General features: G+C 69.7%; 215 protein-coding genes and 1 pseudogene (2 of these 216 running past the window's edge). 126 read left to right on the top strand and 90 right to left on the bottom strand.

Features of this window, described 5'->3' with window-relative positions:
- Positions 1 to 1,523, bottom strand: the 5' portion of a protein-coding gene (locus tag FB382_RS16105) for an acyl-CoA dehydrogenase family protein (RefSeq protein ID WP_182540756.1). Its footprint begins 688 nt before the window's first position; only the first 1,523 of its 2,211 coding nucleotides appear in the window; the start codon lies at positions 1,521 to 1,523; its stop codon lies beyond the left edge, outside the window.
- A 110-nt stretch (positions 1,524 to 1,633) separates the two neighbouring features.
- Between FB382_RS16105 and FB382_RS16100 the strand changes: the two genes are divergently transcribed.
- From FB382_RS16100 to FB382_RS16085, 4 genes are read left to right on the top strand one after another with little or no spacing between them, the layout of a single operon-like run.
- Positions 1,634 to 2,791 (top strand): acyl-CoA dehydrogenase family protein, encoded by a 1,158-nt coding sequence (locus FB382_RS16100; RefSeq protein ID WP_182540755.1) that lies wholly within the window; start codon positions 1,634 to 1,636, stop codon positions 2,789 to 2,791.
- The gene (locus FB382_RS16095; protein ID WP_182540754.1) at positions 2,784 to 3,959 is read left to right on the top strand and encodes a CaiB/BaiF CoA transferase family protein; all 1,176 of its coding nucleotides are present in this window, start codon (positions 2,784 to 2,786) and stop codon (positions 3,957 to 3,959) included. The genes FB382_RS16100 and FB382_RS16095 overlap by 8 nt, the downstream gene beginning before the upstream one ends.
- 1 nt (position 3,960) lies before the next feature.
- Positions 3,961 to 5,172 carry an acetyl-CoA C-acetyltransferase gene (locus FB382_RS16090; protein WP_182540753.1) on the top strand — a complete coding sequence of 404 codons (1,212 nt, stop codon included), beginning with the start codon at positions 3,961 to 3,963 and terminating at the stop codon, positions 5,170 to 5,172.
- Between the two features lie 8 nt (positions 5,173 to 5,180).
- Complete coding sequence (locus FB382_RS16085) at positions 5,181 to 6,059, top strand: acyl-CoA thioesterase (RefSeq protein WP_182540752.1); 879 nt, start codon at positions 5,181 to 5,183, stop codon at positions 6,057 to 6,059.
- A gap of 227 nt (positions 6,060 to 6,286) precedes the next feature.
- Here FB382_RS16085 and FB382_RS16080 read toward each other — a convergent pair whose 3' ends face one another.
- A complete protein-coding gene (locus FB382_RS16080) occupies positions 6,287 to 7,528 on the bottom strand; it encodes an amidohydrolase family protein (RefSeq protein ID WP_220481386.1) in 1,242 nt (413 codons plus the stop codon).
- A gap of 79 nt (positions 7,529 to 7,607) precedes the next feature.
- On the bottom strand, positions 7,608 to 8,432 hold the full coding sequence (locus FB382_RS16075) for an SDR family oxidoreductase (protein WP_343055637.1): 825 nt from the start codon (positions 8,430 to 8,432) through the stop codon (positions 7,608 to 7,610).
- Positions 8,433 to 8,535: 103 nt separating this feature from the next.
- On the opposite strand from FB382_RS16075, the gene FB382_RS16070 reads away from it, so the two are divergent.
- Entirely contained in the window at positions 8,536 to 9,315 is a 780-nt protein-coding gene (locus tag FB382_RS16070) for an emopamil-binding protein (RefSeq protein WP_182540751.1), read from the top strand.
- The gene (locus FB382_RS16065) at positions 9,312 to 10,694 is read left to right on the top strand and encodes an aldehyde dehydrogenase family protein (RefSeq protein WP_220481385.1); all 1,383 of its coding nucleotides are present in this window, start codon (positions 9,312 to 9,314) and stop codon (positions 10,692 to 10,694) included. The genes FB382_RS16070 and FB382_RS16065 overlap by 4 nt, the downstream gene beginning before the upstream one ends.
- Here FB382_RS16065 and FB382_RS16060 read toward each other — a convergent pair.
- On the bottom strand, positions 10,691 to 11,134 hold the full coding sequence (locus FB382_RS16060) for a PaaI family thioesterase (RefSeq protein ID WP_182540750.1): 444 nt from the start codon (positions 11,132 to 11,134) through the stop codon (positions 10,691 to 10,693). The two genes, FB382_RS16065 and FB382_RS16060, sit on opposite strands and share 4 nt — an antisense overlap.
- A gap of 99 nt (positions 11,135 to 11,233) precedes the next feature.
- Here FB382_RS16060 and FB382_RS16055 point away from each other — a divergent pair, with 99 nt between their 5' ends.
- The 3 genes from FB382_RS16055 (at position 11,234) to FB382_RS16045 (ending at position 14,416) form a co-directional block, all read left to right on the top strand.
- The gene (locus tag FB382_RS16055; RefSeq protein ID WP_182540749.1) at positions 11,234 to 12,727 is read left to right on the top strand and encodes a class I adenylate-forming enzyme family protein; all 1,494 of its coding nucleotides are present in this window, start codon (positions 11,234 to 11,236) and stop codon (positions 12,725 to 12,727) included.
- Between the two features lie 34 nt (positions 12,728 to 12,761).
- Complete coding sequence (locus FB382_RS16050) at positions 12,762 to 13,067, top strand: hypothetical protein (protein WP_220481384.1); 306 nt, start codon at positions 12,762 to 12,764, stop codon at positions 13,065 to 13,067.
- Positions 13,068 to 13,480: 413 nt separating this feature from the next.
- Entirely contained in the window at positions 13,481 to 14,416 is a 936-nt protein-coding gene (locus FB382_RS16045) for a CoA transferase (protein WP_182540748.1), read from the top strand.
- Here the strand turns inward: FB382_RS16045 and FB382_RS16040 are convergent.
- Together FB382_RS16040 and FB382_RS22955 are read right to left on the bottom strand one after the other, a co-directional pair.
- Positions 14,413 to 15,828 carry an amidohydrolase family protein gene (locus tag FB382_RS16040; protein ID WP_182540747.1) on the bottom strand — a complete coding sequence of 472 codons (1,416 nt, stop codon included), beginning with the start codon at positions 15,826 to 15,828 and terminating at the stop codon, positions 14,413 to 14,415. The two genes, FB382_RS16045 and FB382_RS16040, sit on opposite strands and share 4 nt — an antisense overlap.
- Entirely contained in the window at positions 15,825 to 16,886 is a 1,062-nt protein-coding gene (locus FB382_RS22955; protein WP_182540746.1) for an enoyl-CoA hydratase-related protein, read from the bottom strand. Before FB382_RS22955 ends, FB382_RS16040 begins: the two co-directional genes overlap by 4 nt.
- Positions 16,887 to 17,038: 152 nt before the next feature.
- On the opposite strand from FB382_RS22955, the gene FB382_RS16030 reads away from it, so the two are divergent.
- The 8 genes from FB382_RS16030 to FB382_RS15995 all read left to right on the top strand — a co-directional run bounded on the left by FB382_RS16030 (position 17,039) and on the right by FB382_RS15995 (position 25,540).
- Positions 17,039 to 17,386: a hypothetical protein gene (locus FB382_RS16030; protein WP_182540745.1), complete on the top strand. Its 348-nt coding sequence runs from the start codon at positions 17,039 to 17,041 to the stop codon at positions 17,384 to 17,386.
- Positions 17,387 to 17,497: 111 nt separating this feature from the next.
- Positions 17,498 to 18,085: a hypothetical protein gene (locus FB382_RS16025; protein ID WP_182540744.1), complete on the top strand. Its 588-nt coding sequence runs from the start codon at positions 17,498 to 17,500 to the stop codon at positions 18,083 to 18,085.
- A 175-nt stretch (positions 18,086 to 18,260) separates the two neighbouring features.
- Positions 18,261 to 19,658 carry an ABC transporter substrate-binding protein gene (locus FB382_RS16020; protein ID WP_182540743.1) on the top strand — a complete coding sequence of 466 codons (1,398 nt, stop codon included), beginning with the start codon at positions 18,261 to 18,263 and terminating at the stop codon, positions 19,656 to 19,658.
- 6 nt (positions 19,659 to 19,664) lie between these two features.
- Positions 19,665 to 21,641 carry an ABC transporter permease gene (locus FB382_RS16015; protein ID WP_182540742.1) on the top strand — a complete coding sequence of 659 codons (1,977 nt, stop codon included), beginning with the start codon at positions 19,665 to 19,667 and terminating at the stop codon, positions 21,639 to 21,641.
- Positions 21,628 to 22,440, top strand: a complete 813-nt coding sequence (locus FB382_RS16010; RefSeq protein ID WP_182540741.1) for an ABC transporter ATP-binding protein — start codon at positions 21,628 to 21,630, stop codon at positions 22,438 to 22,440. The genes FB382_RS16015 and FB382_RS16010 overlap by 14 nt, the downstream gene beginning before the upstream one ends.
- The gene (locus tag FB382_RS16005) at positions 22,437 to 23,144 is read left to right on the top strand and encodes an ABC transporter ATP-binding protein (RefSeq protein WP_182540740.1); all 708 of its coding nucleotides are present in this window, start codon (positions 22,437 to 22,439) and stop codon (positions 23,142 to 23,144) included. The genes FB382_RS16010 and FB382_RS16005 overlap by 4 nt, the downstream gene beginning before the upstream one ends.
- 56 nt (positions 23,145 to 23,200) lie before the next feature.
- The gene (locus FB382_RS16000; protein WP_182540739.1) at positions 23,201 to 24,949 is read left to right on the top strand and encodes a hypothetical protein; all 1,749 of its coding nucleotides are present in this window, start codon (positions 23,201 to 23,203) and stop codon (positions 24,947 to 24,949) included.
- A 3-nt stretch (positions 24,950 to 24,952) separates the two neighbouring features.
- A complete protein-coding gene (locus FB382_RS15995) occupies positions 24,953 to 25,540 on the top strand; it encodes a hypothetical protein (protein WP_182540738.1) in 588 nt (195 codons plus the stop codon).
- Positions 25,541 to 25,922: 382 nt separating this feature from the next.
- Here FB382_RS15995 and FB382_RS15990 read toward each other — a convergent pair whose 3' ends face one another.
- Positions 25,923 to 26,738, bottom strand: coding sequence for an FIG domain-containing protein (locus FB382_RS15990; protein ID WP_182540737.1), 816 nt, complete (start codon positions 26,736 to 26,738; stop codon positions 25,923 to 25,925).
- Positions 26,739 to 26,959: 221 nt separating this feature from the next.
- Between FB382_RS15990 and FB382_RS15985 the strand changes: the two genes are divergently transcribed.
- Positions 26,960 to 28,186: a cytochrome P450 gene (locus tag FB382_RS15985; protein WP_182540736.1), complete on the top strand. Its 1,227-nt coding sequence runs from the start codon at positions 26,960 to 26,962 to the stop codon at positions 28,184 to 28,186.
- A 42-nt stretch (positions 28,187 to 28,228) separates the two neighbouring features.
- Positions 28,229 to 28,864 carry a TetR/AcrR family transcriptional regulator gene (locus tag FB382_RS15980; RefSeq protein WP_182540735.1) on the top strand — a complete coding sequence of 212 codons (636 nt, stop codon included), beginning with the start codon at positions 28,229 to 28,231 and terminating at the stop codon, positions 28,862 to 28,864.
- Between the two features lie 73 nt (positions 28,865 to 28,937).
- On the opposite strand, the gene FB382_RS15975 is transcribed toward FB382_RS15980, so the two are convergent.
- From FB382_RS15975 to FB382_RS15960, 4 genes are all read right to left on the bottom strand, one after another.
- Entirely contained in the window at positions 28,938 to 30,002 is a 1,065-nt protein-coding gene (locus FB382_RS15975; RefSeq protein WP_182540734.1) for an amidohydrolase family protein, read from the bottom strand.
- 19 nt (positions 30,003 to 30,021) lie between these two features.
- Positions 30,022 to 30,762, bottom strand: coding sequence for an enoyl-CoA hydratase-related protein (locus FB382_RS15970; protein ID WP_182540733.1), 741 nt, complete (start codon positions 30,760 to 30,762; stop codon positions 30,022 to 30,024).
- On the bottom strand, positions 30,759 to 31,205 hold the full coding sequence (locus tag FB382_RS15965) for a pyridoxamine 5'-phosphate oxidase family protein (RefSeq protein WP_182540732.1): 447 nt from the start codon (positions 31,203 to 31,205) through the stop codon (positions 30,759 to 30,761). Before FB382_RS15965 ends, FB382_RS15970 begins: the two co-directional genes overlap by 4 nt.
- 216 nt (positions 31,206 to 31,421) lie before the next feature.
- Positions 31,422 to 32,285 carry an SDR family NAD(P)-dependent oxidoreductase gene (locus FB382_RS15960; protein WP_182540731.1) on the bottom strand — a complete coding sequence of 288 codons (864 nt, stop codon included), beginning with the start codon at positions 32,283 to 32,285 and terminating at the stop codon, positions 31,422 to 31,424.
- 51 nt (positions 32,286 to 32,336) lie between these two features.
- Between FB382_RS15960 and FB382_RS15955 the strand changes: the two genes are divergently transcribed.
- The 7 genes from FB382_RS15955 to FB382_RS15925 are packed head-to-tail and all read left to right on the top strand — an operon-like array spanning position 32,337 to position 39,909.
- Positions 32,337 to 32,993 (top strand): TetR/AcrR family transcriptional regulator, encoded by a 657-nt coding sequence (locus FB382_RS15955; protein ID WP_182540730.1) that lies wholly within the window; start codon positions 32,337 to 32,339, stop codon positions 32,991 to 32,993.
- Positions 32,990 to 34,018, top strand: a complete 1,029-nt coding sequence (locus FB382_RS15950; protein WP_182540729.1) for a TIGR03857 family LLM class F420-dependent oxidoreductase — start codon at positions 32,990 to 32,992, stop codon at positions 34,016 to 34,018. Before FB382_RS15955 ends, FB382_RS15950 begins: the two co-directional genes overlap by 4 nt.
- Positions 34,015 to 35,046 (top strand): phosphotransferase, encoded by a 1,032-nt coding sequence (locus tag FB382_RS15945; RefSeq protein WP_182540728.1) that lies wholly within the window; start codon positions 34,015 to 34,017, stop codon positions 35,044 to 35,046. Before FB382_RS15950 ends, FB382_RS15945 begins: the two co-directional genes overlap by 4 nt.
- Positions 35,047 to 35,106: 60 nt before the next feature.
- Positions 35,107 to 37,266 (top strand): molybdopterin-dependent oxidoreductase, encoded by a 2,160-nt coding sequence (locus FB382_RS15940; protein WP_182540727.1) that lies wholly within the window; start codon positions 35,107 to 35,109, stop codon positions 37,264 to 37,266.
- Position 37,267: 1 nt separating this feature from the next.
- Positions 37,268 to 37,528, top strand: a complete 261-nt coding sequence (locus FB382_RS23120) for a 4Fe-4S dicluster domain-containing protein (RefSeq protein WP_182540726.1) — start codon at positions 37,268 to 37,270, stop codon at positions 37,526 to 37,528.
- Entirely contained in the window at positions 37,525 to 38,940 is a 1,416-nt protein-coding gene (locus tag FB382_RS15930; RefSeq protein ID WP_182540725.1) for an FAD-dependent oxidoreductase, read from the top strand. The genes FB382_RS23120 and FB382_RS15930 overlap by 4 nt, the downstream gene beginning before the upstream one ends.
- A 15-nt stretch (positions 38,941 to 38,955) precedes the next feature.
- A complete protein-coding gene (locus FB382_RS15925) occupies positions 38,956 to 39,909 on the top strand; it encodes an alpha/beta hydrolase (protein ID WP_182540724.1) in 954 nt (317 codons plus the stop codon).
- Positions 39,910 to 40,035: 126 nt separating this feature from the next.
- Here FB382_RS15925 and FB382_RS15920 read toward each other — a convergent pair whose 3' ends face one another.
- Both FB382_RS15920 and FB382_RS15915 read right to left on the bottom strand, forming a co-directional pair.
- Entirely contained in the window at positions 40,036 to 40,647 is a 612-nt protein-coding gene (locus tag FB382_RS15920; protein WP_182540723.1) for a TetR family transcriptional regulator, read from the bottom strand.
- A gap of 111 nt (positions 40,648 to 40,758) precedes the next feature.
- On the bottom strand, positions 40,759 to 42,009 hold the full coding sequence (locus FB382_RS15915; protein ID WP_182540722.1) for a PucR family transcriptional regulator: 1,251 nt from the start codon (positions 42,007 to 42,009) through the stop codon (positions 40,759 to 40,761).
- Positions 42,010 to 42,197: 188 nt separating this feature from the next.
- On the opposite strand from FB382_RS15915, the gene FB382_RS15910 reads away from it, so the two are divergent.
- The 8 genes from FB382_RS15910 (at position 42,198) to FB382_RS15875 (ending at position 51,942) form a co-directional block, all read left to right on the top strand.
- Positions 42,198 to 43,040, top strand: coding sequence for an enoyl-CoA hydratase/isomerase family protein (locus FB382_RS15910; protein WP_220481383.1), 843 nt, complete (start codon positions 42,198 to 42,200; stop codon positions 43,038 to 43,040).
- Between the two features lie 14 nt (positions 43,041 to 43,054).
- Positions 43,055 to 45,145 carry an acetate--CoA ligase family protein gene (locus FB382_RS15905; RefSeq protein ID WP_182540721.1) on the top strand — a complete coding sequence of 697 codons (2,091 nt, stop codon included), beginning with the start codon at positions 43,055 to 43,057 and terminating at the stop codon, positions 45,143 to 45,145.
- On the top strand, positions 45,142 to 46,413 hold the full coding sequence (locus FB382_RS15900; RefSeq protein ID WP_220481382.1) for an MFS transporter: 1,272 nt from the start codon (positions 45,142 to 45,144) through the stop codon (positions 46,411 to 46,413). The genes FB382_RS15905 and FB382_RS15900 overlap by 4 nt, the downstream gene beginning before the upstream one ends.
- Positions 46,414 to 46,575: 162 nt before the next feature.
- Positions 46,576 to 47,802 carry a crotonyl-CoA carboxylase/reductase gene (gene ccrA, locus FB382_RS15895; protein ID WP_220481381.1) on the top strand — a complete coding sequence of 409 codons (1,227 nt, stop codon included), beginning with the start codon at positions 46,576 to 46,578 and terminating at the stop codon, positions 47,800 to 47,802.
- 166 nt (positions 47,803 to 47,968) lie between these two features.
- Positions 47,969 to 49,441 (top strand): APC family permease, encoded by a 1,473-nt coding sequence (locus FB382_RS15890; protein ID WP_182540717.1) that lies wholly within the window; start codon positions 47,969 to 47,971, stop codon positions 49,439 to 49,441.
- 84 nt (positions 49,442 to 49,525) lie between these two features.
- On the top strand, positions 49,526 to 49,879 hold the full coding sequence (locus FB382_RS23115; RefSeq protein WP_425490098.1) for a LysR family transcriptional regulator: 354 nt from the start codon (positions 49,526 to 49,528) through the stop codon (positions 49,877 to 49,879).
- 87 nt (positions 49,880 to 49,966) lie between these two features.
- Positions 49,967 to 51,132, top strand: a protein-coding gene (locus FB382_RS15880; RefSeq protein ID WP_182540713.1) for an IS3 family transposase whose coding sequence is annotated in 2 segments (ribosomal slippage) — positions 49,967 to 50,251 and positions 50,254 to 51,132 — 1,164 coding nt in all. Because the reading frame shifts where the segments join, the coding sequence is not laid out codon by codon here.
- Between the two features lie 180 nt (positions 51,133 to 51,312).
- Positions 51,313 to 51,942 carry a M24 family metallopeptidase gene (locus FB382_RS15875; RefSeq protein WP_343055636.1) on the top strand — a complete coding sequence of 210 codons (630 nt, stop codon included), beginning with the start codon at positions 51,313 to 51,315 and terminating at the stop codon, positions 51,940 to 51,942.
- Positions 51,943 to 52,043: 101 nt separating this feature from the next.
- Here the strand turns inward: FB382_RS15875 and FB382_RS15870 are convergent, their stop codons facing one another.
- Positions 52,044 to 53,561 (bottom strand): NAD(P)-binding protein, encoded by a 1,518-nt coding sequence (locus tag FB382_RS15870; protein ID WP_182540709.1) that lies wholly within the window; start codon positions 53,559 to 53,561, stop codon positions 52,044 to 52,046.
- A 120-nt stretch (positions 53,562 to 53,681) separates the two neighbouring features.
- Between FB382_RS15870 and FB382_RS15865 the strand changes: the two genes are divergently transcribed.
- The 4 genes from FB382_RS15865 to FB382_RS15850 all read left to right on the top strand — a co-directional run bounded on the left by FB382_RS15865 (position 53,682) and on the right by FB382_RS15850 (position 57,496).
- A complete protein-coding gene (locus tag FB382_RS15865; RefSeq protein WP_182540706.1) occupies positions 53,682 to 55,028 on the top strand; it encodes an FAD-dependent oxidoreductase in 1,347 nt (448 codons plus the stop codon).
- Between the two features lie 99 nt (positions 55,029 to 55,127).
- Complete coding sequence (locus FB382_RS15860; RefSeq protein ID WP_182540704.1) at positions 55,128 to 55,514, top strand: PAS domain-containing protein; 387 nt, start codon at positions 55,128 to 55,130, stop codon at positions 55,512 to 55,514.
- A gap of 96 nt (positions 55,515 to 55,610) precedes the next feature.
- A complete protein-coding gene (locus tag FB382_RS15855) occupies positions 55,611 to 56,783 on the top strand; it encodes a flavin reductase (RefSeq protein ID WP_182540702.1) in 1,173 nt (390 codons plus the stop codon).
- 59 nt (positions 56,784 to 56,842) lie between these two features.
- A complete protein-coding gene (locus tag FB382_RS15850; protein WP_182540701.1) occupies positions 56,843 to 57,496 on the top strand; it encodes a winged helix-turn-helix transcriptional regulator in 654 nt (217 codons plus the stop codon).
- A 4-nt stretch (positions 57,497 to 57,500) separates the two neighbouring features.
- Here the strand turns inward: FB382_RS15850 and FB382_RS15845 are convergent, their stop codons facing one another.
- A complete protein-coding gene (locus FB382_RS15845) occupies positions 57,501 to 58,118 on the bottom strand; it encodes an MBL fold metallo-hydrolase (protein WP_220481379.1) in 618 nt (205 codons plus the stop codon).
- A gap of 105 nt (positions 58,119 to 58,223) precedes the next feature.
- A complete protein-coding gene (locus FB382_RS15840; protein WP_182540699.1) occupies positions 58,224 to 58,820 on the bottom strand; it encodes a TetR-type transcription factor C-terminal domain-containing protein in 597 nt (198 codons plus the stop codon).
- A 126-nt stretch (positions 58,821 to 58,946) separates the two neighbouring features.
- On the opposite strand from FB382_RS15840, the gene FB382_RS15835 reads away from it, so the two are divergent.
- The 3 genes from FB382_RS15835 to FB382_RS15825 all read left to right on the top strand — a co-directional run bounded on the left by FB382_RS15835 (position 58,947) and on the right by FB382_RS15825 (position 61,445).
- On the top strand, positions 58,947 to 60,164 hold the full coding sequence (locus tag FB382_RS15835) for an acetyl-CoA C-acetyltransferase (RefSeq protein WP_182540697.1): 1,218 nt from the start codon (positions 58,947 to 58,949) through the stop codon (positions 60,162 to 60,164).
- A gap of 79 nt (positions 60,165 to 60,243) precedes the next feature.
- The gene (fabG, locus tag FB382_RS15830) at positions 60,244 to 60,996 is read left to right on the top strand and encodes a 3-oxoacyl-ACP reductase FabG (RefSeq protein ID WP_182540695.1); all 753 of its coding nucleotides are present in this window, start codon (positions 60,244 to 60,246) and stop codon (positions 60,994 to 60,996) included.
- Positions 60,993 to 61,445 carry a MaoC/PaaZ C-terminal domain-containing protein gene (locus FB382_RS15825; protein WP_182540693.1) on the top strand — a complete coding sequence of 151 codons (453 nt, stop codon included), beginning with the start codon at positions 60,993 to 60,995 and terminating at the stop codon, positions 61,443 to 61,445. Before fabG ends, FB382_RS15825 begins: the two co-directional genes overlap by 4 nt.
- A 72-nt stretch (positions 61,446 to 61,517) precedes the next feature.
- Here FB382_RS15825 and FB382_RS15820 read toward each other — a convergent pair whose 3' ends face one another.
- Entirely contained in the window at positions 61,518 to 63,047 is a 1,530-nt protein-coding gene (locus FB382_RS15820) for a class I adenylate-forming enzyme family protein (RefSeq protein WP_182540691.1), read from the bottom strand.
- A 197-nt stretch (positions 63,048 to 63,244) separates the two neighbouring features.
- On the opposite strand from FB382_RS15820, the gene FB382_RS15815 reads away from it, so the two are divergent.
- A complete protein-coding gene (locus tag FB382_RS15815; RefSeq protein WP_182540689.1) occupies positions 63,245 to 64,615 on the top strand; it encodes an LLM class flavin-dependent oxidoreductase in 1,371 nt (456 codons plus the stop codon).
- Positions 64,616 to 64,632: 17 nt separating this feature from the next.
- Here the strand turns inward: FB382_RS15815 and FB382_RS15810 are convergent, their stop codons facing one another.
- Positions 64,633 to 65,349 (bottom strand): TetR/AcrR family transcriptional regulator, encoded by a 717-nt coding sequence (locus tag FB382_RS15810; RefSeq protein ID WP_182540687.1) that lies wholly within the window; start codon positions 65,347 to 65,349, stop codon positions 64,633 to 64,635.
- A gap of 88 nt (positions 65,350 to 65,437) precedes the next feature.
- Between FB382_RS15810 and FB382_RS15805 the strand changes: the two genes are divergently transcribed.
- The 5 genes from FB382_RS15805 to FB382_RS15785 all read left to right on the top strand — a co-directional run bounded on the left by FB382_RS15805 (position 65,438) and on the right by FB382_RS15785 (position 71,000).
- Complete coding sequence (locus tag FB382_RS15805; protein WP_343055635.1) at positions 65,438 to 66,277, top strand: acyl-CoA thioesterase; 840 nt, start codon at positions 65,438 to 65,440, stop codon at positions 66,275 to 66,277.
- Positions 66,278 to 66,453: 176 nt separating this feature from the next.
- Positions 66,454 to 67,794, top strand: coding sequence for an NAD-dependent succinate-semialdehyde dehydrogenase (locus FB382_RS15800; protein WP_182540683.1), 1,341 nt, complete (start codon positions 66,454 to 66,456; stop codon positions 67,792 to 67,794).
- A gap of 117 nt (positions 67,795 to 67,911) precedes the next feature.
- On the top strand, positions 67,912 to 69,420 hold the full coding sequence (locus FB382_RS15795; RefSeq protein WP_182540680.1) for an NAD-dependent succinate-semialdehyde dehydrogenase: 1,509 nt from the start codon (positions 67,912 to 67,914) through the stop codon (positions 69,418 to 69,420).
- A gap of 206 nt (positions 69,421 to 69,626) precedes the next feature.
- Positions 69,627 to 70,772: an acyl-CoA dehydrogenase family protein gene (locus FB382_RS15790; protein WP_182540678.1), complete on the top strand. Its 1,146-nt coding sequence runs from the start codon at positions 69,627 to 69,629 to the stop codon at positions 70,770 to 70,772.
- Positions 70,773 to 70,853: 81 nt separating this feature from the next.
- Positions 70,854 to 71,000 (top strand): hypothetical protein, encoded by a 147-nt coding sequence (locus FB382_RS15785; protein ID WP_182540676.1) that lies wholly within the window; start codon positions 70,854 to 70,856, stop codon positions 70,998 to 71,000.
- 262 nt (positions 71,001 to 71,262) lie between these two features.
- Here FB382_RS15785 and FB382_RS15780 read toward each other — a convergent pair.
- Positions 71,263 to 72,235, bottom strand: a pseudogene (locus FB382_RS15780) (IS481 family transposase).
- A 790-nt stretch (positions 72,236 to 73,025) separates the two neighbouring features.
- On the opposite strand from FB382_RS15780, the gene FB382_RS15775 reads away from it, so the two are divergent.
- The 6 genes from FB382_RS15775 (at position 73,026) to FB382_RS15750 (ending at position 82,009) form a co-directional block, all read left to right on the top strand.
- Positions 73,026 to 74,102, top strand: coding sequence for a substrate-binding domain-containing protein (locus FB382_RS15775; RefSeq protein ID WP_182540674.1), 1,077 nt, complete (start codon positions 73,026 to 73,028; stop codon positions 74,100 to 74,102).
- A gap of 23 nt (positions 74,103 to 74,125) precedes the next feature.
- On the top strand, positions 74,126 to 75,652 hold the full coding sequence (locus FB382_RS15770) for an ATP-binding cassette domain-containing protein (protein WP_182541567.1): 1,527 nt from the start codon (positions 74,126 to 74,128) through the stop codon (positions 75,650 to 75,652).
- Positions 75,649 to 76,710 carry an ABC transporter permease gene (locus FB382_RS15765; protein WP_182540672.1) on the top strand — a complete coding sequence of 354 codons (1,062 nt, stop codon included), beginning with the start codon at positions 75,649 to 75,651 and terminating at the stop codon, positions 76,708 to 76,710. The genes FB382_RS15770 and FB382_RS15765 overlap by 4 nt, the downstream gene beginning before the upstream one ends.
- 474 nt (positions 76,711 to 77,184) lie before the next feature.
- Positions 77,185 to 78,426: an ABC transporter substrate-binding protein gene (locus tag FB382_RS15760; RefSeq protein WP_182540670.1), complete on the top strand. Its 1,242-nt coding sequence runs from the start codon at positions 77,185 to 77,187 to the stop codon at positions 78,424 to 78,426.
- A gap of 5 nt (positions 78,427 to 78,431) precedes the next feature.
- Positions 78,432 to 79,169, top strand: a complete 738-nt coding sequence (locus tag FB382_RS15755; RefSeq protein ID WP_182540668.1) for an ABC transporter ATP-binding protein — start codon at positions 78,432 to 78,434, stop codon at positions 79,167 to 79,169.
- 68 nt (positions 79,170 to 79,237) lie between these two features.
- Complete coding sequence (locus FB382_RS15750) at positions 79,238 to 82,009, top strand: branched-chain amino acid ABC transporter permease/ATP-binding protein (RefSeq protein WP_182540666.1); 2,772 nt, start codon at positions 79,238 to 79,240, stop codon at positions 82,007 to 82,009.
- 57 nt (positions 82,010 to 82,066) lie between these two features.
- Here FB382_RS15750 and FB382_RS15745 read toward each other — a convergent pair whose 3' ends face one another.
- The 8 genes from FB382_RS15745 to FB382_RS15710 form a co-directional block, all read right to left on the bottom strand.
- The gene (locus FB382_RS15745) at positions 82,067 to 82,828 is read right to left on the bottom strand and encodes a CbtA family protein (RefSeq protein WP_182540663.1); all 762 of its coding nucleotides are present in this window, start codon (positions 82,826 to 82,828) and stop codon (positions 82,067 to 82,069) included.
- Position 82,829: 1 nt separating this feature from the next.
- Complete coding sequence (locus FB382_RS22315; protein ID WP_220481377.1) at positions 82,830 to 83,036, bottom strand: CbtB domain-containing protein; 207 nt, start codon at positions 83,034 to 83,036, stop codon at positions 82,830 to 82,832.
- Positions 83,033 to 83,473: a nitrile hydratase accessory protein gene (locus tag FB382_RS15735; RefSeq protein WP_182540661.1), complete on the bottom strand. Its 441-nt coding sequence runs from the start codon at positions 83,471 to 83,473 to the stop codon at positions 83,033 to 83,035. The genes FB382_RS22315 and FB382_RS15735 overlap by 4 nt, the downstream gene beginning before the upstream one ends.
- Positions 83,470 to 84,069: a nitrile hydratase subunit alpha gene (nthA, locus tag FB382_RS15730; RefSeq protein ID WP_182540659.1), complete on the bottom strand. Its 600-nt coding sequence runs from the start codon at positions 84,067 to 84,069 to the stop codon at positions 83,470 to 83,472. Before nthA ends, FB382_RS15735 begins: the two co-directional genes overlap by 4 nt.
- On the bottom strand, positions 84,066 to 84,764 hold the full coding sequence (gene nthB, locus FB382_RS15725; protein WP_343055682.1) for a nitrile hydratase subunit beta: 699 nt from the start codon (positions 84,762 to 84,764) through the stop codon (positions 84,066 to 84,068). Before nthB ends, nthA begins: the two co-directional genes overlap by 4 nt.
- Positions 84,765 to 84,769: 5 nt before the next feature.
- The gene (locus FB382_RS15720; RefSeq protein WP_182540654.1) at positions 84,770 to 86,311 is read right to left on the bottom strand and encodes an amidase; all 1,542 of its coding nucleotides are present in this window, start codon (positions 86,309 to 86,311) and stop codon (positions 84,770 to 84,772) included.
- Positions 86,312 to 86,379: 68 nt separating this feature from the next.
- Complete coding sequence (locus FB382_RS23110) at positions 86,380 to 86,577, bottom strand: urease subunit gamma (protein ID WP_182541565.1); 198 nt, start codon at positions 86,575 to 86,577, stop codon at positions 86,380 to 86,382.
- Positions 86,578 to 86,653: 76 nt separating this feature from the next.
- The gene (locus tag FB382_RS15710) at positions 86,654 to 87,790 is read right to left on the bottom strand and encodes a class II histone deacetylase (RefSeq protein ID WP_182540651.1); all 1,137 of its coding nucleotides are present in this window, start codon (positions 87,788 to 87,790) and stop codon (positions 86,654 to 86,656) included.
- Between the two features lie 384 nt (positions 87,791 to 88,174).
- Here FB382_RS15710 and FB382_RS15705 point away from each other — a divergent pair, with 384 nt between their 5' ends.
- The 4 genes from FB382_RS15705 (at position 88,175) to FB382_RS15690 (ending at position 92,355) form a co-directional block, all read left to right on the top strand.
- Positions 88,175 to 88,591 (top strand): ester cyclase, encoded by a 417-nt coding sequence (locus tag FB382_RS15705; RefSeq protein ID WP_182540649.1) that lies wholly within the window; start codon positions 88,175 to 88,177, stop codon positions 88,589 to 88,591.
- An 11-nt stretch (positions 88,592 to 88,602) separates the two neighbouring features.
- Positions 88,603 to 89,652 (top strand): aliphatic aldoxime dehydratase, encoded by a 1,050-nt coding sequence (gene oxdA, locus FB382_RS15700; protein ID WP_182540647.1) that lies wholly within the window; start codon positions 88,603 to 88,605, stop codon positions 89,650 to 89,652.
- A 320-nt stretch (positions 89,653 to 89,972) separates the two neighbouring features.
- Positions 89,973 to 91,187, top strand: a complete 1,215-nt coding sequence (locus FB382_RS15695) for a MalY/PatB family protein (protein ID WP_343055634.1) — start codon at positions 89,973 to 89,975, stop codon at positions 91,185 to 91,187.
- Between the two features lie 769 nt (positions 91,188 to 91,956).
- Positions 91,957 to 92,355, top strand: coding sequence for a hypothetical protein (locus FB382_RS15690; protein WP_182540645.1), 399 nt, complete (start codon positions 91,957 to 91,959; stop codon positions 92,353 to 92,355).
- A gap of 5 nt (positions 92,356 to 92,360) precedes the next feature.
- Here the strand turns inward: FB382_RS15690 and FB382_RS15685 are convergent, their stop codons facing one another.
- Both FB382_RS15685 and FB382_RS15680 read right to left on the bottom strand, forming a co-directional pair.
- Positions 92,361 to 92,891 carry a hypothetical protein gene (locus tag FB382_RS15685; RefSeq protein WP_343055633.1) on the bottom strand — a complete coding sequence of 177 codons (531 nt, stop codon included), beginning with the start codon at positions 92,889 to 92,891 and terminating at the stop codon, positions 92,361 to 92,363.
- Between the two features lie 77 nt (positions 92,892 to 92,968).
- Positions 92,969 to 93,913: a sensor histidine kinase gene (locus FB382_RS15680; protein WP_182540643.1), complete on the bottom strand. Its 945-nt coding sequence runs from the start codon at positions 93,911 to 93,913 to the stop codon at positions 92,969 to 92,971.
- Positions 93,914 to 94,360: 447 nt separating this feature from the next.
- Between FB382_RS15680 and FB382_RS15675 the strand changes: the two genes are divergently transcribed.
- Positions 94,361 to 96,505 (top strand): DEAD/DEAH box helicase, encoded by a 2,145-nt coding sequence (locus tag FB382_RS15675; RefSeq protein ID WP_125038395.1) that lies wholly within the window; start codon positions 94,361 to 94,363, stop codon positions 96,503 to 96,505.
- Position 96,506: 1 nt separating this feature from the next.
- Here FB382_RS15675 and FB382_RS15670 read toward each other — a convergent pair whose 3' ends face one another.
- Both FB382_RS15670 and FB382_RS15665 read right to left on the bottom strand, forming a co-directional pair.
- Positions 96,507 to 97,151 carry a cysteine hydrolase family protein gene (locus tag FB382_RS15670; protein ID WP_343055632.1) on the bottom strand — a complete coding sequence of 215 codons (645 nt, stop codon included), beginning with the start codon at positions 97,149 to 97,151 and terminating at the stop codon, positions 96,507 to 96,509.
- A complete protein-coding gene (locus FB382_RS15665; protein ID WP_343055631.1) occupies positions 97,148 to 97,552 on the bottom strand; it encodes a pyridoxamine 5'-phosphate oxidase family protein in 405 nt (134 codons plus the stop codon). Before FB382_RS15665 ends, FB382_RS15670 begins: the two co-directional genes overlap by 4 nt.
- 34 nt (positions 97,553 to 97,586) lie before the next feature.
- Between FB382_RS15665 and FB382_RS15660 the strand changes: the two genes are divergently transcribed.
- Positions 97,587 to 98,540 carry an SDR family NAD(P)-dependent oxidoreductase gene (locus FB382_RS15660; protein WP_220481375.1) on the top strand — a complete coding sequence of 318 codons (954 nt, stop codon included), beginning with the start codon at positions 97,587 to 97,589 and terminating at the stop codon, positions 98,538 to 98,540.
- On the opposite strand, the gene FB382_RS15655 is transcribed toward FB382_RS15660, so the two are convergent.
- Positions 98,537 to 100,174, bottom strand: coding sequence for a dolichyl-phosphate-mannose--protein mannosyltransferase (locus FB382_RS15655; RefSeq protein ID WP_343055630.1), 1,638 nt, complete (start codon positions 100,172 to 100,174; stop codon positions 98,537 to 98,539). The genes FB382_RS15660 and FB382_RS15655 overlap by 4 nt on opposite strands.
- 35 nt (positions 100,175 to 100,209) lie before the next feature.
- On the opposite strand from FB382_RS15655, the gene rsmI reads away from it, so the two are divergent.
- The 7 genes from rsmI (at position 100,210) to FB382_RS15620 (ending at position 107,832) form a co-directional block, all read left to right on the top strand.
- Entirely contained in the window at positions 100,210 to 101,052 is an 843-nt protein-coding gene (gene rsmI / locus FB382_RS15650) for a 16S rRNA (cytidine(1402)-2'-O)-methyltransferase (RefSeq protein WP_343055629.1), read from the top strand.
- A complete protein-coding gene (locus tag FB382_RS15645; RefSeq protein ID WP_182540639.1) occupies positions 101,049 to 101,885 on the top strand; it encodes an alpha/beta fold hydrolase in 837 nt (278 codons plus the stop codon). The genes rsmI and FB382_RS15645 overlap by 4 nt, the downstream gene beginning before the upstream one ends.
- On the top strand, positions 101,882 to 102,787 hold the full coding sequence (locus FB382_RS15640; protein WP_182540637.1) for a TatD family hydrolase: 906 nt from the start codon (positions 101,882 to 101,884) through the stop codon (positions 102,785 to 102,787). Before FB382_RS15645 ends, FB382_RS15640 begins: the two co-directional genes overlap by 4 nt.
- Positions 102,788 to 103,067: 280 nt before the next feature.
- Positions 103,068 to 104,207, top strand: coding sequence for a resuscitation-promoting factor (locus FB382_RS22590; protein WP_343055628.1), 1,140 nt, complete (start codon positions 103,068 to 103,070; stop codon positions 104,205 to 104,207).
- Positions 104,208 to 104,237: 30 nt separating this feature from the next.
- Entirely contained in the window at positions 104,238 to 105,104 is an 867-nt protein-coding gene (gene rsmA / locus FB382_RS22300; protein WP_125038390.1) for a 16S rRNA (adenine(1518)-N(6)/adenine(1519)-N(6))-dimethyltransferase RsmA, read from the top strand.
- Positions 105,101 to 106,015: a 4-(cytidine 5'-diphospho)-2-C-methyl-D-erythritol kinase gene (locus tag FB382_RS15625; RefSeq protein ID WP_125038389.1), complete on the top strand. Its 915-nt coding sequence runs from the start codon at positions 105,101 to 105,103 to the stop codon at positions 106,013 to 106,015. Before rsmA ends, FB382_RS15625 begins: the two co-directional genes overlap by 4 nt.
- Positions 106,015 to 107,832, top strand: a complete 1,818-nt coding sequence (locus FB382_RS15620) for an ABC-F family ATP-binding cassette domain-containing protein (protein ID WP_182540635.1) — start codon at positions 106,015 to 106,017, stop codon at positions 107,830 to 107,832. Before FB382_RS15625 ends, FB382_RS15620 begins: the two co-directional genes overlap by 1 nt.
- Positions 107,833 to 107,881: 49 nt before the next feature.
- Here the strand turns inward: FB382_RS15620 and FB382_RS15615 are convergent, their stop codons facing one another.
- A complete protein-coding gene (locus FB382_RS15615) occupies positions 107,882 to 108,367 on the bottom strand; it encodes a MarR family winged helix-turn-helix transcriptional regulator (protein WP_182540633.1) in 486 nt (161 codons plus the stop codon).
- 96 nt (positions 108,368 to 108,463) lie between these two features.
- Between FB382_RS15615 and FB382_RS15610 the strand changes: the two genes are divergently transcribed.
- The 3 genes from FB382_RS15610 to FB382_RS15600 are packed head-to-tail and all read left to right on the top strand — an operon-like array spanning position 108,464 to position 110,159.
- Positions 108,464 to 109,252: a trans-aconitate 2-methyltransferase gene (locus FB382_RS15610; protein ID WP_182540631.1), complete on the top strand. Its 789-nt coding sequence runs from the start codon at positions 108,464 to 108,466 to the stop codon at positions 109,250 to 109,252.
- Positions 109,249 to 109,635 (top strand): VOC family protein, encoded by a 387-nt coding sequence (locus FB382_RS15605; RefSeq protein WP_182540629.1) that lies wholly within the window; start codon positions 109,249 to 109,251, stop codon positions 109,633 to 109,635. The genes FB382_RS15610 and FB382_RS15605 overlap by 4 nt, the downstream gene beginning before the upstream one ends.
- A 53-nt stretch (positions 109,636 to 109,688) precedes the next feature.
- Positions 109,689 to 110,159 (top strand): hotdog fold domain-containing protein, encoded by a 471-nt coding sequence (locus FB382_RS15600; protein WP_182540627.1) that lies wholly within the window; start codon positions 109,689 to 109,691, stop codon positions 110,157 to 110,159.
- Here the strand turns inward: FB382_RS15600 and FB382_RS15595 are convergent.
- Positions 110,149 to 111,684, bottom strand: coding sequence for a CehA/McbA family metallohydrolase (locus FB382_RS15595; RefSeq protein WP_182540625.1), 1,536 nt, complete (start codon positions 111,682 to 111,684; stop codon positions 110,149 to 110,151). The genes FB382_RS15600 and FB382_RS15595 overlap by 11 nt on opposite strands.
- Before the next feature lie 82 nt (positions 111,685 to 111,766).
- On the opposite strand from FB382_RS15595, the gene miaB reads away from it, so the two are divergent.
- Positions 111,767 to 113,299 carry a tRNA (N6-isopentenyl adenosine(37)-C2)-methylthiotransferase MiaB gene (gene miaB / locus FB382_RS15590; RefSeq protein ID WP_182540623.1) on the top strand — a complete coding sequence of 511 codons (1,533 nt, stop codon included), beginning with the start codon at positions 111,767 to 111,769 and terminating at the stop codon, positions 113,297 to 113,299.
- A gap of 9 nt (positions 113,300 to 113,308) precedes the next feature.
- Here miaB and FB382_RS15585 read toward each other — a convergent pair whose 3' ends face one another.
- From FB382_RS15585 to FB382_RS15560, 6 genes are read right to left on the bottom strand one after another with little or no spacing between them, the layout of a single operon-like run.
- Positions 113,309 to 113,551 (bottom strand): hypothetical protein, encoded by a 243-nt coding sequence (locus FB382_RS15585; RefSeq protein WP_182540621.1) that lies wholly within the window; start codon positions 113,549 to 113,551, stop codon positions 113,309 to 113,311.
- Positions 113,552 to 113,570: 19 nt separating this feature from the next.
- Complete coding sequence (locus FB382_RS15580; protein ID WP_182540619.1) at positions 113,571 to 113,828, bottom strand: hypothetical protein; 258 nt, start codon at positions 113,826 to 113,828, stop codon at positions 113,571 to 113,573.
- A gap of 23 nt (positions 113,829 to 113,851) precedes the next feature.
- Positions 113,852 to 114,268, bottom strand: coding sequence for an NUDIX hydrolase (locus tag FB382_RS15575; RefSeq protein WP_343055681.1), 417 nt, complete (start codon positions 114,266 to 114,268; stop codon positions 113,852 to 113,854).
- 44 nt (positions 114,269 to 114,312) lie between these two features.
- Entirely contained in the window at positions 114,313 to 114,492 is a 180-nt protein-coding gene (locus tag FB382_RS15570; protein WP_125038378.1) for a hypothetical protein, read from the bottom strand.
- 12 nt (positions 114,493 to 114,504) lie between these two features.
- The gene (locus FB382_RS15565) at positions 114,505 to 114,756 is read right to left on the bottom strand and encodes a hypothetical protein (RefSeq protein WP_182540617.1); all 252 of its coding nucleotides are present in this window, start codon (positions 114,754 to 114,756) and stop codon (positions 114,505 to 114,507) included.
- A 7-nt stretch (positions 114,757 to 114,763) separates the two neighbouring features.
- On the bottom strand, positions 114,764 to 114,964 hold the full coding sequence (locus FB382_RS15560; RefSeq protein ID WP_182540615.1) for an antitoxin: 201 nt from the start codon (positions 114,962 to 114,964) through the stop codon (positions 114,764 to 114,766).
- A 61-nt stretch (positions 114,965 to 115,025) separates the two neighbouring features.
- Here FB382_RS15560 and miaA point away from each other — a divergent pair, with 61 nt between their 5' ends.
- The 4 genes from miaA (at position 115,026) to dapF (ending at position 119,441) form a co-directional block, all read left to right on the top strand.
- On the top strand, positions 115,026 to 115,958 hold the full coding sequence (miaA, locus tag FB382_RS15555) for a tRNA (adenosine(37)-N6)-dimethylallyltransferase MiaA (protein WP_182540613.1): 933 nt from the start codon (positions 115,026 to 115,028) through the stop codon (positions 115,956 to 115,958).
- A 74-nt stretch (positions 115,959 to 116,032) separates the two neighbouring features.
- The gene (gene ggt / locus FB382_RS15550) at positions 116,033 to 117,883 is read left to right on the top strand and encodes a gamma-glutamyltransferase (RefSeq protein WP_182540611.1); all 1,851 of its coding nucleotides are present in this window, start codon (positions 116,033 to 116,035) and stop codon (positions 117,881 to 117,883) included.
- Between the two features lie 83 nt (positions 117,884 to 117,966).
- Positions 117,967 to 118,602, top strand: a complete 636-nt coding sequence (locus tag FB382_RS15545) for an MSMEG_1061 family FMN-dependent PPOX-type flavoprotein (protein ID WP_343055627.1) — start codon at positions 117,967 to 117,969, stop codon at positions 118,600 to 118,602.
- Positions 118,599 to 119,441 (top strand): diaminopimelate epimerase, encoded by an 843-nt coding sequence (gene dapF, locus FB382_RS15540; RefSeq protein ID WP_182540609.1) that lies wholly within the window; start codon positions 118,599 to 118,601, stop codon positions 119,439 to 119,441. Before FB382_RS15545 ends, dapF begins: the two co-directional genes overlap by 4 nt.
- On the opposite strand, the gene FB382_RS15535 is transcribed toward dapF, so the two are convergent.
- A complete protein-coding gene (locus FB382_RS15535; protein WP_182540607.1) occupies positions 119,395 to 119,889 on the bottom strand; it encodes a hypothetical protein in 495 nt (164 codons plus the stop codon). The two genes, dapF and FB382_RS15535, sit on opposite strands and share 47 nt — an antisense overlap.
- Before the next feature lie 75 nt (positions 119,890 to 119,964).
- On the opposite strand from FB382_RS15535, the gene FB382_RS15530 reads away from it, so the two are divergent.
- The gene (locus FB382_RS15530; protein ID WP_182540605.1) at positions 119,965 to 120,741 is read left to right on the top strand and encodes an SDR family NAD(P)-dependent oxidoreductase; all 777 of its coding nucleotides are present in this window, start codon (positions 119,965 to 119,967) and stop codon (positions 120,739 to 120,741) included.
- A 58-nt stretch (positions 120,742 to 120,799) separates the two neighbouring features.
- Here the strand turns inward: FB382_RS15530 and FB382_RS15525 are convergent, their stop codons facing one another.
- On the bottom strand, positions 120,800 to 121,387 hold the full coding sequence (locus FB382_RS15525) for a nucleoside/nucleotide kinase family protein (protein ID WP_182540602.1): 588 nt from the start codon (positions 121,385 to 121,387) through the stop codon (positions 120,800 to 120,802).
- Positions 121,388 to 121,442: 55 nt separating this feature from the next.
- Between FB382_RS15525 and hflX the strand changes: the two genes are divergently transcribed.
- The 3 genes from hflX (at position 121,443) to FB382_RS15510 (ending at position 125,745) form a co-directional block, all read left to right on the top strand.
- The gene (hflX, locus tag FB382_RS15520; RefSeq protein ID WP_182540600.1) at positions 121,443 to 122,930 is read left to right on the top strand and encodes a GTPase HflX; all 1,488 of its coding nucleotides are present in this window, start codon (positions 121,443 to 121,445) and stop codon (positions 122,928 to 122,930) included.
- Between the two features lie 95 nt (positions 122,931 to 123,025).
- Positions 123,026 to 123,709: an SGNH/GDSL hydrolase family protein gene (locus FB382_RS15515; RefSeq protein ID WP_182540598.1), complete on the top strand. Its 684-nt coding sequence runs from the start codon at positions 123,026 to 123,028 to the stop codon at positions 123,707 to 123,709.
- A gap of 59 nt (positions 123,710 to 123,768) precedes the next feature.
- On the top strand, positions 123,769 to 125,745 hold the full coding sequence (locus FB382_RS15510) for a helicase C-terminal domain-containing protein (RefSeq protein WP_182540596.1): 1,977 nt from the start codon (positions 123,769 to 123,771) through the stop codon (positions 125,743 to 125,745).
- On the opposite strand, the gene FB382_RS15505 is transcribed toward FB382_RS15510, so the two are convergent.
- From FB382_RS15505 to FB382_RS22950, 5 genes are all read right to left on the bottom strand, one after another.
- Entirely contained in the window at positions 125,742 to 126,164 is a 423-nt protein-coding gene (locus FB382_RS15505; RefSeq protein ID WP_182540594.1) for a hypothetical protein, read from the bottom strand. The two genes, FB382_RS15510 and FB382_RS15505, sit on opposite strands and share 4 nt — an antisense overlap.
- A 247-nt stretch (positions 126,165 to 126,411) precedes the next feature.
- Positions 126,412 to 128,154, bottom strand: a complete 1,743-nt coding sequence (locus tag FB382_RS15500) for an alkaline phosphatase D family protein (protein WP_343055626.1) — start codon at positions 128,152 to 128,154, stop codon at positions 126,412 to 126,414.
- Positions 128,155 to 128,245: 91 nt separating this feature from the next.
- A complete protein-coding gene (locus FB382_RS15495) occupies positions 128,246 to 129,097 on the bottom strand; it encodes a phosphatase PAP2 family protein (protein WP_182540592.1) in 852 nt (283 codons plus the stop codon).
- A gap of 116 nt (positions 129,098 to 129,213) precedes the next feature.
- The gene (gene lexA / locus FB382_RS15490; protein WP_182540591.1) at positions 129,214 to 129,966 is read right to left on the bottom strand and encodes a transcriptional repressor LexA; all 753 of its coding nucleotides are present in this window, start codon (positions 129,964 to 129,966) and stop codon (positions 129,214 to 129,216) included.
- Positions 129,967 to 130,104: 138 nt separating this feature from the next.
- Positions 130,105 to 130,896: a GNAT family N-acetyltransferase gene (locus FB382_RS22950; protein WP_182540587.1), complete on the bottom strand. Its 792-nt coding sequence runs from the start codon at positions 130,894 to 130,896 to the stop codon at positions 130,105 to 130,107.
- A 92-nt stretch (positions 130,897 to 130,988) separates the two neighbouring features.
- Between FB382_RS22950 and FB382_RS15480 the strand changes: the two genes are divergently transcribed.
- A complete protein-coding gene (locus FB382_RS15480) occupies positions 130,989 to 131,795 on the top strand; it encodes an SDR family NAD(P)-dependent oxidoreductase (protein ID WP_182540585.1) in 807 nt (268 codons plus the stop codon).
- A 10-nt stretch (positions 131,796 to 131,805) separates the two neighbouring features.
- Here FB382_RS15480 and FB382_RS15475 read toward each other — a convergent pair whose 3' ends face one another.
- Positions 131,806 to 132,519: a hypothetical protein gene (locus FB382_RS15475; protein ID WP_182540583.1), complete on the bottom strand. Its 714-nt coding sequence runs from the start codon at positions 132,517 to 132,519 to the stop codon at positions 131,806 to 131,808.
- Positions 132,520 to 132,836: 317 nt separating this feature from the next.
- Here FB382_RS15475 and FB382_RS15470 point away from each other — a divergent pair, with 317 nt between their 5' ends.
- Together FB382_RS15470 and FB382_RS15465 are read left to right on the top strand one after the other, a co-directional pair.
- A complete protein-coding gene (locus tag FB382_RS15470; RefSeq protein ID WP_182540581.1) occupies positions 132,837 to 133,187 on the top strand; it encodes a LysM peptidoglycan-binding domain-containing protein in 351 nt (116 codons plus the stop codon).
- A 441-nt stretch (positions 133,188 to 133,628) separates the two neighbouring features.
- Positions 133,629 to 135,053 carry a restriction endonuclease gene (locus FB382_RS15465; RefSeq protein ID WP_182540580.1) on the top strand — a complete coding sequence of 475 codons (1,425 nt, stop codon included), beginning with the start codon at positions 133,629 to 133,631 and terminating at the stop codon, positions 135,051 to 135,053.
- On the opposite strand, the gene FB382_RS15460 is transcribed toward FB382_RS15465, so the two are convergent.
- Together FB382_RS15460 and FB382_RS15455 are read right to left on the bottom strand one after the other, a co-directional pair.
- Positions 135,050 to 135,490 (bottom strand): DUF3052 domain-containing protein, encoded by a 441-nt coding sequence (locus tag FB382_RS15460; RefSeq protein WP_343055625.1) that lies wholly within the window; start codon positions 135,488 to 135,490, stop codon positions 135,050 to 135,052. The genes FB382_RS15465 and FB382_RS15460 overlap by 4 nt on opposite strands.
- 5 nt (positions 135,491 to 135,495) lie before the next feature.
- Entirely contained in the window at positions 135,496 to 135,894 is a 399-nt protein-coding gene (locus FB382_RS15455; RefSeq protein WP_182540578.1) for a hypothetical protein, read from the bottom strand.
- A 118-nt stretch (positions 135,895 to 136,012) separates the two neighbouring features.
- Here FB382_RS15455 and FB382_RS15450 point away from each other — a divergent pair, with 118 nt between their 5' ends.
- The 4 genes from FB382_RS15450 (at position 136,013) to FB382_RS15435 (ending at position 142,249) form a co-directional block, all read left to right on the top strand.
- Entirely contained in the window at positions 136,013 to 137,041 is a 1,029-nt protein-coding gene (locus tag FB382_RS15450) for an ATP-binding protein (protein ID WP_343055624.1), read from the top strand.
- Positions 137,042 to 137,429: 388 nt separating this feature from the next.
- Positions 137,430 to 137,945, top strand: coding sequence for a transcriptional regulator NrdR (gene nrdR / locus FB382_RS15445; protein ID WP_125038356.1), 516 nt, complete (start codon positions 137,430 to 137,432; stop codon positions 137,943 to 137,945).
- Between the two features lie 168 nt (positions 137,946 to 138,113).
- Positions 138,114 to 140,999 (top strand): vitamin B12-dependent ribonucleotide reductase, encoded by a 2,886-nt coding sequence (locus FB382_RS15440; RefSeq protein ID WP_182540574.1) that lies wholly within the window; start codon positions 138,114 to 138,116, stop codon positions 140,997 to 140,999.
- Between the two features lie 359 nt (positions 141,000 to 141,358).
- A complete protein-coding gene (locus FB382_RS15435) occupies positions 141,359 to 142,249 on the top strand; it encodes an LAGLIDADG family homing endonuclease (RefSeq protein WP_182540570.1) in 891 nt (296 codons plus the stop codon).
- A gap of 76 nt (positions 142,250 to 142,325) precedes the next feature.
- Here FB382_RS15435 and FB382_RS23105 read toward each other — a convergent pair whose 3' ends face one another.
- The 3 genes from FB382_RS23105 to FB382_RS15420 form a co-directional block, all read right to left on the bottom strand.
- The gene (locus tag FB382_RS23105; protein WP_182540568.1) at positions 142,326 to 143,093 is read right to left on the bottom strand and encodes a trypsin-like peptidase domain-containing protein; all 768 of its coding nucleotides are present in this window, start codon (positions 143,091 to 143,093) and stop codon (positions 142,326 to 142,328) included.
- Positions 143,094 to 143,100: 7 nt separating this feature from the next.
- Positions 143,101 to 143,922, bottom strand: a complete 822-nt coding sequence (locus FB382_RS15425) for a DUF732 domain-containing protein (RefSeq protein WP_182540565.1) — start codon at positions 143,920 to 143,922, stop codon at positions 143,101 to 143,103.
- A gap of 664 nt (positions 143,923 to 144,586) precedes the next feature.
- On the bottom strand, positions 144,587 to 147,658 hold the full coding sequence (locus FB382_RS15420; protein WP_182540563.1) for a DUF3427 domain-containing protein: 3,072 nt from the start codon (positions 147,656 to 147,658) through the stop codon (positions 144,587 to 144,589).
- Positions 147,659 to 147,892: 234 nt separating this feature from the next.
- Between FB382_RS15420 and FB382_RS15415 the strand changes: the two genes are divergently transcribed.
- The 8 genes from FB382_RS15415 (at position 147,893) to FB382_RS15380 (ending at position 156,716) form a co-directional block, all read left to right on the top strand.
- Entirely contained in the window at positions 147,893 to 148,480 is a 588-nt protein-coding gene (locus FB382_RS15415; protein ID WP_220481373.1) for an excalibur calcium-binding domain-containing protein, read from the top strand.
- A gap of 360 nt (positions 148,481 to 148,840) precedes the next feature.
- On the top strand, positions 148,841 to 149,518 hold the full coding sequence (locus FB382_RS15410) for a hypothetical protein (protein WP_182540558.1): 678 nt from the start codon (positions 148,841 to 148,843) through the stop codon (positions 149,516 to 149,518).
- Between the two features lie 44 nt (positions 149,519 to 149,562).
- Complete coding sequence (locus FB382_RS15405) at positions 149,563 to 150,417, top strand: nuclease-related domain-containing protein (RefSeq protein WP_182540556.1); 855 nt, start codon at positions 149,563 to 149,565, stop codon at positions 150,415 to 150,417.
- Between the two features lie 51 nt (positions 150,418 to 150,468).
- A complete protein-coding gene (locus tag FB382_RS15400; RefSeq protein WP_182540553.1) occupies positions 150,469 to 151,728 on the top strand; it encodes a lipase family protein in 1,260 nt (419 codons plus the stop codon).
- Between the two features lie 277 nt (positions 151,729 to 152,005).
- Complete coding sequence (locus FB382_RS15395) at positions 152,006 to 152,617, top strand: hypothetical protein (protein WP_182540551.1); 612 nt, start codon at positions 152,006 to 152,008, stop codon at positions 152,615 to 152,617.
- Between the two features lie 137 nt (positions 152,618 to 152,754).
- A complete protein-coding gene (locus FB382_RS15390) occupies positions 152,755 to 153,939 on the top strand; it encodes a hypothetical protein (protein ID WP_182540549.1) in 1,185 nt (394 codons plus the stop codon).
- A 117-nt stretch (positions 153,940 to 154,056) separates the two neighbouring features.
- Positions 154,057 to 155,493, top strand: a complete 1,437-nt coding sequence (locus FB382_RS15385; RefSeq protein ID WP_182540547.1) for an amino acid permease — start codon at positions 154,057 to 154,059, stop codon at positions 155,491 to 155,493.
- Positions 155,494 to 155,534: 41 nt separating this feature from the next.
- Positions 155,535 to 156,716, top strand: coding sequence for a lipase family protein (locus FB382_RS15380; protein ID WP_220481372.1), 1,182 nt, complete (start codon positions 155,535 to 155,537; stop codon positions 156,714 to 156,716).
- Positions 156,717 to 156,798: 82 nt separating this feature from the next.
- On the opposite strand, the gene FB382_RS15375 is transcribed toward FB382_RS15380, so the two are convergent.
- Positions 156,799 to 157,848: an IS30 family transposase gene (locus FB382_RS15375; protein ID WP_246377203.1), complete on the bottom strand. Its 1,050-nt coding sequence runs from the start codon at positions 157,846 to 157,848 to the stop codon at positions 156,799 to 156,801.
- 55 nt (positions 157,849 to 157,903) lie between these two features.
- Between FB382_RS15375 and FB382_RS15370 the strand changes: the two genes are divergently transcribed.
- Positions 157,904 to 159,166 carry an HNH endonuclease signature motif containing protein gene (locus tag FB382_RS15370; protein WP_182540543.1) on the top strand — a complete coding sequence of 421 codons (1,263 nt, stop codon included), beginning with the start codon at positions 157,904 to 157,906 and terminating at the stop codon, positions 159,164 to 159,166.
- 10 nt (positions 159,167 to 159,176) lie between these two features.
- On the opposite strand, the gene FB382_RS15365 is transcribed toward FB382_RS15370, so the two are convergent.
- Together FB382_RS15365 and FB382_RS15360 are read right to left on the bottom strand one after the other, a co-directional pair.
- Positions 159,177 to 160,340, bottom strand: a complete 1,164-nt coding sequence (locus FB382_RS15365) for a hypothetical protein (RefSeq protein ID WP_182540541.1) — start codon at positions 160,338 to 160,340, stop codon at positions 159,177 to 159,179.
- Between the two features lie 119 nt (positions 160,341 to 160,459).
- Positions 160,460 to 160,834, bottom strand: coding sequence for a cupin domain-containing protein (locus FB382_RS15360; protein ID WP_182540539.1), 375 nt, complete (start codon positions 160,832 to 160,834; stop codon positions 160,460 to 160,462).
- 123 nt (positions 160,835 to 160,957) lie between these two features.
- Between FB382_RS15360 and FB382_RS22285 the strand changes: the two genes are divergently transcribed.
- On the top strand, positions 160,958 to 161,410 hold the full coding sequence (locus tag FB382_RS22285) for a MerR family transcriptional regulator (RefSeq protein WP_182540537.1): 453 nt from the start codon (positions 160,958 to 160,960) through the stop codon (positions 161,408 to 161,410).
- A 9-nt stretch (positions 161,411 to 161,419) separates the two neighbouring features.
- Here the strand turns inward: FB382_RS22285 and FB382_RS15350 are convergent, their stop codons facing one another.
- The 11 genes from FB382_RS15350 to FB382_RS15300 all read right to left on the bottom strand — a co-directional run bounded on the left by FB382_RS15350 (position 161,420) and on the right by FB382_RS15300 (position 170,328).
- On the bottom strand, positions 161,420 to 162,613 hold the full coding sequence (locus FB382_RS15350; RefSeq protein ID WP_182540535.1) for a DUF6596 domain-containing protein: 1,194 nt from the start codon (positions 162,611 to 162,613) through the stop codon (positions 161,420 to 161,422).
- Positions 162,614 to 162,639: 26 nt separating this feature from the next.
- Positions 162,640 to 163,026, bottom strand: a complete 387-nt coding sequence (locus FB382_RS15345) for a YciI family protein (RefSeq protein WP_182540533.1) — start codon at positions 163,024 to 163,026, stop codon at positions 162,640 to 162,642.
- Positions 163,027 to 163,115: 89 nt separating this feature from the next.
- A complete protein-coding gene (locus FB382_RS15340; protein WP_182540531.1) occupies positions 163,116 to 163,706 on the bottom strand; it encodes a hypothetical protein in 591 nt (196 codons plus the stop codon).
- A complete protein-coding gene (locus FB382_RS15335) occupies positions 163,703 to 164,617 on the bottom strand; it encodes a hypothetical protein (protein WP_182540529.1) in 915 nt (304 codons plus the stop codon). The genes FB382_RS15340 and FB382_RS15335 overlap by 4 nt, the downstream gene beginning before the upstream one ends.
- A 46-nt stretch (positions 164,618 to 164,663) precedes the next feature.
- Entirely contained in the window at positions 164,664 to 165,533 is an 870-nt protein-coding gene (locus FB382_RS15330) for an ATP-binding cassette domain-containing protein (protein ID WP_182540526.1), read from the bottom strand.
- Positions 165,530 to 166,357: a zf-HC2 domain-containing protein gene (locus FB382_RS15325; protein WP_182540524.1), complete on the bottom strand. Its 828-nt coding sequence runs from the start codon at positions 166,355 to 166,357 to the stop codon at positions 165,530 to 165,532. The genes FB382_RS15330 and FB382_RS15325 overlap by 4 nt, the downstream gene beginning before the upstream one ends.
- A gap of 2 nt (positions 166,358 to 166,359) precedes the next feature.
- Positions 166,360 to 166,929, bottom strand: a complete 570-nt coding sequence (locus FB382_RS15320) for an RNA polymerase sigma factor (RefSeq protein ID WP_182540522.1) — start codon at positions 166,927 to 166,929, stop codon at positions 166,360 to 166,362.
- A gap of 108 nt (positions 166,930 to 167,037) precedes the next feature.
- On the bottom strand, positions 167,038 to 167,565 hold the full coding sequence (locus FB382_RS22280) for a hypothetical protein (RefSeq protein WP_246377201.1): 528 nt from the start codon (positions 167,563 to 167,565) through the stop codon (positions 167,038 to 167,040).
- A 287-nt stretch (positions 167,566 to 167,852) separates the two neighbouring features.
- Positions 167,853 to 168,425 carry a DUF6318 family protein gene (locus FB382_RS15310; protein ID WP_182540518.1) on the bottom strand — a complete coding sequence of 191 codons (573 nt, stop codon included), beginning with the start codon at positions 168,423 to 168,425 and terminating at the stop codon, positions 167,853 to 167,855.
- A gap of 188 nt (positions 168,426 to 168,613) precedes the next feature.
- On the bottom strand, positions 168,614 to 168,907 hold the full coding sequence (locus FB382_RS15305) for a contact-dependent growth inhibition system immunity protein (protein WP_182540516.1): 294 nt from the start codon (positions 168,905 to 168,907) through the stop codon (positions 168,614 to 168,616).
- A 17-nt stretch (positions 168,908 to 168,924) separates the two neighbouring features.
- Entirely contained in the window at positions 168,925 to 170,328 is a 1,404-nt protein-coding gene (locus tag FB382_RS15300) for an RNase A-like domain-containing protein (RefSeq protein ID WP_182540513.1), read from the bottom strand.
- Positions 170,329 to 170,635: 307 nt separating this feature from the next.
- Here FB382_RS15300 and FB382_RS15295 point away from each other — a divergent pair, with 307 nt between their 5' ends.
- The 3 genes from FB382_RS15295 to FB382_RS15285 all read left to right on the top strand — a co-directional run bounded on the left by FB382_RS15295 (position 170,636) and on the right by FB382_RS15285 (position 173,984).
- The gene (locus FB382_RS15295; protein ID WP_182540511.1) at positions 170,636 to 171,682 is read left to right on the top strand and encodes a ScyD/ScyE family protein; all 1,047 of its coding nucleotides are present in this window, start codon (positions 170,636 to 170,638) and stop codon (positions 171,680 to 171,682) included.
- A 113-nt stretch (positions 171,683 to 171,795) separates the two neighbouring features.
- Positions 171,796 to 172,005: a DUF1918 domain-containing protein gene (locus FB382_RS15290; protein WP_125038331.1), complete on the top strand. Its 210-nt coding sequence runs from the start codon at positions 171,796 to 171,798 to the stop codon at positions 172,003 to 172,005.
- A 35-nt stretch (positions 172,006 to 172,040) separates the two neighbouring features.
- Positions 172,041 to 173,984 (top strand): APC family permease, encoded by a 1,944-nt coding sequence (locus FB382_RS15285; RefSeq protein ID WP_246377197.1) that lies wholly within the window; start codon positions 172,041 to 172,043, stop codon positions 173,982 to 173,984.
- A gap of 4 nt (positions 173,985 to 173,988) precedes the next feature.
- Here the strand turns inward: FB382_RS15285 and FB382_RS15280 are convergent, their stop codons facing one another.
- Positions 173,989 to 175,134 (bottom strand): acyl-CoA dehydrogenase family protein, encoded by a 1,146-nt coding sequence (locus FB382_RS15280; RefSeq protein ID WP_182540509.1) that lies wholly within the window; start codon positions 175,132 to 175,134, stop codon positions 173,989 to 173,991.
- Between the two features lie 26 nt (positions 175,135 to 175,160).
- The gene (locus tag FB382_RS15275; RefSeq protein ID WP_182540506.1) at positions 175,161 to 176,315 is read right to left on the bottom strand and encodes an acyl-CoA dehydrogenase family protein; all 1,155 of its coding nucleotides are present in this window, start codon (positions 176,313 to 176,315) and stop codon (positions 175,161 to 175,163) included.
- A gap of 104 nt (positions 176,316 to 176,419) precedes the next feature.
- Here FB382_RS15275 and rlmC point away from each other — a divergent pair, with 104 nt between their 5' ends.
- Positions 176,420 to 177,544: a 23S rRNA (uracil(747)-C(5))-methyltransferase RlmC gene (gene rlmC, locus FB382_RS15270; protein ID WP_182540503.1), complete on the top strand. Its 1,125-nt coding sequence runs from the start codon at positions 176,420 to 176,422 to the stop codon at positions 177,542 to 177,544.
- A 212-nt stretch (positions 177,545 to 177,756) separates the two neighbouring features.
- Here rlmC and FB382_RS15265 read toward each other — a convergent pair whose 3' ends face one another.
- Positions 177,757 to 178,362 (bottom strand): hypothetical protein, encoded by a 606-nt coding sequence (locus FB382_RS15265; RefSeq protein ID WP_125038327.1) that lies wholly within the window; start codon positions 178,360 to 178,362, stop codon positions 177,757 to 177,759.
- A 16-nt stretch (positions 178,363 to 178,378) separates the two neighbouring features.
- Here FB382_RS15265 and FB382_RS15260 point away from each other — a divergent pair, with 16 nt between their 5' ends.
- The 3 genes from FB382_RS15260 to FB382_RS15250 are packed head-to-tail and all read left to right on the top strand — an operon-like array spanning position 178,379 to position 179,934.
- Positions 178,379 to 178,552 carry a hypothetical protein gene (locus FB382_RS15260; protein ID WP_220481371.1) on the top strand — a complete coding sequence of 58 codons (174 nt, stop codon included), beginning with the start codon at positions 178,379 to 178,381 and terminating at the stop codon, positions 178,550 to 178,552.
- Positions 178,553 to 178,609: 57 nt separating this feature from the next.
- Positions 178,610 to 179,278, top strand: coding sequence for a SprT-like domain-containing protein (locus FB382_RS15255; RefSeq protein WP_182540499.1), 669 nt, complete (start codon positions 178,610 to 178,612; stop codon positions 179,276 to 179,278).
- A 53-nt stretch (positions 179,279 to 179,331) separates the two neighbouring features.
- Complete coding sequence (locus tag FB382_RS15250; protein ID WP_182540497.1) at positions 179,332 to 179,934, top strand: hypothetical protein; 603 nt, start codon at positions 179,332 to 179,334, stop codon at positions 179,932 to 179,934.
- 25 nt (positions 179,935 to 179,959) lie between these two features.
- Here the strand turns inward: FB382_RS15250 and FB382_RS15245 are convergent, their stop codons facing one another.
- Together FB382_RS15245 and FB382_RS15240 are read right to left on the bottom strand one after the other, a co-directional pair.
- A complete protein-coding gene (locus FB382_RS15245) occupies positions 179,960 to 181,210 on the bottom strand; it encodes a protein kinase domain-containing protein (protein WP_182540495.1) in 1,251 nt (416 codons plus the stop codon).
- A gap of 51 nt (positions 181,211 to 181,261) precedes the next feature.
- Positions 181,262 to 181,588 carry a hypothetical protein gene (locus FB382_RS15240; protein WP_182540493.1) on the bottom strand — a complete coding sequence of 109 codons (327 nt, stop codon included), beginning with the start codon at positions 181,586 to 181,588 and terminating at the stop codon, positions 181,262 to 181,264.
- A gap of 193 nt (positions 181,589 to 181,781) precedes the next feature.
- Here FB382_RS15240 and FB382_RS15235 point away from each other — a divergent pair, with 193 nt between their 5' ends.
- Positions 181,782 to 183,281, top strand: coding sequence for a glycoside hydrolase family 30 protein (locus tag FB382_RS15235; RefSeq protein WP_182540491.1), 1,500 nt, complete (start codon positions 181,782 to 181,784; stop codon positions 183,279 to 183,281).
- A gap of 66 nt (positions 183,282 to 183,347) precedes the next feature.
- On the top strand, positions 183,348 to 183,833 hold the full coding sequence (locus FB382_RS15230; RefSeq protein ID WP_182540489.1) for a hypothetical protein: 486 nt from the start codon (positions 183,348 to 183,350) through the stop codon (positions 183,831 to 183,833).
- Between the two features lie 26 nt (positions 183,834 to 183,859).
- Here the strand turns inward: FB382_RS15230 and FB382_RS15225 are convergent, their stop codons facing one another.
- Together FB382_RS15225 and FB382_RS15220 are read right to left on the bottom strand one after the other, a co-directional pair.
- Positions 183,860 to 184,288, bottom strand: a complete 429-nt coding sequence (locus tag FB382_RS15225) for a DUF2237 family protein (RefSeq protein ID WP_182540487.1) — start codon at positions 184,286 to 184,288, stop codon at positions 183,860 to 183,862.
- A 1-nt stretch (position 184,289) separates the two neighbouring features.
- Entirely contained in the window at positions 184,290 to 185,189 is a 900-nt protein-coding gene (locus FB382_RS15220) for an alpha/beta fold hydrolase (protein WP_182540485.1), read from the bottom strand.
- Between the two features lie 97 nt (positions 185,190 to 185,286).
- Between FB382_RS15220 and FB382_RS15215 the strand changes: the two genes are divergently transcribed.
- Positions 185,287 to 185,973, top strand: a complete 687-nt coding sequence (locus FB382_RS15215; RefSeq protein WP_182540483.1) for an alpha/beta fold hydrolase — start codon at positions 185,287 to 185,289, stop codon at positions 185,971 to 185,973.
- A gap of 108 nt (positions 185,974 to 186,081) precedes the next feature.
- Complete coding sequence (locus FB382_RS15210; RefSeq protein WP_182540481.1) at positions 186,082 to 187,434, top strand: peptidase associated/transthyretin-like domain-containing protein; 1,353 nt, start codon at positions 186,082 to 186,084, stop codon at positions 187,432 to 187,434.
- On the opposite strand, the gene FB382_RS15205 is transcribed toward FB382_RS15210, so the two are convergent.
- Together FB382_RS15205 and FB382_RS15200 are read right to left on the bottom strand one after the other, a co-directional pair.
- On the bottom strand, positions 187,431 to 187,727 hold the full coding sequence (locus FB382_RS15205; RefSeq protein WP_182540479.1) for a WXG100 family type VII secretion target: 297 nt from the start codon (positions 187,725 to 187,727) through the stop codon (positions 187,431 to 187,433). The genes FB382_RS15210 and FB382_RS15205 overlap by 4 nt on opposite strands.
- Positions 187,727 to 188,041, bottom strand: coding sequence for a WXG100 family type VII secretion target (locus FB382_RS15200; protein ID WP_182540476.1), 315 nt, complete (start codon positions 188,039 to 188,041; stop codon positions 187,727 to 187,729). The genes FB382_RS15205 and FB382_RS15200 overlap by 1 nt, the downstream gene beginning before the upstream one ends.
- Positions 188,042 to 188,221: 180 nt before the next feature.
- Between FB382_RS15200 and FB382_RS15195 the strand changes: the two genes are divergently transcribed.
- Positions 188,222 to 188,716 (top strand): DUF4234 domain-containing protein, encoded by a 495-nt coding sequence (locus tag FB382_RS15195; protein WP_220481370.1) that lies wholly within the window; start codon positions 188,222 to 188,224, stop codon positions 188,714 to 188,716.
- 74 nt (positions 188,717 to 188,790) lie between these two features.
- On the opposite strand, the gene FB382_RS15190 is transcribed toward FB382_RS15195, so the two are convergent.
- Positions 188,791 to 189,519: an FCD domain-containing protein gene (locus FB382_RS15190; protein ID WP_182540474.1), complete on the bottom strand. Its 729-nt coding sequence runs from the start codon at positions 189,517 to 189,519 to the stop codon at positions 188,791 to 188,793.
- Positions 189,520 to 189,664: 145 nt separating this feature from the next.
- Between FB382_RS15190 and FB382_RS15185 the strand changes: the two genes are divergently transcribed.
- Positions 189,665 to 190,195 (top strand): gluconokinase, encoded by a 531-nt coding sequence (locus FB382_RS15185; RefSeq protein ID WP_182540472.1) that lies wholly within the window; start codon positions 189,665 to 189,667, stop codon positions 190,193 to 190,195.
- Positions 190,195 to 191,604, top strand: coding sequence for a GntP family permease (locus FB382_RS15180; protein ID WP_182540470.1), 1,410 nt, complete (start codon positions 190,195 to 190,197; stop codon positions 191,602 to 191,604). The genes FB382_RS15185 and FB382_RS15180 overlap by 1 nt, the downstream gene beginning before the upstream one ends.
- Positions 191,605 to 191,633: 29 nt before the next feature.
- Here FB382_RS15180 and FB382_RS15175 read toward each other — a convergent pair whose 3' ends face one another.
- Together FB382_RS15175 and glgA are read right to left on the bottom strand one after the other, a co-directional pair.
- Positions 191,634 to 192,029 carry a hypothetical protein gene (locus FB382_RS15175; RefSeq protein WP_182540468.1) on the bottom strand — a complete coding sequence of 132 codons (396 nt, stop codon included), beginning with the start codon at positions 192,027 to 192,029 and terminating at the stop codon, positions 191,634 to 191,636.
- Positions 192,030 to 192,096: 67 nt separating this feature from the next.
- Positions 192,097 to 193,287 (bottom strand): glycogen synthase, encoded by a 1,191-nt coding sequence (gene glgA / locus FB382_RS15170; RefSeq protein ID WP_182540466.1) that lies wholly within the window; start codon positions 193,285 to 193,287, stop codon positions 192,097 to 192,099.
- Between the two features lie 53 nt (positions 193,288 to 193,340).
- On the opposite strand from glgA, the gene glgC reads away from it, so the two are divergent.
- On the top strand, positions 193,341 to 194,597 hold the full coding sequence (gene glgC, locus FB382_RS15165) for a glucose-1-phosphate adenylyltransferase (RefSeq protein ID WP_182540464.1): 1,257 nt from the start codon (positions 193,341 to 193,343) through the stop codon (positions 194,595 to 194,597).
- A 1-nt stretch (position 194,598) separates the two neighbouring features.
- Here glgC and FB382_RS15160 read toward each other — a convergent pair whose 3' ends face one another.
- The gene (locus FB382_RS15160; protein ID WP_182540462.1) at positions 194,599 to 195,177 is read right to left on the bottom strand and encodes a uracil-DNA glycosylase family protein; all 579 of its coding nucleotides are present in this window, start codon (positions 195,175 to 195,177) and stop codon (positions 194,599 to 194,601) included.
- Between the two features lie 57 nt (positions 195,178 to 195,234).
- On the opposite strand from FB382_RS15160, the gene FB382_RS15155 reads away from it, so the two are divergent.
- The gene (locus FB382_RS15155) at positions 195,235 to 195,723 is read left to right on the top strand and encodes a hypothetical protein (protein ID WP_182540460.1); all 489 of its coding nucleotides are present in this window, start codon (positions 195,235 to 195,237) and stop codon (positions 195,721 to 195,723) included.
- Positions 195,724 to 195,735: 12 nt separating this feature from the next.
- Here FB382_RS15155 and FB382_RS22945 read toward each other — a convergent pair whose 3' ends face one another.
- Positions 195,736 to 196,980 carry a phosphodiester glycosidase family protein gene (locus tag FB382_RS22945; RefSeq protein ID WP_182540458.1) on the bottom strand — a complete coding sequence of 415 codons (1,245 nt, stop codon included), beginning with the start codon at positions 196,978 to 196,980 and terminating at the stop codon, positions 195,736 to 195,738.
- 92 nt (positions 196,981 to 197,072) lie between these two features.
- On the opposite strand from FB382_RS22945, the gene FB382_RS15145 reads away from it, so the two are divergent.
- Together FB382_RS15145 and FB382_RS15140 are read left to right on the top strand one after the other, a co-directional pair.
- Positions 197,073 to 198,239, top strand: coding sequence for a DNA methyltransferase (locus FB382_RS15145; protein ID WP_182540456.1), 1,167 nt, complete (start codon positions 197,073 to 197,075; stop codon positions 198,237 to 198,239).
- Positions 198,240 to 198,250: 11 nt separating this feature from the next.
- Positions 198,251 to 199,075, top strand: coding sequence for an oxidoreductase (locus FB382_RS15140; RefSeq protein ID WP_182540454.1), 825 nt, complete (start codon positions 198,251 to 198,253; stop codon positions 199,073 to 199,075).
- Positions 199,076 to 199,083: 8 nt separating this feature from the next.
- Here FB382_RS15140 and FB382_RS15135 read toward each other — a convergent pair whose 3' ends face one another.
- Positions 199,084 to 200,487, bottom strand: coding sequence for a wax ester/triacylglycerol synthase family O-acyltransferase (locus FB382_RS15135; RefSeq protein ID WP_182540452.1), 1,404 nt, complete (start codon positions 200,485 to 200,487; stop codon positions 199,084 to 199,086).
- Between the two features lie 225 nt (positions 200,488 to 200,712).
- Between FB382_RS15135 and FB382_RS15130 the strand changes: the two genes are divergently transcribed.
- The 3 genes from FB382_RS15130 to FB382_RS15120 all read left to right on the top strand — a co-directional run bounded on the left by FB382_RS15130 (position 200,713) and on the right by FB382_RS15120 (position 203,347).
- Complete coding sequence (locus FB382_RS15130) at positions 200,713 to 201,051, top strand: hypothetical protein (protein ID WP_125038301.1); 339 nt, start codon at positions 200,713 to 200,715, stop codon at positions 201,049 to 201,051.
- A 61-nt stretch (positions 201,052 to 201,112) separates the two neighbouring features.
- Entirely contained in the window at positions 201,113 to 202,213 is a 1,101-nt protein-coding gene (locus FB382_RS15125) for an FUSC family protein (protein WP_182540450.1), read from the top strand.
- Positions 202,214 to 202,231: 18 nt separating this feature from the next.
- Positions 202,232 to 203,347, top strand: coding sequence for a DNA polymerase IV (locus FB382_RS15120; RefSeq protein ID WP_182540449.1), 1,116 nt, complete (start codon positions 202,232 to 202,234; stop codon positions 203,345 to 203,347).
- Here the strand turns inward: FB382_RS15120 and FB382_RS15115 are convergent.
- Positions 203,344 to 204,477 carry a glutamate--cysteine ligase gene (locus FB382_RS15115; protein ID WP_343055623.1) on the bottom strand — a complete coding sequence of 378 codons (1,134 nt, stop codon included), beginning with the start codon at positions 204,475 to 204,477 and terminating at the stop codon, positions 203,344 to 203,346. The two genes, FB382_RS15120 and FB382_RS15115, sit on opposite strands and share 4 nt — an antisense overlap.
- Positions 204,478 to 204,520: 43 nt before the next feature.
- Here FB382_RS15115 and FB382_RS15110 point away from each other — a divergent pair, with 43 nt between their 5' ends.
- Positions 204,521 to 205,879: a threonine/serine exporter family protein gene (locus FB382_RS15110; RefSeq protein ID WP_182540445.1), complete on the top strand. Its 1,359-nt coding sequence runs from the start codon at positions 204,521 to 204,523 to the stop codon at positions 205,877 to 205,879.
- A gap of 1 nt (position 205,880) precedes the next feature.
- Here FB382_RS15110 and FB382_RS22270 read toward each other — a convergent pair whose 3' ends face one another.
- From FB382_RS22270 to FB382_RS15095, 3 genes are read right to left on the bottom strand one after another with little or no spacing between them, the layout of a single operon-like run.
- Positions 205,881 to 206,414, bottom strand: a complete 534-nt coding sequence (locus tag FB382_RS22270; RefSeq protein ID WP_182540442.1) for a DUF402 domain-containing protein — start codon at positions 206,412 to 206,414, stop codon at positions 205,881 to 205,883.
- Positions 206,415 to 206,426: 12 nt separating this feature from the next.
- Positions 206,427 to 207,269, bottom strand: a complete 843-nt coding sequence (locus FB382_RS15100) for an SDR family NAD(P)-dependent oxidoreductase (RefSeq protein WP_182540440.1) — start codon at positions 207,267 to 207,269, stop codon at positions 206,427 to 206,429.
- Positions 207,266 to 208,792 carry a flavin-containing monooxygenase gene (locus tag FB382_RS15095; protein ID WP_182540438.1) on the bottom strand — a complete coding sequence of 509 codons (1,527 nt, stop codon included), beginning with the start codon at positions 208,790 to 208,792 and terminating at the stop codon, positions 207,266 to 207,268. The genes FB382_RS15100 and FB382_RS15095 overlap by 4 nt, the downstream gene beginning before the upstream one ends.
- A 49-nt stretch (positions 208,793 to 208,841) precedes the next feature.
- On the opposite strand from FB382_RS15095, the gene FB382_RS15090 reads away from it, so the two are divergent.
- A complete protein-coding gene (locus tag FB382_RS15090; RefSeq protein WP_425490094.1) occupies positions 208,842 to 209,456 on the top strand; it encodes a TetR/AcrR family transcriptional regulator in 615 nt (204 codons plus the stop codon).
- A 10-nt stretch (positions 209,457 to 209,466) separates the two neighbouring features.
- On the opposite strand, the gene FB382_RS15085 is transcribed toward FB382_RS15090, so the two are convergent.
- The 3 genes from FB382_RS15085 to FB382_RS15075 are packed head-to-tail and all read right to left on the bottom strand — an operon-like array spanning position 209,467 to position 213,481.
- Positions 209,467 to 211,296 (bottom strand): ArnT family glycosyltransferase, encoded by a 1,830-nt coding sequence (locus FB382_RS15085; protein ID WP_182540434.1) that lies wholly within the window; start codon positions 211,294 to 211,296, stop codon positions 209,467 to 209,469.
- A 47-nt stretch (positions 211,297 to 211,343) separates the two neighbouring features.
- Positions 211,344 to 212,774: an ATP-binding protein gene (locus FB382_RS15080; protein ID WP_182540432.1), complete on the bottom strand. Its 1,431-nt coding sequence runs from the start codon at positions 212,772 to 212,774 to the stop codon at positions 211,344 to 211,346.
- A complete protein-coding gene (locus FB382_RS15075; protein WP_281379863.1) occupies positions 212,771 to 213,481 on the bottom strand; it encodes a response regulator transcription factor in 711 nt (236 codons plus the stop codon). The genes FB382_RS15080 and FB382_RS15075 overlap by 4 nt, the downstream gene beginning before the upstream one ends.
- A gap of 129 nt (positions 213,482 to 213,610) precedes the next feature.
- Here FB382_RS15075 and FB382_RS15070 point away from each other — a divergent pair, with 129 nt between their 5' ends.
- The 7 genes from FB382_RS15070 (at position 213,611) to FB382_RS15040 (ending at position 223,244) form a co-directional block, all read left to right on the top strand.
- Complete coding sequence (locus tag FB382_RS15070; protein ID WP_182540430.1) at positions 213,611 to 213,922, top strand: hypothetical protein; 312 nt, start codon at positions 213,611 to 213,613, stop codon at positions 213,920 to 213,922.
- A 255-nt stretch (positions 213,923 to 214,177) separates the two neighbouring features.
- Positions 214,178 to 215,650 carry a hypothetical protein gene (locus tag FB382_RS15065; RefSeq protein WP_182540428.1) on the top strand — a complete coding sequence of 491 codons (1,473 nt, stop codon included), beginning with the start codon at positions 214,178 to 214,180 and terminating at the stop codon, positions 215,648 to 215,650.
- A 34-nt stretch (positions 215,651 to 215,684) separates the two neighbouring features.
- A complete protein-coding gene (locus FB382_RS15060; RefSeq protein ID WP_182540426.1) occupies positions 215,685 to 217,175 on the top strand; it encodes a hypothetical protein in 1,491 nt (496 codons plus the stop codon).
- A gap of 60 nt (positions 217,176 to 217,235) precedes the next feature.
- A complete protein-coding gene (gene hrpA, locus FB382_RS15055) occupies positions 217,236 to 221,126 on the top strand; it encodes an ATP-dependent RNA helicase HrpA (RefSeq protein ID WP_182540424.1) in 3,891 nt (1,296 codons plus the stop codon).
- A 9-nt stretch (positions 221,127 to 221,135) separates the two neighbouring features.
- A complete protein-coding gene (locus FB382_RS15050; protein ID WP_343055622.1) occupies positions 221,136 to 221,732 on the top strand; it encodes a hypothetical protein in 597 nt (198 codons plus the stop codon).
- Between the two features lie 188 nt (positions 221,733 to 221,920).
- On the top strand, positions 221,921 to 222,343 hold the full coding sequence (locus tag FB382_RS15045; RefSeq protein ID WP_182540422.1) for a type II toxin-antitoxin system PemK/MazF family toxin: 423 nt from the start codon (positions 221,921 to 221,923) through the stop codon (positions 222,341 to 222,343).
- Between the two features lie 16 nt (positions 222,344 to 222,359).
- A complete protein-coding gene (locus tag FB382_RS15040) occupies positions 222,360 to 223,244 on the top strand; it encodes an aldo/keto reductase (protein ID WP_182540420.1) in 885 nt (294 codons plus the stop codon).
- Here FB382_RS15040 and FB382_RS15035 read toward each other — a convergent pair.
- Positions 223,227 to 224,012: a hypothetical protein gene (locus FB382_RS15035; RefSeq protein WP_182540418.1), complete on the bottom strand. Its 786-nt coding sequence runs from the start codon at positions 224,010 to 224,012 to the stop codon at positions 223,227 to 223,229. The genes FB382_RS15040 and FB382_RS15035 overlap by 18 nt on opposite strands.
- Positions 224,013 to 224,151: 139 nt before the next feature.
- Between FB382_RS15035 and FB382_RS15030 the strand changes: the two genes are divergently transcribed.
- On the top strand, positions 224,152 to 225,222 hold the 5' portion of the coding sequence (locus FB382_RS15030; protein ID WP_182540416.1) for an extracellular solute-binding protein. The gene runs 279 nt beyond the window's last position; only the first 1,071 of its 1,350 coding nucleotides appear in the window; it begins with the start codon at positions 224,152 to 224,154; the stop codon falls past the right edge of the window.

The following is a 225,222-nucleotide window of genomic DNA, read 5'->3' as shown; positions in this document are numbered from 1 at the left end:
AGCGTGGTGAAGACCTTCTGCCCGTTGATCACCCAGTCCTCGCCGTCGCGGACCGCACGGGTCCTCGCCGAAGCGACGTCCGAGCCGCCCTGCGGCTCGCTGTAACCGAGGCAGAGCAGGATCTCGCCGGCGATCGCCCGGGGGACGATGTCGTTGCGCAGTTCCTCGCAGCCGAACTCGCGGACCGCGCGCGCGACCAGGAGTGTGGTGCCGAGGCCGTTGACCGGCGCGTGGACCTTCTTCATCTCCTCGCGCATCGCCATGAGCTCGAGCGGGTCGCGGTCCTGGCCGCCGTACTCAGCCGGCCAGGAGGCGGCGATCCAGCCCTTCTCGCCGAGCGCCCGGTGCAGGTCCCAGTCGTGATAGCTCCCGGACTGGCGCACCCGGTGCTGAATCTCGAGCGTCAGGTGCTCGTCGAGGAAAGCGGCCACCTCGGCGCGGAACGCCTCCGCCTCGGGGCCGAGGTCGAAGTCGATCCCGTCGCCGCGGTGCTGCAGGGAAGCGACGGGGCGGACGGGTGCCTCGTCATAAAGGACGGCCGCGAGTGCCTGGTACTCGCGCCGCACCGAGCCCCAGACGAGCGGGTAGGCGCGAGCCCGGCGGTAGTACAGCTGGATGTCGTACTCGAGGCTGAAGCCGTAGCCACCGTGGTAGTGCAGGCAGTCGCCGACGACGGCGAGCGCTTGGTCGGCGGCGAAGCAGAACGCCATCTTGGTGTGCGCCACGCTGTCGAGCCGGTCGTTGTCTGCGGACCACGCGGCCTGCTGCACCAGCAGGCGTGCTCCCTCGATGCTGGCGACATGGTCCGCCAGCCGGTGCGCGACGGTCTGGAACGCACCGACCGGCTGATCGAAGATGACTCGGTTCTTGACGTACTCGACGCCGATCTCCAGCGACTGCGCGGCAACGCCCACGAGCTGGGCGGCGGTCAGCAGCTGCCAGTCGCGCTGGGCGGCGGCGAAGATCGCGGCCGCGTCAGCACCGGTCGCGAGGGTGACGGTCTCTCCGGCGCCGAGATCGCGGTCGGCAAGCGGCTGGCTCCCGAGGTTCGGTGACGCAACCCCCGGTGATGGGGAGACCACCGCGATGAGGCGCTCGTCGACCATGGCGACGACCACGTCGGCGACGGCCCCGGCCGGGACCAGGGAGGTGTTCGAGGCGGCCGTGACCGGGCGCAGGACCAGGGAGACGATCGAGCCGTTCTCCGCCTGGGCGGCGATCCCGGCGGCCGCGGACCCCTCGCAGTGCGCCAGCAGACGGCGGGTCACGAGCGTCTCGACGAGGGGCGCGCTGACCAGGTGACGTCCGGCGAGCTCGGCGATCAGGATCAGCTGGCGCAGGTCGGCGGAGTGCTCGCCGGCGGCCATCGACGGGACCCCGGCCGCCGTGAGCGCCGACCAGAGATCCGGATCGAAGCCGAGCGCCTCGACCTCTCGCACCCGGGCCGTGGAGGACTTCTTGGTCAGCAGTGCGTCGAACGCTGCGACCAGCTCCTCGTCCTCGCTGCGAAGCGCGAGATCCATCGACGTGCCCTCTCCTCCAGCGATTCTGCAAATGCATCGGTTCGTGTAACGTTAGTGGAAATCTACCTATAGGGAAATGGCATTCTCGCATTTGATCAGGGAGGAATCCGGTGGACGTCACCGAGCTGGAGCAGGTGCTGAGGACCGTCCGTGACTTCGTGCGCGAGAAGGTCGTTCCGTTCGAGGCCGAGATCGACGCAACCGACCATGTGCCGGACTCGGTCCGGAGCGCGGCCAAGGAGATGGGTCTGTACGGCTTCGCCATTCCGGAGGAGTACGGCGGGCTCGGGCTCTCGATGGCCGAGGAGGCCCAACTCGTCTTCGAGCTCGGCTACACCACGCCCTCGTTGCGGTCGATGTTCGGCACCAACAACGGCATTGCCGGACACGTCCTGCTCGAAGGCGGCACGGAGCAGCAGAAGAAGCGGTGGCTCCCAGAGCTCGCGTCGGGTCGGGTCGTGGCCTCGTTCGCGCTCACCGAGCCCGATGCGGGGTCGAACCCGGCGGGGCTGAAGACGCTCGCCAAGCAGGACGGGGACGGCTGGCGGATCGACGGCGCGAAGCGCTTCATCACCAACGCACCGACTGCGGACGTCTTCATGGTGTTCGCCCGTACCGATCCGGCCGAGAAGGGCTCGCGCGGGATCACGGCGTTCCTGGTGCCGCGGGACGCCCCCGGGCTCACTGTGGCTCCCAAGGACCACAAGATGGGCCAGTTCGGCGCGCACACCGCCGACGTGCACTTCGACGGTGTGGTGGTCGGGCCGGAGCGTGTGATCGGCGGCGAGGCGGGCGTCGGCCGCGGCTATTCCATCGCGATGCGCTGCCTCTCGCACGGCCGGATCCACATCGCCGCGCTCTGTGTCGGCATGGCCGATCGACTGGTCGACGAGTCCGTCGGCTACACCCGCACCCGTGAGCAGGGCGGAAGGGCGATCGCTGCCTTCCAGCTCGTGCAGGGTCTCGTCGCGGACTCGGTCACCGACCTGTACGCCGGTCGCGCTCTGGTGCTCGACGTCGCCCGCCGGTTCGACGACGGGTCCGACCTGCGGGTCGGGCCGGCGACCGCGAAGTACTTCGCCAGTGAGATGGTGGGGCGGGTCGCTGACCGGGCTGTGCAGATCCACGGCGGTGCCGGATACATGCGCGAGACCACCGTCGAGCGCTTCTACCGGGACGCCCGCCTGTTCCGGATCTATGAGGGGACCAGCCAGATCCAGCAGGTGATCATCGCGCGTGAGGTGATCGGCGCTGCCGTCGATGGCTGAGGTGAGCCAGGAGTCCGGACCGAACGCTCCCCTGGCCGGGGTGCTCGTGGTGGCTTTCGAGCAGGCAGTGTCGGCGCCGTACTGCACCCGGCTGCTCGGAGATCTCGGCGCCCGGGTCCTCAAGGTCGAGGCGCCGAACATCGGTGACTTCACGCGCGACTACGACGACGCTGTCCGCGGCCTCGGCGCCCACTTCGCCTGGCTGAACCGGAACAAGGAGTCGCTCGCTCTCGACATGAAGTCGGCCGAGGGGCCGGAGGTCGTCGCGCGGCTGATCGCCCGGGCCGACGTGGTCGTCCAGAACTTCTCGCCCGGTGCCGCAGCCCGGCTCGGTATCGATGCCGCCAGCGTGCACGCCGCCAACCCCGCGGCGGTCGCTGTCGACATCTCCGGCTACGGGACCGGTGGGCCGCTGGCGCACCGGCGCGCCTACGACCTGCTCGTGCAGGCCGAGGCCGGATCCTGCGCGATCACCGGCGAGCCCGGCCGCCCGGCCAAACCCGGGATCCCGATCGCGGACGCCGGCACCGGTCTGCATGCGGCGATTGCCGTCCTGGCCGCCCTCCACGACCGGCATCGGACCGGGCGCGGCGCGGCGATCGAGATCGGCATGTTCGACGTCGTCGCCGACCTGGTCGGCTGGGCGCTGAACTACACCGCGCACACCGGGACCGAGCGCGAGCCGAACGGGATGAGCTCGCCGATGGTCTCGCCGTACGGCGCCTACCCGACCCGCGACGGAGCCACCGTGGTGCTCGGGACGACGAACGACGCCGAGTGGCGGCGGCTCGCGCTCGAGCTGCTCGAGCGCCCCGACCTGGCGAACGACCCGGCGTACGCGAGCAACGAGCAGCGCTGCGCGGCCCGCCCTCGGATCGATGCCGTGATCGCCGGCTGGACCGCGGACCGCGACCTGGGCGACGTACTGGCTGGTGCCGACGCGGCCCGGATCGGCTGCGCCACCGTCAACTCGATCGGCGACGTGCTGACCCACCCGCAGCTGTCCGAACGCGGCCGCTGGGTTCCGGTCGGCTCCCCGGTGGGGGAGATCGCCTCGCTCGCCGCCGTCCCCACCAGTCCGTCGTGGCGGCTGCCTCTCGGTGCCATCCCGGTCGTGGGCGAGCACACCGCGGCCATCCTGAACGAGCTCATCAACGAAGGAGCCTGACGTGCCGGAAGCGGTCATCTGTTCACCCCTGCGGACTGCTGTCGGCAGGTACGGCGGCGTGCTCAAGGACGTCTCAGCGGCCTCGCTCGGCGCGACGGTGCTTACCGCGCTCGTCGCCCGCACCGGTCTCGACCCCGAGCGGATCGACGACGTCGTCCTCGGCCACTGCTATCCCTCGTCCGAGGCCCCGGCGATCGGGCGCGTGGCCGCACTGGACGCCGGCTTCCCGATCGCCGTCCCCGGCATCCAGATCGACCGCAGGTGTGGCTCCGGCCTCCAGGCGGTCATCTACGCCGCGGCGATGGTCGAGTCGGGACAGGCCCAATCGGTCATCGCCGGCGGGGTGGAATCGATGAGCCAGGTTCCCTACTACTCCACCACGATGCGCTGGGGTGCGCGCGGCGGCGAGGTCCCGTTCCACGACGGGCTGGCCCGCGGCCGCGTGAGTGCCGGCGGCCATCGGTACCCGGTCCCGGGCGGCATGCTGGAGACGGCGGAGAACCTCCGCCGCGACTACGGCATCACGCGCGAGGAGCAGGACGAGTACTCGGCTCGCTCGCACGCGCGGGCTCTCGCGGCGCAGAAGAACGGCCTCTTCGACGACGAGATCGTGCCCGTCCAGATCCGAGGTGGCACGGGCGACCGGAGCGTCGTGCTCGACGAGCACCCGCGGCCCGGAACCACCGCCGAGTCCCTGGCGGCGCTTCGACCCGTGATGGCCCGGACGGACCCAGACGCGACCGTGACGGCTGGCAACTCAAGCGGCCAGAACGACGGTGCCGCCGCGTGCCTGGTGACCACCCGGGCAAACGCCGAAGAACTCGGTCTGCGGCCACTGCTTCGGCTGGTCTCCTCGGCGGTCGCCGGGGTGCCACCGAAGACGATGGGCATCGGGCCGGTGCCCTCGACGAAGCTCGCGCTCGAACGGGCCGGGCTCACGATGGCCGACATGGACCTCATCGAGCTCAACGAGGCCTTCGCCGCCCAGGTGCTGGCCTGCACCCGAGAGTGGGGCTTCACCGCCGCCGACTTCGAGCGCCTCAACGTCAACGGCTCCGGGATCTCGCTGGGCCACCCGGTCGGAGCGACCGGCGTGCGCATCCTGGCGACCCTGGCCCGCGAGCTGGGCCGCCGCGAGGCGCGCTACGGGCTCGAGACGCTCTGCATCGGTGGGGGACAGGGCATCACGGCGGTCTTCGAACGGCTCGCGTGAGGTAGTCGATGACCGAGAACACTCGGAAGGACCCCTGGGGGACCACTGCCGATCTGGTTTCCCTTGTGGACGTCCAGCCCGATGAATCGGGCGCCTGGGTCGGGCAGGCCCGGCCCGGTGGTCACCGCGGGATCGTCGAGGGCAGCCAGCTGCTCGCTCAGGCGATCGTCGCGGGCATGCGGCTCACCGGTGGTCGCCGCGTTGTCCACGCTTCGCTGGCCCTGCCGCGCCCCGCCGACAACGCCGAGCCGGTGCCCATCCTCGTCGAGGAGATCGCCGGGGGGCGCTCGTTCTCGACGCTCGGCATCCGAGCGGTCCAGCACGGTCGGACCTGCGCTGCGGGGACCATGCTTCTGGACGCGACTGCCGCGGACCTGATCAGGCACAGCGAGGATGCCGCCGAGCTCGGCGGCCCGGAGGCTGCGACGCCATACGACATGGCGGTCACTGGGCGTGAGCTGAGGATCGTCGACAATGCCTACACCTTCGACCCCGCAGCCCCGGTCGGGCCTCCCCGGCTCGATGTCTGGTTGCGGATGCAGGACATCCCCGACGACCGGGCCCTGCACGCTGGCCTGCTGGCCCACTTCACCGGCCACATGTCGATCGCGGCAGCGCTGCGACCTCACGCCGGGATCGGCCAGGCGCAAGCGCACGTTTCGATCTCGACCGCCATCAACGCGATCACGATCTCGCTGCACGACGACGTCGACGTCGGCGAGTGGCTGCTCTACCGCCACCTCTCGACCTTCGCCGGCAACGGGATGACGCACTCCGAATGCCGGGTCCACCGCCAGGACGGGAGACTGGTGGCATCGTTCACGGTGGAAGCGATGGTCCGCGCCTTCATCGACCTGGCGCTTGCGGACGCCCGGACCGGTTTGTGAGCGAGCCCCCGATCGCGAGTGGCGCTCGACGGGAGCGTTGCTCACGACCATGAGCCGGCCGAGTGCGAAGGCCTCGGTGCTCAGCGGCCGAAGTCGATGAACCAGGGGTTGCTGCGCTCGACGCCGTCTACTTCAGTGTGCGACGTGCTCGCCCACCTCGGGCCTGGGTGCTCGGCCCGCACGGTTCGGGAGTGTCTCGCAACAGCAGGCACGGTTGCTCGTTGTGGTCAGTAGATGCCGGAGGTGGTGACGTCGCTGGCCGAGGCGCGCAGCGCGCCCACCGTTGCCTGATCCCGCGGAATGTGCTTGAACGGGTCGTAGTTGAAGATGCGCATCGCATTGAGGTGCGTCATCTTGTTGATCTCGCTGTCGGTGACCGAGTCGTCGAAGTGCTTCATCACGGCTTCGGGTGCGGTCGGCCAGGCGGAGTCGGAATGCGGGTAGTCGCACTCCCAGGTGATGTTGTCGACTCCGATGTGCTTGCGGGCCTCGATGCCGTACTTGTCGTCGATGAAGCAGAACGTGAAGTGCTTGCGGGCGCGCTGGCTGGGCAGCTCGTCGCCGAAGTCCTGGTGGGTCCAGAAGCGGTGCCGCTCGTAGACGTAGTCGATGCGCTCGAGGAAGTACGGGAGCCAGCCGATGCCCCCTTCGGACAATGCGAACTGGATCGTCGGGAACCGCTTGAGCACCGGAGACCAGATCAGGTTCGCGGCGGTCTCGAAGAGATTCATCGGGGTCATCGTGATGGTCACGTCGAAGGGGGCGTCCTCGTAGGTCGGGATGTACGACGACGAGCCGATGTGCAAGCAGATGACCACGTTGTTCTCGACACAGGCCTTGTAGAATGGGTCCCAGTGCTCGGAGTGCAGCGACGGGTACTTGAGCCGGGTGGGGTCCTCGCTGAACGTGATCGCGTGCACGCCCTTGGCGGCGATGCGACGTACTTCGGCGGCCATCAGCTCGGGGTCCCAGATCGGCGGGAGCGCGAGCGGGATGAATCGTCCGGGGTAGCTGCCGCACCACTCGTCGATGTGCCAGTCGTTGTAGGCCCGTAGCGCGGCGAGTCCGAGTTCCTTGTCTTGTGTCCGGGAGAAGAGCTGACCGGTGAACTGCGGGAACGAGGGGAAGCACATCGACCCGAGCACGCCGTTGACGTTCATGTCGCGGACCCGCTGGTGGATGTCGTAGGTCCCGCGCCGGATCTGGTCGTAGGACGTGACGTCCATGTTGTAGTCCTCGGGCGGACGGCCGGCGACGGCGTTGAGCCCGATGTTGGGGATCTGGTTGCCCTCGAAGACCCAGACGTCGTTGCCGGCGGGCCCCTTGATGCTCTTCGGCATCTGGTCGCGCCACTTCGCCGGCGTGTGGTTCTTGAACATGTCCGGCGGCTCGACGACATGATCGTCGACGCTCACCAGGATCAGGTCGTCCATCAGCATGCCCAGGGTCCCTTCGTCACGCTCTGCCATCGAACAACACGACGATAGCGTCGTTAGTCAGGTTCGTAAATGCAATTCTCACTTCGATCAAGCAGGTTTGCCTCGGGGGTCAGCCGCGCGCGCGGTCCTCGTACGCCGCCCGGGCAAGGCTGTCCTGAGACAGGAAGATCCCGGTGGCGGGCGCCCGGTAGGCCGCGGCCTCGAAGACCCGGTAGGGGAGCAGCTGCATGAGCTTGAACGAGCGCTGGTCGGACCGGGGCACCCACGTCTCGAAGCGGGGCTTGCGCACCACCCCCACGATCGCGGCCGCCACATCCTCGGGCTCGACGACCTTGCCGGCTTCCGTCAGGCCGCTCACGAGGTCGGTGTTGGTGGCAGCCGGCAGGATCACCGAGGCCTCGATGCCGGTACCTCGGAGCTCGCCGCGCACCGCCTGGGTGAGGCCAACGACCCCGAACTTGGTGGCGCTGTACGTCGCTGAGTTCGGCGCCGCAAACCGACCCACGGCCGAAGCGACGTTGATGATGTGGCCGGAACCGCGCGGGAGCATCCGGGCCATCGCCAGCTTGGTCCCGTGGAGCGCCCCGAGCAAGTTGATCGACACGATCCGCTGGGTGACCTGCTCGGGCTCGTCAGGCAGCGGTCCGATCGGCATGATCCCGGCGTTGTTCACCAGGACGTCGATCGGGCCGAGCTTCGTCTCGACCTGGTCGAGGAAGGTGCCGAACGAAACGACGTCCGCGACATCGACCGTGAAGGCGTGCGCACCGATCTCGGCCGCGACCCTTTCGGCCAGCTCGCCGTCCACGTCAGCGATCGCCACCACCGCGCCGGCGGCGAGGAACGACCGCGCGGTCGCGAGGCCGATGCCCCGCGCTGCGCCGGTGATGGCGACAAGCTTGCGGTCCAGGTCGGCCGGCCTTTTGCGTGCCACGGGTTCTCCTCGTCGCCTGCTGGGAGTACGATGCCTCACAAATGGAAAGTAACACTTCCGCTATTCGAAAGTCATATTTCCGTCGAACCGAGAGGCCCCACCCGTGAACGTGGACCAGAGTCAACGAAGCCGGGTCGACGTTGTCGATCTCGCCCGCCCCTTCACCCAGGGGAGGCTGCGGCTCTACCTGACGATCGCGTCCATCCAGGGCCTGGTCACGCTCATCTGTGCCGTCGGTGTGAGTACAGGAGTGCTGCCCGCGGCCCGTTCCCTCGACGTGGTGGCCAACGTCTTCAACGTGCTGGCGATGGTGCTGCTGCCGGCGCTGGTCGTTGCGCTGGTGGCTGATCCTGTCCGCCGGGGCGCGGAGCTGATTCTGGTCTGGCTGCCGTTCACCGCGATGGCCCAGCTGACCTTCGAGCTGGCTTGGGTGATCGGTCAGCCGCTGGACTGGTGGAAGGCGGAGGGCGACCCGGGTGGGACCTGGATGTGGTGGCAGTTCGCCCAGACCGACACCCGCTACTTCGGCGACAACCCGGCCATCTTTGCCCTGGAGCTGACGGCGGTCGTTGCCGCGATTCCGGTGCTGCTTGCCTTCCGGCAGCTGATTCGCGTCGACCTGACTGATCGCGCACGGGTCAAAGCATTGTTCATGGCGGGCGCCGGGCTGGCGGTGCTCACGTCGAACACTCTTTTCTACTTCGCCTCGTTGGCGCGCGACGGCTTCGACGCCATCGGTCAAGGCGACTACGGAATGGTGAAGATGATCGCCCTGAACGTGCCGTACCTCATTGTGCCGGTCTTCGTCCTGATCGCAATCGGCCGCCAGATCGACTGGCTTTACCAACGTGCCGCCGCGGACCTGTCCGGAGAGGTGCAGTGACTGCCCTGACCGAGGAGACCACGTCGAGCCCGGCGGCGGTCGTCGGCGCGCTGCGAAGGGTGTTCGCGTCGGGACAGACCCGGGACCACGCCTGGCGCGATGCGCAGCTCGCGGGTCTCGGCCGATTGCTCTCGGAGCGCGGCGACGACCTGGTCGCGGCACTCGCTGCGGACCTGCGCCGGACCGAGTTCGAGTCGATCATGTTCGATCTGGTGTCGATCACGCCCGAGATCAAGCACGCGCGCAACAAGCTCAAGAGGTGGATGATGCCCCGCCGGGTGTCGGTTCCGCTCAACGTCAAGCCCGGCAAGGCCTGGTACACGTACGAGCCGCTCGGCGTCGTGATGGTGATCGGAGCCTGGAACTATCCGGTGAATCTCACCTTCATGCCATTGATCGCCGCGCTGGCTGCCGGCAACTGCGTGGTGGTCAAGCCGTCGGAGGTGGCCTCACACACCTCCGCCGCGCTGGCCGAGCTGCTACCGCTGTACGTCGACCCGGAAGCCGTGGTCGTCGTCGAGGGTGGTGCCGAGGTGACGCTGGACCTGATCGACCAGAACCTCGACCACGTCTTCTTCACTGGGAGTCCGACCGTCGGGAGCGCCATCATGGCCGCTGCGTCCAAGCACCTGACGCCGGTGACCCTGGAGCTCGGGGGCAAGTGCCCGGTGATCGTGACGGAGTCGGCCCGCCTCGACGTCGCCGCGCGCCGGATCGCGTTCGGCAAGCTTGCCAACTCGGGACAGACCTGCGTTGCTCCCGACTACGTGATGGTGGACCGCAAGGTCCGTGATGAGTTCGTCCCGCTGCTGGTCAAGACCCTGGAGGAGTTCTCCGAGGGACGTCGCCTGCCGATCGTCAACCAGCGGCACGCAGCCCGGATCGAGGCCCTCGTCGCGTCGGCGGGTGGCCAAGTCGTCACCGGAGGTGACGTCGATGTCGAGAACGCCTCCGCGCCGATCACGGTCGTCCTCGATCCGGCGCCGGGATCGGCGATCATGGCCGAGGAGATCTTCGGCCCGGTGCTCCCGGTCGTCACGGTTGAGGGTCTCGACGACGCCATAGGCCGGGTGAACGCCGGAACCAAGCCGCTGGCGAGCTATCTGTTCACCCAGGACCGCAGCGACGAGGAGCGATCCCTCGCCGGGTTCTCCGCTGGTGCCACCGTGATCAACCACGTGATGATGCACATGGCCGTGCACGACTTGCCCTTCGGCGGCGTGGGCACAAGTGGGACCGGCCGCTACCACGGGCACTGGGGCTTCGAGACCTTCAGTCACGCCAAGGCCATCCTGCGCCAGCAGACCCGGATCGATCCGAGACTGATGTATCCGCCGTACAGCCCGCGCTTTCAGAAGATGGTGCGCAAGCAGCTCTAGCTGTACCCGGCCCGCTTGAAGATCCGGGCCCGTTCGTCCTGCCCCGGACGTGACTCAACGACCGAGAACGCCAACGTGCAGGTGGCGGCCAACACGTTGCGGCCCTCGTCGCGCACTTCGACCTCGAGGACAATCTGGGTCCGGCCGTTGCGGAGCACCCGAGCCACGGCGACGGCCGGTCCGACGGTGACGGCACTGAGGAACCGGATGTGCATGTCCGACGTCGGTACGCCGCGGCTCTCTCCGGCTGCGGCGAGGGCGGCGCGTCCCGCAGTCACATCGATCAAGGTGGCTATCAGTCCTCCTTGCAGCCCCCCGCGCGGATTGGTCACCCGCCCGTGCACCGGCAGTGCCATGGCCAGGTCCGCGTCCTCGGGCACCTCCACGTCGTACATCCCGAGCTGGGCCAGGAAGTGGTGCTCGGGGTCGTAGACGGTCATGGCGCTCCTACGGCTTGAGACGATTGCTGGATATACTGCTCTCGCAACAGTAGAATACAATTCTCCGTTGTAAAGCGCGACCTTGAAAGGCGATCACTGATGGGTAAGGGCATCGGCCTGCTGTTGGAGCTCGGTGCGGCCATGTCCGGTGACCGGATCGCTGTCGGACGCGGCGTTGAGGCGATCACGTTCGCGCAGCTCGAGGAACGCGCGACCGCGGCCGCCACCTACGTCGCCGCCTCGGACGCGCGCTCGGTCGTGTACGTCGGTCAAATCGGTCCGGCATTCCACGTCGCGCTGTTTGCTTCCGCACTTGCAGGAGTGCCGATCACTTCGCTGAACTACCGCCTCGCCGACGCGCAGATCGCCGGGCTGATCGACCAGCTGGACGCGCCGCTGGTCGTTGCTGACGAGGCGTACATCGCCTCGCTCGCGGACCGTCCCCGGGTGTACGCCAGCTCGACCTTGCTCTCCGAGCTGCCGCCCGCCCACGACCGACCACTCCCGGACGTCGACGACGACAGCCCCGCAGTGGTGTTGTTCACGAGCGGGACCACCAGCGTTCCCAAGGGCGTTGTCCTGCGGCACTCGCACCTCATCTCCTACGTGCTGAGCACGGTGGACCCGGGCAGCGCGGACGAGGGCGACACCGCGTTGGTCTGCGTCCCGCCGTATCACGTGGCCGGCATCGGCACAGTCCTCACCAACACGGTTGCCGGGCGCCGCGTGGTGCACCTGGCGGACTTCACTGCCCGAGACTGGCTCGACGCTGTCGCCGAGGAGCGCGTGACCAGCGCGATGCTGGTGCCGACGATGCTGGCGCGGATCGTCGACGAGCTCGACGGCTCGCAGGCCGTTGCCCCGACGCTGCGGTCGATCGCGTACGGCGGCTCGCGGATCCCGGCGCCGGTGCTGGCAAAGGCCTTGAGCGCGTTCCCAGATGCTGGCTTCGTCAATGCCTACGGTCTGACCGAGACCTCGTCCACGATCGCGCTGCTCGGGCCCGACGACCACCGCGCCGCGCTCTGCGGCCCGGACCCTGCTGCCCGCGCGCGGTTGTCCAGCGTCGGGCGGTTCGTGCCCGGGGTCGAGGGCGAGATCCGTGACGACGAAGGCAACGTCTTGGCCACTGGATCGGTCGGCGAGCTCTGGGTCCGGGGCCCGCAGGTCTCCGGCGAGTACCTCAGGACTGGCAGTGTCGTCGACGAGGCGGGCTGGTTCCCGACCCGCGACCGCGCGCATCTCGACGCTGACGGCTACCTCTTCGTCGAGGGTCGCGCCGACGACACCATCATCCGCGGCGGTGAGAACATCGCGCCAGCGGAAGTCGAGGACGTCATCGCCGAGCATCCTGCGGTTCGCGAGGTCGTCGTCGTCGGCCTTCCTGACGAGGAGTGGGGCGAGCGCCTGGTCGCCGTTGTCGTCGCGCGGGCTCCGGTCGCGCCCGAGGAGCTGCGCGCATTCGTGCGAGCCCGCTTGCGAGGCAGTCGCACACCCGACGACATCATCGTCAGGGAAGACGAGCTGCCCAAGACGCCGACAGGAAAGCTCCTGCGGCGCGAACTCGTCGACGACCTTCTGGCACCGAGATGACCGGTCTGTTGACCGGTCGGAAAGGACCCAACCCATGGCGATCCTGAAGGCGGGCTCTCGATTGCGGAGCCAGGTCGACTCGACCGAGCTGATTGTCGTCCGCGCCCCAGCCGCTGATCTCGATCTCCTCATCGGCGGTCACCCAGCGATCGAGATCTCCGGCGAGCCCACTGCCGGGCTCACTGCTGAGCCGGGGGAGCCCGCTCTCATGGGCAAGCGTTACACCCGCGAGGAGGGTGATCTGGAGCTGCTGGTCACCAAGGCCGGCACGACGGGCCTGACCATCGGGGCAAAGGCGCTGCACCTCAAGGAGAGCAAGCCACTCCCGGCGAGCGACTGAGCAACATGAACCACCCGGTTGCCTCGGTCGAGGATGAGGTGGAGAGGTGGCTCTCGTACCTCGATCGAGATCAGGGTCCGTCCCTTCAGGTCCCGATGACTAGCCGTTGTCCGCATCTGTCCTGGGCGGCCTCCGGCGCGATGATGCTCATCGGTTCTACCGAGCCCACCCTGGCTCCTGGGCCGGTTGTACCGATGCTGGCTGCTGTCGACGCGCATCTGCGCAGGTTGACTGCCAGGCTGGGGACCGAAGCGGGTATGGAGCCGACCACGGTGCTCGGCGCTCGCGCCGGCCTTAGGCCGGCGGTCCCACCGCGCAAGTCGGTGGGAAGAGGCAGTGGTCTGGTCAGGACCCGGGATGGTTGGGCGGCTGTCAGTCTCGTTCGTGCGGATGACCTGCGCGCGGTTCCCGCGATGTTCGAGGCCATGCCGCACAAAGATCCGTGGGTCCGGTTGGGCGATGCTGCCGCGACGCGCACATCTGACGAGTTCGTCGAACGCATCCGACTGTTCGGCGTCCCAGCAGCGGCGGTGCCCGAGCACGTCCCCAACGTCGAGGTGCCATGGAAAGCGCTGCGAATCACCGGTGCACTGGCCGGTGCCTCGCTCGACGGCGCACTGGTCGTCGACCTCTCGTCGCTGTGGGCCGGACCCCTCTGTGGACAGATCCTCGGTCGCGCCGGCGCCCGCGTCGTCAAGGTCGAGAGCGCGCGTCGGCCGGATGGTGCGCGGGCGGGAGAGCCACGCTTGTTCGACTGGTTGCACGCCGGGCAGGAGAGCGTTGCGGTCGACTTCACCCTCGCCCAGGACCGGGCCTCGGTTGCGGACCTGATTCGGTCGGCGGACTTCGTCATTGAGGCGTCCCGTCCCCGAGCCTTGGCCCAGCTCGGGTTGTCCCACGATCAGCTCGACCTGCGTGCGGGCACAGTGTGGGTGTCCATCACTGGATACGGTCGCGGTCGACCCGACCTGGTCGCTTTCGGTGACGATGCTGCCGCGGCCGGCGGTCTCCTGGCGAGGTCCCGCTGCGGCCCAGTCTTCTGCGCCGACGCGATCGCCGACCCACTGACCGGGGTGATCGCGGCACTGGCCGCCGTGGCCAGCCGCGCCGCGGGCGGCGGGCACCTGCTCGACGTCGCGATGTCGCAGGTGGCAGCCGCGTTCGCGGGCGCCGAGCTCGGGTGCTCAGGCACGCATCGCATCGATCGGCGGCGGACTTCGTGGTTCGTCAGGTGCGTACGGTCCGGCGATGAGCAACGAGTTCTCGGACCACGCGCGCCTGAGCTGACTGGTCACGCGCGGCGGTTGGGGGCTGACAACGACCGGTGGCTGGCGAGATCGAGTGCCTAGGAGCTGCTGGCATCGTGCACGATTCGGCCGCTGATCAGGGTGAGCCGGACGCAACCCTTGTCTGGCGCTTCGAGCGCCTCGACGAGCGGCCGGTCCAGAACGACGAGGTCGGCGGGCGCCCCGACGGTGATCGCTCGTGGCGGCCCGCCGGGGTTGTCGAGGGCCGAGAGCATTCCCCTGAGTGCCACGTCCGCGGCGACTCGCTCGTCGGCACCCAGCAGTCGACCCGACCGCGTCCTGCGGCTCGAGGAGGCAGCGAGAGTCGCCCAGGGGTCGGCGTCGCCATACGGTGCGTCACTGCTCGGTGCTGCACGCACACCGGCGTCGAGCAGGCGGGCGTACGGCCACAGGTCGTCTCGATCCTCTGGATCCGACCGGTTCCAGTAGTCGTCGCCGCGACGGGTGACCAGGCTCGGTTGAGTGACGACGGTCAGGTCTCTCTTCGCCACCTCCGCGATCAGGTCGTGGCCGGCGACTGCTGCGTGCTCGATGCGATCGCCTCGTGTCGTGCCAGCCAGGTCGAAGGCTGCCAGGGTCAGGGCAAGCGCGGCGCGGGTCACGCAATGGATCGCGACCGGACGGGACCTCGCGTGCGCGCCACGGATCTGCTCGACCAGGCCATCGAGGTCGAGGGGTTCATGATCCGGAACGACCAGCTTCGCCGGCCCGATCGTCAGTCGTGGGTGAGCGTGAGGCCAAGCAGCGGTCGTCATCAGTAGCACGTGCTGTTCCACCGCACCCTCGGAGACTGCATCCGCGACCAGCTTCAGATGGGTAACCCCTGGTGTTGCGTCGGCGACGTGCGTGACGCCGCACGCCGCCAAGCGTTTCCCGACTGTTCGGAGGGAGAGATCGCGACGCCGAGGGAGGGATCGAGCGACTGCTTCGCTGAGCCAGTGGTCGGCCCGCCACAGGCGGCCGGTCGGCACTCCTTCGCCATCTCGTTCGACGCCTGGTTGCCCGGCTTCCGCCACCTCCAGACGGCTGACCGCAACTGTATTGAGGATCCAGAGTGCGCCTGAGCGGTGTTGGACGCGCGTCGGAACGTCGCCGGTGAGGGTGTCGAGCCTGTAGCGGTCCAGCTCGCCGTGGGCGACGTCGTCGTAACCAACGATCCGGATCCAGCCGCTCTCGTCGGGACGGCAGTCACGGAGGGCGAGTGCGAGGTCCGTGGGCCGCCCGGCGAGGTCGATCGACTGGTCGTGCGCAGCCATCGCCGCGAGGTGCAGGTGATGGTCCGCGAGGCCAGGGATGAGGGCTCCGCCGCGGACATCGACGACCGCGTCACCGGGCTGCTCCCTCAACCCTCGTCCGAGCTGGGTGATGACGCCGCCCTGGATGCGGCAGTCGAACGTCCCGACGCCGTAGACCTCAGCCCGATGCAGGAAAAGTGCCGGGGCGGTGTCGGTCACGACTCGCCTTCCGACGACTCGAGCTCGTCGACGAGCCCCCAACGCAAGGCGGTCTCGGCGTCCATCCGATGGCCGGTGAGCATGATCCAGGCGGCCCGCCATCGACCGATGCGTCGCGTGATGCTGACCGTTCCGCCCGCCCCGGGAACGAGGCCCATGGAGATCTCGGGCAGCTGGAAGTAGGTCGCCTGTGTGCAGGTGACCCGACCTCCGAAGGCCGCCATCTCGACGCCCGCTCCGATCACGGCACCGTGAACCCTGATCCAGAGCCGTTCGTCCAGACGGTTCCGCAAGTCGTCCAAGAGGCGCCAGGGAGCCCGGTCGATCCGCACCAGGTACGCCGCGACGAGATCGACCGCGGTGCCGAACTCCGCGAGGTCGCCGCCGCTGCAGAACGACTCACCTGCTCCGGAGAGTGCGACGCTCGTGATCTGCTCATCGAGCACTGCGAGTTCGAGGGCGCAGAAGAGCTCCTCCCGCATCGCCACGCTGAGGGCGTTGCGCCGGGTGGGATGGTCGAGCTGCACGCTCAAGCGATTGTCCGAGCGTTGTAGCCGCACGGGGGCGGCCGGCAGGTGGGTCGCTGCTCGCCTCTCTCCTGCGCAAGACAACCAGTCGGCGAACTCGCTGCCGCCCAACAGCATCGAGTACACCGCCGCTTCTGCGGCCAGGGCGGCTGTCGTCTCCAGGTTGGGTGTCTGGCGTAGCAGTTGGCCGAGCGCAACTGCAGCTTGGGGTTTGGCCTCGACCGTCGCCCTCAAGCCCTCATAACTGGTCTCTGGATCGCTCACCTGGATGAGTTCGCCAGATGGGGACACGATCTTTGGACTGCACAGGGTCAGAGTCAGGGCTTCGATGAGCGGCCGGACTCTTGGTGGGGGAGGCTCGGAGGTGATCCCAATCGTGAGAGGCAGCGAACGTCTGATGGCCGCTGCGGTCTCGGAGATCCGTTCGAGAGGGGCGTCGAACCAGTCTGTGAGTCGAATCCGGCGGACGGCTGCTCCGGGTCGCCCATCCGGTCCGATGTCGAGCCTGGTCAAGCCCCACTGCTCGCTCACTTGGCGAGCCTAGCGAGCGCGACACGGTTCGTGACATCGCTGCAAGGAGCGGCCGCCGTGGCCGAGGGTATTGTGATACGCATGTGGAGAGAATATGCTTCTCACGTCGGTCAAGGGACGGTCTCTTGCGTCGCGGTAGCGGGGGTTCAGGCATGAACCATGTGGAGAAGTTGACTCTCGACGAGCTCAGGTCGGAGAGTCGGGGCGCCGCCTACGTCGATGATCTGCAGGTCGTTGAAGGTCAGACGTGGCTCACCCTCGTGTACCCCACGCGTCGCGTCGAGGTCGCTGTTCCGGCGGTGCCGGATCTCAAAGCCTATGAGCGTCCCAAGGCGCTCAAGGTGGTGCTCGCAGTTCAGATCCGGTGCCTCGACGAGGGTCTCAGGTGCAGCGTGCTCGGAAGCTCACCCGGACGTGGGCCGACGCGGAGACCGATCACGGACGGCCAGGCGCTCCGGGCGGCAGCCGCAGGCATTCGGACCGTGTTCGAAACCAAGTGACGTGCGCTGATGCCATCAGAAAAGCATGGCATTTACGGTTGACGAGAATCGAGTTACCATCGTCAAGCGTCCGCCACCGTGCAGACGTAACTCATGGGTGAGGTTGTTGACATGACGGCAGACGGTCTCGATCGCTCGTCGACCAGTGAGTACCCGGTCGCGGAGGTGCCGGCCGCTCGGGGCATTGCTCCCAACCCGGGCGCGAACGACCCGCTGGTTGATCTCTGGCGGTGCGAGTTGACCGCTCAGCGTCAGTTCATCGTGAGTGCCACCAGCCTCGGCGTACTGCGGGTCTCGTCGCTGGCGACGATCCTGCTAGACCTGGCCACCGAGCGTCACCACGACGTGGTTGAGTTGGCGAGCGCGCTGATTGCGATGGGCAAGAGGCTCGACGCGGCATCAGGCGACGGCTGCGTCTACGGGGTGGCCACCGCCAGCGAAGCTGTGAGCTTGGCTCTTCACAACGACGCGGAGATCGACAGGGCGATTGTTCGCTACGCGGATGCCTGTCGGAGGGACGGCGACGTCTCAGGTGAAGGGCTCGCGCGCCGGATCGCCCTGGTGCACGTGAGCCGCGCGGCCCGGGTGCGGCGCCTCAGCATGCGCGTGGATCGCCGGGAAACACTTCGCCTGCTCACGCGAATCGACCGCAAGAAGGTCAGCACGGCGAGTCGCGTCAAGGCCGCCCCCCATGTGTAAACGGCGCCCCCGAAGCGACCTCTCGTACCGCACCCCCGATGGAAGGCCCTCGTTGAGCCCGAGATTCTCAGTTGCCCATGATGTTGGAGGACCGATGCTTCGTCTTCGTCTTCGTCCAGGCCGTAGCCGTGGCCGCGCCGGGTGGGCCCACGGGTTGCGGTCTGCGGCCCTTGTCGTGTCCGCGCTCGTCCTGGCGGCCTGTGGGTCCCAGCTCGATCCCGGGACCGTCGCGCAGGTGAACGGGGAGTCGGGCCAGGCAGGCTCAGCCTCCGGTGAATTCCCGACGAGCGGTGACTCCCCGGCTGGGACCTTACCGGGCGGCAGCGCCGCAGGAAGCGGCGGTGGCTCGGGGTCGACCGGTGACGCCGGCAGTGGCGGCTCGGGCGACACGAGCGGTTCGGGCGACGGGCCCCCGGCTGTCTCCGGCCAGCAGGGCTCCTGTGCAGGGTTCAAGAACGGGCCCGGCATCACCGACGACACGATCACGATCGGCAACGCCGCAGATGTGTCCGGACCGATTCCCGGCCTGTTTGAGTCCTCGCAGGAAGCCACGAAGGCTTTCGTGGCCTACTTCAACGCCACCAGCGAAATCTGCGGGCGCAAGCTGGAGCTGAATACCTACGACAGCCGCACCGACGCCGGCGGTGACCAGCAGGCCTACACCGCAGCCTGTGACGAGGTGTTCGCGATGGTCGGGTCGATGTCGGCGTTCGACCACGGGGGTGCCGGGACCGCCCAGAGCTGCGGTCTGCCCGACGTCCGCGCGCTCGCGGCGACCTCGGCACGCAACGACTGCTCCACCTGCTTCTCGAGCTTCGCCTCGGACGTCAACGAGGTCAGCAACGACTACCCCACCTTCATCAAGGCGCATTATGCCTCGTCCGCAGACAAGGTCGCCCTGCTCTACATGAATGCCGGTGCCGCGGTGGAAATTGCAGACAACGCCGTGGCCGCCTTCACCAAGCAGGGTCTCGACATCATCTACGACCAGGGGATCGATGTCACGGAGTTCAACTACTCGCCCTATGTCCAGCAGCTCAAGGACAAGGGTGTCGAGGTTGTCTTGTTCCTCGGGGCCTGGCAGCAATCGGTGAAGATGGCGCAGACGATGCAGCAGATGGGGTACCAGCCGAAGCTGTATCTGCGTGACGCTGGCGACTACACCGCCCCGTACGCCGAGCAGGGAGGGGACGCGGTCGAAGGGACCACGGTCGCTCTGAGCTTCACGCCGTTCGAGGAAGCTTCGTCGAACCCGGAGCTGTCGCTCTACATGAGCTGGCTTCAACAGGTCAAGCCTGGTGCTTCACCCTCCTTCTTTGGCGTCTACTCATGGTCCGCCGCGCGGCTCTTCGTCGAGACCGCCGCCAAGCTTGGCGGCAAGCTCACCAGGGCGACCCTCCTCGACGCGCTGAGCAAGGTCGACAACTGGACCTCGCAAGGCTTGACGGCGCCGCAGCACGTTGGTTCCAAGCGCACGGCGGGCTGCATGCGCTACCTCCAGCTGGAAGGTGGCAACTGGAAGCCGTACGGCGGCACCAAGTACATCTGCTCAGGCACGACTAGAGTCGGGTAGAGCGTCATGAGCTCGTTCTTCTCCTACACGATCTTCGGGCTGTTCTCGGGGGCCGCCTACGCGATCGCGGCCTCCGGTCTGGTGCTGACCTACACCACCACCCGGGTCTTCAACATCGCGCACGGCGCCTTCGGCATGGTGCTCTCGTTCGTGTTCTGGGACTTCAGCGTCCGCCAGGGGATCCCGCTGTGGCTGTCGCTGATCCTGGTCCTGTTCGTGGTGGCGCCGGCGATCGGGTGGTTCCTGCAGCGGTTCGTGGTGCGCGGTCTCGGTGAGGGTCCGGTGAGCGTCTCGCTGGTGGTGACGGTGGGCATGCTGGTGTTCTGCATCGGCATCGCCACCTACTACTGGCCGCCGGAGGCTCGCTCGGTGGCGCCGTTCATGCCCGGCCACGGCATCCAGCTCGGCGACACGTTCGTGACCGCCCACCAGATCATCACGATCCTGGTCGCGGTCGCGGTCGCGGTCGGGCTCTACGTGCTGCTGACCCGCACCCGGATCGGCACCGCGATGCGGGCCTCGGTCGACAACCCCGAGCTGCTCAAGCTGTTCGGTGGCAAGCCCGACCGGGTCGCCGCGCTGGCGTGGGCGATCGGCATCTCGTTGGCCGCCCTGTCGGGGATCCTGCTGGTCTCGGTCGTGGGCCTGGACTACTACGCGCTGACGCTGCTGGTCGTGAACGCTTACGCCGCCGCGATGCTGGGTCGTCTCAAGAGCCTGCCGATGACGTTCGTGGGTGGGATGGCGCTGGGCCTGCTGACGTCGTACGTCGCGGGCTACCTGCCCAGTGAGGGCTGGCTCAACGACCTGCGCAACGTGGTCTCGCCGCTGTTCCTGTTCGTGGTGATCGTGGCGATGCCGCAGGCCCAGCTCCGGGTGGGGCAGGTCAAGGGCATCGTGTCGGCGCCGCTGCCGTCGTTGTCCAAGGCGCTGGGCTGGGGCGTCGGGCTGCTGGTCCTCACCGCACTGCTGACCGGCAACATGTCGACCGCCCGCCTGCTGCTGCTCGGCACGGCCGCGACCTACGCGATGGTGATGCTGTCGCTGGTGCTGCTCACCGGTTACGGCGGGCACGTGTCGCTGGCGCAGTTCACCTTCGCGGGTGTCGGAGCGTTGGCCTACGCCAAGCTCGATGAGCCCAACCTGGCCGGGCTTGTCCTGTCCGCGCTGATCGCCGCCGGCGTGGGTGCCCTGGTCGCGCTGCCGGTGCTGCGGCTGACCGGGCTCTACCTCGCCCTGTCCACGCTGGCGTTCGCGGTGCTGATGGACAAGCTCGTCTTCCAGGCCCACTTCGCCTTCGGCTACAACGGCAGCCTCACCGCGCGCCGGCTCTCGATCCTCGGCACCTCGATCACCTCCACACTCGGCTACGTCCTGGTGATGACGGTCTTCCTGGTCCTGATGGGCTTCTTCCTGCTCTTCATCCGCCGCGGGGTGCTGGGTCGGGTGCTGATCGCGATGCGCGACAGCCCGGCGGCCTGCGGCACGCTCGGCCTGGACATGCGCTGGTTCCGGGTCGGCCTGTTCGGCCTGTCGGCAGGCATGGCTGGTCTCGCCGGTGCGCTGTTCGCGGGGCTGCGCGGCACGATCGGCGCCGCCGACTTCCAGTTCTTCCAAAGCCTGCCCCTGTTGCTGCTCGCGGTGGTCTTCGGCGTCACGTCCGTGACCGGTGCGACGTTGGGCGGGGTCGGCCTGATGCTGCTGCCGGTGCTGGGGAGCGACTACCCGTCGATCGCCGGGCTGCTGCTCGCGCTCATCGGCTTCGGTGCGGTCGCGCTGGCTCGTGACCCCAACGGCCTGGCCAACCTGCTGTTCAAGGCCGGCCGGTTCCTGGAGAAGCGGTACGCACCGCAGCTGCTCGCCCGGTTGCCGCAGCTGCCGGGCCGCGGCTCGACCGTCGACGCCGGCTACGACGCCGACGATCCCGATCCCGACGCTGTTGTTGACCCCGCCCGGGAGGTGCCCGCTCATGTCGCTACTTGAGGTCGACGACGTCGTCGTCCAGTTCGGCGGGGTGACCGCGGTCAACCACGCGAGCTTCGTCGCCGAGTCCGGCAAGGTGACCGGCCTGATCGGGCCCAACGGCGCCGGCAAGACCACCTGCTTCAACGTGATCAGCGGGCTGCAGAAACCGACCCGGGGCAAGGTGCGCTTCGACGGTCGCAGCGTCAACGCGACGCCGGTGCACCGCCGCGCCAAGCGCGGGATGGCTCGGACCTTCCAGCGGCTCGAGGCCTTCGGCTCGCTGACCGTGCGCGACAACGTGCGGGTCGCCTTCGACATCCACCGTGGCGTGACCGGGATGATCCGGCCCGCGGCCGCCAACGTCGACGCCCTGCTCGAGCGGGTCGGGATCGCGGCCTACGCCAAGGAGCGCGCGGACTCCATCCCCACCGGCACCGCCCGGCTGCTCGAGCTGGCGAGGTGCCTGGCCTCCGATCCCAAGCTGCTCCTGCTCGACGAGCCGTCCTCGGGTCTCGATGAGACCGAGACCGACGCCTTCGGCGAGCTGCTGCGCGACCTGGCCGCCGAGGGTCGCGGCGTGCTGATGGTCGAGCACGACATGGACCTGGTGATGGCGGTCTGCGACGTGATCCACGTCCTGGACTTCGGCGAGGTGATCGCCTCGGGCCCCCCGGCCGCGGTGCGCGCCGACCACCGCGTCCAGCAGGCCTACCTCGGCTATTCCGACGAGGCCGACGTCGAGCTCACGATGACCGACCTCGCCGCGGTCGACGAAACCGCGGAGATCCCGGCGGTCCGGACGGGAGCAGAGCTATGAGCATCCCGATCCTCGAGGTCATCGACCTGCACGCGGCGTACGGCCGGATCGAGGTGCTGCGGGGGGTCAACCTCAGCATCCCCAAGGGTGCGGTGATGGCGCTGCTGGGCCCCAACGGCGCCGGCAAGTCGACGCTGACGAAGATCATCAGCGGCCAGAAGCAGCCGACCAGCGGCGACATTCACCTCGGTGGCGTCAACGTCCGCAACGCGCCCTCGGAGGAGCTCGCGCGGCTGGGGCTGTGCACGGTGCCCGAGGGTCGCTCGGTGTTCCCCAACCTGACCGTCGAGGAGAACCTGATCCTGATGTCGTACGCCGGTGTCCCGAGCGGGGCCGTGCTCGAGACGGCCTTCTCCTACTTCCCGCGGCTGCTCGAGCGCCGCGGCCAGTTGGCCGGCACCCTGTCGGGCGGCGAGCAGCAGATGCTGGCGATGTCGCGGGCGCTGGCGTCCGACCCGGCCCTGCTGCTGCTCGACGAGCTGTCGATGGGGCTGGCTCCGCTGATCGTGGACGAGCTCTACGACACTGTGGCGCAGATCGCCGAGTCCGGCGTCTCGATCCTGTGCATCGAGCAGTTCGCACGCACCGCCCTTCGGGTGTCCGACTACGCAGCCGTCATGACCGGGGGACGCATCGTCGCCACCGGTGAACCGGCAGAAATCATGGAGACCATGTCCGACGTGATCCTGGGCGGTGCCGCATGAACCACTCCACGAAAAGCCTCGCTCCTCTCCCCTTTCCGCAGGGACCCCAGAAGAGCATGAATCGGTTCTTCGTCCCACTCGCCGCAGCCGCCCTGGCCGGCGCGATGCTTCCGGTCGCGACCGGCGGCTCCGCGCATGCCGAAGACGGCGGGGACGCCCCGGCGTTCAGCGGCTTCAGCACCACCTCGTGGTCGGCGCCGGTCCGGCTGGAGATCTACGAGCCCACGATCCCGCTCCCGGCCACCCCGCAGATGGAACTGAACTTCGGCTACAGCAGGGTCGAGGCCGACTCGACGAGCTCCAACGGCCGCGCCAGCTGGATGTGGCCCGGCGACTCGATCGGGGAGGGCGCCAAGGTGATCGTCGAGATGCTCGGCCTGCCGCCGGAGCTGTCCGGACCGCTGGCGGCCCAGGGCTATCCGGTCCAGGTCAACTCGACCTTCCCCTCCGGCGAGAACACCCAGTCCGACCAGCCGTTCCCGGGCACCGTGATGACCACGACGGCATCGCAGGACCGGACCACCGCCTCGACCGGCTACTCGACCAACTGCGACGTCTCCGACGGCGACACCGGCGGCTCGGGCGGCTCCGGTGGCGATGGCGGCGGGGACAGCCCGATCCCGGGTATCCCCGGCCTGCCCGAGCTCCCCGGCATCCCCGGGCTGCCCGGACTCGGCACCTCCGGCGGCAATGTGCACGAGCAGATGGGCCTGGCCGCGCTGGGCAAGACCAGCACCGGCAAGACCACCACGACGCCCTCGCGACACCGTTCCGGCAAGCGCACCGGGGTCACCACCGCGGCCGAGGATGGTGGCGGCGAGGCGGCCGAGTGCCAGTTCCCGCCGCAGCTCGCCGCTCTGATCGACCTCGGCGGCTACATCTCGTCCAGCCGCAGCGTCTCCAGCGCCGACGAGGTGGTGGCGACCTCGCGCGCGGCGCTCGGTGACGTCAGCATCGCCGGCGGCGTGATCAGGATGTCGGGCATCAACGCCCGCGCCGTGTCCTCCAGCAACGGCACGAAGACCAACGGCGAGGGCGCCGCGGCGTACGGCACGATGACGATCGCCGGGCAGGAGTTCGGGATGGGGCCCGAGGGCTTCACCGCCGCCGGGTCGCCGGCCCCGATCCCCGGCCTTCCCGACGACCCGACCAAGGCGCTCGAGGCGCTCGGGGTGCACATCACGATGCCCAAGCCGGTCTACACCCGCGACGCCGACAAGATCACCACCACCGTCGAGGGCCTGGTCGTCGACATCGACACGTCCATCCTGCGGCACAAGCTCGACGCGCTGCCCTGGAACGTGTTCACCGACATCGTCAACCAGATCCCGTTCCCGCCCGAGGCCGGCCCGCTCAAGAGCGCGCTGCTCTCCGCGGTCACGTTGGCGCCCCGGTTCGTGCTGCACCTCGGCACCGCCACGGCCACCGTCCAGACCGTGCAGGGCATCGACATCCCGCCGGTGGTCCCCGACAACGACCCCGGCGGCGACGACGAGGGCGGCACCGGCGGGGGCACCGACACCAGCTCCTCGGGAGGCTCGGTCCCACCCGGGTCGACCACCCCGACCACCGGTGGCGACACCACCCCCACCGACACCGGTGACAGCACCACCGAGGCCACCGAACCCGTGGCCGCCGGGTTGCCCACGCTGTTCTCCATCCCGGGCCTGCTGCTGTTCGGCGGCATCGCCGTCGCCTCGGTGGCCGGGTCCTACTTCCGCAAGCTCGGAGCCGCCGCCCTCGGCGGCGGCGCCACCTGCCCGCACGGCCTCGACAGTGGCCTGCCCGACCTCCGAAAGGCCTGAGCCATGACCACCACCCCCCTCACCAACCAGGCGAGCGGCACCACCCGTGCCAGCGGCTCCCGGATGGGCACCGGCACCGGCACCCTGCCCCGCGCCGGGACCCGCCCGGCCACCGGCGCCGCCCCGCTGAAGAACAACAACTACGCCCTGCTGCAGGTCGTGCTGTTCTGGGCCGGCGCGATCCTGCTGCCCCTCGGCCTCGTCGTCATCGTGCTCGGCTGGTACGGCGCCGCCAACACCCCCTACCAGTACGACCAGCTGTCCTACCTCGTCTCCGGCGGCCTGCTCGGCCTCGGCCTGACGTTCGTGGGTGGGTTCCTCTACTTCGGGGCCTGGCTGGCCCGGATCGCCGACGACGGCCGCGAGTCGTCGAAGCGGCTCGCAGACACGCTCCTGGTGCTCGCCGACGTGACCTCGCGCTCGGCCGCGATCAGCGAGGGCGGCGTCGACATCGCAGCCCTCCCCGTCACCGCCGGCGACGGCACCACCATGCACCGCCGCGACTGCGCCCTCATCGCCCACCGCGAGGACCTACGACCCGTCGGCGAGAACAACGCACACCTCACCGCCTGCCGGGTCTGCCACCCCTGAGGCCCCCACGGGTCAGGCGTCCTGATGTCTCAGCTCTCGGACGAGCAGATGGACCTCGCCACTGTGCCCGGCGAGGACCCATCCCCCGCAGGCACCCCCACCGAGGGGAGTGGCGCACCTGAGCCCGGCGGCCCGCCGCCTCGGCCTCGACCGGGACATCCCACCGTCTGCGCGGCGTGCCTGTGCAACTCCGGACACGACGTCGATTGCCCGCGCGGCACGACCAAGGCAGATCTTGTCCGGTCCAGTGGGGCTTCCAGCAAGGATTGATCTTCGACCGTCGTGCAAGACGGCCTCACTCGCGTAGGAGAAGACTGATTTCGCCGCGGTGCCGCCGATGAGGTACAGCGCCGCATCGACTGCGGCCCGCATCGCCCTGGTGTCAGCCGGACGCGGCAACCCAGCCGAGAGCGTCGAGAAGCGGACCACTCATCTCTGGGGTGCAGACCACGTGATCGGTGCAGGTCTTGCCGGTCTGAGTCCTGTCAGGCCGGCCGCTCTCCAGAGGAACGACGGTGAGCCCGGCCGATCGCGCGACGGTGAGCGGCACGGTGTCCCAGACCGGACCTGCGCCGCTGTGGAGGTAGCCGTCCGCGTCGCCGCGGAGGACTGCCAGGGTTCGCGCGCCGACGGATCCCATCTCGTGCAGGGACGCCCCCACTCGCTTGCCGACTGCCGACGCGAAGCTGGGCGCGTACTCGTGGTCGACCAGGAGGATGCGAGGACCCACGGCCGGCGAGGGGGGGAGCAGTCCGTCCGCAGCCGAGTAGATTCCTCCGTTGTCGGGCTGAGCGATAGCCGCCGCAGTGATTCCTCGTCCGCGCTCCCACAGCGCTAGGTTCACGGTCCAGTCGGATCGGGGCGGACATCCGAAGGCGTCCATGCCGTCAAGCGGGTCGAGGATCCACACTCGCTGCACCCGGTCGAGCGGCAAGAGCTCACGGTCGGGGTCGGCGACGATGAAATCGTCGGGACGCTCCTGCTCGAGCCGGGACACGAGAAGCTCCCGCGAAGCATGCAGACCGCGCTCGGCAAGGTTGGAACCGAGCGAACCGATCGATGCGCCCCCAATGCGCATCGAGGTCAGCAGCTCCCCGGCCATGTAGGCCAAAGAATCGGCGAGTTCCTCATCGGCGGTCTTCTCCCGGACGACCCGAACAGGTGGTTCTTGCGACAGCGCGGTGAGGATTCTGCTCATCAGCTTGGCTCCATCTGGGTAGGCGGGCTGGCCTGGCGAAGAAGACTCGTCGACCGCTGCGTTTGGTGTGACGTGCACCACGAGTGTGCGTTACCGTTTACGGAGCGTCAAGGGATAGGGTCGCATCCACTACGAAATACTTGACATGTAGGCAAAAAAAATTGAACGACCGTCAAACACCTCCCCAGACCGCCTGGGACGCCAGCGAAGGACTGACTTCCATGACCCGGATGTGCTCACAGAACGCCTCCGTGCTCGCTGACCCTGCTGCGCAGCGCGATCCGGACCGTCTGCACGCGATCCTGACCGGGATCCGCGCCGAAGAGCCGGTCGCGTGGGTCGACGTTCCTGGCTACGCCCCGTTCTGGGCGATCACGCGGCACGAAGACATCCTGGCGATCGAGCGCGACCACCGGCTCTTCACGAACTCTCCCCGTCCGGTCTTGATGACCGCGGAGGCGGACGCGGTTCAGGCCTCCTACGGGATCGCGACCTTGATCCATCTCGACGACCCTCGCCACAGGCTGATGCGGGCCATCGGAGCGGACTGGTTCCGGCCGAAGGCAATGCGCGCGATGAACCAGCGCATCGATGTGCTCGCCAAGCGGTACGTCGACGAGATGCTCAGTCGGGAGAGCTGCGACTTCGTGCAGGAAGTGGCCGTCCACTTTCCCCTCTACGTGATCATGTCTTTGCTCGGCGTGCCCGAGAGCGACTTCCCGCTGATGCTCCGCCTGACCCAGCAGATGTTCGGGGCGGATGACGACGAGCTGAAGCGCGATGAGGCTGGCGACAGCATGGACGTGATGGTCGAGCTCTTCACCTACTTCAGCGAACTCACCACAAAGAGACGCGCTCAACCGACCGACGACTTGGCTTCTGCCATCGCCAACGCAGTGATCGACGGCGAACCCTTGGATGACATCGAGTCGATGTCCTACTACGCAATCATTGCCGGTGCTGGGCACGACACCACCAGCGCAACAATCTCCGGGGGGCTCCAGGCGCTGGCGGAGCGGCCCGACCAGCTGGCTCGGCTCCAAGCCGACCCCTCCCTGCTGCCGTCAGCGGTCGAGGAGATGATTCGCTGGGTGACACCGGTCAAGGCGTTCATGCGCACGGCCGCGGAAGACACCACCATCCGTGGGGTCAAGATCGCGGCAGGCGACTCCGTTCTCCTGTCGTACATGTCGGCGAACCGCGATGAGAACGTGTTCTCCGCCCCGTTCACCTTCGACGTCTCGCGCGAGCGCAACGCCCACGTTTCCTTCGGCTTCGGCGTGCACTTCTGCCTGGGAGCCGCTCTGGCCCGAATGGAGGTCATGAGCTTCTTCGCAGAGCTGCTGCCGAGGCTGAGGTCCCTCGAGCTGGACGGAAGCCCCGAGTTCGTGGCGACGACCTTCGCCGGCGGACTCAAGCACCTGCCGGTCCGCTACGCGGCCCGATGACGAGACCGGCCAGGGAAGTCGACCAGTAGAGTGCGGACCGCGATGGATTCAGCCGAAGAGCCACGGCGAGGGCGACACAGCAGTGCGCCGTCGAAGGGTGACCGTCAGCGCGAGCGCATCATCGAAGTGACACTCGACCTTCTCACCACGACCTCGATCGCCGATCTTTCCGTGGCGCGTATCGCCGACGGTGCCGGGATCGCGCGCTCTGGTCTGTACTTCTACTTCGACTCCAAGTACGCGGTCCTAGCCGCCGCGTTGGACGACGTCTGGGCGGAGTTCGACGAAGCCCGCACCACCCCGGTGGTGCTCGACTCGCCCCTCCCGGTCGGCTCTATCGGGCAGATCCTTCGCAGAGCGGCCCAGGTCTGGAAAGCCCATGGGCCCCTGCTGAGTGCTTGTGAGCAGGCGCGCAACCAGGATCCTCGCCTAGGTGTCATGTGGCGCGCCTTCATCGAGCGAACAACGATCCCGGTGACTGCGATGCTGGTCCAGCAGCGCGATGCCGGCCGGCTCAAGCCGGTGTCCTCGAACCTGCCGAAGCTGGTGGAGGTTCTCGTGCGGATGACGGTCGGTGCGCTGCTCTCCGAGATAGAGACCGGCGACGACGACTCGCTCGATGCTGCAGTCGACCCGCTCAGTGCCGTCTGGGTAGCAGCGCTGACGTCTGGTTCGTAGGTCCAGCTGGGGTGACCGGCCGGTTCGGGGCTATGACAACGAGGCATTCGCTCGGGGCGAACGAGCTCCCGGCCTAGCCGCCGCCGTAAACCCTGAAGGCATTCGAGCTGAACACCTTCTCCACTGCCGCCCGATCGCGAGCGGCGGCGACGTCCGCAACGATCCGGACCAGGTCGACATAGCTGGCGACGGGCCGATCGATGGGGTAGTTGGAACCGAACATCACGCGGTCGTCCCCGAACTGTTGAAGCGCCTCCTCGACGAGCGGCCCGACAAGGTCCTGCAGCGCGCTCAGGTCCTGATGGGCGTTGAAACCGAGGGCTGGAAAGGCAATCCCCGATGCTTTCGCCACCACATTGGGTTCCGCGGCGGCCTCTGCCATGCCCTCGCGCCACTGAGCCAGGATCTGAGCTCGTCTTTGCGTCGTGGAGCCAGTGCCTTGACCGAAAGGCCCGAATGCCCCGACCGGGGTTGCAAGGTGGTCCAAGATCACCGTGGTCTGCGGGTACTCGCGGGCCAGGCGCACGACGTCCTCGATCTGATGGGAGTAGACCCAGGTATCGAAGGAGAGGCCGCGCTCGGCGACGGCGGCGAATCCGTTCAGGAACTTCGCGCTGCTCAAGGTTCCGGGTGCTTCGGCGGCACTGACCACACCGGGGTCGGGATGCCACGTGGTCATGAGTCGAATGCCACGCAGGCGTCCGCTCGCCTCTGCATGCCGGTCCAGCAGGTCGGGGACATCCGGACTCCGGGGGTCGGCGAGCGCAACGATGCCCACGACGCCGGCCCCAGACGACTGTTCCGGCAGGGTCGAAAGCCACGCCGTCTCGGCGACGGGGTCGGCCCAGGCTCTGCCGCTCTGGACGTGGATCAGCCCGGTCACCGGGCTGAAAGCGGGTTCGCCAGGAACAATGGAGTCTAGGGTCAGGTTTGCGGGCAGGTAGGCGCCGAACATCGTTTCCGGTGCGAGGACGATCGCCCGATGCTGCAGGGGCGTGTGCTCTGCGAAGGCACGAAGAGCAGTCTCGGGATCGTCTTGGTACAGCTCGGCGGCGCCGCCTGAGTCCGGCGCCCCGTTGAGGGGGTCCCACAGATGGACGTGGCTGTCGATGATGGTGGCGGGTAGCACCGGGTTCATGGCTCTTGGGTTGTCGGAGTCAATCAGAACTGAACTGACGGCCGGCCTTGCTGAACGCCTCGAGGTCGACCTTTCTGCGCAGACTCGACGAGGTCTCAAGGTCGAGCGCCGCAGCCAGACTGAGGTTCTCTCCCCGCGCGTACAGGTCCATGAGGTCTCGGCTGGCGTCATTGAAAGGAATCTCGTGCGCCAACTTCATGGCGTAGGAGACCAGTTGGTCGTGAGCCACCACCTGGTTGACGAGGCCGATCCTCAGCGCTTCCTCGGCATCGACGAACCTGCCGGTGAGGGAGAGTTCGCGGGCGATGCGAACCCCGACGGCGCGGGGGAGCAGGGCTGTGAGTCCCCAGGTGGCGACGACGCCTAGCCGGGTATGGGTGTCGGCGAACCGAGCCTTCCCCGAGGCGATGATGAACGAGCAGCTCAGCGCGACCTCCAACGCTCCGGAGATACAGGCACCGTTCACGGCGCACACCACGGGGGTGCGCATCGAGCGGATCGCGCGGGCCGGGCTGGCAAGAAACTGAGCTTCGGCAGCCGGGGGGTTGTCGTGAATCTTGAAATCCACGCCGGCGCTGAAGACTGGGTCCACTGCGGTGAGGACGACGGAGCCGATGGTGTCGTCGAGTTCGGCGGCGACCATCGCTTGAACCAGTGCGCCACGCAATGGGGCGTGCATCGCGTTCTTGGCTTCAGGCCGATTGATCGTTAGGAGGCGGACGCGACCGGAGTCCTCGCTCGTCAAGAAGTCACCGGTCATACCGTGGCCACGATCGTGCTGTTGTCCCAGGACAGGACTCGTGCGTCTGGGGTGAACCGCATGAAGATCTTGTCTGCGTAGTAGGTGGCCGTGCGCTCGGACATGCTGGCCAGCCCTCGGAACTTCTCGTACTTCGCCGCGAGCATCTCGTCGAGGCGCTCCTGCTCGTCAGGGTCTTCCACGAAGGTGATCGTGCCGGTCATCTGCACTGCCGACAGCTCCTGCCACGCGCGACCTGACTCGACGAGGAAGGATGAGCGAGGGTTGCGCCGAACCCGGGTGATCTTCTTGGCGCTGGCGGGGGAGGAGAACACCAGGGTGTGGTCGTCGACGACGAACCAGACGGGGAGCGTGATCGGGTCTCCATTGCTCCGCAGAGTCGTGACGATCCCTGTGTGAGCGTCATTCAGCTTCTGCCAGACCTGGTCCGGGGAGAGACGCACTCTCGTGGCTCCTTCATGTGAGAACTACGTTTGCATCAGGTGCAAACCCTAGTCTCCAATGTCCAGATACAACACCGCTAATGGCTCCCATTCTTCGGAGCCGGCCAGTCCAGATCAGAACCCGAATGTCGCCAGCGTCATCGTCGGCCCGCGCATCGTGAGCAGGTCCGCGACTTCGCAGGCGGAGCGGATCGCAGTCGTGCCGTGCGCCTGGCGCTAGAGCGTCTTCGGGATGCCGGTCGCTTTCGAGAAGAGCGCATCGCTGAGCGCCGACGGGAAGACCCGCATGTAGGCGTGCGCGCGGGAACCCTTACCGACGAGGTAGCGCGGACGAGGCTTCTTGTCGTTCAAGGCACGTTCGACGGCCACGGTGATCTGCTCGGGAGAGGAGATCACGCCGTCCATCAGGTTGATCGCCTTGTGCATGCCCTGGATGTGCTTGGCGTACAGGACCTGGTGCTCCGGCTTCATCTTCGCGACGTTCTCGTCGTGCTGCTCGTGTGAGTCCTTGCTCATGTCCGTGTCGATCTGGCCGGGCTCGATCAGGCTCACCTTGATACCCCAGGGCCGGAGCTCGTTGCGAAGACAGTCCCCGATGGCCTCGAGGGCGAACTTCGACGCTCCGTAGGCGCCAAGGCCGGGGGTTGCAACCCGACCGCTGGTGGAGGAGATGAACACGATGCGTCCTTGCGCCCTGCGGATGGCAGGGAGAGCGGCCTGGGTCACGGCGGTGCCTCCGACGACGTTCACCTCGAGCTGCCAGCGGAGGTCCTCGATCTCCAGAGACTCCACGACGCCGCCGACCGCCACGCCGGCGTTGTTGACGAGCGCGTCGAGGCGCTCGGGGAGCTGGCCCGGGAGCTTTGCGATGTGGTCGCTGTTTGTGATGTCCAGTTGAATCGGCGTGACGTTGCGGTGTTCGCGCATCTGAGTCGCGTCCTCATCGGTGCGGACGCCGGCGTACACGTCCCATCCGTTCCGCGCGAGCTGTAGCGCGATGGTCTTACCGAGGCCGCGAGCGGCGCCCGTGACGAGAACGGTTCGCTTGCCTTCACCTGAACTGGAAACATCATTAGCCACCTTTCGATAGTGGCCTATCCGTTTACGGCATGTCAATGCTAACGTCGCGGCATGTCAACCGCACGTCGGGCCACCTCCCAACGCTGGATCGACCTGGGCGAGCAGCAGCGCGAAGCTGTTGCACGCGCCGTCGTCGACCTGGTCTCCGAGGGAAGGGTTCCCCTCAAGGTGGCCGAACTCGCCGACCGGGCAGGCATCACTCGACCGACTCTCTACAAGTACTTCCCGACGCTCGGAGCGGCAGTTCTACACACGGCCCAGACCCTTCTCGCCGAGCTCGACCAGTACGTGCGTCCGCGACTGCCGAAGCACGCCAACGCCCGAGAGCTTCTCCTCGCGCGGTTCGAGGTCAGCTTCAGATACGCCCGGTCCAAGCCCGAGATGACGAGGTTCTTCAGCTACTACGACTTCGCCTTCCGACGAAGCGGGCTGAGCAACGACGAGAACGCCGTACGTGGAGCGATCTCACACTCCGCTGGGCATCCATTCATCGACCTCTTCAAGACCGGCCAGACCGAAGGCTCAATTGATCCCGACCTTCAACCGGACGTGACGTTCCTCGCGATGGTCACCTCCATGACGGGCACCGCGCAACGGCTTCTCGTCGAGGACAACTGGACCTCTGGAACAGACCGCCGAGCCGAAGGTGTGCACCAAATGATGATCGACATCTGGCGTCGGAAACTCACACCGAAAGACGCAAAATGAACGCATATCCAGAACTGGGCTTCTACCTGCTCAGTGGCCAGCCGACCACGGCCAGGATTGCCCTCGATGAAGTTCGGGAGGCTGAGGCGATGGGGCTGGGTACCGCCTTCATCTCTGAGCGATACAACCTCAAGGAAGCGGCGTCGCTCTCAGGGGCTGCGGGTGCCGTCACGAGCAGGCTGCAGATTCAGACTGCGGCGACGAACCACAACACCCGACACCCGCTCGTCACCGCGGGCTTTGCCAGGACGATCCGAAGCATCACCGACGGCCGCTTCGTGCTGGGCCTTGGACGCGGCGTCGCGCTGATGCAAGACACCTACGGCATTCCACATATCAACTCGGCTCAGCTCGAGGAGTTCGTCGGGGTGATGCGCCGGCTGTTCCGCGGGGAGGCCATTGTGGGGCACGACGGTGTGTGCGGATCCTGGCCCGTGCTGCACCTGGACTCGAGCCTTGACGAGCACCTGCCCATGAGCCTGGTGGCCATGGGGCCTGAATCCATGAAGCTGGCCGGTCGCTGTTTCGACGAGGTCATCCTGCACACCTACTTCACCGACGAGTACACCGAGAAGTGCGTGCGAACAGTCAAGGAGGCCGCGGAGCAGGCCGGGCGGAACCCCGACGACGTCAAGGTGTGGTCCTGCTTCGCGACGATCGGCGATCACATCCCCGAAGAGCTTCGCATCAAGAAGTCGGTCGGCAGGCTGGCGACCTACCTCCAGGGATACGGCGACCTCTTGGTCCGACTCAACCAATGGGACCCGGCCGTGCTCGAACGTTTCCGCGCCGATGCAGTCGTCCAAAGCGTGCCCGGTGCGATCGACGGTGTGGGCACACCGGAGCAGCTCGAGCACATTGCCGGTCTCATCCCTGAGGAGTGGCTGGCGCCCAGTGCAACTGGGTCGCCTGACGAGTGCGCCCGAGCAGTTCGCGGGCAGCTCGAGATCGGCTGCGACGGGGTGATCATGCATGGAGCGAGTCCTGCGGAACTCGAGCCCATTGTCAAGGCGTACGCGGCGTGACGGCGGGGGAGACAACTGTCGACCTCAACTTCACCGGTCTGGAACACTGGCTCAGTGACAGCCTGAGCACGCCGGTCTCGGACCTCAAGGCAGCTCGCATCGGCGGAGGCAACTCCAGCGGAGCGGTTCAGCTCGAGTTCACGACGCCGCAGGGCGCCCGGTCGCTGGTTCTGAAAGCGCCTAACGACGGGGGCTTGGTCTTCGACTGCGACGCCACGAGAGAGGCCGCCATCCTGAAGGCGGCTCACCTTGCCGGAGCTCCGGTCCCTAGGGTCGTCGTCATCGAAACGACCGGCGAGGTCGTCGGAACGGCCAGCTTTGCCATGGAGCTGGTTGAAGGACGTGGCGTCCCGGAAAGCACTCCCGCGAGCTTCCACGACGATGGATGGTTCCGCGAGGAGTCTGATGACGTCCAGAGAGGTATCTGGTTCTCGTTCCTGGACACGCTGGTCAAGCTGCACGCCATCGACACCTCGGACATCCCGGCTCACTACAGCGTCGACGGGGTCGCAGGATACTTGGACTACTGGCGCAGGTCCCTGCTCGACGCTGCGGCCGAAAGCCACGTTCCGCGCCAGTTGGCAATCATCGACTGGCTCGGCGCGAACATCCCGCCAGGCGCGGACGACACGCCCGCGCTTTGTATGGGTGATGCCCGTCTCGGCAATGCGATCCTCCAGGGCAACGACGTCCGCGCCCTTGTCGACTTCGAGGTCGCCTACATCGGCAACCCGGCGGCCGACATCGGCTACTGCGTCATGCATGAGGCCTTCACGCGCATGCTGAGCCAGCAGCCGGCCACCGGCATCCCGACCGTCGAGGAGACGTGGGACTACTGGGAGGCAGCGACCGGCCGCACGGTGTTCGACCGGTCCTACTGGACGGCGTTGGGAGCTACGCTCATGTGCGTGACCGCCACGCGCGCGATGCTCAAGTGGGGCTTCCCGCTCGAGACGATCGACAACGACAACATCGTCGTCGCCGAGCTCGAAGGGCTCGTAGCCGGTGCGACGGCCGCGAAGCGCTGACGTTCCGGGGCGCTGCGTGTCGGCGCGCCCGGCTGCCACGACGATTGCCGCAGGACCACGATGACTCGCGAGCAAGTGACCTTCTGTCGGATCTGCGAACCGTTCTGTGGACTGATCGCCACGGTCGAGGGCGACCGCCTCGTCTCACTGCGTCCCGACCCCGATCACCCGACATCACAGGGTTTTGCATGTCCGAAGGGGGTCGCGTACGCGGAGGTGCAGAACGACCGTGACCGAGTGCTTCACCCACTCAAGCGTCAACCGGACGGCGAATTCCTCCGTGTGACGTGGGACGAGGCGCTGGACGACATCGCCGCACGCCTGCGCGACACTCGTGCGCGGGGGGGTGGCGACGCGATCGGCATGTACATGGGCAACCCCGGAGCACTGAACTTCTCCTTGTCCTTGTGGTCGGCCCTGTTCATGGGCGCGATGGGCAGCAAGCGGTTGTTCACCTCGGGCTCACAGGACACGAACAGCCGCTTCGTGGCTAGCCAGTTGCTCTACGGGATGCCACTGGTCTTCCCGATCCCGGATGTGGCCGCGAGCGAGTTCGTCGTGGTCCTGGGCGCGAACCCGGTCGTGTCCCACGGAAGCCTGGTCACGATGGGCCGGATCAAGGACCGTCTCCACGAGGTCGTCGCTCGCGGTGGTCGGGTCATGGTGGTTGATCCCCGTCGTACTGAGACCGCACGGGAGTTCGAGTGGCTGCCCATCACGCCGGACTCTGACGCCTGGCTGCTCCTGGCCCTGTTGCACGAGCTGGACGCCGCTGGCCTCATCGACACGAGGGCCATGGAGAGAGTTGCCGATGGTTGGCCGAGTCTTCGGACCCAGCTCGCGCGGTTCACGCCGGAAGCCGCTGAGGTGCACACGGGCATCCCAGCGGAGCGGACGCGAGCACTGGCGCGCGACCTGGTCTGCTGCAAGGCGGTCGTGTACGGGCGCACGGGCACGAGCCTGGGGCAGCACTCGACTCTGGTGAACTTCCTCATCGACGTCGTCAACCTCGTCAGCGGCAATCTCGACGCCCGAGGTGGCTCGATCTTCGCCAAGCCAGTCACACCTCTGCTGGACAAACTGGGCGAGAAGGCAGGCATGTTCTCGTACGGGGAGCGTCGGACTCGTATTGGTGGGTTCCCCGACGTCATGGGGATGGAGCCGGCGGTGAACATGCCAGCCGAGATGACCACGCCTGGCCAAGGTCAGCTCAAGGCGATGTTCGTCGTGGCGGGCAACCCCGTCCTCTCGGTGCCTGACGGCAACGCCCTGGAGGCTGCGCTGCCACAACTGGACCTGCTCGTCGCCATCGACCTCTACATCAACGAGACAGGGCAGCACGCCGACTACGTGCTTCCCTCCACGGCGATGTACGAACGTGACGACTTCCCACTGTTCGCCAGCTCCACCTACGCCAAGCCGTTCCTCCAGGTGACCAACGCGGTCGTCCCCCCAGCGGGCGAGGCTCGTCTGGAGTGGGAGATCCTCGACGAGATCGCAAGACGAGTGAAGCAAGGACGGATCAAGGCCCTGCTCAGTCGCGCCCTGAAGAAGTGGGGCTTGGGCCTCAACCCTGGGCTCGTGCGTTCGTTGCTGATCGAGACCGGGCGGGAGGGTCGCAAGTTCGGTCTGCGTCCGCGGGGATACACAGTGAAGAACCTCCTCAGAGAACACCCGCACGGCGTGCTGGTCGGCGATGAGCAGCCGGTCGGCTGGCTGCAGCAAGGGGTGATCAGGCACTCGGACAACAAGCTCCACCTCGACCACGCGGACATCGCAAACGAGGTCGAACGCCTCGCAACGCGACATGGGGACCCGGCGTACCCGCTCCGGCTGATCGGAATGCGGGAAGCTCGCTCGGAGAACTCCTGGATGCACAACGTGCCCAGCATGCGTGCCGCCCGCCCGGCGCACGCTGCGCGGATGCACCCCGCTGATGCGGAGGCGCTTGGCTTGCTGCACAACGGGAAGGTCCGGTTGGTGTCGAAGTCCGGCGAGATCGAGATCAATCTCCTGGTCACCGAGGATCTCAAGCCCGGCGTGGTCGCGGTGCCGCACGGATGGGGCCATGGCGGCCGGTCATCGTGGCGGCGGGCCGCGAGCGAAGGGGGTGCGAACAGCAACCTGCTGGCCTCCAGCGAGCCGGGCGACATCGAGCAGCTCTCCGGATCCGCGCACCTCAGCGGCATTCCGGTGCGAGCCGAGAGAGTGGGAACCTGAGATGGCCTACGTTGTCGGGCCGGCATGTGTCGCGGACTACTCATGTGTCGAGGTCTGCCCCGTCGATTGCATCAGGCCACGGCCGGACGACCCTGACTTCGACACGGCGGAACAGCTGTACATCGACCCGGTCACGTGCATCGACTGCGAGGCCTGCGTGACCGCGTGCCCCGTGGAGGCAATTCACGCCGCGGCGCAGCTGCCGGTCGCATTCGCGTCCTACGCGGACATCAATGCTGACTACTTCCGAGGTCCACGATGACCCCGGCGCGTCCGTTGCGGGTCGCTGTCGTCGGCGCCGGCCCGGCGGGGATGTACGCCGCAGGGCACCTGCTCGAAGGCCCCGGTGGCACCTACTTGGACGGCCGACTACAGCAACTGGTCCGCCGACCCGTGGAGGTCGACGTGCTCGACCGCCTTCCCACCCCGTGGGGTCTGGTTCGCCACGGCGTCGCCCCGGACCACCCGGAGAAGAAGCTGGTCCAACGGATCTTCGAGGAGACCGCGAACCGACCCGGGTTCCGCTTCTTCGGTGACATCGAGGTCGGCACCCATGTCAGCCATCAGGACCTCCTCGACTGGTACGACGCCGTGATCTACGCCCACGGCGCCTCCGGTGACAGGCCCCTCGGCATCCCCGGTGAAGACCTACCGGGTTCGCTCTCTGCGCGCGAGTTCGTTGCCTGGTACAACGGCCACCCGGACTACGCCGGACTGCCGATCGACCTCTCGCACGAGCGCGCGGTCGTGGTGGGCAACGGCAACGTCGCTCTCGATGTCGCCCGAATCCTCACCCAGCCTGTGGAGTCCCTCGTCTCGACCGACATCGCCGACCACGCCGTATCTGCCCTCGCGGCCAGCAAGGTCCGTGAGGTCGTCGTGCTTGGCCGGCGAGCCAACTTCCACGGTGCATTCAGCAACCCCGAACTCGCCGAGCTCGGCCGCATCGAGGGTGTCCAGATCGTCGTCGAGAACGACGACCTGCCGAGCGACCACGACATCGTCCTCGACCGGGCCACGCGCCGCAAGCTCTCCACCCTGGACGCCTACAGCACCCAGCCTCGGCGTGAATCCGAGCGGCGCATCGTCCTCCGCTTTCTCTCCTCCCCGGTCGAGATCCTCGGAAAGGACGCCGTGACCGGGCTCGTGGTCGGCCGCAACAACCTCGACCTCGATGGAGACGGTCGCGCTGGCGTGGCCTCGGGCCAGGAGCGGACAGTCTTGGATACGGGTCTCGTCCTACGCGCGATCGGCTACTTCGGAAACCCGCTCGCGGGTATTCCCTTCGACTCCGAGCGCGGCGTCATCCCTCACCGAGACGGCCGAGTCTTGGATCAAGGCACTCTGGTTCCGGGTCTGTACGTCACTGGCTGGGCCAAGCGCGGACCGCAGGGAATCATCGGCAGCAACAAGAAGTGCGCCCGCGACACCGTTCGCAGCCTGCTCGCCGATGCTGACTCCGGGACGCTCTCCACGCAGGGAACCCTGAATCCCGATGTCGTCGAGCGTCGCTTGCGCGAACGCCAGCCTCACCTGGTCGACCAGAATGCCTGGCTTCGCCTTGACGACCACGAGCGACGGCTCGGACGTGCCAGCGGACGTCCACGATCCAAGTTGGTCGACCGGCGAGCGATGCTGATGGCTTCGCGAGCGACCATCCGCCGTTCCAACTGAGATGGAGGTACCCGCATGACCACCACCACCGTCCGACTCCGGGGGCCGATCACCGGCCGGATGCTGTACGCCGTCGGAAAGGTCGCGTCCTGGATCCTTGCTCCCCACTTCGACACGATGGAGGGACTGGAGAAGGCGATCGCGAAGAATCGTGTCGCGGGCCCCGCCCGGCCATCTGCTCGCATGCTCAAGCGTTTCGAGTACACCGAGCGAGACGTTCCTGGCGGACGCCTCCTCCACCTCTCCCGGCGCGGTGCCGGCACACCCCGACTGCACTTCCTGTATCTCCACGGTGGCGCCTTTGTGCTCGATCTGCAGAGAATCCAGTGGGCTCTGCCGGCCGGGATGCTTGACCATGTCTCGGACGCCGACGTGACCGCGGCCATCTACCCGCTTGCGCCCGAGGCGACCTGGCGGGAGTCGACTACGTTTGTACGTCAGGTCTACCTCGACATGGTCAGCCAGTACGGCGCAGCGAACATCGTTGTGTTCGGTGACTCAGCGGGCGCTACGTTTGCGCTTCTCTTAGCCTATGCACTACGCGACGAGGGGTTGCCGCAACCTGCGGCAATGGTTCTCTTCTCACCGCCCTGTGACGGAACCGCATCCGCGCCTGATCTGCTCCAGCTTGAGGGTCGGGATCCTTCGCTCACGGCGAGCCTCCTGCACAACTGTTTCAGCCTTTGGGCCCCCGATGTCGAACGGAACGACTCTCGGATCAGCCCGATCTTCGCGTCGCAGGAAGACTTGCCGCCGATTCTGATGTTCTCGGGTGATCGCGAGATTCTGGATTCGGACGCTCGACGGCTCGCGGCAATCAGCCCCTCGGTCGACCATCGTTCCTACGCCGAGATGGCTCACGTCTTCCCCATTGGTGGGACCAAGGAAGCCAAGCACGCATTCCGTGAGGCGGCGCAATTCATCTCCGAGCATCTGCTTCCAGATGTGACGACACCGAGCGAGTCGTGAACGCGAGCTGAACCCACAAGCGTGCAGCACCCGAAGGACCCAATCCCCCACACCAGCCACAGGCACACGGCCGAAGCCCTTCTAGCCGTCCGGGTAGCGGCGCTGGCGGTGGGCGAAGTGTCAGAGTCACCGGCGGGGATGTGTCGGGCGCGGGTCTGCGAGAGCGGCAAGCATGGCTGCCACCCGCTCGAGGTCGCGAATGGCGCGGTCGTGGTCGGGATCCGCAAGGTATTGGAGGACGAGTCCGTCCGTGGCGGCGACCGACAGTCGGGCGAGCTCGCTGAATTCGATCGCACACTCCTCTCCCGCTGCTGACGCAGCCCGCTCGTAGAGCTCGCTCACGACCGAGATGTAGTTCGCGTACTGCGTCCGAGCCATGGTTTTCTCGGAACGCAAGGAATACGTGGTCAGCTCGTACTGCATGATCTGTCCGCGAACGTCGGTCTCCACCAACCGGGACCAGAAGCTGGACGTTGCCTGCTGGAGGGCGTGGGCGACGCCCTTGTCGAGGTCGACGTCGTCACGCAGGACCGTGGCGAGCTCGGTGATGACACTGTCGATTACTGAGCGCAGCAATTGATCCTTGCTTGGGAAGACGTAGTGGAGAGTGCCCAGCGAAATTTCGGCCTCCGCTGCGACGGCCCGCATCGTCAGCCCGGCTATACCGGTGACCCTCAACACGCGAGTGGTGGCAGCCACGATCTGTTGCTCGCGTTCAAGCACACGAACGTAGACCACGAAGCTTCCCCTCTCACTGGTCCACAAACGGGGACCGTTCTCGACCAGAGTACCGACCCGCAGAGTCCTTTCGACGGTGCCGTTCGCCGACCTTCGATGCCTGGGGAGCAGTTATCCGTCGAGCAGCCGAAGTGCCAACGCGAGTGTCACGATGCCTTGCGCTGTTGTGGCGTCCTGGCTCGTGAGCTGACTGATCCTCTTGATCCGGTACGCCACTGTGTTGGGGTTGACGTGCAGCTCCTTGGCTGTGCGGGTCATGTTGAAGTCATGAAGGACGTAGGCGCGCAGCGTGATGAGGAGGTCGGCCGAGTGCTTGTCGTCGTACGCCATCAACGGTCTGACCGTCTCCTGAAGGAGGTCTTGCGCGTACTCGCTGTGCACCAGGATGCGATCCAAGATCACATCGGAGAAGAGGACTGCACGCGATCGTCGGCGCTGCGACGCGGCCACGGCCGCGGCCTCCTGCGCCTCGTGGAATGACCGAGGTATGCCGTCGAGGCCTTGGTGCGGACGGCCCACGCAGACACGCCAGTGTGATCCCCTCGTTGCCAACTGGTGTGCTCCGGCGACGACATGGTCCACGTCCAGCGGATTGGCTACGCGGACCAGGCACACGACATCGCTGTCACGAACTCCGAGGAGGATGGTGTTGTGTGCCGCCAGGATCTCGCGGCAGGCGCGCAGCGCCGTCAAGGACTCGGAACGCATCTTGTCGGGCGGCACATCGCTGAGACGGACGACGATGACGCAGATCTGGTCGTCGGACGAAAGATTGAGGCGGGCGATCTCCACACGTGCGCCGTCGGACAGCGCGCGTCCCAGCAGCAGGCTTTCCAGGATGTCACTCCGGAGTACGTCGCGAGCGCGGTAGGCCCCAGCGGCTTCCTCGAGGTACACCTGGGCCAAGGTGACCGAGACCAGGTCCACGTAGTCGAAGATGCGAGTGGCCAGCTCGAGTGCTGCGGTGCGCAGGACCGGGTCGTCCGCCGCTTCCTCCAGGACCGTTTGCCACACTCGAGCGCCCCAGATGCGATAGCTGTGCAGCAACGAGGGCAAGCTTACGTCTTGGTGCACTCGCCGGGACGCGCTTCGGCGGATCACCTCGGCGTGGTCTGTGGGAGCGCTGGCCGGCGCCAGCAGGCTGTCCACGAGGTCGGTGATGGTCAGGAGTGCGGTAGCCAGGACATCGTCCGACATGGTCAATGCGCCAAGGCTCCCGTAGTCCATAACCTCACGCTGAACGTCGGCGACGATGGCTTGCGCCAACTCCAACTTGCGCCTCGCCAGGCGGTCGACGAGGCGCCGCCCGTCCGAGGACAGCGCCCCGTGGCGCTCGGGGTGGTTCGGTTCGATCTTGTTCATGGAGATCCCTAGGTGGCCGGTGCCGGTGGGTTGGGGACTCCACGAAGGCGACGGCGAAAGTTCTCGATCTTCTGCTAGCGGCCGTTGAAGCTAAGTGTGCACTATCACTTTGATTATTGGGGCCGCTGATACTCCACGATGCCTAGCGGCTCGCCCAGCGCACGACACAGGAAGGCAGATCGTCCCGTATGAGCGACACTGCACACATCATCTCGAGCAGCATCGGAAGCACGGACTTCGGTGCCGTTCGTCTCCTGACGATCGTCAACGAGGCGAAGCGCAACGCGTTCAACGGACTCATGACCCTCGAGCTGGAGCGGATGTTGCTGAAGGCCGACGGGGATCCGACGGTGCGAGTCATCGTTGTCACAGGCGCTGGCACGGAGTCCTTCTCCTCAGGACACGACTTGATGGAGGTGATGGAGCAGCCGTCGCTGGCTGGCGACCCCGTCGCCAATGCCGCGTTCACGACCCCACCTCGGCTGGGCACCCCGGTCATCGCCGCTGTCAACGGGAACGCGTATGCCGCCGGATTCATCCTCGCGCTCAACTGTGACCTCCGGGTAGCTGGACGCAACGCCCGCTTCTGCGCAGTCGGCGCGAAGATCGGACTCGTACCTGTTGGGGGGCAGCTCAGCCGCCTGCTCGAGGTGATGACGTACCCGTCGGCGTTCAAGATGCTTGCCACTGGACTCCCCATGGACGCGGAGGAGGCCCTCGCCTGCCAGTTCGTCACCGAGATCTGTGACCCCGAGGACACGGTGGAGCATGCGGTTGCGCTCGGCCAAGCGATCGCAGCCGCCTCGCCCGCTGTTGTCCGTGCCGTCAAGACGGGACTGCGTTCGACGCTGGCTGACGGCTTGGAGACGGGGCTTCAGCTGGAGCCATCTCTGGCAGCGGTTATCAGGGAATTGCCCGATGGAGCCGAAGGGGTCGCTGCCTTCCTGGAGAAGCGACCGGCCTCGTATCCCGATCCCCCGCAGGACCTGCAAGCTCGGCTCGATGAAGCTGTCGCTGCACGGACACGTTGACAGGCCTTGGCACGATGCGTCTGCGCGACGATGAGGCGAGGGCACTTGTCTCGTCATACGGGGTTCCCGCGAATCCAGTCCAGTTCGCCGAGCGGGGCAGCGACGCTGGGCGTATCGCCGTAGATGTGGGTCAGCCGGTCGCCATCAAGCTGGTGGCGCGAGATCTCGTGCACAAGAGTCAATCCGGAGGGGTGCTGCTGGATGTCGCTTGGCGTCGTGCCGCCGAGCAGGCTGATGAACTCCTGAGCCAGCATCGCGAAGGGGGAGGCGACGCCCTCGGCGTGACGGTCGAGCCGATGGTAGAGCCCGGTCTTGAGGTCAGCGTCGGCGGCCTGCAGAGTGCCGGTTACGGACGAGTCGTCATGTTCGGTCGCGGGGGAACACACATCGAGGACTGGAGCGATGTCGCGTTCGGTCTGGTGCCCCTCGATCGTGCGCAGGCAGTCGCCCTGATTGCCCGGACGCAGGTCGGGCGATCGATCGCCAAGCGATGCCCGGAGAGGCTGGACGAGCTGATCGGCTTGATCCTGGCTGTCGCCGGCATCGAGGGAATCCTCATGCACGAAGATATCGCCGAGCTGGACATCAACCCCGTGATCGTGAGCGATCACCGGGTGATCGCTGTTGACGCTCGTGCCACGCGTTCACCTGTGCCCGTCGGCCCATCGGTAGGGGTGGACCCGTCTTCGGCCTGGGAAGAACTGCGGCCGGCCATCTACCCCGAATCCGTGGCCGTGGTGGGCGCCTCCGACGACCCGGCCAAGATGGGTAACCGTGTCGTGCGAGGCATGCTCGACATGGGCTTCAGCGGAGAGATCTTCCCTGTGAGCCGCTCGAGCAAGACGATTTGCGGATTGTCGGCTCTTGCCGGGATCGACGAGCTCCCCCTCGGGGTCGAACGCGCGGTGGTGGTCACTCCGGCCGACGTCGTACCGACGGTGCTGTCCGAGCTGGCAGGGCGTGGCGTACGAACTGCCCACGTCCTCACGGCTGACACCCCACCCTTCATCAACTCTGGAAGCCAGAGCGGCGGCATGCGGGTCTTGGGGCCGAACTGTCTGGGTCACTACGCGCCGTCGGTAGGCATCACCATGATCTCGCCAACTGCGAGCAGTCGAACCGCGGGACACGTGGCGGTTGTGTCGCAGTCGGGAACGTACGCCGGCGATGCCGTACGTCGCGGCGCAGCGATCGGACTCAGCTACAGCTTCGTCACCTCGGTCGGCAACTGTGAGGACATCACCCCTGCTGAGTTGCTTGCCTTCTGTGACGCCGATCCGGCCACCAAGGTGGCGGGGTTCTACCTCGAGGGCGACGTGGGCGCCGGTGACTTCTTCCGAGTAGCGCGAACGGTCTCGCTTCCCGTGGTGCTCCTCCGGGGTGGTAGGACGACCACAGGAAGTGCCGCGGCAGCCTCACACACGGGGGCATTGGCCAGCGACTCGCGCCTACTCGTTGACGCGGCCCACGAGGCCGGCGTCCTGCTCGTGGATGACGCCGACCAGTTCTTCGATGCGCTGGTCATGCTCCAGCATTCGCAACAGATCGCTGGCGACGGGTTGGCGTTGCTGGGTAGCGGCGGAGGCGTGGGAGTCGTCGGAGCTGACACCGCCGATGCGTGGGCCTTGCGGCTGCCGGTGCTGGGGGAGCAGTCGTCGAAGGCGCTGGCACCCTTTTCAGCACCCGGGTGCAGCCTGAGCAATCCAGTCGACCTGCCGGTGTGGTCGATGTACACGGGAGACCAGTGCTTCACGGGGGAGCTCGTGGAAGCAGTCGTGCTGGATGACCAGGTCCACGTCGTATGCGCCTTCATCGACGTGGGGACCGTCTTCGATCTTGAGAGCCGGCCGGTGGCGGAAGCGCTGATGTGGCGGCTGACGGATGGCATCATCCACGCGGATCGGCGGGGTAGGACTCTCGTGCTCGTTCTGCGAAGCAGCCTCCACGACGTCCAGGAAGACGTGATCAGGAGGCTTCGGGCGCTCGCGACCGAGGCCGGCGTGGCGACCTTCGACTCGGTCGATCGTGCCGTGCGTGCCGTTGGTGGACTTCGCTGGCTGACCGGGGCCGCCGAGGCGCGGGCAGACCGAACGGGGGGCCGATGACCTTCACGCGCAGCGTTACAGGTATGAGTGATGGCAACAATACGAGCCCGGTCGTGGCTGTCGCGCTGGTCGCGCTCAGCACTCTGCTAGCGATGAGCGCCTGGTTCTCAGCTACCTTCGTGGTTCCCCAGCTGAAAGCCACATGGGAGCTTACGCCTGGCGGAACAGCAGCATTGACCATCGCAGTTCAGCTGGGTTTCGTCGTCGGCGCGTTGCTGTCTGCTGCAATGGGAATCGCCGACGCCGTGCCGGGTCGGGTCCTCATGTTCTGGGGAGCGCTTGGCGCAGCGGCCTGCAATGCGAGTCTTCTCCTGTGCGAGGGCCTGGGAGCAGCGCTGCCGCTTCGGGTTGCCACAGGCGTCTGTCTGGCGGGCGTCTACCCGCCGGCGATCAAGGAGGTCTCGACCTGGTTCCTCAAGGGGCGAGGCAAAGCGCTGGGCATCATGATCGGGGCGCTGACCTTGGGATCGGCCCTTCCCCACCTGGTGGCGGCTGTCGGAGGGGTCGAGTGGCGACTCGTCATCGTCACGACCAGCCTCCTGTCTGCGTCCGGCGGGCTCGTTGTCCTTCTCGTGCGCGGTGAAGGGCCCCATCCCTTCCCCCGTCGCCCAGTCAGTCTTGCGGCAGGATTTCGCTCGCTGCGTAATCGCGACGTGGCTCTGGCCAATGCTGGATACGCCGGGCACATGTGGGAGCTCTATGCGATGTGGGCAGGACTGGGGCTCTTCCTGGGATCACTGCCTGAGGTCGCCAGCCAGTCGGACGCGGAAAGCCTGTCGGCCCTGCTCGCTTTCATGTGCATCGGGGTCGGTGCAGCGGGCTGCCTGGTGGGCGGCGTGCTCGGTGACCGCTGGGGACGTCCGCGCGCAGCGATGACTGCGCTGGTGTGCTCGGGGGGCACCGCCGTCGCTCTCGCGGTGTTCTACCCTGTGCTACCCCTCACCGTCGTGATTCTCATGTGCGCCTTCTGGGGATTCTGGGTCATTGCGGACTCTGCGCAGTTCTCAGCCATGGTGGCCGAGACAGCGGACCCCGACTACATAGGCGGAGCCCTGTCGGTCCAGCTTGCGCTCGGATTCGTCGTGACGATGCTGACCTTGTGGGGAGTGCCCCAGGCGGTGGAGCACTACTCCTGGCGGGTGGCGCTGCTGATCCTGGCGGTGGGACCTGCCGTGGGCATCCTGGCCATGGCGGCCGCAGAGCGTCGCCGTCGGGAACGTGTCCTGATCGTCGGCGCATCGACACCCCTAGGCACATCACAACGATGAGGTCAGAAGTCTTCGTTCTGCCCGTGGATGCACTGTGTCGTCCCCGGACACGCTGTGCGCGTCACCCATAGCTGCGGGCGAGGGCCCGCGGATCGAAGAGAGGTCTACAGGATGGTCGCGGACGATCAGCGCATTTCAGTGAGCACGCAGGGAGCTTCGAGGGTGGAGATCGGCTCAATCCCGCCGATCGGATCGGTGCCCTCGACAATGTACGCGCAGGTGGTGCGCCAGGACCGGTTCGGCGACCCAGCATCGGCCTTCGTCCCCGAGGTGGTCTCCACGCCGCGTATCGGCCCGGGCGAAGTGCTGATCGCGGTCATGGCGGCCGGAGTCAACTACAACAACGTGTGGGCGGCCCGTGGATACCCAGTTGACCAGGTCGCCACTCGGCAGAAGCGGGGCGAGCCGGAGGACTTCCACATTGGTGGATCGGATGCGTCGGGCATCGTCTACGCAGTGGGCGAGGGCGTCACCGACTGGCAGGTCGGTGATCACGTGGTCGTACACCCAGGTGTCTGGGACCATGACGATCCGTGGATCCTCGCCGGTAAGGACCAGATGATCGCTCCCAGTGCTCGTATCTGGGGCTATGACACCAACTACGGTGCGTTCGGTCAGTTCGCCCGGGTGCAGTCGCACCAGCTGATGCCGAAGGCCGAGCACCTGTCATGGGCGGAGGCTGCCGCGCCGACGCTGGTGGGCACCACGGCCTACCGAATGCTTCTGGGGTGGGAGGGCAACACCGTCCAGGACGGTGATCTCGTCCTCGTGTGGGGCGGCTCGGGTGGGCTGGGCACACAGGCCAGCCAGCTCGTGCAGGCGGCGGGGGGCAGGGCCATCGCGGTCGTCTCTGGCGACGACCGCGGCGAGTACGCCATGAAGTACGGAGCGATCGGCTACCTGGACCGGCGCAAGTACGACCATTGGGGCATCCCCCCGCTGGTCGACGACGCCGCCGGGCAGAAGACGTGGACGGCGGGGGCCCGAGCTTTCGGCAAGGACTTCTGGGCCATCGCGGGTGGTCGGGAGGAGCCGGCCATCGTCTTCGAGCACCCGGGTGCCGCGACGATCCCCACGTCGATCTTCCTGTGCCAGCCGGGTGGGATGGTCGTCATCTGCGCCGGCACCACCGGCTTCGATGCGATGGTCGACCTGCGCTACCACTGGACCCGCCAGAAGAGGCTGCAGGGTTCGCACGGTACGAACGATGCGCAGGCCTACGCCTACAACGACCTCGTGCGCGACGGCAAGATCGATCCCGTACTCGGGCGCGTCATGACCTTCGCCGACATCCCGAAGTCGCACGCGCAGATGGGACGGGGCGAAGAAGTGTTCGGCAACACCGTGCACCTGGTCGGCGCCGACGACGCTGGAGCCGGTCGCAGCTGATGCGCCTCCGATCCCGAGTCTGCTCCGGCTTGGCGATTCCGAAAGGCCTGCCCCTGAAGTTGTCGGTCTTTCTATACAGAGATCACGTCGGGCGGGTGCAGCATCTCGTCAGCTGATGTGGCACACGCCACCTGCTGTCCCGAGCAGCCGGCACCAAAGGAGAGTCATGACAAGCGAAATCGCAGACACCGGCGAGAGGCACGCGGTCGCCGACGTCGACAGCAGCCACGGCGCCAGGTTGGCGGGCGGGAAGCTCGGTACGGCACATATTGTCTTCTTCGTCGTGGCTGCCGCCTCGCCGCTAGTCATCGTCCTCAGCACCGGTCCCTTCTCCCTTCGAGTAGGCGGGATCGGTGCCCCTGGTGCGATGCTCGCAACGGGCGTCGTCCTGATGCTGTTCGCCACCGGTTTCACGGCCATGACCAACTACGTCAAGGAGCCCGGGGCCTTCTACGCGTACGTCACCACGGGACTCGGCAGGACCTTGGGTTCTGGCACCGCCATTATGACAATGGCCGCCTACGGCATCTGCGTTATTGGCTTTCTCGGGTACTTCGGGGTGTTTGCTCAGGGGACGGCTGCCAGCGTGTTGGGCGTGGACCTTCCGTGGCAGGTGTGGGCATTGGGCTGTGCGGCCGTTGTCGGTGTCGTGGGCTACTGCCAGGTCGATGTCGGCGCGAAGCTGATCGCAGTGCTCCTCTCGCTCGAGGTAGGAGTGATCATCGTCCTGATCGTGGCGGTGCTGGTGCAGGGAGGCGGCCCCGAGCCGGCGTCCGCGGCTCCGCTGTCGTTCGACAACGTCTTCTTCTCGGACGGCTCGGGGACTCTGTTCCTCCTTGCCTTCGGCGCCTACATCGGTTTCGAAGGGACAGCCATCTACTCTGAGGAGGCCCGTGCACCGCACAAGACGATCCCCCGGGCGACCTACGTGGCACTCGCCTTCTTGGCCGTCTTCTACGCGCTGAGCTTCTGGGTGGTCATCTATGGTTACGGCCCGAAGGAAGCCCTCGCCGCGGCCCAGAGCGATGGATTCTTCGAGATGGTGTTCTCTCAGGCCGGGGAGTACGTCGGGAGCTGGCTGGTGACCGCCATGCGGCTCCTGATTGTCACGAGTTTCCTCGCCACGATCATCGCCTTCCACAACGCATGCACGCGCTACATGTTCTCGCTCGGTCGCGTCGGCCTGCTGCCGGTTCCGCTGGCTCGGACTCACCCGCGCATGGCATCGCCCCATATCGCCAGCCTCACACTGAGTGCCGTGACGTTCGTGGTGGTGATCATCGCCATGATCGTCGGTCTGGACCCCTACTTGGAGCTGGGCACGTGGCTGTACGCGTCCGGGGTCATCGGGGTCGTTGCGGCGCAGGCCATCTGCGCGCTGGCCGTTGTGGTGTTCTTCCTTCGGGACCGGCGTGGGCACAGCGTCTTCCGGGTGCTGGTGGCTCCGCTTCTTGGCTTCTTGGGCCTTGTGGGCGCTCTGATCCTGATGGCGAACAACTTCAGCCTCCTCAGCGGCTACACCGCCTTCCTTCCTAATGCCGTCATGATCGGGGCGATGCCACTGTGCCTGGCCATCGGAGTGCTTCTGTACCGGCTCCGAGCTCCCCGCGTCGTGGAGATCTCCACGTCAATCGGCTGAAAGTCGGGGTCTCTCAAGGGCCTTCCGTGATCGCTGCGCCGTCGGTGCAGCGATCACGTGACCTCGACCTAGCCCAGGGTGGACATGGATCCGAAGAGAGTTCTGCTCTTCCGCACAGTGGCTCGGTGTGGGTCGATGAGCGCCGCGGCACGCACGTTGCATTTGACGCAGTCGGCGGTTAGTCAGCAGCTGAGCCTCCTCGAGCGTGAGGCGGGAAGCCCGCTCCTGGTCAGGAGCACACGAGGTATCGACCTCACCGAGGCTGGCGTGCTGTTGCTGAGCCGTGCTGATGCCGTCTCCAGCGAGCTGCACATGGCGACAGAAGAGCTCGCTTACCGTCGCGAATCTGCGCGCCGGAAAGGTGCGGCTCATCGCGTTCCCTTCCGCAGCGTCCAGCGTGGTGCCCGTAGCCATCCAGCGCTTGCGTCGCCGGGCTGAGGGCATCGAGGTGCGGTTGGGACTGCTGCACGGATAGGTGACACCTGATCTGTGGCGCCGAGAGGCGCCGCTGGAAGGATGTGCACCGTGCCCAAGCCCTTTCCCAAGGAGTTCCGCGACGACGTCGTGAACGTCGCTCGTGGCCGTGAGCCCGGGCAGACGATCAAGCAGATCGCTGCCGACTTCGGTATTGCGGAGTCCTGTCTGCGCAACTGGGTGCGCCATGCCGACGTCGAGGACGGCCTCAAGCCCGGCACGACCGCGGCCGAGAACGCCGAGCTGCGTGAGGCGAAGAAGCGGATCCGGCTGCTGGAACAGGAGAACGAGGTCCTCCGCCGCGCAGCGGCCTACCTGTCGCAGGCGAACCTGCCGGGAGAATGAGGTACCCGCTCGTCCGCGAGCTGGCCGCAGACGGGGTCCCCGTCGCGGTGACGTGCCGGGTCCTCAAGATCGCGCGCCAGCCCTACTACCGCTGGCTGGCCTGCCCGGTCACCGACGCCGAGCTCGAGGAGGCGTACCTGGCCAACGCGCTGTTCGACGCGCACCGCCACGACCCGGAGTTCGGCTACCGGTTCCTGGCCGATGAGGCCCGCGATGCCGGGCACTCGGCCTGCGACCGCACGATGTGGCGAGTCTGCTCGAGCAACGGCTGGTGGAGCGTCTTCGGCAAGAAGCGCGGCAAGAACGGCAAGAGGCCCGGTCCGCCGGTCCACGACGACCTGGTCCAGCGGACCTTCACCGCCAAGGCACCCAACCGGCTCTGGCTGGCCGACATCACCGAGCACCCCACGGCCGAGGGCAAGCTGTACCTCTGCGCGATCAAGGACGTCTACTCCAACCGGATCGTCGGCTACTCCATCAGCGACCGGATGAAGTCCCACATCGCCGTCGACGCCCTGGCCAGCGCCGTGGCCAGACGCGACAACGTCGCCGGTTGCATCCTGCACACCGACCGCGGCTCGCAGTTCCGCAGCAGGAAGTTCGTCCGGGCTCTGCACGGCCACGCGATGGTCGGCTCGATGGGCAAAGTCGGCGCGGCCGGCGACAACGCGGCCATGGAGTCGTTCTTCGCGCTGCTGCAGAAGAACGTCCTGGACCGGCGCCGCTGGGAGACCCGGCAAGAGCTGCGGATCGCGATCGTGACCTGGATCGAGCGGACCTACCACCGTCGCCGCAGGCAAGACGCCCTGGGCCGATTGACCCCCGTTGAGTACGAGATCATCATGACCACACCTGCCGCTCAGGCAGCCTGACCCAACCGTCACCCGTTCGTGCAGCAGTCCCGTTTGTCGAAGCCGAGCCTCCTGCCGCTCATGAAGCGCTGATCGCCGGACAGGCGGACGTTGCCATCGTCTTTGACTACGCCCAGTCCCCGAGCTGTCCAGCGGGTCTGCATTCTGCGATGCTGGGGGTTGAGCCCATGTACCTCATCCATGCCGCCGGAAACGTCGGCCCTCCGGTCGACGTTCCGTCGGAGTGTTCCAGGACGTGGTCTTCGCCGCCGATGGCGAGGTCTTCGCGGGTTCCCACTCGGACCCGGCCCGCGCGCCATGCTGGCGCGCCCCGTTGCGGGCCGCGGGCACATTCGCACGGATGACCAGGTGCTGTTCGAGCCGGGCGTCGCGTTCCGGCACTACTGCGTGGCGTCTATGTTCACCGTGCTCACCGGCCCCACGATCGACCCCCGACACCTGGCCATGCAAGCAGCCTGCGTGGACGCGCTCGATCGCGTGCAGTCGACGATCCGACCGGGAAACACCTTCGGGGACCTTTACGAAGCTCACCGTTCAGCCGTCGCGGAGCACGGCTTCGAGGAGGCGGTGCTGAAGGCCTGCGGCTATTCCATGGGCGCCGTGTGGGAGACGACGTGGATGGAGCCACCTTTCATGGCCGCGAAGGTGCCGCTCGTGCGGGAGGAGCAGATGTCGATCTTCACGCACATGATCCTTCTCGACCGGACCACGGGGTTATCGGTGACGCTGGGCGAAACCGTCGAGGTGACCAGCGACGGTCCGGTCCGCATCACCTCGGTGCCGCGGGAACCCATCATCGCGGGAGCCTGAGGAAGCCAGAGTGAGGTGGGGGACTGGGGGACCGTCCCGCGTGGTGCAGCGCACTCGCACAAGTCAAGCCTGTGCGAGTGCGCTGGTCTGTGGGAGGCGTGTCAGTTCGTCACTGCGGCCGTGGGCATCTGCCCGGTCGTGCATCCGGCCGGGCCTACCCGCTCCTCGAGATTGCGCAGTGCGGGGGCCAACCACTTCTTCGCCTCGTCCAGAGCCGCAAGGACCCTGGGGTCCTTGAGTCGTTCTCTCAGACCCAGCGCCGGGTTGAGACGAGTATGCCCCGACCAGGCCCGGATGCCGGGATGGGCGCTGCGCCGCTGCGCACTGGTGACGTGGGCGCTCGTGAAGGCGAGGAGATCGTCCACGTGCCCGGTGTAGACGACCGGCAGCGACATGTGCTCCTTGAGCTCGTCGTCGTCCAGAAGCGACTCGACCACGGCCAGCGTGGCCGCGCTCCAGCAGGCGAACCCTGGGGTCACGTACTGGAGGGTGATCCGCCCGGGCTCGAACACCGAGTGGGGCTCGAGGGTTCTCAGTCCCGTGGCAGTGCAGTCGACGTACACCTGGCCACGGGGTTGCGAGACGCCTCCGTTCGTGAACTCCATGCCGTCGGCGTGCACTCGCCGGACCCGTCCCAATCGGACGACGTTGCCGATCTTCCGCAGCCCCTCGACCTCGGCGCGACTGATGGTGGCGCCACGGAAGGCCGTCGGCGGAACGCCCTGGTCCAGGCGGAGGAACACGCCGGCCTTCTCGAGCCGCAGTGCCATGTCCATGCCGCTGGTGGCCTCGGCTGCGGCCTGCATCCAGGCGGCGTTGAACTTCGCACGGTGGTGCACGAGGTCCAACGGCTGGGTCCATTCGCGATCGATGGACCACACGTCACGTGAGCGCACCCAGGTAATCGAGTCGGCATCGACTCCGTTCTCGAGAAGCCAGGTGCACGAGTCCATGGCGGTCTTGCCGGCGCCCACCACGGTAAAGCCGGCCGGCTTAGAGCCGACCTTGACCAGGTCGTTGGGCGGGATGACCGTCACGTCGTCGTCGACCTGGAACCTGGGGCTGCGGGTCGCGGGGATCTCCGGCTCGATGTAGGTCGCGTCAACCACGCGGCGGTGTACGACGATCCGCGTCTCCTCGCCAGTGAGCAGGGACACGAGGCGGTGGTCGTTCGGACCCTCCTGGTGGTACTCCGACATGGCCAGGAATCGCACCTGGCCGGACGGCAGGAGCACGCGGTTCATCACGTCGGCGTAGTAGCTGCAGATCTCCGCTGCCGAGGAGAGCTCGTACATGCCAGCGTTGACGCCTGACTCGTCGATGCGGTGTGCCCCCAGCATGGTAGAGGACACGCCGTAGGCCGCGGCGGGCTGGTGCAAGCGTACGAAGGGGTAGGCGTCATGCCAGTGCCCGCCGGGGCGGTGCCGACGATCGACCATGATCACGTCCGCGTCGGAGTGCTCGATGAGCGCGTCCGCGAACGCCATCCCGGAAGCGCCCGCGCCAACGACGAGGTAATCGGTTTCCAGTTGCTCCATGGGGGGGTACTCCGTAGGTCGGCCCGAACGCGGGAAACGATAGTATGCTCCGAACGGAGCGTACTGCATGAAGTCTGCCATGGGTGCGGCGTGCTGGGACTCCTTCGTGACGGATGGCTGCACCCTCTTGCGCGACGCTCCGGGGCGAGGTTACCGTAGAAACTCGGACGTCCGTCCGAGTTTCCTTGGAAGGATGCGCGCGTGAATCGTGTGGATGTCGTAGTTGTCGGCGGTGGATTGGCCGGGCTTGCGGCCGCCCGTGAGCTAGTAGCGGCCGGCAAGGACGTGGTGGTGCTCGAGGCGCGGAACCGCGTGGGCGGTCGCACCATGGGTGGCGTCCTCAGCAACGGCGTGCCGGTCGAGATGGGCGGGCAGTGGGTGGGGCCCACTCAGGACGTGGTGCTTGAGCTGATCGAGGAGCTGGGGCTGGAGACGTTCCCGAGCTACGACGACGGCGATGCCCTCATGTTCGTGGACGGTCAGGGGGTGCGGCACGCGAGTCCCACCTTCGGGCTTCCGGAGCGGACCGCCGCCGAACTCGCACGCCTCAGCGGGCTCATGGAGGAGCTGGCCACGACCGTGTCGGTCGAGTCGCCCTGGACGACCAAAGAGGCCGAGGAGCTGGACCGTCAGACCCTCGATGGCTGGCTCACGAGCAACACCGACAACGACCTCGCCCGGCGGTTCTTCCGGGTTCTCGTGCCGGCATTGTTCTCCGCCGAGGCCCCCGAGCTGTCATTCCTGCACTTTCTGTTCTACCTGAAGTCCGGCACCAGCCTGGAGACCCTCCTCAACACCACTGGCGGTGCGCAGGAGTCTCGCGTGGTGGGCGGCACCCATCGGATCTCGGAGCAGATGGCGGTCGAGCTGGGTGATCGCGTCCGGCTCGAGGCGGTGGTCCGAACCATCCGGCAGGATGTCGATGGTGTGACAGTGGAGTTCGAAGGCGGTGAGATCGCGTGCGAGCGCGTCGTGGTCGCGGTGCCGCAGACGCTCGCGGGCAGGATCCGTTACGTCCCGCCCCTCCCGTCTGCGCGCGATGCCGTGACCCAGCAGATGCCCGCCGGTTCTGTCATCAAGTTCCAGGTGGGCTATGCGCGACCGTTCTGGCGCATCGAAGGACTCAACGGATCTGTGCTGAGCCTCGACGATGCGTTCAATGTCGTCCTGGACAACAGTCCCGAGGACGGGTCCTGCGGTGTACTGGTCGGCTTCCTTGAGGGTAGACACGCCCGCGTGTCCGTTGACCTCAGCCCCGAGGAGCGCCGTGAGTTGGTGGTCTCGGCGCTCGTCAAGTTCTTCGGGCCGGAGGCCGCCCAGCCTTTCGATGTCGTGGAGCAGGACTGGAACAACGAGGAGTTCACTCGAGGGTGCTATGGCGGGCGTCTCGGCGCTGGCGTGTGGACGCAGTACGGCGAGGCTCTCTCGGCCCCGGTTGACCGCATCCACTGGGCAGGCGCAGAGACCTCCACGATCTGGAACGGCTACATGGACGGCGCCGTCCGCTCGGGGCGCCGCGCGGCCTCGGAGATCTTGACCCACGGTTGAGCCGCCAGCGCTAGTTCAGATGCGTACGAAGTTCGGACTCGATCGTTGAGCCGCTCGATGGTCGACTGGACCTGCTGATCCCAAACCAAAGGAGCGAACATGGACGCTGACTTCGAGCGAATCTTCAACGCGATCCCGGCCAACTACATCGTTCTCGACCTGGAATGGAACATCGTGGCCATCACAGACATGGCAACGGGGGGCCGACCTCGGTCCCAAATCATCGGCAGGAGCCAGTTCGAGGTGTTCCCCGACAACCCGGACGACGAGGGCGACGTCTCTGGCACCGCGACGATGCGGGCGGCGTTGGAGCGCGCCGTGCGGGAGAAGGTGGGGCACGCAATGCCGGTGACGCGCTACGACGTCGCGGACGCGCACGGCGTCTTCCAGGAGCGCCACTGGCGACCGATCAACGAGCCGGTGCTCGACGCGGCTGGCGACGTGGTCTACGTGATCCACGGCGTCGAAGAGGTCACTAACGCATAGGAACGGTTGCCTTCGCAGCTCATCGGTGTTTAAATGATAGTGTGCTATCAAACGAAGCACACTACGTTTTTGTAATGACGTCGGAGGAGCATCGTCGTGGTCAACCGAGATCGGGTCGAGGTCGACCCGGGGCATTTCCGTGAGGTGCTGGGCCAGTATCCCACCGGCGTAGTGGTCGTCACCGCGATCAGCTCGACGGGTGAGGCTCTCGGGATGACGGTCGGGTCCTTCACCTCCGTGTCCCTCGAGCCGCCGTTAGTGGCCTTCCTCCCGAGCAAGACCTCCTCCTCGTGGAAGGGGTTGCGCGAGAGCGGGAACACCTTCTGCATTAACGTCCTCCGTGCCGACCAGGAAGACCTGTGTCGCGCCGTCGCGACCCGCAAGGTCGACAAGCTCGAGGGGTTCGAGTGGCAGCACTCCGCTGCCGGCAATCCGGTGATCGCGGGCGCGGTGGCCTGGATCGACTGCGACACCGAGCAGGTCCACGAGGCCGGTGACCACGAGATCGTCATCGGTCGCGTGCGCGAACTCGACTTCGGCGCCTCCGGGCAACCTCTGCTGTTCTTCAGGGGCGGCTACGGTTCGTTCGCCCCCCTCTCCCTCGCCTCGGGTGACTCGGACCTCCTGGGCCACCTGCGACTGATCGACCTGGCCCGCCCCTACATGGAGTCGTTGGCGTCGACGCTCACCACGGAGGTGACGGCTATCGCCCTTGTCGGAGACGAGCTCGTACTCGCTGCTGCAGCCGGCCACACGGACATCGCCGTGGCGCCGACACGCGTCGGTCAACGGCTGCCGTTCATGGCGCCGATCGGCAGCTGCTTCGCCGCGTGGGGTGACGACGCGCTGCGGGACCGGTGGGTGAAGTCCGTGGAGGGTGCCCTGGACGCCGACCAGGTGATGGCTGTGCGACGAGCGCCTGAGCTGGTTCGCGACCGCGGTTATGCCATTGCGACAGGGCATGCGGCCGGCGCTCACCTGGAGTCAGTTGCCACCCGTATCAATGCAGGTGACCCTTCGGTGACCGCGGAGCAGCTCCGTAGGGCCTTCTTCGACGCGCTGGGGGGCTACAACCAGCCGGGCGATCCGGAGGGGGAGGTCGAGCTCCGATCCTTGAGTGCACCTGTGTTCGGGCTCGACGACCGGGTGGCGTTCATGCTCACGCTGTGGGGTCGGCCGGGCCTGATGCGGCCGGACGAAGTGCGGTCCCAGGCGGCTGCGCTGCACGACGCGGCGACGGCGTCGACCTTGGCGATAGCGGCCTTGTGAGCGCGCCCGCCGTCGCTGACCCGCGTATGCACCTTGAACCGGGCGCGGGTTACTGCGAGGTGTCGAACGCGATCCGGCTGGTGGGGGACCGGTGGTCGCTCCTCGTCGTCCGGGAGCTCGCCGTGGGCAACACACGCTTCACCGAGATCCACGACGCCCTGCCCGGGCTGTCCAAGAGCCTGCTCGCGTCCCGCTTGAGATACCTCGAGGGCCTGGCGATCGTGGAGCGGCACCCCTCCGAAACTCCCGATCGGCGGAGCAGGACGCGATATGTCCTGAGCCCGGCCGGCTGGGGGCTGGCGCCGGTCCTCCAAGCCTTGGGTGGCTGGGCTCTCGAGTGGTACGTGCCGGAGGAGACCAAGGACGTCCTGCACGTCCTGCAACAGCTCGAGCGGCGGCTCGACCGGGCGATGCTGCCGAAGCGGCGCGTTTCCATCCAGTTCCACTTCGCCGAGCCGTCGGCCCCGAGCGGGTACGTACGCGTGGACGGAGCCGACGTGCGCACGTGCCTGGGGGAGTCGGAGCCTGCCTCCGACCTTCTCGTCGAAGCCACGCTCCCGGTCCTGACGGACCTGTGTGCGGGCAGGAGCGGCTGGCGCGATGCGATCGACGTCCGTGCAGTCAAGTTGGCGGGCCCGGCTGCTCTCGTCCAGGCCTTCCCGATGTGGTTCCCCCTCACCCGGACGCCGGCATCGGTGCCGACGCCCGCGTGAGTGGCTAGCGGGGAGTCTTGCTCGAGGGTTCGAAGGCCGCGCCGTGCCCAGGCACGATGAGGACCGGGCCGAGACCCAGGATCCGCTCGCGGAAGGAGTGGAGTAGGTCGCTGTTGACCGCGAACGGGTCCTCCTCAGGGACCGAGTCGGTCCACCAGAGATGGGTGAAGACCACGAGTCCGTCCCGCGTGCGCACGAGCGTGGAGATGTCCTGCTCGGTGTGTCCAGGCGTGTGCACGAGCGTCACTCCGGGGGCAACCTCGGCCCCATCGGCCATGCGGCTGTGCCACTGGTCGTTCTGGTAGATGCCCCACACGTCGTGGGTCTTCGCGTTCTCGAAAAGCGCAACATTCAAAGTGTGGTCGGGGTGGTGGTGACTGATGATCACGTCCGTCACCTCGGTGGCCGCGAAGCCGCGGTCTCCGAGCGGGTCGAGCACGGCGGCGCGACTGCGCACCAAGCCGGGGTCGTGGATGATCGTGTGCTCTCCGGAACGCACGAATGAGATGGTCGACGCAACGCTTCCGGTCTCGTCCATGCCGCCTAGGGGCCATGGCGCGTAGCCGTCGGTCAGCACCCCCCAGTCGTCGACGACGCCCGAGGGGAGCTTGATGTCATTCATGTCGCACGTTCCTTCTTCCAGCGGGTGACCGACCGAGATCCAACCCAGTCATTGAACCTCTCATGCGTGGAAGCAGATAGTCCTGATTTCGCACCGGTCGTGCGGTCAGCGAGCCTCCACCATCCGGAGCGCCAGTTCGGAGTAGTAGTCCCCGACGTCGCCCGGCGTCCAGTCACCGGTCGCGTTGTACCACCGACCCACGTCGATGCCGAGGGACAAAATGGCGTGTGCCGCAACCTGTGGATGTCGCGTCGCAAACTCTCCGCTCGCCACCCCCCTGTCGACGATGTCGCGGATCTCTGTGCCGATGAGACGTCGGAGGGTCCGGATCTCGCCCAGGTGCTCGTCGCTGAGAGCATCGAGCTGGTAGTTGACGACACGCGCCGACATGGGTGCCTCGGCGTGATGCCCCGCGAATGCGCGCGTCACGGCCGCCAGCTGAGCAGACAGCGAATCACTCGTTGCTGCGGCGGTCCGCACGCGCTCGAGCGTGTCCTCGTGACCGGCACGCGAGATGACGAACAGCAGCTCCTCCTTGGAGCTGTGGTGCATGTAGACGGCGGCGGGGCTCAGCCCGGCGGCCGCGGCGATGTCCCGGGTCGACGTCCCGTGGAACCCGCGATCGGCGAAGGTCGACAGCGCTGCGGTCTGCAGCCGCGCCCGGGTGCGCCCGGCCCGTGTCTCGTCCGTAGTTCTGCTCATTTCCGCCTCCCGTTCGCGTGACGGAGCACACTCTCAAATTTCGTTGACCGGACGAACCGAGGTCAGGCAGTGTCGTCGTATCTGGAATTAAGCAACTGCTCAATTATAGGACTCAAGGAGTACATGATGCCCGAGGCCGTGATCGTTTCCGCCGCCCGCTCTCCGATCGGACGTGCACATAAGGGGTCGCTGAAGGACGTCCGTCCCGACGACCTGACCGTACAGATGATCCAAGCTGCACTGGCGAAGGTGCCCGAGCTCGACCCTGCCGACATCGAGGACCTGATGCTGGGCGTCGGGCAGCCCTCGGGCGAGGCCGGCTACAACATCGGGCGTGCTGTCGCGGTACTGGCAGGGATGGACCACCTCCCGGGCGTGACCGTTAACCGGTACTGCGCGGCGAGTCTTCAGACCACGCGCATGGCGCTCCACGCCATCAAGTCGGGTGAAGGGCACGTGTTCATCTCTGGCGGCGTCGAGACGATCAGTCGTTACCTGGATGGGTGGGCCGACGGTCCCCCCGGCACTCAGAACCCCGCGTTCGCGGACGCCGAGGTGCGCACCCGGCGATTCGCCTCAGGTGGTCAGACCTGGTCCGACCCTCGCGCGGAGGAACTCCTGCCCGATGTCTACATGTCGATGGGACTGACGGCCGAGAATGTCGCCCAGCTGAAGGGCATCACCCGCGAGGAGCAGGACGAGTTCGCCGTACGCAGCCAGAACCGCGCCGAGCGTGCGATCGCCAACGGGTTCTGGTCACGGGACATCACCCCGGTGACGACGCCCGACGGCACGCAGGTGACCGCAGACGATGGTCCCCGTCCGGGCGTGACCATGGAAAGCCTGGGGGCGCTACGCCCGGTCTTCAAGCCGGACGGCACGGTCACGGCCGGCAACTGCTGTCCGCTGAACGATGGTGCTGCGGCTCTTGTCATCATGTCGGACACCAAGGCGAGCGATCTCGGGCTGACCCCGCTGGCTCGTATCGTGAGCACGGCGGTCAGCGGACTGTCCCCAGAGATCATGGGGCTGGGTCCGGTGGATTCGTCCCGCCGAGCCCTGGAGCTCGCGGGGCTGACGATCGCCGACATCGACCTGGTGGAGATCAACGAGGCGTTCGCCGCGCAGGCCCTCGCATCGGCTCGTGAGCTGGGGATCGACGAGGACCGGCTCAACGTCAACGGCGGCGCGATCGCGGTGGGCCACCCCTTCGGCATGACCGGCGCACGCATTACCAGCACGCTCATCAACTCCCTCCAGTGGCACGACAAGCAGTTCGGCCTGGAGACGATGTGCATCGGCGGCGGCCAGGGGATGGCCATGGTGCTGGAGCGACTGTCCTGAGGCGATCCAGCGGCTCGATCACCCGCGTACCGCCTATCTCGGCGATGCGCCTTCTGAAGACACACTTGAGGAGAATGCGTTGAACACCAGAATTGCCGTGGTCACGGGAGCAGCGCGCGGGATCGGCGCGGCTGTGGCCCAGCAACTGGCCGCCGATGGATGCGCCGTCGCCGTCGTCGACCTCGACGAGGCCGCCTGCCTGCTTGTGGCGGAGAGCATCGAAAAGTCCGGTGGCAGGGCGATCGCTGTCGGAACCGACGTGAGTGATGAAGAGGCCGTCGCCGCAGGAGTGGCTCGGGTGGTCCAGGAACTCGGCCCCCCGACGGTCCTGGTCAACAACGCCGGGGTCATCCGCGACAACCTCCTGTTCCGCATGACGGTCGCCGACTGGGACCTCGTGATGGACGTACACCTGCGCGGCTCGTTCCTGATGACCCGCGCGGTCCAGGGCCACATGATCGAGCGGAAGTTCGGGCGCATCGTCAACATGTCGAGCACTTCGGCGCTGGGCAATCGCGGGCAGGCCAACTACGCCGCCGCCAAGGCCGGGCTGCAGGGGTTCACCAAGACCCTGGCCCTGGAGCTGGGGAAGTTCGGGGTCACGGTGAACGCCATCGCTCCGGGCTTCATCGAGACCGAGATGACACACGAGACGGCAGAGCGCATCGGGGTGCCGTTCGAGGAGTTCAAGGCAGGCGCGGCGGCCCAGATCCCGGTGGCACGGGTCGGGCAGCCCGAGGACATCGCGCACGCTGTGTCGTTCTTCGCCAGCGAGGCTGCCGGGTTCGTCTCCGGTCAGGTCCTCTACGTGGCCGGCGGACCCAAGGCGTGAAGGTCTTCGAAGGCATCGATGACCTCGCAGCGGCGGTGGGGACTCACCTGGGCTACTCACCTTGGCACACGATTACCCAGGGACAGATCGACACCTTCGCGGAGGCAACGGGGGACCACCAGTGGATCCACGTCGACCATGCCCGGGCCGCCGCGGGACCCTTCGGGACCACCGTGGCGCACGGCTACCTCACGCTCTCGCTGGTGCCGATGCTGATCTGGCAAGTGTACGAGGTGCGTGGTGTCGCCATGGGCGTCAACTACGGCGCCAACAAGCTCCGGTTCCCCACCCCCGTACCCGTGGACTCGCAGGTCCGCGCCGGAGTCGAACTCCTGTCCGTCGAGGAGGGCCGGGGTGGCCACCACACGACCACGCGCATCACGATCGAGTTGGAGGGAAGCGCCAAGCCAGCGTGCGTTGTCGAGACGCTCTCGGTGTTGGGCGCCTGACGCCGGTCCAGATCGGTACGCAAAACAGCACCTCGACGCCCCATCGCTGCCGCGGTGGGGCGTCGTGCTGTGTCATCGCGACTGCGTGACCCGTACGCCATCCTTGATGACTGCGTCGGGGTCCAGGGCCCGCTTGAGGATCTTCCCTGTCGAGCCCTTGGGCAGTTCATCGCAGAGGTGATAGATCCGCGGCACCTTATAGGTCGACAGGCGCTCCTCCAGCCACGCACGTAGCGCGGCCAGGTCCACGTGACGGCCTGGCTGAGTGACGACGACCGCAGCGATCTCCTCGCCCAGACGCTCGTCTGGCACACCGATGACCGCCGCCTCGAGGACGTCAGGATGGCTGTAGAGGACTTCTTCCACCTCGCGCGGGTAGACGTTGTAGCCGCCCCGGATGATCAGGTCCTTGGTGCGACCGACGATCCAGAGGTCCCCGTCGGCGTCCATGCGACCGAGGTCCCCGGTCAGGAACCATGATCCCGCTCGCACGTCGGCCGTCGCGTCCGGACGATTCCAGTACTCGCGCATGACTACAGGACCATCGATCGCGACCTCGCCGACTACTCCGTCGGCGACGGGCTGGTGGTCCGGCCCGAAGATGGCGATCGTGCAGCCCGGCATGGCGCTACCGACGCTGCCCTCTTTGGGTGGCGCGCCCTGGCGGCGGCCGCTCGCCGTTCCGGTGGTCTCGCTCAGGCCGTAGCCATCCATGACCTGGGCGCCGAAGCGTTCGCGGAATGCGGCCGCGACGGCGAGCGGCAGTGTGGCCCCGCCGGATACACACAACCGCAGCGCGCCGAGCTGCTCGGCGGTCACGTCGGTCTCGGCGTGCAGCATTTCGTTCCACATCGTCGGGACGCCGGCCATAGCGGTGAGCTCGTGGGCGGCAGCCATCTCGATCATGCCGGCACCGCTGAACGGCCTCAGCAGCGACAGGCTCGCTCCCACGTGGTGGACCGAGGACATTACGGACGCCTGGCCGAAGACATGGAAGAGGGGCAGCGCAGTGCCCATGCGGTCGTCCGGCCCGATGGCCTGCACCTCGGACTGACTCTTTGCGCAGGCGAGCAGGTTGTCATGGGTGAGCACCGCGCCCTTGGGACTGCCCGTGGTGCCGGACGTGTACAGGAGCACGGCCGGCTCGTCTCCCGGCAGGTCGGTGTACGACCCGGTCGAGGAGCGTTCGCCTACCTCCGCGGTCGAGAACGCGCCGGGGGAGAGGATCGAGCACGGGCGACCAGTCGCGGCGACGGCGGGGAGCAGTGCAGTTTCGCTTCCCTCGTAGCCGACGGCAATGTCGCACTCCGCGTCACGGATGAAGTACTCGATCTCGCGGGGCGCGCTCATCGTGTTGACCGTGACCGCGACAGCGCCCAGGGACAGTGCACCGTAGTAGGTCCATACGAACTCCGGGCTCGTCGGAAGGACGATCAGCACGCGTCCGCCCTTCCGTGCGCCGCGGGCGCGCAGGAATGTGGCGGCCCTCATGATGCACGCCCGGGTTTCAGCGTATGACCATTCGTCTTTGCCCACCCTCAGCGCGATCGCATGGGGGGTGGAGTCCGCGTGCTTCCACACGTTCTGGACGGCGTTGCTCATCGACCTCGTCACCTTCAGCCTAGTCTGCAGAGATAGTGCACTTCATTCGAAGTGAACTTGCAAAGTGTCTCAGATGGCGTCGGTCATGGGAAGGGCACCTGTGCTGGCGAGCAATCTTCACAAGGCCGCAGACGCGTGACAGAATGAAAGTACGCTTCGATCGAAGCGCACTACTAAAATTAGGCGAGGTAGTCGAAATGACCAAGCGAATCGGGCTCAATGCCTTCAACATGACTGCGGCGGGCCACCAGAGCTCCGGCATGTGGCGACACCCCCTCAGCGAGGCGCACCGCTACAAGGAGCTTGACTACTGGCTGGAGCTGGCGAAAACCCTCGAGCGCGGCCGCTTCGACGCGGTCTTCTTGGCCGACGTTCTTGGGCCGTACGACGTTTACGGCGGGTCGGTCGACGCGGCGCTGCGCGACGGGATGCAGATCCCGGCCAATGACCCGTTCCAGTACGTGTCGGCGATGGCGTCCGTGACGGAGCGACTTGGATTCGCGCTCACGGCGTCGGCGACCTTCGAGCACCCCTACCCGTTGGCGCGACGCTTCAGCACCCTCGACCACCTCACTAAGGGTCGCGTCGGTTGGAACGTCGTGACGTCCTACCTGCCCAGCGCCTCTCGCAACTTCGGCACCACCCCCATGGCCCACGACGATCGGTACGAGATGGCCGAGGAGTTCATGACGGTCATGTACAAGCTCTGGGAGCAGTCGTGGGACGACGAAGCCGTCGAGCTCGACCGCGAGCGTGGTGTCTTCGTCAATCCGGCAAAGGTCCACCCCATTCGGCACCACGGCCGCTTCTTCGACGTCGATGGGTTCAACATGTCGGAGCCCTCTCCACAGAGGAGCCCCGTGATCTTCCAGGCCGGCGCCTCCTCGCGCGGCCGGCGGTTCGCGGCGGAACACGGTGAGGGCCTCTTCGTCAACGTGCTCAACTCCAAGCTCAGCCGCGTCATCACCGACGACATCCGGACGCAGGTCGAGGCCGCGGGCCGCAAGCGCGACGACGTCAAGATCTTCACGATCCTGACCGCCGTGATTGCAGATTCCGACGCAGAGGCGGAGCGCTTGTATGCCGAGTACCAGGAGTACGCCTCTCCGCAGGGTGCGATGGCGTTGTTCGGGGGCTTCTCCGGCATCGACCTGGGCCAGTTCGACCAGGACTCCCCGTTGGCCGCTGGAGAGACCAACGCGATCCAGACCGTGCTCGACCTCTTCACCAAGCTCGACCCCAGCCGACAGTGGACGCCGGCCGACATCGGCAACCACATGAGCATTGGTGGGGTCGAGCCCGTCCTGGTCGGCAGTCCGGAGACGGTCGCGGACGAGATCGAGCGGTGGATCGACGAGGGCGACCTCGACGGCATCAACCTCTCCTATGCCGTAACGCCCCACGACATCAATGCCTTCGTCGACACCGTGGTTCCCGAGCTGCAGAAGCGTGGCCGGGTGTGGAAGGAGTACGAAGGGAAGACGCTGCGCGAGTACATCTCGGGCCCGGGCAACTCCCGGCTCTCGCCCACTCACCCCGGTGCCCAGGTGGCTCGCGCCGAGGGGTGAGCAGACCGGTGCCGCGCTCAGATGTTCTCGAGCTGCTGCAGCCACGCCTTCTTGGGAAGCACCTGGAGCGGGCGCAGCAGCGACTCGAGGCGGTGGGACAAGCGGTGGGGGAGCTCACTCGACGCGAGACCCCTGGCGTGGGAGCGCAGCACCTCGTGCACGTAGAGGGCGTGGCAGTTCTGCACGACCGTTGCGGGATCAACCTTGGCAAAGGAGCCCGACGACTGGGCCTCGTCCACGATGGTCTCGAGAAGCTCGAACCAACGATTGGCATGCGCAAGGCCGCTCTGCGCGACATCGGTGTGCGACCCGAACGACTCCTTCACGAAGGTGAATGCCAAGTCCGGGTACCGCACGTAGAGCTCGGCGAACATGCTGTAGCTGGTGAGGATTCGCTGCACGAAGTCCTCGGAACTCGGCTTGCCGCCGGACGAGTCGAGCTTCGCCTCGAGCTCGGTGCACGCGTTGATGACCTTCTCGAACTCCTCGCCGTACACCATGAGGAAGAGGTCGAGCTTTGAGGGGAAGTACCTGAAGAGGGTCGCCTCGCCCACATCTGCCCGCGCCGCGATCTCCTTGGTGGTCACGTCGTCGTAGCCGCGGTCCCACATGAGATCGCGCGCGGCTGCACGCATCCGAGCCATGGCCTCCTGCTTCTTGCGTTGCCTCAGGCCAAGTGGTTCAACGGGCATTGACGACACGGTGCCTCCCTTTGATTCATCGGTGCGCGGCATCTTATGTGCTGCCTCCTACGCACCGCCCCGCTGATACCGTCCGAGTCGGACGCATGTCCGACTTTGCTGTCCAGGAAAGAGCCCGCTCATGGTAGACAGGATCTCCGCGCCGGAGATGCCCGGAGCCCCGCAGGTCGCGAGCCCCGAACGTGTGCATCGGCATGAGTGTCTCCTCCGCTGGGCGGACGTCGATCCGCTCGGCCACGTGAACAACGTCGCCTACGCCGAGTATCTACAGGAGGCTCACGAAGCCCTTCTGCGACGACGGTGCGAGCCGGCCGGGGGCGCCGCCGCCCGCGATGAGCTGCAACCGGCAGCACTGCGGTACGAGGTGACTTTCCTCGCGCCGCTCATGCTCGCTGCTCGCTCGGTCGAGGTCGAGTGTCGCGCGACGCAGGGTTCGAGCGGGCAACTCACGATCGCCTCCGAGCTCGCCCACTCGAGTCTCGATTCTCGGATGGTCGTCGCCCGGTCCAGTGCACTGTTCGGGACCAGGGGCCGGCCCCCGACTCGCGCGCGCGACGCCTTCGGCGATCGGCACCACACGGCTCTCCAGGTGCGCCGCTCGGACGTCGACGGCGCCGGACGGCTGGGTGATGTCGGCTGCTTCGAGTACCTCCAGGAAGCGCGGATCCAGCTGATCGCCGAGCTGGGGATAGACCCGACTGCGACGGTCGTCGCCCAGAAGGACGTGGACCTGTTCGGAGCACCCGCGCTGGCCGCGGAGGGGATCGACGTATGGAGCTGGGTGTCACGGGTGGGTGGCCGTTCGACGACCATCGAGTCGACGGTCATGAGCGGCGACGACGAACTGGCCCACGGTTCGGTGACGCTGGTGTTCTTCTCGCCCCAGCTGCAGAAGTCCGTGTCGCCCTCGCCGGACGTGCTCGCAGCCCTGCGATCGCGCGTGCCCAGCGCTCCCGCGTGAGCGCGGTGCGCGGAACTCAGACACTCTTGATACCGGAGCACACTCCGCTTACACTGATAGTGGACTATCACATTCGGGACGATGAGAAGACGTGATCTGCGTGCTCTCTCATGCGACGGCGCTCCATTGCCCGCGTCCCACTCCTCATGATCGATCTCACAGACGGAGGTTCAACAATGGTTGAGACCCACTACGCGGTGGTAGACCCGGGGACGGGACAGGAAGTTCGGAGCTATCCCACCGCGAGCGACGACCAAGTTCGTGCAGCGATCACGAGCGCGCACTCCGCCTATCGGGAGTGGGCTCGTCCGGCGTCCGTGGCGGATCGCGCGAAGTGCGCGCAACGTGCCAGCGAGCTGCTCGTCGAGCGGCGGGACCAGTTCGCGGCAATTATCGGTCGTGAGATGGGCAAGCCCCTCGACGAGGCTCTGATGGAGGTGGACTTCAGCGCCAGCATTTTCGCGTACTACGCCACGAACGCCGAGACCTTCTTGGCGGACGAAGACATTCCGTTGAGCTGGGGCGAGGGGTCCTCGATCCTGCGGAGGGAACCCGTGGGTGTGCTCCTCGGGATCATGCCGTGGAACTTCCCCGTCTACCAGGTGGCCCGATTCGCAGCGCCGAACTTGGTGGCCGGCAACACGATCCTGTTGAAGCATGCTCCCCAGTGCCCCGAGTCGGCGGCGGCGCTCTCGCAGCTCTTCCTCGACGCTGGCTTCCCCGAGGGTGCCTATGTCAACATCTACGCCACGAATGAGCAGGTGGCCGACGTCATTGCGGACAAGCGGGTGCAGGGCATCTCCCTGACCGGCTCGGAACGCGCCGGCGCCGCGGTGGCGGAGATCGCCGGCCGCAACCTCAAGAAGGTCGTCCTCGAGCTCGGCGGCTCGGACCCGTTCATCGTCCTGAGCTCGGATGACCTCAACGCCACGGTCGAGGCCGCGGTGATGGCTCGGGTCGGCAACAACGGGCAGGCCTGCAATGCGGGCAAGCGGATGATCGTCCACGAGGACCTCTACGACGACTTCGTCGCCAAGTTCACCGAGCGCATGACGTCCATCCCGGCTTCTCCGTTGTCCTCCGAGATGGCCGCGCTCCATCTCGAGGATCAGGTCAGGTCGGCGGTGGCGGGTGGCGCCACACTTGCGGGCGCCGACGAACGACGCGGTGCGTGGTTCGCGCCCGGCGTGCTGAGTGACGTTAGCGGGGCGATCGCCAAGGACGAGCTATTCGGGCCGGTCGCGATGGTGTTCAAGGTCCGCGACGAGGACGAGGCGATCGCAGCGGCCAACGACACGGACTTCGGACTCGGTTCCTACATCTTCACAACTGACCCGGTGCAGGCGACCCGCGTCGCGGAGCAACTGGAGGCTGGAATGGTCTTCATCAACGGCGTGGGCGCCATGGGACCCGAGCACCCGTTCGGCGGCGTCAAGCGGTCGGGCTTCGGCCGCGAGCTCGGCCGGGTCGGCATCGAGGAGTTCCTCAACCGGAAGATGATCCGTACGGTCCGCTGATCGCCGCTTCGTGACTGAGGGGACCGCTCGGCGGGTCTCCCGGTCGCAGAGGGCGAGGATCCCACTCAGGACGTGCAAGCTCGCGCCCTGGGCAGTCTGAGTGATGCGAGGAGAGGCATGACTACGAGTGTCGACCAGTCACGGCGCGGAGTGCTGTCGCCGGACGTGACCGCGTGGGCTCAGCGCTCTGACGCCCTCGGCAAGTTATGGATCGGCGGGAGCGCGCGGCGCGCGAGGTCCGGAGGCACGTTCGAGGTGGTCGACCCGTCCACGCTCGAGGTCATCCGCGCAGTGGCGGACGGCTCTGGCGAGGACGCGACCAAGGCCGTCGACGCGGCCGCCGAGGCCTTCACGGCCTGGTCCACGGCACCGCCGAGGATGCGGTCGGAGGTGCTGCGACGTGCGTACGACCTCATGATCGCCGAGGCGGACCGCTTGGCCGCCCTGATCTCGTGGGAGAACGGCAAGTCGCTCGTGGACTCTCACAGCGAGGTCACCTACGCAGCGGAGTTCTTCCGATGGTTCAGTGAGGAAGCCGTGCGGTCCGACGGCGACTTCGTCGTCGCTCCGGGCGGTGGCACGCGGTCGCTCGTGACCAGCCGGGCCGTTGGGGTTGCCGCCCTGGTGACGCCCTGGAATTTCCCGGTGGCGATGGTGACCCGCAAGGTCGCCCCGGCGCTGGCGGCCGGCTGCACAGTTGTGCTCAAGCCCGCGGCCGAGACCCCGCTCTCCGCACTCGCGGTGGCCGAGCTGCTTGCACGGGCGGGCACTCCCGCAGGCGCGGTCAACGTGGTCCCCGCGGTGGATGCGCCGGCCGTCGTCGGCACCCTCCTGAGCGACCCCCGCGTCCGCAAGCTCTCCTTCACCGGCTCTACGCGCGTGGGACGGCTGCTCCTCGAGCAGGCCGCGCAGCGGGTACTGAACTGCTCGATGGAGCTCGGTGGCAACGCCCCGCTCATCATCGGCCCCGATGCGGACCTGGCGCAGGCCGTCGAGGGCGCGATGGTGGCCAAGTTCCGCAACGGTGGTCAGGCGTGCACGGCCGCCAACCGCCTCTACGTGCACGAGTCCCTGGCTCCCGACTTCCTGCGAGCCTTCGGCGAGCGCGTCGCGGGCCTTCGCGTCGGGCCCTCGCGGTACGAGGGTCCGGACGTGGGGCCGTTGATCAGCCGGGCCGCGGTTCGAACGGTGACCGATCTCGTGGCTGGCGCGCTCGAAGCCGGTGCGCGGCTGGCCCACCAGGCCGACGTCGACCCGTCCCTCGCCGGGTTCTTCTTCCCGCCCACCGTCCTCGCCGACGTGCCGATGGACGCCGAGATCCTGGAGGCGGAGATCTTCGGCCCCGTCGCGCCCGTGGTCACGTGGTCCGATCAGGACGAGCTCCTCGCGTCGGTCAACCGCGGTGAGTACGGCCTGGCCTCGTACGTGTTCTCACGCGACTTGCAGTGGGCCATGAGCATCGCCGAGCGGCTCGACACCGGGATGGTCGGCGTCAACCGTGGCCTGGTGTCCGACCCCGCGGCGCCCTTCGGGGGGGTCAAGCAGTCGGGTCTGGGGCGTGAGGGCGCGCGCGACGGGCTCCGGGAGTTCCAGGAGAGCCAGTTCCAATCCATCGCCTGGGCGTGAGCATCGACCGCCTGAGGCTGCTGATGCCGCAAACCTGCCGCGCAGAAGTCCTCGTTTTGCCCGTCGACGGCGCGTACCCGGCAGAAGAGGCTTGAGTGGCCACGCGCCCACTGCTCCACCAGGGAGCTCGGCGCCAGCAGGTCCGGCCGGCACCGCCGGCCACCCGACACACATCACCCCCCCCCGACGAGAAGGGTAGTCCCCGCGTGAAGCGCGACATCTACGACAGTGACCACGAGGCATTTCGCAAGTCCGTGCGCGAGTTCATGGAGCGCATGGTCATCCCCAACCTCGAGTCCTACGCCGAGAACAAGGCGTTCCCACGCGAGGTGTGGTTGGCCGCCGGCGAGCAGGGCCTGCTCGGCCTCGGTATCCCCGAGGAGTACGGCGGCAGCGAGGCCGAGGACTTCCGCTTCGCAGCGGTCCTGGGAGAGGAGACCTCCAAGGTCAACGCCGCGCTGAACAGCTGCTGGGGTATCCACTCAGACACGGTTGTCCCGTACTTCGTGGAGCTGGCAACCGAGGAGCAGAGGCAGCGTTGGCTGCCGGGCATCGCCTCGGGGGAGATCCTCTGCGCGATCGGCATGACTGAGCCCGGCGGAGGCTCGGACCTCGCGGCGCTGAAGACGACGGCGGTGCGCGACGGTGACGAGTGGGTGATCAACGGCTCCAAGACGTTCATCACCAACGGCTACTCCGCTGACCTGGTCCTGGTAGCCGTGAAGACGAGCCCGGAGAAGAAGGCTCGCGGCATCTCTCTCTTCGCCGTCGAGACGACGCTCGAGGGCTTCTCGAGGGGCCGAAAGCTCGACAAGGTGGGACAGGATGAGTCCGACACCGCCGAGCTCTTCTTCGACAACGTCCGAGTGACGGACGCAGAACTCATCGGCGAGCTCGACCACGGCTTCATCCACATGATGCAGTGGCTCCCTCAAGAGCGTCTGGGCTCCGCAATCAGCAACGTGGCGCACGCCAAGCAGATCCTGCTGGAGACGATCGAATACGCCAAGGACAGGACTGCCTTCGGGCAACAGATCGGCAGCTTCCAGCACAACAAGTTCCTGCTCGCCGAGCTTGTCACGCAGATCGAGGTGGCCGAGGCGTTCGTCGACAAGTGCGTGCTGGCCCACACGTGCGGTGAGCTCAGCGCCATCGATGCCGCCAAGGTGAAGTGGTGGGCCGCCCAGACGCAGTCCGAGGTGCTGGACCACTGCGTCCAACTGTACGGCGGCTACGGCTACATGAACGAGTACCGGGTAGCACGTGCCTGGCGCGACGCCCGTGTGACCAAGATCTGGGCGGGATCGAACGAGATCATGAAGGAGCTCATCGGCCGAGACCTCGGCTTCTAAGTGCACCGCACCGCTGCGGAGGTCGTCGCCCGTTGCGGCGGTCACGCTCGGACGGATGAATCAGCAGCAAGGAGAGCGAGCGTGAACCCAGACGTCTGCGTGATGCACGTGCCGGACGCCACGGCCGACCGTAGGTTCGAGGATGGGTTCGGAGTGGTCGGCGACCTGCTCAGTGTGCTGCGCGCCGCCATCGAGCAGATCATCGCGCGCAAGGGTCGATCATCGTGACCTGGACCCCTAGAAAGCCTGCTGAAATGATGCTCGTCACCGCTCGCCACCGGGTGACAGTCAGGTCTGGAGCCGAACTTCTGTGGCGTCCCTACGGGCCGCATCATGCTCGCCGCGCCGGTCAAGCTCGCACCCTCTGCGGTCTTGTCGCTATCGAGTGGTCGATCTTCTGGGACATGACCTTCAACCCTCGCGACGATCAGTCATGCCTGCAATGTGCAGCGGTGGCCGCTTCGCGAAGGGCTGGCGACCACAGGCCGAGCTAGGTGTGATGCCCAGATAGGGTGTCCAACCTGGTGAGGAGGGCGGCCTTCCCGATTGCCGAGTGGGGCCGGTGGTGGTTGTACTCGTGGACCCATGCTGTCAGAGCGGCGAGTCGGGCTGACTCGGAGTTGTAGAACGTCTTGAATGCCCAGTCCTCCGGCCAGGGTGCGGTGGAAGCGCTCGATCTTCCCGTTGGTCTGCGGGCGGTAGGGCCGGGTCTTCTTCGGGGTGATGTTCAGGTCGGTGCATGTCTGGCGCCAGAGGTTGGAGCTGTAGCCGCTGCCGTTGTCGGACAGAAAGCGCCGGACGGTGACGCCACGGACGGCGAACCAGGCGACCGCGTTGCGCAGCACGGCGGCCGCGGTCTCTTTGGTCTCGTCGTCGCGGGCTTCGACGTAGGCGACCCGGGAGTGGTCGTCGATGACGGTGTGCAGCTAGCAGGTCCCGATCAGCGGGTTGCGGTGTTGGCTGCGTGGCTTGTCCGGCGTGGCGGCCCGGTTCCTCAGGCCTTGTTGTCGGCCGACGTAGCGCCAGCAGCCGCCGTCGGGGACCTTGCCGAGCTTCTTGACATCGACGTGGATCAGGTCGCCGGGGTGCTCGTGCTCGTAGCGGCGGATCGGCTCGCCGGTCGCGCGGTCGATGTGGGTGAGTCGGTTGAGCCGGCAGCGGACCAGGACCGCGTGAACCGTCGAGGACGGCATCCCGAGTCGGTCGCCATTCTCGACCGGACCGAGTCGCTGCTTCCAGCGCAGGTGCACGGTCTTGCGGACCACCGGAGCCGGGGTGCGGTTCGGCTGGTGATGTGGACGCGAGGAGCGGTCAAACATCCCATCCGGGCCCTCGGCCTCGTAGCGGTCGGCCCACTTCTTCGCGGTCCTCCATGACACGTCGTACCGCTCGGCGGCCCGCGCCGGCGGCCAACCGGCATCGACGATCAGATGCGCGAGCCTGAGCCGGGCGCGCGGGGTCAGGGCAGCGTTGCAACGGGTAGCGTGGGACCCGAAGGCCTCCTGGTCGTGGAGCGGTTCCTAGGTAGCTCCACTCCACACCGGGAGGTCTTCACCCGTCTACGTCCTCAGATCGTCTCGTCGCACGATCTCGACCAACGTCTCTGGGCATCACAGCTAGGCCGGGACGGACCCGCGTTCCCTTCCTCTGCACGTCCGTGCCGCGGGCGCGCCCCCCTCCTCGATCCAGACCCTCGCCGAAGGTGTCCTGCCTGGGAGCCGTGTGCCGGGGTAGATCTCGTCTCCGTCTCGCAGTGCCAGGGAGAGAAGGTCGAGCGCGACGAAGCCACGACTCGACGCTGGGCGGCCTCGACGCGATTGCAGCCGAGGGCGGACAGCACGAAGTCGCGCGACAGCTCCTCGTGCCGAACGTGCCTGTCGGCGACGGGCTGGCCACGGCGACGGTTGAGCGATCTCGGCAGGACGTGTAGCCCTCCGCGGCGGTCGCCGCCACCAGGGCCCTCTGGGATTCCGCAGGGGTCCGCCGAAGAAGTTTGCGCTCTTCCTGTATCCGGCCTGAGCGTGCTCGTCCCACCATCGAAACCGGCAAGTGGCCCGCTTCACAGGGACGGGCTGAGGCCGAGAACTAAGGAGCACCATGACTCTCAGAACTGCCAGAAGTGCTGGCGGGCCCCGGGCTTCTCGATCACGACTTGCGGCGGTGTCTGCCGCGGCGTGTCTGGCTCTTCTTGCCGCCTGCGGCAGCTCGGAGGGAAGCGCCACCTCAGGCGTTGGCGCCACTGACAGCAATGTGGTGAAGGAGGCCAAGGCTGCGCTGGAACGGAATCGCCAGGGAACTGACCGCGCTCTACCCGACAGCAGCCCAAAGCCGCTCGCCGATCAGAACATCTGGGTCATCTCGTGTCTTGAGGCTGGCGAGGGCTGCGCAGCACCTGCTGCGGGCGCCAAGGAGGCCGGCGAGGCGATCGGCTGGGACGTGACCGTCTTTGACGGCAAGGGCACCCCGGACGTCTACGCCCAGGGCATCCGCACCGCCATCGCCGACAAGGCTGACGGCATCATCCTCGACGTTATCGACTGCATCGCAGCCAAGGGCGCGCTGGAGGAGGCCAAGACGGCGGGTATCCCCATCTTCGCGTTCTACTCCTTTGACTGTGACGACCCGTTGCTGGGTGAGGGCGGCCAGCCGCTCTTCGATGCCGAGCTGCTTTTCGAAGATGGTCAGACCTGGATGCAGCGCGTTGAGAACGTCCAGGCCAAGTCCGTGGCGGACTACGTGATCGCCGAGACCGAGGGTGCGGCGAAGATCATCCAGTTCACCGAGGACGAGCTGCTCGTCACCCAGCACCTGTACCGGGGCTTCAACCAGCGCATCGAGGCTTGTGGCGGGTGCGAGATCGTGGCAAAGGTGCCCTACACCCTTGCCGACCTGGCGACCGGCAAGCTCCAAGCCAAGGCCGAGGCGGCGCTCACCCAGAATCCGGACGCCAACGTCGTGTACAGCCCCTACGACGCCGCGCTCACCCTGGGGATCTCTCAGGCAGTGACCGCCTCGGGTCGGGACGCCGACCTCCTCGTCACCGGAAACGAGGGGCTCTCCGCCAACCTCGCCGCGGTCAGCGCGGGCAAGGGCCAGGACATGATCGCTGGGGCCCCTGCGCGATGGGTCGGATGGGCCGCCATCGACGGCATGAACCGTCTTCTCCAGGGCGAACCGCAGGTCGACGCCGGCATCGGCAACCAGACCCTCGACGCGTCCTCGCCCTCGATGCCGACCGAGACGACGTTCTACGACGGCAACATCGGTGCCGATGGGAAGCCACTTCAGGACTACGAGGCGAACTACCTCCGCATCTGGGGTCTGTCTTGACCACTGTCGGTGGCCAGGGAGGCGTGCAGGACACCGTCCTGCACGTCTCCCACCTCAGCAAGACGTTCGGCGCCACCACGGTCCTGTCCAGCGCGTCGGTCGAGGTGGGGCGCGGCGAGGTCCACGCCCTCCTCGGCGGCAACGGGTCCGGCAAGTCGACACTCATCAAGCTCCTGGCGGGCGTGCACCGGGCAGATCCCGGTGGCACCATCACGGTCGGGGGTGTGTCGACGCCGGCGGAACGCTGGTCGGCCGAGGAGGCGAGACGGCGCGGGCTTCACTTCGTCCACCAGGATCCGGCGGTCTTTCCTGGGTTGACCGTGGCCGAGAACATCGCCATCGGACGAGGCTTCCCCACCTCGAGCGGGGGCCGGATCGACCGTGCCTCGATGCGTCGGCGCACCCTCGAGGTCCTCGAGCGCTTCCACATCCACGCAGCGCCCGACACGCTGGTGGCGGCCCTGAGACCTGCCGATCGCGTCATGATCGCGATCGCGCGTGCTTTGCAGGATCGCGAAGGTGCCCACGATGGCGTTCTCGTTCTGGACGAGCCGACTGCTTCACTACCCGCTTGGGAGGTGGACGTGCTGCTCGCGGCCCTGCGCCGCTATGCCGAGGCCGGGCAGACGATCGTCTACGTGACCCACCGCCTCGACGAGGTGATCGACCTTGCGGACCGCGTGACCGTGCTCCGTGACGGACAGGTCGCCGGCTCACGTGACGTGGAGGGTCTCACTGAGGTGGGGCTTGTCGAGATGATCGTGGGACGGCCGCTAGACAGGGTCTTCCCCGAGCAGCGCAAGCAGGTCGCGACTGACGTCGCAATGTCGGTCCGCGGCCTAGCGGTCGGGCCCCTTCGAGGGGTCGACCTCGACCTGCACCGGGGGGAGGTGCTCGGCGTCGCGGGACTGCTCGGGTCCGGACGCAGCGAGCTGCTCCACGCACTGTTCGGCGACCTACCTGTCACCAGCGGTGCTGTCACCCTCGCGGGTCGGGCGCTGAGGGTGCGGAGCCCCCGGCAGGCCATGAAAGCTGGTCTGGCGCTGGTTCCGGAAGATCGCGGAGCGGACGGTCTGTTCCCCAGCCTATCGGTGCGGGAGAACCTCTCCGCATCGGTGGTCCGGTCCTACTGGCGCGGCGGGAGGCTTCGCCACAAGGCCGAACGCACCGATGCCAGAGCGCTGATCGCGGCCTACGGCGTCAAGCCTGACAGCGACGCCCCGGCGGCCGGCACCCTGTCGGGTGGCAACCAGCAGAAGGTCGTGCTGGCCAGGTGGCTGCGCCGTGATCCGGCGGTCCTGCTCCTCGACGAACCCACCCAGGGCGTCGACGTCGGCGCTCGTGCCGACATCTACGCACACGTACGCGCCGCAGCCGACCACGGCACCGCCGTACTCTTGGTGACCTCGGACTTCGAGGAGATGGCCCACGTCGCGGATCGCGTCTTGGTCCTCCGGGAGGGCCGTCTCGTGGCCGAGTTGCTCGCTCCCGATATCACTGCCGATCGGCTCACCGAGCTGTCCTACCTGACCACGGAGGTCCCCGCATGATGATCGAATCCACCGAGGCGGCCGCTGCTCCATCACGTCCGGCCTCCTCGCCGGGGGCAGCTGGCCGTCCGGCTCAAGATGCGCCCGCGCCCACGTGGCGGGCCCAGCTCCTCTCCCTTCTCGAGAAGTACGCCCTGGTGTTCCTGTTCGCGCTGATGTGCGTGTTCTTCAGCGTCTACCAGCCCACCAGCGACACCTTCCCGAGCGCTGCCAACATCCGCAACATCCTGGGCAACGAGCCCGTCGTTGCGATCATCGCCCTGGCCTCGATCCTGCCGCTGACGTGCGGTCAGTTCGACCTGTCCGTCGGCGCCATCGCGGGCCTGTCGTCGATCGTGGCGGCGAGTGCCGCGGCCGAGCACGACGTGCCGGTTGTTCTCGCCGTCGCGCTCGGCATCTTCTCCGGATGCGGCGTCGGGCTGTTCAACGGCGTGCTCGTCGCACGGCTGGGAGTCAATGCGCTCGTCGCGACACTCGGTACGGCGACGCTGGTCTCGGGCCTCGTCTCGCTGTACACCGCCAACCTGGTGATCAGCATCGGCATACCGGAGAGCATCACGGCACTGGGGTCGGGCACCTGGCTCGGCCTGCCGCGAACGGTCTACACACTGGCCGTGATTGCCGTGGGCGTGTGGTATCTGCTGACTCAGACGCCCTACGGGCGACAGCTGACGGCTGTGGGTGTGAGCCCGGGGTCGGCGCGGCTGGTGGGGCTCCGAGTCGATCGGTACGTCCTCTCCAGCTTCGTGCTCTCCGGAGGTCTTTCGGGGGTGGCGGGGGTGCTCCTTCTCGCGCGCGCCGGGACAGCGAACCCCTCCGTGGGCCCGGGCTACACATTGGCTGCCCTGTCAGCGGCCTTCCTGGGTGCAACCGCCATCAAGCCTGGCACGTTCAACGTGCTCGGCACGCTGCTCGGTGTCCTGTTCGTGGCGGTCAGCGTCAACGGACTGGTGCTGGCCGGAACCGCCGACTGGGTCCAACCCACCTTCAACGGCGCGGCGCTGATCGTCGCCGTCGCGCTGTCCACCTCGATCGCCCGTCGTCGGGCGGGTCGGTAGTCCCATCACGCCGAGCGACGAGGACAAGGTCCTCGTCGCCCGATGACGTGACGACTCAGCGCAGGAGATGGCGGAGAGTGTGCTCGCCTCTATCCCACACGCGGCCGCATGCCTCCCATCCAGCGAGCGATGGCCTTGCGCCTCGCATATTCGAAGATTCTGCTAGTCACGGAGTGAGAACTCAATTACCCTCTGTGAGGAATTGCATTCACATGTGGACTCGGACCACCCAGTTCAGGGGAGAGAGAACTCAATGACCGAAGCAGTAATCGCCCGCGGAGGCAGCACCGCCACCGCGACGGCGTACGAGGGGTCGCCAGTCCCCAGCCCGACTCAACGTGAGTTTGCGGCTAACACGCGTCGCGCATCGACGAAACGTCGAATGGGGCACGTTCTGGTCGGCGGGGTGGCCGCCACCACATCGGCTTGGGAGACGGCCTGGCTGCAGAGCGCCGTGCTGGGGGGAGGGAACCGATGACGACCACGCGGTTCCGCGCCCGGGGGCTCGCCGCGGTGAGCGCTGCGACCCTGCTGCTCGGCCTCGCGGCCTGCGGGGGAAGTGACGACTCCGACGACAGCTCCGAGGGTCCCACGCAGAGCTCCGACATCGAGTTCACGGGCGACCCGGTGACCGTGATGACGTGGTCCGTCTACGACACCGACACGCTCAACGCGAAGGCGGTCCTCGACATCGCCCAGGGCGCGGTCGTTGACATCAACAACCACGGCGGCCTCAATGGCCACGAGCTGAAGCTGATCACCTGCAACGATGGCGCCGACCCCAACAAGGCGGCGGCGTGCGCCCGCCAGGCCGTCGACGAGGACGTGGCCGCGGTCGTGGGCGGCTTCACCACCAACGGCGACGTGATGCTGCCGATCCTCGAGAAGGCCGGGATCCCGTGGTTCGGACCTGCGGGGCTCTCTGCCGCCGAGCTCTCGAGCGAGAACAGCTTCATGCTCACGGGGGGCGTGCTCGGCCTGGCTCAGCTCGGCGCCAGGGCCGCGGGCGACGGCTGCAAAACGGTCGCGGCGGTCGGCTACGACCTGCCCTCGGCAGGCGAGATCTCCCAGCTCGTCGACGTCGGTCTGGCCAACGCAGGTGCCGAGGCGTCGCACGTTATCAAGATTCCGCCCACCACCACCGACTTCAGCAGCATCGCGCAGGAGACGGTCGACTACGACTGCGCCGTCATCAGTACCCCGCCGCAGGCGTTCGTCGGCATCGCCGCAGCGGCAAAGTCCCTGGGAGCCAAGACCCGCTACTACATGGTGCCGGGCGCGCTCACGAGCTTCGTCACGGATAACGGCGGCGACGCGGTCGAGGGCACGGTGACCCTGTCGAGCTTCCCCCCGGCCGATGACCCGATCTGGGATGACGCCAAGAAGGTGGTCGGCGACCTGGCCGACGACCCCAATGGGGGCTGGAGCGGCACGGTCATGCAGAACACCTGGGTCGCCTACCGCACCTTTGCGACACTGCTGGAGAAGACCGAGGACTTCAGCGCGGCCGGCGTCAAGGGGACGCTCGACGCCACCACGGCGGTCGACACCGGGGGCTTCACGCCGCCGTTCAGCTTCGCGACGGAGTTCCCGGCCGCTGGTCTGAACCGTGTCTTCAACTACATGGCGATGTACATCAAGGTCGAGGGCGGAAAGCTGGTCCGCGAGGGTGACGAGCTCGTCGACCTCCGGGGCGCACTCGCCCCAGCCTCGTAGCCAGCATGACCCAGACAGTGACCCCCGGGACGGCGGAGACGCCGTCCCGGGCGGGCGAGTTCGTCATCGAGGCCCGCGGGTTGACCGCCGGGTATGGCGGGACGCCTGCCGTCCACGAGTTCGATCTCGACGTCCGGGCGGGCGAGATCGTCGCCCTCCTGGGTGCGAACGGCGCGGGCAAGTCCACGACGTTGCTGGCGCTGGCCGGCGAGGTGTCGCCCATCGCCGGCACCGTCTCCTTCCACGGCGACGGGCGGCGCCGGTCGCTGCACCAGCGCGCCCGCCGCGGGCTGGGGTTCCTCACCGAAGAGCGCTGCGTCTTCATGCAGCTCACCGGGTGGCAGAACCTCAAGCTCGGGCGGGGCCGCCCGGAGGTGGCGCTCGAGTTCTTCCCGGAGCTCGAGGAGCACCTGACCAAGAAGGTCGGCCTGCTGTCCGGTGGGCAGCAGCAGATGCTGGCCCTGGGCCGGGTACTGGCCGGCCAGCCTCGCGTGCTGCTCGCCGACGAGCTGTCCCTCGGGCTGGCGCCGCTCGTCGTCGAGCGCCTTCTGGCCGCCGTGCGCCTGGCCGCCGACGACGGCGTCGCTGTCGTTCTGGTGGAACAGCACGTCCGTCAAGCGCTCGCAGTCGCCGACCGGGTGCAGGTGATGCGCCGCGGCCGGGTGGTGATGTCCGGTGAGGCCGCCGACCTGCGCGACGACCCCGAGGGGATTGCCGCGCACTACATCAGCGGGGCCTCGTGACTTCCTCGCCACCTCCTCCGTCGCTTCGCCCGGCTCGCCGGGACAACCTGTGAAGAATCCGAGAATCCATGACTGACCTCGTCCGCTACGCCGTCCTCGGACTCGGCACCGGCGGCATCTACGCGCTGCTCGGTCTCGGCCTCGTGGTCATCTACCGCGGCTCGGGCGTCATCAACTTTGCGCAGTCGGGCTTCGCGCTGGTCGGCGCCTACCTCGTCTATCGGTTCCAGACCCAACAGGGCCACGGGCTCGCCTTCTCCCTGGTCGCGTCGGTCCTGATCTGTGCGCTGCTGGGGGTGTTGAGCCACCACCTGGTGATGCGACCGCTGCGCGGCGCCAGCCCGCTGGCACGGGTCATCGCGACCCTTGGCATCCTGACTGTGCTCACCCAGGCCGTGGTGCTGGAATACACCGCCAAGCAGATCGTCTCCGTCTCACCGGTGCCGACCGAGGCGGTCACCCTGCCCGGTGACATCACCGTCGGGCGCTACGCGTTCTGGCTGGTCGGCATCGCGGCGCTGTTTGCGCTGCTGCTCACGGTGACCAGCGTGCGCACCCGGTTCGGCTACGCGATCTCGGCGGCTGCGGAGAACCCCCGCGGCGCCGGCGCCCTGGGCTGGTCGCCCGACCTTCTCGCCAGCGTCACCTGGGGCGTCGGTGGGGGCCTGGCCGCCGTCGCTGGCGCCATGATGCCGGCGACCACGTCGGGGTTCCTGTCGCCCATCACGTTCAGCATCCTGATCATCGGTGCCCTGGCCACGGCGCTCCTAGGCGGCTTCAAGTCCTACCCGCTCGCGCTGGCCGGAGGCCTCTTCATCGGCGTCGCCCAGTCGCTGGCCGGTCACTGGACCAATGTCCACCTCGAGGCGACCCACCGCCCGGGCATCCCTGACTCGCTGCCGTTCCTGGTGATCATCATCGTGCTGGTGCTGCGCGGCCGGGGACTGCCCCTGCGCGGCAGCATCAGCGACCGGCTCCCGCGAGTCGGCACCGGACGCACCCGCCCGGTGGCCGTCATCGGCACGATCGCCCTCGCGCTTCTCTGGGTCGGTCTCGGCGCCTCCAAGGACTGGTACGTCCCGGTCATCATCAGCGCAACCTTCGCGATCGTCGGGCTTTCCATCGTGGTCCTGACCGGCTACACCGGCCAGCTCTCCCTCGCGCAGTTCGCCCTGGCCGGCATCGGCGCCTTCACCGCGGCCAAGCTGGCCGCAGGCAGCGGGTGGCGGTTCGAGCCCGCCCTGGCCGCCGGTGTCCTCGTCGCGATGGCGGTCGGCTTCCTCTTCGGGCTACCGGCCCTGCGCACCCGCGGTGTCAACCTCGCCGTGATCACCTTCGGGCTCGGATTCGCCGTCTCCCAGCTGGTCTTCTCCAACAGCACCTACACCGAGCCCGCGCGGGTCCTTCCCCACGACCTCACCCTGCTCGGCATCCCGATCGACCCGATCACCCACGCGCGCAACTACGCGCTGCTGTGCCTCGTGGCGCTGATCGTGACCGCTCTCGGGGTCGCCAACATCCGCCGGGGACGCAGCGGCCGCCGTCTACTGGCCGTACGCACCAACGAGCGCGCAGCCGCCGCGATCGGCGTCAACGTCTTCGAAGCCAAGCTCTACGGGTTCACCCTCTCGGCCGCGATCGCCGGACTCGGCGGAGTGCTCCTCGCCTTCTCCAACCCCGCGGTCCTCTACCAGGCAGTGTTTTCGGCCGGCTCCTCGATCAGCGTGCTTGTGCTCACGGTAATCGGCAGCGCCGGCTACATCGCCGGCCCCATGGTCGGCTCGCTGCTCGCCTCGGGTGGAGTGATCACGCTGACGGCCTCAAGCGAGGCCACCAACGCAGCGGTGGAGGACGCCGCGAGCTGGCAGCAGTACCTGCCGCTGATCACCGGGGTTCTGCTCCTCGTGGTGCTGATCCTCAACCAGAACGGCATCTCGGAGCGGTTCGATGCGTGGACGCGACCTCTCCGCGCGCGGATCCCAGGGCTACGCCCGGCCGCTTGGCAGCCGCTGCCGAAGACGGTGCGTACGACGGTCCAGCCGCGCCGGCTCGTGGTGAAGGGACTCACCCAGCGCTTCGGCGGGTTCACCGCTCTCGAGGGCGTCGACCTGGAGGTCGGGCCCGGCGAGGTTGTCGGGCTGCTCGGGCCCAACGGCGCCGGCAAAACCACGCTGATCGACTGCGTGAGCGGGAACAATAGGCTCACCGCTGGTTCGATCGGCTGGGACGGCAAGGACATCACCCGCTGGGCGCCGTACCTTCGCTCCCGGTCCGGCCTGTCGCGCTCTTTCCAGTCCCTCGAGCTCTTCGACGACCTCACGGTCCGCGAGAACCTGCTCGCCGCCGCCGACCCGCGCGACCTGGCTGCGTACGTCACCGACCTCGTTTGGCCGGGGTACCCGCCGCTGCCGGCGACCGTGGTTGCCGCGGTGGAGGAGCTCCAGCTGGAGCCGCTGCTGGACCGTCGGGCCGAGGACCTCTCCTATGGTGAGCGCCGGCTGGTCGCGATCGCCCGGGCCGTCGCCAGCAACCCCTCGGTGCTGCTGCTCGACGAGCCGGCCGCCGGGCTGGACGAGACCGAGAGCGCCGAGCTAGGTCGCCTGATCCGCCGGCTCGCCGACGAGTGGGGCATGGGCGTGCTGCTCATCGAGCACGACGTCGCGCTGGTGCTCGACAACGCCGACCGGGTCGTGGTGCTCGACTTCGGCCACAAGATCGCCGAAGGCACCCCGGCCGAGATCCGCAACGACCCCGCGGTTCGCAAGGCTTACCTGGGCGAGGAGAACGAGTCCATCCCGGCAGTCGGGATGTCGGCCGCGCGGGCGACGACCGCTCCATGAGAACCGCGGCAGACCGAGACCACAAAGGTCGTCGATCGCGCGGACGACTGCGTCACCTCATACTGCCGACTGCCGAGCGGAGCTCTCACGAACACGTGCACGCGAACTCCGGTCTGCGCGCCTCTCGAGGAGCCCGAGGACCAGACCCATCGCCAGCCACATCACGGCGAGCTGCAGAAGCGACGCAGCACGGAACTGCCACAGCAGGTCCGACGGGACAAGCGCAGGTGCCTGCTCCCTCACGCGCGGCGCGAGAAGAAGTATCCCCGCGGTCAGGCCCGCCGACACCAGAACCGTCTGAAGCCTCACCATGACTGTCGACGCAGTGCGCTCCTGCAATCGGGCATGGATGGCGAAAGCGGCGCCCACCACGCTCACGCCCAGCAGGATGGCGAGCAGGTAGGTCAACGTCCGCGTGTTCACGGTTCCCGGGTCACCCACACCGGGAGGGTTGGCCGGCACCAAGATCGCCGGGATGAGCGCAAGCGCGAAGAACGCAAGGCCTCCGAGCGAGACCGAGCGTGTGACCTCGCTCGTGCCTGACAGGCGGTGTCGACTACTCGCGTAGACCACCGCAAACGCCAGGCCCAGGAGCACGGGGACGATGACCACGGTGAGGGTCCCGCCGATCTGCTGCTGAAGTCGGGTGACGCCCGCCCCTTCGGTATGGGCGTGTCCGCCAGCGCCGACGTCCTCGAGGGCGATCGCCCTTTCGAGCGCCGGTTCGACGAACCCCCACAGGATCGCGACCGCGCTGACACCCCCGGCCAGACCGGCGAGAGCACCCCGCCCCAAGCGTGTGGCCCACGGCTGCTTCATGTCAGTGGCATGGCACGCCGAAGGCGTGCCGTCCGTCGTGGGTGACTTCGTGGAGGAAGTTCGCTGCGCTCGCGGACAGAAGCGTGCCGTTCTCCTGGGTGAGCAAGACGACGAGGAGTACGGCGATCGCCGCCAGAGCCCACACCCAGGTCGGCACGACGGTCACAGCTTCGGAGCCGATGGAGGCCTGCTGGTTACCTGCATTCACGCTCTTGCTCCTGTTCGGTTGGTCAGCGCCGGATCTACGGCTACTGGCTCGTAGTGCGGTTCGTGGTGGTTGCGATTCGCGGGAGCGTCCAGTACGACCTGGGTCCTGGAGTGCAGGGTCCCGGAATCCACCTGGCCGGCGTGCTCGAGCACCTGCTGCAGAGCGTTGACCCAGTGCTCGAAGTAGGACCACGACGGGTCGGCGAGATCTTCGACCGAGTCCTCCCAAGCTTTGATCGAGGAGGCGAGCGCTTGCTGGAACTCCGGCCAGGCGTACCGACCGCTCGTGTGGGCGGCAACTGCCAGCGCGAAGGCGCGCAGCTCCCAGGGTTCGTCGAAGACCAGCTCCTCCGGGTGGAAGCCGAGGTCGCTGATCAGCGATTCGACCTCGTCTCGCTGTTCGAGGGTGGTGCTTGGAGACCCGAAGCCCGCAGTCATGAGGCTGCCTTCGTCGGGCCGACGCCGATCATGGAGTCCCGAGTCACGAGCTCGGCGAGCTGATCCTCGGTCCAACCGTCCGTGCCACCGGGACGCTGGGGCAGCACCCAGTAGCGAATCTCTGAGCTCGAATCCCACACTCGGATTTCGGTCGTGTCGGGAATCGGGAAGGAGAACTCGTCCGCCAGTACCTTTCGCGGCTCGCGAACCATGCGCGAGCGGTACTGCGGCTCCTTGTACCAGTTGGGCGGTGTGCCCAGCACGGGCCAGGGATAGCAGGAACACAATGTGCAGACGACCGCGTGGTGCACCTCATCGGTCACCTCGAGCACCACCATGTCCTCGCCCTGCATCCCCCCGATCTCGAGCTCCCGGCACGCAGCGGTGGCGTCCTCGAGGAGCCGTGCCTTGAACTCGGGGTCCATCCACGCCTTAGCGACGACCTTGGCGCCGAGCTGCGGACCCACTTCGTTCTCATAGATCTCGACGAACCTGTCCACCATGTCGGTAGTGAGCAGCCCCTTCTCGATCATCATCGACTCCAGCGCCTTGACGCGCGCGGCGACCTCTTTCTTCCCGCGATTTTCAATGCTCATCTGGGTGCCCCTTCGTGTTGGTGGACGACGTCGAGGTAGGGCTCCCAGGCGTCGAAGGTCGATGACGTGCGGGGCTCGGCATGCTCGTTCCCCCACAGTTCGCCCCCGTCGATCTGGATCGTGTAGAGGTGCTGTGGATCCTCGCCACGATCGTTGCCAGCTGCGTCGGGGAAGACGAACGAGCCCCGGTAGGCGATGACCGTGCCTACCTTGCCCCTGACGTACCTGGCCAGTCGTGTGTGGCCTTGCGGGGACGCGTCCCGCACGCGAACGACGTCGCCGACTTCAAAGCGTTGCGCTGTGTCCGTAGGCCTCTGCGCCGAACCGCCGTAAGTCACCACAGCGTCGACGAACTCCAAGAGCTCGGGGCTCGCCGCGTGCTCGGGTAGCGGGTCCTCGGGATGGGCGAGGTAGTGCTGCGTACGACGGTCGAGCTCCTCCGGGTCGATGTGGCCATGGCTGATGCCGTGGTGCTCGATCGAGTGCAGCCAGTGCTCGTAGTAGGAGGTAGTCAGGTAGGTGACGGGATCCATCAGCTCGATGCCGTGCCGGAAGGAGTCGATACCGAACCACCCCCCTCGAAAGCACGCCAGCTGCATCGCTGCGATCGCCTTTTCCCACTCAGCATCGAAGGGCGGCTCGGTAAGGGGCGCGTCGATAGCCCCGAAGCCGTCCATGCCACCCAGGTCATGCACTCCGTTCACGCGTTGCTCCCTGTGTCGGGCGGCGGCGGGAACCCGCCGATCGCAATCTCGAGTGCGTGCGCGACGCGCAGCACCGTGGCGTCGTCGAACTTCCTTCCGATGACCATGAGCCCGACGGGGAGTCCGTCGACGACTCCCGCGGGGACAGAACAGGCTGGGTGTCCCGTCACGTCGAAGGGCGCGGTGTTGGCCAACATCTCGGTCCCACGCGACAGGACCTCGGAGACCGACGCATCACGTCCCGGCAGTGGTGCCGCGCGGATCGGGGTGGTCGGCATGACCAGGACGTCGTACACGGAGAGCGCTGAGTCGTAGGCAGCGGCCAGGCTTCGTTCGAGGTTCCGCGCCATCGCGTAGTGGCGGCCGTGAGCCAGCCCGATGCTGTGCCGCCCAGCCAGGATGGTCATGTTCACCGACTCGGGGAACTGGTGGGGCCGCTGCTGTCGCCGCGTGCCGAAGTGCGCGATGGCGTCGGGATCGTACGCCCCTTTCCAGCTGGAGCCGAAGGCGTTGCCGTCGACCAGCTGTCGCAATCCGCCCTCAGTGGCGATGACACTGAACAGGGCCGGCGCCCGGAGGTGCCAGGGGATGGACACGCGTTCAGCAAGCAGTCCGGACGCCTGGAGAACGCTCACAGCCGCTCGGACTGACTCATCGACCTCGGGCTCGGAGTTCGCGTGATCGAACCCCTCGGACACGACGCCGATGCGCAGCCCGACCGCACCCTTGGTGAGCTCGTCGACATAGTCGACGGCGTCCATCGTGAGAGGTTGTCGGGGATCGAGTCCGTCCGGCCCCGCAATCACGGTGAGCATGCGTGCGACGTCGTTGACCGACCGTCCGGTGGGACCGAGATGATCGAGCGACTGTTCCACGGGGATTGCCCCCGTGTAGGGGACGAGCCCCCACGTCGGCTTGTGCCCGACGAGGCCGAGCCAGGCGGCCGGCACGCGGATGGATCCCCCCTGATCGCCCGAGATGGCCATGTCCACCTGGCCCGTCGCGACCAAGACACCACTTCCGCTGGACGAGCCGCCCGCGGATCGCTCGAGGTCCCAGGGGTTGAGCACGGGACCGGTCTTGCTCGTGTGCGAGCCGGCTGACATGCAGAGGTCCTCGCACACGGCCTTGCCTGCGATGACCGCACCCGCCGCCAGCAGACGGGTCACGACCGTCGCGTCCCGGCTCGGCATGAATCCCTGGAGCATGTGGGAGCCGTTCATCATGGGAACGCCAGCGACGCAGGTGTTGTCCTTGATCGCCACGCGTACGCCGGCGAGTGGACCCTCGGTCGTCTCCTGCAGGTGAGTGGTCACGTACCAGGCGCCCAGGACGTTGTCCTCGTCGCTCGGTCGAGACCATGACCGCTCGGGCACCGGCGGGGCCTCGTCGTCGTGCAGCGCCTCGACCAAGTCCCAGGACGCCAGCATTGCGTCGGCCGCTGCGACGTACTCGTTGAGATCCTCCGTCGACAGCCTGAGCCCGTAAGTCTCTGAGATGCTCGCGAACGAGCCGCTGTGAGGCCGATCAATCGTCATGTGTCCTCCGATAGCTGACTCGTCAGTGGTGCCCATCGAGGCGGACCACGTCTCCGCCACGCCGGCCATCAAGAACGCCTGCCCAGCATGCTCTGGGGGACCGTCACCGCCTCCGCGTGGCGGACCCCGTCCCTGGCGGCCCCGACGACTGCGTGGGCGACCAGCGCTGTCGCCACAGGAGCGTTCGGCAGCATGCCGCGGGCGAGTCGCCCTCGGCCGGGCTCGGCAGCGAGGAACAGCTCGAGGTGGTCCCCTCTAGGCGTCAGGGGCTCGACACTGTCCTCGCTGCCGCGCTCGGGAGCCGTTCAAGGGGAGTGGTCGTCTACGGAGTCGGTGACGCCGTCAGGCTGGGGCGTGAACAGGTCGGTGGTCGGGAACCCGTTCGAGGTTCACCGCTGCGGCATCGATCGCGGCAGACTGGTGGGTGAGCAGACCAAGATGTTCGGTCGAGGCCCAGCCCAGGTAGGGGTCGACGACGTCGGTCTTGATGCCGGAGAGCTCCTCCATGACGGCGAGGCCGTAGAACGGCACCGTCCAACGGGAATAGCCGCCCTCGTGCAGGAACACCAGCCGTCCCTCGCACAGCTCATCCGCCAGCGCCATCATCTTGCGGGTGAGCTCGCGATAGCCCTCAGAATGCATCTGCATCCGGCCCATGGGATCCATGTGACCTGCGTCGAAGCCGCTGGGGATGATGATGATGTCCGGGCGGAACTTCCGGAGGGCCGGAATGACGATCCGGTCGTAGACGTCGTTGTAGGCGGCAGCGGAGCAACCAGCAGGCAGCGGGATGTTGAGGTTCGTTCCAACGGCGTCGCCTGCGCCGATCTGCTCCACGAATCCGTTGTCCGGGGGGAAGAGACGGTCCTGGTGGATGGAGATGGTCAACGCCCTGGGCTCGTCGTACAGCGCGGCCTGGGTGCCGTTGCCGTGGTGGACGTCCCAGTCGACGAGTGCCACTCGCTCCACACCGAGCTCCTCGAAAAGGTGGCGCGTGGCGATGGCCGCGTTGGAGAAGACGCAGAAGCCCACGGATTGCTCCGGCTCGGAGTGGTGCCCGGCGGGACGGAGCAGCGCGTATGCATTGTCCACCTCGCCCTTCATGACGGCCTCAACGGCAGCGATCGCCCCACCGGCGGCAAGCGACGCGATCTCGAAAGTGCCTCGGGGGATCGGAGCGAAGGTCCCAACCTCGCCGCCCAACGGTAGGGCGGACAGCTCCCTGGTCGCGTCGATCATCTCCTGGGTGTGGACGCGGCCCAGCTCCGCGTCGCTCGCATTACGGGGCACCACGCGGATGAGTTGGTCGAGCAGTCCGCTCACATCGAGCAGGTTGCGGAACCTGCGCACGACCTCCAGGTCGTACACGTGCGTGTCGGGCTGGATCGTCATGCCGTCCGGGTGTACGAAGCCGGCGTCCTGCCCCAGGTTGAACCAGGCGTACTTCTCGTGCCAAACGAATCCGGTGCGTCGTGCCATCAGCTGTGCCTTCTTTCATGGAGGAGAAGCAGGACTGTCGAGATCAGTTCACGGCCTCGGCCCGTTCTGTGACGCGGACCACGTGCCTATACCGATGGTGCGGCGTCCGCGTTCAGGCCGGATACAGGGAGAGCGCAAAATTCGTCGCGGAATCGCTGCGGAAATCCACAGATCCAGGTAGCGCCGCTAGCCCGCTGCCGATGCATGCCCCCGGGAACCGGCGCTGATGCTTGCCTCACACGGGCGCCTTCCCGCTCCTCCCTCTCTTTGTGGTTTCGACCAACGACCCGGGAGATCTTCTCGGATTCTCGTTACCCGCGGTCGTGGGCTAGGCAGCACTCTCGCCATGAGAGCGGTGCCAACGACAAGTGGAAGGAACGGATGATGACTGGGATCGGGGAGATTGCAGAGAACTTCTTCGAAGCCTGCGAGGCCGGCGGCGGATGGGAGAGTTGCCAGCCTTACTGCCATCCGGACGCCACATTCGCGGCCCAGGCAGCCGCCCTCGAGGGCGTCGACAGCGTCCACACCTACACGGAGTGGATGAAGGGTCTTTTCACCCCCGTGCCCGACGGCCGTGCAGAGATCAGAACGTTGGCCGTAGACAACGTGCGAAGCAAGGTGCTCGTCTACGGAATCTTCCATGGCACTCACACCGGCGAAGGCGGCCCGGTCCCGCCCACCGGGAAGAAGTTGGCAACTGACTCCGTCTACGACATGTCCTTCGACGACGGCAAGATCCGCCACATCACGAAGATCTGGAACGACGGGGCCTCGATGCAACAGCTCGGATGGGTCTGACGAGCCGACAAATGGACTCCGCCATCGACCCCCGGCTCACCTGTCCACGCACCCTCCCACGCCGGGTGCCCGAGGACTACCAGCCTCCGTACCCGAGCTACAGCGCCCGCGCTGCGACACGGATTGACCAGGTCGTCATGTCCTGCCTGGGCGTCCAGTACGCCACCGAAGCTCAACCTGAGCAGGCCTTCGAGGCGATGCAGCACATCATCTCCATGTTCTCTGGCCCGGACGGACCGAGGCACCACGACCTCTCCTACCACCGCGACAACCAGGACCACCACAACCTCATGGTCGTCGCGTACTGGCTCGACCCTGCGGCGTACGCCCGCTGGTCGTCCTCCCCGATGGTCGCCGACTGGTGGGAGTCCGACGACCGACTTCAGGACGGATTGGGCTACTTCCGCGAGACGCACTGTCCCCGTCTGGAGCAATTCGAGACCATTTACGGCTATCAGAACGACTTACCCGGCATCGGCGCGGTGATGGGCGCCGTTACCGGCGAGATCAACGAGCATGGCTACTGGGGTTCCATGCGTGAGCGGTTCCCTCTGTCGCAGACAGACTGGATGTGGCCTTCGGGAGGGCTGACCGTCGCATCGGGCAATCCGGCAGATGGTGGCCGCGTCGTCGTCAAAGGTCATGACAACATCGCCGTGATCCGATCCGGTCAGGACTGGAAGCACGCCGCCCCGGATCAGCAGTCCCTCTATCTCGACAAAATCCAGCCGACGCTCGTCGACGGCATGAACTTCTTGCGAGACAACGGCCAGGCTGTCGGGTGCTACAGCAACCGCTTCGTCCAGAGCATCGATCTTGACGGCACCCTCCTCGGGGAGACCTACAACGTCGGCCACTGGAGTTCTCTGGCCGCCCTCGAGCGCTGGGCCGAGACCCATTCCACTCACCTGCGCATCTTTGCGACGTTCGTCAAGATGGCTGCCACCCTCGAGGAGCTCCGTCTCTACCATGAGGTCTCGGTCTCGGACGGCTCGAACCAGACGTCCGAGTACATCAACTGCCATCCGGCGACCGGAATGATGCGGGACGTGTGCCGCTGACGACCCAGGTGTGACTAGATGAAATTCGTCAGCTGGGTACTTTCGCGACGACCTCTTGCAAGGGTCACGCGGTCGTGACTGACTTCAACCTCTCCCCGGATTCGCGGCTGATCCCGCAGGCCACGATCGCGGTTGCGGACGCACGCTAGGCGGCAGATCCGGGCGTATCCTCACGCTCCGACCCGTCTACGACCCGGATCGCGAGCCAGTCGCCTATCTGGCGAGCCATGGGACCTGGGACCACCGGCGCTCCCGTAGCCTTCCTCTGTTTCGCCTGCCTGACCGACCCGATGAACGCCTCTGAGTGATCTGGAGTAGTCGTGAGCGCAACGGTGCCGAACCCGCTGGAAGTGCTCTCCCTGCGCGAACTGCAGAGGCGGACGAGCATGAAGTGGCGCGTTCACCCTCGCGACGTACTGCCATTGTGGGTGGCCGAGATGGACGTACTGCTCGCCGCACCTATTGCTGATGCCCTGCGTGACGCCATCGACGCCGGGGACACCGGATATTCGGCTGGTGAGGACTATGCAGTTGCCGTGAGCGCCTTCGCCTCGACCAGGTGGGGCTGGGGAGGGTTCCCAGCGGAGACCGCTTCGATCGTGCCCGACGTGATGATGGGAATCGTCGAGGTGCTCCGGTTGATCACGGAGCCAGGCGATCCGGTCATCGTCAACGCTCCCGTCTACCCGCCGTTCTATGCGTTCGTCAGCCACGGCGGCTGGCGAGTCGTCGAATCCGGCCTCACCCCCGTGGGACGCATCGATCTCAACGAGCTCGAAGGCGCCTTTCGCCAAGCGCGAGCATTGAGTCCTCGCGCCGTCTACCTGCTCAGCAATCCGCACAACCCGACCGGGGCAGTGCATACCCGCTCCGAGCTGGAGAGTGTTGCCGCGCTGGCCGAGCAGCATGGTGTTCGTGTGATCGCCGACGAGATCCATGCACCTCTGGTCCTGGCTGGCGCCAGATTCACGCCCTACCTGTCCGTGCCGGGCACCGAGGACGCGTTTTCGCTGATGTCGGCTTCGAAGGCATGGAACCTCGCTGGCCTGAAGGCCGCCCTGGTGGCGGCCGGGCCTGTGGCCGCTGCGTCGGACCTGGCACGGATTCCGGAGGAGGTCAGTCACGGGCCGAGTCACCTTGGCGTCATCGCCCACACAGCGGCATTCCAGCACGGGGGCGTCTGGCTCGACGCGCTGCTGGGCGGACTGGACGCCAACAGGAGGCTGCTCGGCGAGCTCCTCTCCGAACACGTTCCCGAGGTTGGTTACCTCCGGCCCGAAGGCACGTATCTCGCTTGGCTCGACTGCCGAAGTCTAGGCATTGACACACCAGCGAGCGGCGGCACAGGCGCAGTCTCCGACCTTGCGGGTCCAGCACGATATTTCCTGGATCATGCACGCGTCGCACTGAGTTCTGGGCACGTCTTCGGAACCGGCGGGAGCGGACATGTCCGCCTAAACTTCGCGACCTCGACCACCATTCTCACCGAGGCGATCACTCGCCTCGGAGAGGCCTCAACTGGTCGACCTTCCTAGACAGCGTGTCGTCTCCGGCCGACGCCCAGCCATACCCGACCCCGACCCCGCAGTCAGCGGCATCGGTGACGGTTGTCCGCTTCCTCGACGGCAAGCTGATCAAGGTGCGCCAGTGCCGTGCTCCCGCCTACGTCGTGCACCTGATGGGTCTCAAGGTTCCTCTCATATCCCAGTGCGAGGTCTAGCTGCGGTGAAGGATCTCCGCGTGCGCTTTATCGGCGGAGGGCGTCAACTGGCTTCGTACGACCACCGTACGCGCGGCGGCATCGGGCGATTGCTGGCTCGACCCGGCATTCAACGTTGGAATCACCGGCGCGAGCCCTTCCTGCCGGTAGCGAGGACATCAGAGTCACAGCCTGAAGGTGGTCGCTGAACTCCGACTACCAGCGACGTCGCGGACGGGGTCCGGATGCCTGCTAACGCACACCGAGGCTCGGTCGAAGGTGCGTGTACCCCCTGCGTACCCCCGATGTTCAATCTGTGCGATTCCAAGAGTTGCTGGGCTTCAATCCCGAGCGCTCGGGAGGCGGGCAAGTGCGGGCTCCGGCCATTCGCAATGAGAAGGTCAGGGGTTCGAATCCCCTCAGCTCCACCACCAGACCCAGGTCGCTGACCTGGGTCTTTTTCGTTCCCGCGGCTCGGCAGCTTCGTCATGGCTCCCGGCCCCCCATCGTGCCCCCTCGCGTGGCTCATCCGGGCCATTGCCGATCTCGGCCGGCCAGCAGGAGCCTTGGGTGATTGGTCCGAACTGGAGGAAGGCAGCGACCTCATGAAAAGGGCATCTCTCTCGCTGGCGCTCACCGTGGTCCTCGGGCTCACCGGCGCCGGCCTCGCAGCACCCGCATCCGCGGCCGGCGGAGCGCTGGCCGGCACGTGGACGTCAGTCGACACTGACGGAAGCGCCCAGACCTTGAGCATCGTGGGCTCGGGAAGGCACGCCTACTCGGTGATCTACTACGACGAGTCCGCCACGAGCGCGTGCGGCGGCAACCCCGCCCTGGTCACCGGCCCGGGCTTCGTGGACGGCAACGACCTGGTCACGGCCGGGCCTCTCGTCTGCCTGCCGGGCGGCAACGTGTTCAGGTCACGCATCACGCTCGGCTATGCCTACGACGCCGGCAGCGACACGCTGACCGACGACTTCGGGATCGTCTGGCACCGGGCCTGACGGGGTCACGGCCCCGGCGTCGACACCACGCGTGACGCGACGACGAGCCCGGCGGCCCACCCGGGCGCGCGCCCGTGGGCCGGGGGCTCGAGCGTGTTCATGTCGTGGCCGCTGCTCGCCAGGAGCCACGAGACGAGCGAGTTGGAGTTCCACATCTCACCGGCGCCGAGGTCGTCCCGGCCCCACGTCGCGTTGGGGAACGACGGCAGGAGGGCGAGAAGACGCTGCGCCCGGCCCGGATCGGTGCTCAGTCGCTGGGGGCTGTCGACGGCCTCGTCCACGTCCGGGATGACGCCGTTGCGCCAGCAGTGCACCTCGTAGCGGAACATCCGCGAGCGACCCAGCCAGCCCAGCCCGACCGGGCCCTCGCACACCACGCCGCGGTCGGGGTCGTCGAGGCTCCACACCGGGGCCATCTCGATGACGAACGCCTCCGACCCGAGGCACACCTCGAGCGCCGCGTGGTAGAGGTCGCACCGCTCACGTCGCTCGAGGTGGGCACTGACCCACTCGAAGATCCGCCCGTTGGTCCGCACGCAGTGCGTGTTGTCGCCGGCGCCGAGCGGCAGCCAGTAGAGGTCGACGCTCGCGGAGGTCGGCTGCCCGTCCGTGACTACAGCCAGGTGACGAGGCGTACGACGGTGCCGCCGGTCGACGAGCGCAGGTGCACCAGGTCGCACAGCTGGTGGGCGAGGTAGACGCCGCGGCCACCGGTCCCGTCGAGCGGTGGGGTCTGGCGGCCGACGAGCGCGTCGGTGATGACGCCGTCGTCCTCGAACTGCGCGACCATCGCACCCGGCTCGCGCCACAGCCGCAGCACGCCGCGGCCGCCGCCGTGCTGGATGCTGTTGACCGCGATCTCCCAGCCGGCCACGGACAGGTCCTCGATGCGCTCCTCGGTGACGCCGCAGGACGTCCCGAAGTCCTGGAGGGCCGTGCGGACGAGGCCGGCCGACGGCGCGTCGTAGGCGAGCGTCCGGGCGTCCGCGGGCGGCGCGGGCAGAGGAGCGGCGAAGGTCCGGTCGACGAGCAGCCCGTCGTAGAACGGCGTGGTCGTGAAGCCGTCGTGGTCGTAGCGCAGCGGGTGGGTGCGCAGCGACTCCGCGACGACGTACGCCGGGAGCCCGGTGATGTCGTAGGGGCAGACCAGCAGCCAGCCCGGGCCGCCGTCGAACTGCCGATTGAGCAGCAGCTCGTGCAGCCGGCACTCGTCGAACTCCTCCGGGCGTCGTCCCGGCCACGCCGGCTCACCCACCCCACGCATCGCCCTCCCGGCCTCCTCGCCGAGGGACACGAACTCGGCCCAGAGGGCGATGATGCGGGCCGGGTTGCTCCCGGCCTCCGTCATGTCCAGCCACTCGACCCGACGGGCGTCGTCACCCAGGGCGTCGCGCAGCTGGGCGAGACGCTGGGTCGGCTCGGCGACCAGGACGGCCTCGTCGCGCTCGACGCCGTCCCGGACGAATCCGCCGACCAGGTCGAGGAACTCCGCGTCGTCGCGGTAGCACAGCGTCGCGTGCTCGAAGCGGGGCATGGCCTCGTGTGCCAGGGCGCTCATGCCGCGCTCACCCCCGGTGCGGGGTCAGGGCAGGCCGCGCACTTCTGGAGAGGGCCGCTGGCCGCCGAGTGCCCGGTTGCGACCCGGGGAACGCGCACCCTTCGAGAGTAGTCCCGATGTGCGGGGGAGTCACCCGTTGGGACCACACCAATCAAGGCCCGGATGGCACGGATGTGCCGGGGGTTCCCCGCGGGGCGCGGCCGGGGGATAGGCTGGGTGCAGCAGCGACCCTCATCTCGAGGCTCGCAGGCCCCACGCTCATCGCGGACCATCGGTTCCGGGATGTCGGTCTCCATGTCAGGTCCCGGAGATCGGGTGGATCGAGTAGCGCCGCCGGACCGTCTTCCTGGCTCAGTCCGCTCGGCGTCTCGTCGCTCCCGGTCGCGGGGCTGCCTGCAGCGCTGCTACCGGCCGTGGCGTGGCGCCACGGCATCCGGAGGAGGAGTCTTGGCTCGACGAGGCCAGCGTCAGGGGGGCGGTGTCCGCACCGCCCCGCGCAACCAGCGGCGTGCCCGCAACCTCGACAACGAGGGCGTCATCCCGGTCCTCGCGCGCGCCGTGCGCGAGGTCGAGGCCGGGGCCCAGCGCGGCCCGGTCAACCCGTCCGGCCGCGCCACCTTCCAGGCCCTGGCCCAGCTGGTCCGCGAGGAGCGGGCTCGGGTGAAGGCCGACGAGGAGGGCACCGAGGCGCACCGCGCCGAGCAGCTCAAGCGCCTCGACGGCATCGCCACGATCATGGCCAAGACCGCCGCCCGCGACACCTCCCTGCTGCAGCTCCTCGCCGAGGACGCCGTGGTCACCGAGTCGGCCCGCTCCCGCAAGCGCGAGATGCTCAAGGCCGCCGGCATGGAGCCCACCCCGGACCCGGTCGCCCCGACCGAGCCCAGCGCCGCCCCGCCGCAGAACGAGAAGCGCGTGCTGCCGCAGTCCGTGGTCTCGCGCCAGCTGGCCAACCCCTTCCTCGTCCCGGACTTCAGCGCCGCCGAGCAGCAGCCCCGGCCGCGCACCGGCCGGCTCGCCTCGTGGGAGCTCCTCGGCCCGCTCTTCCGCTCCTTCGAGTACGGCGGCTCCTCCTCGTGCATGCCGCTGCCCGAGCCGACCTCGCTCCGGGCCCCCGGCGGCCACGAGCTGATGCCCCACCAGGCCGGGGTGGTGGCCGCGGCCGCCAACGGCCACCGCACCTTCCTGCTCGCCGACGAGCCCGGCCTCGGCAAGACCGCCCAGGCGCTGCTCGCCGCCGAGGCCGCCAACGCCTACCCGCTGCTGGTCGTCGTCCCCAACGTCGTCAAGACCAACTGGGCGCGCGAGGCCGGCATCTGGACCCCCAACCGCACCGCCACCGTCATCCACGGCGACGGCCACACCATCGACGGCTTCGCCGACATCGTGGTCGTCAACTACGAGGTGCTCGACCGCCACGTCGGCTGGCTCGGCGACTTCGGCTTCCGCGGCATGGTCGTCGACGAGGCCCACTTCATCAAGAACAAGACCTCGCAGCGCTCCCAGCACGCGCTCCAGCTCTCCGAGCGGATCCGCACCCGCACGGTCCGCCCGCTGCTGATGGCGCTGACCGGCACCCCGCTGATCAACGACATCGAGGACTTCCGGGCGATCTGGCAGTTCCTCGGCTGGATCGACGACAAGAAGCCGCTCCCCGCGCTGATGGCCGCGCTGGAGGAGACCGACATGACGCCCGCCGACTTCGGCTTCTACCCCGCCGCGCGCAACGCCGTCATCGACATGGGCATCGTCCGGCGCCGCAAGGTCGACGTCGCCGCCGACATCCCGGCCCGCCGGATCGCCGACCTCCCGGTCGAGCTCGACGACGAGGCCGGCCGCTCGATCCGGGCCGCCGAGCGGGAGCTCGCGCGACGTCTCGTGCACCGTTACGAGACCGCGCTCGCGACCCGCACGTCCGGCATCACCGTCGAGGGCATCGACCACGAGCTCGTACGCCGCGTGGCGACGTGGGAGCGCGAGGACACCACGACGACCAAGTCCGACGAGAACGTCTTCACGATGATGCGGCGGATCGGCCAGGCCAAGTCCGGCCTCGCGGCCGACTACGCCGCCCAGCTGGCCCGCAACGTCGGCAAGGTCGTCTTCTTCGCCAAGCACATCGACGTCATGGACGCCGCCCAGGAGCTCTTCGACAAGCGCGGCATCCGCTACTCCTCGATCCGCGGCGAGCAGTCGACCAAGGTCCGCCAGAAGAACATCGACGACTTCGTCAACGACCCCGACGTCGCGATCGCCGTCTGCTCGCTGACCGCCGCCGGCGTCGGCCTGAACCTCCAGGTCGCCTCCAACGTCGTGCTCGCCGAGCTGTCCTGGACCGACGCCGAGCAGACCCAGGCCATCGACCGCGTGCACCGCATCGGCCAGGCCGAGCCGGTCACCGCGTGGCGGATCATCGCGGCCCAGACGATCGACACCAAGGTCGCCGAGCTCATCGACAGCAAGGCCGGCCTGGCCGCGGTCGCCCTCGACGGCTCGGACGAGGAGATCTCCTCCTCCGCCGACGTCCAGCTCGAGGCGCTCGTCGCCCTGTTGACCGACGCGCTGACCGAGAAGCTGGGCCTGGGCGCGTGAGTCAGCCGCCGAGGAGCGCGAGCACCTCGGCGGTCGGGCGGACGTCGCCGAACGAGCGGTAGACCGTGTGCAGCGTCGCGTTGTGCGTCGCGTCGTCGACCGCCGCGCACGCGTCGGCCACGAGCACGACCCTGTAGCCCAGCGTCGCGGCGTCCCGGACCGTCGACTCCACGCACACGTTGGTCACCGTGCCGGTCACGATCACGGTGTCGACCGACCGCTCCGCCAGCAGGTCGTGCAGGTCGCACAGCCCCGGGAAGAACGCGCTCGGCACGCTCTTCTCCACGTGCAGGTCACCCGCCTGTACGCCGGCCTCCGCGGCTGGTTCGCCCCCGGACGCGGCGTACAGCGTCGCCACGTCCGCTCCGTAGAAGGCCACGGCCGCGGGTGTCGGCGGGCCGGACGTCGGCCGGACCCAGGCCACGACGCCACCGGCGTCGCGCACGGCCGTGGACAGGGCGCGGACCTGGGGCAGGATCCCGGCGCAGTAGGGGTTCTGCTCGACGAAGAACGGCACCACGTCGACCACGACCAGCGCGGTCCGGGCCGGCACGATCGACTCGTGGGCGAAGCGGCGACCCCGCCGGGACTCGTGCCGGGCGTACTCCCGCGGCGCGATCCGCCACTCGTGCAGCACGGCGCTCACACCCTCCGCGAGGACAGGATCCGGGTGACCTCGATCCGGATCGCGACCCGGCTCGGGTTCTCGCGGGGGACCTTGTAGCGCGCGGCGTACATCGCGACCGCCCGCGCCACCGACGCCGGGTCGGCGACGACCACGCCCGTGCCCTCGAGCGTCGACCAGCGGGCCCGGTCGACCTGGCACGCGGCCACCGGCCCCGGCGAGGCGAGGTGCGCGGCCTTGCGCGACGAGCCGCCGGTGATCACCCAGGCGCAGCGCTCGTCGCGGTCGAGCGCGACGCCGACGGGCACGACGTGCGGACGTCCGTCGGGGCGGATGGTCGTGAGCGTGCACAGGTGCCGCTCGGTCCAGAACGCCAGCAGGTCGGGCGGGAAGTCGTCCCAGTCGGGGGTCCACGAGGTCACCGGCGCCATGGTGCCACCGGCTACCGTCGCCGGCATGCAGCCCTTCGTGCGTGTCCTGTCCGCCGGCCTGGACACCGCCCTGGACCGGACGGTCGCGCCCGGCTACACGCGGGTCGGTCTCGCCGTGCGCCGGCACCTGCCGACCTGGCCCGCCGACCCGACCCTCGGCTCGATGGCCGGCAAGGTCGTCGCGGTCACCGGCGCGACCTCCGGGCTCGGCCTCGCGACCGCCGAGGGCCTCGCGGCGCTCGGCGCCGAGGTGCGGCTGGTGGTGCGCGACCCCGACAAGGGCGGCCGGGTCGTGCGCCAGATCGCCGGCCGGGTCCCGGGCGCCCGGCTGCACGTCGACCGGTGCGACGTGGGCGACCTCGACGACGTACGACGCTTCGCGGGCGAGCTCGACGCCGGCCGCCTCGACGTGCTGGTGCACAACGCCGGGGCCATGCCGCCCGAGCGCACCGAGTCGGCGCAGGGCCACGAGCTGACCATGGCGCTGCACGTCCTCGGGCCGGTGCTGATGACCGAGCTGCTCCGCGACCGGATGGCCGGCGGCCGGACGGTGCTGGTGACCAGCGGCGGGATGTACGGCCAGCGGCTGCGGGCCGACGACCCGGAGTACCTCACCGGCGACTACTCACCCACGACGGCCTACGCCCGGAGCAAACGCGCCCAGGTCGAGCTCCTGCCCGTCCTGCAGGACCGCTGGGACGGCATCGACGTGCACGCCACCCACCCCGGCTGGGCCGACACCCCGGGCGTCGTCGACTCGCTGCCGACCTTCCACAAGGTCACCGGGCCGCTGCTCCGTGACGCTGCGGGCGGCGCCGACACCACGGTCTGGGTCGCGGCCGCCGAGCCGGCCCCGCCCGGGGGACTGCTGTGGCACGACCGGCGCGCCCGGCCCACCCACCTGCTGCCCCGCACCCGCACCGACGCCGCCGAGCGCGACCGGATGTGGACCTGGGTGGAGGAGAGCCTGGGGCTCTAGACCCAGCGCTGGAACCAGATCCGGTCCAGCCACTCTGAGTGGGTCAGGAGCTGGTTGGTGAAGATCGGCCAGAACCACGCGAAGTTGATCAGCGCGATCACGAAGTAGGACCCGGCCGCGATCACCCCGGCCGTGCGCCGCGGCGAGGGCTGCGTCGAGGTCCCGATCATCTTGCCCATCGCCAGCGTCAGCGCGAGCACCACGAACGGCAGCGTCACGACCTCGTAGAACAGGAAGATAGGCCGGTCGTCGTACTGCAGCCACGGCAGCCAGGTCGAGGCGGTGCCGACGACGGCGATCCCGAAGCGCCAGTCGCGGCCGCCGACCCAGGTCGCCACGGCGTAGAGCAGCGCGAGGATCCCGGCCCACCAGATCGCGGGGGTGCCGATCAGCAGCACCTGCCGCAGGCAGTCGCTGTCGGGCGAGGCGTGGCAGCCCTGGGTGCCGGGCTTGATGTCGACGTCGGCGGCGACGCCGACCGGCCGGTTGAGGAGCAGCCAGCCCGACGGCTTCGAGGCGTAGGTGTGCGTCGAGTCGTTCAGGAAGTGGGTGTGGAACATGTAGACGTCGCGGTGGTAGTGCGCGAGCGAGTCGAGCGACTGCACGACCTCCCCGAATCCCGAGGCGTCCTTCTGGTCCCGCGTCGGCCAGTCCTTGCCACCGGCGTAGTGGGTGTACTGCGTGGCCGACAGGTGCGTCTCGTACTCCTGGGCGTGGATCAGCCAGCCGGTCCACGACGCGACGTACACGACCAGGGCCACCATCACGACCTGCACGAACGCCGGGATGCCGTCGACCACGGCCGCCTTCAGGACCGGCCAGCGGACGCCGAACGAGCGCCGCGCGCCGGCGCTCCACAGCCAGGTGAGCACGCCGAACGCCGCGAGCGGGTAGGCCGCCTCCCACTTGCTGCCGAGCGCGAGACCCCAGGTGATGCCGCCGAGCAGCAGCCACGGCCGGAACAGCACCCGGCGCACCGGACCCCAGCCGCCGCCGGTCACGGGCTCGGGCTGGAGCCGGGCGATCCGGGCGCGCAGCCAGAAGCGGTCGTTGACCAGGCAGGCCACCCCGCAGAGCACGAAGAAGGCGACGAAGATGTCGAGCAGCGCCAGCCGGGACAGCACGAACTGCAGGCCGTCGAAGCTCAGCAGCAGGCCGGCGACCAGCCCGAGCGCGGTCGAGCCGGTGATCCGGCGGGCCAGCCGGCACATCACCAGGATCATCAGCGAGCCGACGACCGCGGCCGCGATCCGCCAGCCGAACGGGTCCATGCCGAAGGCCTTCTCGCCCATCGCGATCAGCCACTTGCCGACCTCGGGGTGGACGATCATCGACGGACCGTCCTTCCACTGGTCCATGGTGTGGCCGTCGAGGATCTGCGCGTTGGCGTTGGGCTGGTAGTCCCGGACGTAGCCGAAGTGCGCCAGCGACCAGGCGTCCTTGGCGTAGTAGGTCTCGTCGAACTCGAACTCGTGCGGCGACCCGAGGTGCCACACGCGCAGGAAGAACGAGAAGAGCATGACCGCGATCGCGGACGCCCAGCCGACGACGGGGTCCTCGAAGTCCACGGCGGCCCGGGCCCGGACCCACGCGGAAGGGATCGCCCGGCGGGCGGTCGGCGCGGGGGTCGTCACGGGGGTGAACAATACGTCCCTGCCATGATCGGTCCGTGACTCCCGAACCCGGCGTGCTCGTCCTCGCCGCGACCCCGATCGGTCGCGTGGGCGACGCCCCGCCTCGGCTGGCCGAGGAGCTCGCCACCGCCGACGTCGTGGCGGCCGAGGACACGCGCCGGCTCAAGCGGCTCACCTCGGACCTCGGGGTCACGATCACCGGTCGCGTCGTGTCCTACTTCGAGGGCAACGAGACCGCCCGCACGCCCGTCCTGCTCGACGCTTTGCTCGCCGGCGAGCGGGTCCTGCTCGTCACCGACGCGGGGATGCCCAGCGTCTCGGACCCCGGCTACCGGCTGGTGGCCGCCGCGGTCGAGGCCGACGTGCTCGTGACCGCCGTGCCCGGTCCGTCCGCCGTGCTCACCGCGCTCGCGGTCTCCGGGCTGCCCGTCGACCGGTTCTGCTTCGAGGGCTTCCTGCCGCGCAAGGCGGGCGAGCGCTCGCGCCGCCTCGCCGGGCTGGCGAAGGAGGAGCGCACGATGGTCTTCTTCGAGGCGCCGCACCGCACCGAGGCCGCGCTGGCCGCGATGGCCGAGGCCCTCGGCGGCGACCGGGCGGCCGCGGTCTGCCGCGAGCTCACCAAGACCCACGAGGAGGTACGCCGCGGGCCGCTCGACGACCTCGTGGCGTGGGCCGCCGAGGGCGTGCGCGGCGAGGTCACCATCGTCGTGTCCGGGGCCCCGGAGGCGGCCGGTGTCGCCAACGACGCGGCCAGCCTGCTCGCCGCCGTCGCCGACCGCGAGGGGTCCGGGATGCCCCGCAAGGAGGCGATCGTGGAGGTGGCGAAGCTGGCCGGCGTGCCCAAGCGCGAGGTCTACAACCTGGTGCACGGGGCATGAGCGGGCGCGTCACGTCGTACCTCCACGACGGGCTGACCTTCGACGTCCGCGACGAGGGGCCGCTCGACGGCACCCCCGTCCTGCTCCTGCACGGCTTCCCCGAGCGCGCCAGCACCTGGCGGCACGTCGCACCGCTCCTGCACGCGCAGGGCTTCCGGACCGTCGCGCCCGACCAGCGCGGCTACTCGGCCGGCGCCCGGCCGCGTCGCCGCCGCGACTACACGCTGCCGCTGCTGGTGGACGACGCCGCGGCCCTGATCGCCGAGGTCGGCCGCCCGGTGCACGTCGTGGGGCACGACTGGGGCGCCGCCGTCGGCTACCTGCTGGCCGCCGAGGGCCCCGAACTCGTCCGCACCCTGACGGCCGTCGCCGTGCCGCACAATGCGGCCTTCGCCCGGGCGATGACGCGGTCCCGCCAGGGCCTCGCGTCCTGGTACATGCTCGCCTTCCAGCTGCCGCGGGTCCCCGAGCTGCTCGCTCGGCGGGCCGGCGGGCCGATGGAGCGGGCCTTCGCCGACGGCGGCATGACGCCCGAGGAGATCGCGACGTTCCGCCGCGAGATCGTCGAGCAGGGCGCGCTGACCGGGGCGCTGAACTGGTACCGCGCGATGCCGTTCACCCGACCCGGCGCGGTCTCTCGGCGGGTCGCCGTGCCGACCACCCTGGTCTGGGGCGACGCCGACTCCGCGGTGCTGCGGTCCACCGTCGAGTGCACCGCCGACTGGGTCGACGGCGACTACCGGCTCGTCGTGCTCCCCGGCGTGAGCCACTGGATCCCGACCCAGGCGCCCGAGGAGCTCGCCCGCCACGTCCTCGAGAGAATCACCGCATGAGCGTCGACCGCCCGACCCGCGCCCGCGCCGGCACCGAGGAGAAGTCCGGCAGCCGCCGCGACCGCGAGCGCCCGCCGGCCCCCGAGCCGCTGCCGCACCCGGTCGTGGACAACCACTGCCACCTCGACATCGCCGACGCCGACCACCCCGACGGCTGGTTCTCGACCGAGGAGGCGCTGCGGGCCGCGGCCGCCGTCGGCGTACCCCGCATCGTGCAGATCGGCTGCGACCTCCCGGGCGCCCGCTGGGCCGTCGAGGCCGCCCGCACGTACGACGCCCTCGTCGCCGGCGTCGCCCTGCACCCCAACGAGGCGCCCCGCCACGCGGCCGCCGGCACGCTCGACGAGGCGATGGCCGAGATCGAGGCGCTGGCGCAGGCGCACGACAAGGTGCGCGCCGTGGGGGAGACGGGGCTCGACACGTTCCGCACCGGCGAGGACGGCCGGGCCGCCCAGGAGGAGTCGTTCCGCCGCCACATCGACCTGGCCCGGCGCCTCGACAAGACCCTGGTGATCCACGACCGCGACGCCCACGACGACGTGCTGCGGATCATCGACGAGGAGGGGGCGCCCGACCGTTGGGTGATGCACTGCTTCTCCGGCGACCCCGACGTCGCCCGGGCCTGCCTGGACCGCGGCGCGCACCTGTCCTTCGCCGGCACGGTGACGTTCAAGAACGCCCAGCCGCTGCGGGACGCGCTCGCGATCACTCCGCAGGACCGGGTCCTCGTCGAGACCGACGCCCCCTACCTGACGCCGACGCCCTGGCGCGGACGACCCAACGCGTCGTACCTCGTGCCGGTGACGATGCGGGCGATGGCCGAGGTCCGCGGCGAGGACCTCGAGGCGCTCTGCGCGGCCGTCGACGCCAACACCGACGTTGCGTTCGGCGGGCACTGGTAGACGGCGAGCACCGATTATCGGACGCTTTTTGCCATCGAGAGCCTGCTCACGTTACTCGTCAGTCGGGTCCCGCTGAGTTGTCCACCCCGCTGACGCGTGGTTATGGTCGTGTGCTAACGGCCGGGATCGGGATCGATCTGACCAGTGCTGGTGGCCGCCGCAACGTCGCGGCAGCCCCGCTTCACCACACCCCCGCACACGCACGGACCGCCCCTGGGCGGGTCGCGCCGCGCGGATGCGCTGGCACCCGAGGCCCGGGGAGTACGACGTTCGGAACACTGTGCCCAGCAATGAGAACAGCAAGCTCGCATCCCTGACCCAGCGGCTCACCAGCAGCCGCCCCCTGATGGTCGCCCTCGCGTCCGTGGTGATCCTGGCCGTCGCCGGAACCACGATGGGGTACGCCGCTCTCAGCAAGTCGGTGACCCTCAATCTCGACGGCAAGTCCGAGAATGTCACCGCGATGGGCTCCACCGTCGGCGACGTGCTCGACGCCGAAGGCATCGACATCGGTGAGCACGACATCGTCGCTCCCAGCCTGGACGAGAAGGTGACCGACGGCAGCCGGATCACCGTCAAGTTCGGCCGCCCGCTCGACCTCGAGGTCGACGGCAAGAAGCACCACTACTGGGTGACTGCCACCGACGTGGCCGGAGCCCTCGGCGAGATCGGCCAGCGCTTCCTCGGCGCCGACCTGTCCACCAGCCGTAGCGGCTACATCCGCCGCGACGGCCTCCACCTCGAGGTCGTCACCCCCAAGACGCTGCACGTGAAGATCGGCGCCCACAAGTGGGCCAAGCGCACGGTCACCGCGCTGACCGTCGAGGACGCCCTCGACGAGCTCGGCGTGAAGGTGCAGAAGCACGACGAGACCGCGCCGGCCAAGCAGCACGTCCTGCACGACGGCGACAAGGTCGTCTTCACCGACGTCCGCGTGGTCCGCAAGCACGTCGACGGCGAGGCCATCGATTTCGGCACCGTCAAGCAGGAGGACTCCTCCATGCTCGAGGGCGACTCCACCGTGGTCCGCTCCGGCCAGACCGGCCTGCGCAACGTGACCTACCGGCTCACCTACCGCAACGGCAAGCTCGCCGTGACCAAGGTGCTGCACCAGAAGGTCCTGCGCGACCCGGTCGACGAGATCCTCAAGGTCGGCACGAAGTCCGCGGCACCCGTCTACTCCAGCGGCGACTCGGTCTGGGACCGGATCGCGGCCTGCGAGTCGGGCGGCAACTGGGCCGCCAACACCGGCAACGGCTACTACGGCGGGCTGCAGTTCAACCTCAGCACGTGGCAGGCCTACGGCGGCGTGAGCCGCCCGGACCTGACCAGCCGCGAGTACCAGATCAGCATCGCGGAGAAGGTCCGCGACGCGTCGGGTGGCTACGGTGCCTGGCCCGTGTGTGGGGCACAGGCCTGAGCCTCCACCCCGCCCCCTACGCTGGGCGCCATGTCTGACACCTCCGCCGGCCCGAGACTCCTCGGGCCGGCGGACGTGCGTCAGCTCGCCGCCGAGCTCGACCTGCGTCCCACCAAGCAGCGCGGCCAGAACTTCGTCATCGACGCCAACACGGTCCGCCGGATCGTCCGGGAGTCCCACGTGACGCCCGCCGACGTCGTCGTGGAGATCGGTCCCGGCCTCGGGTCGCTGACCCTGGCCCTGCTGGAGGTCGCCGGACGCGTGGTCGCGATCGAGGTCGACCCCAAGCTCGCCGAGCGGCTCCCGGCCACGATCGCGGAGTACGCCCCCGGCCAGGCCGACGCCTTCGAGGTCGTCCTCGCCGATGCCATGCGCATCGAGGAGGTCCCCGGGCCACCCCCGACCGCGCTGGTCGCCAACCTGCCCTACAACGTCTCGGTGCCGGTGCTGCTGCACATGCTGACCCTGCTCCCGTCGCTGGAGAAGGGGCTGGTCATGGTGCAGGCCGAGGTCGCCGACCGGCTCGCTGCCAAGCCCGGCTCCAAGGTGTACGGCGTCCCGTCGGTCAAGGCCGCCTGGTTCGCCGACGTGAAGCGGGCCGGCTCGATCGGCCGCAACGTCTTCTGGCCGGCCCCCAACGTCGACTCCGGGCTGGTCGCCTGGACCCGGCGCGAGCCGCCCGCCACCACCGCCACCCGCCAGCAGGTCTTCGCCGTCGTCGACGCCGCCTTCGCCCACCGGCGCAAGGCGCTGCGCGGCGCGCTCCGGGAGCTCGCCGGGTCCGCCGAGGCCGCGACCGCGGCCCTCGAGCACGCCGGCGTCGACCCGATGACCCGCGGCGAGGCGCTGCCCGTCGAGGCGTTCGTGAAGATCGCCGAAGGACTGATGCTGCCGTGACGACGACCGTCCGGGTCCCCGCGAAGATCAACCTCCACCTCGGCGTCGGTGCGCCGCGCGAGGACGGCTTCCACCCGCTGGTGACCGTCTACCAGGCCGTCGGGCTGTACGACGACCTCACCGCCGCCGAGGCACCCGACTGGCGCTTCGGCATCACCGTCGCCGACCACATCGAGCCCGGCAGCGTGCCGACCGACGGCGACAACATCGTCGACCACGCGGCCGACCTGCTCGCGGCCCACCACGGGATCGAGCGGACCGGCGACGTGCTGGTCACCAAGGCGATCCCGGTCGCGGGTGGGATGGCCGGTGGCTCGGCCGATGCGGCCGCGGCGCTCGTCGCCCTCGACCGGTTGTGGGACGCCGAGACGTCCGACGACGACCTGCTCGGCCTGGCCGCGCAGCTCGGGAGCGACGTACCTTTTGCGCTGTTCGGGGGCACCGCCCTCGGTGTCGGGCGCGGCGAGCTCGTCACGCCGGTCGTCGACACCGGCACGTGGTGGTGGGTCGTGGTGCCGTCGGCCGAGGGGCTCTCGACGCCCGAGGTCTACCGCCACTTCGACGAGCTGTTCCCCGACGCCCCGGCCGAGCCGCCCGCCGCCGACGGCCTGCTCGCGGCCCTGGCCTCGCGCGACCCGCACCAGCTCGGCGCGCTGCTCCACAACGACCTCCAGGCCGCCGCGTGCGACCTGCGCCCCGACCTCGAGGCGCTGATCGAGCGCGGCGAGGCCGCCGGCGCGATCCGCGGCCTGGTCTCGGGCTCGGGCCCGACGGTCGTCTTCCTCTGCGAGTCCGGCGACCACGCGCGCGCGGTGGCCGGCTCCCTCGACGAGAGCGTGGTGCTCGTGGCCAACGGCCCGGTCGCCGGCGCGCACGTCGTCCACTACGACACCTCGGGTGACCCGCGCTGATGGCCAACCTCCTCAACCTCGAGCGCGTCTCCAAGTCCTACGGCGTCCGCCCGCTGCTCACCGAGGTCTCCCTCGGCATCGCGGTGGGGGAGCGGATCGGCATCGTCGGCCGCAACGGCGACGGCAAGACCACGCTGCTCGAGATCATGACCGGGCTCGAGGAGCCCGACACCGGCCGGGTCTCGCGCACGCGCGGCCTCCTCGTCGGCTACCTCCACCAGGGCGACGAGCTCGTCGACACCCACTCGGTCCGCGAGGCCGTGCTCGGCGGCATGTCCGACCACGAGTGGGCCGCGGACCCGCGCAGCCGCGAGATCGTCGAGGTGCTGCTCGCGGGCGTCTCGCTCGACCGGGCCGTGCTCGGCCTCTCCGGTGGCGAGCGCCGCCGCTGCTCGCTGGCCGCCCTGCTGCTCGGCGACCACGACCTGATCGTCCTGGACGAGCCCACCAACCACCTCGACGTCGAGGCCGTCGCGTGGCTGGCCGCCCACATGGCCCAGCGCACCTCGGCGATGGTGGTCGTCACCCACGACCGCTGGTTCCTCGACGAGGTCTGCCAGTCGACGTGGGAGGTCCACGACGGCGTCGTGGACGCCTACGAGGGTGGCTACGCGGCGTACGTCCTGGCGAAGGCGGAGCGCCAGCGCCAGGCCTCCGCGTCGGAGACCCGTCGCCAGAACCTCGCCCGCAAGGAGCTGGCCTGGCTGCGCCGCGGCGCGCCGGCCCGTACGTCGAAGCCGAAGTTCCGCATCGACGCCGCCAACGCGCTGATCGAGGACGTGCCGCCGCCGCGCGACCGGCTGGAGCTGCAGAAGTTCGCGACCCAGCGGCTCGGCAAGGACGTCATCGACGTCGAGGACGTCGACCTGGCCCGCGGCGAGAAGAAGCTGCTGTCGCACGCGACCTGGCGGCTCGGCCCGGGCGACCGGGTCGGGATCGTCGGCGTCAACGGCGCCGGCAAGACCTCCGTGCTGTCGCTGATCTCGGGTGAGCTGGCGCCGTCCGCCGGGCGCGTGAAGCAGGGCCGGACCGTCGCGATGCAGCACCTCACCCAGGCGCTGGACGACCTCGACCCCGAGGGCCGGGTGCTGCCGACGGTCGAGTCGATCCGCCGGGTCACCAAGACCCTCGACGGCTCCGAGCTGACCGCCACCTCGATGCTGGAGCGCTTCGGGTTCACCGGCGACCGGCTCACCGCCCGGATCGGTGACCTGTCCGGTGGCGAGCGCCGCCGCTTCCAGCTGCTGCGGCTGCTGCTGACCGAGCCCAACGTGCTGCTCCTCGACGAGCCCACCAACGACCTCGACATCGACACCCTCAACGTCCTCGAGGACTTCCTCGACGGCTGGCCCGGCACCCTCGTCGTCGTCTCCCACGACCGCTACTTCCTGGAGCGGGTCACCGACTCGATCTGGGCGCTCCTGGGCGACGGACAGATCTCGATGCTGCCCCGCGGCGTCGACGAGTACCTCGAGCGCCGCGCCGAGGGGGCACTGGGGGGCACTCCCAGCACGCCGAGCGGGCAGTTGGGGGCACTCCCAGAGGACCGAGCGGGCACTTCGGGGCAGTCCCAGCCCGCCGCCCCCGGGGTGAAGGCCGGCTCGGCCGAGGAGCGCGCGGCGCGCAAGAACCTCGCCCGCCTCGACAAGATGATGGAGAAGCTCTCCGCCCGCGAGACCGAGCTGAACGCCCAGATCGCCGAGCACGCCCAGGACTACGAGAAGCTCGCTGCGCTGAGCGCCGAGCTCAACGAGGTCACCGCCGAGCGCGAGGAGCTCGAGCTGGAGTGGCTGGAGGCCGCCGAGGCACTCGAGTAGTGCCTCGGATCGCCCTCTCGTCGAGGTGAGAGTGCCCCCAAGTGCCCTCTCAGCTGAAGGGGGCCAGGAGGGTGCGCAGCAGGGCGGCCAGCTTGGTGCGGTCCTTGGTGGGGAGCCCGGCCAGGAACGTCTTCTCGGCCTCGAGCAGCGCCTCGAACGCCCCGTCGACGGCGGTCTTGCCCTCGGCGGTGAGCCGGACGATCACGCCGCGGCGGTCCTCCGGGTCTGGGTAGCGCTCGACGAACCCGCGGGCGGCGAGCCGGTCGACGCGGTTGGTCATGGTCCCGCTGGTCACGAGGGTCTCGCGCAGGAGGCGCCCCGGCGAGAGCTCGTACGGCACTCCCGCGCGGCGCAGTGCCGCCAGCACGTCGAACTCCCACGACTCGATGCCGTGCTGGGTGAACGCGGCCCGACGGGCCAGGTCGAGGTGGCGGGCCAGCCGGGAGATGCGGCTGAAGACCGCCACGGGCGCCAGGTCCAGGTCGGACCGCTCACGCGTCCATGCCTCGACCAGCTCGTCGACCTCGTCCCTCATGCCCGCATCGTAGCGGGTAGGTCGAGAATCTTGACATCGAGACACTTGGGGATCCACGATGGGAAGTGTCTTGACGTCAAGAGAAATGAGGCCGCGATGACGCACACCTGGGACCCGGACCGCTACCTCACCTACGCCGACGAGCGCGGCCGACCGTTCGTCGACCTGGTCGTCAGGATCGGCGCAGAGGCTCCGGCCACGGTCGTCGACCTGGGCTGCGGCCCGGGCAACCTCACCTCGCTCCTCGCCGACAGGTGGCCCGGCGCGGCCGTCAGCGGCCTCGACTCCAGCCCCGAGATGATCGCCGCGGCGCGGCAGGCCGACGACCGGGTCGACTTCTCCGTCGGCGACCTGAGGGAATGGGCCCCGGGCACCCCCGTCGACGTGCTCGTCTCCAACGCCACCCTCCAGTGGCTGCCCGACCACCTCGACCTGCTGCCCCGGCTGGTCGCGCGGGTGCGTCCCGGCGGCTGGTTCGCCGTCCAGGTGCCCGGCAACTTCGACGAGCCGAGCCACACCATCCGGCGTGACCTGGCCGCGGAGCCGCCCTACGCCGCCCACACCGCCGGCGTCGCCGTCCCCGACAGCCGTGACCCCGTGGTCTACCTCGAGGCGCTGACCGCGCTCGGCTGCGAGGTCGACGCGTGGGAGACGACGTACCTCCACGTCCTGACCGGCGAGGACCCGGTCTTCACCTGGGTCTCCGGCACTGGCGCCCGGCCGACCCTGCAGGCGCTGCCCGACGACCTGCGCCCCGGCTTCGAGGCGGAGTTCAAGAGGCGGTTGCGGGAGGCCTACCCGCCCCGCGAGCACGGCGTCGTGCTGCCGTTCCGCCGCATCTTCGTCGTCGCGCGGGTCTCGACAAGCTCGACCACCGAGCGATGAGGCTCCACCACGTCCAGGTCGCCTGCCCGCCCGGCGGCGAGGACGACGCGCGCCGCTTCTACGGCGAGGGCCTCGGCATGACCGAGGTCGACAAGCCGACTGAGCTCGCGCGGCGCGGTGGCGCGTGGTTCCGCGCCTTCGACGGCGAGGCTGTCACCGCCGAGGTCCACGTCGGCGTCGAGGACCCGTTCGCCCCCGCCCGCAAGGCGCACCCGGCATTCGTCCTCGACCGTGGGCAGTACGACGCGGTGCTGGCGCGGCTGGCCGCCCTCGGGTTCGCGCCCGACCTGAGCCAGCGCGACTCCTTCCCCGGCCACGAGCGCTTCCACGTCTTCGACGGCCACGGCAACCGGGTCGAGGTGCTCACGCCACGCGGGCGATGATCGGTGAGTGGTGTCACAGCGCGCAGAGGTTACCGGCCGGTAGCATGCGGCCCATGAGCCAGGTCCTCACGTTGTGGAACAAGACCACCGCACTGCCCCAGGGCAAGCGCATCTTCTCGCTGCTGTTCTCGCAGAAGGCGCCGTACTTCGCCACCATCCACCCCCGCTTCCAGGAGATCCGGCCCAACTACGCCGAGCTGGTCATCCCCAAGCGCCGGGCCGTGCACAACCACATCAAGACCGTGCACGCGATCGCGCTGTGCAACGGCCTCGAGGCCGCGATGGGTGCGCTGGCCGAGGTGACGATCCCGGCCGACAAGCGCTGGATCCCCAAGGGCATGGACATCAGCTACACCGCCAAGGCGACCAGCGACATCACCTGCATCGCCGAGACCGACCCCGAGCAGTGGACCTCGGACAACCCCGACCTGCCGGTGCGGGTGAAGGGCGTCCGCGACGACGGCGAGGTCGTGATCGAGGGCGTCATCAAGCTCTGGGTCACCCCCAAGGCCCCTAAGAAGTAGCCGCCACGAACACCGGGTTGGTCAGCGCCACCATCGGCGCGCCCGGGAAGTCGTCGACCGGGCTGACCACGACGTCGTCGGGGCGGCGCACCTCCGCCCGGACGAACGGTGTCGCCCCCGGCACCTGAACCGTCACGACGGCGCGGCCCGCGGAGTCGGCGACCCCGCCGGCCAGCACGCCCTCGGGCCCGCGGACCTGCGCCAGCGCGCCGGGCGCACCCTTGACCACCAGACGTACGTCGACCACGTCCGTCGCCGTCGCCCCCACCGCGTCGCCGCACTCCGCGACCCGGTCGCCGAGGCTGGCGGTGAACGTCAGGTGCACCTTCGAGGACTCCGCGATCCAGGCGTGCCCGCCGCGCAGCGCGGTGATGATCGCGCCGCTCGACAGCGACGAGGCCCGCACGACGGTCTGCGACAGCCCGACGGTCTGCTCGGGCGTGTGCGAGTCGGAGTTGCCGACGACCGGCAGGTAGCGACCGGACACGAGCAGGTCGTGCCAGTGCTCGACGCAGGTCTGGTCGTCGCCGGTCCACGGGCCGTTCCAGACCTCGATCGCGTCCAGGTCGGCGAAGTCGAGCCCGAAGTCCCACTTGATGCTCGGCACGGGGTTGAAGGGGTGCGCGACGATCGCGAGGCCGCCCAGCTCGCGCACGCGCGCGGCGTACGTCGGGAACTCGCCGTCCGCGGCCCGGTAGCGCCAATCGATCCACGACCCGGCCGGCAGCCCGACGGCCAGCCAGTGCCCGTTGCGGGTGGTGACCTCCTCGCCGGTCATGACGAGGAAGTCGTCGGGGACGTACTTCCCCCACGCCAGGTGCGCGGAGATCGTGTTGTGCTCGCTGGAGTTGATGAAGTCCAGGCCTGCCTTGCGGGCGGCGGTGATCATCTCGGGCAGCGTGCGCTTGCCGTCGGAGTGGATCGTGTGGAGGTGCAGGTCGCCGCGGTACCAGCCGGGTCCGGTGCCCTTCACCCGCCGCGGCGGCGGGTGCGGCACGAACGCCGGGCCCTGCGGCCCGAAGTGCAGCGTCACGCGGACCTCGTACGGCGTCCCCGGCGGGATGATCGTGTAGGGGCCGAGCAGGATGTTCCAGACCCCGACCGAGATCGGACCGGGCACGTAGCCGGGGGTCGCGCCGGACCGGCTGATCCAGAACTTCCGCCGCGCGCCGCCCGACCATCCGCGGAAGCCCGCGCCGTCGCCCAGGTCGTGCCCGGACGGGTCGAAGATGCCGATGTCGACCACGTTGTAGCTGAAGCCCACACCGGTGTCGGTGGGGGAGAACGTGTAGGAGACCTCGATCGCGTTGACCCCAGCCGGCACCGAGAACGGCAGGTAGTGCCAGTCCGGGGTGTTGGCGTCGGTGAACTCGCCGCGGAAGACCTTGGTCTTCGTCGTGCCCGCGCTCGCCGGCTCGAAGTCCAGCAGGGCCGCGGTGGTGACGACGCCCGCGCCGGTGGTGAGCAGGGCGCGGCGGTCGAGGTGGGGGCCGTGGCCCGGGGAGGAACAGTGGTGGTCGCACATGGTGGGGCCAATATGCCCTCCCGGGGTGCGGACCGTGCGCGATTCCCGCCACCCTCGTGCACCGCCGTACCCTTGACCGGTTATGACTGCGACGCCCGACACCGCCCCCCGCACCTACGAGGTCAAGACCTACGGGTGCCAGATGAACGTCCACGACTCCGAGCGCCTGACCGGGCTGCTGGAGGACGCGGGGTACGTCGCGGCGGCGGCCGACCAGCAGGCCGACGTGGTCGTGTTCAACACCTGCGCGGTCCGCGAGAACGCCGACAACAAGCTCTACGGCAACCTGTCGCACCTCGCGCCGGTCAAGGCCGCCAACCCGGGCATGCAGATCGCCGTCGGCGGCTGCCTGGCGCAGAAGGACCGCTCGACGATCACGCAGAAGGCGCCGTACGTCGACGTCGTGTTCGGCACCCACAACATCGGCTCGCTGCCGGTGCTCCTCGAGCGGGCGCGCGTGCAGGAGGAGGCGCAGGTCGAGATCCTCGAGTCGCTGGAGGTCTTCCCGTCGACGCTGCCGACCAAGCGCGACTCGGCCTACGCGGCCTGGGTGTCGATCTCGGTGGGCTGCAACAACACCTGCACGTTCTGCATCGTGCCGAGCCTGCGCGGCAAGGAGAAGGACCGCCGCCCCGGCGAGATCCTGGCCGAGATCGAGGCACTGGTCGCCGAGGGCGTCTCGGAGATCACCCTGCTGGGCCAGAACGTCAACGCCTACGGCGTGGAGTTCGGCGACCGGCAGGCCTTCTCCAAGCTGCTGCGCGCGTGCGGCGAGATCGAGGGTCTCGAGCGGGTCCGCTTCACCTCCCCGCACCCGGCGGAGTTCACCGATGACGTCATCGAGGCGATGGCCGAGACCCCCAACGTGATGCCGCAGCTGCACATGCCGCTGCAGTCCGGCTCGGACAAGGTCCTCAAGGACATGCGCCGGTCCTACCGGCAGAGCAAGTTCCTCGGCATCATCGAGCGCGTCCGGGCCGCGATGCCCGAGGCCGCGATCACCACCGACATCATCGTCGGCTTCCCCGGCGAGACCGAGGACGACTTCCTCGCGACGCTGGACGTCGTGCGGGCGGCCCGGTTCGCGGGGGCGTTCACGTTCCAGTACTCCAAGCGGCCCGGCACCCCGGCCGCCACGCTCCCGGACCAGATCACGCCGGACGTGGTGAAGGACCGCTACGAGCGGCTCGTCGAGGTCGTCAACGAGATCGCGTGGGACGAGGGGAAGAAGCTCGTCGGCCGCCAGGTCGAGCTGATGGTCTCCGAGGGCGAGGGCCGCAAGGACGCCGCCACCCACCGGCTGTCGGGCCGCGGCCCGGACAACCGGCTCGTGCACTTCGAGGCGGACTTCTCCGCCGTCGAGGTCTCGGCAGGCTCGACCGCCGTGGGCGTTCGTCCCGGCGACATGGTCACCGTGACGATCACCTACGCCGCGCCGCACCACCTCGTCGCCGACGGGCCGGTCCAGGCGGTCCGCCGGACCCGCTCCGGCGACGCCTGGGAGCGGCGGGTCTCGGCAAGCTCGACCACCGGCGGTTCGACGACCGGCGTCACGCTCGGCATGCCGGCGATCGGCGTACCCGCTCCGCTGCCGGACGCCCCCGCCTGTCGCTGACCAGCACCGTCACGACCGCGGGTCGACCGAGGGGTAGCCCGCCTTCGGCGCCAGCCCCTCGGGGTTGTCCTCGGGGTTTCCGGGGCTCTGCTCGGGCGGCCCCTCGGGCTCCTCGACGCGGGGGTCCTTGGCCCGGGTGTCACGGAGGCCCGACGTGTCGTACTGACCGGGGCCGGTGTGGCCGAGGCGCTCGCTGCTGACGCCCATGCCTTCGGGGCGCTCGGTCTCGTCCACCTGCTTCGGGTCGCTCATGGACGTCCCGTACCCGATCTCAGGCCGGCGACTCGTCCTCGGGCGGGACGTCCTCGCCGTCCTCGGTCGCCCGGGTCGAGGTGTCCTCGCTGTCCTTCATCTGGTCCTTGACGTCCTCGGTGGCCACGTCGTCGACGGCGGGGTTCTTCTCCGTCGGCAGGTTGGGGATCTCCGGCTTGAGGTCGTGGTGGTCGCCGCCGTCGATGGCGTCGACACCGCCCGGGTTGGGCTCGCCGGGCTCGATCTGGGGCTCGGGCTTGGGGCCGAGGTCGGTCATCTGCTGCTCCTCCTTGGACTCACTCAGAATCCGTACGTCGAGTAGGGCGTCGTCGTCCCGTCCCGCAGCGCACTCAGCACCTGCAGCTCGTGGGGGACGACGGGGTCGGGCAGGGCGTCCAGGGGACACCAGCGGAGCTCGGCGCACTTGTCCGGCTCCACGATCCGTGGCTCACCGGTCCAGGTGCGCGCGGTGAAGAAGAAGTCGATCCGCTCGTCGATGGCGTCGGCGTGCCGGGTGCGCTGCATGGCGGTCACGAACGCCAGGTCGAGGTCCTTGACCGCGATCTCCTCGCTCGCCTCGCGGTGCGCGGCGTCGTACGCCGTCTCGCCGGCCTCCACGTGACCGGCCGCGGCCGCGGCCCAGTGGTCGTCCATGTAGCCGGTGTTCTGGCGCAGCTGCAGCAGCACCTCCGGGCCGGCGACGCCGTCGCGGAGCAGGAAGACGTAGGAGGCGGGGACGACGGTGAAGCGGTCGTGCGTGCTCAGGACTCGTCCTCCGGCTCGTCGTCGTGCGGGGTGGTCTCCGCCTCGCCGGTGACGTCGTAGGCGGTGCCGGTCTCGTCGGAGTGCACGTCCGCGTCGGGCTCGTACTCCTCGGCCTGCGGCTCGTCGGCGGCCGCGAGCTCCTCGGCGAGCTCGTCCTCGGCTGGTCCGTCGGTCATCGCATCTCCTGACTACTGGGAGGGCTGGTCCAGAGAGGTCTCGGCGTTCTCCTCCTGGAGGTCCCGTCGCTCTTCGGTCTGCTGCTTGCGGTCCACGGGCGGGGGCAGCTCGTCGTCGGGCGCCGAACCGCTCGAGGAGGGCGCCGACGGCGTGCCGACCGTCGTCCGGCCGGGGGTCTCGGTTCCGCCGGGCGCGTCGGTGCGCTGGGGGCCGCCGGGCGGGGTCGGGGCGTCGAGGTCCTCGTGGTTCTGCTTCTGGCTCATGTCGTCCTCACAGGTCGTCGTTCTTGCCGTCGAGCTTGTCGAGCGCGTCCTTGGCCTTGACCGCGCCGGTGGCGATCTTGTCGGCGTGCTTGCCGCCGGTCTTGTCGTCCAGGAGCTCGGCCGCCTTGTCGATCCCGTCGGCGACCTTGTCGCCGTGCTTGTCGACGGCGTCGGTCAGCTTGTCCTTCGCGTCGTCCAGGAATCCCATGGTCGCTCCCTTCGTCGGTGGCCCCCGAGGACGGGGGACCGCTGTTTGACACACTAACGACATGCCGCCCGAGCCCCCCAGCGTGCCCGTGGTCGCCGTGGTGGGGGCCACGGCCTCCGGCAAGACCGGCCTCTCGCTGGACCTCGCGGAGGCGCTCGGCGGGGAGGTCGTCAACACCGACGCGATGCAGGTCTACCGTGGGATGGACATCGGCACCGCCAAGCTCCCCGTCGCCGAGCGGCGCGGCATCCCGCACCACCTCCTCGACACCCTGACCGTTCGCGACACCGCCACCGTGGCGGAGTTCCAGGGATGGGCGCGGTCCGCAATCCAGCAATTGCGCGGCAACGGCACGGTCCCCGTCCTCGTCGGCGGCTCCGCGCTCTACACCCGCGCCATCCTCGACCGCTTCGAGTTCCCCGGCACCGACGGGGCGGTCCGCGCCGAGCTCGAGGCCGAGCTGGAGGAGGTCGGCAGCGGCGCCCTCCACCGGCGCCTCCGCGAGCTCGACCCCGAGGCCGCCGACCGGATCATCCCCGGCAACGGCCGCCGCGTGGTGCGCGCGCTCGAAGTCATCCGGCTCACCGGGCGCCCCTACTCGGCCTCCCTCCCCACCCTCGAGTACGCCGACCCCTGCACCCTCCAGCTCGGCGTCGACATCGACCGCCCCACGCTCGACGCGCGGATCGAGCAGCGGGTGGCGCAGATGTTCGAGGACGGGTTCGTGGCCGAGGTCGAGCGGCTGCTCGACGAGGGCCTCGCGGAGGGCCGGACGGCCAGTCGCGCGATCGGCTACCGCGAGGTGATGGCCCACCTCGCGGGCGAGCTGACCCTCGACCGGGCCCGCGAGCAGACGGTCGTGGCCACCCGCCGGTTCGCCCGTCGGCAGGACTCGTGGTTCCGCAAGGACCCGCGCATCGTCTGGGTCGACCACGCCTCACCCGACCGGGTGAGGGACGCGCTCGCCGCCGTACCGGGGCGCCAAACAAAGTAAAGAGATCCCTCGACATCGGGGCCCCGGACGTGCAGGGTGAAGACCGTCCGCAGCACCGTTCTCGGGAGGAACGCATGCGCCGTACGACCGCAGCTGTCGCTGCCCTGGCCCTGGCCACCTCGGTCGGTGGAGCCGTCCTCACGGCGCCCCGGTCCTCGGCCGAGACCACCCCCACCGCGGGAGCCCCGGGCCTGACGCCGACGCCCAAGACCGCCACCCAGCGCGGGTACGGCGGTGCCGTCACGTCCGTCGACGCGGACGCCTCGCGGATCGGGCTGGCGGTGCTCGAGGCGGGTGGCAACGCCACCGACGCCGCGGTCGCGACCGCGGCGGCCCTCGGCGTCACCGAGCCCTACAGCGCCGGGATCGGCGGTGGCGGCTACTTCGTCCACTACGACGCCCGCACCGGCCGCGTCGAGACGATCGACGGCCGCGAGACGGCGCCGGCCGGCATCACCCACGACGCGTTCATCGACCCCGCGACCGGCCAGCCCTACCGCTTCACGCCCGAGCTGGTCACCAGCGGCGTCGCGGTCGGCGTGCCCGGCACGCTCGCGACCTGGCAGCGCGCGCTGGACCGCTGGGGCACCGACTCGCTCAGGACCGCCCTGGCTCCCGCGTCCGACCTGGCACGCAACGGCTTCGTCGTCGACCAGACCTTCCACGACCAGACCGTCGACAACCAGAAGCGGTTCGACGCCTTCACCTCCACGCGCAAGCTCTTCCTGCCCGGTGGCGCCGCCCCCGCGGTCGGCACCCGCTTCCGCAACCCCGACCTCGCTGACACCTACGACCTGATCGGCGCCCGCGGCACCCGGGCCTTCTACTCCGGGCCGCTGGCCGCGAGGATCGCCGACACCGTCCAGCACCCGCCGAAGACCGCCGACACGACGCTGCCGGTGCCGCCCGGATCGATGACCACCGCCGACCTCGGCGGCTACCGCGCCAGGGACCAGGCGCCCACGAAGGTCGGCTACCGCGGCTACGACGTCTACGGCATGGCCCCGTCCTCGAGCGGCGGCTCCACCGTGGGCGAGGCGCTGAACATCCTCGAGGGCTACGACCTGGGCGCCATGGGCGACGGCGACGCCCTGCACCACTACCTCGAGGCGAGCGCCCTGGCCTTCGCCGACCGCGGCCGCTACGTCGGCGATCCGGCCTCGGTCGACGTCCCGCTCTCCGACCTCCTCAGCGACACCTATGCCGCCGAGCGGGCCTGCGCGATCGACCCCGACCACGCGATGGCCAAGCCGACGGCACCCGGCGACGTGACGTCGTACGACGGGGAGTGCGGCGGCTCGCCCGCGACCGCCCAGCGCGACACCGACACCGAGAACATCTCGACCACCAACCTGACCGTCGCCGACCGGTGGGGCAACGTCGTGGACTACACGCTCACGATCGAGCAGACCGGCGGCTCGGGCATCGTGGTGCCGGGTCGCGGCTTCCTGCTCAACAACGAGCTCACCGACTTCTCCACCGTCTGGTCCGCCGACGACCCCAACCGGATCGAGCCCGGCAAGCGACCGCGCTCGTCGATGTCGCCCACGATCGTGCTCAAGGACGGCAAGCCGTTCCTCGCGCTCGGGTCGCCCGGCGGCTCGACGATCATCACGACGGTCCTGCAGATGCTGTTCAACCGGATCGACCGTGGGATGTCGCTGCCCGAGGCGATCGCGGCGCCGCGGGCCGCCCAGCGCAACACGGCCAAGGTCACCGCGGAGCCGGCGTTCATCGACGCCTACGGCCCGCTCCTGGAGGCCTACGGCCACCAGCTCCAGCCCGCCGGTGACGCGTTCACCAGCGCGGCCGAGATCGGCGCCGCCACCGCCATCGAGTTCGGACCGGACGGTGTGGTGACCGTCGTGGCCGAGCCCCAGCGGCGTGGTGGTGGCGACGCGGAGGTCGTCCGCCCTGCGGACTGACCCCCAAATGTCCCCGGGGCCACGTGTCAGGTTGCCCCCCCGGTGGCCTCGGGGACCTTCACCACACGGCGTACCGTCTTCCCGTGACCACCGAACCGCTGACCGAGATCACCACCGAGGCCGAGCTCACGGCCCTCCTCGGTGAGCCGACCGCGGCGGTGCGCGGCAAGGTGCGGTCCGCCCTGGTCGACCGCGACCGGGACTGGCTGGCGGCCTCGCCGTTCTGCGTCGTCGCGACCGCCTCGGCCTCCGGCGAGTGCGACGCCTCGCCCAAGGGCGACCCCGCCGGTCAGCTCGTGCACGTGATCGACGCGCGGACCATCGCGCTGGCCGAGCGGCCCGGCAACCGGCGGGCCGACGGCTACCGCAACGTCCTGGCGAACCCACACGTCGGGCTGAACTTCCTCATCCCGGGCCGCGGCGACACCCTGCGGATCAACGGACGTGCGCGGCTGGTCTCCGACGCGCCGTTCTTCGACGAGATGGTCGTCCAGGGCCACCGGCCGGTCCTGGCGCTCCTGGTCGAGATCGACGAGGTGTTCCACCACTGCCAGAAGGCCTTCCTGCGCTCGGGCCTGTGGGACCCGGAGACCTGGGACCCGAATGGCACCGTGCCGCGGCGCGCGGTCCTGGCCCACGAGCTGGACCGCCCCGACACGAGCCTGGAGGAGCTGGACGCCTACTACGGTCCGTCCTACGCCGAGGGGATCTACCGATGACCTACCCCTTCCTCAAGGGCCACGGCACCGAGAACGACTTCGTGCTGCTGCCCGACCACGACGGCTCCGTCCACGGCGACCTCGACCCCGCCCGCGTCCGCGCGCTGTGCGACCGCCGCGCGGGGATCGGCGGCGACGGGGTGCTGCGGGTGATCCGCACCGCGGCCATGGGCGACGCCGGCCGCGGCCAGGACGCGGAGTGGTTCATGGACTACCGCAACTCCGACGGGTCGGTCTCGGAGATGTGCGGCAACGGCATCCGGGTCTTCGCCCGCCATCTCGTCGACGAGGGCCTGGTCGACGGCTCCGCCCCGATCCCGGTCGCGACCCGCGACGGCATCAAGGTGCTGCGGGTCGAGGGCGACCTGGTCACCGCCGACATGGGCCGCCCGAAGGTGCTCGGCGAGACGGCCGTGTCGGTGGGGGAGGCCCGCTGGCCGGCGCGCCACGTCGACATGGGCAACCCGCACGCCGTCGCGTTCGTCGACTCGCTCGACGCGCACGGGCCGGTCGGCCCGCTGCTCGACGAGCCGTCGTACGACGCCTCGACCTACCCCGAGGGCGTCAACGTCGAGTTCGTGGTGCGGGCCGGGGAGCGGCACGTCGCGATGCGCGTGCACGAGCGCGGGTCGGGCGAGACCCGGTCGTGCGGCACCGGCGCCTGCGCGGTGATGGTGGCCTCGGCGCTCGCCGACGGGGTGAGCGGCCCGCCGGCCGAGGACCTGACCTACCGGGTCGACGTGCCCGGCGGGACGCTGCGGATCACGTGGACCGCCGATGACCGGGTGCTGCTCACCGGCCCGGCCGTGGTCGTCGCGTCCGGGACCACAGCACTCTGATCAGCGCGGCCAGGACCAGGGCCAGCAGCGGCCAGCTGGTGGGGATCTGGAACGGCGGCTGGAGCGAGAGCACGAGCGAGTAGGTGTCGGGGTTGATCTCGTCGGGGTCGAGCGGCGCGGTCGCACCGTCGATCTCGCCGGCGGCCAGGGCCAGCTGGAGGGCGATGCCGAAACCCGTGAGGACGTAGAGCCAGGGCTGGCCCCGGAAGTGCCTGACGGCGATGAGGCCGGTCAGCAGGATCGCGGCGGTGACGAGCTCGGTGGTCAGCGCCCCCTGGTAGTCGGCCTTCGACACCGACCCGGGCTCGAAGTAGAACTGCGTGTAGCCCCACCAGCAGATCACCCCGGTCAGGGTGGTCAGGACGATGCTGATCCCCAGGCCGACCTGGGTGAGGACGTGGGTGCCGTCGCGGGTGCTGTCGTGGAGGGCGGTCTCGTCGCTGGCCATGCATCGCAGGGTGCCCGAGCCGCTGCCCGGACCGCCATGGGTCGCCCTACTCAGCCGTTCCCTATGCTCCCGGGCATGGACATCAAGGGTTCTTCCGCCATCGTCACGGGCGCCGCGTCGGGCATCGGTGCCGCCGCCGCCCGCCAGCTCGCCGCCCTGGGCGCCGTCGTCGTGGTCGCCGACGTGCAGACCGAGAAGGGCGAGGCCCTCGCCCAGGAGATCGGGGGCGTGTTCGCCCAGGTCGACGTCACCAGCACCGAGCAGGTCGAGGCCGCGGTCAACGCCGCCGCCGAGATCGCGCCGCTGCGGGCCGTCGTCAACTCCGCCGGGGTCGGCTGGGCCGCGCGCACGATCGGCCGCGACGGCCAGTTCGGGTCGGCGCACGATCTGGACCTCTACAAGAAGGTCATCGAGATCAACCTGATCGGCACCTTCGACATGGTCCGCATCGCCGCGACCGCCATGAGCCGCAACGAGCCCGACGCCGACGGCTGCCGCGGCGCGATCGTCAACCTCGCGAGCGTCGCGGCCTTCGACGGCCAGATCGGCCAGGCGGCGTACTCCTCCTCCAAGGGCGGCATCGTCGGCATGACCCTCCCGGTCGCCCGCGACCTGTCGGCCTCCGGCATCCGCCTCAACACGGTGGCGCCCGGCCTGATCGACACCCCGATCTACGGCGAGGGCCCGGACGCCGAGGCGTTCAAGGCCAAGCTGGGCGAGAGCGTGCTCTTCCCCAAGCGCCTCGGGCAGCCGGCCGAGCTGGCCAGCATGGTCATCGAGTGCCTGACCAACCCCTACATGAACGGCGAGGTCGTCCGCGTCGACGGCGGCATCCGGATGCCCCCGAAGTGATCCCTCGGGTCGTGCTGCCCAGGGTGCGCCCGAGCGCTCGCTGGGCAGCACGACCCGGTCAGGGGGTCCAGGTGGTGAGGTCGAAGACGAGGTCGGCCCGGTCGCGCGCGGCCTGCACGAGCGCGGCGTTGGCCTGGTCGACCCGCTGGACCCACGCCCGGGCCTCGTCCGGGGACTTGCCGAACGCGACGTGCCGGGCGACGAGCCGCTCGAGCCGCACCGCCTCGTCGACCTCGACGTGCCACACGACGTCGATCTCCGCCCGGACCGCCCGCCACCGCGGCTCGTCGAGCAGCAGGTAGTTGCCCTCGGTCACCACGGTCCCGGTCGCAGGGACCGGGATCGCCCCGGCGATCGGCTGCTCGAGGTCGCGCTCGAACATCGGCGCCACGACGGCCGGCTCGGCGGCGCGGACGCGCCGCAGCAACGCGGCGTACCCCTCCGCGTCGAAGGTCTCGGGGGCGCCCTTGCGGTCCAGCAGCCCGCGTCGGACCAGCTCGACGTCGGCGTAGTGGAAGCCGTCCATCGGCACCACCGGGAGGCCCGACGAGACAGCCAGCGCCGCGGCCAGCGTGGTCTTGCCGGCCCCCGGCGCGCCGGTGATCCCGAGCAGTCGGGTGCCCCGGGGGACGGGCGGCAGGGCCATGGCTGAACGTTAAGGGTTCGCGCGGCGTGTCGCGGCGACCTACGCTGGTCCCTACATGACGAACGCATCTGACTTCAACCTCGACGCCGAGCTCGACGAGACCGACGACTGGGACTCCGACGAGTTCGAGTCCGGATACGCAGACGAGCCGGATCCCGAGGAGGACGAACCCACCGTCGGCGCGATGGAGCTGGCCGAGCGCCACGCCCTGCGCCGTGTCGCCAGCCTCCGCACCGAGCTCGAGGACATCACCGAGGTCGAGTACCGCCAGCTCCGCCTGGAGCGCGTGGTCCTCGTCGGCGTGTGGACCGAGGGGTCCGTCGAGGACGCCGAGAACTCCATGGCCGAGCTCGCGCTGCTCGCCGAGACGGCCGGCTCGGAGGTACTCGAGGCGATCTACCAGCGCCGCCAGACCCCCGACCCCGCGACGTACGTCGGCCGCGGCAAGGTCGACGGGATCCGCGAGATCGTGCAGGCCACCGGCGCCGACACCGTCGTCTGCGACGGCGAGCTCGCGCCCAGCCAGCTGAGGAACCTCGAGGACCGGCTCAAGGTCAAGGTCGTCGACCGGACCGCGCTGATCCTCGACATCTTCGCCCAGCACGCGAAGTCGCGGGAGGGTCAGGCCCAGGTCGAGCTCGCCCAGCTCAACTACATGAAGCAGCGCCTGCGCGGCTGGGGTGGCAACCTCTCCCGGCAGGCCGGTGGTCGGGTCGCCGGCGGTGCCGGCATCGGTGGCCGTGGTCCCGGTGAGACCAAGATCGAGACCGACCGGCGCCGGATCAACACCAAGATCGCCAAGCTCCGCCGCGAGCTGACCGCGATGCGCGGCACCCGCGACACCAAGCGCGCCGAGCGCCGCCGCAACCACATCCCCGCCGTCGCGATCGCGGGCTACACCAACGCCGGCAAGTCCTCGCTGCTCAACCGGCTCACCAACGCCGGGGTGCTGGTCGAGGACTCCCTGTTCGCGACCCTGGACCCCACCACGCGGCGTACGACGACCTCCGACGGCCGGGTCTACACCATGAGCGACACGGTCGGCTTCGTCCGGCACCTGCCGCACCAGCTCATCGAGGCGTTCCGCTCGACGCTGGAGGAGGTCGCCGACGCCGACCTGATCCTGCACGTCGTCGACGGCTCCCACCCCGACCCCGAGGGCCAGCTGGCCGCGGTGCGCGAGGTGCTCGCCGAGATCGACGCGACCAAGGTCCCCGAGCTGGTCATCATCAACAAGGCCGACGCGGCCGACCCGATGGTGCTGGCGCGGCTGCGGCAGCGCGAGCCGCACTCGCTGGTGGTCTCGGCCAAGACCGGCGAGGGCATCCGTGAGGCGCTCGAGGCCATCGAGGCCGACCTGCCGCGGCCGGGTGTGGAGTTCCACGCGCTGCTGCCCTACGAGCGTGGCGACCTGATCAACCGGCTGCACCAGCACGGCGAGATCGAGTCGCTCGAGCACACCGGCGAGGGCACGATCGTCCGCGGCCGGGCCAACGACGACCTCGCCGGTGAGCTCGCGGCGTACACCGTCTCGGGCGCCTGATCACGAAACCGCTACGGGCTGGGTAAATCTGCGTCATTACCCCGACGGACCACCGTCTTGTCGCTGAACATCGGTGCGTGGGTCTTGGGGGAATGATGGGTGCACTCGTCGCGACGCGGCGCGGGCTGGTTGTCGGTGGGCTGTTCGTGGTGCTCGTGGTGGCGACCCTGTCGTTCCACCTCTCGGGGTTGGCGCGGGGCGCCGACGCCTCCCGCTGCGAGCGGTACGCCGCCGGCTCGGTCGCCCGGGCGCAGGCCGTCACGGGCGCCGGTGAGCGGGTCGTCGTGATCGGCGACTCCTACTCCGCGGGCCTCGGCCTCTCCTCGATCGTGGGGTCGTGGCCGTCGCGGCTGTCCGGCCAGGTGCACGTCGCCGGCTTCTCCGGCTCAGGCTTCTCCGAGCACGCCAGCCCCTGCGGCCGGGTCTCCTTCGCCGACCGGGCCCCGGCCGCGCTCCGCGGCGGCGCCGACCTGGTCGTCGTCGAGGGCGGCCTCAACGACTTCGACCAGCCCGCCTCCTCGATCACGGCCGGCTTCACCCGGCTGATGGCGGAGCTGGACGGACATCGGGTCGTCGTGGTCGGGCCGGTGGCGGCCCCGTCGCGCGCGGCCGCCGTACCCCGTGTCGACGCGCTGCTCGCCGAGCTCTGCGCCGACTACGACGTGCCCTACGTCCGCACCTCGGGCCTCCGGCTGCCCTACCTCGACGACCGGCTGCACCTCACGCCGACCGGTCACCGGACGTTCGGCGACTTCGTCGCGACGCAGCTGGCCGACTGAGCCCGGGGCCTGTGAACGCCGACCACAGGGATGTCCCCGGTCGCGGCTAGGGTTCTCGGGTGCCCGAAGCGACCACCAGCCCCGTCCGCGACCTCCTCGCGACGGCGGTGTCTGCCCTCGGGGGGCAGGAGCGCGCGGGCCAGGTCGAGATGGCCGAGGCCGTCGCCGACTCGATGACCGACGGCCGCCACCTGCTGGTGCAGGCCGGCACCGGCACCGGCAAGTCGCTCGGCTACCTCGTGCCGAGCCTGCTCCACGACAAGCGCGTCGTGGTCGCCACCGCGACGCTCGCCCTCCAGCACCAGCTCGTCGAGCGCGACATCCCGCGGCTGGTCGAGGCGATCGGCGGGGTCGACGGCGTCGACACCAGCTACGCCGTGCTCAAGGGCCGCTCCAACTACGCCTGCCTGCACCGCATCCGCGAGGGCGTGCCCGACGACCAGGGCACCCTCGTCGACGTACCCGAGGGGTCGATGGCCAAGAAGGTCCTCGAGCTGCGGACGTGGGCGGAGAAGCAGGCCGCGGACAAGGGCACCGGCGAGCGGGATGCCGCGCCCCGCCACACCGACCGCGAGTGGCGGCAGGTCAGCGTCGGCCACCGCGACTGCCTCGGCGCCACCAAGTGCCCCTTCGGCCAGGAGTGCTTCGTCGAGCGCGCCCGCGAGCAGGCCCAGCGCTCGCAGCTGATCATCACCAACCACTCCCTGCTCGCGATCGACGCGATCGAAGGGGTGCCGATGATCCCCGACTACGACACCGTCGTCATCGACGAGGCCCACGAGCTGGTCCAACGGGTGACCCAGGCGGCCACCGACGAGCTGGCCAGCAACGACGTCGACCGCGCCTCCCGCCGCAGCCAGCGCTGGGTCGACGGCGGCCAGGCCGACGACCTCGCCGACGCGGGCGACGCGCTCGCCGACGCCATCTCCGCGGCCAGCCCGGGCCGCTTCGAGGTCGTCCCCGAGCAGCTCAAGGACGCCCTCGTGCTGGTCCGCGACGCGGCGCGGGCCTGCCTCTCGGCGTTCCCCAAGGAGACCTCCGAGAGCGAGGTCGACGCCGGCCGCACCCAGGCCAAGGGCCTGGTCCAGGAGGTCTTCGTCAACGCCGAGCGGATGGCCGCGGGCTCCGACGCCGACGTGCTCTGGCTCTCCGAGGGAGGCGACCGGGTCCCGCCGCGGCTGTGCGTGGCGCCGCTCCAGGTCTGGGGCCAGATGCGCGACAAGCTGCTCAGCGACAAGACCGTGGTCTTCACCAGCGCCACCCTGATGCTCGGCGGCGACTTCTCCTCGGTCGCCACCAGCGTGGGCCTCAAGCCCTCCGAGCGGGTCGTGGAGTCCGGGGCGGTCTCCTCGGGCGGCGACGCACTGCCGTGGCGCGGGCTCGACGTGGGCTCACCCTTCGACTACGGCCAGCAGGCGATCCTGTACGTCGCCCGTCACCTGCCGCCGCCGGGCCGCGACGGGCTCGTCAAGGCCCAGCTCGACGAGATCGTCGACCTCGTCGACGCCGCCGACGGCCGCACGCTCGGCCTGTTCTCGAGCCGTCGCGCTGCCGAGGCCGCGGCCGAGGCGGTCCGCGAGCGGCTGCCCCACCTGACCACGCTGGCCCAGGGCGACGCCCAGCTCCCCGAGCTCGCCAAGCAGTTCGTTGCCGACCCGCACACCTGCCTCTTCGGCACGCTCAGCCTCTGGCAGGGCCTCGACGTCCCCGGTGACACCTGCCAGCTGGTGCTGATCGACCGGATCCCCTTCCCTCGGCCCGACGACCCGCTGATGAGCGCCCGGCAGCGCGCGGCCGACAAGGCCGGCGGCAACGGCTTCATGCAGGTCGCCGCCACCCACGCCGCCCTGCTGATGGCGCAGGGCGCCGGTCGCCTGATCCGCACCACCACCGACCGCGGGGTCGTGGCCGTCCTCGATCCGCGCCTGGCCACCGCCCGCTACGGCGGCTTCCTCAAGGCCAGCCTGCCGCCGATGTGGACCACCACCGACCCGGCCGTGGTCCGCAAGGCGCTCACCCGCCTCGCCGGAAACTAGTCCACCGGGGCGGAGTCGACCCGGTCGAGCATGTCGGTGAGGTGCTCCCGCAGCTTCTCCCGGTGCTCCGTGGCCGCCTGCTGGAGGTCCGCGATGACCTCCTCGTGGCGCTCACGGGACGCGGTCGTCTCCTTCTGCACCCGGGATGCCTCGGCGCGGGCGTCGCGCAGCGTCTGCGCGGCTTCCTTGCGGGCCGAAGCCACCAGGGCCTCGGCTTCCTCGCGCGCAGCTCGCACGAGCTCGGCAGCCTCGTCCCGGGCGCCCGCCACGATCGTGGCGGCCTCGCTCCTGGCCTCGGATCGCCACTGGTCGGTCTCGCGGGCGGTCATCTCCAGCAGTCGGGCCGCCGCCGGTGAGCTGTCCGGGTCGCCGCCAGGGGCTGGGTGGGGGTCGCTGTAGGCGTGTGCTTTGAGGCTCATGGTCTTCTCTCGGTGGGGGATGAACCCCACCCGCCCGCGCGGCGCGATGGGGTCACCTCCGAGAGTGCCCCTTCTGGCAGGGACTAAAAGCCCACCGGGGTCGTGGCCTCCGTCACGCGGCCGGCGCGGGACCAGCGCTCCCAGACGTCCCACCCGCCACAGTGCTGGAGGGTTCCTGGACCTTCTGGAGGGTTGCAACCCCCGAAAACGTCCGGGATCGCCGGTGAACCGGCGATCCCGGACGCCCTCAGCTCACCGGCTTCGACACCTCGCTGACGCGGCCGGTGCCGGTGTTGGTCTTCCACGACACCGACCACGTGATCGGGGCGTTGCGGTCCTTGCGGTCCCCGATGACGTACCAGTCCATCTGGGCGCGCTGGGCGGTCACGTCGAGCACGGAGAAGCCGTGGTCGTCCCAGTTGAGATACTTCACGTGCCGGTTGTTGGCCTTGATCGTCTCGGCCACGCCGTCGCTGGTCGTGTGTGCCGGCGTGCCGGTGATGTCCTTGAGGTTGTTGGCCGTGACCGACGTGCACACGAACTCCACGCCGGCCGAGTCGCCGACGGGGTAGGTCGAGGCGTCGTACGGCAGCTCCGCGGCCCACCCGGAGTGGATGTCGCCGGTGATGAAGAGCGCGTCCTTCACCTGGTGGGTGCGGATGTGGTCGAAGACCTCCCGGCGGTCGGTGGTGTAGCCGTCCCACTGGTCGGTGTTGTACGGCGCCCCGTCGGACGCGGCCGGCTCGCCGGTGACCTGGTGCACCGCGTCGACCATCGGGTCGGGGAGGGCGCCGAAGTTGACCGGCGCGATCATCACCGGGTTGCCGATGATCTTCCACTGCGGGCGGTCGCCGGCCAGCGAGTCCTTGAGCCACTGCATCTGCCGGTTGCCGGTGATGGTCCGGTCCGGGTCGTTGACGGCCGGGTCCGGGTTGGGCACCGGGGTGGGGGTGGTCTCGACCTGCTGGTCGCGGTGGGTGCGCAGGTCGAGCAGGCTCAGCTCGGCCAGCGTGCCGAAGCGCAGCCGCCGGTAGAGCCGGTCACCGTCCCGCAGCGCGGCGGTGCCGTCGAGCCGCGCAGGCATCCACTCGTCGTACGCCCGGTGCGCCCGCGCCCGGCGGGCCTTGTAGTCGCCCTCGCCTGCGTCGTGGTTGACCGCGCCGTTCTTCCACTGGTTGTCGGCGACCTCGTGGTCGTCCCACGTCACGATCCAGGCGAACTTCGCGTGCGCGTCCTGCAGGTCGCGGTCGCGCTTGTACTGCGCGTGCCGCTGCCGGTAGTCGGCCAGCGAGAGCATCTCGTGCGCCGGCTCGTGCTTGCGGATGTCCTCGTCGGACTGGCCGTAGCCGTACTCACCGGGGCCGTACTCGTAGAGGTAGTCGCCCAGGTGCACCACCGCGTCCAGGTCGTCGCGCGCCGCGAGCCCGCGGTAGGCGCTGAACCAGCCGGCCTGCAGGTTGGCGCACGAGACGACGCCGAAGCGCAGGTGGTCCGGCGTCGCGTCGTGGGCGGGAGCCGTGCGGGTGCGGCCGACCCGGCTCGTGGCGTCGCCGAGGTGGAAGCGGTAGTGGTACGCCGTGGCGGGCCGCAGGCCGCGCACGTCGACCTTGACGGTGTGGTCGCGGCTCGGGCCGGTCTCGAAGCGGCCTCGGCGTACGACGTCGCGGAACCCCGCGTCTCGCGCCACCTCCCAGCGGACCGTGACCTTCGGGCCCGCGCCGGAGCCGGGGGTGCTCGCCGCGGTCGGCGTCACTCGGGTCCACAGCACGACCCCCTCGGGCAGCGGGTCGCCCGAGGCGACACCGTGGGCGAACACCGCGCCGTCGCCCGCGGCCCCTGACGCGGCTACTGCCGGGGCGGCCGTCGCGAGCGGCGAGGAGACCGCGGCCACGCCGACGGCGCCGACGGTGCCGGTGGCCAGGACCGTACGTCGACCGACGGGGCGGGAGGTCAGGGGCTGGGCAGGGGGGATGTCACGGGGAGAGCTCACGAGAGGCCCAACGAGCCAGCGCCGGGCGTGTTCCGGATCGGCGGTGTGAGCACCGTCCGTTCACCCGCAGGTCACCCCGGGGTGGCGCGGGTCAGTCGAGGCGGCTGCGGGCGGCCGGCGTGGGCAGGCTGCGCGTGAGCGGGGCCGGGGCCGGTGTCGGCAGCGGGGCCGCGGCGGCCGGCATCGGCCGGGCGGCGGGCGCGGAGACGAGGACGGGGATGCGTGGCGCCCACTCGGCGGCGGCCCAGCCGGCGGCGATGACGAGGTAGCCCATCAGCACGTCGATGACCCAGTGGTTGCCGGTGCCGATGATGACGACGCCGGTGCCGACGGCGTAGGTCCAGCCGAGCGCGCGGACCCACCGGTGGCGGGCGTGGCGCTGCAGCGAGATGGCGACCCACAGGGCCCAGCCGGCGTGCAGCGACGGGAAGGCGGCCAGCTCGTTGGTCAGCCCGCCGAGCCCGCGCGGCGCGGAGGCGTCGGAGGCCCACCAGCCGTCGGAGGCGTGCAGGGAGAGGACGTCGACGTAGCCCGTGATGAAGCGCGGCGGTGCCGTCGGCATCAGCAGGTAGGCCGCGAGCCCGAGGAGGGTGCCGATCACCAGCGCCCGTCGGGCCGGGGCGTAGACGCGGGTGCCGAGCCGGTAGAGCCAGAGCAGCACCGCGGCCGTGACGACGTAGTGGAGGGAGGCGTACCAGTAGGAGCCGAGCAGCCCGATCACCCGGTGGTTGGTGAACAGCTCGTTGAGCGGCACCTCCCAGTGGATGCCGAGCACGGTCTCGAAGCGGAGCAGCTCGTGGGCCCGGTGCATGGCCGGCCCCATCGCGGTGTCGGCGACGAGCCGGGACAGGCTGTAGCCCACCCAGAGGGCCAGGATGAGGACGATCTCGAGCACGCCCCGCACGATCTGCGGGTGGCGTCGGCGCAGGGCAGTCAGAGACATACCCCCACCCTCAGTCGTTCCCACATGTACCAAAATACGGAATACCCCCGAAATGTTCCCGGGATTTATCTCGGGGGTTCGTGAAGATTTCCGGTGAGGAGGCTAGCGGACCCCGATCAGACCCGACGCAGGACCGCGGTGACCTTGCCGAGGATCGTCGCGTGGGTGCCGTCGATGGGCTCGTAGGTGTCGTTGTGGGGCAGCAGCCAGACCTTGCCGTCCTTGCGCTGGAAGGTCTTGACGGTGGCCTCGCCGTCGATCATCGCGGCCACGATCTCGCCGTTGCTGGCGGTGGGCTGCTGGCGGATCACGACGTAGTCGCCGCTGCAGATGGCCGCGTCGACCATCGAGTCGCCGACGACCTCGAGCATGAAGAGCGTGCCGTCGCCGACCAGCTCCTGGGGCAGCGGGAAGATCGCCTCGACCCGCTCCTCGGCCAGGATCGGGCCGCCGGCGGCGATCCGGCCGACCATCGGCACGTAGGAGGCGGCGGGCATCGCGTCGCCGACGCCGGTCTCGTCGTAGGTCGACTCGTCGGCCGAGGAGATCGAGCGCCGCGCCTTCATCACCTCGGGCAGGAAGACCTCGAGCGCCCGCGGCCGGTTGGGGTCGCGCTTGAGGAAGCCCTTCTCCTCGAGCACCTTGAGCTGGTGGGCCACGCTGGAGGAGCTGGTGAGCCCGACCGCCTCGCCGATCTCGCGCATGCTGGGCGGGTAGCCGCGCTTCTCGATGGCTTCCTTGATGTGGGCCAGGACCCGCTGCTGGCGCGGGGTCAGGCCGTGGGCGTCCGGGGGACCGTCGGGCAGCTCGGCGACTCGACCCCGTGCAGCCTTGGTGGGGGAGTCGTCGCCCGTCTTCTTCGTGGCCATGGCGGTGCCTTCCGGTGTACGGCGGTGCGCCCGGGGGACGCACCCCGGGCCGGTGTTCCCACCGTAGCCATGTCGGCCCGTCTGTTCAAACATCTGTTCGAACAGCGTGTCGCGCCGGAGTGGGGCGCCACGTCACGGTCAGAGCTGGGGCACCCACACGAACATCGGCATCCGGCAGACCTCCTCGAAGCCCAGCCGCTCGTAGACCGGCCGGCCCATCTCGGTGGCGTGCAGGATCGCCTCGGTGCAGCCCCGGTCACGCGCCATCTCGAGCAGCGTCGCGGTGACGGCGTACCCGATCCCGCGCCCGCGCGCGGCCTCGAGCGTGGTGATGTTGTAGAGGCCGGCGGTGCGGCCGGTGAGCCAGGCGGTGCCGCAGGCGACGGGCTGGCCGTCGACGGTGGCGAGCACGGTGAGGAGGTCGGCGGCGTCGAAGGGCGCCATCATCTCCACGATCGGGCCGGCGAGCTCGGCCGGGAAGCCGAAGCCCTCGGTCATCACCCGCGCGGTGGCCGCGTGGCACTCCGGGCCCACGACGTGGATCCGGACGCCGGGGCCGGGCGGCGGCATCGGCACCGGGCCGTCGAGGACGCGATGCATGCCGGGCGTCTCGTCGCGCAACATGCCGGCGGCGACGAGGGTGTCGGCGATCTCGGCCGTCATCGTGGAGGGGGAGCCCCACCACAGGAAGGGGAGTCCTCGGCCGACGTAGGCCGCCAGCACCTCGCGGGTGCGGCGCAGCTCCTCGCCGGGTGCGAAGCGGGCGCCGGCGATGCCGTTGAAGACGGGGTGCGGCACGGTGGTGTGCCAGGTGTGGAGGTCGGCGGCACCCTCGGTCCCGAAGGAAGGGTTGGAGGCCGTCACCCGCAGGAACTCCATGAGGTTGTCCTCGACCGGAGCCACCCGCGGATCAGCAAGCACGGGGGTCACCGGGGCACCGTACGCCGCGTGGGACATCGGGATCGGCGAATTCGCGGATCTGGTTGACTCCCGCCATGCCTGCCGCCCAGCCTTCGTCCCCCATGTCTGCACCGCCTGTCCACACCAGCTGTGTCGTCACCGGAGGAGCCCGCGGGATCGGCCGCGGCATCGCCGAGCGGATGGTCGCCCGCGGCCACCGGGTCGTGGTCACCGACGTCGACGGCGAGGGCGCCGCCCGCACGGCCGCCGAGATCGGCGCCGCGGCCGGCATCGCCCACGACGTGCGCGACCCCGCCGGGCACGCGGCCGCGGTCGCCGAGGCGACCCGCCACGGCGTCCTGACCGCGTGGTTCAACAACGCCGGTGTCGGCGACGACGGCACGCTGTCGGAGCTGTCCGACGACGCCGTACGACGCCTGGTCGACGTCAACCTGATGGGCGTCGTGTGGGGGATGCGCGCCGCGCTCGAGGCGTTCGGCGAGGCCGGCGGCGACGTCGTCAACACCGCGTCGCTCGCGGGGCTCGGGCCGGTCCCGGGCTACAGCCTGTACGCCGCCACGAAGGCCGCGATCGTCTCGCTCACCATGTCGGGCGACGCCGAGACGCCTCGAGGTGTGCGGGTGCACGCGATCTGCCCCGACGGGGTGAAGACCGCGATGCTCGACGCGCAGACGCCCGGGGGGCTGGGCAACCTGCTGGTCCACTCCGGTGGCCGGATCCTCACCGTCGACGAGGTCGCCGACGAGGCCGTCGCGCTGGTCGGCAGCCATCGGGTGATCCGGGCGGTGCCGGGTTGGCGCGGGGGCGTCGTACGGGCCTCGGCGCTGGCGCCGTCGGTCAGTGCGCGCGGGATCAGCCTGTTCGCCGCCCAGGGCCGGCGGGCCCTGAAGAAGTCCGCCGGCGCCTGAGCGGGTCGGTTCAGCGGCGCGTGGCCGGTCCCTGGTGCCGCGCGCCCGGGGGTGCGTGCCGCGCGGCGGTCGCGGGTGCTGACACGAGGCGCGAGATGGGTGTGAGGACGATCCGCGAGTCGACGTCGCCGCCGGCGTAGACGCTGAACGTCGAACCGAAGCAGACGAGCGTGACCGGGGTCGCGAGGTCCTGGTCCACCACCGCGCTGGCCGTGTTGGTGCTGTACGTGCCCCCGGTGGTGCCGTACTCGAACGCCCCTCCCGGCGATGTCGACCGGGTCAGGTAGCAGGCGGGCGGGCTACTGGTCGTCGTGATGACCGAGTACGTCGCGAGATAGGTGCCCGCGGGCAGGCCCGGAAGGGAGACCTGGAGGCTGCTCGCCGCCGGGCCACCGGTGGGCAGGACGTACTCGTAGGCGGCGTTCTCCATCTGCTTGCCGCTCAGTCCGTCCACGAGGTCGGCGTTGAGCTTGTTGACCTTCTTCGTCGTGGTCACCGCAAGGGGCGGCGAGCCCGGTCTGGCCTTGAGGGACAGGGCTGCGCCGCTGCCGGTGTTCTTCAGCGCGGTCGGGTGGGTGGCGGTGTTGCTGGTGCCGAGCAGGAGCGGGTGCCCGTTGGCGGCGTACGCCGCGACGTTGGCTCCGCCGATCAGGACGAGGGCCGCGAGCAGCACGGGGAGCGTGCGGCCGCGGGCTGGGCTGGATGGGGGGCGTGAAGACGACATGCGGGGGTCCTTGTCGTTGAGGGGGCTGGCGGTCACTCCCTCTCTACTCGCGGCCGCGGGCGCTCTGGCATGCCCCGTCCGAGCCATCCGGGGGTGGTGGTGGGGGGTGCGTGGTCTTAGTACCCGTTCGAACAAATGTTCGGCGCGCCTCTTGCGCTCGTTCGAACACCTGCTCTAATGTCGCACATGTGTTCGATCGAATGCTTGATCGAATCGGTGGACCAGACAGCCCGACACGGACTGTCGGTGGCCGCCGATAGACATCTCTTCGACGGACAGGCACCGATGGCTGACCGCCACTTCCCCAGGAGGTCCCGATGAGCACCATGACGATCAACCCCACGTTCGCCCCGGCGCGTCCCCGCTCCGGCGAGGTCCGGCTGACCCGCCGCGGCCGCGCCGTGGTGCTCATGGCGGCGCTGCTCCTCGTGCTCACCGCCGGCGCCCTCCTCGGCGGAGCCCGCTCCGCCGCCACCGAGCACCCCGGCGCCCCCACCCCGACCCGGGTGGTCATGGTCGGCACCGGCGACACCCTCTGGGACATCGCCTCCGACCTCGCCCCCGACGGCGACGTCCGCGCGATGATCGCCCAGATCGAGGACCTCAACGCCCTCGACTCCGCCCTCGTCGCCGCCGGCCAGCGGCTGCGGGTGCCGATCGTCGACTGACGCACACAGACTTTCGTCAGCCGCCTGAGCCGAGTGGGCGCAACTGCACGGAGGAGCGAAGCGGGGGAGGGCGGCTGCGCCAACTCGGCGAGCCACATGGGGCCTGAAGCGCAGAGCGGTCCGCAACAACTGAAGACTCCCGTCAGCCGCCTCGACCCCGGCTGACGGAGCAGGGGAAGACGAGGGCGGGACTCGAGGAGTCCCGCCCTCGCTGCTTTTGCGGCCAAGACCACCTCCTCCCTCGCGCGACTATCGAACCGATCGATGTACCGCGTTCAGGGGTAGGACAGCGGCATGGTCACGTCAGCCACGTCACTCGCGTATCCCCTCAAGCCACTTCTGAACAGCTAGACCAGTCGCAGCGTTTGCCTGGTCGCGCGCCGGGGCGCGCCAGAGCACCTCAAAATGAGCCGTCCCTTTGGTAGCCAGAGAAGAGTGGCCATGAGCGGATCCGAGACAGATGTCAAGCAGCGCCTTGCTTCGATACTGGGCCAATACGATCCCCGATGGATCTCACCGATCTGCGCGGAGCTCGGGCGGATTGGCAAGGGGACACGCCTAGAGGACGCCTTCGTCATTGAGGGATACGTCTGGGAGTCTGACCGTGGCGAGCTTCTGGTTTGCTTGCTTGGTGACGTGATGTACACCGTCTGCACTAAAGGAGCGAGCGCCCGGATACTTGCCCTTCACCCGTCAGCCTTCGGTCAGAGTCGGCCCGGCTGTGCCGTCGTGCTCCGCTACGCAACCGGCACGGGAGGCACGCTCGAAGCGCGGGGACGGCTTCGGACTCGGCCTGGAGAGTCGGCACCGGAGACGACTCAGGCGTACAACGACGCGTGTCGCCACGAGAAGGGGCTCGCGCGGCTCGCCACCCGGGCGCGTGCCGAGCAGAAGGCCGCCCGTAGGGCGGCCGAGGATGAATCCCGTCGACTTCTTGAGGCCGGCAAGGTGGCTGTACGGGATGAGCTCCGGGTCCTCAACCGGCGCGTCCCAGGCGCCAAGTCTTTGGATGCGCGAATCTCCCTAATGAGCGACGCTGTCGACGCGTCCGAGCGTGTCGACCTTGCGAAGACGATTCGACAGTTCTTGAGAAGGGCGAGAGAGGTCGATCCGGGCCTACCCGTCGCCTTCATTCCGGGCATGGTCAGGGTGTCAACCGTGGGGCAAGAGGACTCTACGAAGTCAGCGGTGACGTTTGGTCCTGTGCTGATCACAGACAACCACTTGTTGTGGTTCCCGGCAGGGGCAACCAGGACGTATTCGTTGGCGGGTGCAGACGCCACGTTCAAGCGATACGCCGGTCGCCCTTTCAACTCGGTCGAGGTCGCACTTAATACGCACGATGGGCAGTTCGCCGTTACGGCCCACTGTCGGAATGAGACGTGGACAAACGCGGCCCGCCTCGAGGCGGGCTTGCGGTACGCCCTCGGTCGCAAGACGACGCCAAGTTCGCCAAGCGCGGCTCCATTGATCTGCCGTCCCGAGCTGCGGCTTATACGAACCGCCCACGAGGCTGAGCAGGTGGTCGCAGAGTGGCTCACGTACCTCGGATTCGGATCTGCATCTCTCACCAAGTCCGGGCCGGATGGGGGGATCGACGTCCAAACCTCCACCGTGGTCGCCCAAGTGAAGATGGAAGCCGTGCCTAGCGGTCGACCCGCGCTACAGCAACTCCTCGGGGCGGCCGTGATCGAGGCCAAGACGCCCGTGTTCTTTTCTCTCGCTGGATATACCCGGGAAGCGGTCGAGTGGGCAGACCGAGCCAGCATGGCACTGTTCCAGTTTGACTTTCAGGGCGAGCCGACGCCGGTCAACGAGTCCGCCAGATCGGCTGTTGCTGCGGCCGTCGGCCGAGACACCACCTAACGGTCCGCCACCCGCCGCACGAACTTCAGCCCCGACCACGTCCCGTCCAGGGCGGCGACCTTCACGTCGACGAACCCGAGCTCCAGTCCGAGGTCGCGCACCGTGCTCTCGTCCAGGTCCGTGACCGGCCCGTCGGGGTTGCGGGCCGAGCGCTGGGCCGCCTTCTTGGGCCAGCAGACCCACACCATCCCGGCCGTGCTGGTGCGCTCGAAGAGTGTTGGCAGCCGGCGGGTCAGCGCGGTGAGCTCGGTGTGGAAAGTCAGCGTGACGTCCGCGCGGCCCGGCAGGCGGCGTACGACGTTCGTGGCCGTGCCCGGCTCGGCCAGCGCCGCGACGTCGGGGGACGAAACCGAGGGCAGGCCGTCGAGGAAGAGCACGTGCCCCTCCTTGATCCCGAGCTTGCGGACCAGGGGCGTGCCCGAGTAGCCGGCCACCACCGTGCTCAGCGTGCCGCGCGCCGGCCGCCGGGCGGGCGCACGATCGGCGTGATCTCCCGGGTCGCGTCGAGTGGTGCCTCGGGCTCGTCGTCCTCGACGATCTGCCACGGGCGCGGCGGCCGCGGTCCGCTGGTGATCCCGAGCCGGCGCAGCAGCCGGGCGACGAGCATCAGCCCCATGAACAGGCAGGCGACGGCGCCGAGCGAGGCGAGGCCGAGGAAGTACCACGCGTTGCGTTCACCGCCCCGGGCCGAGGCACCGAAGTCGATGGCGGCGTAGACGAGGTAGCCCCAGGCGACGACCGACAGGGTGACGCCGAGCGCGAGTCCGAGCAGGGGTGCGCGGGCTGGGGCCTTCTGCTTCGGACCCCTCCGTGAACCCGCGCGCTTGCCCTGACTCCCCACCAACCCATTCTGACCGATCTTGCGCAGTCCGGACCGGTCGACCCGCGAGTTCCGCGCAACCGTCTGTCAAGGGCCGGTTGGAGGATGCGCTCCGGCGGTGCGGAACTAGGATGGTCCTGTGTCGTCTGGTGGGGGTGCACCCGGCCCGGACGCGACGGGGGGCGGGCAGCCTCGCGCGCCTCTGGGGCATCTGTCGCGCCTCGGTTTCGCGCTCCGCAACGCCCACGACCTCGACGAGGTGGCGCGCAGCCTGCTCGCCGACTTCGTCTCGCTCCCAGACGTGTCCCGCGTCGGCCTCGCGCTGACCGAGGGCGGCGGCCGCCGGCTCCGCTTCGTGGCCACCGACAAGGTCGGCGACGCCGACCTCGAGTGGTGCCACATCGACGCCTACGACGATGTCCCGCTCACCGCGGTCGTGCGCAGCGGTGAGCCGGTCTTCGGCAGCCTCGACGACCTCGAGCCGCGGTTCCCCGGTGTCGTGGGGCGCCAGCGCAATGAGGGCACGCTCGCGATGGGGGCCTGGCCGCTGCCCGGCACCGGTTCGCCCGTGGGCGGCCTCATCCTGTTCTTCGACGAGCCCCAGGCGTTCGGCGAGCGGCAGCAGCGGCTGCTCGAGGCGGCCGCCCGCCGCACCGCCGACGCCGTACGCCGCGTGCGGATCGCCACCGGCCGCGGCCCGGACGAGGTGGCCCCCGACGACCCCGCTCTCGTCGGGCAGGGGGAGCGGGTCGCCGTGTTGCTCGAGAGCGACCCGCGGGCCCCCGGTGCCGCACGCCGGTTCCTGCGCGAGGCCCTGGCCGGGTGGGGCATCGACGACGACGCCGTCGACACCGCCCAGCTGTGCCTGTCCGAGCTGGTCACCAACGTCGTCATGCACGCCCGGACGTCGTCGGAGCTGATCGTGGCCCTCGAGGACGGCGTGCTCACCGTCCTGGTCCGTGACCTCGGCGGATCGAGCCGCTCGGGCGACCCGACGACCATCACGATCTCCGAGGACGACGACCCGCTGCGGGTCTTCGGGCGGGGCCTGATGCTGGTCGACGCGCTCGCCGACCGGTGGGGCTCGGAGCAGGACGCGACCGGCACCACCGCCTGGTTCGCGCTCGAGCTGGGGAGCGGCTCCAACGGCTCCCTCCAGACCGGCTGACCCGTCGGAATCGGCTCTCCCGAGCCCCTTCCGCGCGGCCTGTCGAACGGCCCGCGACACACCACCCGAAATGACTATTTTCGGGACCCCGCGACTCGCTGACCTGCGGTTTTCCGACGGCGCCGATCCGACGCGCCGCAACCCTCCGGATCCACTTGCGAAGCCTTGCGGCGGCGGCGTACGGTAACCACAACATCTAGTACTTACACCGGTGTAGTTATCCACATCTAGTTCCACAGGAACACGTGGAAGCCCCACAGGTGACCGGTTGTTATCCACAGTAGACAGGCCGATTTCCACAACGCCGACACCCCTCGCGAAGGGGTCACAGGCGAGCCCGGAGGTCGGTCCGACCGCGACACCGCGACCACAGGAGAGGAGCCCGACGGTGCACTGCCCGTACTGCCGCAACACCGACACCCGGGTCCTCGACTCGCGGGTCGCCGAGGACGGCGGCTCGATCCGTCGCCGTCGCACCTGCCCGGCCGACAACGGGGGCTGCGGCAAGCGGTTCACCACGGTCGAGCAGATGCAGCTGACCGTGCTCAAGCGCAGCGGCGCGACCGAGCCGTTCACCCGCGAGAAGGCCGTCGCCGGCGTCCGCAAGGCCTGCAAGGGCCGCCCGGTCTCCGAGGACGACCTGGCCTGCCTGGGCCAGGCGGTCGAGGACAACCTCCGCAGCGAGGGCTTCGCCGAGGTCCCGGCCCACCAGGTGGGCCTGTCGATCCTCGGCCCGCTGCGCAAGCTCGACGAGGTGGCCTACCTCCGCTTCGCGAGCGTCTACCGCGCCTTCGAGTCGGCCGACGACTTCGAGGACGAGATCGCCCTCCTGAAGGCGGAGCGGTCGCTCCCCATGACGCCGGCCGACCTGGTCGACGCGGCGTCCTCGGCCCCACCGGGCTGACCCCAGACCGCCCGGCGTGTGCAGTGGGGAAGCTGTACGCGCCGGGCGCACCAACTGTCGGTGGTCCCGACCATCCTGTTCATGGGGGACAGGGGGGTCGAGGAGGCCATCACCAGCAACACGCATTCCAGACCACCAGACAACGCTGTCGCACAGAGGAGATTGCAGATGACCGAGACGCAGAGTGGTGCCCAGACCGGCGCCGAGGGCGCCGAGAAGACCGGACTGAAGATCGAGCGCGTCTTCAGCACCGAGGGCACCCACCCCTACGACGAGGTCACCTGGGAGCGTCGCGACGTCGTCCAGACCAACTGGAAGACCGGCGCCACCGTCTTCGAGCAGCGCGGTGTCGAATACCCCACCACCTGGTCGGTCAACGCCAGCACCATCGTCACGACCAAGTACTTCCGCGGCGCGGTCGGATCCGACGTCCGTGAGTGGAGCCTCAAGCAGCTCATCGACCGGATCGTGAAGACCTACACCAAGGCCGGCATCGACCACGGCTACTTCGCCACGGACGCCGACGCCGAGATCTTCGAGCACGAGCTCACCTGGCTGCTGGTCAACCAGTACTTCTCCTTCAACAGCCCCGTCTGGTTCAACGTCGGCACCCCGTCGCCGCAGCAGGTCTCGGCCTGCTTCATCCTCTCGGTCGACGACTCGATGGACTCCATCCTCAACTGGTACAAGGAGGAGGGCTTCATCTTCAAGGGCGGCTCCGGCGCCGGCCTCAACCTCTCCCGCATCCGCTCCTCCAAGGAGCTGCTCTCCTCCGGCGGCACCGCCTCGGGCCCGGTCTCGTTCATGCGCGGCGCCGACGCCTCCGCCGGCACCATCAAGTCCGGCGGCGCCACGCGTCGTGCGGCCAAGATGGTCGTCCTGGACGTCGACCACCCCGACATCGTCGAGTTCGTCGAGACCAAGGCGCGCGAGGAGGACAAGATCCGCGCCCTCCGTGACGCCGGCTTCGACATGGACCTCGGCGGCGCCGACATCACCTCCGTCCAGTACCAGAACGCCAACAACTCCGTCCGCGTCTCCGACGAGTTCATGCGCGCCGTCGAGGACGGCACCGACTTCGCCCTGCGTGCGCGCAAGACCGGCGAGGTCATCGAGATGGTCGACGCCCGCGACCTGTTCCACAAGATCAGCAAGGCCGCCTGGGAGTGCGCCGACCCGGGCCTCCAGTACGACGACACCATCAACGACTGGCACACCAACCCGGAGACCGGCCGCATCACCGCGTCCAACCCCTGCTCCGAATACATGTCGCTCGACAACTCCTCGTGCAACCTCGCCTCGCTGAACCTCCTGAAGTTCCTCAAGGACGACGACACCTTCGACGGTGAGCTGTTCGCCAAGGCGGTCGAGTTCATCATCACCGCGATGGACATCTCGATCTGCTTCGCCGACTTCCCGACCGAGCCCATCGGCGAGACCACCCGCAACTACCGCCAGCTCGGCATCGGCTACGCCAACCTCGGCGCGCTGCTGATGGCGATGGGCCTGGGCTACGACTCCGAGGGTGGCCGCGCGATGGCCGCCTCCATCACCTCGCTGATGACCGGCCAGTCCTACAAGCGCTCGGCCGAGCTCGCCGGCATCGTCGGCCCCTACGCCGGCTACGCCCGCAACGCCGAGGCGCACAAGCGGGTCATGCGCAAGCACCAGGCCGCCAACGACACCGTCCGCACCCTCGCGATCGCCGACAGCCAGGTCCACAAGCTGGCCACGGTCGCGTGGGCGCAGGTGCAGGAGCTCGGCGCTGCCAACGGCTTCCGCAACGCGCAGGCCTCGGTCCTCGCGCCCACCGGCACCATCGGCTTCATGATGGACTGTGACACCACCGGCATCGAGCCCGACTTCTCCCTGGTGAAGTTCAAGAAGCTCGTCGGCGGCGGCTCCATGCAGATCGTCAACCAGACGGTCCCGCGGGCGCTGAAGAAGATGGGCTACCAGCCCGAGCAGATCGAGGCGATCGTCGCCCACATCGCCGAGCACGGCCACGTCATCGACGCCCCCGGCCTGCGCTCGGAGCACTACGAGGTCTTCGACTGCGCCATGGGCGCGCGTGCCCTCAAGCCGATGGGCCACGTCCGGATGATGGCGGCCTGCCAGCCGTTCCTGAGCGGTGCGATCAGCAAGACCTGCAACCTCCCCGAGGACGCCACGGTGGAGGAGGTCGAGGAGATCTACCTGCAGTCCTGGAAGCTCGGTCTGAAGGCGACCGCCATCTACAGGGACAATTGCAAGGTCGGCCAGCCGATGGCCACCGGCAAGGGCGAGAACAAGGGCCAGAGCAGCAACGTCGCCGCGTCGGTGGTCGAGCCTGCCGAGACCAAGGTCGTCGAGAAGATCGTCTACGCCCCGACCCGCAAGCGTCTCCCGAAGTCCCGCGTCTCGCGCACCACCTCCTTCACGGTGGGTGGCGCCGAGGGCTACATGACCTCGGGTGCGCACGACGACGGCCACCTCGGCGAGGTCTTCCTCAAGCTCGGCAAGCAGGGCTCGACCCTGGCCGGCGTGATGGACGCCTTCTCGATCGCGGTGTCCATCGGCCTCCAGTACGGCGTCCCGCTCGAGACCTACGTCGCGAAGTTCACCAACCTGCGCTTCGAGCCCGCCGGCCTCACCGACGACCCGGACGTCCGCATGGCGCAGTCCCTCATGGACTACGTCTGGCGCCGCCTGGCCCTGGACTACCTCCCCTTCGAGCAGCGCGCCGCCATGGGCATCTACTCCGCCGAGGAGCGCCAGCGCCACCTCGAGACCGGCTCCTACGAGCCCGTCGAGGAGACCGGCTCCGCCGCCGAGCTGATGGAGTCCCCGGTCATCGAGATCGTCGACGTCGACGTCGACGCCACCTCGGTGGTCGAGCCTGCCGAGACCCCGGTGGCCGAGACCAAGGAGGCCCACACCTCCGCCGAGCTCCTGGAGAAGATCACCGGCCACGCCGTCGACTCCCCGCTCTGCTTCACCTGCGGCACCAAGATGCGCCCCGCCGGCTCCTGCTACGTCTGCGAAGGCTGCGGAAGCACCTCCGGCTGCAGCTGACATCACGCGATAGCGAACGGACCCGACACCCGCAAGGGTGTCGGGTCCGTTGTCATGTCGGCGGGTGCTGATAGGAAGAGAGCATCCCAAGGGGTCGGGTTAGGAAAGTCAGCGTGCCCGATTCAGTGGTGATGACCGTACAAGGACGCGGGGTTCGCACCTTCGATGCGAACGCTCCGATCTACCTCTCGCGGGCTGGTGACGCGCCACCGGTGTGGTGCACCGCAAAGGATGCGCGGCCTGGTGATTGGCTCGGGACCTCCTACGGTGGCAAGTGGTCCTCGTCCCCCGCGCCCGTTCCGGGCTTGGAGCCTCGCCCTCTCCGTGGCTCCGAGAAGGGGATCCGCATCCCGCGAAGGATGACCAATGATCTTGCGTTGTTTCTCGGGGCCTACCTCTCGGAGGGGCACACCACGCGGAGCAACTGGTCGGTCATCTTCACCAATTCCGTTCCGAGTGTCTTGCGGGACATTCAGCGGGCGGCGTCGAACGTGTTCGGCCTCGAGTCTCGTCTGACTCATCAAGCTGATCGATGCCCTGGCCTCGTGGTATCCAGCAAAAGGCTTGTTGAGTTCATGGAGATGCTCGAGTGCGGAAGCCGAGCATCCAACAAGAAGGTGCCGGCGATAATCCTGGATGGACGACGCCAGCACGCCATTCGGTTCATGCAGGGGGCCGCGCTCGACGGCTATACCTCGCATTCCTACGCCGGCAAATGGGCTATCTGTCTGGAGAGCCGAGCCGCCATCGATGGGCTGCAGGATCTCGTCACGAACTTGGGGATCGTGAATGCCCAGATCCCTAAGTTCAACAAGCACATGCAGAAGACCTACTTCGAGCTGTACGCCGCAGGACCATGGGGCCAAGAGTTGTCGCGGCAGGTTTCGTTCCTCGAGCCCGACAAGGAGTCGAGGGCGGTCGAGTACCGAGATCGGGCCTACCGGACGGCGCTGACGGATCGCATCCCCGGTACTCAAGGCCCTGAGTTGTATGACCTCGTTCCGGCCGGCAGGAGTGGGCGATCCGGAAAGGGCACTGGAAGACAAGCCTTTCGCCACCTTTGCGACTCCCGCTCGCGTCACGTAACGAGGGAAAGCGTCCGTCGCGTGCATGCGGCGGGCGCCCGTTTGCCAGCCTGGCTCGCTGATGTACTCGACCTGGAGATTCGCTTCAGTCCCGTTTTGGCCGCGGGCGTGACCCCGCTCCGTGCCTACCCCGATCCGGGATTTCCGTGTCCGACTGCTCCGTGAACGTGGAAAGGCGACGAATCCCTTGTCGGCGCGGGGGCGAAGCGAAAGCACCCGTACCCGGCGATAGCGCCGCCTCTCATGGACGGCAAGGTATCCCTGGCGTTGAGTATTCGTGATTCAGAAGGCGCGCGACGCGATCGACTGGGACCGCGATGGCCCAACCGTCAACGAGATCGATTGCACGTATCAAGCCGACCAATTCACCTTCGGTGTTCACCAACGGGCCGCCAGAGTTCCCAGGAAGAATATCCATGGAGGCCGTGATCATTGCTCCCGAAACGCCAGGTACGTCGCCAACACCCACGACACGGCCTTGAGCCGTTCTAAGAGGGCCGCCCAGTGGGTAACCTAGAGCCGCCACCAGATCTCCCGGTGTTGGGTCCGTCGAGAGCGAGACGGGGGCTGACGTGATCGGTGACGCCAGGTGCAACAGGGCAAGGTCATCGCGCCTGGAGACGACCCAGGAGTCGACTCGAGTCATGGCTCCTTGTGGAGCTCGCACGGCCATCGTCCGGGCTCCGGCGACCACATGCCGGTTGGTGACGAGCGTTGTCGGGGACAGAACCACCGCCGATCCGGTCGCTTCAAATGAGCAGCCGTGGTTGAACACTTCGAACGTCGCTGGCTTGACTGCGTTGATCGTGCGCGTCCAATCCGTCTGAGACAGGATCTCCCCGGCGAGCGTGCCGCCGAGATTGTCACCACTTGTCTGGACGGCTCCCGGGGAGTCGAAAGCGTCGGTGCGCCTCTCGGGCCAGGAATCCTGCTCGCTGCATCCGGCCAGAAGCGCGGTCAGGAGGAGACACGCTGTGGCAGTCCACCTTGACGTCGGCAAGCGGCGCATCGGTGGCTCAGTCGCCCAGCGTGATCTGAACGCTCTCGGGGATCTTGAGGTCAGCCGCGCTGTAGTGGATGCTGCCTCGATCACCAAGCTCGATCATGTACCCACCAGGCTCGCCATCCATGACGGTGAACTTGAAGGGGAATTTGCACATAAATGGAGGACTGCCGTGGCCGGCCCCAAGGTTTGCGGTCGTAAGGACGTCTCCGGAGCTGTTCGTTACGCGAATCTCGCTCCCGCTACTTACGTCGGAATACCCGCCGGTTCCGCTGCAGAATCCGGCAGTCCCGTCGATCGATGGAAAGTATGACGACGGGTCGCTGTCGAATAACGTGAATGTGCCGGCGACACGAATCGGGTAGAGCGTCTTGAAGCCGCTCGCGTATTGCTTGCAGTAGACGGAGACGCCAACGGCATCCACTTCGGGACCCTGTTGAGCTGCGCCATCGTCCAAGCCTTGGCAAATGGCCTTCGCGTGCGTCACGGCCGAGGCGTCAGAGGAGAACTTGCCGCCTAGGCCCTTGCTCCGAAGCAGTCGTGTGTACTTCTCCTGCTGCTGTTCGGGGGTAGGGATGACGTGGAAAGACTTGTCGAATTGTGGGCAAAGCTCGGCCACGGCCACGTGCTGGTAGTCGAACCCTTCGAGGTCCGCACCACCCGCCAAAGAGGTGCAGAACGCATGTCCGGCCGCGAGTGCGACGTCTGGGGTCGCGTAGTGCTCCTGGAACCCACCAGTCTCGAGGGCTGCAAGGTACCGATCTTCGTCGGTCTCGCGGATCGTGAACCACCAGGCTGCCCCTGACGCACCCGCCAACATCACGATGACGACCATGAGGGCCAGATAAAGCTTGCGTCGCGATCGTCGGGGACGAGTCGCAACGCCACCGTCAGCTACATCGAGCGGCGGCACCTCCGCTCCAGTCAACAAGAGCTGCGGTTCATGCGCGCCAATATGGTTGAAAGAGACGTCACTGCTCTCTGGGACCAAGGCTGTGTCTGAGGAATCTGTGGAGAGCATCGCGGCCTGGACTGAGGATTCGCTCTGGTCGACCCTCTCTTGTGTGGCCAGCGAAGTAACAAGAACGTCAGAGTGCCAGTCAGTGGCTGGCTGTTTCGTCCCAGGAAGGGGCGCCGCGCACTGAGGGCAGAACAGCGATCCTGTGGGCGCCTCGTGCCCGTTTGGACAAGTTGTACTTTCAGTCATGGTCGTTCCCCCGTAACACATCTCTGTCGTGGCCCGAGCAACACATTCCACGCGCTTAGATACGGTAAGGGCATAGGCCGATCGTGACGCAGGAAACAGCCAATCCAGGAAGCGCTTCGACTGCCCGCCCTTCAGCCCCAGACCCGGTTGGACCGCTCCCGGGCCTGTCTGACGCCTACGGTGCTCGAACACCCCGAACGTTGGGATGGCCTGCGGCAGCACCGCAAGAATCGGACTCGCCTCGATCACATATCGGAGTGGCTAAGTTTCAACGGCAACTGGACGCAGTGGCCTACATCGCCGCGACAGAGGCGGCGTTGAAGAACTCTGCCGGCATCGCGTGCTCGAGGCGCCAGGTGATGGCGATGGGTCGGTCGCCGTCATGGGATTCGTGGACGGCTGGGCCCAAGAACAGGTAAGGGGCGGTGCCGAAGTCGTCCCTCTGCTCAAGCCGCACGAAAAGGAGCACAGGGCTCTCGCCGGTCACGTACCGCTGTCCGGTCTTCGACTGCAGCGACGTCGTCGACTGCGACTCCCAGTGAAAGAGCGTCGGGCTGACCGGGTAGTCGCGGTACATCGTGGTGGGGGAGTAGGCGGCCTCGCTCTTCTTCAACGTCACGAAGAAGGCGTCGAGGTCGAGGTCAGGTGAGTACCAAACGCCCTCACGGAAGCTGTTCGGGTTTCTCGGGAAGTCGAGCGCGGCCAGGATCTCCTCACGCTGGTATCGCGCGTGCACCTTGAGGGGAATCGACGAGAGCGAGTCGGTGAGGTCGAGCGTGACGTGGTGCGCTTGGTCAAACGCGATGTCGAGGACCTGACCGAGCTCACGCCGGAAGGCCGGCTCGCCGCGAAGGTCTTCGAGGCCATCGGCGATGGAGGAGTAGCCGCCACCGTCGTACCAGAGCGAATAGAACAGCATCCTCGCCATCCGTTGCTCCGCCGATGTCAGCGAGTCGTACTTGGCGGCGTCGTCGCGGAGCAGTCGTGTGTAGGAGGTCGCGCGAGTGGCGTCGTCGACGTGGGCAAAGGCTCGCGTCCGCTTGAGCAACCTTGTCTCGGCGTCGCCGCCAGGGGGAGTGGGCAGTCCTGCGTCGCGGCGCAATTGCGTCCAGGAGCGGTCGCCTCGGCGGAGCACGTCAGCGAGTTCAACCCCGGACTCGTGGAGGAACGTCGCGAGTGAGTGGTCGCCGTAAGACCGCAGTTCCGAGACCAGATCTGCCCAACGTCGAGACACCTGCGACTTCACGTTCTCCAGGACGATCGCCTGTGACGCCTCATCCATGACGATCTGGCAACCCGAGGGCAGGAAGGGGAAGCCGTGCTGGATGTCCCGCTCGAGGCCGCGTCTGGTGCGGCCGGTGAGGGCACGCAGCTTCAGGTCGAACCTGAACTCCTTGCGGTGGTAGCCGACGAAGTCCAGGACGGTCAGCACGGCCTTGGTGGACGTGCGCCGTAGGCCACGCCCCAGCTGCTGGAGGAAGATCGTGGCGCTCTCGGTCGGCCGCAGGAATAGGACCGTGTCTACGTCGGGAAGATCAAGGCCTTCGTTGAACAGATCCGCCGCGAACAACATGTTGACTCGTCGGTCCTTCAGGTCCGTTAGTGCGCGCTCACGATCCGCCTGCGGCGTTTGCCCGCTCACGGCAAGCGAGGGAACTCCCGCGGCTCGGAAGACTGAGGCCATGTATTCGGCGTGGGCGACGCTGACGCAGAAGCCAAGACCCCGCATGCTGCCGGTGTCCGGGATCTTGTCTCGCAGCTGGGTCAGCACAATCGCAGCCCATGAGTCATTGCCCGTGTAGACGTTCGACAGCTCTGTTTCGTCGTACCGGCCCCTGGACCATGCCACTCGACGAAGGTCGGTGCCGTCGGCGACGACGAAGTAGTGGAACGGACACAGGAGATCGGCGCCCAACGCGTCCCACAACCTCAGCTCGGCGGCCGTACGACCATCGAAGAAGGATCGGACATCCACACCGTCTGAACGTTCGGGGGTCGCGGTGAGCCCGAGAAGCTCCCGCGGTTCCAGGTGGTTGATCAAGCGACGGTAAGTGGCCGCCTGCGCGTGATGGAACTCGTCGATCACGACCACGTCAAAGCTGTCGGCCGGAATGCTGTCGAGGCCGTACGACGAAAGGGATTGAACGCTCGCGAAGACGTGCTGCCACCGTTCGGGTCGTGCACCGGCGACGTAGAGCTCGCCGAAGTTGGCGTCGTTGAGAACCTCTCGATACGTCCTCAGCGATTGCTCGAGGATCTCCTTGCGATGCGCGACGAAGAGCAGGCGGGGACGTTCGCTGGCCGTGCTCCCGCACATGGAGCGGTAATCCAGGGCGGCCACGACGGTCTTCCCTGTGCCAGTGGCGGCGACGACGAGATTGCGGTGACGGTCGTGCACCTCGCGTTCGGCGGCCAGGGCGTCGAGCATCTCCTGCTGGTACGGGAACGGCCTGACCTCAAGCCCCGACACTGAGATGGTGACTCGGCTGGACGTTGATCGACCCGACGCTTCGGCGAGTGCATCATCGAGGCGATCGCGGTCGGTGTCCGGGTCGTAGCGCTCGAAGCTGTTGTCGTTCCAGTACGTGTCGAACGTGGCGCGGAACTTCTGCAGCAACGCGGGGGTGCCCACGCGGGACAGGCGCACGTTCCACTCGACACCCTCGAGGAGGGCTGCGCTCGAGAGGTTCGAGGAGCCGACATAGGCAGTGTCGAACTCGGTCCGGCGCCGGAACAGCCATGCCTTGGCGTGCAGCCGAGTGCGCGCGGCGTCGTACTGGATCTTGACCTCGGCACCGAACTCCCGGACCAGCCGGTCAAGAGCGTGGCGATCTGTTGCGCCCATGTAGGTAGTGGTGATGACTCGGAGGGGCGCGCCTCGCTCCTGAAGGCGGCGGAGCTGGGGCTCGAGCACTCGTAGGCCGTACCACTTCACGAATGCGCAGAGCAGGTCCACCTCGTCCGAGGTGTCTAGCTCGGCTCGCAGCTCGGCTCCCAAACTTGGCTCGTCACGGGCGTTCGTGAGCAGGGCGGCCTCGGACAGCGGCGTGCTTGGACGAACGTCTTCGTAGTGGTGAACGCCTGGGCCTGGGAGGGCCTTGACACTGAGCAAGTGCGCGGGTGGGGCCAGAACGATCTGCTGCTCGTCCACGAGCTGCCGCACCAGGCTGTTCACCAACTGCAAGCGCCGGTCAACATCGGTCGTCGACCTGAGGACTCCCTCCAACAACTGCTGAACGTGTCGCGACAGCACATGCGGTTGGTCGGCATGGTCAATCGCGCTCGAACCCGTCGCGTAGGGCTGCTGCTCGAGGTCGGCGGCGAGACCGTGAGTGACGAGAGATTCGTAAAGTCCGAGATCCACGCCGCGAGCTTGCCAGGAACAAGGCTTTGAGCGAGCGACAAACCCCGAACGTCGGCGGCCAAGGTTCTCACCCCCCCCCAGAGAGCCATGGCGAAGGGTCGCCTGCGAGAAGCACTAGTCCGGAGGGGCGACCCTTGGCCCAGTCGGGTGGTAGTTGGTCGTTCGCCGGACATGGCTGGTCGGCCCGGCTTATACAGATGGCGCCAGTTCAGCCAAACGAAATCTTGGGTCGTCATGTCGCAGCAAGAACTCCCACCCACTCTTGAGCAGTACCCGGGCTACTTCCCCGCGGCGAAGGCTCCCTTCTGGACGCGCGGCAAGGTGGGTATCGCCGCGGGCGTTGCGGGCCTGGTCATCGGAGTCGTCGCATCGCCAGGCAGCGCCGAATCGCAGCCGGCCGCTGCCAAGCAGGCTCCCAGCCCGACGATCTCTACCGCTGACATCCAGACGAAGATCGACGCAGCGGTGTCGGCTGCGGAAGACCGGTTGAGCGGCAAGATCGCGACCGTTCGGGACAACGCACAGCAGCGGTTGTCGGACATGCGTGAGAGGTCAGTGACCGCCCAGCGCACTGCCGTCACGCGAGCTATCGCCCGCACGCATGCCCAGGACCATGCTGCGCTGATCCGGGCAGTCGCGGCCGCCAAGGCAGCGGCCGCGCCCGTGACTGCACCGCCAGCCCCGGCCGCGCCGTCCACTGATCCTCGATTCAGCTACTGCTACGAGGCAAACGCCGCGGGATACGGCCCCTACTTCGAGGGACAGGATCCCGAGTACTACTGGTACGACGACGCTGACAACGACGGCGAAGTGTGCGAGTAGTCAATGGCTAGCTTCTTCTCGTTCAAGGTCGCTCCGGGCGTCCGCATCTCGGCCAGCTCGCGAGGGCTGCGGACCCACGTGGGGCCGCGAGGGGCCAGGGTTCACGTCGGAGGCGGTCGAACCGGCGTCTCCACCGGTGCGGGCCCGTTCACGGCGTACCAGTCGCTCGGTGCCCCAGCCCGACGCCCGACCTCTCGCTCGACCAGCGGACTCACGCCAGCGCAGGCGCAGCGACTCCAGGAGATCGACCGGGTTGCAGCTGAGTTCTCACACCTCGGCCAGCTGCACAGACAGGAGTTCTCGACGCCGAGTCGAGAGGTCATCGCTCGACCTCCGCTGCCCACGTTTCTCAAGCTTCTGATGACGGCCGAGAAGCAGTCGCTGGCTGGCACGTCACGGCTGGACCGTGCGGCTCGCAAGGCGGCTCGCGTCGAGGCACGGGAGCAAGCCGAGCGCTGGGCCAGCGACTTGCTGACGCTCGCTGAAGGCGAACGCCAATGCAAGCAAGACGTCATCGACGCTGCCCTTGCCGCACTCTCGATTAATCACCCCGATGCCGTGAGGACCACGTTGGCGACGGTGTTCGCTGGCCGGCCGGTGCGAGTGGCCCGAGTCTTGGGTGACGAAGTCGGGCTCGTCGTGGTTGTGCCGACTCCGGACATCGTTCCCGGGCGCAAGCCGGCACTGACACCGTCCGGTGCGCCAACCCTTCACCAGGTCACCAAGACCGAACGCAACGAGTGGCACGCGCAGGTCGTCGCGGCCCACCTCCTGCTGGCAGCCAAGGAAGCGTTTGCACACGCTCACGGGCTGGTGGCTGCGCGAGTCGTGGCCGTCGATGGAGCCAATGTTCCGCTCGTCGCGGCACGTGTCGAGCGAGCGCGACTCGCGGCTATCGACGGGCATGAGGCTGCGTGGCCGATCCTCACTCGGGCCTCGTCGGAGTTGCGGTTCGAGTCTCGAGGACGCACCAAGGAGCTGGTGACTGTCGACCTTCGCAGTGTCGACGTCTTCGGCCCGGTCATCTTGGCTGAGTAGCCAAACAGCAGGGCTCTTGTGTTGAACCAATCTCGGGAGGATGGATGGCAGGCGAGTCGGCACGTGAGTCGGCACGGCGACAGCGTGAGAAGGCAGAGCGGCTGCAACGCTCGGCCGAGCTGTGGGAGCGGGGGGCCGATGGCGAGGCAGCGACGGCAGCGGCGTTGTCGGCGTTGCCCAGCCAGGACTGGACGGTGTTCCACGACATCCGGTGGCCAGGCCGGCAGTTCGCGAACATCGACCACGTGGTGGTCGGACCTGCGGGCGTGTTCGTCATCGACTCGAAGAACTGGACGGGTCGGATCCAGGTGCGGGACAACGTGCTGTCGCAGAACGGACGGCGTCGCGAGGAGGCCGTTGTCGGGGTGGCGGAGGCAGGGCTCGCGATCGCACGGCTGTGCCCACGGGTAGTGCCCCAGCATGTGTTCTCGGTCTTGAGTTTCGTCCGGGACGAGCCGGTCACGGGTTGGGCGCGCGACGTGATGGTGTGCTCGACTGCCAACATCGCGGAGATGCTGTCAACGCGGCCCGCCGTACTGCCACCCGACGTGAGGCAGGAAGCCTGCCTGTGGCTCGACGCCCAAGTCCACCCAGCAACGGGGCCGCGGCAGATCAGCAGCCAACGTCGCGCGGTGCCTAGACCGTCTCCGCGTTCGCCCTCGACACGTGCGAGGTCCAGGCGACGCTCGAGTGGGGGTGGTGAGCTGGCCAAGGCCATCGTCGTCCTGGTGGTCGTCGGTGCCGTGGCGTTCGTCCCGGGAGTATCAAACGCCCTGTCGAACGGGATCGCGAACCTCCTGACCAGCCACGTCGCGCCGCAGCCGACACCGACTCCCAGTCCGCATACAAAGCACGTCAAGAAGCTCGACACGAAGCACCCCAAACCGACGGGACGGTAACCGGCGGTCGTGGTGGTCGTTGTTCCTCCGACAACCGACGAAGGGGACCCCGTGCGCTTCAAGCTGACCGCCGTGACCGTGCTCGCGACCGCGCTGGCGACGGGAGCGAGCCTGGCGCCCGCCGTCGCTCCGGCGGAGGGGGCGGACACGAACCAGGCGCTGGTGCGGCCGAGCAAGGACCCCTTCTACCGTTACGACGGGTCGACGCCACTCAAGGACCTCAGGCCTGGGACGCCGCTGAAGACGCGGGACGTGACGCTGGGGGCGGACACCAACGGGACGCCGGTGCCGGCAGAGCAGATCCTCTACCGGACGACGGACACGCGGGGGCGGGCGGTCGCGACGGTCACGACGGTGGTGCTGCCGGCGAGCGGGACGGCGCAGCCGCGCGTGGCGGCGTACCTCAGCTTCTACGACGCGCTGTCGAGCAAGTGTGACCCGTCGTACACCTTGCGGGGCGGCAACCCGGGCGCGGCCAACGCGCAGCTGACCGACATCGAGCAGGGGGCGGTGCAGGACCTGCACCAGCAGGGGTACGTCGTGACGGTGCCGGACTTCGAGGGGCCGGGGCTGCACTGGGTGGCCGGGCGTGAGTCGGGGCGCAGCACGCTCGACGGGATCACCGCGACGCTGCGGGCGCTGAAGCTGGACGAGAAGACCACGCCGGTCGGGATGATGGGCTACTCCGGCGGCTCGATCGCCGCCGACTGGGCCAGCGAGCTCCAGCCGAAGCACGCACCCGACCTGAACCTGGTCGGCACCGCGATGGGCGGGCTGCCGGTGAACATGGCGCACAACCTGCCGTACGTCGACGGCACGCCCGAGTGGTCCGACGTGATCCCCGGGGCGATGCTCGGCATCAGCCGCGCGCACGGGCTCGACCTGATGCCTTACCTCTCCGACTGGGGTCGGATGGTGGTGCGGACCGAGTCGACGCAGTGCATCGGTGAGATGTCGGGGGAGTTCCCCAACCTGACGATCAAGCACCTGATGAAGAAGAAGTACGAGGACATCCTCCACGTGCCGGTCTTCAAGCGGATCCTGGACGGGCTCGTCATGGGCTCGGTCAAGGGGCACCCGAGTGCGCCGATGTTCATCGTCGCGGGCAACCACGACGGCAAGGGCGACGACGTGATGATCGCGGCCGACCAGAAGGCGCTGGCGGACGAGTACTGCAGCCAGGGCGTGACGGTGCAGTACGAGGAGATCCAGGGCGCCGACCACAGCAACGCCGGGCTGACGTTCCTCAACGAGGCGACGGCCTGGCTGGGGTCGCGGTTCGCCGGGGCGCCGGCGCCGAGCAGCTGCTGAGGCGCCTGCTTTTCGGAAATCGGCCACGCGGCGGTGCCTTCCGTCCTACCGTCGCCTCGACTGAGGGAGGTCGGTGACCATGCGTCGTCTCGGGACCGTGACTGTCGTGGTGTTCATGTTGTTGTGCGCAGCACTCGCTCCTGCGGTGGCGGGCACGCCTGGTGACGTCGGGCTGATGGCTGCGCCGATGGTGCGGGTGTCGATACCCACCGACGCCACTGAGGGTGACTGGCTTCCGGTCACGGTGACATTCGGGTCGGCGTCGCGGGCAACGACTGTGAAGCTGCTTAAGCGGACGACCGACATCTACGGACATGCGGCGTGGACCGTGGTTCGCAGCGGTACTGCCAACGGCTCGCGGACCAAGAACTTCCGGGTGGTGGCGACCGACGAGGACCAGGAGCTCTATCGGGCCGTGGTCGCCTATCGGGGGCTCGGGTCGGTGAGATCGACGGTCGCCCAGGTCCAGGTGTGGCGGTGGATCCCGCTGGCGGACTTCCCGAAGTACTACTCCGCCGGGTCGGTCCTGACTCAGTACACGTCGGTGTCGATCAACGGCACGATGTACCCCGGTTGGACGACCTACGGCGACACTCCCAGTTGGGAGACCCGGCATACGCCGGGCCGTAACTGCAAGGCCTTCCGTGGCGAGCTGGGAGTGCAGGACGGCTCCGACGACGGCTCGTCGGCGACGATCGAGCTGCTGACGGACGAGACCAGCAGCGCCTACGTCTCGGGTCCGTTGACCCCCGGCATGGTCGAACACGTCGAGATCCCTCTCGACCTGCCGTACCGCTTCACGATTCTGGCCCGCAGCACCTCGCCCGACGGCATCCACGTCTACCCCGGGATCGGCGCGCCCGAGTTCCTCTGTTCGTACGCCTCATGATCTTCACCGCGCCGAGCACCAGCTGAAGCCAAACCCCTCGTCCACGAACTGTGGACAGCCATGGATGCGTGCATGGTTGTCCACAGATCGCGTCGGGTGTCTTGTTCGGAGGCCGTCGCGAGGCGAAGTCTGGGGGCATGCCCAGATCACCTCGCAAGCCCCTCGGATTCCGCCGCGGCCCCCGGATCGCGGACCTCATGACGCGCGACTACCTCGCCTTCGTGGAGAGCTCCCAGGCCGCCGAACGCACGGGCGACGCGGCGACCGCCCTGGAGTACCACCAGGGCGTGCCGATGTTCGTCCGCGGCGCCCATCGCATCGTGCTTGCCCAGCTCACGGACCTCGCGGAGGAGATGACGCCGTGGCTGTGGGCCCGGTGGGTGGCCTACCAGTGCACGCGCTACGAGGAGTGCGGCACGCGGGCCGGTGAGGTCAACCGGTTCGCGCGCGACTACACGGTGCGGATGTTCCACTCCGAGAGGGTGGGCCAGGCGTACGTCGACGGCGAGGACCCGGTCCCGTTCCTCGCGCAGGTCGCGGGCGAGGACTGGGCGTTCCACCAGCTGTGCACCTACGAGCTCGGCGGGCTCGAGGCCTACCTCGACACCGTGGCGGCCGGCCGGCTCGCCGAGGAGAGCGTGCTCGCCCGTGAGTGGGTGCGGGCCCGGATGGGTGCCTATCGGTTCGAGTCGTCCGGGCCCGGTGGCCTGGTCGTGCGTGAGCTCGTCTCGGGGTGCACGCGCACGCTGCTCGACCTCGGTGGGTGCTCGGGGATGGAGCCCGGCGACTTCATGCTGGGGCGGCTGGTGCCGAGCGGCACGACGCCCGCGCTGATGTTCGACACGCGACCGCTGCCGGTGGACGAGCAGACCGCGAGGGAGACGGCGGCCGGGACGGAGCGCGGCGCGTGGGTGGCTGCCCTCGACCATGCGTTCCGTGACGGCCGGCTGGACCGGTCGATCCTGCTGAGGGAGGACCGCGAGCTCGTCACCGACGTGCCCAGCCTCGAGCTCGTGCAGCGCTTCACCGCACCGTCGGCGCTCGCCAGCACGATGGCGCAGCTCGCGGCGGGACGCGACGAGGTCGGGCGCGCGGCGTACCGGATCCTGCGGCGAGCCGCCGAGGGGACGCTCGGCGACAACGAGATGACGGCGTACGTCGCCGCGGCCGTGGTGAGCCCGGCGGGCTTCGCCGAGGCTCGTCGGCAGCTGGTCGATCCGCACCATGCGGCGGCCTGGGAACGCTGGGCGGCTCTGGTCCCCGAGCCGGCTCGAGGGCGGCTCGAGCTGCTGGCCGAGCTGAGTGCCGCGCGCGCCGCGTGAGGGGGCGCCGGGTGAACTCCGGGCGCGCACTCCACCTCGCGGGGGGTGCGCCGGACCCCGCCCGTGCGGTAGACGTGGGGTGCGCGCGGCTCGGGTGTCGCGGCAGGAGGAAGCACGATGACTGAACAGGCGACGGGCCGTCAGGTGGCCGCACAGACCGGGATCTTCCGGCGCAAGCCGATCGAGGACGACGCCGGGGACAGCGGGCTGGAGCGCAGCATCGGGCTGTGGCAGCTGACCGCGATCGGCCTGGGCGCGATCATCGGCGCCGGCATCTTCGCGCTGGCGGGCCCGGTCGCCAAGACCGACGCCGGGCCGGCGGTGTCGGTGTCGTTCCTCATCGCCGGCGTGGCCAGCGCATGCGCCGCGTTGTCGTATGCCGAGTTCGGCGGGCTGATCCCGCGCGCGGGATCGGCGTACACCTATGGCTACGCGGTGCTCGGTGAGTCCGTCGGCTGGTTCATCGGGTGGGACCTGCTGCTGGAGTACACCGCGATCGTCGCCGTCGTGGCGATCGGCGTCTCGCAGTACATCACCTTCCTGCTCGACGGCTTCGGCCTCGACCTGCCGGCCTGGATGCTCGGCGCGCCCGGCACCGGCGGCGGGCACCACGTGGACCTGTTCGCGATCCTGCTCTGCCTGGGCGTCGCCTGGCTGCTCAACCGCGGCATCAAGACCAGCGCCAAGGTCGAGACCTGGCTGGTGTTCGTGAAGCTCGCGATCGTGCTCGCGGTGATCGTGGTCGGCGCCTTCTACGTCAAGAGCGACAACCTGACGCCCTACTTCCCCTATGGCCTCAGCGGCGCCGCCACGGGCGCGGCCACGGTCTTCTTCGCGGTGTTTGGGTACGACGCGATGAGCACCGCCGCGGAGGAGTCCAAGGACGCGGAGCGCAACCTGCCGAAGGCCGTCGTGCTCTCCCTGGCGATCGCGATGGTGCTCTACCTGCTGGCCGCCACCGTGCTCACCGGCATGCAGAACTACACCGAGCTCGCCGACTCGGCCGCCTTCGGCGTCGCGTTCGAGTCCGTGGGCCTGTCGGGCTTCGCGAAGGTGGTCGCGTTCGGCGCCATCGTCGGCATCATCACCGTGCTGTTCTCCTTCACCCTCGGCGCCTCGCGGGTCTGGTTCGCCATCAGCCGCGACGGCCTGCTGCCGGCGTGGTTCGCCAAGACCAACGACCAGCACTCGCCCTCGCGCCCGGTCTGGATCGTGGGGATCGCCGCGGCGGGGATCGCGGGCTTCGTCCCGATCGGGGACGCCGCCGAGCTCACCAACATCGGCATCCTGCTCGCCTTCATCGTGGTCTCCGTCGCGGTGATCGTGCTGCGCTACCGCCAGCCCGACCTGCCGCGCACCTTCCGTGCGCCGCTGATGCCGTTCACGCCCCTGCTCGGCATCGCGTTCTCGCTGTGGCTGATCACCCAGCTGCAGACGGCCACGTGGGTGCGGTTCGCCGTGTGGTTCGTGCTCGGTGCCGTGGTCTACGGCCTCTACGGCTACCGGCACAGCCACCTCGGCCGCGGACGGGTCGTGCACACCGACGGCGTCTGAGAGCGGGGTAACCGCGCCGGCCGGCACTCGTTGCCTGTCACGTGAGGACTCACCTGCGCACCCCGATCGCACTGCTCGCCGCCGCCTTGGTGGCGGCCGGGCTGACCAGCACGACGTCGTACGCCGCAACGGCCCCGGCCCGCGACGGCGTCGACCAGCCGGTGGGGACCGTGCTGGAGTCGGGCCCGCTCGACCGTGACCTGTGGATCCCGAAGACCACGAGCCGGGCGCTGAAGCTGACCTACGTCACCACCGACGCGTTCGGGCACAAGGCGCTGAGCACGGGCACGGTGTTCCTGCCGAAGGGTGAGGCGCCGAAGGGCGGCTGGCCGGTGATCTCGTGGGCGCACGGCACGTCCGGCATCGGCGACGCCTGCGCGCCGAGCCGGGTCGGGCCGGCGCTGCCGCAGCGCGACTGGGCCTACCTCGGCACCTGGATGAAGCAGGGCTACGCGATCGTCGCGAGCGACTACGCCGGCCTCGGCACCCCCGGGATGCACGCCTACCTGCACAACCGCTCGACCGCGCACAACGTCGTCGACATGGTGAAGGCGGCGCGCAACCTGGATCTCCCGTCGTCGGAGAAGCTCAGCAACAAGTGGGTCGTCATCGGCCAGTCGCAGGGCGGGGGCGGGGCGGTCGCGACGTCGTCGTACGCGACGGAGTTCGGCGGCAAGGCACTGGACTTCCGCGGCGGCGTCGGGACCGGCGCTCCGGCGTACATCGAGCTGCTGGTCTCGCTGCCCGGGCCGGGTGTGCCGCCGGTCGACGTGAGCCCGGCGCTGACGGAGTACCTCGCCTACATCCTCGCCGGCATGCGCTACGTCCACCCCGAGCTGCACATCAACAGTGCGCTGACCGAGACGGGCAAGAAGTTCGTCGACATGGGCGAGCACGCCTGCACGAACGAGTTCGAGAAGGCCCTCGAGGGCACGGCGATCGGCGACTTCTTCACCAAGCCGCTGGCCTCGCTGCCCGGCTTCGTGCAGGCCGCCCGCGACTACCTCGGCATGCCGGAGACGTCGTTCGAGAAGCCGGTCTTCATGGCCAACGGTGCGGTCGACACCGACGTCCCGATGGAGACCACCGCGGCGTACGTCGGCGTGATCACGGCCAACGGCGCGGACGTGACGTTCCGGACCTACCCGACCGACCACAACGGGACCATGCAGGCGTCGCTGGTCGACTCGGTGCCGTTCGTGAAGGCGCTGTTCGCCCGCTGACCAGGGGGTGGGCGTTGTCCACAGATTTTCGAACATGCTTTCGGTTTGTGGTAATGCGGCGTAGAATCGAGGCATCGCGGATTCAAACAGCTGTTGCAACGAGCCCGTCGTTGAGGGCTTGGCCGGGAGTCTGCCAGTTCAGCGTCTGTCGGGGCCGGGTGTTGAGGCGTAGGGCGACGTCGTCGCAGTCGGTCTGGGTCAGGCCACGCAGGTCGGCGCCCTTGGGCCAGTACTGACGTAGCAGTCCGTTGGTGTTCTCGTTGGTGCCGCGTTGCCAGGGCGACTGGGGGTCGCAGAAGTAGATCTGCAGGCCGGTGTCGATCTTGAACTGGGCGTGCTGGGCCATCTCGCTGCCCCGGTCCCAGGTGATCGACTTGCGCAGCTCCAGGGGCAGGGTGGCGATCATCTCGGCCAGGCTCAGGCGGGCGAGCTCGGCGGTGTGCCGGCCCGGCAGCGGGGCCAGCAGCACGTAGCGGCTGGAGCGTTCGACCAGGGTGATCACCGCGCCCTTGCCGGTGCCACCCAGGAGCAGGTCTCCCTCCCAGTGGCCGGGGACGGCCCGGTCTGCGACCTCGGCCGGGCGGGCCCGGATGGTGATGTCATCGGTGATGCCCAGGGTGACGCGTTTCGCGCCGCCGGTCTGGGTCTTGCGGCGGGTCCGGCGGCTGCGCAGGTGGGCGGTGAGCTCGCGTTTGAGCTCGCCCTTGGTCTGGACGAACAGGGACTGGTAGATCGTCTCGTGGCTCACGCGCATGTCCGGGTCGTGGGGGAACATCACCGGCAGCATCGCCGCGATCTGCTCCGGGGACCAGTCCGCACGCAACAACTCCCACACCTGCTCACGCAGCGGCGCGTGGTCCAGCCGCCGCGCCTTGGGCCTTCGGGCCTTGATCGTGGCGAAGCGGTGGGCCCGCTCGGCGTCGTAGGGCCGCTGGTAACCCTGGCCGCCCGAGCGGGCGGTGCGCCTCTTGGGCGAACGGGTCCCCGGAGCCGAGAAGCTCCGCGCCAGCTCCCTGCTCACCGTGGACGGCGACTTCCCGATGATCGAGGCGATCTGTCCCTGCGAAAGACCGATCCGGTAACCCCGTTCAATCGTCCGACGCTGCTCCACCGTCAACCGTGCTCCAGGCATGCGCTGCAACCTCTACTCAATCGGAAGGACTTGCAACAACCGGTTGAGTTCACGCATGACAGCAGGCGTCCCCGAGCTCACGCACCCGGTCAACCGGTGTGCCGAGCAGCTCGCCGCGCTGCTGGACGAGGTCGCGGGCGTGGAGCCGATCTACATGACGGCCGACGACAAGGCGGCAGCTCTGCGGGCGCTGGCCAGGGACGAGGAGCGGCTCCACGAGCTGACGCTGCGGGTGCTGGCGGCAGCCGACGACGTGGCGCTCGAGGCGGGTGCCCGCTCGGCGGGGGCCTGGCTCGCGCACGAGACGCGGTGCGGCCGCGAGCAGGGTGCTGCGGCGCAGCGGCTGGCCGAGGCGTTGGGATCCCGCTGCCTGCTGGTGGGTGACGCGCTGGCCGAGGGACGGGTCAACCGCTACCAGGCCGCCGTGATCGTGAACGCCCTCGACGCGCTGCCCGAGGATCTCGAGGCCGAGGTGCGGATCAAGGCCGAGGCGCACCTCGTCGACGAGGCGGCACACTTCGGGCCCTCCGAGCTGCGGGTGCTCGGTCGTGGGGTGCTGGAGGTGGTCGCGCCCGACGTGGCCACGGAGGAGGAGCGGCGTCGTCACGAGGCCGCGGAGCGGGCCGCGCGGAAGGACACTCGGCTCACCATGCGAGTCCGCGGCGACGGGTCGACCGACATCAGGATCCGGGTCCCCGAGCAGGTGGCCGCGCGGCTGAAGGTCTACCTCGAGTCGATGACCTCGCCGCGCCGCCACGACCGGGACCCCGACGGTGCCGGCCTCGATCTGGGCGACGTGGCCCGACTGCCCTACGGCCGGCGCCTCGGTGAGGCGTTCTGCGCACTGCTGGAGCGACTGCCCTCGAAGGTGCTGCCCCAGCACGGCGGCACGGCCACCACCGTCATGGTGACCATCAAGCTGGACGACCTGCTCTCCGGTCTGGGGGTCGCGACCCTCGGCACCGGTGAGGTGATCACGGCCGGCGAGGCGCGGCGGCTGGCCTGCAACGCCGACCTGATGCCCCTCGTGCTCGGCGGCCCGTCCGAGGTGCTCGACCTGGGGCGGGTCGCCCGCCTCTACTCCGCGTCCCAGCGCAAGGCGATGGCCGTCCGCGACGGTCGCTGCCGGGCCGAGGGGTGCACGATCCCGGCGGCCTGGTGTGAGGCACACCATCTGCATCCCTGGTCCCTGGGCGGGCTGACCGACCTGGCTGACGGGGTGCTGCTCTGCAGTCACCACCACCATCTCGCCCACGACGACCGCTACGACGCCAGTCGCCTGCCCAACGGGGACGTCCGGTTCGCCCGGCGGACATAGGCCGGCGCGTTCAGCACCAGCACAACAGCACGGCCTGGACGAGGCCGGTGGCCGGCGCCTGCCACAGCTCCTTCGGTTCGGTGCTGGCCGAGCCGTCGCTCTCGTAGACCGTGAAGCTCTCGGCCGCCGAGGTGAGCAGGGCGAAGCCGTGGCCGCCGGGCGAGGCGACGAAGTCGTTGTTGAGCCGGTCGTTGGTGACCGCGGGCAGGACCGGCTCGGGGGTCGGCTTCGCGGCGTCCACATCGACCTTGGTGAACGGGCAGTCGGCGCCGTTGGGGCCGCCGACGATGACGGTGGAGGCGTCCAGCCAGGTCTCGACCACGCACTCGTTCCCGGGGCCGGGGTAGGGAATGTCGGTGCCGGACATCTGCTCGTCGATGACCCCCTGGCTCGCGTCGAGCACGCGAAGGACGGCGCCTCCGTCGTTGCCGGGCACGATGCCGGCGGCGCGCTTGCCCTCGGCGTCGGGGACGAACCCGAACGTCGTCACGAGATGGCCGTTCGCGACGCCGAGCTGGCTGTCGGTGTTGGTGGCGACCGTGAACGGTCCGCGGTCGGTCTCCGCCATCGTCGAAGGATCGACCGAGATGGTCTTGTCGCCGCGTTCGAACCACAGGTCGCCGGACACCGGGTCGAAGACCGGCTCCATGTCCCGCAGCGTCCCGCCGGAGAAGCCGCTGTCCACGTCGCCACCCGTCACGTCGGTGACGTCGCCGGAGGCCACGTCGTACCACCCCACCCGGTAGGTGCCGTCGTCCGGGAACGGCAGGCTGATCGCGATCCGTCCGAACGTCGGGTCGAAGGCCTCGCGCGCCCGCCACGACGGCCGCGCCGGGTCGCACGCGGTCACGAGGGAGGCGCTGCTCCACGGCCCCGTCTCGACGTACGACGTCAGGTCGACCTCGCCGACCACCTCACCGCTGGCGGGGTCGAGGTCAAGCAGCTGCATCGTGCCGCTCGTGCCGCCGGTGCACACGATCAGCATGAGCCCGGGGTGCGGCAGGTCGGCGACCGTGCCGACGGGCGACGGGGACGACGACGTCGTTGCCGTCGCCGATCCGGAGGTCGAGCTCGTCGCGGGTGGGGACGTGGTGTCCGGGGAGCTGCCGCCGCAGCCGGCCAGGCTCGCCGCGAGCACCAACGCCGCGGCCCTCGCTGTCGTCGATCGCCTCATGGACACCGCCCAGCGTCGGGGGTGGCCCCACGCCGACACCGGCGCCCCACTCCTGCAGTGTCGGCGCCGGGAATGGACCGGTCAATGAGGCGGACGGGGCAACCCGGACGGGCCACGCCCTACCGCTGGCCGGCGGACTCGAGCTCGACGGTGTTGATGCCGGGCGTGCGGTCGGCGAGCGTGAACTCGACGAACTCCGTGTCCTCCACGAGGTGGGCGTTGTGGCCCGGCCGGATGTAGTAGGCCTGCCCGGCGGTGATGTCCTCGGTCTCGCCGTCGGCGTACCGCATGGTGACGCGGCCCTTGAGGCAGTAGCCCCAGTGCGGCTCCTGGCAGGCGCCGCCGGGCAGGTCGGCGAACCACTCGGCGGTGTCGAGCCCTGCGTTCCAGCGCTCGAGGGCGATGGTCATCCCGCCGGCCTCGGCGCGGTGCTGCTGCCCGGCGCCGGGGACGTCGACGGCGAGCTCGGTGTTGTCGCGGGTGAAGGTGCTCATGGCGATGCTCCTGGGTCGGGGACCGACCCGGTGTCGGTCCATGTCGCCGAACCTAGGAGTTGAACTCGGGTGCAAGGTCAAGACCTTGACCCTGCACCCGGGTGCAAGGTCTACCGTGGACGGGTGCGGATCTCCGAGCTCGCCGCATCGGCCGGACTCCCCGCCACGACGGTGCGGTACTACGAACGGGTCGGCCTCCTGGCCCCTCCGGGTCGCACCGCGTCCGGCTACCGCGACTACGACCAGGACGCGGCTGCGCGCCTGCTGTTCATCGCCCGGGCCCGGCGGATGGGGCTGACCTGCGAGCAGATCACGTCGCTGCTGCCCATCTGGGCCGGCACCAACTGCGGGGCCGCCCACCAGCGCGTCGTCGACCTGATCGAGGAGAAGCAGGAGGACGTCGCGGACCGGATCGCGGAGCTGGAGCAGTTCGCCGACCAGCTGGAGGGGGTACGCCGGGCGCTGGTGGCCGAGTCGCCGCCGCCGGCCTGCCGCGCCGACCTGACCTGCTGTGTGCCCGAGTCGGCGGGGGTGCCGGTCGTCCTCGAGCTCAGGCCCCGGTCGGCGGCACGGTGAAGGCCGCGGTCACCGCCGGGAGTGCCGGGCCCTGGCGTTGAGGTAGCGCTGCTCGGGGACGGAGTCGGTGAGGGCGGCCGCCCGCTGGTAGGTGTCGGCGGCCTCCGGGCTGCCCTGGGCGTCGAGCAGGTGCGCCATCGCGGCGAGGACGCGGTGGTCCCGCGGGCGTGCTGCCAGGAGGGGCTGGAGCGCCACGAGCCCGGCCGCGGGTCCGTCCAGCTCACTGAGCGCGATGGCGGCCCCGAGCTCGGCGGCCGGGCTGGGGGCCACGGCGAGCAGCATCCGGTAGAGCTCGTGGATCTGGGCCCAGTCGGTCGACGCCAGCGACGGGGCGGTGGCGTGGACGGCCGCGATCGCGGCCTGGAGCTGGAAGGGGCCGACCGGGCCGTGCGGGAGTGCCTCCTCGAGCAGGGCAACCCCGCGCGCGATCATCCCCTGGTCCCACACCGCCCGGTCCTGCTCGGCGAGCGGGACGAGGAGCCCGTCGCGCGTGCGCGCAGCCGCGCGTGCCTGCACCAGCAACATCAGGGCGAGCAGTCCCGCGGTCTCCGGGTCGCGGGGTAGCGCCCGGTGCAGCCGCTCGGTGAGGCGGACGGCCTCGGTGACCAGGTCGTGGTTGACGACGTCCCCGCCGGAGGGTGGAGCGGCTCCGGTCGTGAAGACCAGGTGCAGCACGTGCCGGACGGCGTGCAGGCGCAGCGGCAGCTCGGCCGCCTCGACCGCACCGAACCGGGCACCCCCAGCGCGCAGGGTGGCCTTGGCGCGGCTGATCCGCTGGGCCGCCGTTGTCTCGGGCACCAGCAGCCCGGCCGCGATCTCCCGGGTGGTCAGTCCGCCGACCGCTCGTAGCGTCAGCGCGACGGCCGAGGCCGTGCTGAGACTGGGATGGCAGCAGAGCACGAGCATCTGGAGGGAGTCGTCGTGGTCCCCGGTGCGCTCGCTCCAGGTGACCGGTCTCGGCACCTCCTCCCGGATCTCCCGGACCTCCCGGTCGACGCGCGCGACCGTGGCCCGGTGGGCGTCGACCAGGCGGCGGGAGGCGACCCGGACCAGCCAGCCGCGCGGGTTCTGCGGCATCCCCTCCCGGGGCCACTGCTCGGCCGCGGCGACCAACGCCTCCTGGGCTGCGTCCTCGCAGTCCTCGAGAGCCGGTCCGCGGCGCAGCAGCGCCGCGAGGACGTGCGGCGCCTCGTGGCGCCACACGTCCTCGATCTCGGCGGGGAGTGGAGTCAGGACTCGCAGCCCGGTCGCATCGTCGGGCGGAGCTCGATCGTGTCGCCGGGGCACGAGAAGGCGGCGGCGATCTCCTCGGCACGCTCCTGGGACTCCACGTCGATCAGGAAGAAGCCGGCCAGGTGCTCCTTGCTCTCGGCGTAGGGACCGTCGACCGGGAGCGGCTCGCCCTGGAAGTGGAACACCCGCGAGGAGGCGGGGTCGCCCAGCGCGCACCCGTAGACGATCTCTCCCTTGGCGTCGGCGTCACCGAACACCCGCTCCCACCGATCCCCGAGGTCCTTCTGCTGCTGGGCCGGCAACGCCTGGTACTCACTCGTGTGGTCGCTCGTCGGGTGACCCCAGGGCTGCGGGTTGGAGTGGATCAGAATGACGTACTTCATCGAGGTTCTCCCTTGTCCGGGCGGCCGGTCGGCCACCTTCATACCCGAACGTCGGAGCCGGGGCACGGATCTCGACACCGTCGACGGGATCAGGCGCGGATCCCGGGCCGCAGCGCGGCCAGCAGCGCCAGCGCTCCGCCGGCGGCGAGGGTCAACCAGAAGGTCCACACCCCACCGCTGAAGCCGGCGATCGGGTAGACCGAGTCCCAGCCCAGGAAGCTCGTGACGACCAACGCCCCCACCAGGGCGAGGGCCAGCACCGCGGCGAGCATGGAGCCGGGAGCGCCGACCTCACGGCGTGAGGCGAGGGCCGCGAGGCCGGCGGCCAGCGTGATGGTGGCTGCCCCCGCGAGCCACCATCCCGACCGCTGGAGCGGGAGGTCGCCCGGGCGGGCGAGGACGACGAGGGTCCACAGCCCGAGGGGTGCGGCGGCCGGGCCGAGCCGCGTCGTACGACGCCACGCGGCGCCGCGGGGCGTGACGGCGACGACGGGGAGCGCCGCCTCGTCGTAGACGAACGCCGACCCGGCCGCGCACAGGGCGAGCAGTGCGGGGAGGAAGGCCGGGGCGTTCGACGGCCAGCGGGCGAGCAGCCCTGTGACCAGCGCCGCGGCGGCGCAGCACCCGAGGAGCGGGTGCCAGGCGACGCCGCGGCGGAGGTACCACCAGCGCAGGGTCACTTCGAGACCTGGTAGGGGATCGGGTCGGAGTGGCGGACCTCGCCGGGGCCGGTGAGCATCGCCAGGGTCAGGCACGCCAGCCCGGCGACCACCACGGCCACGATCGCGGTGCGCAGCTGGCGGGTGCGGGCGGCCTTGTCGTGCCAGATCGCGACGAGTGCGGCCGCGGCGCACAGGCACAGGACGTAGCCCAGGTAGAAGAGCGGGTTGCCCGCGCCGACGTCGGCGGTGCCGTCGGTGTTGGTGCCCGAGTGGAACATCGCCCACGGCACCCACAGTCGCAGCTCGGACGCGCCGCCCGTCGACCCGATCTGCCCGACCAGGTCCAGGGCGACGAGGCCCACCACGACGACGGCGGCCGCGCCGGGGAACGTCACCCAGCGACCGGTCAGCACGCCGAGGAGTCCGCCGCCCAGGCAGGCGACCGGTCCGAGAGCGACCAGGATGCTCCACACCTGCCAGTCGGGCATGGTGTCGAACCACCACTCCTGCGGCGCCGGCGGCTTGGCGGCCACCATCGCGAGCATCATCGCGGTCCACACGACCCCGACGGCGCAGGGGACGAAGCAGGCGAGGGCGAGCGCCGCCGTACGGCGTCCCTCGGTGCCCGGCGCCGTCCCGACCGCCTCGACGGCGGCCTCGGTGGACCGGGTGAGGCGGGCCATCGCGACCAGGCTGGTCAGGCCGATGAAGAAGGCGGGGATGACCGGCCAGGACAGCAGGTCGCCGATCGTGGGGTCGTCGGCGGGCTCGCTGGCCGTCACGAACGTCAGCACCGTGACGCCGAAGGCGAGCAGGACGCCGATGAGGAAGACGGGGTGCCGGACGAGGCGGCGGGCCTCGATGCCGGCCATGGTGCCGAGGCCGCCGGCGCCGCCGGTGCCGGTCGCGGGCAGGGAGATGCTGGCCATGGGGTGCTCCTGTGGGGATGAGTGAGGGCCCGAGGTGAGAGGCAGATCAGGCCGGGGCGCGAACGTTCCGCGCGTCGGCGCCGAGCATGAGCAGGTAGGCGTCCTCGAGGGTCGGCTCCGTGGCGACGGAGCCAAGGGGCGGCGTCCCGCCCACGACGTGGTGACGACCGGTGCCGGTGCGCCAGCTGGCGAGCGCGTCCGGTGCGGGGTCGTCGGAGAGCCAGACCAGGCCCTCGGCGGTGGCGATCAGGTCGGCGACCGGACCGTCGAAGCGGATCGTGCCTCCCGCCAGCACCACGACCCGCTCGCACAGCGCGGCGACGTCCTCGGTCTGGTGGGTGGAAAGGAGCACGGCGCAGTCGTTGGCGATGACGGAGAGGGTGCGGCGCAGGTCCGCGCGCTGGCTGGGGTCGAGACCGGTCGTCGGCTCGTCCAGGACCAGGATCCGCGGGTCGCCGATCAGTGCCTGGGCGAGCGCGACGCGGCGGCGCTGGCCGCCGGAGAGCTTGGTGACCCGCTTGGTCGCCAGCTCGGCGAGATCGACGAGGGCCAGGACGCGGCGTACCTCGGCGAGCCGCCGCTGGCGGTCGTTCCACTCCTTGAGGACCGCGACGTACTCGACGAAGCCGAATGCGGTCATGTCGCCGGGATAGCCGAGCTCCTGGGGGAGGTAGCCGAGCTGGCGGCGGATCGCGGTCACGTCGTCGTGGGAGCCGCCCGGGTCGCGGCCGAGGAGGCTGACGCGGCCCTTGTCGGCGGCGATCGAGGTGGCCACGATCCGCAGCAGCGTGGTCTTGCCGGCGCCGTTGGGGCCGAGGAGGCCGGTCACGCCGCGGTCGAAGGTGAGGTCGACGTCGGTCAGCGCGCGGGTGCGGCCGAAGGACTTGGTGACGCCGTGGAGCTCGACGGTGTTCACAGCAGCGCTCCGATCTTCCGGTCGCGGCGGGCCTGCAGCGCCAGGACGCCGCAGGAGGCGAGGGCGAGGGCGAGGTAGGCGAGCTGCTGGGTGGCCTGGACGGGCCAGGTGGCGGGGAAGTGGCGGACCGAGAGCAGCACGACGCCGCTCCACGCGATCGACAGCACGGCCGCGCCGGTGCGGGGGCCGACGAAGCTGGAGACCGCCAGCAGGACGGGGACCAGGGCGAGCGCCGGCCCCAGCCAGGCGGCCGCGAGCCAGTCCGGGCCGGGGAGGAGCAGGCCGAGGGCGGCGGTGAACGGGAGCACCGAGACGAGGACGGCGAGGGTGCGGATGAGGATGAGGCGGGTCCGGCCGAACGGGGCCGTGACGACGAGCGCCTCGAGCGGGTCCTGGTCGGGTCCGTAGGCCGCGGCGACGCCGATCACCGGGACCATCGGCGCGACCAGCAGAAACGGCGCGACGTGGTCCTGGCCGGCCACCATCACCGCGAACGTCGCGAACCCGACCGCCACGAACGCGCCCACCAGCCAAGCGGTGCGCAGGGAGGCGGTCGCGGCGAGGAGCACCGCGGTCGGCTCGCTGACGCCGCAGCGGCGGGCGATCCGGATCGGGAGCGGGAGGGGCGGGCTCTGCACGGCGTCGCGGACCCCGGCCCACGCGCGGTCGAGGGCGGGGGCGGGGACGTGGGCGGCGATCGCCGTACGGCACTCGGCGCAGCGGACGAGGTGCTGCTCCACGGACGCGCCGCTGATGGCGTCGAGCTCGCCCGCGACGTACGCGCTCAGGAGTTCGGCGTCGGCGTGCCAGTGCTGGGTCGTCATCGTCATGCCTCCTGGGTGTCCACGAGCGAGCCGCGCAACTGGGCCTTGGCGCGGTGGAGACGGGTCTTCACTGTGTTCTCGCGTACGCCGAGCAGCCGCCCGGCCTCCTTGGTGGTCAGGCCGTCGAGCACGACCGCCTGGACGACCGAGCGGAACTCGGGGGAGAGGCGGCGCAGGGCGCCCGCGAGGTCGCCGTACTCGACCCCGAGGAGGACCTCGTCCTCGGCCGCCGGGGTCTGGCCGGCCTCCCACTCGGGGAGGAGGAGGACGTCCTTGCGGGAGCGGAGGCGCGAGACCATCCGGCGGAACGCGATGCCCCAGAGCCACGCCGCGACCTCGCCCGTGCCCCGGAAGCGGCGAGCGTCCTTCCAGAGGGCGACGAAGGTGTCCTGGACGACGTCGGTGACGACCTCGGAGTCGTTGCAGCGCCGCATCAGGCGGGCGAACAGCCACGGGGAGTGGCGGCGGTAGAGCTCCTCGAGGGCCCCCGTGTCGCCGCCGGCAACCAGGGCGACGAGGACCGTGTCGTCGTGGTCGGCGTGTGCCCGGCTGTCAGCCGCGAGGGCTCCCATGCTGACACTGTCGCACCGGAGGGCGGAAAAGGTTCCCGGGTTTGGTCGGGACGTCATGCGACCCGGTGGCCAGGGGGCTCGGTTCGTATGACGTCCCGGGCAGTGTGGCTAGTGGTAGCCGACGAGGACGGGACTGGCGGTCGTCACCTCGAGCGGGACCGGGCTGCCCGGGATCGTGACGGTGCCGGTGACGTCGCGCCAGGGTCCGCCGTTCACGCGGTAGCGGGCGGCGTACGTCGTGTCGACGCTCGGCGCGAGCTTGCCCTTGCGGGTGTAGCGGTGGGTGATGTCGAGGTGGGGGTACGGCGCGCCCGGGCTCGTGCTGCTGAGGCTGCGGCCGTCGTCGAAGACCCAGTTGAACTGGCTGGGCCAGATGTGCAGGTCGACTCGCTGCCCCAGGAGGCGGACGGTGCGGTCGAAGGCGCCCTGCTCGGTGTAGAAGTTCGTGTCGAAGTTGACCAGGGTCCGGCCGTTCGCGGGTTGGACGGTCAGCTCGGACTTCGGAAGGTCGATGCGCCGGAGGGCGCGGAGGACCAGGGCGTTGGTGATCTGGGGTTGGGCTGTGACGCCGGTTTCGGGACAGAAGGTCCCCTGACTGAGAATCTCGCCGTCCGGTGCCTCGAACCAGACCCACATGACGGGCGATCCATCCGCGCACAGCGCAGTCTGATTGCAGAGAGCGCCACCTCCGTCCTCGCAGATGGGATGGCTGTGCCAGGTGCCCGCCGCGCCGGCGATCGTTGCTTCCGGGTCTGTGCCGCAGTTACCGCCTGTCTGCTGCGAGACCACATTCAGAGCCCCACCAGCTGGGCTCGCGCCAGTATTGGTTACCGGCTGGCCACAGTCGGCGAACGCAGCAACGTTGCGCGCGTTGGGTAGGGCGAGAACGACAAACATGAGGACGACAATCTTGGCCAGGGCTCTCATGAAGGGACCTGCCAGACGCCGACCTTCCAACCCGAGTGTCCAAAGTCCATCGTGAACACAACATCGACGGTGGATTCGGGGAACTTCCGCTCTTTCTTTCCGGGCTCGAACACCACCTGGTCGGTGTTATGCGTGCGGAAGGTCTCGCGAAAAATGACGTGGTCTCGGTAGTACAGCCGCTTGGATTCGAGGTCCATAAGCGAATAGACCCCACCTTCAATGTGTCCCCCCTTGGCGTAGAGGGCGTTCACGAAGTCCGTGGCGGCTGCGCAGGCCTGACACGTGGGCGCCGCCAAGCGTTCTAGGCCGTCAGTTTTCCCCGTGGCCTGCGCGTAGTTGGCCATGTCCCAGAAGAACTTCACGAAGGCTTCGGCGCCAGCCGCGGTGTGCGCCTTGGCGGCCTCCGGCATGACCGGTTCAACCGGGCCGGAAGGCGACGGCGAGGTAGAGATCGACGTACTGGGTGACGTGGGAGGGGCGACCTTGGGCTCGGGGTCCCCCGAGCAGGCGCTGACGAGAAGCAGCGGCACTGTGAGGCCGAGAGCGAACGCCGTCCGAGAGCGATGCACGCGCCGATCCTTCCCGAGATCCACGATCACCCAACGAGGGCGACACCAGCGACGTTACCCATGACTTCCCGCCGCTGAAACGCTCGAAATCGGATCTGTGGACAACCGAGGTGGCCGGCCCCAGGACGTCATGCGTTCCGTGAGTCATAGGGCTCTTTCCGTATGACGTCCTCGGACTCGGTGGCGGCTCAGCCGTGCACCAGGTACTCCTCGGTGCGCGCGGCGACCTCGACGAGCCAGTCGCGATACGTGGTCCCGGGATCGACCGTGTAGCAGGACCCGAGCGCCGACAGGTGGGCCTCGATGTCGGCTTCGCTCGGCATGGCGATCAAGAGTTGCTTGATCTCGCCGGGGAGGAGCGGTGCCAAGTGCGGCTCTCCCTCGAGAAAGTCGCGAAGCGTCAGCCATTCGTCTTCATGCTCGGTGTACCAGTCCTGGTGAAAGTACGCACCGACGAGATGCTCTAGTGCTGGCGTGTGCACCTTGTCCTCCTTAGTCATCACGGTTGCGGAAAGGCCGTGAGAATCCGGTACCCGTCGGGCATGGAAGCGTCGCGCTGCAGGATCACTCTGATGCCGGACACCTCATGCATGGCACCTGAGCCATCCATCGAAACGCCAGACGAACCTTCGCACACGTCATCGAGCCGCAGTCGGCGATGACCGGATGCAAGCCACTCCTCGATCTGTGCGATACGCCGGTTGAGCACCTCGCCGATGAGCCGCTCGGCCGACGACTGGTTCGAAAAGGTCGACGCGAACTGTGGGGGCTTCGGACCAGTGAAACGATCTGCCAACTGGCCCTCCGACTGGCCGACGTGTTTGGCGAGGGTGTGGCTCGGACCGTTCTCGTGCTTCGCCAACCAGCCCGGTCTGTCCCAGAGCACCCGGAACTCACCGCGTTCACCCTGGGCCACCGACCGAGCCACGGACGCCTCCTTGAACTTCACCAGCACACCCCGCGTGGAGCGGAGGGCGTCGCGGGTGGCGCGGACGGTGCCGGCGGTGGAGGCGGACAGCGCCTTGAGGGAGGTGAGGATCTCGAGGAAGCGCGGGGTCTCGGCACCGACGCGGGCGACGGTGGCGCTGCCGCCGGCGATGGCGCCGCCGCCACCGGTGAGGACGCCGATGGCGGCGCTGATGGCGATGCCCTCGACGACCTGCTCGAGGAGCCACTCGGCGAGGTCGATGACCTCGTGGCGCTTGGCGTCGACCTGGTCGGCGTAGGTGTCGCAGGCGGCGGCGAGGGCGGCGTACTGGTCGGCGACGGTGCGGACGGTGCGGCGCAGCTCGTGGGTGGCGTCGACGGCGAGGGGGACCTCGGGGGAGCGCTCGCCCCAGAAGCCGCGGACGGCCTGGTCGCAGGCGGTCTCGAGGTCCAGCAGCCCGTCGGCGGCCGCGCGCCACGTCGCGCCGGCCTCGCGCAGCCGGTCGGTGTCGGCGTTGGGCCAGACGAAGCCCTGGATGTGGTCGAGGATCCAGCCGACCAGGTGGCCGTAGGGGGCTGAGGCGGTGGCGCCGAGGCAGGTGGGCGGGGTGGACGGGAGGACGGCGACGTACCCGGCGCCCGGACCAACATCGGGCACCACGCCGCCGTCGTAGACGGGAGTGCCGCCGACGACGGAGCGCGCCTCGGCACGCGCGTGGTTGAGAAGAGTGGCGTGGGTGAGCCGGCCGAGGCCGGCGAACGAGTCGACCAGGTCGGCGAGGGCGGTGACGGCCTCCCGCGCACTGTCGTCGTACGCCGTGGCGAACTCCCGCGACGTGCTGTCGTCGCCCGCCATCCCGCCGGTGGAGGTGAGGCCGGCGACGAGCCGCTGGTGCGCGAGTGCGCCGAGCTGATTGCCCTCGCCGAACGCGGTGCGGGCGGACTCGTAGCCGCCGCCGTCGATCTCGAGCTTCATGCCGGAGACCCTTCCCGAGTCGGGAGAGTCGGCACACCGGCGAAATCGGATCTGTGGAAAACCATCCCGGCCCCGGCAAGTGTCGCTCCCGACCGGGACCGGGATGGAGTGGCGGGCCGAGGACCACAGGCTGTCAGCGCCCGTCGTGCGGCCTCATCACCCAGATCGGGGGTGACAGGTGCCCGGGCCGGCGGAAGAGTCGGAGTCGACGTAGCCGAACCACTACCACCTCTGTCGCGCGTCCCCTCTCGGGTCGCTGGTGGCACCAGTCGATACGACCTCAGCCCTACCTGCCGACGGAGCAACCATGCGTCCCCAGCGCGCACTCCTGATCGCCGCCACCGCCGTGGCCGGCTTGATCGCCTTCACCGCACCCCAGACCGCCATCGCGGCCCAGCCCGCGCACCACCACGCCAGCCACCACGCGAGCCCCAGCAGCACCGCCACCCTGCTCACGTCCGGTCTCGCCGGCGGCGGGGGCAGCACGATCGGCCCCGACGGCGCCCTCTACGTGACCGAGGCGCTGGCCGGCCGGATCACCCGGGTCGATCCGGCCACCGGCGCGAAGACGACGTACGCCAGCGGCCTCCCGACGCGCGTGATCCCGCTCGGCGGCACGATGGACGTGGCGTTCGTGGACGGTACGGCGTACGTGCTGGTCACCCTGGTCGGCGCGGACGTCGGCGGCACCAACACGGTCGGGATCTACCGGATCGACAGCACCACGACCCACACGGTCGTCGCCGACATCGGCACCTGGGCGACGACGCATCCGCCGGCGACGGCCTTCGAGGTCCCGAGTGGCGTGCAGTACGCACTGCAGCCGTGGCGCGGCGACCTGCTCGTCACCGACGGGCACCACAACCGGGTCCTGCTCGTCGACCTCGACGGGAAGCTCGGATCGAACGTGTCGCAGGTGATCGCCTTCGGCGACATCGTGCCGACCGGAATGGCGCGCCAGGGACACACGCTCTATCTCGCCGAGGCAGGACCGGTGCCGCACCTGGCCGCCACCGGCAAGGTGGTGCGGTTCGAGCCCGGTGACGCCACCGCGACCGACGTGGCGTCGGGAGCTCCGCTGAACGTCGACGTCGAGCTCGGGCCGGGCCACCACGGCCGGACCCTCTACGCCCTGTCCCAGGGCACCTTCCACGCCGGCGACCAGCCGGGCTCGCCGGCGATGCCGGACACCGGGTCGATCCTGCGGGTCAACGCCGACGGCACGATGACGACCGTGACGACCGCGCTCGACCGGCCGACGTCGCTGGAGATCGTGGGGCATCGCGCGTACGTCGTGACGCTGGACGGCGAGATCTGGACCGCCGACCTCGGCGGGCGCGGGCACGACGACTGACCGGCGAACAACCCGGTCCCGGACCGGACGGCCCGCTGCTTCGGGGGCGGTGGGCCGTCCTTCCCGTGGGGAGGGGTCTTCTGGGGCTTGCGGGCCCCTCGAAGCGGAGCATCATGGGAGAGCAGGAGGTGGTCAGGGTGCAGGCAAAGGTCGGAGACCGTCTGGTCGTCGAGAGCCGGGCCGCGGAGGCCCACCGGCGCGAGGGCGAGATCATCGAGGTGCACGGCGAGGACGGCGCACCGCCGTACGTCGTGAAGTGGCTGGACGGCCACGAGGGGCTGGTCTACCCCGGGCCGGACGCGCACGTGGTCGGGGCCGGCTGAGGCTTCGGGAGGCGGCACCTACAGTTCCGCCTGTGATGAGTACGACGCAGGCGACCGCTGCGAGGCGCTGGTTCTTCCAGACCGAGCATCCCGACCCGAGCGGCCAGAGCGACCGGGAGCGCGAGGCGTCCCAGCACAAGGTCAAGCCGTGGTGGCAGGTGATGTGCCTGACCGGCGTGGACTACTTCTCCACGCTCGGCTACCAGCCCGGGATCGCGGCCCTGGCGGCGGGAGCGCTCGCTCCGGTGGCGACCCTCGTGCTCGTGCTGGTGACGCTCTTCGGGGCGCTGCCGATGTACCGCCGGGTCGCGCAGGAGAGCCCGCACGGCGACGGCAGCCTCTCGATGCTCGAGAAGCTGCTGTCCTACTGGCCGAGCAAGCTCCTGGTGCTGGCGCTCATCGGCTTCGTGGCCACGGGGTTCATCATCACGATCACCCTCTCCGCGGCGGACGCGACCGCCCACCTCGCGGAGAACCCCTACCTGCACGACACCCTCTCCGGGCACCGGGTGTGGGTGACCCTGGGCCTGCTCGCTCTGCTCGCGGCGGTCTTCCTCAAGGGCTTCAGCGAGGCCATCGGCATCGCGGTCGTGCTGGTGACGATCTACCTCGGGCTCAGCCTGGTTGTCGTGGTCGACGGCTTCTCCCAGGTCTTCGCCGACACCACGACGTTCAGTGACTGGACCTCGGCGATGACCGACGCCCACTCCTCACCGCTGGGCATCATCGGCGCCTCGCTGCTGGTCTTCCCGGCGCTGGCGCTCGGCCTGTCCGGCTTCGAGACCGGCGTCGTGGTGATGCCGCTGGTCGAGGGCGACGAGTCCGACACGCACGCCGAGCCGAAGGGCCGGATCCGCAACGCCCGGCGGCTGCTCACGACGGCCGCGCTGATCATGAGCGTGATGCTGATGGGCTCCTCGCTGGTGACCACGCTGCTCATCCCCGCGGACGCCTTCGAGCCCGGCGGCGAGGCCAACGGCCGGGCCCTGGCCTACCTCGCGCACGGCTCGCTCGGTGAGGGCTTCGGCACGGCGTACGACGCAGCCACCATCGGCATCCTGTGGTTCGCCGGCGCCTCGGCGATGGCGGGGCTGCTCAACATCGTGCCGCGCTACCTGCCCCGCTACGGCATGGCGCCGGAGTGGGCTCGCTCGACCCGGCCGCTGGTGCTCGTGTTCTCCGCCATCGCGGCCGTCGTCACGATCCTCTTCCACGCGTCCGTCGACAAGCAGGCCGGCGCCTACGCGACCGGCGTGCTGGCCCTGATGACCTCGGCGGCCGTCGCGGTGACGCTGACCGAGTGGCGCCGCGGCCACCGCCCGGTCGCGGCCTTCTTCGGCCTGGTCTCGGCGGTCTTCGTCTACACGATCTCCGTGACGATCCTGGACCGTCCCGAGGGCCTGATGATCGCGCTGGTGTTCGTGCTGATGATCCTGGTGATCTCGCTCGTCTCCCGGATCACCCGCAGCACCGAGCTGCGCGTCGCGCACGTCGACTTCGACAAGGCCGCCCGCGAGCTGATCGACCACGCCGCGCGCGGACCGCAGCCGCTGCGCTTCATCGCCAACCAGCTCGACGAGGGCGACCAGGAGGAGTACGACGAGAAGGCGGCCGAGGTCCGCAAGGACAACCACCTGACCGAGGACGACTCGACGCTCTTCCTCGAGGTGGAGGTCACCGACGCCAGCGACTTCGCCTCCAGCGTCCCGGTCACCGGCCTGACGATCGCCGGCCACCACGTCCTGCGGGCGCGGGGCACCAGCATCCCCAACGTGCTGGCGGCCGTGCTGCTCGCGCTCGGCGAGATGCTCGACGAGCCGCCGCACGTCTACCTCGAGTGGAGCGAGAACGGGCCGGGCGAGAACGCGCTCCGGTTCCTGTTCGCGGGTGAGGGCGACGTACCTCCGCTCACGCGCGAGATCCTCCGGCGCGCCGAGCCCGACGACGCCCGCCGGCCGCACGTGCACGTCGGGGGCTGACCGCCTACGGCAGCGGGTCCACCTGCTCGTGGTCGGCCACGGTGGCCGACAGCTGGGTGAGGTGGAAGTTGCCGTCGCCGAGCAGGTGGTCGAGCGCGGTGAGGCGGCTGGTGTAGCTGCCGATGGAGTACTCCGCGGTCATGCCGATGCCGCCGTGCAGCTGGATGGCCTCCTGGCCGACGTGGCGGGAGGCGCGGCTGACCTGGAGCGCGGCCCGCGAGGCCGCCTCGGCCATCTGGTCGGGCTTGCCGGCCGCCAGCACCATCGTGGCCCACACCGTCATCGACTTGGCGAGCTCGAGGGAGACGTACATGTCGGCGGCCCGGAAGTTCAGCGCCTGGAAGGTGTTGAGCGGGACGCCGAACTGCTTGCGGTTGCGGAGATACTCCGTCGTCGTCGACAGGGCCACCTCCATCAGGCCGATCGCCTCGTTGCAGGCCATCACGCGGGCGATGTCGAGCACCGCGCCGATGGTGGGCGTGCGGTCGGCGCCGGGCTCACCGAGGGGCGTGGCGGACGCGTCGGCGAAGGCGATGCGGGCGGCGCGGCCACCGTCGTGGGTGGCGTAGCCGTCGCGGGTGACGCCGTCGGCCGACGGGTCGACGAGGAAGAGGCCCGTGCCGCCGTCGGGCAGCGCGGCGGACACGACGAGCTGGTCGGCCCGGGCGCCGTGGGGGACCGGCTCCTTGGTGCCGGACACGGTCCACGACGAGCCCTCGCCCGTGGCCGTGACCGCCGTGGCGGACGCGGTCCAGCGTGCGCCCGGCTCGGCGTGCGCGAAGGCGAGCAGCCGCTCACCGGCGGAGAGGGCGCCCAGCACGTCGGCGCGCTGCTCGGCCGAGCCGGCCGCGGCGACCAGTCCACCGGCCAGGACGACGGCGGTCAGGTAGGGCTCGGGTGCGAGCACGCGGCCGATCTCCTCGGCCACGATCGCGACCTCCACGGGGCCGGCGCCGGAGCCGCCGTCCTCCTCGTGGAAGGGCAGCCCGAGCACGCCCATCTCGGCCAGCCGCGCCCACAGCTTCTCGTCGTAGCCCGGGTCCTCGGCCACCGTGCGGCGGCGGTTCTCGTAGTCGGCGTAGGTCTTGCCGACCAGGCCGCGGACGGCCTCGCGGAGCGCCTGCTGCTCCTCGTCGTAGGTGAAGTCCATGGAAGTGCCTTTCCCAGCAGTCCGGCTCAGAGTCCGAGGATCGTCTTGGCGATGATCTGGCGCTGGATCTCGTTGGACCCGCCGTAGATCGAGGCCTTGCGGAGGTTGAGGTACGCCGGCGTGGCGCGGTGCGTCCAGGCCGGCAGGTCCGAGCTGTCGGACCCGGCCCCGGAGGCCAGCGAGGCCGGCCCGGCCAGGTCGACGACGAGCTCGGAGACGGCTTGCTGGAGCTCGGTGCCCTTGAGCTTGAGGACCGACGAGGCGGGGTGCGGCTTGCCGTCGGCGGAGTGTGCGGCGACCCGGAGCACGGTGAGCTCGAGGGCCAGCAGCTCGTTCTCCAGCTCGGCGAAGCGGGCGGCGATGAGCGGGTCGGCGAGCTGGTCGCCGGCGTACTCCTTGGCCTGGGCGAGGACCCGCTTGGTGGCGCCGACGGGGGCCACCCCGACGCGCTCGTTGCCGAGCAGGAACTTCGCGTAGTCCCAGCCGGCGTTGAGCTCGCCGACGAGGTTGTCGGCCGGGACGCGGACGTCCTCGAACCACACCTCGTTGACCTCGTGGCCGCCGTCGATCAGCTCGATCGGGCGGACCGTGACGCCGGGGGAGGTCATGTCGATGAGCAGGAAGGAGATGCCGCGCTGCTTCTTGGCCTCGGGGTCGGTGCGGACGAGGCAGAAGATCCAGTCGCCGTGCTGGCCGAGCGTGGTCCACGTCTTCTGGCCGTTGACGACGAACTCGTCGCCGTCCTTCACCGCGGTCGTCCGCAGCGAGGCGAGGTCGGAGCCGGCGTCGGGCTCGGAGAAGCCCTGCGACCACCAGATGTCGAGGTTGGCCGTCTTGGCCAGGAAGCGTTCCTTGATCTCCTGCGACCCGAACTGCGCGATCACCGGGCCGACCATCGAGGCGTTGAAGGCCAGCGGCAGCGGCACGCACGCGCGCTGCATCTCGTCGTGCCAGATGTGGCGGCGCAGCTCGCTCCAGTCCTGGCCGCCCCACTCGACGGGCCAGTGGGGCACGGCGAGGCCGGCGGCGTTGAGCACCCGCTGGCTCTCGACGATCTGCTCCTTGGTCAGCTCCTGGCGCGCGGCGACGGCGTCGCGGATCTCCTGCGGGACCTTCGTGGTGAAGAAGGCCCGCATCTCCTCGCGGAACGCGGCGTCCTCGGCGGACAGCTCCAGCTGCATCGGCGTACTCCTCGATCGGGGCCTCGGATCGGGTCCTGGGGGGAACCTACCCGGCGGTAGGAAGGACGGGAACCGGCGCGGGCCGCCACTAGGCTGGCGGTCCCATGCAGTGCGACTACTACGACGCCGGCCGCTGCCGGTCCTGCTCCCTGATCGAGCAGCCCTACGCCCGCCAGCTGGCCGACAAGCAGGCCGCCTGCGAGCAGCTGCTGGCCGGCTTCGACGGGCTGGTGTGGCTGCCGCCGGTCGCCAGCCCGCAGGAGCGCTTCCGCAACAAGGCCAAGATGGTCGCCGGCGGCACCGTCGAGGCGCCCACGCTGGGGATCCTCGACCGCGACGGCCTCGGCGTGGACCTGCGCGGCTGCGGGCTGCACACCGACGGCCTGCGTGCGGCCCTGCCGGTGCTGGCGGACTTCGTGACCCGCGCCCGGCTCACGCCGTACGACGTGCCGACCCGCCGCGGCGAGCTCAAGCACCTCCTCGTCACGGAGTCGCCCGACGGCGAGCTGATGGTGCGGTTCGTGCTGCGCTCGGAGGAGTCGCTGGCCCGGGTCCGCAAGCACCTCGGCTGGCTGCGCGAGGCACTGCCGCAGGTCGTGGTCGTCTCGGCCAACCTCCAGCCCGAGCACAAGGCGGTCCTCGAGGGCGAGCGTGAGGTCCTGCTGACCCACGAGACCACGCTGCGGATGCGGGTCAACGGGATCGACCTGCACCTGCGCCCGCAGAGCTTCTTCCAGACCAACACCGCGATGGCGGCCGAGCTCTACCGCCTCGGCCGGGAGTGGGTGGGCGAGCGCGCGCCCGCGACCGTCTGGGACCTCTACTGCGGCGTGGGCGGCTTCGCCCTCCACGTGGCCGCTCCGGGTCGCGAGGTCGTCGGCATCGAGGTCAGCACGGAGGCGATCGCGAGCGCCGAGCAGAGCCGCGACGAGCTCGGGCTGACCGGCGTCCGGTTCGAGGCGGGCGACGCCATCGCCTGGGCGACCTCCCGCGATGCGCCACCGGACCTGGTCGTGGTGAACCCACCCCGGCGCGGGATCGGCGCCGACCTCAGCCGGTGGCTCGAGGAGTCCGGCGTGCCCGGGGTCCTCTACTCCAGCTGCAACGCCCAGACGCTGGCGCGCGACCTCGCCGAGATGCCGTCGCTGCGGCCGGTGCGGGCGCGGCTGCTCGACATGTTCCCCAACACCGGGCACTACGAGGTGCTCGTCCTGCTCGAACGCAGGTGAACGAGGGCCCGAACCGAGGGCCCGGGGCAGCGGCGGCCCCCGGGCCCTCGGGCCTCACCCGCGGGTGAGGCCGACGGTGAGACAGGCGTCGCCCCCCGGCAACGCCCACCTCTCCCAGCCGGACCCGCAGCGCATGCGTCTCCGCCGACCGAGCCGTCCCCCAGCCAACGCGACGGCGAAGGGGTGCGTCATCCCCAACTTGAAGGAGGGGCTCAGGTGGCGACGGCGATCTCGTCGCCCAGCCGGGCGCCGCGTTGGAGCGCCAGGTCGTCGCCGGACCAGAACATGCCCGGGTCGAAGTAGTTGGTCGGCAGCCGGTCGTCGAGCAGCCCCATGGCGGCGTACGTCGCGGCCACCACCTCGGCGCAGTAGGTCATCTCGGCGGGTGCCGGACGTCGCAGCCGGCCGCGCGCCCAGCGGCCGGCCAGCGCGACCGTCGCGGGGAACGGCGTGCCGTCGAGCCGCGCGATGGTGCGCAGCACGGCGTCCTCCATGACCGGCGTGATCGTCGCGTCGAGCTGGCGCAGCCACGCCTGCTGCTCGTAGCGGCCCGACCACTGGTCCACGGCGGCCCGCAGGTCGTGCAGCTGGACGCCGCGGTGGTGGGCGCCGGACCAGACGCACTCCAGGCCCTTGCCCAGCTCGGCGTGCCACATCAGCGGCGGCAGGTCGTCGAGCACCACCGCCATGCCGACGTGGTTGACCGGCGCGTTGGTGACGACGCGGATCGCGTGGTCGGCGGCGGAGTGGCCGCGGAAGAGCCACAGGTCGCCGGTGCGGGTCAGGTCGACCGCCTCGTCGAGGCCGATGCTGGGCATGTCTAGAGTCCCTGTCATGAAGGCTGGCAAGCTCTGGCGGTTGCTCGGGGTGGCGGGAGTGGCCGGGGTCGCGGCCACCGGGGTCATCATCGCGCGTGACCAGCGTCGTCGCGCGCAGCTGACGCCCGACGAAGTGCGGGCGCGTCTGCAGGACCGGCTGGCTGGCTCGGCCGACTCCAGCGACGACTGACGGCCCGACCGGCCCGCCGCACGACCACTGTCGGAGGGCTCGCCTAGCGTTCTCGCCATGGAGCTGCCCGACGCCTTCGCCCTCGCCGAGCACCTGCTCGCGCGGCACGGGCTGACCGCGTGGTCGGTGGAGTTCGACAGCGCCAAGCGCCGGGCCGGGATCTGCCGGTTCGGCGACCGGGTGATCGGCCTGAGCGCGCCGCTGACCCGACTCCACTCGGTGGCGGAGGTCGAGGACACGATCCTCCACGAGATCGCGCACGCCCTGGTCGGGCCGCGCCACGGCCACGACGAGACCTGGCGGCGGGTCGCCCGCGAGATCGGCTCGTCCGGGGCGCGCTGCGTGGACGCCGACTCGCCGCGCGTCGAGGCGGCCTGGCTCGGCACCTGCCCCGAGGGCCACACCGTCGGCCGGCACCGCCGCCCCGAGCGGGTGGTCTCCTGCCCGACCTGCAGCCCCACCTTCGACCTGGCGGCGGTCTTCGCGTGGACCCACCACGGCCGGCCGGCGCTGATGCACCCCAACTACGAGGCCGAGCTCGCGGCGCTGCGCCGGGGCGAGCGGCTGGCGTGGCTCGCCGTCGGCAGCCGGGCCCGCGTCACCGCCGCGGGGGAGCACCACGGCGTCGTCGGGCGGGTGGTCAAGCGGGGCCGCACGACCTACCACCTCAAGGCCGGCCGGATGCTGCTGCGGGTGCCGTTCGCGTGGGTGGAGCCCGTCCGCTGAGGTTGGTGGGGAAGAAGGGGATTGAAAGTCACCCGATCGGGCACGCTCCAGACGTGTCGTTCCTCGCCATCCCCCGGCTGACCGGCTCCCACGCCGGCGATCTCCTCTCGACCATGACCCGCTCCGTGGGTCTGCGCCCCGCAGCACCCTGGCTGCCACCCGGCGAGACCCTGCGCGCCCGGATCTTCCGGCACGGCCTCACGCCCCCGGTCGACGTGCCGTGGCTCGACAACGGCGGCGTGGACGACGCCCGGGTGCGGCTGGTCTCACCGCTCTCCCTGGCCGGTACGTCGATCGCCGTCACCGGGCTCTGCCTGCGCGTCGAGCAGGCCGACGGATCGGTCGGCGACCTCGTGCTGCGGGCGCCGGCGCGTCCGGCGTGGAGCCCGCCGAGCCCGCGTCGCGTGGCCCGCGAGGTGGTCCTGGTGACCGAGTCGCCCTACCTCTCCGACGCGGGGCCGGTGTCCCTGCGCGCGCGTCAGACGGGGGCGGAGTCGTTCGAGCTGGCCTGCCGGGTCGGCGAGGGCGACTGGCAGGTCTTCGCGGACCTGCGGATCTCGTCGCGGCCGTGTGTCGGTGAGGAGTTCGAGCCGCTCCCGGAGGTCAACACGCTGCCCGGCCTCGAGCCGCTGCGCGCCTCGCCGTTCGCCTCCTGAGCGGGGTGCCCTGACCCGGCGGGGGTCAGTGCTTGCCCTTGTGCCCGTGCTTGTCGTGCCCGTGCTTGTCGTGCGGGGCCGGCGGCGGGGGCTTGCTCGCGGGCGTCGGGGTCGGCTTTGTCGACGTCGGGGTCGACGTCGGGGTCGACGTCGGGGTGGCGGGCGTCGACGGCTCAGTGTTGCTGACGGGCGAGGACGACGGCGTGCTCACCGGCGACGTCGGCGTGCCCGTGTCGCCGCCGCTGCCCGCGGCCATCGCCACGACCACGACGAGCGCCAGGATCGCGCCGACGGCCCCGATCACGCCGCGCTGGTGGGCCGGGACAGCCGCGAGCCGCTCGCGACCCGACGCGACGAGCGCGGCCGCGGAGGCGGCGGGTGCGGCGAAGGGTGCCGCGGCAGGTGCGGCGGCCGGTGCGGAGACCGGCGCCGCGACCGGCACCGGTGCGGTCATGACGCGCGTGGCGGAGGGGTCCGCGAGCTCGCCGAGGGTCGCTGCCACCTCGCCCGCGGAGGGCCTGGCTGCGGGGTCGGCCGCGGTCATCGCACCGAGCAGCGCGGCCCACGTCTCGGGCAGCCAGTCGGGGATCTCGGGGTCACGGCTCAGCCGCGCCAGCGCCGACTCGGTCGGCGACCCGGGGAAGGACCGTTCGCCGGTGAGCACCTCGAGCAGCACCAGCCCGAGGGAGTAGACGTCGACCGCGGTGGTCACGTCCTCGCCACGCACCTGCTCGGGGGAGAGGTAGGCGGCGGTGCCGATCGCGTGACCCGTCTGGGTGTGCCGGACGGTGTCGCCGATCAGCCGCGCGATGCCGAAGTCGGCGATCTTGGTGCGGTCGGCGTCGGTCACGATGATGTTGCCCGGCTTGATGTCGCGGTGCACGACGCCCTCGTCGTGGGCGTAGGCCAGCGCCGCCGCCACCTGGGCGCCCAGCGCGGCGGTCCGCTCGGGCGACAGCGGGCCGTCCGCGCACACCCGGCCGAGGGTCCGGCCCTCGACGAGCTCCATGACGAGGTAGGGCCGCTCGGCCGTCGTACCGGCGTCGAGGACCATCACCAGGCCCGGGTGGGACAGCCGGGCCAGGGTCTGCGCCTCGGCGGTGAACCGCAGGCGGTCGTTCTCGTCGGTGGCGGTCTCGCGCAGCACCTTGACCGCGACCGGGCGGTGCAGGACCCGGTCGGTCGCGCGGTGCACGTCGGCCATGCCGCCGCGTCCGAGGACGTCCTCGAGGGCGTAGCGGTCAGCGATGACGACGGGGTCCATCGAGGCGGTCACTCCAGTCTGGGGGGCGGGCGGTGCGTGCCCATCCTCCCAGAGGCTCGCCGGTCAGCCGCAGGCGGCAAGGGCCCTGACGTCGGTGGCGCAGTTGAACCAGTAGCCGTCCACGCGCAGCGCCTGGTGGCGGCGCGAGAGGAGGATGGGCCCGTGGGTGCCGGCCAGTGCCGTCGCGAGGGCGAGCGGGTCGTGGTGGTACCACCGCAGCGACGGCTCGCCGGCGAGGACGATCTCGATGGAGGAGCCCGACTGGATCACGTCCAGGACGGCGACGCACTCGGCGGCGGAGGCCTGCTTCCAGTGCGCCCAGTGCAGCAGGTGGCCGGGGTCGTAGGAACCGCAGCCGGAGGACGTCGGTGTGCGCTCGTCGACGATCATGTGTGCTCCCCCCAGAGACGGTTGCGGTCGTGTGACCCGGTCCTCGAAAGGTAAAGGCACCGGAGAGCCGCCACGCCGCCAACACACGCGTCTTGAGGGAATCTGGAGGTTTCTCCTCACCCGGCCCGGTTTGACTCTGGGCCGTGGTCCGTCAGAGTGGATGAGGAACCTCCCCACTCGGACGGGAATCGACATGCCTGTGACCCACCGGCCTCGGTCGCGTCGGCGTACGGCGTTCTCCCTCGGGCTCACCGCGACGGTGGCCCTCGCCACGCTCTCCGGCGGCTGTGCCGCCACCGACCCCGACTCGGCGCCGACCTTCCGCGACCACCCCCGCAGCCAGCACGCCCAGCAGCACGCCCACGGCCGTGAGCACGGTCGCCGCTCGGGACGGCAGGGCGGCGACGTCCGGTCCCCGCACTACCCCGTCAACACCGGCACCTTCTGGGTGTCCTCGCCCACGGACGCCTCGCGGCGGCTGCTCGTCGAGCCGGGCGCGGCCGGCCCAGCGACGGCCACCGTCTCGGTCGACCCGGGCGACCCCCGGCAGGTCTGGTGGGGCACGGGTGCCGCCCTGACCGACGCCTCCGTCGGCCTGCTGCGTGACCGCCCCGACGCGCTCCGCGCGCTCTACGGCGCCTACGCCTCCGACGGCGCCCGCCTCAGCATGCTCCGCCTGCCGCTCTCGGCGACCGACTTCTCCCCGGAGCCGTGGGCCTGGGCCTGGGACGGCACCCGCCCCTCACCGCCCAGCCAGGAGACCGCGGCCGTCGACCTGCTCCGCGGCCAGATCCTGGGGCTCCGGCCCGGGCTCAAGGTGGTCACGGCGCCGTGGACGGCGCCGGCCACGATGAAGTCCAACCACTCCCTGCGCGGCGGCAGCCTCGCGGCCGGCGCCGAGACGCCGTACGCCGACCTGCTGGCCGCCCAGAACACCTGGCTCAAGAGCCAGGGGGTGCCCGTGTTCGCGACCACCGTGGGCAACGAGCCCGAGTGGAGCAGCGACTACCCCTCGATGCGGATGAGCGACGACCAGCTCGTGCAGGTCGGACGCGCCGCGGGGCCGCGGCTGCACACGCTCGGCGTTCGGCTCTGGGCGCTGGACCACAACTGGTCCGACCAGCCGCACGCCGCGGCCTCGCTGCAGGGGGCGCCGGCGGCCTACGACGGCGTGGCCTACCACTGCTACGGCGGCCGGCCGGACGCGATGGCCGCCGACCCGGTGCCGCGGATGGTGACCGAGTGCACCGGCACGACCGACGGCTGGGGCGGCACGTTCGCCTGGGACGCCCGCAACCTGGTCGCCGACGCGGTGGCGGCCGGCTCGTCGGGGCTGATGATGTGGAACCTCGCGCTCGACGCCGCGCACGGGCCGGTCGACACGGGATCGACGTACGGCTGCAAGAACTGCCGGGGCCTGCTGACCGTGACCCCGGACGGGGTCAGCCGCGAGCCGGAGTTCTTCACGCTGGCGCACCTGTCCCGGGCCGCGACGCCGGGGGCCCGGGTCGTGTCCTCGACGTCGACGCCGGGGCTGGCCGTGGCGACGTTCAGGAACGAGGATGGGTCGATCGGTGTGTTCGGCCACAACGCGACGGGGACCGAGCAGGTCGTGCGCATCGAGGTGAAGGGCGGCGCGACGGTCTCCTACCGGGTCCGTGCCGGGGAGCTGTTCACCTACCGATCGCGCTGATCGGCGCTCCATCTCGTAGGCTCGAGAGTCGGCGTCGGACTGGCGCCGGAAAGGGATGAGGATTTCGTGTCGGACGCTTACTGCGACCTGTGTGACCTGCCACTGTCGACCTGTGTGCACGGGATGCCCGCGCCGCCGCCGGTCGAGGTGAAGCCCGCCGCCCGCACGAAGACGCCCCCGCGCGTCCCCGGCACCCGCGCCTCGGCGCCCGCCGCGGCCGTCGAGGCCAAGCCCGTGAAGGCTGACATCTCGGTGCGCCGCGCGGACGCGAAGCGGACCCCGCAGCGCTACTACCGCCACTACATCCTCGAGGCGCTGGTCGAGGCCGGCGGCAAGGGCTCGACCGACGACGTCCTCGCCGACGTGGAGCGGCTGATGGAGGACGTGCTCCTCGACGGCGACCGCGACAAGATGCCGACCGGCGAGCTGCGCTGGCGCAACGCCGCGCGCTTCGAGCGCAAGGCCATGCTCGACGAGGGCCTGCTGCTGCCCGTGACCCAGCCGGGCGTGTGGGAGCTCAGCCCCGAGGGCCGCTCGCTCGCGACCGACTGACCGACTGAACCGCCGGCTGGGCGGTCTCACTCCTCCAGGGAGCTGGCGTCCTCCGGGACGTCGACGCGGTGCTGCTGGAGCATCTCCAGCGGGATGAACTCCAGTGCCCGCTCGCTGGTGCAGCTCAGCACCACCGGGGCGGCCGCGCCCGCCTGGTGCGCCTGCAGCCAGCGCAGCGCGACCACGCACCAGCGGTCGCCGGGCACCAGCCCCGGGAAGCCGAACTCCGGTCGCGGCGTCTCCAGGTCGTTGCCCACCGCCCGCTGGTGGTCGAGGAACTCCCGCGTCATCACCGCGCAGACCGCGTGCAGCCCGATGTCCTCGGGGCCGCAGCGGCAGCTGCCGTCGCGGTGGAAGCCGGTCATCGGGTCGGTGCCGCACGGCTGCAGCTCGCCGCCGAGGACGTTGCGCTCGGGGCGCTCGGGGCGCTCGGGGCGCTCTTGACGCGGGTCCATCTCAGGCGAGACCCGCGATGTCGATGAGGTCGTCGAGGATCCGCTCGAGCTGGGCGACCAGCGAGAGGTGCCCCTCGTCCTCGAAGAGGTGCGGCTGGGCGGTCGGGACGTGCGCCGCCAGCCAGGCCCCGTGCGCGTATGGGACCATCGCGTCCTGGCGGCCCTGCCAGATCGCCACCGGGACGTCGATCTCCGCGAGGTCGAAGCCCCACGGCGCCATGATGGTCAGCCCGTCCTCCAGCGCGCCGGCCACGCCCTGCGCGCCGGCGTGGTGGAAGGAGCGGGCGAGCTCCTCGGCCAGCTCGCCGGTGATCGCGGCCCGGTCCACCTCGGTGACCAGGCCACCGAACGCCGCCGCGATCTCGTCGGCGGAGGCCGCGAACATCGGCGGATAGGCCCGCTCGAGCAGTGCCCGGTAGGCCTCGGGACCGCGGCGGGCCGTGTCGTACTCCTCGACGTTCTCCGCGGCCATCCCCGCCGTCCAGTCCAGGCCCTCCGCGTCCGGCGGGGCGACCCCGGCCAGGGACACCGCGCCGCGGCACTGGTCGCCGAGCAGCGCGGCCGCCGCCAGCGCCCGCGGGCCGCCTCCGGAGTGGCCGATGGTCACGAACTCGTCGATCGCGAGGTGGTCGAGGATGGCGGCCATGTCCAGGACGTCGTCCTTGACCTGGGCCGCACCGACCGCCGGCCGCGGCGTGGACCGGCCGTAGCCCGGCCGGGAGTAGGTCACCAGCCGCAGGCCCAGGTCCCGGGCGGTGCCGTCCCAGGCGTCGCTGTGCACGGCCGCGGACGGCGAGCCGGAGTGGTAGAGCAGCGGGAAGCCGTCCGGCTCGCCGCCCACCAGCACCTCCAGGGTGCGGCCGTCGTGGGTGCGGACGTCGATGTAGCCGTCGTCGGTCATGCGAGCCTCTCCTCCGTGGTGAGCCGAGGCTACGACGCCCCGACCGCCGTGACCATCGGCTGACCATCGGCAACCTGCCCTCCGCCACACTGGATCCGTGCACGCCGAACCCCGACTCCTCGACACCCGGGTGCCCGCGCGACCGGAGGGCGCCGTACTCCTCCTGCACGGTGGCGCCCAGCGCCCCGGCCGGCCGCAGGTGAGCCCGACCCAGCTCTCCGTGCTCCGGATGATCCCGATCGCCGGGCGTGTGGCGCGGGCCGGACGGGGGCGGCTGGCGGTCTTCCGGCTGCTCAACTCCCACCGCGGCTGGGACGCCTCCCACACGCCCGTCGACGACGTGGCCTGGGCGCTGGACCGGGTCCGCGAGCGGCTCGGCGACGTCCCCACCAGCCTGGTCGGGCACTCGCTCGGCGGCCGCGCGGCGCTGCTCGCGGGCCACCACGACGGCGTCCGCAGCGTGGTCGCGCTCAACCCGTGGCTCTACCCCGACGACGACGCCGACCTGAGCGGCCGCCGGGTGCTGTTCGTGCACGGCACGGCCGACCGGATCGCCGCCCCCGGCGACGCCGCCCGGGTGGCGCGGCGGATCGGGCAGCGCGCCGACGTCGGGTACGTCGCCGTGCCCGGCGCCCGCCACGCGATGCTCCGTCAGGGCTCGTTCTTCGAGCGCGCTGCCGCCCGGTTCGCGACCGCGACGCTGCTGGGGGAGCGGGAGCGGATCCGGCAGTCGGACCCCGTCTCGCGGGTCCTGCGCGGCGAGCAGTGGGTGACAGCTTGGTGAAAGACCGGCTCGACCGCTGACGATGTCGGCATCCCGACGTACCCTTCCTCCCAGAGCCATCGGGGGCTTTCGGGAGGGCCTTCGTGGGGGAGGCCGAAGGAGGGGCTCGTGCGTCGAGCAGTGGTGCTGGTCATCGGAGCGGTCGTGGCTGCGGTCATGTCCGCGTCCATGGTCCTGGGCTCGGCCGCGTCGGCCTCCGCCGACACGACCGTCGTGGTCCGCGGCTTCGCCTTCCCCGACGCCTACAACAGCCTGGCCATCGTCGGCTGCGCCGGCCTCTACGACCGGGTCCCCGAGCCGATCCCGACCTTCCTCAGCCGCGGCGACGGCGCCCCCGCGGGCGAGCGCAGCCTCAAGTACGACCTCGCCGGCGGCAACGCGGTCGGCTCCCAGCACCGGGTCGCCTCGCTCGCAGCGACGACCGTCGCCGGCCTGTCGCTCGCGGCGCCGTCGGGCACGACCGGTGTCGCCTACGTCGGCTACCAGCCGCCCGCCGACCGCGACTCCGACCGGATCTGGGTCGGACGTGCCGAGCTGTCCGCCGCCCCCGGTGGCTGGCGGCCGGTCGACGTCACCGGCCTGAGCTACACGTGGAGCCACGTCGACGCCGTCACCCACGCGCCCGTCCCGCCGCGGGCCACCGACCTGCCGGCGCCCGGGAGCGCCACGGTCACCGACTTCATGGCCACCCAGGGCGGCGACGGCCAGGGGTTCTACGCGATCGGCTTCGGCTGCGACGGCAACCCCTTCAAGATCGACGCGCTGCGGATCGGCGGCCCGGCCGGCGTCACGACCTACGACCTCGAGGGCTACACCTCGGTCACCGACATCGCCGCCTCCGGTCCCTCCGTCGTCGTCGGCGACGCCGTGCGCCTCGACGGCACGCTGCTGTCCGGGTCCGGTGTGCCGGTCCCCGACGGGCTGCTGGTGCTGGAGGCCCAGCCGTTCGGGGCCAAGGCCTTCTCGCCGGTCGAGGGGTCCGAGGTGCGTGGCGGCCACGTGTCGCTGACCGTGCAGCCCACCACCCGCACCCTCTACCGCTGGCGCTTCCTGGGCAGCTCCTCCACCGACGCCAGCACCTCCGCGCCCGTCGTGGTCGACGTGACGCCGCTGGTCACCGCCGACCGGCTGGCCGACCGTGACGGTGGCGTCACGGTCACCGGCACCATGACCCCCGCCAGGGCCGGCGTCGTCGCGACGCTGTGGCGGCTCACGGCCAAGCGGCCGGTGCAGGTCGGCTCGGCCCGGACCGACGCCGACGGCCGCTACGCCATCCCCGTCGCCGACACCCTCGGCGGCACCTGGCGCTACGTCGTCACCGTGCCCGCGACCGCCGGCAACCTCGCCGCGACGTCCCCGGCGCTCTCGATCGGCCCGCCCCCGGGGGCTCCGACCACGAGCGCACCCAGCCCGAGCGCACCCAGCCCGAGCGCACCCACCCCGACCGACACCTCCCGCTAGGTCACCTGCTCCCACATCCGCTGGTTGGTCGCGGCGGCGTCGGCGTAGTTCGCCTCGGCCCCGGACGCGGCGGCGTGGAGGGCCCGCAGGGCCTCGCGCATCCGGGCGAAGCCGTGCTCCCACCGGGCCTGGGCGGTCAGGTGAGCATCGGCGGCGAGCCCCTCCCAGGTGCCGTGGAGGGCGGCGACCCGGGCGGCGAGGTCGGTGGCGATCTCCTCGAAGGCCGTCTCGCAGGCGTCGACCCGGGCCACGACCCGACGCAGCTCGTCGAGGTCGACGTCGAAGCCGCTCATCAGAGCCCGCCCAGCCGCGCGGCGAGGCGCGTGGTCCGGTCGACCGAGGCATCGTCCTGCCGGACCAGCGCGCCGTGGGCAGCGTCGAGGAGCTCGGCCATCCCGGCCAGGGCCGCGATGGCCTCGTCGGCGCCCTCGCACCACTCGGTCCAGGCCTCGCCGAACGCGGTCGCGGCCGCGCCGGTCCAGGCGCCGTCGATCAGTCCCGTGACGTCCCGGTCGAGCCGCCGTCGCCGCTCGTCGAGGTCGAGGGACGCGGTGCGGACGTCGGACACGCCCGTGTCGAAGGCGGTGTGGTCCAGGGCGATGGTCATGAGGTCTCCCGAGAGGTCGTCGTCACCGACCAGCCTGCCCGGTCCACCACCGTCGCGAACCCGTCCGGACCGCACCTGTGGATAACGGCGATTCGGCCCGGCAGCAGGTGGTGCGGCCATAGATTCCTCGCGCAGCCGTCCCGCGAGGGACACCAACTCCAGGGGAACAGGAACCGCCACATGTCCGAGACAACTCCGTCCGAGGTCCCGACCGGGGACGTCGCCGCCCCCGCGCCCGCACCGTCGTACGGCGCCCCCATGACGACCCCCATGACCACCCCGCAGGCCGGGATGATGCCGATGGGCGCCACGTCCGGCGCGCCCGGCAAGGTCCGTTCGACCGGCCTGTGCATCCTGCTGGCGATCGTGACGTTCGGCATCTACTCGCTCGTGTGGTTCTACAAGACCCACGACGAGATGAAGCGCCACTCCGGGCAGGGCATGGGCGGCGCCCTCGCGCTGATCCTGGCGTTCTTCGTCGGCATCGTGATGCCCTACCTGACCTCGGGCGAGGTCGGCGGCCTCTACGAGCGCGCGGGCCGCGAGAAGCCCGTCTCCGCGATGACCGGCCTGTGGTACTTCCCCGGCGCCTTCATCCTGATCGGCCCGCTCGTGTGGTTCGTGAAGACCAACGGCGCAGTCAACGACTACTGGAAGTCCGTGGGCGCCGCCTGAGCGCACCCCAGGCACCTGGCACCACCTGACCGCCCGTCCGGGGTGGGGCTCGCGCCCCACGTCGGGCGGGCGCGTCAGTTCTGGTCGTCCCCCTGCTCCTCGCGCAGGGCGGCCGCGGCCTCGGCGATGATCGCGCGCATCGCCGTCTCGGCGCCCTCGGCGTCACCGAGGCGTACGGCGCGGGCCACCTCGTCGTGCAGCGCGATCGCCTCGGGGTTCGGCCGGTGCGGCATCATCCCGTGGTGGGTCCGGCCGCTGAGGACCTCCTCCACGACGGAGTCCAGGGCGCTGAGCATCTCGTTGCCGCTGGCCTCGAGCAGCGTGCGGTGGAAGACCGTGTCGGCCAGGAGGTAGGAGTCCAGGTCGCCGTCGCGGCCGTGGACGACCATGTCGGAGACCGCCGCCGCCAGGATCCGGCACTGGTGCGGGTTGGCCCGCTCGGCCGCGAGCGCCGCCGCGACCGGCTCGATGCCGCGCCGCAGCTCCGAGAGGGAGAGCAGCTGCTCGGTCCGGTCGTCGGAGTCCAGCCGCCACCGGATGACCCGCGGGTCGAAGACGTTCCAGCGGGTCCGCGGCTGGATGGTGATGCCGACGCGTCGGCGCGAGGCCACGAGCCCCATCGACTCCAGGACCCGGATCGCCTCGCGGGCCACGCTGCGGGAGACGGCGTACGCCTGGCACAGGCCGTCGAGGGTGACCACCTGGCCGGCCGCGAGCTCACCCGACGCGATCCGGCCGCCCAGCGCGTCCAGGACGCCGGCGTGCTGGCCGAGCGAAGGGCTGGTTGATGGGGTCGTCGTCACCCATACATCCTCGCATCACGCCCACAGGGAAGGAAAGAACGGATAAATCTGGATCAAAGGGTTGCAAAAGTATGACTAATGCTTGCACCATGTGTGAGCGCAGCCACAACCGCCGTCATCCGCACCCCGATCCGGAGGAACCGTCATGTCCCACCCGCTCCTGGTCGTCATGGGTGTCTCGGGCTCCGGCAAGTCCACGGTCGGCGCCGCGCTGGCGCAGCGGCTCGGCGTGCCCTTCGAGGACGCCGACGACCTACACCCCGCGGCCAACATCGCCAAGATGAGCGCCGGCCAGCCGCTCGACGACCGCGACCGCGAGCCCTGGCTCGAGCGGATCGGGGAGTGGCTGGCGACCCGGGCGGACGGCGGGGTCGTGAGCTGTTCGGCCCTCAAGCGGAGCTACCGCGACCACCTGCGGCGGCACGTGCCGGCGCTGGAGTTCGTGCACCTGGAGGGCTCCCACGAGGTCATTGCCCGCCGCCAGGCCAGCCGTCCCGGCCACTTCATGCCCGCCTCGCTGCTGGCCTCCCAGTTCGCCACCCTCGAGCCGCTCGAGGCCGACGAGCGCGGCATCGTCGTCGACGTGGACCAGAGCGTCGACGCGATCGTCGAGCAGGCCGTCACCCGCATCACCGCCACCCCCGGCACCGCCCCCACCCCCGATGAGGAGAACTGATGTCCGCCCTGTCCGCCGTCCTGCCCCTGGCAGCCGCCCCGCTCGTCGAGCCGGTCGCGTCGGGTGCGCAGCTGATCACGGCCGCGCTCGTCGCCATCGCCCTGATCGTCGTGCTGATCACCGTCGCCAAGGTGCACCCCTTCCTGGCCCTGACCTTCGGCGCCATCACGGTCGGCGCGCTCGCCGGCCAGAACGTCCTGCCCGACGCCGACGGCCTCGGCGTGCTGACGTCCTTCGGCTCCGGCTTCGGCGCGACCGCCTCGGGCGTGGGCATCCTGATCGGCCTGGGCGCGATGTTCGCCAAGCTGCTCGCGGACTCCGGCGGCGCCGACCAGATCGTCGACACGATCGTCGGGCACGCCTCGCCGCGCACGCTGCCGTGGGCGATGGCCCTGGTCGGCGCGATCATCGGCCTGCCGATGTTCTTCGAGATCGGCCTCGTCCTGCTGATGCCGGTCATCTACCTCGTCGCCCGCCGCGCACAGGTCTCCCTGATCACCGTCGGCATCCCGGCGCTGGCCGGCCTGTCGGCCATGCACGGGCTGGTCCCGCCGCACCCCGGTCCGCTGACCGCGATCGGCTACCTCGGCGCCGACCTCGGCGTCACGCTCGCCATGGGCGTCCTCGTCGCGATCCCGACCGTGATCGTCTCCGGTCCGCTCTTCGGCCGGATCGCGGGCCGCTGGGTCGACGTCCCTGCTCCGCACACCTTCGACGCCGACCGTGAGGCCGACGCCCAGCGCCCGTCGTTCGCGGTCACGATGTTCAGCGTCCTGCTGCCGGTCGTGCTGATGCTCGGCAAGGCCCTCGTCGACATCTTCATCGATGACTCGACCCAGACCTTCCGCCAGGTCTTCGACCTGCTCGGCACGCCGCTCGTCGCGCTCCTGATCGCCGTCGTCGTCGCGATGTTCACCCTCGGCCGCGGCGCCGGCATGGACCGCGCCCGGGTCAGCAAGACCCTCGAGGGCTCGCTGCCCGCGATCGCCGGCATCATCCTGATCGTGGCCGCCGGCGGTGGCTTCAAGCAGGTGCTGGTCGACACCGGCATCGGCACCCTGCTGGCCGACTGGGCCGCCGACAAGAACATCTCGGTGCTCCTGCTCGCCTGGGTGCTCGCCGTCCTGATCCGCCTCGCCACCGGCTCGGCGACCGTCGCGACCATCACCGCGTCCTCGCTGATGATCGGCCTGGTCGACGGGCTCAGCACCGGCGAGACCTCGCTGGTGGTGCTCGCCGTCGGCGCCGGCTCGGTCTTCTTCAGCCACGTCAACGACGCCGGCTTCTGGCTCGTCAAGGAGTACTTCGGGCTGTCGGTCGGCCAGACCCTCAAGACCTGGTCGCTGATGGAGACGATCCTGTCGGTGACCGGCCTGGTGTTCGTGCTGCTGCTCGGGATCGTGGTCTAGCCGGACGACGTGAAGGGGCTCGCCGCCGGTCAGGCGGCGAGCTCGTCCCGTGGCAACGCCACGATGGCCGTGTCGGTCGCCAGGTGGACGACCTCGGCCGGCACCTCGGCGCTGCGGCACGCGGCGTACAGGCTTCGTGCCCACGCCCGGTCGTCGGCGGTGATCACGGCCGGCCCGGGGCGCGAGCGCAGGAAGGCGGGGCGCAGGTCGGCGAAGTGGCGCAGGAGCTCGGCGAGGCCGGACTCCCTGCCCGCGGCCGGAGGGTCTGCGGCCTCGGTGATCTCGGTGAGCTGGGGCAGGGCTTCCCCCTCCGGGGTGAGGAACATCAGCCAGATGCTGTGCCCCGAGAACCCGAGGGGCTGCATCAGCGTCCCCCACGCCTCGTGGAGGTCGGCCTGGGTGTGGATCGGTGGTAGCTGCTTCATGCGGCCAGCCTGCCCCCGATCCGGGTCGGGCGTCGGGCGTCATCCACAGCCCCCGAGGCGACGCTCCTCAGCCGCTGACCGAGCGGTAGACCTCGACGGTCCGCTCGGCGATCGCGCCCCAGCTGAACGCGTCGATCGCCCGCTGCCGGCCCGCCTTGCCCAACGCCGCCGCGCGCTCGGGGTCGGAGACGACCTCGTTCAGCGCGGCGGCGAAGTCGGCGACGTACTGGTCGGGGTCCAGCGGCGTGCCGGTGCCGTCGGTGGCCTGCTCGATCGGCACCAGCAGCCCCGTCTCGCCGTGCACGACGACCTCCGGGATGCCGCCGGTCGCGGTGGCCACGACGGCCGTCTCACAGGCCATCGCCTCGAGGTTGACGATGCCGAGCGGCTCGTAGATCGAGGGGCACACGAACGCCGTGGCGTTGGTCAGCAGCGCGACCACGTCGGGCCGCGGCAGCATCTCGCGGATCCACACGACGCCCTGCCGGGTCTGCTTGAGCCCGTCGACCAGGGCGACCACCTCGGCCTCGATCTCGGGGGTGTCCGGGGCGCCGGCGCACAGCACGATCTGGACGTCGGGGGGCAGCTGCGCCACCGCCCGCAGGAACAGCGGCAGCCCCTTCTGGCGGGTGATCCGGCCGACGAACACCACCGACGGGCGGTCGGGGTCGACGCCGTGCGACCGCACCCGGTCGGGGTCGTGGACCGGCGCCCAGTCGTCGGTGTCGATGCCGTTGTGCACGACCTGGACCTTGCCGGGGTCGATGTCGGGGTAGGAGCGCAGCACATCGTCGCGCATCGCCGAGGACACCGCGATCACGGTCGACGCGGCGAGGTAGGAGGTCTTCTCCACCCACGACGAGACGGCGTAGCCGCCGCCGAGCTGCTCGGCCTTCCACGGTCGCATCGGCTCCAGCGAGTGCGCGCTGATGACGTGCGGGACGCCGTACAGCAGGGAGGCGAGGTGGCCGGCGAAGTTGGCGTACCAGGTGTGGGAGTGGACCAGGTCGGTGCCGGCGCAGCCGTCGGCGATCGACAGGTCGACGCCCAGCGTCTTGAGGGCCCCGTTGGCCGAGGCGAGCTCGGCGTGGTCGGCGTACGACGACGTCAGCGCCTCGTCGCGCGGCGCGCCGAACGCGTGGACCCGGGTCTCGAGGTCGGAGCGGCGCCGGAGCGCCCGGACGAGCTCGGCGACGTGCACCCCCGCGCCGCCGTAGATCTCGGGTGGGTACTCCTTGGACAACACGTCGACTCGCACGTCGATGAAACTACCCCTGCCGGGCGACGGTCCGACAGGGCTAGCGTGCAGCCATGACCGCATCGCGCAAGAAGGTCCTGGCCATCGTCCTCGCCGGTGGAGAGGGGAAGCGGCTGATGCCGCTGACCGCCGACCGTGCCAAACCGGGTGTCCCGTTCGGAGGCATCTACCGCCTGATCGACTTCGCGCTCTCCAACGTCGTCAACTCCGGCTACCTCCAGATCGTCGTGCTCACGCAGTACAAGTCGCACAGCCTGGACCGGCACGTCACCCAGACCTGGCGGATGTCGACGATGCTCGGCAACTACGTCACCCCGGTGCCGGCGCAGCAGCGGGTCGGCAAGCACTGGTACCTCGGCAGCGCCGACGCGATCTTCCAGTCCCTCAACCTGCTGCGCGACGAGAAGCCCGACATCGTGGTCGTGGTCGGCGCCGACCACGTCTACCGCATGGACTTCTCGCAGATGGTCGACCAGCACGTCGAGAGCGGCGCGGCCTGCACCGTCGCTGCGATCCGTCAGCCGATCGGGATGGCCGACCAGTTCGGCGTCATCGACGTCCAGCCCGACGACCCGCGCCGGATCCGGGAGTTCCTGGAGAAGCCGACCGACCCGGTGGGCCTGCCCGACAGCCCCGGCGAGGTGCTGGCCTCGATGGGCAACTACGTCTTCGACGCCGACGCGCTGGTCGAGGCGGTGACCCGCGACGCGACCGAGGCGGGCTCCAAGCACGACATGGGCGGCGACATCGTCCCGGCGTTCGTGCGCCGTGACCAGGCTGGTGTCTACGACTTCAAGGACAACTCCGTGCCGGGCGCCACCGCCCGCGACCGCGGCTACTGGCGCGACGTCGGGACCATCGGGTCCTACTACGCCGCGCACATGGACCTCGTCTCGCCGCTGCCGGTCTTCAACCTCTACAACTTCGACTGGCCGATCTTCACCTCCTACGGCCCGCAGCCGCCGGTGAAGATCACGCCGGGGGAGGACGGCCACGCCTCGCGGACGCTGGAGTCGCTGCTCTCGCCCGGTGTCGTCATCAGCGGCGGCTCGGTGAACCGGTCGGTGCTCTCGCCGGCGGCGTTCATCGGCTCCGGAGCCGAGGTGACCGACGCGGTGCTGCTCAACGACGTGCGGATCGGGGCGGGCGCGATCGTGCGCAACGCGATCCTCGACAAGAACGTCGTGGTGCCGCCGGGTGCGCGGATCGGGGTCGACCCGGAGGAGGACCGGGCCCGCGGCTTCGTGGTCGAGGACGGGCTGACGATCCTGGGCAAGGACCAGACCTACCCGAGCATCGTGCCGGCCTGAGTCACAGAACTCCCGCGGCCCTCGCCGGGGCGGCATAGGCCTCGGCGAGGGACGCGACGTTCTCGTGGGCGTTGAGCCCGCTGGGGTTCGGCACCACCCACAGCTCGGCGCCGGCCAGCGGCTCGGGCTGGCGGCCGGGGACGGCCTTCGGGTGGCCGAAGGCGGAGCGGTACGCCGTGATCCCGAGGACCGCGACGACCTTCGGCGCCCGCTCGGCCACCAGCCGCGCCAGGGCCTCGCCTCCCTCGCGCAGCTCGGCGCGGCCGAGCTCGTTGGCGCGGGCGGTGGCCCGCCGGACGATGTTGGTGATCCCGATGCCGCGGGCTCGCAGCCGGTCGCGGTCCTCGTCGGTCATGCCGGCCGACGGGTCGACCGGGTGCTCGAGGATGCCGGCCTGCAGCAGGGCGGGGTAGAAGCGGTTGACCGGGTGCGCGAAGTGGGTCTGGGTGGCCGCGGTCCACAGGCCGGGGTTGATGCCGACGAAGAGCAGCCGCAGGTCGTGCCGGGCGGGGTCCGGGAGCAGGTCGGGCACCTCGGCGTCGTGGAAGGACTCGAGCTCGGCGCGGGTGAAGCGGGGCACCGCTCGAGCCTAGGTGCCGGGGTGGAACCTCGCTCTGGGCGGTAGCGTCCGATCACCATGCGACGAACTCTCGGAACCCTGTCCCTCGGCCTGGCCCTGGCCGCGTCGGTGCTCACCGGCTGCGGTGACAGCGACCCCGGCCTCGCCCCCGACCCGGCGGCGCACTCGTCCTCGGCCACCGACGGCGCGGCCTTCGAGGCCCACGTGGTGGCGCTGCTGTCCCAGACCGGGGCCGGCGGGGCGACGTCCACGCAGGCGACGGTGCTCGGCGACGACGCGGCGGTCGCGGACTTCGCCGGGCAGTTCACGCGGGGCTCGCTGGGCGACCAGATCCGCGCGAAGGCCGGCTCGGCCCGGCTCGCCGGCGACCAGACCCTGGTGGCGGCCGTCGTCGCCGTCGGGTGCGACGTACCTCCCGGGGTCACGGTGACCCCGGGCCCCGACGGCGTGGTCATCACGCCGCAGAAGGTCGCCAAGCCCAAGATGGAGTGCTTCGCGCCGGTCACCACCGTCGCACTGGTGGCGGTGCCGTCCTCGGCGGTCTGACCGCCAGGGGCCCTACTGGGGCTTGGTGTAGGTCACCTCGACCGCGTTGGAGACCCAGCGCAGGAAGCCGTCGGACGGCACGTTGACCACCGGCGTCGTGCCGTCGGGCTTCCTGGCGACCATCGTGGTGGAGCCGCCGCCGTCCAGGTTGAGCGCCTCGTCGGCGCCGAGGCTCTGCATCAGGTCGGCGAGCTCGACCATGGTGGCGCCGCGGCTGGACTTCTTGCGGCCGTCGACGGCCACGATCAGGACCTCGTGGGTGTCGCGGTCGATCCCGATGGCGGTGCGCGGCGCCTTGTACTGGTCGTCGAGCGCCACGTCGACGCCCTCGCCGATGAGGACGTGGTTGCCGCTGATCGCCATCTGTGGGTGGCCCTCGAGGTGCCACGACGCCGCGACCTTCTGGCCCTTCTGGAGGTGGCCGAGCTGCTGGGCGCCGTGGCCGCGGCCGATGAGCAGCAGGCCGTTGATCGCGGTGTCGTGCGGCAGCTTCTTCTTCGTGGCCACGACCCGTCCGTCGCGGACGAGGACCATCCGCACGCCGGTCGTCTGGCCGCGGGTGACGGCGTACCCGTCGGTGCGGCCCCAGGCTCGCGTGTAGATGCCGATGCCGTCGGGGTAGACGAACGGCGAGTTGAAGTTGGTGACCTTCATGTCGGGGTGGTCGGTGAGCTCGGCGACCATGGGCAGCTGCCCGACCTGGGGCACACCCTGGGCGTCGAAGTAGAACGAGGCGTTCCAGCCGCTGGTGCGGCCGTGGACGAGGCCGGACTCGCGGTCGCGGCCCAGGCCCAGCGGTGCGCCGGTGTGCCCGATGTCGTAGAAGTCGCCGTTGACGCCGCCGACCGCCCGGTCGACCTTGAGGATGTCCGGGACGGGTGCCGTGGAGCGGACCGAGCCCTTCTTGGCGTAGTCGATCCGGACCCCCGGCGTCTCCCACCTCACCGCGAGCAGGTGCACCCGCATCGGGCCGCGGGCGTTGGTCTGCACCCACTTCGTGTAGGTGACGCCCGGGGCGACCTGCCACCCGGTCGGGTCGGTCGAGGTGGTCGAGGCGCGCAGGAAGGACGGGAGAGGTACGACGGGCGTGCCGGCGTACCCGCCGCTGGACGTGGTCGGGTGCAGGACGCGGTGGTCGCCGCCGGTGGCCTCACCGGCATGCGGCTCGGGGTGGCGTGGCTGCGCCAGCGCCGGACCCGCGCCCACCAGGGCGAGGGCGGACAGGGTTGCGGTGAGGGCCGAGATCGAGTGACGCACGCACCTCAGGCTAAGTCGGTCGCCCGCCCCGGACTGGGAGGTGGACCCCGTGTCCCCGCGGCCGCTGCGTCCCGCGCACTAGGGTGCGAGCCGTGGACCAGCCGTGGAACACCTTCATCGAGGGTGACAACCTCGACGTGCTGCCGCGCCTGGGGGAGCCAGTCGACCTGGTCTACATCGACCCGCCGTACAACACCGGCAACGACTTCGCCTACAACGACGACTTCCGGCACGGCGATGCCCGCCGGACCCGGCACGCGGCGTGGGTGGCGATGATGCGGCCGCGGCTGGAGGCGGCGCACGCGGCGATGGCCGACACCGGCGCGATCTTCGTCAGCATCGACGACAACGAGGTCGCGCACCTGCGGCTGCTGCTCGACGACGTGTTCGGGGAGGACAACTTCCTCGCGCAGGTGGTGGTCAACCTCAACCCCAAGGGCCGGCAGCTGGGGGGAGGGTTCGCGACGAGCCACGAGTACCTCCTGGTCTATGCGAAGGACGCGCGCCGGACCCACCTCGACGCGACCACGACCGAGACCGTCGACGAGCGCGACTTCCCGCTGACCGAGGCCGACGGGCGGCGCTACCGGCACCTGCCGCTGCGCAACACCAACAAGAAGTTCAACCCGACGACGGCGCGGACCCTGCACTTCACGGTGTGGGGCAACGCCGAGACGGGCGAGGTGCGGACCGTGGAGTTCGAGGGCGCGACCGAGATCAGCCCGGTCTTCGGCGACGGCCGACCGGCGGTCTGGCGCTGGTCGCGGCCCCTGATGGACCAGCGCCCCGACGACCTGGTCTGCCGGGTCGTGCGCAGCAAGGCCGGCCCGCGGATCGACGTCTTCCAGAAGGACTGGCTGCACCGCGACGGCGGCCGCCGCAAGAAGCTGCGCACCATCTGGCTGGCCGAGGAGGTCGGCTCCACCGACACCGCCGTCGCCGAGCTGAAGGCGATCGTCGGCCACGTCTTCGAGTCGCCGAAGCCGACCGGCCTGGTCCGGCGGGTGCTGGGCACGATGCCCGACGACGTCCTGGTCCTGGACTTCTTCGCCGGCAGCGGCACGACGGGTCACGCGGTCGCGTTGCAGAACGCCGAGGACGGCGGCACCCGGCGCTGCATCAGCATCAACTCCGCCGAGCCGACCCGGGAGGGCTCCAACGCCCGCAACGCCGGGCTGCTGACGGTCGCCGACATCACCCGGGCCCGGCTGCGCCGCGTCGCCGAGACACTGGGTGGTGGGCTCGCGGAGCTGGGGTGAAGGATGGCCCCATGACCTCCACGCGCGTAGCACTCGTCACCGGCGGCTCCAGCGGCATCGGTGAGCAGACGGCCCTCGGGCTCCGGAAGGCCGGCTTCGAGGTGTACGCCGTGGCGCGTCGCGTCGACCGGATGCTCGGCCTGGAGAAGGAGGGCATCACGACGTTCGCGATGGACGTCACCGACGACGCGTCGATGGTCGCCGGGATCGAGCGGATCCTCGCCGACCACGGGCGGATCGACGTACTGGTCAACAACGCCGGGTACGGCTCCTACGGCGCGGTCGAGGACGTCCCGATCGACGAGGCGCGCCGCCAGTTCGAGGTCAACGTCTTCGGCCTGGCCCGGCTCACCCAGCTGGTCACGCCGGCGATGCGCGCGCAGGGGTCGGGGCGGATCATCAACATCTCCTCGATCGGCGGCAAGTTCTACGAGCCGCTCGGCGCGTGGTACCACGCCACGAAGTTCGCGGTGGAGGGCTTCAGCGACAGCCTCCGGATCGAGCTGTCGCCGTTCGGCATCGACGTCGTCATCATCGAGCCCGGTCCGATCCTCACCGAGTGGAACGAGATCTCGCGCCAGAGCCTGACCGAGACCAGCAAGGGGGGCGCCTACGAGCAGCAGGCCCGCAAGGTCCGGGCGGTCCTCGAGCGCGCCGACGGCAAGGCGATGGCCAGCTCGCCGCGGACCGTGGCGAAGAAGATCGTCAAGGCGGCGCTGACCCGCAACCCCCGCGCCCGCTACCCCGTCGGCAAGGGTGCGGGCACGATCCTGCGTGCGCGCAAGCTGCTCCCCGACGGCGCCTTCGACGTGATCGTGAAGCGGACCTACCTCTAGACGCCCGCCTAGACCCCCGCCGCCTTCTCGAGCGCGCCGACCTCGTCGTCGAGGAAGGTCAGCAGCCGCTGGAGGTGCGGGACGGTGCGACGGCAGCCGGTCAGGCCGAACGCCATGTGGCCGTCGTACGACGTGCAGGTGATGTTCAGCGCCATCCCGTTGATCGGGATCGAGAGCGGGTAGGTGCCGAGGAGCTGCGCGCCGTTCCAGTAGTGCGTGGTCTTGGGACCGGGGACGTTGCTGATGATCAGGTTGTACGGCGGCCGCACGATGCCCTGCATCCGCAGGATCGGCGTGAGGATGGCCGGGGCCTGGCCGAGCGCGCTCATGGCGAGGATCTGGACCGGCGTCATCGACGACAGGCCCTCCTTGCCATCCTGCATCGACTTGTGGATACGGGCGAGCCGGTCGGCCGGGTCGTGGAGGTCGGTGGCGAGCTGGACCATGACCGAGCCGACCGCGTTGCCGCCGTCCGCCGAGGCGAGCTGCGACTGCTTGGCGTTGAGGCCGACCGGCACCATCGCGACCAGCGGCGCCTCGGGGAGGGCGTCGAGCTCGATGAGGTAGGTCCGCATCGCGCCGGCGCACATCGCGAGCACGACGTCGTTGAGCGTGGTGCCGGTGGCCTTGCCGATGGCGCGGAGCCGCTCGACCGGCCAGTCCTGGGCGGCGAACCGGCGGGAGCCGGTGATGCTCTGGTTGAAGATCGTGCGCGGGGCGTAGAGGGACAGCGCGGAGGTCTCGTTGCGCAGGCCCTTGCTCAGGGTCTTGACGAGCGCGCCCGGCATGCCGGCGGCCTCGGCGGTGATGCCCAGCGCCGTGCGGAGCGCCTGGACGGGGATGTCGGAGAGGCTCTTCTCGGCCTTCTCGACCGCCTTGCTGCCGGACCGCGAGGGCCGCTTGCCCCACGGGGCCGGCATGTTGCGCTGGTCGGGGTCGGTGCTGAGCACGCTCTGCAGCAGCCGCATGGCCGAGACGCCGTCGACGAGCGCGTGGTGGGTCTTGGTGTACATCGCGACCCGGCCGTCGCGGAGCCCCTCGATGATGTGGGCCTCCCACAGGGGACGCTCCCAGGCGAGGCGGGTGCTGTGCAGGCGGGAGCAGAGCTCGAGCAGCTCGCGGACCCGGCCGGGCTTGGGCAGCGCGCTGTGCCGGACGTGGTGCTCGATGTCGAACTGCTCGTCGGGCTGCCACACGAGCTGCCCTGCGGTGCCGAGCGACCGGTGCGGGTGCTTGAGGAAGAGCGGTGCGATCTCCTCGACGTCGCGCATCTCCTCGAACATCTCGCGGACGTAGTTGCGGCCGGCGCCCTCGGGCTTCTTGAAGAGCTGGAGGCCGCCGACGTGCATGGGCATGTTCCGGTTCTCGGCGAGCAGGAACGCCGCCGAGGTCGGATCGATCGGTGTGACCACGAGAACCCCGTTTTCGCTAGTAGCGACCGATCCTCGCGGGTGGGGGCCGGTTGCCACAAGGGCAACGACGGACGCCCGGATCGGTTCCGCCACCAGCCTTCCACAGGCACCCCCACAGGCAGCCTCCTCAACAGCCCGTCTCATTCCCTCCGGCGGCCGTCCGCGTCGCCGCCTAGCGTCGAAGACAGGCCGGAACTCGCCGGCCCACGACCCTCGGGGGAACCCATGAACAGGATGCTCGGAGCGGCCCTCGTGGCCGCCGCCTTCACCGCCGGCAGCTTCGGGGCCGGCGTGGCCGCCGGTGCCGCGTCCGGCGGCCAGGACGCCTACAAGCCGTTCGCCGACACCATCGTCGACATCACCGGCGACAAGGTGCACGGCTTCACGATCAAGCGGTACGACGGCTCGGAGCTGAGCCCGCCGACCGACTCGGAGGCGCGGGCGGAGTGCCGCGAGTACGACACCGAGCTCGACCGCACGCGCTGCCGGGTCGAGACGCGGGTCTGGTACCGCGACCTGGGCCAGACCAAGCGCGCCCTCAACTTCGCCAAGCACGGCAGCTGAGCCGGATCGCGGGCGGACCGAGGCGACCGGAGGGAGGTGACCGCGTGGCAGGATCTGCGCCATGGAGCCCGGACCGCTCGACCGCATGTGGAGCCACGGCCGGACCTCCCTCCGCGCGCGGATCGCCCGCTGGCAGTCCAAGCGCTGGCAGATCGCGCAGTGTGCGCTCGCCGCCGGCGCGGCCTGGCTGGTCGCCTCGGACCTGCTCGGCCACCAGACGCCGTTCTTCGCGCCGATCGCGGCGGTGGTCAGCCTCGGCACCTCCTACGGGCAGCGGCTGCGCCGCGTCGTGGAGGTCACCCTCGGTGTCGCCATCGGGGTGTTCCTGGCCGACGCGCTCGTCAACCAGGTCGGCTCCGGCTGGTGGCAGCTGAGCATCATCGTCGCGCTGGCGATGTCGACCGCCTTCCTGCTCGACGGCGGCCAGATCTTCGTCACCCAGGCGGCCGTCCAGTCGATCGTGGTCAGCACGCTGCTCCCCGACCCGGGGGCGGCGTTCACCCGGTGGACCGACGCGCTGATCGGCGGCGGCGTGGCCCTGGTGGCGGCGACCGTGGTGCCGGCCGCGCCGTTGCGGCGGCCCCGCGAGCAGGCGGCGGTGGTGGTGCGGAAGGTCGCCCAGCTGCTGCGGGCCGCGGGGGAGGTGATGGTCGACGGCGAGGTCGAGCGGGCGATGGCGCTGCTGGCCGACGCGCGGTCCACCGACTACCTCATCCGTGAGCTGCAGGCCGCGGCCGACGAGGGCCTGTCCGTGGTGGCCTCCAGCCCCTTCCGGGTCCGGCACAAGGGCAACCTGCGGCGGATGGTCGAGCTGGTCGACCCGCTCGACCGGTCGCTGCGGAGCACCCGCGTCCTGGTCCGGCAGACCGCGGTCGCGGCCTACCACCGGCGCCCGGTGCCGTCGTCCTACTCGCTGCTCGCCCTCGACCTGGCCGACGCCGCCGACCTCGTGGCCGAGGAGCTGCAGGCCGACCGGATGGCCGAGGCCGCCCGTCCGGCGCTGCTCGCGATCGGCGGGGCCTCCGGCACGGTCGAGCGCACCGAGGAGCTGTCCTCCGAGGTGGTGCTCGCCCAGATCCGGTCGGTCGTCGTGGACCTCCTGCTGCTCACCGGAATGAGCCAGATCGAGTCCACCGACGCCCTGCCGCCGCCCCCACGATGAGGGCCCGGTGAGGGCCCGATGAACGACCGGCCCCCGGGCCAGGCGTGGGTGCTGCACGTCGACCTCGACCAGTTCATCGCGGCCGTGGAGGTGCTGCGCCGCCCCGAGCTGGCCGGCCTGCCGGTCGTCGTCGGTGGCCGCGGCGACCCGACGGAGCGCGGCGTGGTGGCGACTGCGTCGTACGAGGCACGGGCGTTCGGAGTCGGGTCCGGCATGCCGCTGCGCGTCGCGGCCCGCAAGTGCCCCGACGCGGTGTTCCTGCCGGCCGACCGCGCGGCCTACGACGCGGCGTCCGCCGAGGTGATGGAGACCCTGCGCTCCCTGGAGTGGGGCGGCGTGCCGGTCGTCGTCGAGGTGCTCGGCTGGGACGAGGCGTTCGTGGCGGCCGGGTCGGGGGCCACGGGTGAGGGGGAGGGGGGTGGGTCCCCCACAGCAGCGGCGCTCGACCCCCGCGAGTTCGCCGGGGAGATCCGGGCCCGGGTGCTGGAGGCGACGGGGCTGCACTGCTCGGTGGGGATCGGCGACAACAAGCTGCGGGCCAAGATCGCCACCGACTTCGGCAAGCCGCGCGGGGTGTGGCAGCTGACGGCGGAGACGTGGTTCGAGGTGATGGGGGACCGGCCGACCGACGCGCTGTGGGGGATCGGCCGCAAGACGCAGAAGAGGCTCGCGGCGCTCGGGATCGACACGGTCAACCAGCTCGCGGCGTCCGACGTGCGGGTGCTGGCGGCGGAGCTGGGGCCGACGATGGGGCCGTGGTACCACCGGCTCGGCCGGGGCGCGGACGCCAGCCGGGTGGACGCGACCCCGTGGGTGCCGCGGGCGCACGGCCGCGAGGAGACCTTCCAGGAGGACCTCGAGGACTGGGCCCGGATCGCCGAGGAGGTGCGCGCCCTGACCCGGCGGGTCGTGGCCGACATCGACCGGGAGGGCCGGCCCGCGGCGCGGGTGGGGATCAAGGTCCGGTTCGCACCGTTCACCACGGTCAGCCGCAGCCTGACCCTGCCGGCGCCGACCAACGACCCGGAGGCGCTGGCCGACGCGGCGGTCGAGCTGCTCGACCGGGTCGAGCACGACCGCGCGGTGCGGCTCCTGGGCGTGCGGCTGGAGATGGTCGAGCCCGAGGAGGGCTAGCAGCCCAGCCCGCCCCGCAGCTCCCGGACGACGGAGTCGACGACCGCCACCAGGTCACCGCCGGTGGCGGCGGCGACGGCGCGCTGACGCTGGTAGGACGCACCCCGCTCCGGGATCGCGGCCACCGAGGCGAGCTCGTCGAGGCAGCCGAGCCGGTCGGCGACCGGCTCCAGCCGGACCAGCAGCTCGGCGAGGTCCTCGGTGACCAGCCGCTCGGTGTTGGCGGCGTCGAGGACCACGATCGCGTCGAGGCCGTAGCGGGCCGCGCGCCACTTGTTCTCCTGCACGTGCCACGGCGGCATGGTCGGGAGGGTCTCGCCGGCCGCGAGGCGGGTGTCGAGGTCCACGACGAGGCAGTGCATCAGGGCGACGAGCCCGGCGAGGTCCTCGAAGGAGGAGACGCCGTCGCAGATCCGGTTCTCCAGGGTGCCGAGGTGGGTGGCCGGACGGACGTCCCAGCGGATCTCGGACAGCTCGTCGATGACGCCGGTGACGAGATGGTCGGTCGCGAACGCCTCGAACTCCGCCCACGTCGCGAACTGGAACGGCAGCCCCGCGGTCGGCAGCTGCTGGAACATCAGGGCCCGGTTGGAGGCGTAGCCGGTGTCGACGCCGGCCCAGATCGGCGAGGACGCCGACAGGGCGAGCAGGTGGGGGTAGTGGTTGAGCAGCGAGGACAGCACCGGCATCACCCGCTCGCGCTCGGGCAGGCCGACGTGCACGTGCACGCCCCAGATCAGCATCTGCCGGCCCCACCACTGGGTCCGGTTGATCAGCTCCTCGTAGCGGTGCCCCTCGGTGAGCTGCTGGTGGCTCCACGACGCGAACGGGTGGGTGCCGCCGCCGTACAGGTCCACGCCCAGCCCGTCGGCCACGGGCACGACCGCCTCGAGGGTACGGCGGAGGTCGGCCACCGCCTCCGGGACGGTCCGGCAGATGCCCGTGACCACCTCGACGGTGTTGCGCAGCAGCTCCTTGTGCAGCTTGCCCGGGTCGGGCAGCACCGGACCGGCAGCGGCGAACAGGTCGGAGGCGGAGTTGGCCAGGTCGCGGGTCGTGGTGTCGACCAGCGCGAACTCCCACTCCACCCCGATCGTGGGCTCGGGGGAGCCGTGGAAGTCGATGCGCACCCCGCAAGCGAAGCACACGCGGGTCCTTGGGAACATGGCGCACATGCTGGAGGCACGCGCGCTGAACCTGACCCTCGACTTCTGCCTCCGCGTCGGCGAGATCCTGCTGTCCTCCGGCGCCGGTGCCGCCGACGTGACGGCCACCATGCAGTCGCTCGCCTGGCAGCTCGGGGTCCGCCACCCCGACCTCGACGTCACGTTCACGTCGCTGTCGATGAGCTTCCAGCCCAGCCCCGAGGAGCCCGCGCTCTTCCAGATCCGTCAGGTCAAGCAGCGCGACATCGACTACGAGGACCTCACCCAGGTCGACCACCTGGTCCGCGACGTCCTCGGCGACCGCGTCGACCTCATGGAGGCCCGGGCCCGCCTGGCCCGGATCGTCTCCAGCGGCCACAACACCCCGCGCTGGGCGGTCACCCTGGGCTGGGGCGTGATGTGCGGCGGCGTCGGCCTGCTCCTCGGCGGCAGCGGCTGGGTGATCGCGATCGCCTTCGTCGCGGCCCTCTGCATCGACCGGCTCCAGCACGTGATGGCCCGGCGCCGGGTGCCGTTCTTCTACCGCCAGGTCGCCGGCGGCGGGGTCGCCACGATCCTGGCGGTCCTGGCCACCGCCACCCACCTGGGCGTCGACGCGTCCCTGGTCGTGACCGCCAACATCGTCATGCTGCTCGCCGGGATCGGGTTCATGGGCGCCCTCCAGGACGCCCTGTCCGGCTTCTACGTCACCGCCGGCGCCCGGCTCACCGAGGCGCTGCTGGCCACCGCCGGCATCATCGCCGGTGTCAGCGGCGGCCTGAGCCTCGGCTCGTTCTTCGGCGTCGAGGTGGGCCGCCTCGACCCCGGACGCGCGGACTTCAAGAGCGTCACGGTGATGGCCATCGGGTCGGCGATCTGTGCGGCCGCCTTCGCGTTCGCCTGCTACGCCCCGGTCCGGATCATCGCGCCGATCGCGCTCATCGCCTCGGTGTCGATCGTGATCAGCCAGGCCATCGCCCTGCAGGGGTTCAGCGTCGCGTGGTCGACCGCCGTGGCGGCGTTCGTCATCGGTCTCGTCGGCTACCCGGTGGCCGGCCGGTTCCGGGTGCCGCCGCTCGTCGTCGTGGTCTCGGCCGTGGTCCCGATGCTGCCCGGTCTCTCGATCTACCGCGGCCTGGCGCTGCTCGCCGAGGGCGGCGCCAGCAGCTCCGACGGGCTGCTCGCCATGGCCGCGGCCGCCTCCATCGCGATCGCGCTGTCCTCCGGCGTGATCCTCGGTGAGTACGTCGCCCAGCCGCTCGGCCGCGAGGCGCAGAAGCTCGAGGGCCGGCTGGCCGGTCCGCGCCTCGTCGGGCCGCTCCGCACCCGCACCGGTCGCACGGCCCGGCGCTCGCGGCGCGCGGACGCCGAGGTCGACGGCTCCTAGGTCACCGGGCGGCGAGCAGCTCCAGCCAGGCCGCGGCCGTCCCGTCGTACGGCGCCTCGCCGGCGGTGACCGCGGCCTGCACGCGGTCACAGGACGTCATCGCGAGCCGGGCGACCTCGTCGGGGTAGCCGAACGCCACCCGGTGCTCGGCGAACTCGTCCTCGTCGTCGACCCACACCCGCCCGGTCGGCCCGCACACCACGTCGAGGTCGAGGTCGACGGCGCGCAGCACCGGCCCGTCCCAGACCGGCGGGGTCGTCATGTCGACGTACACGCGCACCGGTCCGCCCCGGGCGTGGAAGGTCGCCAGCCAGCCCCGCGACTCCTCGGGCAGGGTGCGCGCCGGCACCAGCCCGACCTGGTCGACCTGGGCGACGTACTCCGCCCCCGGGCGCGACATGAACGTGCCGCCGGGGATGCCGACCCAGTCGCCGTGGTGGTCGCTGCCGAGCAGCACCCCGTCGAACTCCCAGTGGGCGCGGTCGCCCCACTTGGTCATCACGAACCGGACTGCGTCACCGGGCTGCGGGCTCACGCCCGAGGTGTATCAGACGATCGTGGCCTTGGGCGGGACGACCTTCTGCGACACCTTCGCGATCACGTCCTGGTAGCGCGACCCGGTCAGCTTGGCGAACGTGTGCAGCGCGTGGGCGTCCAGCCCGACCAGCACCCGCGCCTTGTTGCCGAGGATGCCCTTGACGATGATCTCGGCGGCCCGCTCGGGGGTCATCTTCGCGAGCTTCTCGTCGAAGAGCCGGGCGGTCGCCTCCTTGTCCTCGCTGGCGGAGACGCGGGCGTTGCGGGCGATCGCGGTCTTGATCCCGCCGGGGTGCACCGACGTGACACCGACGTTGTGGCCGGCGATCAGCATCTCCTCGCGGAGCGCCTCGGTCAGGCCGCGGACGGCGTACTTGGTCGCGTTGTAGGCGCTCTGCCCGGGCATCGAGATCAGCCCGAACAGCGAGGACAGGTTGACCACGTGCCCGTCGCCGGAGGCGATCAGGTGCGGCAGGAACTCCTTGGTGCCGTGCACGACGCCCCAGAAGTTGACCCCCACGATCCAGTCCATGTCCTCGTAGGTCAGCTCGACGAGGTCGCCGGCCAGTGCAACACCGGCGTTGTTGATCACGACGTTGACCCGGCCGAACTGCTCGGCCACGGCAGCGGCGTACGCCGCGAAGGCGTCGCGGTCGGCCACGTCGAGGCGGTCGCTGCGCACCTCGCGGGCGCCGGCGGCCTTGACCAGGTCGACGGTCTCGGCGAGCCCGGACTCGTCCACGTCGGAGAGCGCGAGCAGCGAGCCCTTCTGCGCCACGTTCAGCGCCAGCGCGCGGCCGATGCCGGACCCGGCACCGGTGATCACGACCACCTTGTCGTCGAGCGTCTTCATACGGTCACTTCCTCACGGGTGGGGACGGACGGGGCTGCGGTCACGTCGTACGCCGCGACGTCGAAGGACGCCAGCAGTCGCCGGAACGCGACGGTGGTGCGGGGCCACAGGATCGTGTTGCGGCCGTGGTCGTCGAGGTACCAGCTGGCACAGCCGCCGGTGTTCCACACGGTGCGCTGCATCCGTCGCTGCACGTCGGCGTTCCACGCGTCGGTGGCGGCGCGGGTGGGCTCGACGGTGCCGTAGCGGTGGGCCTCCATCGTGGCCACCGCCGCGCGGAGGTACTCCACCTGCGCCTCGATGATGAAGACCATGCTCGAGTGTCCCAGCCCGGTGTTGGGCCCGACCAGCATGAAGAAGTTCGGGAAGTCCGGGACGGTCGTGCCCTTGTACGCCGCCATGCCGGTCTCGCGCCACTGGTCGGCCAGGGTCGCGCCCGACCGGCCGGCGATGTGCTCGGTGATCGGCAGCTCGGTGGTGTGGAAGCCGGTCGCGACGACGAGCACGTCGATCTCGCGCTCGGTGCCGTCGGCGGTCACGATCGAGCGGTCGGTGACCCGGGCGATCCGGTCGGTGACCAGGTCGCAGTTCTCGGCGGCCAGCGCGGGGTAGTAGGTGTTGGAGATCAGGATCCGCTTGCAGCCGATCTCGAACTCCGGGGTGACCTTGGCTCGCAGCTCGGGGTCGCTGATGCCCTTGGCGATGTTGCCGAGGGCGAGCTTCTTGGCGGGCAGGGCCAGCTTCGGCTGCCGCGTGAAGCCCGGCACGTAGGTCTCGCGGCCCCAGTAGATCGCGGAGCGGTAGAGCTTCTGCAGGCCCGGCAGGTGCCGCAGCGCGGCCTTCTCGAGCCGGCCGTAGCGGCGGTCGTTGCGGGGCAGGACGTAGGGCGCGGTGCGCTGGTAGACGTCGAGGTGGCCCACGACCTCCTGCAGCTTCGGCACGATCTGGATCGCGGAGGCCCCGGTGCCGATCACGGCCACCCGCTTGCCGGCCAGGTCGACCGAGTGGTCCCAGCGCGCGGAGTGGAAGACCTCGCCGCCGAAGTCCTCGATGCCCTCGATGTCCGGCAGCTTCGGCTCGGACAGGCCGCCGGCTCCGACGACGAGGGTCGTGGACCGAACGGTCTCGCGGCCGCGGTCGCCCTCGATCTCGCTCACCCAGGCCCCGGCCGCGTCGTCCCACGCGCCGGAGACGAAGGCGGTGTGGAAGCGGAAGCGGTCCAGCACGCCCGCGTCCCGGGCGACCTTCTGGATGTAGGCCTGGATCTCCGGCTGGGGGGAGAAGCTCATCGACCAGTCCGGGTTGGGCGCGAAGGAGTAGCTGTAGAGCTGGCTCGGCACGTCGCAGGCCGCACCCGGGTAGGTGTTGTCGCGCCAGGTGCCGCCGACGTCGGCGCCCTTCTCGATGACGAGGAAGTCGGTCTCGCCGTCCTCCTGCAGCTTGATCGCCGCACACAGGCCGGCGAAGCCCGCTCCCACGATCAGGTGCTTGACCGTGGTGGACTGGTCCGTGTCGAGGGTCATGCCCCGACGGTATTGGCGTTATTGAAAAAGTGTCAATAGGATGGAGGACGTGACGGCCACCACACCCACCGGGTCCCGGACCCGGCTCACGCCCGAGCAGCGGCGCTCGCAGCTCCTCGACCTCGGGGTCCGGCTGCTCGCCACCCGGTCCCTCGACGAGCTCTCCATCGACCTGCTGGCCGAGGAGGCCGGCATCTCCCGCGGCCTGCTCTACCACTACTTCGGCAACAAGCACGCCTTCCACGAGGCCGTCGTACGCCGCGCTGCCGACGACCTGATCGCCCAGACCGCGCCGCCCGTCGACGGCGAGCCCCTGGAGCGGCTGCTCGTCTCCGTGGCGGCCTACCTCGACTACGTCGTCGCCAACTACGAGGGCTACCTGTCCCTGGTCAAGGGCGCCGCGGGCGGCAACGACACGCTGCGTGAGATCTACGAGGAGGCCCGGTCGGCGCTGACCGACCGGATCTTCCGCGAGGACGCCCAGGGCACGATCATCCCCGACACCCCGGCCTCCCGGCTGATCGTGCGCGGCTGGGCCGCCCTGGCCGAGGAGCTCGTGCTGACCTGGGTGGTCGACCCGGCCGGGGTGACCCGCGACGAGCTGCTCGGCATCCTCGCGGCGTCCCTCCCGGCCCTGGTCGACGCCGTCCCCGGGCCCGCCTGACCGGCTGCGGCTACACCACGCCGGAGGACAGGTCGTAGACCGTCACCCCGTCGACCGTCTGCGCCTCGAAGCTCGCCGCCACCCACGTGGCGATCTCCGACGAGGTGCCGCCGCCCGCGCTCGGCCCGCCACCCATGCCGCCCCCGGGTCCGCCCATGCCGTCGCCGCTCGCGATGAAGTAGTGGATCTGCCCGTCCGCGACGTAGGTCTGGAACTGCGCGAGCGTCGGGCTCGGGTCGCTGCCGTTGAAGCCGCCGATCGCCATCACCGGCTCCTGGCTGGCCAGTTGGTAGCCGGCCGCCGAGTTCGAGCCGACTGCCGCCGCCACCCAGGTCCAGCCCGACGCGTCGGAGGTCAGCATCGCGGTGAGGGTGGCGCCGGGAGTGCTGCCGTTCAGCAGCCCTCCGGCAGCGCCTCCGGGGCCGCGGGTGCCGCCGGTGCCTGTCGAGCCCGTGGGCCCGGCCGTGGGGATCGACCCGGTGTGCGGCGTGGCCGCGGTGGCCAGGGAGTACGCCGTGGGGCCGGCCAGGCCGGCCACGATCGCGGTCGCGGCCACGACGTGCCCGACCCGGCGGGGGAGGTGCCGGACGCCGGCGAGCATCAGGGCGGCGGCGAAGCCGAGCGTGGCCACGACGTACTTCAGCCACGGGTGCCAGTCACCCGCCCGGTCGAGGAGGACGAACGACAGGGAGGTCGTGAACGCCGTGGTGAACGCCAGCACGCCGGAGACGGGCAGCGCGTCGCGGCGCTGCCACAGGGTGTGGGCGCCGATCGCCACCAGCGCCGCGACGGCCGGGGCTAGGGCGACGGTGTAGTAGGCGTGGAAGATGCCGGCCATCAGGCTGAACGTCAGGCCGGTCACCACCAGCCAGCCCAGCCAGAGGGTCGCGCCGGCGGTGACGGGCCCGCGACCGCGCGCGAACCACAGCGCCGCGACCCCCAGGAACAGGGCGGCCGGCAGCAGCCACGCAACCTGGCCGCCGATCTCGCTGTCGAACATCCGCAGCAGGCCGGTCGATCCCCAGCCGCCGCCCCCGCCGACCGAGCCGGTCTCGTCGCCGGTGAGCCGGCCGAAGCCGTTGTAGCCCAGGGTGAGCTCGAGGATCGAGTTGTCCTGCGAGCCTCCGATGTACGGGCGGGACGCGGCGGGCCACAGCTCGACGATCGCCAGCCACCAGCCACCCGCGAGCACCATCGAGCCGAACGCGACCAGCAGGTGCAGGACCCGGCGGCGCCACGGCAGGGCGGCGAACAGCAGGTAGACCAGCGCCAGCGCCGGCAGGACGAGGAACGCCTGCAGCATCTTGGTCAGGAACGCCAGCCCGACCAGCGCGCCGCCGAGCGCGAGCCACCGGACCGAGGTCGCCTCCACCGCTCGCTGGGTGGCGTACGCCGACCCGACGAGCAGCAGCACGAGCATCGCGTCGGGGTTGTCGAACCGGAACATCAGCACCGCGACCGGCGTCAGGGCCAGCACCGCACCGGCGAGCAGGCCGGCCGCGGCCGACCCCGTCGTACGCCGGACCGAGGCGTGCAGCAGCGCGACCGCGGCGACGCCCTCGAGGGCCTGCGGGACGAGGATGCTCCACGAGGACAGGCCGAAGGCCTTCACCGAGAGCACCATCGGCCACAGCGAGAGCGGGGTCTTGTCGACGGTGATCGAGCTCGCCGCGTCGGAGGAGCCGAAGAAGAACGCCTTCCACGACTCCGACCCGGCCTGGACGGCCGCGGCGTAGAAGGAGTTGGCCCAGCCGGAGGAGCCCAGCCCCCAGAGGTAGAGCACGGCCGTGCCGAGCAGGAGGGTGGCGAGGCCGGTCCGGTGGGCGGTCTGGGTCGTCATGCCCCGACCCTCGTGGGCCGCGCTGGCACGTCCGTCGGGTGCGGCTGTCAGTCGCCTGTGAGGGGCAGCTCGACGCTCACGGTCGTGTCCCCGGGGCGCGAGTCGAGCGCGACGGTGCCGCCGTGCGCGGTCACGATCGCCTGCACCAGCGCCAGCCCGAGGCCGGCTCCACCGGCCGCGGGGCCGCGGGTCCGGGCCCGGTCCCCGCGGGCGAACCGCTCGAACGCGTGCGCCGCGAGCTCCGGCTCGAAGCCCGGCCCGTCGTCGTGCACGGCGAAGCCGCGCATCCCGTCGCGCTGGATCGCGCGGACGGTGACGGTGGTGCCGGCGGGGGTGTACTTGCGGGCGTTGGTGAGCAGGTTGGTCACGACCTGGTGGAGCTGCTGCCCGTCGCCGGGCACCTCGACCGCGTCGTCGCCGAGCTCGAGCCGCCACCGGTGGTCGGGGGCGATGACCCGGGCGTCGGAGACGGCCTCGAGCAGGAGCCGGGTCAGGTCGACGGGCTTGCGCTCCGGGGGCCGGCCGGCGTCGAGCCGGGCCAGCAGCAGGAGGTCCTCGACCAGCGAGGTCATCCGTCCCGACTCCTCCTCGACCTTGCCGAGGGCGGTGCGAACGGTGGTCTCGTCGGGCCGGCGGCGGGCGAGCTCGGTGTAGCCGGCGATGGTCGCCAGCGGGGTGCGCAGCTCGTGGGAGGCGTCGGCGACGAACTGCCGCACCTGCTGCTCGCTGCGGTGCCGGGCCTCGAGCGAGGACTCGACGTGGGCGAGCAGGGTGTTGAGGGCGGCGCCGACCTGGCCGACCTCGGTGCGTTCGTCGGTCAGGTGCGCCGGCACCCGCTCGGTCAGGTCGATCTCGCCGCTGGCCAGCGGGAGGGCGGCGACCGCGTGCGCGGTGGAGGCGACCTCGTGGAGTGGTCGCAGCTGGCGACGTACGACCAGGAGGCCGGCGGCGGCCGCGGCCCCGGTGCCCAGCAGGGTGAGCAGGAGCTCCCAGCCGATCAGGGAGTTCACCGTCTCCTGCACGCTGGTCATCGGCAGGCCGGTGACCAGGAGGTCGCCGTCGGACGTGCCGACCACCTTCACGCGGTAGGCGCCGAACGCGGGCAGGCTCACGCTGTGCACGCCGCCGTCCTGGGGGACGCGGGCGAGCACGTCGAGGGCCGCGGTGGAGAGCGCCTTGCAGCCGCGCTGCTCCTCGCTGAGCACGCAGCCCCGCGGCGTGGCGTTGCCGAGGTTGGCGATGAGGGTGCCGGGCCCCTGGTAGCGCGGGTCCAGCGGCGGCCGGGGGCCGGAGTCCTGGTCGTTGTCGTGGTCGTTCGCGCGCCCGACCGACGACTGGACGTCCCGGTCCAGGCGCTCGAGCAGGGTGGAGCGCATCGCCAGCGTGGTCGCGGTCGCGATCAGCACGGAGACGACCGCCACCAGCGCCACCGCGGTGACGACCAGCCGGGCCGTGAGCGAGGCGAGGCGGTCCCTCACGAGGCCGGCTTCAGGACGTAGCCGGCGCCGCGCATCGTGTGGATCATCGGGTCGCGCCCGGCGTCGACCTTCTTGCGCAGGTAGGAGATGTAGAGCTCGACGACGTTGGCCTGGCCGCCGAAGTCGTAGTTCCAGACGCGGTCGAGGATCTGCGCCTTGGACAGCACCCGGCGCGGGTTGCGCATCAGGAAGCGCAGCAGCTCGAACTCCGTGGCCGTCAGCGAGATCTCCTCGCCGCCGCGGAAGACCTCGTGGCTGTCCTCGTCCAGGCTCAGGTCGCCGACGGTCAGGACCGAGCTGGACGTGGCCTGCTGGGCGCCGGCCCGCCGCATCAGCCCTCGGAGCCGGGCCACGACCTCCTCGAGCGAGAAGGGCTTGGTCACGTAGTCGTCGCCGCCCGCGGTCAGGCCGGCGATCCGGTCCTCGACGGCGTCGCGGGCGGTCAGGAAGAGCACGGGTACGTCGGGGTCCGCGCTGCGCATCCGGCGCAGCACCTCGAGACCGTCGAAGTCGGGCAGCATCATGTCGAGCACGACCGCGTCCGGCTTGAACTCCTTCGCCGTCGACACCGCCTTGCTGCCGGTGTGGGCGGTCGCGACGTCGAGGCCCTCGTAGCGCAGCGCCATCGAGATCAGCTCGGCGATGTTGACCTCGTCGTCCACCACCAGCACGCGCAGGGGGGATCCGTCGGCCCGGGTCAGCTCCATGCCCTGCACTCTGCCGGAATTCGCTGTGCGTTTCCTGTGGGCGCTCTGTGCCGACCTCACGACTCCTGCACCGCTGCTGCATCGTTCCGGCACAGGATCCGCACAGCCCGCCGACCCACGCTGGGCCGCATGAGCACCGAGACCGAGACCCCAACCCCGTCCTACCGCGCGGCCGCCGCGCCCCGCCTCCGGGACCGCGTCCTCGGCCTGCGCGCCGTGGCCGCCGTGTCGCTCGCCAGCCTGATCCTCGGCGGCGCGGGCGGCGCGGTGCTCGGCGCGGTGAGCAACGGCGGGGAGTCCAGCGGCCCCGGTGGCGTCCGAGGCCAGTTCCAGCAGGGCCAGCCCGGACAGGTGCCCGGCCAGCTCCCGCCGGGCACCGCCCCGCAGCAGGGCGTGCAGCCCGACACCAGCGGCGAGACCACGAGCGGCACCAACACCTGAGCGACCAAACCGCGTCATGACCGGAGCGGCCTCCCGTCCCACTGCCGAGTGCGGGCGCGACGGGGGCCCGCACTCCACATGTCTCGCGGAAGTTTTACCCGCGGCGTGTGCCCCACGACGCGACATGGCGCGTCCTCAGGCACACGCCGCGTGGGTTCCGGGCAGAATGTGGCCCGCGTGGCGTCCCTCCGCCGGCCGCGGGTGCGACGGGGGCCCGTACCTCACTGTCCCGTCACGCCCCTCAGGAACCTCTCGATGCGCACGCACGCCCGGACCACGGTCCGGCTCCTCGTCCTGCTCCTCGCCGTCGCCGGCCTCACCGTCCCCGCGGCCTCCGCCCTCGCCGACGACCTCGCCCCGCCGGTGGTCACCTGGCTCGAGGTGACCTCGTTCAACCCAGACCACACGCCGTACGTCGTCACGGTCGACGACTCGGCCAACGACCCGACGACCGACACCTCGACACTGGTCGCGGCCTGGACTGGTCACACCCAGGTCCTGGCCGACCAGGGCGAGACCACCATCGCCTTCGACCCGGCCGACGAGGGCACCCTGGACATCGTCGTGGAGCGCTGCTCGGCCGACGGCACCGCCTGTGTCGACACGGGCTTGCGCCGCACGGTGACACTCCACCGCCATCTGGACCTCACCGTCCTCACCCAGCCGCAGGTCGGACCGGGGACCCAGCGTGCCTGGTGGTACGTGTCGCCCGCGGACCTGACCGGGGAGGTGAGCTGGACCCTCGTGGACCGCACGGTGGATCCAGCGGTGGTCCTCTCGTCGGGTGTGAGCCCTGTGGACGGCGACGGTTTCGACTTCGACGTTCCGGACTCCGCCCCCGACGGTCTGCAGGCGACGCTCGAGGTCCACGCGGTCAGCGACACGTCGGCCTACGGCCACCTCGAGGGCGAGGACACCACCGAGCCCGTGCTCGACACCGTGGGACCGGCGTTGTCCTTCCACGCGACCGGCTCGGTCGTGTACTGGCCCAAGGACCGCTACCTCGACTCCGTCGGCGTGAACCTGCGTTCCCGGGAGGCCTACGAGACCTGGATCGACGTGGTCGGACCTGATGGAGCGGTCTATCCCCTGGACCACTACAAGGGATATCTCTTGGCCATGCGCCCGCGCTTCGCGGCCGAGGACGGCGCGGGCGGGCACCTGCCCAACGGCACGTACACCCTGCGCGCCACGGTCAAGGACGCCCAAGGCCTGTTCAACACGGCCACGATCCCGGTGCGGGTCTCCGACAAGAAGCTGACCTGGGTGTCGTGGACGCACACGTACAAGGCAGTCGACACCGTCAGCAAGAAGTACGTCGGCGCCTGCTCGACGCTCGCGGAGCACGGCGGCTCTCTCGGGTACTACTCCCAGACCAAGTGCGAGCGCCCGAAGGACAGCACGGTCCTGACGACCAACGGTGTCTGGGTGCCGTCCTCGCCGGGCGGCGACTACGACGACGTCCAGGTGACGCTCACCGGTGGTGGCGCGCATCCCGGGTCCGCCTACATCGTGATGCTCTACGAGGACTACTACGGGAACTGGGGCTATCGGCGCCAGTTCAGCGGGAAGTACGGCGATCACCCGGGGGCCCTGGTGCATGGGCACACCCTGATCCGCGACCGTCAGGAGAAGCCCTATGTCTTCTGGGAGACCGGACTCACCGAGGGCAGCCGCTACGACGTCGACCGCTTCACGGTCGCCCTGAAGTACCGCGCCCTGCGTTGACCGCAGGCCTCCCACGCCACCAGAAGGAACACCGATGTCGTCGTCCGCCCGCCTCCTTGCGTGCCTCGTCACCCTCCTCGCCGTCGTCCTCGGGTTTGCTCAGCCGGCGGCCCTCGCCGACGACCCCACGCAGCCGGCGGCCCCGGTCGTGACCTGGCCCGAGATGACCGCCTTCAACCCCGGCCACACGCCGTACGTCGTGACGGTCGACGACTCGGCCAACGACCCGGCGACCGACTCCACCGTGCTCGTTGCGGAGATCTACGCACAGAAACAGCCGCTGGCCGATCAGGGCGAGACGACCATTGCGTTCCCTGCCCACAGCACCGGCCACGTCACGGTCAACATCCGACGGTGCCAGCCCGATCTCGTCACCTGCTCAGAGCCACTCGCTACGCGAACGGTCCTCCTCGTCCGCTGGCTGAAGGTCAACCTGTTCACGCCGGTGGACGCGGCTCCCGGCACGCACACGGCGTGGATGGACGTCTTCCCGGTGCACGCCGACACGGCCGACTGGCAGCTGGTCGACCCGAGCACCGACCCGGAGACGGTCGTCGACGAGGGCAGCACCCCGCTGGCCGACGGCCGTTCGTTCGAGTACACGATCCCGGCCACCCTCGCGGACCAGACGCACCTGCACCTGCGGGTCACGGCGTCCAACAACGCGCCCGAATTCGGCCACGTCGCCGGCAGCGACGACGTCAGTGGCATCGTCGTCCACTCGGCTCCGCCGGAGGTCACCCTGAAGGCCTTCGCATCCGGGGTCTACTGGGCCCGGGACGGATACCTCGACGAAGTCCCGCTGGTGGTGCGGTCGTGGACCGGCCGCTACCTCACCCTCGATCTGGTCGCTGCGGACGGGACCGTCACGACCGTCAAGGACCATGCGCCGATCTGGCACCGGTGGAACACCGTCTACCGCGGCATCGACGGGAAGGGCGGTCACCTCCCCAACGGGCGGTACCGGCTCCGGGTGTCGGTGGAGGACAGCTGGGGCAACGTCGGCGTCGCCTCCACACCCTTCACCGTCTCCGACCGCCGGACGGCGTGGCGCACCTGGAGCCACACCTACACCGCGCAGGGCGCGCTGCTCCGCGAGCTCGTCGGACGCTGCAGCACGATCTCGCACCATCCCTCGTACGGCTGGACGGGCGGCCTCGGTCTCTACTCCCGGACGAAGTGCACCAAGGCAGCCCAGAGCTACGCGATCGCCGAGAACGGCATCTCGCTACCGAAGGCCCTCGGCTACGACGGCCTTCGCGTGACGGCGTTCGGTGGCGGGCCACGCGGTTCGTCGGGCACGTATGCCGTACTCGGCTACTACCGCGAGCGCGACGACGAGTTCGTCCAGCGGGTGCAGTTCAACGGCGTCCTGGGTGACCACGCCGGGCAGGCCAGCGGCCCGGCGAACGTCTGGAATGCCGACACCAACCCCACGTTCTACTGGTCGCTCGGCCTGACCCAGGGAAGTCGCTGGGAGGTGCGGAGCTACAAGGTGACCGCTCGGCTCCGCGTGTTCCGCTGAGGCCGGCGCTGGCTAACCCGTTCGCCCGCGCGAGGGCCGCGCGGGCACAATGACGCCATCATGTCCGGACCGGTCGACCAGCAGAGCGCGCCCACGGGCGACCCGACGAGTGAACTGGTCATCGTCTACCCCGACGATCTGCCGGTCTCCCAGCGTCGCGACGACATCGCGAAGGCCATCCGGGACCACCAGGTCGTGATCGTGGCGGGGGAGACCGGGTCCGGCAAGACGACCCAGCTCCCGAAGATCTGCCTCGAGCTGGGGCGGGGCGTGGCCACGAAGGGCCGCGACGGGCGACGTACGGGCGGGCTGATCGGGCACACCCAGCCGCGCCGGATCGCGGCCAGGTCGGTGGCCGAGCGGATCGCGTCGGAGCTGGGGACCGAGCTGGGCGACCTGGTCGGCTACCAGGTCCGCTTCACCGACCGGACCTCGCGCAGCAGCCGGGTCAAGCTGATGACCGACGGCATCCTGCTGGCCGAGCTCCAGCGCGACCGCAAGCTGCTGAAGTACGACACGATCATCATCGACGAGGCCCACGAGCGGTCGCTCAACATCGACTTCCTGCTGGGCTACCTGCGCCGGCTGCTGCCCCAGCGTCCCGACCTCAAGCTGATCATCACCTCGGCGACCATCGACCCCGAGCGCTTCGCCCGGCACTTCTCGGTCTCGGCAGGCTCGACCAGCGGGGAACCGCAGCCGGCGCCGATCATCGAGGTGACCGGCCGGACCTACCCCGTCGAGGTCCGCTACCGGCCGCTCATGGAGCTGCCCGAGGAGGACGAGGAGGGCGAGGCCGTCACCCGCGACCAGACCGAGGCGATCTGCGACGCGGTCAAGGAGCTCGCGGCCGAGGGGCCCGGTGACATCCTGGTGTTCCTGCCCGGTGAGCGGGAGATCCGCGACACCGCCGACGCGCTCTCCGACCTCAACCTGCGCAACCCGCTCGAGGTCGTCCCGCTCTTCTCCCGGCTCAGCGCGGCCGAGCAGCACAAGGTCTTCGCCCCCCACACCGGGCGCCGGGTCGTGCTGGCCACCAACGTCGCGGAGACGTCGCTGACGGTGCCGGGGATCCGGTACGTCGTGGACACCGGCGTCGCGCGCATCTCGCGCTACTCCGTGCGGACCAAGGTCCAGCGGCTGCCGATCGAGCCGATCAGCCAGGCCTCGGCCAACCAGCGCTCGGGCCGGTGCGGCCGCGTCGAGGCCGGCATCGCGATCCGGCTCTACTCCGAGGAGGACTTCGAGGCCCGCCCGGAGTTCACCGACCCGGAGATCCTGCGCACCAACCTCGCCTCGGTCATCCTCCAGATGACCTCGCTCGGGCTCGGCGACATCGCGCGGTTCCCGTTCGTCGAGCCGCCCGACAAGCGCAACGTGACCGCCGGCGTGCAGCTGCTCGAGGAGCTCGGCGCGGTCTCGACCGGCGGCCCCGCGGACCGGCAGCGCCTGACCCGGCTCGGCCAGCGCCTCGCCCGGCTGCCGATCGACCCGCGGCTGGGTCGGATGGTGCTGGAGGCCGAGCGGCTCGGCTGCGTCCGCGAGGTCATCGTGATCGCCGCTGCCCTGTCGCTGCAGGACCCGCGCGAGCGGCCGGCGGAGTTCCAGGCCCAGGCCGACCAGCAGCACGCGCGCTTCAAGGCCGAGGACAGCGACTTCCTCACGTGGCTCAACCTGTGGCGCTACATCAAGGAGCAGCAGCGCGAGCTGTCCAGCAGCGCCTTCCGCCGGATGTGCAAGCGCGAGTACCTCAACTACCTGCGGGTCCGGGAGTGGCAGGACTTCGAGTCCCAGCTGCGCCAGGTCTGCAAGGAGATGAAGGTCGAGGTCGGCCAGACCGCCGACGTACCCGACGGCGACGGCATCCACCAGGCCCTCCTGTCCGGGCTGCTGTCCCACATCGGGCTCCTCGAGGAGCGGGAGAAGGAGAAGGCCGGCTCGGGACGACGCCCGATGCGGGAGTACCTCGGCGCCCGCGGCGCGAAGTTCGCGATCTTCCCCGGCAGCGGCCTGGCCCGGAAGAACCCCCAGTTCCTGATGGCCGGCGAGCTGGTCGAGACCAGCCGCCTGTGGGCCCGCCAGAACGCCGCGATCAAGCCCGAGTGGGCCGAGCGCCTCGGCAGCCACCTCGTCAAGCGCACCCACTCCGAGCCGCACTGGTCGAAGAAGCGGGCGGCGGTGATGGCCTACGAGCGGGTCACGCTGTACGGCGTACCGCTGGTCGCCGACCGGCTGATCAACTACGGCAACGTCGACAAGGCGCTCGCCCGCGAGCTGTTCATCCGGCACGCCCTCGTCTACGGCGAGTGGAACACGCGGCACCAGTTCTACGCGAAGAACCTCCAGCTGCTCGAGCAGGCAGAGGAGCTCGAGCACCGGGCCCGCCGGCGCGACATCGTGGTCGACGAGCACACCCTCTTCGACTTCTACGACGCCCGCGTCGGCCCCGACGTGGTCGGCGGCGCGCACTTCGACCAGTGGTGGAAGCGCGAACGCCAGAAGAACCCCGAGCTGCTCACCTTCGACCCGTCGATGCTGACCCACGAGACGGCCGAGGAGATCCGGCGCTCGGACTACCCCGAGGAGTGGGTGAGCGGTGCGGGCGAGGGGCTGACCTTCCCGATCAGCTACCACTTCGAGCCCGGTGCGGCCGAGGACGGCCTGACCATCGACGTCCCGGTGGCGACCCTCAACCGGGTCGCGGCCGACGACTTCTCCTGGAACGTGCCCGGCCTGCGCGAGGAGCTCGTCACCGCGCTGATCCGCAGCCTCCCGAAGAACCTCCGGGTCAACTTCGTGCCCGCCCCCAACCGGGCCCGCGACTTCCTCGCCGCCGTCCCGGCGGGGGAGGAGCCGCTGCTCGACGCCCTCGAGCGGCACTTCCGCTCCACCACCGGCGTCGTCGTGCCGCGCGAGGCCTGGGACTGGGCGAAGGTCCCCGAGCACCTGCGCCCGACCTACCGGGTCGTGGACGAGGACGGCAAGGAGCAGGCCCGCGGCAAGGACCTCGAGGCCCTCAAGGAGCCGCTCCGCCCGAAGTTCGCTCAAGCGATGGCCGAGGTCGCCGCCGACAGCGGCATCACCCGCACCGGCGAGACCGCCTGGGTCTTCGGCACCGTGGAGGGCTCCTTCACGCAGAAGCGCGCCGGCCACGAGGTCCGCGGCTTCCCGGGGCTCGTCGACGAGGGCGCCACGGTGGGCCTGAAGGTCTTCGGGTCCGCGTCCGAGCAGGAGGCGCAGCACCGGCTCGGCGTGCGGCGTCTGCTCCTGCTGACCACGCCCTCACCGGTCCGGAAGGTCCTCGACGGCCTCGACAACGCCCAGAAGCTGGGCCTCGCCGGGTCGCCCTACGCCTCGGTCGCCGAGCTGCTCGACGACTGCCGGGCCGCGGTCGTCCAGGCCACGATCGACGCCCGCCCGGCGGTGCGCGACGAGGCGGCCTTCGAGGCGCTCCGGGTCGCCGCCGCGGCCGACCAGGAGGCCCACCTGCGGGCGGTCATGCAGGACCTGATCGAGGTGCTCGCGGCGTGGCGGCACACCGAGAAGTCGCTGTCCGGCCGGGCCGACATGGCCCAGCTGCCCGCGCTGACCGACATGCGCGCCCAGCTCGGCAGGCTGGTGCACCGCGGCTTCGTCGGCGAGGCCGGCACCGCCCAGCTGCGCCGCTACCGCGTCTACCTCGCGGCGATCGACGTACGCCGGGAGAAGCTGGACGGCGGCGGCAACGCCGTCAACCGCGACCGCCAGCTGATGGACCAGATCGCCGACCTCCAGGACGCCTGGCTGCACCAGCTCGACGCGCTCCCAGATGGGCGTCCGCCCGGCGCCCACCTGCGGCAGGTGCGCTGGATGCTGGAGGAGTACCGCGTCTCGCTGTGGGCCCAGCACCTCGGCACGCCGTACCCCGTCTCCGACCAGCGGCTGCGCAAGGCGCTGGCAGCCGGGTCGTAACCTGACGTGGTGACCGACCGACCCCACCACCGCCCGATGACGCCGGGCGCCGGCTTCTTCGACGACATCGTCGGGGGCGACGACCCGGCTCTGGTCTCCGAGGCTGCCGACCGCGCCGCGGCGCTGCTGGTCCGGGGGGCGCGGGAGGCCGGGGACGCGGAGGTCGCCGAGCGGCTGCTGCACCTCGCCGACACCGAGGGCATCGAGGCGATCGCGGAGGTCTGGTCGGGTTCGCCCGCCGACTCCCTGGCCGGGTGCCTGTGGCGGCTCTACCTGCTGCGCTCCTGGGTGTACGCCGACCCGGTCGGTGTGGCCCGCGAGTTCGAGGCGGGCCGGGTCCGGGCCCAGGTGGCCCGGGTGGTCGCGGGGGTTGCCGACCCGCCGGGTCCCGACGAGCTCCGGGCGATGGCCGACGACGTGCTCCGCGGGATCGCGCGCAGCGACTTCGCCGACGTGCTGCTCCGCGCCTCCGCCTTCGCCCGCGTCGTGGCGACCGGCCGGGCCAGCCTGCCCGGCTCCTCGGCCGCCGAGGTCCAGCGGATGCTGGTGCTCGCCGAGCAGCTCGAGGCCGCCGGGCACGCCGAGATGCGGCACCGGCTCCTGTAGGGACGATCGGTCGTCTGAACCAGGCGACCGACGTCACGGCGTTTGATGTGACCCTGCCTTGGTCGGTCGTTAGACTCTCCCCCAGAGTGCGCCGGGCCGCGGCAGCCCCGGGTCCCAAAATAAGCCGCTACGAGCGGCCACGCGCCGTGAGGCGCTCCCGGTCCGGCGCACTCCTAGTCTTGGGCCTCGTGCGATCACTTCTCCGCCGGCTCACCCGTCGCCGCCGCGACGCCGTCGCCTACGCGCCCCGGGCCGACGGCCGCCCCGACCCGGGCGAGGTCGTGTGGGCCTGGGTGCCCTACGAGGAGGACGCGAGCCGCGGCAAGGACCGGCCGGTGCTGCTGGTCGGGCGCCGCGGACGGCAGTGGCTGGGCCTGATGCTGACCAGCAAGGACCACGACCGCGACGCCGCGGACGAGGCCAGGTGGGGCCGGGAGTGGATGGACGTCGGCACCGGCGCGTGGGACCGCGAGCGCCGCCCCAGCGAGGTCCGCCTCGACCGCCTCATCGTGCTCGACCACGCCGGCATCCGGCGCGAGGGCGCGGCCCTGGACAGGGCGGTCTTCGAGCGCGTCGTCGTCGAGGCGCGCCGCCTGCACGCGTTGCCCTGACCGCTACGGTCGTCGGGTGATCACTCGACGCCTCGGCAACCGCACCGTCAGCGCGATCGGGCTCGGCGGGATGCCGCTGTCCCGGCCCGGCCGGGACGGCAGCCTCCCCGACCGCGAGCGCGCGATCGCCACGGTGCACGCCGCGCTCGACCTCGGGGTGACCCTCATCGACACCGCCGACTGCTACGGGCCCGACGACCACCCGACCGACGAGGGCCTGGGCCACAACGAGGAGGTCATCGCGGAGGCGCTCCGCGGCCGCTCCGAGGAGGTCGTGGTCGCGACGAAGGGCGGCATCCGCCCCGACGGCGCCGACTGGCCGATCGACGGCCGCCCGGCCTGGCTGCGTCAGGCCGTGGAGGGCTCGTTGCGCCGCCTGGGCGTCGACGCGATCGACCTCTACCAGCACCACCGCCCCGACCCGGCCGTTCCCTACGCCGAGACGATGGGCGCGATGAAGGAGCTGTACGACGCCGGGCTGGTCCGCGCGGTCGGCATCTCCAACGCCGACCCCGGCCAGATCGCCGAGGCGCACGCCGTGCTGGGCGACGCGCTGGTCAGCGTGCAGAACGAGTTCAGCCCGGCCTTCCGCACCAGCCTGCCCGAGCTCGAGCTGTGCGCCCGGCTCGGGCTGGCGTTCCTGCCGTGGAGCCCGCTGGGCGGCATGCAGGACGCGGCCGGCCTCGGGTCGACCCACGCGGCCTTCCAGGAGGTCGCCCGCGCCCACGGCGTCAGCCCGCAGCAGGTCTGCATCGCCTGGATCCTGGCCCAGGGCGACCACGTGGTGCCGATCCCGGGTGCCAGCCGGCCGGCCTCGATCCAGGACTCGGCGGGCGCCGTGCACCTCCGGCTGACGCCCGAGGAGCTGGCCCGCCTCGACGCGTCAGGCGAAGGTGCGTGAGATCCGGCGGACCGCGGCGCGGGCCGGGTCCCAGTCGGCGGGGTAGGTCGTGGAGTCCGCCGCGATCTCGATGATCGAGAGGAACCGCCCCTTCCACACCATGCCGAAGCCGCTGGCCAGGCCGCGGCCGGACTTGGGGCCGAACGCCGACCGGTAGGCCTCGCCGAGGCCACGGTGGGTGGCGACCCGGACGATCGGGCCGATCTTGGTGGTCGGGAAGTCCAGGCGCTGCTCGCAGTCGTTGCGCCACGCCGTCAGCACGCCGTGGGCGCGGGCGGCGGAGACCTTGTCGGCGAAGCGGGCCACGACCTGGGTGGCGCGCAGGGTGCCACCGCCGTCGTAGTCGCGGCGCACGGCGCTGACCGCGCCGATCGTCTCCAGCGACGTCTTCTGGCAGGCGCCGACGGCGCGCTCGTCCTCGCCGCCGTTGCGGACGATCCGCCACGAGTCCTTGCTGACCACGGGCATGGCGCGGACGGTCAGCAGGTGCGCCCCGAGGGTCGTGGGGCGCGGGTCGCCGGGGCTGAACAGCGAGGCGACCTTGCCGCCGTCCTGGTGCCGGGGCCTGCTCACGCCGCCCTTGCCGCCGCCGGTGCCCTGAGCCGGTGGCTCGCTGGGCTGGGGCGTGGCCGGCTGGGCGCGGTGGTGGCGCTGGGCGCCGATCGCATGATCGGCCGAGGTCGTGGGGTCGTCGGAGCCGCAGCCGCCCAGCAGGAGGACGAGGGCGGTCAGCGCGACGGGGACTGCGTGGGGAAGGACGCGTGGCACAGCGTTCATGGTAAAGATCACGGTCGTCGTTCACGGCTCGACGCGCGCAAGGAGTGCCCGCCCAGTCGATAGGGTGGGCACGGCCCCGGGCACGTCCTTCCGGGCCCGACGTCGTCCATCGAAAGGGGTGCTGGTGCGCGTGCGCGGTCCCGTCCTGGCCCTGGCCCTGGCCCTCGCCGCCAGCCTGGCCCTCGCCGGCTGCGACTCGGGCACCCAGCAGCCCGCGCCCCTCCCGACCAGCGCGACGCCCAGGACGCCCCTGGAGTTCGGGGTCTACGGCCCCGCCGACGAGATCTCGGCCTTCCAGGGGGTCGCGGACAACTACAACTCGCTCTCGCAGGACAGCAAGGTCGAGGTCCGCTCGTGGCCCGACCACGACGGCCTGATCCGCGCGATCCGCAGCGGCGACGACGTCCCCGACGTCTTCATGGTCTCCCGCGGCGACCTCGCCTGGCTGCAGGAGCAGGGCCTGACCCAGCCCGTCGACGCGATGCTCGACGAGCGCGGCGTGGACTTCGGCGACGGCTACTCCCGCGAGGCGCTGCAGGCCTTCAGCTCCGACAACCGTCTGCAGTGCATGCCCTACGGGGTCTCGCCGATGGTGATCTTCTACAACAAGGAGCTCATCGACTTCGACACCATGATCGCGCGCGGCCTCGATGCCCCCGACATCAGCCACGGCGCCACCAAGTGGACCTTCGAGCAGTTCGCGGCGGCCGCCGAGTTCGCCACCCGCCCCCGCAAGGGCACCCACGGCCTGTACGTCGACCCGACCCTGCGCGGCCTCGCACCCTTCATCTACAGCGGCGGCGGCAAGCTCTTCGACGACGACAACCAGCCGACCTCGCTGGCGTTCTCCGACGGCGACACCCAGGCCGCACTGGAGCGGACACTGGAGCTCCTCCGCGACCCTCACCTCACCCTCAGCCAGGACGAGGTCGAGCGAGCCACGCCGCTGAAGTGGTTCGAGCGCGGCAAGCTCGGGATGATCGAGGGCTTCCGCTCGCTCGTCCCCGAGCTGCGTCAGGTGCAGGGCCTCGAGTTCGACGTGATGCCGATGCCCGTCCTCGACAGCTCGGCGACCATCGGCGACATCACCGGTCTGTGCATCTCCAAGGACGCGGCCTCCACCCCCGAGGCCGCGGACTTCCTCGTCCACGCCCTGTCCGCGCAGTCCGTGGGCCGGGTGACCCATGCGGGCTACCTCGCC

This window comes from Nocardioides ginsengisegetis (genome assembly GCF_014138045.1).
Lineage (GTDB): Bacteria > Actinomycetota > Actinomycetes > Propionibacteriales > Nocardioidaceae > Nocardioides > Nocardioides ginsengisegetis.
Note: the sequence above shows the minus strand (reverse complement) of the source record. Positions and strands in the feature narration are given on the sequence as shown.

What these genes read in the sequence shown, in the direction of transcription:
- FB382_RS16095 (WP_182540754.1), top strand. Translation starts at nt 2,784, where the DNA reads ATGGCTGAGGTGAGCCAGGAGTCCGGACCGAACGCTCCCCTGGCCGGG.
- FB382_RS16085 (WP_182540752.1), top strand. Translation starts at nt 5,181, where the DNA reads ATGACCGAGAACACTCGGAAGGACCCCTGGGGGACCACTGCCGATCTG.
- FB382_RS16080 (WP_220481386.1), bottom strand. Translation starts at nt 7,528, where the DNA reads ATGGCAGAGCGTGACGAAGGGACCCTGGGCATGCTGATGGACGACCTG.
- FB382_RS16060 (WP_182540750.1), bottom strand. Translation starts at nt 11,134, where the DNA reads ATGACCGTCTACGACCCCGAGCACCACTTCCTGGCCCAGCTCGGGATG.
- FB382_RS16055 (WP_182540749.1), top strand. Translation starts at nt 11,234, where the DNA reads ATGGGTAAGGGCATCGGCCTGCTGTTGGAGCTCGGTGCGGCCATGTCC.
- FB382_RS16050 (WP_220481384.1), top strand. Translation starts at nt 12,762, where the DNA reads ATGGCGATCCTGAAGGCGGGCTCTCGATTGCGGAGCCAGGTCGACTCG.
- FB382_RS16045 (WP_182540748.1), top strand. Translation starts at nt 13,481, where the DNA reads ATGTTCGAGGCCATGCCGCACAAAGATCCGTGGGTCCGGTTGGGCGAT.
- FB382_RS16030 (WP_182540745.1), top strand. Translation starts at nt 17,039, where the DNA reads ATGAACCATGTGGAGAAGTTGACTCTCGACGAGCTCAGGTCGGAGAGT.
- FB382_RS16025 (WP_182540744.1), top strand. Translation starts at nt 17,498, where the DNA reads ATGACGGCAGACGGTCTCGATCGCTCGTCGACCAGTGAGTACCCGGTC.
- FB382_RS16015 (WP_182540742.1), top strand. Translation starts at nt 19,665, where the DNA reads ATGAGCTCGTTCTTCTCCTACACGATCTTCGGGCTGTTCTCGGGGGCC.
- FB382_RS16010 (WP_182540741.1), top strand. Translation starts at nt 21,628, where the DNA reads ATGTCGCTACTTGAGGTCGACGACGTCGTCGTCCAGTTCGGCGGGGTG.
- FB382_RS16005 (WP_182540740.1), top strand. Translation starts at nt 22,437, where the DNA reads ATGAGCATCCCGATCCTCGAGGTCATCGACCTGCACGCGGCGTACGGC.
- FB382_RS16000 (WP_182540739.1), top strand. Translation starts at nt 23,201, where the DNA reads ATGAATCGGTTCTTCGTCCCACTCGCCGCAGCCGCCCTGGCCGGCGCG.
- FB382_RS15995 (WP_182540738.1), top strand. Translation starts at nt 24,953, where the DNA reads ATGACCACCACCCCCCTCACCAACCAGGCGAGCGGCACCACCCGTGCC.
- FB382_RS15990 (WP_182540737.1), bottom strand. Translation starts at nt 26,738, where the DNA reads ATGAGCAGAATCCTCACCGCGCTGTCGCAAGAACCACCTGTTCGGGTC.
- FB382_RS15985 (WP_182540736.1), top strand. Translation starts at nt 26,960, where the DNA reads ATGACCCGGATGTGCTCACAGAACGCCTCCGTGCTCGCTGACCCTGCT.
- FB382_RS15980 (WP_182540735.1), top strand. Translation starts at nt 28,229, where the DNA reads ATGGATTCAGCCGAAGAGCCACGGCGAGGGCGACACAGCAGTGCGCCG.
- FB382_RS15975 (WP_182540734.1), bottom strand. Translation starts at nt 30,002, where the DNA reads ATGAACCCGGTGCTACCCGCCACCATCATCGACAGCCACGTCCATCTG.
- FB382_RS15970 (WP_182540733.1), bottom strand. Translation starts at nt 30,762, where the DNA reads ATGACCGGTGACTTCTTGACGAGCGAGGACTCCGGTCGCGTCCGCCTC.
- FB382_RS15955 (WP_182540730.1), top strand. Translation starts at nt 32,337, where the DNA reads ATGTCAACCGCACGTCGGGCCACCTCCCAACGCTGGATCGACCTGGGC.
- FB382_RS15950 (WP_182540729.1), top strand. Translation starts at nt 32,990, where the DNA reads ATGAACGCATATCCAGAACTGGGCTTCTACCTGCTCAGTGGCCAGCCG.
- FB382_RS15940 (WP_182540727.1), top strand. Translation starts at nt 35,107, where the DNA reads ATGACTCGCGAGCAAGTGACCTTCTGTCGGATCTGCGAACCGTTCTGT.
- FB382_RS23120 (WP_182540726.1), top strand. Translation starts at nt 37,268, where the DNA reads ATGGCCTACGTTGTCGGGCCGGCATGTGTCGCGGACTACTCATGTGTC.
- FB382_RS15930 (WP_182540725.1), top strand. Translation starts at nt 37,525, where the DNA reads ATGACCCCGGCGCGTCCGTTGCGGGTCGCTGTCGTCGGCGCCGGCCCG.
- FB382_RS15925 (WP_182540724.1), top strand. Translation starts at nt 38,956, where the DNA reads ATGACCACCACCACCGTCCGACTCCGGGGGCCGATCACCGGCCGGATG.
- FB382_RS15915 (WP_182540722.1), bottom strand. Translation starts at nt 42,009, where the DNA reads ATGAACAAGATCGAACCGAACCACCCCGAGCGCCACGGGGCGCTGTCC.
- FB382_RS15910 (WP_220481383.1), top strand. Translation starts at nt 42,198, where the DNA reads ATGAGCGACACTGCACACATCATCTCGAGCAGCATCGGAAGCACGGAC.
- FB382_RS15905 (WP_182540721.1), top strand. Translation starts at nt 43,055, where the DNA reads ATGCGTCTGCGCGACGATGAGGCGAGGGCACTTGTCTCGTCATACGGG.
- FB382_RS15900 (WP_220481382.1), top strand. Translation starts at nt 45,142, where the DNA reads ATGACCTTCACGCGCAGCGTTACAGGTATGAGTGATGGCAACAATACG.
- FB382_RS15890 (WP_182540717.1), top strand. Translation starts at nt 47,969, where the DNA reads ATGACAAGCGAAATCGCAGACACCGGCGAGAGGCACGCGGTCGCCGAC.
- FB382_RS23115 (WP_425490098.1), top strand. Translation starts at nt 49,526, where the DNA reads ATGGATCCGAAGAGAGTTCTGCTCTTCCGCACAGTGGCTCGGTGTGGG.
- FB382_RS15875 (WP_343055636.1), top strand. Translation starts at nt 51,313, where the DNA reads ATGCCGCCGGAAACGTCGGCCCTCCGGTCGACGTTCCGTCGGAGTGTT.
- FB382_RS15870 (WP_182540709.1), bottom strand. Translation starts at nt 53,561, where the DNA reads ATGGCAGACTTCATGCAGTACGCTCCGTTCGGAGCATACTATCGTTTC.
- FB382_RS15860 (WP_182540704.1), top strand. Translation starts at nt 55,128, where the DNA reads ATGGACGCTGACTTCGAGCGAATCTTCAACGCGATCCCGGCCAACTAC.
- FB382_RS15845 (WP_220481379.1), bottom strand. Translation starts at nt 58,118, where the DNA reads ATGAATGACATCAAGCTCCCCTCGGGCGTCGTCGACGACTGGGGGGTG.
- FB382_RS15840 (WP_182540699.1), bottom strand. Translation starts at nt 58,820, where the DNA reads ATGAGCAGAACTACGGACGAGACACGGGCCGGGCGCACCCGGGCGCGG.
- FB382_RS15835 (WP_182540697.1), top strand. Translation starts at nt 58,947, where the DNA reads ATGCCCGAGGCCGTGATCGTTTCCGCCGCCCGCTCTCCGATCGGACGT.
- FB382_RS15820 (WP_182540691.1), bottom strand. Translation starts at nt 63,047, where the DNA reads ATGAGCAACGCCGTCCAGAACGTGTGGAAGCACGCGGACTCCACCCCC.
- FB382_RS15815 (WP_182540689.1), top strand. Translation starts at nt 63,245, where the DNA reads ATGACCAAGCGAATCGGGCTCAATGCCTTCAACATGACTGCGGCGGGC.
- FB382_RS15810 (WP_182540687.1), bottom strand. Translation starts at nt 65,349, where the DNA reads ATGCCGCGCACCGATGAATCAAAGGGAGGCACCGTGTCGTCAATGCCC.
- FB382_RS15805 (WP_343055635.1), top strand. Translation starts at nt 65,438, where the DNA reads ATGGTAGACAGGATCTCCGCGCCGGAGATGCCCGGAGCCCCGCAGGTC.
- FB382_RS15800 (WP_182540683.1), top strand. Translation starts at nt 66,454, where the DNA reads ATGGTTGAGACCCACTACGCGGTGGTAGACCCGGGGACGGGACAGGAA.
- FB382_RS15795 (WP_182540680.1), top strand. Translation starts at nt 67,912, where the DNA reads ATGACTACGAGTGTCGACCAGTCACGGCGCGGAGTGCTGTCGCCGGAC.
- FB382_RS15765 (WP_182540672.1), top strand. Translation starts at nt 75,649, where the DNA reads ATGATGATCGAATCCACCGAGGCGGCCGCTGCTCCATCACGTCCGGCC.
- FB382_RS15760 (WP_182540670.1), top strand. Translation starts at nt 77,185, where the DNA reads ATGACGACCACGCGGTTCCGCGCCCGGGGGCTCGCCGCGGTGAGCGCT.
- FB382_RS15755 (WP_182540668.1), top strand. Translation starts at nt 78,432, where the DNA reads ATGACCCAGACAGTGACCCCCGGGACGGCGGAGACGCCGTCCCGGGCG.
- FB382_RS15750 (WP_182540666.1), top strand. Translation starts at nt 79,238, where the DNA reads ATGACTGACCTCGTCCGCTACGCCGTCCTCGGACTCGGCACCGGCGGC.
- FB382_RS15745 (WP_182540663.1), bottom strand. Translation starts at nt 82,828, where the DNA reads ATGAAGCAGCCGTGGGCCACACGCTTGGGGCGGGGTGCTCTCGCCGGT.
- FB382_RS15735 (WP_182540661.1), bottom strand. Translation starts at nt 83,473, where the DNA reads ATGACTGCGGGCTTCGGGTCTCCAAGCACCACCCTCGAACAGCGAGAC.
- nthA (WP_182540659.1), bottom strand. Translation starts at nt 84,069, where the DNA reads ATGAGCATTGAAAATCGCGGGAAGAAAGAGGTCGCCGCGCGCGTCAAG.
- FB382_RS15720 (WP_182540654.1), bottom strand. Translation starts at nt 86,311, where the DNA reads ATGACGATTGATCGGCCTCACAGCGGCTCGTTCGCGAGCATCTCAGAG.
- FB382_RS15710 (WP_182540651.1), bottom strand. Translation starts at nt 87,790, where the DNA reads ATGGCACGACGCACCGGATTCGTTTGGCACGAGAAGTACGCCTGGTTC.
- FB382_RS15705 (WP_182540649.1), top strand. Translation starts at nt 88,175, where the DNA reads ATGACTGGGATCGGGGAGATTGCAGAGAACTTCTTCGAAGCCTGCGAG.
- oxdA (WP_182540647.1), top strand. Translation starts at nt 88,603, where the DNA reads ATGGACTCCGCCATCGACCCCCGGCTCACCTGTCCACGCACCCTCCCA.
- FB382_RS15690 (WP_182540645.1), top strand. Translation starts at nt 91,957, where the DNA reads ATGAAAAGGGCATCTCTCTCGCTGGCGCTCACCGTGGTCCTCGGGCTC.
- FB382_RS15680 (WP_182540643.1), bottom strand. Translation starts at nt 93,913, where the DNA reads ATGAGCGCCCTGGCACACGAGGCCATGCCCCGCTTCGAGCACGCGACG.
- FB382_RS15660 (WP_220481375.1), top strand. Translation starts at nt 97,587, where the DNA reads ATGCAGCCCTTCGTGCGTGTCCTGTCCGCCGGCCTGGACACCGCCCTG.
- FB382_RS15645 (WP_182540639.1), top strand. Translation starts at nt 101,049, where the DNA reads ATGAGCGGGCGCGTCACGTCGTACCTCCACGACGGGCTGACCTTCGAC.
- FB382_RS15640 (WP_182540637.1), top strand. Translation starts at nt 101,882, where the DNA reads ATGAGCGTCGACCGCCCGACCCGCGCCCGCGCCGGCACCGAGGAGAAG.
- rsmA (WP_125038390.1), top strand. Translation starts at nt 104,238, where the DNA reads ATGTCTGACACCTCCGCCGGCCCGAGACTCCTCGGGCCGGCGGACGTG.
- FB382_RS15620 (WP_182540635.1), top strand. Translation starts at nt 106,015, where the DNA reads ATGGCCAACCTCCTCAACCTCGAGCGCGTCTCCAAGTCCTACGGCGTC.
- FB382_RS15615 (WP_182540633.1), bottom strand. Translation starts at nt 108,367, where the DNA reads ATGAGGGACGAGGTCGACGAGCTGGTCGAGGCATGGACGCGTGAGCGG.
- FB382_RS15610 (WP_182540631.1), top strand. Translation starts at nt 108,464, where the DNA reads ATGACGCACACCTGGGACCCGGACCGCTACCTCACCTACGCCGACGAG.
- FB382_RS15605 (WP_182540629.1), top strand. Translation starts at nt 109,249, where the DNA reads ATGAGGCTCCACCACGTCCAGGTCGCCTGCCCGCCCGGCGGCGAGGAC.
- FB382_RS15600 (WP_182540627.1), top strand. Translation starts at nt 109,689, where the DNA reads ATGAGCCAGGTCCTCACGTTGTGGAACAAGACCACCGCACTGCCCCAG.
- FB382_RS15595 (WP_182540625.1), bottom strand. Translation starts at nt 111,684, where the DNA reads ATGTGCGACCACCACTGTTCCTCCCCGGGCCACGGCCCCCACCTCGAC.
- miaB (WP_182540623.1), top strand. Translation starts at nt 111,767, where the DNA reads ATGACTGCGACGCCCGACACCGCCCCCCGCACCTACGAGGTCAAGACC.
- FB382_RS15585 (WP_182540621.1), bottom strand. Translation starts at nt 113,551, where the DNA reads ATGAGCGACCCGAAGCAGGTGGACGAGACCGAGCGCCCCGAAGGCATG.
- FB382_RS15580 (WP_182540619.1), bottom strand. Translation starts at nt 113,828, where the DNA reads ATGACCGACCTCGGCCCCAAGCCCGAGCCCCAGATCGAGCCCGGCGAG.
- FB382_RS15570 (WP_125038378.1), bottom strand. Translation starts at nt 114,492, where the DNA reads ATGACCGACGGACCAGCCGAGGACGAGCTCGCCGAGGAGCTCGCGGCC.
- FB382_RS15565 (WP_182540617.1), bottom strand. Translation starts at nt 114,756, where the DNA reads ATGAGCCAGAAGCAGAACCACGAGGACCTCGACGCCCCGACCCCGCCC.
- FB382_RS15560 (WP_182540615.1), bottom strand. Translation starts at nt 114,964, where the DNA reads ATGGGATTCCTGGACGACGCGAAGGACAAGCTGACCGACGCCGTCGAC.
- miaA (WP_182540613.1), top strand. Translation starts at nt 115,026, where the DNA reads ATGCCGCCCGAGCCCCCCAGCGTGCCCGTGGTCGCCGTGGTGGGGGCC.
- ggt (WP_182540611.1), top strand. Translation starts at nt 116,033, where the DNA reads ATGCGCCGTACGACCGCAGCTGTCGCTGCCCTGGCCCTGGCCACCTCG.
- dapF (WP_182540609.1), top strand. Translation starts at nt 118,599, where the DNA reads ATGACCTACCCCTTCCTCAAGGGCCACGGCACCGAGAACGACTTCGTG.
- FB382_RS15535 (WP_182540607.1), bottom strand. Translation starts at nt 119,889, where the DNA reads ATGGCCAGCGACGAGACCGCCCTCCACGACAGCACCCGCGACGGCACC.
- FB382_RS15530 (WP_182540605.1), top strand. Translation starts at nt 119,965, where the DNA reads ATGGACATCAAGGGTTCTTCCGCCATCGTCACGGGCGCCGCGTCGGGC.
- FB382_RS15525 (WP_182540602.1), bottom strand. Translation starts at nt 121,387, where the DNA reads ATGGCCCTGCCGCCCGTCCCCCGGGGCACCCGACTGCTCGGGATCACC.
- hflX (WP_182540600.1), top strand. Translation starts at nt 121,443, where the DNA reads ATGACGAACGCATCTGACTTCAACCTCGACGCCGAGCTCGACGAGACC.
- FB382_RS15515 (WP_182540598.1), top strand. Translation starts at nt 123,026, where the DNA reads ATGGGTGCACTCGTCGCGACGCGGCGCGGGCTGGTTGTCGGTGGGCTG.
- FB382_RS15505 (WP_182540594.1), bottom strand. Translation starts at nt 126,164, where the DNA reads ATGAGCCTCAAAGCACACGCCTACAGCGACCCCCACCCAGCCCCTGGC.
- FB382_RS15495 (WP_182540592.1), bottom strand. Translation starts at nt 129,097, where the DNA reads ATGTCTCTGACTGCCCTGCGCCGACGCCACCCGCAGATCGTGCGGGGC.
- lexA (WP_182540591.1), bottom strand. Translation starts at nt 129,966, where the DNA reads ATGGCCACGAAGAAGACGGGCGACGACTCCCCCACCAAGGCTGCACGG.
- FB382_RS15480 (WP_182540585.1), top strand. Translation starts at nt 130,989, where the DNA reads ATGTCTGCACCGCCTGTCCACACCAGCTGTGTCGTCACCGGAGGAGCC.
- FB382_RS15475 (WP_182540583.1), bottom strand. Translation starts at nt 132,519, where the DNA reads ATGTCGTCTTCACGCCCCCCATCCAGCCCAGCCCGCGGCCGCACGCTC.
- FB382_RS15470 (WP_182540581.1), top strand. Translation starts at nt 132,837, where the DNA reads ATGAGCACCATGACGATCAACCCCACGTTCGCCCCGGCGCGTCCCCGC.
- FB382_RS15465 (WP_182540580.1), top strand. Translation starts at nt 133,629, where the DNA reads ATGAGCGGATCCGAGACAGATGTCAAGCAGCGCCTTGCTTCGATACTG.
- FB382_RS15440 (WP_182540574.1), top strand. Translation starts at nt 138,114, where the DNA reads ATGACCGAGACGCAGAGTGGTGCCCAGACCGGCGCCGAGGGCGCCGAG.
- FB382_RS15435 (WP_182540570.1), top strand. Translation starts at nt 141,359, where the DNA reads ATGACCAATGATCTTGCGTTGTTTCTCGGGGCCTACCTCTCGGAGGGG.
- FB382_RS23105 (WP_182540568.1), bottom strand. Translation starts at nt 143,093, where the DNA reads ATGCGCCGCTTGCCGACGTCAAGGTGGACTGCCACAGCGTGTCTCCTC.
- FB382_RS15425 (WP_182540565.1), bottom strand. Translation starts at nt 143,922, where the DNA reads ATGGTCGTCATCGTGATGTTGGCGGGTGCGTCAGGGGCAGCCTGGTGG.
- FB382_RS15415 (WP_220481373.1), top strand. Translation starts at nt 147,893, where the DNA reads ATGTCGCAGCAAGAACTCCCACCCACTCTTGAGCAGTACCCGGGCTAC.
- FB382_RS15410 (WP_182540558.1), top strand. Translation starts at nt 148,841, where the DNA reads ATGACGGCCGAGAAGCAGTCGCTGGCTGGCACGTCACGGCTGGACCGT.
- FB382_RS15405 (WP_182540556.1), top strand. Translation starts at nt 149,563, where the DNA reads ATGGCAGGCGAGTCGGCACGTGAGTCGGCACGGCGACAGCGTGAGAAG.
- FB382_RS15390 (WP_182540549.1), top strand. Translation starts at nt 152,755, where the DNA reads ATGCCCAGATCACCTCGCAAGCCCCTCGGATTCCGCCGCGGCCCCCGG.
- FB382_RS15385 (WP_182540547.1), top strand. Translation starts at nt 154,057, where the DNA reads ATGACTGAACAGGCGACGGGCCGTCAGGTGGCCGCACAGACCGGGATC.
- FB382_RS15375 (WP_246377203.1), bottom strand. Translation starts at nt 157,848, where the DNA reads ATGCCTGGAGCACGGTTGACGGTGGAGCAGCGTCGGACGATTGAACGG.
- FB382_RS15370 (WP_182540543.1), top strand. Translation starts at nt 157,904, where the DNA reads ATGACAGCAGGCGTCCCCGAGCTCACGCACCCGGTCAACCGGTGTGCC.
- FB382_RS15365 (WP_182540541.1), bottom strand. Translation starts at nt 160,340, where the DNA reads ATGAGGCGATCGACGACAGCGAGGGCCGCGGCGTTGGTGCTCGCGGCG.
- FB382_RS15360 (WP_182540539.1), bottom strand. Translation starts at nt 160,834, where the DNA reads ATGAGCACCTTCACCCGCGACAACACCGAGCTCGCCGTCGACGTCCCC.
- FB382_RS15345 (WP_182540533.1), bottom strand. Translation starts at nt 163,026, where the DNA reads ATGAAGTACGTCATTCTGATCCACTCCAACCCGCAGCCCTGGGGTCAC.
- FB382_RS15335 (WP_182540529.1), bottom strand. Translation starts at nt 164,617, where the DNA reads ATGGCCAGCATCTCCCTGCCCGCGACCGGCACCGGCGGCGCCGGCGGC.
- FB382_RS15325 (WP_182540524.1), bottom strand. Translation starts at nt 166,357, where the DNA reads ATGACGACCCAGCACTGGCACGCCGACGCCGAACTCCTGAGCGCGTAC.
- FB382_RS15320 (WP_182540522.1), bottom strand. Translation starts at nt 166,929, where the DNA reads ATGGGAGCCCTCGCGGCTGACAGCCGGGCACACGCCGACCACGACGAC.
- FB382_RS22280 (WP_246377201.1), bottom strand. Translation starts at nt 167,565, where the DNA reads ATGTGGGTCTGGTTCGAGGCACCGGACGGCGAGATTCTCAGTCAGGGG.
- FB382_RS15300 (WP_182540513.1), bottom strand. Translation starts at nt 170,328, where the DNA reads ATGAAGCTCGAGATCGACGGCGGCGGCTACGAGTCCGCCCGCACCGCG.
- FB382_RS15295 (WP_182540511.1), top strand. Translation starts at nt 170,636, where the DNA reads ATGCGTCCCCAGCGCGCACTCCTGATCGCCGCCACCGCCGTGGCCGGC.
- FB382_RS15290 (WP_125038331.1), top strand. Translation starts at nt 171,796, where the DNA reads ATGGGAGAGCAGGAGGTGGTCAGGGTGCAGGCAAAGGTCGGAGACCGT.
- FB382_RS15285 (WP_246377197.1), top strand. Translation starts at nt 172,041, where the DNA reads ATGAGTACGACGCAGGCGACCGCTGCGAGGCGCTGGTTCTTCCAGACC.
- FB382_RS15280 (WP_182540509.1), bottom strand. Translation starts at nt 175,134, where the DNA reads ATGGACTTCACCTACGACGAGGAGCAGCAGGCGCTCCGCGAGGCCGTC.
- FB382_RS15275 (WP_182540506.1), bottom strand. Translation starts at nt 176,315, where the DNA reads ATGCAGCTGGAGCTGTCCGCCGAGGACGCCGCGTTCCGCGAGGAGATG.
- rlmC (WP_182540503.1), top strand. Translation starts at nt 176,420, where the DNA reads ATGCAGTGCGACTACTACGACGCCGGCCGCTGCCGGTCCTGCTCCCTG.
- FB382_RS15265 (WP_125038327.1), bottom strand. Translation starts at nt 178,362, where the DNA reads ATGCCCAGCATCGGCCTCGACGAGGCGGTCGACCTGACCCGCACCGGC.
- FB382_RS15260 (WP_220481371.1), top strand. Translation starts at nt 178,379, where the DNA reads ATGAAGGCTGGCAAGCTCTGGCGGTTGCTCGGGGTGGCGGGAGTGGCC.
- FB382_RS15255 (WP_182540499.1), top strand. Translation starts at nt 178,610, where the DNA reads ATGGAGCTGCCCGACGCCTTCGCCCTCGCCGAGCACCTGCTCGCGCGG.
- FB382_RS15240 (WP_182540493.1), bottom strand. Translation starts at nt 181,588, where the DNA reads ATGATCGTCGACGAGCGCACACCGACGTCCTCCGGCTGCGGTTCCTAC.
- FB382_RS15235 (WP_182540491.1), top strand. Translation starts at nt 181,782, where the DNA reads ATGCCTGTGACCCACCGGCCTCGGTCGCGTCGGCGTACGGCGTTCTCC.
- FB382_RS15225 (WP_182540487.1), bottom strand. Translation starts at nt 184,288, where the DNA reads ATGGACCCGCGTCAAGAGCGCCCCGAGCGCCCCGAGCGCCCCGAGCGC.
- FB382_RS15220 (WP_182540485.1), bottom strand. Translation starts at nt 185,189, where the DNA reads ATGACCGACGACGGCTACATCGACGTCCGCACCCACGACGGCCGCACC.
- FB382_RS15205 (WP_182540479.1), bottom strand. Translation starts at nt 187,727, where the DNA reads ATGAGCGGCTTCGACGTCGACCTCGACGAGCTGCGTCGGGTCGTGGCC.
- FB382_RS15200 (WP_182540476.1), bottom strand. Translation starts at nt 188,041, where the DNA reads ATGACCATCGCCCTGGACCACACCGCCTTCGACACGGGCGTGTCCGAC.
- FB382_RS15195 (WP_220481370.1), top strand. Translation starts at nt 188,222, where the DNA reads ATGTCCGAGACAACTCCGTCCGAGGTCCCGACCGGGGACGTCGCCGCC.
- FB382_RS15185 (WP_182540472.1), top strand. Translation starts at nt 189,665, where the DNA reads ATGTCCCACCCGCTCCTGGTCGTCATGGGTGTCTCGGGCTCCGGCAAG.
- FB382_RS15180 (WP_182540470.1), top strand. Translation starts at nt 190,195, where the DNA reads ATGTCCGCCCTGTCCGCCGTCCTGCCCCTGGCAGCCGCCCCGCTCGTC.
- FB382_RS15175 (WP_182540468.1), bottom strand. Translation starts at nt 192,029, where the DNA reads ATGAAGCAGCTACCACCGATCCACACCCAGGCCGACCTCCACGAGGCG.
- glgC (WP_182540464.1), top strand. Translation starts at nt 193,341, where the DNA reads ATGACCGCATCGCGCAAGAAGGTCCTGGCCATCGTCCTCGCCGGTGGA.
- FB382_RS15155 (WP_182540460.1), top strand. Translation starts at nt 195,235, where the DNA reads ATGCGACGAACTCTCGGAACCCTGTCCCTCGGCCTGGCCCTGGCCGCG.
- FB382_RS15140 (WP_182540454.1), top strand. Translation starts at nt 198,251, where the DNA reads ATGACCTCCACGCGCGTAGCACTCGTCACCGGCGGCTCCAGCGGCATC.
- FB382_RS15130 (WP_125038301.1), top strand. Translation starts at nt 200,713, where the DNA reads ATGAACAGGATGCTCGGAGCGGCCCTCGTGGCCGCCGCCTTCACCGCC.
- FB382_RS15125 (WP_182540450.1), top strand. Translation starts at nt 201,113, where the DNA reads ATGGAGCCCGGACCGCTCGACCGCATGTGGAGCCACGGCCGGACCTCC.
- FB382_RS15120 (WP_182540449.1), top strand. Translation starts at nt 202,232, where the DNA reads ATGAACGACCGGCCCCCGGGCCAGGCGTGGGTGCTGCACGTCGACCTC.
- FB382_RS15110 (WP_182540445.1), top strand. Translation starts at nt 204,521, where the DNA reads ATGCTGGAGGCACGCGCGCTGAACCTGACCCTCGACTTCTGCCTCCGC.
- FB382_RS15100 (WP_182540440.1), bottom strand. Translation starts at nt 207,269, where the DNA reads ATGAAGACGCTCGACGACAAGGTGGTCGTGATCACCGGTGCCGGGTCC.
- FB382_RS15095 (WP_182540438.1), bottom strand. Translation starts at nt 208,792, where the DNA reads ATGACCCTCGACACGGACCAGTCCACCACGGTCAAGCACCTGATCGTG.
- FB382_RS15085 (WP_182540434.1), bottom strand. Translation starts at nt 211,296, where the DNA reads ATGACGACCCAGACCGCCCACCGGACCGGCCTCGCCACCCTCCTGCTC.
- FB382_RS15075 (WP_281379863.1), bottom strand. Translation starts at nt 213,481, where the DNA reads ATGGAGCTGACCCGGGCCGACGGATCCCCCCTGCGCGTGCTGGTGGTG.
- FB382_RS15070 (WP_182540430.1), top strand. Translation starts at nt 213,611, where the DNA reads ATGAGCACCGAGACCGAGACCCCAACCCCGTCCTACCGCGCGGCCGCC.
- FB382_RS15065 (WP_182540428.1), top strand. Translation starts at nt 214,178, where the DNA reads ATGCGCACGCACGCCCGGACCACGGTCCGGCTCCTCGTCCTGCTCCTC.
- FB382_RS15060 (WP_182540426.1), top strand. Translation starts at nt 215,685, where the DNA reads ATGTCGTCGTCCGCCCGCCTCCTTGCGTGCCTCGTCACCCTCCTCGCC.
- hrpA (WP_182540424.1), top strand. Translation starts at nt 217,236, where the DNA reads ATGTCCGGACCGGTCGACCAGCAGAGCGCGCCCACGGGCGACCCGACG.